176 protein-coding genes, 1 tRNA gene, 2 pseudogenes and 1 riboswitch (1 of these 180 only partly in view) are annotated in these 194,817 nt (G+C 71.5%); of the genes and pseudogenes, 98 read left to right on the plus strand and 81 right to left on the minus strand.

The window, feature by feature from the left end:
* From ACH4NX_RS12530 to ACH4NX_RS12555, 6 genes are all read left to right on the plus strand, one after another.
* Positions 1-971, plus strand: partial view of an HD-GYP domain-containing protein gene (locus ACH4NX_RS12530; protein ID WP_351390528.1) — the 3' portion only. The gene continues 355 nt to the left of window position 1, outside the view; only the last 971 of its 1,326 coding nucleotides appear in the window; its start codon lies beyond the left edge, outside the window; it ends in the stop codon at positions 969-971.
* A 571-nt stretch (positions 972-1,542) separates the two neighbouring features.
* On the plus strand, positions 1,543-2,763 hold the full coding sequence (locus ACH4NX_RS12535; protein ID WP_398128886.1) for an HD-GYP domain-containing protein: 1,221 nt from the start codon (positions 1,543-1,545) through the stop codon (positions 2,761-2,763).
* 114 nt (positions 2,764-2,877) lie between these two features.
* On the plus strand, positions 2,878-3,858 hold the full coding sequence (locus ACH4NX_RS12540; RefSeq protein WP_351390525.1) for a hypothetical protein: 981 nt from the start codon (positions 2,878-2,880) through the stop codon (positions 3,856-3,858).
* 101 nt (positions 3,859-3,959) lie between these two features.
* Entirely contained in the window at positions 3,960-4,610 is a 651-nt protein-coding gene (gene def, locus ACH4NX_RS12545; RefSeq protein WP_351390523.1) for a peptide deformylase, read from the plus strand.
* 287 nt (positions 4,611-4,897) lie between these two features.
* A complete protein-coding gene (cyc1, locus tag ACH4NX_RS12550; protein WP_398128856.1) occupies positions 4,898-5,989 on the plus strand; it encodes an epi-isozizaene synthase in 1,092 nt (363 codons plus the stop codon).
* A complete protein-coding gene (locus ACH4NX_RS12555) occupies positions 5,986-7,362 on the plus strand; it encodes a cytochrome P450 (protein ID WP_351390517.1) in 1,377 nt (458 codons plus the stop codon). Before cyc1 ends, ACH4NX_RS12555 begins: the two co-directional genes overlap by 4 nt.
* Before the next feature lie 25 nt (positions 7,363-7,387).
* Here ACH4NX_RS12555 and ACH4NX_RS12560 read toward each other — a convergent pair whose 3' ends face one another.
* From ACH4NX_RS12560 to ACH4NX_RS12590, 7 genes are all read right to left on the minus strand, one after another.
* A complete protein-coding gene (locus tag ACH4NX_RS12560; RefSeq protein ID WP_351390515.1) occupies positions 7,388-8,365 on the minus strand; it encodes a helix-turn-helix domain-containing protein in 978 nt (325 codons plus the stop codon).
* 250 nt (positions 8,366-8,615) lie between these two features.
* Positions 8,616-9,629, minus strand: a complete 1,014-nt coding sequence (locus ACH4NX_RS12565) for a ribonucleotide-diphosphate reductase subunit beta (RefSeq protein ID WP_351390512.1) — start codon at positions 9,627-9,629, stop codon at positions 8,616-8,618.
* On the minus strand, positions 9,629-12,034 hold the full coding sequence (locus ACH4NX_RS12570; RefSeq protein WP_398128855.1) for a ribonucleoside-diphosphate reductase subunit alpha: 2,406 nt from the start codon (positions 12,032-12,034) through the stop codon (positions 9,629-9,631). Before ACH4NX_RS12570 ends, ACH4NX_RS12565 begins: the two co-directional genes overlap by 1 nt.
* Positions 12,035-12,180: 146 nt before the next feature.
* A riboswitch (cobalamin riboswitch) is annotated at positions 12,181-12,258 on the minus strand.
* A gap of 100 nt (positions 12,259-12,358) precedes the next feature.
* Complete coding sequence (locus ACH4NX_RS12575; protein WP_351390508.1) at positions 12,359-12,865, minus strand: GNAT family N-acetyltransferase; 507 nt, start codon at positions 12,863-12,865, stop codon at positions 12,359-12,361.
* Between the two features lie 83 nt (positions 12,866-12,948).
* Entirely contained in the window at positions 12,949-14,559 is a 1,611-nt protein-coding gene (gene mctP / locus ACH4NX_RS12580) for a monocarboxylate uptake permease MctP (RefSeq protein WP_398128854.1), read from the minus strand.
* Positions 14,556-14,813, minus strand: coding sequence for a DUF3311 domain-containing protein (locus ACH4NX_RS12585; protein WP_398128853.1), 258 nt, complete (start codon positions 14,811-14,813; stop codon positions 14,556-14,558). Before ACH4NX_RS12585 ends, mctP begins: the two co-directional genes overlap by 4 nt.
* A gap of 158 nt (positions 14,814-14,971) precedes the next feature.
* The gene (locus ACH4NX_RS12590) at positions 14,972-15,736 is read right to left on the minus strand and encodes a GntR family transcriptional regulator (protein ID WP_003973740.1); all 765 of its coding nucleotides are present in this window, start codon (positions 15,734-15,736) and stop codon (positions 14,972-14,974) included.
* A gap of 454 nt (positions 15,737-16,190) precedes the next feature.
* On the opposite strand from ACH4NX_RS12590, the gene ACH4NX_RS12595 reads away from it, so the two are divergent.
* From ACH4NX_RS12595 to ACH4NX_RS12610, 4 genes are all read left to right on the plus strand, one after another.
* Positions 16,191-17,468 (plus strand): extracellular solute-binding protein, encoded by a 1,278-nt coding sequence (locus ACH4NX_RS12595; RefSeq protein ID WP_351390501.1) that lies wholly within the window; start codon positions 16,191-16,193, stop codon positions 17,466-17,468.
* A 96-nt stretch (positions 17,469-17,564) separates the two neighbouring features.
* A complete protein-coding gene (locus ACH4NX_RS12600) occupies positions 17,565-18,551 on the plus strand; it encodes a sugar ABC transporter permease (protein ID WP_351390498.1) in 987 nt (328 codons plus the stop codon).
* Entirely contained in the window at positions 18,548-19,378 is an 831-nt protein-coding gene (locus ACH4NX_RS12605; RefSeq protein ID WP_351390495.1) for a carbohydrate ABC transporter permease, read from the plus strand. Before ACH4NX_RS12600 ends, ACH4NX_RS12605 begins: the two co-directional genes overlap by 4 nt.
* Positions 19,379-19,386: 8 nt before the next feature.
* Entirely contained in the window at positions 19,387-20,943 is a 1,557-nt protein-coding gene (locus ACH4NX_RS12610; protein WP_351390492.1) for a glycoside hydrolase family 3 protein, read from the plus strand.
* A gap of 362 nt (positions 20,944-21,305) precedes the next feature.
* Here ACH4NX_RS12610 and nagB read toward each other — a convergent pair whose 3' ends face one another.
* Together nagB and ACH4NX_RS12620 are read right to left on the minus strand one after the other, a co-directional pair.
* Positions 21,306-22,091, minus strand: a complete 786-nt coding sequence (gene nagB / locus ACH4NX_RS12615; RefSeq protein WP_351390489.1) for a glucosamine-6-phosphate deaminase — start codon at positions 22,089-22,091, stop codon at positions 21,306-21,308.
* A gap of 165 nt (positions 22,092-22,256) precedes the next feature.
* The gene (locus tag ACH4NX_RS12620; RefSeq protein ID WP_351390486.1) at positions 22,257-23,018 is read right to left on the minus strand and encodes an SDR family oxidoreductase; all 762 of its coding nucleotides are present in this window, start codon (positions 23,016-23,018) and stop codon (positions 22,257-22,259) included.
* A gap of 97 nt (positions 23,019-23,115) precedes the next feature.
* Here ACH4NX_RS12620 and ACH4NX_RS12625 point away from each other — a divergent pair, with 97 nt between their 5' ends.
* Together ACH4NX_RS12625 and ACH4NX_RS12630 are read left to right on the plus strand one after the other, a co-directional pair.
* The gene (locus ACH4NX_RS12625) at positions 23,116-23,760 is read left to right on the plus strand and encodes a TetR/AcrR family transcriptional regulator (protein ID WP_351390484.1); all 645 of its coding nucleotides are present in this window, start codon (positions 23,116-23,118) and stop codon (positions 23,758-23,760) included.
* 430 nt (positions 23,761-24,190) lie between these two features.
* Positions 24,191-25,666, plus strand: a complete 1,476-nt coding sequence (locus tag ACH4NX_RS12630; RefSeq protein WP_351390481.1) for a PAS domain-containing sensor histidine kinase — start codon at positions 24,191-24,193, stop codon at positions 25,664-25,666.
* A 191-nt stretch (positions 25,667-25,857) separates the two neighbouring features.
* Here ACH4NX_RS12630 and ACH4NX_RS12635 read toward each other — a convergent pair whose 3' ends face one another.
* Together ACH4NX_RS12635 and ACH4NX_RS12640 are read right to left on the minus strand one after the other, a co-directional pair.
* Complete coding sequence (locus ACH4NX_RS12635; protein WP_003973730.1) at positions 25,858-26,115, minus strand: WhiB family transcriptional regulator; 258 nt, start codon at positions 26,113-26,115, stop codon at positions 25,858-25,860.
* A gap of 320 nt (positions 26,116-26,435) precedes the next feature.
* Positions 26,436-27,404, minus strand: a complete 969-nt coding sequence (locus ACH4NX_RS12640; protein ID WP_398128852.1) for a diacylglycerol/lipid kinase family protein — start codon at positions 27,402-27,404, stop codon at positions 26,436-26,438.
* Positions 27,405-27,593: 189 nt separating this feature from the next.
* Here ACH4NX_RS12640 and ACH4NX_RS12645 point away from each other — a divergent pair, with 189 nt between their 5' ends.
* The gene (locus ACH4NX_RS12645) at positions 27,594-28,040 is read left to right on the plus strand and encodes a hypothetical protein (RefSeq protein WP_351390474.1); all 447 of its coding nucleotides are present in this window, start codon (positions 27,594-27,596) and stop codon (positions 28,038-28,040) included.
* A gap of 93 nt (positions 28,041-28,133) precedes the next feature.
* Here the strand turns inward: ACH4NX_RS12645 and ACH4NX_RS12650 are convergent, their stop codons facing one another.
* From ACH4NX_RS12650 to ACH4NX_RS12660, 3 genes are all read right to left on the minus strand, one after another.
* A complete protein-coding gene (locus ACH4NX_RS12650; RefSeq protein ID WP_398128851.1) occupies positions 28,134-29,219 on the minus strand; it encodes an RNA polymerase sigma factor SigF in 1,086 nt (361 codons plus the stop codon).
* Complete coding sequence (locus ACH4NX_RS12655) at positions 29,216-29,629, minus strand: anti-sigma regulatory factor (protein WP_217167603.1); 414 nt, start codon at positions 29,627-29,629, stop codon at positions 29,216-29,218. Before ACH4NX_RS12655 ends, ACH4NX_RS12650 begins: the two co-directional genes overlap by 4 nt.
* 250 nt (positions 29,630-29,879) lie before the next feature.
* Positions 29,880-30,140, minus strand: a complete 261-nt coding sequence (locus tag ACH4NX_RS12660; protein ID WP_351390468.1) for a UBP-type zinc finger domain-containing protein — start codon at positions 30,138-30,140, stop codon at positions 29,880-29,882.
* 59 nt (positions 30,141-30,199) lie between these two features.
* Between ACH4NX_RS12660 and ACH4NX_RS12665 the strand changes: the two genes are divergently transcribed.
* A complete protein-coding gene (locus ACH4NX_RS12665) occupies positions 30,200-31,792 on the plus strand; it encodes a Na+/H+ antiporter (RefSeq protein ID WP_398128850.1) in 1,593 nt (530 codons plus the stop codon).
* Positions 31,793-32,000: 208 nt separating this feature from the next.
* Here ACH4NX_RS12665 and ACH4NX_RS12670 read toward each other — a convergent pair whose 3' ends face one another.
* Together ACH4NX_RS12670 and ACH4NX_RS12675 are read right to left on the minus strand one after the other, a co-directional pair.
* The gene (locus ACH4NX_RS12670) at positions 32,001-32,909 is read right to left on the minus strand and encodes a 1-aminocyclopropane-1-carboxylate deaminase/D-cysteine desulfhydrase (protein WP_398128849.1); all 909 of its coding nucleotides are present in this window, start codon (positions 32,907-32,909) and stop codon (positions 32,001-32,003) included.
* Between the two features lie 36 nt (positions 32,910-32,945).
* Positions 32,946-33,524, minus strand: a complete 579-nt coding sequence (locus ACH4NX_RS12675; RefSeq protein ID WP_351390714.1) for an N-acetylmuramoyl-L-alanine amidase — start codon at positions 33,522-33,524, stop codon at positions 32,946-32,948.
* A gap of 327 nt (positions 33,525-33,851) precedes the next feature.
* Between ACH4NX_RS12675 and ACH4NX_RS12680 the strand changes: the two genes are divergently transcribed.
* The 6 genes from ACH4NX_RS12680 to ACH4NX_RS12705 all read left to right on the plus strand — a co-directional run bounded on the left by ACH4NX_RS12680 (position 33,852) and on the right by ACH4NX_RS12705 (position 40,387).
* Entirely contained in the window at positions 33,852-35,258 is a 1,407-nt protein-coding gene (locus tag ACH4NX_RS12680) for a family 2B encapsulin nanocompartment shell protein (RefSeq protein WP_351390459.1), read from the plus strand.
* An 88-nt stretch (positions 35,259-35,346) separates the two neighbouring features.
* Complete coding sequence (locus ACH4NX_RS12685) at positions 35,347-36,555, plus strand: family 2 encapsulin nanocompartment cargo protein polyprenyl transferase (RefSeq protein ID WP_398128848.1); 1,209 nt, start codon at positions 35,347-35,349, stop codon at positions 36,553-36,555.
* 266 nt (positions 36,556-36,821) lie between these two features.
* Positions 36,822-37,481: a GNAT family N-acetyltransferase gene (locus ACH4NX_RS12690; RefSeq protein WP_351390454.1), complete on the plus strand. Its 660-nt coding sequence runs from the start codon at positions 36,822-36,824 to the stop codon at positions 37,479-37,481.
* Positions 37,482-37,534: 53 nt separating this feature from the next.
* Positions 37,535-38,119 (plus strand): dihydrofolate reductase family protein, encoded by a 585-nt coding sequence (locus ACH4NX_RS12695; RefSeq protein ID WP_351390712.1) that lies wholly within the window; start codon positions 37,535-37,537, stop codon positions 38,117-38,119.
* A gap of 94 nt (positions 38,120-38,213) precedes the next feature.
* Positions 38,214-38,846 carry an ATP-binding cassette domain-containing protein gene (locus tag ACH4NX_RS12700; protein ID WP_351390450.1) on the plus strand — a complete coding sequence of 211 codons (633 nt, stop codon included), beginning with the start codon at positions 38,214-38,216 and terminating at the stop codon, positions 38,844-38,846.
* Positions 38,843-40,387, plus strand: a complete 1,545-nt coding sequence (locus ACH4NX_RS12705) for a hypothetical protein (RefSeq protein ID WP_398128847.1) — start codon at positions 38,843-38,845, stop codon at positions 40,385-40,387. Before ACH4NX_RS12700 ends, ACH4NX_RS12705 begins: the two co-directional genes overlap by 4 nt.
* 161 nt (positions 40,388-40,548) lie before the next feature.
* On the opposite strand, the gene sodN is transcribed toward ACH4NX_RS12705, so the two are convergent.
* The gene (gene sodN, locus ACH4NX_RS12710) at positions 40,549-40,944 is read right to left on the minus strand and encodes a superoxide dismutase, Ni (protein ID WP_064729779.1); all 396 of its coding nucleotides are present in this window, start codon (positions 40,942-40,944) and stop codon (positions 40,549-40,551) included.
* A 146-nt stretch (positions 40,945-41,090) separates the two neighbouring features.
* Between sodN and sodX the strand changes: the two genes are divergently transcribed.
* Complete coding sequence (sodX, locus tag ACH4NX_RS12715; protein WP_351390444.1) at positions 41,091-41,528, plus strand: nickel-type superoxide dismutase maturation protease; 438 nt, start codon at positions 41,091-41,093, stop codon at positions 41,526-41,528.
* On the opposite strand, the gene ACH4NX_RS12720 is transcribed toward sodX, so the two are convergent.
* Positions 41,432-42,061, minus strand: a complete 630-nt coding sequence (locus ACH4NX_RS12720; protein WP_351390441.1) for a CGNR zinc finger domain-containing protein — start codon at positions 42,059-42,061, stop codon at positions 41,432-41,434. The two genes, sodX and ACH4NX_RS12720, sit on opposite strands and share 97 nt — an antisense overlap.
* Before the next feature lie 100 nt (positions 42,062-42,161).
* Between ACH4NX_RS12720 and ACH4NX_RS12725 the strand changes: the two genes are divergently transcribed.
* A complete protein-coding gene (locus ACH4NX_RS12725) occupies positions 42,162-42,950 on the plus strand; it encodes a class I SAM-dependent methyltransferase (RefSeq protein WP_398128846.1) in 789 nt (262 codons plus the stop codon).
* A 127-nt stretch (positions 42,951-43,077) separates the two neighbouring features.
* On the opposite strand, the gene ACH4NX_RS12730 is transcribed toward ACH4NX_RS12725, so the two are convergent.
* The 3 genes from ACH4NX_RS12730 to ACH4NX_RS12740 are packed head-to-tail and all read right to left on the minus strand — an operon-like array spanning position 43,078 to position 45,790.
* The gene (locus ACH4NX_RS12730; RefSeq protein WP_351390435.1) at positions 43,078-43,851 is read right to left on the minus strand and encodes an amino acid ABC transporter ATP-binding protein; all 774 of its coding nucleotides are present in this window, start codon (positions 43,849-43,851) and stop codon (positions 43,078-43,080) included.
* Positions 43,848-44,786, minus strand: a complete 939-nt coding sequence (locus tag ACH4NX_RS12735) for an amino acid ABC transporter permease (RefSeq protein ID WP_351390432.1) — start codon at positions 44,784-44,786, stop codon at positions 43,848-43,850. The genes ACH4NX_RS12730 and ACH4NX_RS12735 overlap by 4 nt, the downstream gene beginning before the upstream one ends.
* Before the next feature lie 38 nt (positions 44,787-44,824).
* A complete protein-coding gene (locus ACH4NX_RS12740; RefSeq protein ID WP_351390429.1) occupies positions 44,825-45,790 on the minus strand; it encodes an ABC transporter substrate-binding protein in 966 nt (321 codons plus the stop codon).
* A gap of 641 nt (positions 45,791-46,431) precedes the next feature.
* Here ACH4NX_RS12740 and ACH4NX_RS12745 point away from each other — a divergent pair.
* From ACH4NX_RS12745 to ACH4NX_RS12760, 4 genes are all read left to right on the plus strand, one after another.
* Complete coding sequence (locus ACH4NX_RS12745; RefSeq protein WP_351390427.1) at positions 46,432-47,661, plus strand: NADP-dependent malic enzyme; 1,230 nt, start codon at positions 46,432-46,434, stop codon at positions 47,659-47,661.
* A gap of 245 nt (positions 47,662-47,906) precedes the next feature.
* Positions 47,907-48,872, plus strand: a complete 966-nt coding sequence (locus ACH4NX_RS12750) for a zinc-binding dehydrogenase (RefSeq protein WP_351390424.1) — start codon at positions 47,907-47,909, stop codon at positions 48,870-48,872.
* 122 nt (positions 48,873-48,994) lie between these two features.
* The gene (locus ACH4NX_RS12755) at positions 48,995-49,204 is read left to right on the plus strand and encodes a helix-turn-helix domain-containing protein (RefSeq protein WP_351390421.1); all 210 of its coding nucleotides are present in this window, start codon (positions 48,995-48,997) and stop codon (positions 49,202-49,204) included.
* Positions 49,204-49,770: a Clp protease N-terminal domain-containing protein gene (locus ACH4NX_RS12760; RefSeq protein WP_351390418.1), complete on the plus strand. Its 567-nt coding sequence runs from the start codon at positions 49,204-49,206 to the stop codon at positions 49,768-49,770. The genes ACH4NX_RS12755 and ACH4NX_RS12760 overlap by 1 nt, the downstream gene beginning before the upstream one ends.
* 64 nt (positions 49,771-49,834) lie before the next feature.
* Here ACH4NX_RS12760 and ACH4NX_RS12765 read toward each other — a convergent pair whose 3' ends face one another.
* A complete protein-coding gene (locus ACH4NX_RS12765; protein WP_398128845.1) occupies positions 49,835-50,947 on the minus strand; it encodes a helix-turn-helix transcriptional regulator in 1,113 nt (370 codons plus the stop codon).
* A 1-nt stretch (position 50,948) separates the two neighbouring features.
* The gene (locus ACH4NX_RS12770) at positions 50,949-51,899 is read right to left on the minus strand and encodes a DUF4097 family beta strand repeat-containing protein (RefSeq protein WP_351390709.1); all 951 of its coding nucleotides are present in this window, start codon (positions 51,897-51,899) and stop codon (positions 50,949-50,951) included.
* A gap of 137 nt (positions 51,900-52,036) precedes the next feature.
* Here ACH4NX_RS12770 and ACH4NX_RS12775 point away from each other — a divergent pair, with 137 nt between their 5' ends.
* Positions 52,037-52,846: a hypothetical protein gene (locus ACH4NX_RS12775; RefSeq protein WP_351390413.1), complete on the plus strand. Its 810-nt coding sequence runs from the start codon at positions 52,037-52,039 to the stop codon at positions 52,844-52,846.
* Between the two features lie 179 nt (positions 52,847-53,025).
* On the opposite strand, the gene ACH4NX_RS12780 is transcribed toward ACH4NX_RS12775, so the two are convergent.
* A complete protein-coding gene (locus tag ACH4NX_RS12780; RefSeq protein ID WP_003961784.1) occupies positions 53,026-53,208 on the minus strand; it encodes a DUF6104 family protein in 183 nt (60 codons plus the stop codon).
* Between the two features lie 171 nt (positions 53,209-53,379).
* Between ACH4NX_RS12780 and ACH4NX_RS12785 the strand changes: the two genes are divergently transcribed.
* The 7 genes from ACH4NX_RS12785 to fxsT all read left to right on the plus strand — a co-directional run bounded on the left by ACH4NX_RS12785 (position 53,380) and on the right by fxsT (position 64,696).
* On the plus strand, positions 53,380-53,739 hold the full coding sequence (locus tag ACH4NX_RS12785) for a CU044_2847 family protein (RefSeq protein WP_351390410.1): 360 nt from the start codon (positions 53,380-53,382) through the stop codon (positions 53,737-53,739).
* Positions 53,732-55,690 carry a trypsin-like peptidase domain-containing protein gene (locus ACH4NX_RS12790; protein ID WP_351390407.1) on the plus strand — a complete coding sequence of 653 codons (1,959 nt, stop codon included), beginning with the start codon at positions 53,732-53,734 and terminating at the stop codon, positions 55,688-55,690. The genes ACH4NX_RS12785 and ACH4NX_RS12790 overlap by 8 nt, the downstream gene beginning before the upstream one ends.
* A gap of 178 nt (positions 55,691-55,868) precedes the next feature.
* On the plus strand, positions 55,869-56,867 hold the full coding sequence (locus ACH4NX_RS12795; protein ID WP_398128844.1) for an AAA family ATPase: 999 nt from the start codon (positions 55,869-55,871) through the stop codon (positions 56,865-56,867).
* Positions 56,868-56,870: 3 nt separating this feature from the next.
* On the plus strand, positions 56,871-60,272 hold the full coding sequence (locus ACH4NX_RS12800; protein ID WP_398128843.1) for an SAV_2336 N-terminal domain-related protein: 3,402 nt from the start codon (positions 56,871-56,873) through the stop codon (positions 60,270-60,272).
* Positions 60,269-60,421: a hypothetical protein gene (locus tag ACH4NX_RS12805; protein ID WP_351390395.1), complete on the plus strand. Its 153-nt coding sequence runs from the start codon at positions 60,269-60,271 to the stop codon at positions 60,419-60,421. Before ACH4NX_RS12800 ends, ACH4NX_RS12805 begins: the two co-directional genes overlap by 4 nt.
* Positions 60,418-61,635, plus strand: a complete 1,218-nt coding sequence (locus ACH4NX_RS12810) for an FxsB family cyclophane-forming radical SAM/SPASM peptide maturase (protein WP_398128842.1) — start codon at positions 60,418-60,420, stop codon at positions 61,633-61,635. The genes ACH4NX_RS12805 and ACH4NX_RS12810 overlap by 4 nt, the downstream gene beginning before the upstream one ends.
* A gap of 61 nt (positions 61,636-61,696) precedes the next feature.
* Positions 61,697-64,696 (plus strand): FxSxx-COOH system tetratricopeptide repeat protein, encoded by a 3,000-nt coding sequence (fxsT, locus tag ACH4NX_RS12815; protein WP_351390393.1) that lies wholly within the window; start codon positions 61,697-61,699, stop codon positions 64,694-64,696.
* Between the two features lie 75 nt (positions 64,697-64,771).
* Here the strand turns inward: fxsT and ACH4NX_RS12820 are convergent, their stop codons facing one another.
* From ACH4NX_RS12820 to ACH4NX_RS12835, 4 genes are all read right to left on the minus strand, one after another.
* The gene (locus tag ACH4NX_RS12820; protein WP_398128841.1) at positions 64,772-68,614 is read right to left on the minus strand and encodes a multifunctional oxoglutarate decarboxylase/oxoglutarate dehydrogenase thiamine pyrophosphate-binding subunit/dihydrolipoyllysine-residue succinyltransferase subunit; all 3,843 of its coding nucleotides are present in this window, start codon (positions 68,612-68,614) and stop codon (positions 64,772-64,774) included.
* Between the two features lie 284 nt (positions 68,615-68,898).
* Entirely contained in the window at positions 68,899-70,128 is a 1,230-nt protein-coding gene (locus tag ACH4NX_RS12825; RefSeq protein ID WP_351390387.1) for a HAMP domain-containing sensor histidine kinase, read from the minus strand.
* Positions 70,125-70,865 (minus strand): response regulator transcription factor, encoded by a 741-nt coding sequence (locus tag ACH4NX_RS12830; protein WP_279559812.1) that lies wholly within the window; start codon positions 70,863-70,865, stop codon positions 70,125-70,127. Before ACH4NX_RS12830 ends, ACH4NX_RS12825 begins: the two co-directional genes overlap by 4 nt.
* 122 nt (positions 70,866-70,987) lie before the next feature.
* Positions 70,988-71,692, minus strand: coding sequence for a spermidine synthase (locus ACH4NX_RS12835; protein ID WP_351390384.1), 705 nt, complete (start codon positions 71,690-71,692; stop codon positions 70,988-70,990).
* A gap of 182 nt (positions 71,693-71,874) precedes the next feature.
* Between ACH4NX_RS12835 and lon the strand changes: the two genes are divergently transcribed.
* Positions 71,875-74,319 carry an endopeptidase La gene (lon, locus tag ACH4NX_RS12840; protein WP_398128840.1) on the plus strand — a complete coding sequence of 815 codons (2,445 nt, stop codon included), beginning with the start codon at positions 71,875-71,877 and terminating at the stop codon, positions 74,317-74,319.
* A 69-nt stretch (positions 74,320-74,388) separates the two neighbouring features.
* Here the strand turns inward: lon and ACH4NX_RS12845 are convergent, their stop codons facing one another.
* Positions 74,389-75,216, minus strand: coding sequence for a lysozyme (locus ACH4NX_RS12845; RefSeq protein WP_351390379.1), 828 nt, complete (start codon positions 75,214-75,216; stop codon positions 74,389-74,391).
* 238 nt (positions 75,217-75,454) lie between these two features.
* Between ACH4NX_RS12845 and ACH4NX_RS12850 the strand changes: the two genes are divergently transcribed.
* On the plus strand, positions 75,455-75,949 hold the full coding sequence (locus ACH4NX_RS12850; protein ID WP_351390377.1) for a MarR family transcriptional regulator: 495 nt from the start codon (positions 75,455-75,457) through the stop codon (positions 75,947-75,949).
* Positions 75,950-75,983: 34 nt separating this feature from the next.
* Here ACH4NX_RS12850 and ACH4NX_RS12855 read toward each other — a convergent pair whose 3' ends face one another.
* Entirely contained in the window at positions 75,984-76,775 is a 792-nt protein-coding gene (locus tag ACH4NX_RS12855; RefSeq protein ID WP_351390374.1) for a protein phosphatase 2C domain-containing protein, read from the minus strand.
* A gap of 440 nt (positions 76,776-77,215) precedes the next feature.
* On the opposite strand from ACH4NX_RS12855, the gene ACH4NX_RS12860 reads away from it, so the two are divergent.
* From ACH4NX_RS12860 to ACH4NX_RS12880, 5 genes are read left to right on the plus strand one after another with little or no spacing between them, the layout of a single operon-like run.
* Entirely contained in the window at positions 77,216-80,302 is a 3,087-nt protein-coding gene (locus ACH4NX_RS12860; RefSeq protein WP_398128839.1) for a nitrate- and nitrite sensing domain-containing protein, read from the plus strand.
* Positions 80,299-80,808, plus strand: a complete 510-nt coding sequence (locus ACH4NX_RS12865; protein ID WP_351390369.1) for a roadblock/LC7 domain-containing protein — start codon at positions 80,299-80,301, stop codon at positions 80,806-80,808. Before ACH4NX_RS12860 ends, ACH4NX_RS12865 begins: the two co-directional genes overlap by 4 nt.
* Entirely contained in the window at positions 80,805-81,275 is a 471-nt protein-coding gene (locus tag ACH4NX_RS12870) for a DUF742 domain-containing protein (RefSeq protein WP_351390366.1), read from the plus strand. Before ACH4NX_RS12865 ends, ACH4NX_RS12870 begins: the two co-directional genes overlap by 4 nt.
* On the plus strand, positions 81,256-81,897 hold the full coding sequence (locus ACH4NX_RS12875) for an ATP/GTP-binding protein (protein ID WP_351390364.1): 642 nt from the start codon (positions 81,256-81,258) through the stop codon (positions 81,895-81,897). The genes ACH4NX_RS12870 and ACH4NX_RS12875 overlap by 20 nt, the downstream gene beginning before the upstream one ends.
* Positions 81,898-81,912: 15 nt before the next feature.
* Complete coding sequence (locus ACH4NX_RS12880) at positions 81,913-83,175, plus strand: styrene monooxygenase/indole monooxygenase family protein (RefSeq protein WP_351390362.1); 1,263 nt, start codon at positions 81,913-81,915, stop codon at positions 83,173-83,175.
* Here the strand turns inward: ACH4NX_RS12880 and ACH4NX_RS12885 are convergent.
* From ACH4NX_RS12885 to ACH4NX_RS12900, 4 genes are all read right to left on the minus strand, one after another.
* Positions 83,139-84,308: an NlpC/P60 family protein gene (locus ACH4NX_RS12885; RefSeq protein WP_398128838.1), complete on the minus strand. Its 1,170-nt coding sequence runs from the start codon at positions 84,306-84,308 to the stop codon at positions 83,139-83,141. The two genes, ACH4NX_RS12880 and ACH4NX_RS12885, sit on opposite strands and share 37 nt — an antisense overlap.
* A gap of 104 nt (positions 84,309-84,412) precedes the next feature.
* Complete coding sequence (locus tag ACH4NX_RS12890) at positions 84,413-84,772, minus strand: hypothetical protein (RefSeq protein WP_351390356.1); 360 nt, start codon at positions 84,770-84,772, stop codon at positions 84,413-84,415.
* Positions 84,773-84,824: 52 nt separating this feature from the next.
* On the minus strand, positions 84,825-85,478 hold the full coding sequence (locus ACH4NX_RS12895) for a TetR/AcrR family transcriptional regulator (protein ID WP_398128837.1): 654 nt from the start codon (positions 85,476-85,478) through the stop codon (positions 84,825-84,827).
* Between the two features lie 138 nt (positions 85,479-85,616).
* Positions 85,617-86,585, minus strand: a complete 969-nt coding sequence (locus ACH4NX_RS12900) for a diiron oxygenase (RefSeq protein WP_398128836.1) — start codon at positions 86,583-86,585, stop codon at positions 85,617-85,619.
* A gap of 236 nt (positions 86,586-86,821) precedes the next feature.
* Between ACH4NX_RS12900 and ACH4NX_RS12905 the strand changes: the two are divergent.
* Positions 86,822-87,420: pseudogene (locus ACH4NX_RS12905) on the plus strand (Uma2 family endonuclease).
* On the opposite strand, the pseudogene ACH4NX_RS12910 reads toward ACH4NX_RS12905, so the two are convergent.
* The 7 genes and pseudogenes from ACH4NX_RS12910 to ACH4NX_RS12940 form a co-directional block, all read right to left on the minus strand.
* Positions 87,417-87,865 (minus strand): annotated as a pseudogene (locus tag ACH4NX_RS12910) (DUF3291 domain-containing protein). The pseudogenes ACH4NX_RS12905 and ACH4NX_RS12910 sit on opposite strands and share 4 nt — an antisense overlap.
* A gap of 45 nt (positions 87,866-87,910) precedes the next feature.
* Positions 87,911-89,368 (minus strand): penicillin-binding transpeptidase domain-containing protein, encoded by a 1,458-nt coding sequence (locus ACH4NX_RS12915; protein WP_398128835.1) that lies wholly within the window; start codon positions 89,366-89,368, stop codon positions 87,911-87,913.
* Between the two features lie 16 nt (positions 89,369-89,384).
* Positions 89,385-90,758, minus strand: a complete 1,374-nt coding sequence (locus tag ACH4NX_RS12920) for an FtsW/RodA/SpoVE family cell cycle protein (protein WP_398128834.1) — start codon at positions 90,756-90,758, stop codon at positions 89,385-89,387.
* Positions 90,759-90,801: 43 nt separating this feature from the next.
* Positions 90,802-91,266 carry an SH3 domain-containing protein gene (locus tag ACH4NX_RS12925; protein WP_398128833.1) on the minus strand — a complete coding sequence of 155 codons (465 nt, stop codon included), beginning with the start codon at positions 91,264-91,266 and terminating at the stop codon, positions 90,802-90,804.
* A gap of 127 nt (positions 91,267-91,393) precedes the next feature.
* Positions 91,394-92,638, minus strand: coding sequence for a HAMP domain-containing sensor histidine kinase (locus tag ACH4NX_RS12930; RefSeq protein WP_351390340.1), 1,245 nt, complete (start codon positions 92,636-92,638; stop codon positions 91,394-91,396).
* Positions 92,635-93,471 (minus strand): hypothetical protein, encoded by an 837-nt coding sequence (locus tag ACH4NX_RS12935; RefSeq protein WP_398128832.1) that lies wholly within the window; start codon positions 93,469-93,471, stop codon positions 92,635-92,637. The genes ACH4NX_RS12930 and ACH4NX_RS12935 overlap by 4 nt, the downstream gene beginning before the upstream one ends.
* Positions 93,472-93,577: 106 nt before the next feature.
* Complete coding sequence (locus ACH4NX_RS12940) at positions 93,578-94,084, minus strand: protein phosphatase (RefSeq protein ID WP_351390335.1); 507 nt, start codon at positions 94,082-94,084, stop codon at positions 93,578-93,580.
* A gap of 108 nt (positions 94,085-94,192) precedes the next feature.
* On the opposite strand from ACH4NX_RS12940, the gene ACH4NX_RS12945 reads away from it, so the two are divergent.
* A complete protein-coding gene (locus tag ACH4NX_RS12945; RefSeq protein WP_398128831.1) occupies positions 94,193-94,999 on the plus strand; it encodes an NERD domain-containing protein in 807 nt (268 codons plus the stop codon).
* Between the two features lie 125 nt (positions 95,000-95,124).
* Here the strand turns inward: ACH4NX_RS12945 and ligD are convergent, their stop codons facing one another.
* Complete coding sequence (gene ligD, locus ACH4NX_RS12950) at positions 95,125-96,006, minus strand: non-homologous end-joining DNA ligase (protein WP_398128830.1); 882 nt, start codon at positions 96,004-96,006, stop codon at positions 95,125-95,127.
* A gap of 78 nt (positions 96,007-96,084) precedes the next feature.
* Here ligD and ACH4NX_RS12955 point away from each other — a divergent pair, with 78 nt between their 5' ends.
* A complete protein-coding gene (locus ACH4NX_RS12955; RefSeq protein WP_351390326.1) occupies positions 96,085-97,266 on the plus strand; it encodes a Ku protein in 1,182 nt (393 codons plus the stop codon).
* Positions 97,267-97,407: 141 nt separating this feature from the next.
* Here the strand turns inward: ACH4NX_RS12955 and ACH4NX_RS12960 are convergent, their stop codons facing one another.
* A complete protein-coding gene (locus tag ACH4NX_RS12960) occupies positions 97,408-98,028 on the minus strand; it encodes a hypothetical protein (RefSeq protein WP_398128829.1) in 621 nt (206 codons plus the stop codon).
* 513 nt (positions 98,029-98,541) lie between these two features.
* Here ACH4NX_RS12960 and ACH4NX_RS12965 point away from each other — a divergent pair.
* Positions 98,542-99,078 carry a MarR family transcriptional regulator gene (locus ACH4NX_RS12965; RefSeq protein WP_351390321.1) on the plus strand — a complete coding sequence of 179 codons (537 nt, stop codon included), beginning with the start codon at positions 98,542-98,544 and terminating at the stop codon, positions 99,076-99,078.
* Between the two features lie 5 nt (positions 99,079-99,083).
* Here the strand turns inward: ACH4NX_RS12965 and ACH4NX_RS12970 are convergent, their stop codons facing one another.
* From ACH4NX_RS12970 to ACH4NX_RS13015, 10 genes are all read right to left on the minus strand, one after another.
* Positions 99,084-99,848 carry a DUF4142 domain-containing protein gene (locus ACH4NX_RS12970; protein WP_398128828.1) on the minus strand — a complete coding sequence of 255 codons (765 nt, stop codon included), beginning with the start codon at positions 99,846-99,848 and terminating at the stop codon, positions 99,084-99,086.
* A 140-nt stretch (positions 99,849-99,988) separates the two neighbouring features.
* On the minus strand, positions 99,989-100,423 hold the full coding sequence (locus ACH4NX_RS12975; protein ID WP_398128827.1) for a PPOX class F420-dependent oxidoreductase: 435 nt from the start codon (positions 100,421-100,423) through the stop codon (positions 99,989-99,991).
* 116 nt (positions 100,424-100,539) lie between these two features.
* Entirely contained in the window at positions 100,540-101,430 is an 891-nt protein-coding gene (locus ACH4NX_RS12980; protein WP_351390312.1) for a DUF3152 domain-containing protein, read from the minus strand.
* Positions 101,431-101,701: 271 nt separating this feature from the next.
* The gene (locus ACH4NX_RS12985) at positions 101,702-102,037 is read right to left on the minus strand and encodes a TcmI family type II polyketide cyclase (protein ID WP_279559783.1); all 336 of its coding nucleotides are present in this window, start codon (positions 102,035-102,037) and stop codon (positions 101,702-101,704) included.
* A 144-nt stretch (positions 102,038-102,181) separates the two neighbouring features.
* A complete protein-coding gene (locus ACH4NX_RS12990) occupies positions 102,182-102,661 on the minus strand; it encodes an SRPBCC family protein (RefSeq protein ID WP_345589293.1) in 480 nt (159 codons plus the stop codon).
* 1 nt (position 102,662) lies between these two features.
* Entirely contained in the window at positions 102,663-102,932 is a 270-nt protein-coding gene (locus ACH4NX_RS12995) for an acyl carrier protein (RefSeq protein ID WP_398128826.1), read from the minus strand.
* Between the two features lie 180 nt (positions 102,933-103,112).
* Complete coding sequence (locus ACH4NX_RS13000; protein ID WP_351390308.1) at positions 103,113-104,450, minus strand: ketosynthase chain-length factor; 1,338 nt, start codon at positions 104,448-104,450, stop codon at positions 103,113-103,115.
* Positions 104,447-105,718, minus strand: a complete 1,272-nt coding sequence (locus ACH4NX_RS13005; protein WP_351390306.1) for a beta-ketoacyl-[acyl-carrier-protein] synthase family protein — start codon at positions 105,716-105,718, stop codon at positions 104,447-104,449. Before ACH4NX_RS13005 ends, ACH4NX_RS13000 begins: the two co-directional genes overlap by 4 nt.
* Positions 105,715-106,188: a cupin domain-containing protein gene (locus tag ACH4NX_RS13010; protein WP_279559778.1), complete on the minus strand. Its 474-nt coding sequence runs from the start codon at positions 106,186-106,188 to the stop codon at positions 105,715-105,717. Before ACH4NX_RS13010 ends, ACH4NX_RS13005 begins: the two co-directional genes overlap by 4 nt.
* A 175-nt stretch (positions 106,189-106,363) precedes the next feature.
* Positions 106,364-107,653, minus strand: a complete 1,290-nt coding sequence (locus ACH4NX_RS13015) for a SchA/CurD-like domain-containing protein (protein ID WP_398128825.1) — start codon at positions 107,651-107,653, stop codon at positions 106,364-106,366.
* A gap of 329 nt (positions 107,654-107,982) precedes the next feature.
* Between ACH4NX_RS13015 and ACH4NX_RS13020 the strand changes: the two genes are divergently transcribed.
* The 3 genes from ACH4NX_RS13020 to ACH4NX_RS13030 all read left to right on the plus strand — a co-directional run bounded on the left by ACH4NX_RS13020 (position 107,983) and on the right by ACH4NX_RS13030 (position 111,532).
* Positions 107,983-109,854, plus strand: coding sequence for an FAD-dependent oxidoreductase (locus ACH4NX_RS13020; protein WP_398128824.1), 1,872 nt, complete (start codon positions 107,983-107,985; stop codon positions 109,852-109,854).
* Positions 109,855-110,258: 404 nt separating this feature from the next.
* On the plus strand, positions 110,259-110,663 hold the full coding sequence (locus ACH4NX_RS13025; protein ID WP_398128823.1) for a hypothetical protein: 405 nt from the start codon (positions 110,259-110,261) through the stop codon (positions 110,661-110,663).
* 35 nt (positions 110,664-110,698) lie between these two features.
* Positions 110,699-111,532 (plus strand): PIG-L family deacetylase, encoded by an 834-nt coding sequence (locus ACH4NX_RS13030; RefSeq protein ID WP_351390293.1) that lies wholly within the window; start codon positions 110,699-110,701, stop codon positions 111,530-111,532.
* 219 nt (positions 111,533-111,751) lie between these two features.
* Here ACH4NX_RS13030 and ACH4NX_RS13035 read toward each other — a convergent pair whose 3' ends face one another.
* The 3 genes from ACH4NX_RS13035 to ACH4NX_RS13045 form a co-directional block, all read right to left on the minus strand.
* Positions 111,752-112,168, minus strand: coding sequence for a DNA-binding protein (locus ACH4NX_RS13035; protein WP_398128822.1), 417 nt, complete (start codon positions 112,166-112,168; stop codon positions 111,752-111,754).
* Positions 112,165-112,395 (minus strand): CopG family transcriptional regulator, encoded by a 231-nt coding sequence (locus tag ACH4NX_RS13040; RefSeq protein WP_398128885.1) that lies wholly within the window; start codon positions 112,393-112,395, stop codon positions 112,165-112,167. Before ACH4NX_RS13040 ends, ACH4NX_RS13035 begins: the two co-directional genes overlap by 4 nt.
* A 206-nt stretch (positions 112,396-112,601) precedes the next feature.
* Positions 112,602-112,673, minus strand: a tRNA-Arg gene (locus ACH4NX_RS13045).
* A gap of 190 nt (positions 112,674-112,863) precedes the next feature.
* Here ACH4NX_RS13045 and ACH4NX_RS13050 point away from each other — a divergent pair.
* The 26 genes from ACH4NX_RS13050 (at position 112,864) to ACH4NX_RS13175 (ending at position 141,438) form a co-directional block, all read left to right on the plus strand.
* Positions 112,864-113,328 (plus strand): response regulator, encoded by a 465-nt coding sequence (locus ACH4NX_RS13050; protein WP_351390287.1) that lies wholly within the window; start codon positions 112,864-112,866, stop codon positions 113,326-113,328.
* Between the two features lie 128 nt (positions 113,329-113,456).
* Positions 113,457-114,521 (plus strand): ArgS-related anticodon-binding protein NrtL, encoded by a 1,065-nt coding sequence (nrtL, locus tag ACH4NX_RS13055; RefSeq protein WP_398128821.1) that lies wholly within the window; start codon positions 113,457-113,459, stop codon positions 114,519-114,521.
* Positions 114,522-114,539: 18 nt separating this feature from the next.
* The gene (lysA, locus tag ACH4NX_RS13060; protein WP_398128820.1) at positions 114,540-115,931 is read left to right on the plus strand and encodes a diaminopimelate decarboxylase; all 1,392 of its coding nucleotides are present in this window, start codon (positions 114,540-114,542) and stop codon (positions 115,929-115,931) included.
* A gap of 192 nt (positions 115,932-116,123) precedes the next feature.
* The gene (locus tag ACH4NX_RS13065) at positions 116,124-117,416 is read left to right on the plus strand and encodes a homoserine dehydrogenase (protein ID WP_351390280.1); all 1,293 of its coding nucleotides are present in this window, start codon (positions 116,124-116,126) and stop codon (positions 117,414-117,416) included.
* Between the two features lie 6 nt (positions 117,417-117,422).
* Positions 117,423-118,481, plus strand: coding sequence for a threonine synthase (thrC, locus tag ACH4NX_RS13070; RefSeq protein WP_351390278.1), 1,059 nt, complete (start codon positions 117,423-117,425; stop codon positions 118,479-118,481).
* A gap of 540 nt (positions 118,482-119,021) precedes the next feature.
* Positions 119,022-119,951: a homoserine kinase gene (thrB, locus tag ACH4NX_RS13075; RefSeq protein WP_351390276.1), complete on the plus strand. Its 930-nt coding sequence runs from the start codon at positions 119,022-119,024 to the stop codon at positions 119,949-119,951.
* A 429-nt stretch (positions 119,952-120,380) separates the two neighbouring features.
* Positions 120,381-122,507: a transcription termination factor Rho gene (gene rho / locus ACH4NX_RS13080; RefSeq protein ID WP_398128819.1), complete on the plus strand. Its 2,127-nt coding sequence runs from the start codon at positions 120,381-120,383 to the stop codon at positions 122,505-122,507.
* Positions 122,508-122,843: 336 nt separating this feature from the next.
* Positions 122,844-124,529, plus strand: coding sequence for a trypsin-like serine protease (locus tag ACH4NX_RS13085; protein ID WP_398128884.1), 1,686 nt, complete (start codon positions 122,844-122,846; stop codon positions 124,527-124,529).
* A 214-nt stretch (positions 124,530-124,743) separates the two neighbouring features.
* On the plus strand, positions 124,744-125,892 hold the full coding sequence (locus tag ACH4NX_RS13090; RefSeq protein WP_398128818.1) for an LCP family protein: 1,149 nt from the start codon (positions 124,744-124,746) through the stop codon (positions 125,890-125,892).
* A gap of 219 nt (positions 125,893-126,111) precedes the next feature.
* A complete protein-coding gene (gene rpmE, locus ACH4NX_RS13095) occupies positions 126,112-126,336 on the plus strand; it encodes a 50S ribosomal protein L31 (protein ID WP_210873250.1) in 225 nt (74 codons plus the stop codon).
* A gap of 108 nt (positions 126,337-126,444) precedes the next feature.
* The gene (gene prfA, locus ACH4NX_RS13100) at positions 126,445-127,521 is read left to right on the plus strand and encodes a peptide chain release factor 1 (RefSeq protein WP_398128817.1); all 1,077 of its coding nucleotides are present in this window, start codon (positions 126,445-126,447) and stop codon (positions 127,519-127,521) included.
* Between the two features lie 109 nt (positions 127,522-127,630).
* Entirely contained in the window at positions 127,631-128,470 is an 840-nt protein-coding gene (gene prmC / locus ACH4NX_RS13105; RefSeq protein ID WP_351390268.1) for a peptide chain release factor N(5)-glutamine methyltransferase, read from the plus strand.
* Between the two features lie 56 nt (positions 128,471-128,526).
* Positions 128,527-129,174: an L-threonylcarbamoyladenylate synthase gene (locus ACH4NX_RS13110; protein WP_279561738.1), complete on the plus strand. Its 648-nt coding sequence runs from the start codon at positions 128,527-128,529 to the stop codon at positions 129,172-129,174.
* The gene (locus ACH4NX_RS13115; RefSeq protein WP_351390265.1) at positions 129,171-129,851 is read left to right on the plus strand and encodes a protein-tyrosine-phosphatase; all 681 of its coding nucleotides are present in this window, start codon (positions 129,171-129,173) and stop codon (positions 129,849-129,851) included. The genes ACH4NX_RS13110 and ACH4NX_RS13115 overlap by 4 nt, the downstream gene beginning before the upstream one ends.
* Before the next feature lie 141 nt (positions 129,852-129,992).
* Positions 129,993-131,264: a serine hydroxymethyltransferase gene (glyA, locus tag ACH4NX_RS13120; RefSeq protein WP_398128816.1), complete on the plus strand. Its 1,272-nt coding sequence runs from the start codon at positions 129,993-129,995 to the stop codon at positions 131,262-131,264.
* Between the two features lie 129 nt (positions 131,265-131,393).
* Positions 131,394-132,764, plus strand: coding sequence for an MraY family glycosyltransferase (locus ACH4NX_RS13125; RefSeq protein WP_398128815.1), 1,371 nt, complete (start codon positions 131,394-131,396; stop codon positions 132,762-132,764).
* A 287-nt stretch (positions 132,765-133,051) separates the two neighbouring features.
* Entirely contained in the window at positions 133,052-133,489 is a 438-nt protein-coding gene (locus tag ACH4NX_RS13130; protein ID WP_351390259.1) for a hypothetical protein, read from the plus strand.
* A 225-nt stretch (positions 133,490-133,714) separates the two neighbouring features.
* Positions 133,715-134,536 (plus strand): F0F1 ATP synthase subunit A, encoded by an 822-nt coding sequence (gene atpB, locus ACH4NX_RS13135; protein WP_351390257.1) that lies wholly within the window; start codon positions 133,715-133,717, stop codon positions 134,534-134,536.
* A 72-nt stretch (positions 134,537-134,608) separates the two neighbouring features.
* Positions 134,609-134,839 carry an ATP synthase F0 subunit C gene (gene atpE / locus ACH4NX_RS13140; protein WP_004983330.1) on the plus strand — a complete coding sequence of 77 codons (231 nt, stop codon included), beginning with the start codon at positions 134,609-134,611 and terminating at the stop codon, positions 134,837-134,839.
* Between the two features lie 44 nt (positions 134,840-134,883).
* A complete protein-coding gene (locus tag ACH4NX_RS13145) occupies positions 134,884-135,429 on the plus strand; it encodes a F0F1 ATP synthase subunit B (protein WP_351390255.1) in 546 nt (181 codons plus the stop codon).
* Positions 135,426-136,241: a F0F1 ATP synthase subunit delta gene (locus ACH4NX_RS13150; RefSeq protein WP_351390253.1), complete on the plus strand. Its 816-nt coding sequence runs from the start codon at positions 135,426-135,428 to the stop codon at positions 136,239-136,241. Before ACH4NX_RS13145 ends, ACH4NX_RS13150 begins: the two co-directional genes overlap by 4 nt.
* Before the next feature lie 125 nt (positions 136,242-136,366).
* The gene (gene atpA, locus ACH4NX_RS13155) at positions 136,367-137,956 is read left to right on the plus strand and encodes a F0F1 ATP synthase subunit alpha (RefSeq protein ID WP_279561746.1); all 1,590 of its coding nucleotides are present in this window, start codon (positions 136,367-136,369) and stop codon (positions 137,954-137,956) included.
* A 21-nt stretch (positions 137,957-137,977) separates the two neighbouring features.
* On the plus strand, positions 137,978-138,895 hold the full coding sequence (locus ACH4NX_RS13160; RefSeq protein WP_398128814.1) for a F0F1 ATP synthase subunit gamma: 918 nt from the start codon (positions 137,978-137,980) through the stop codon (positions 138,893-138,895).
* A complete protein-coding gene (gene atpD / locus ACH4NX_RS13165) occupies positions 138,895-140,343 on the plus strand; it encodes a F0F1 ATP synthase subunit beta (protein ID WP_351390249.1) in 1,449 nt (482 codons plus the stop codon). Before ACH4NX_RS13160 ends, atpD begins: the two co-directional genes overlap by 1 nt.
* Positions 140,344-140,474: 131 nt before the next feature.
* Positions 140,475-140,849 (plus strand): F0F1 ATP synthase subunit epsilon, encoded by a 375-nt coding sequence (locus ACH4NX_RS13170; protein WP_279561749.1) that lies wholly within the window; start codon positions 140,475-140,477, stop codon positions 140,847-140,849.
* Between the two features lie 142 nt (positions 140,850-140,991).
* Positions 140,992-141,438, plus strand: a complete 447-nt coding sequence (locus ACH4NX_RS13175; RefSeq protein ID WP_345594866.1) for a DUF2550 domain-containing protein — start codon at positions 140,992-140,994, stop codon at positions 141,436-141,438.
* A gap of 64 nt (positions 141,439-141,502) precedes the next feature.
* On the opposite strand, the gene ACH4NX_RS13180 is transcribed toward ACH4NX_RS13175, so the two are convergent.
* Positions 141,503-143,329: a glycosyl hydrolase family 18 protein gene (locus ACH4NX_RS13180; protein ID WP_398128813.1), complete on the minus strand. Its 1,827-nt coding sequence runs from the start codon at positions 143,327-143,329 to the stop codon at positions 141,503-141,505.
* Between the two features lie 282 nt (positions 143,330-143,611).
* Positions 143,612-143,929: a hypothetical protein gene (locus ACH4NX_RS13185; protein WP_398128812.1), complete on the minus strand. Its 318-nt coding sequence runs from the start codon at positions 143,927-143,929 to the stop codon at positions 143,612-143,614.
* Positions 143,930-144,709: 780 nt separating this feature from the next.
* On the opposite strand from ACH4NX_RS13185, the gene ACH4NX_RS13190 reads away from it, so the two are divergent.
* Positions 144,710-144,994 carry a hypothetical protein gene (locus tag ACH4NX_RS13190; RefSeq protein WP_398128811.1) on the plus strand — a complete coding sequence of 95 codons (285 nt, stop codon included), beginning with the start codon at positions 144,710-144,712 and terminating at the stop codon, positions 144,992-144,994.
* 195 nt (positions 144,995-145,189) lie between these two features.
* Here ACH4NX_RS13190 and ACH4NX_RS13195 read toward each other — a convergent pair whose 3' ends face one another.
* Together ACH4NX_RS13195 and ACH4NX_RS13200 are read right to left on the minus strand one after the other, a co-directional pair.
* A complete protein-coding gene (locus tag ACH4NX_RS13195; RefSeq protein WP_351390240.1) occupies positions 145,190-145,831 on the minus strand; it encodes a response regulator transcription factor in 642 nt (213 codons plus the stop codon).
* Positions 145,828-147,024 carry a histidine kinase gene (locus ACH4NX_RS13200; RefSeq protein ID WP_351390238.1) on the minus strand — a complete coding sequence of 399 codons (1,197 nt, stop codon included), beginning with the start codon at positions 147,022-147,024 and terminating at the stop codon, positions 145,828-145,830. Before ACH4NX_RS13200 ends, ACH4NX_RS13195 begins: the two co-directional genes overlap by 4 nt.
* 152 nt (positions 147,025-147,176) lie before the next feature.
* Between ACH4NX_RS13200 and ACH4NX_RS13205 the strand changes: the two genes are divergently transcribed.
* The gene (locus ACH4NX_RS13205; RefSeq protein WP_398128810.1) at positions 147,177-147,764 is read left to right on the plus strand and encodes a hypothetical protein; all 588 of its coding nucleotides are present in this window, start codon (positions 147,177-147,179) and stop codon (positions 147,762-147,764) included.
* Entirely contained in the window at positions 147,761-147,955 is a 195-nt protein-coding gene (locus tag ACH4NX_RS13210) for a DUF5708 family protein (RefSeq protein WP_351390234.1), read from the plus strand. The genes ACH4NX_RS13205 and ACH4NX_RS13210 overlap by 4 nt, the downstream gene beginning before the upstream one ends.
* On the opposite strand, the gene ACH4NX_RS13215 is transcribed toward ACH4NX_RS13210, so the two are convergent.
* Together ACH4NX_RS13215 and ACH4NX_RS13220 are read right to left on the minus strand one after the other, a co-directional pair.
* Positions 147,952-148,524 carry a cob(I)yrinic acid a,c-diamide adenosyltransferase gene (locus ACH4NX_RS13215; RefSeq protein WP_351390232.1) on the minus strand — a complete coding sequence of 191 codons (573 nt, stop codon included), beginning with the start codon at positions 148,522-148,524 and terminating at the stop codon, positions 147,952-147,954. The genes ACH4NX_RS13210 and ACH4NX_RS13215 overlap by 4 nt on opposite strands.
* Before the next feature lie 4 nt (positions 148,525-148,528).
* A complete protein-coding gene (locus ACH4NX_RS13220; protein WP_398128809.1) occupies positions 148,529-148,732 on the minus strand; it encodes a hypothetical protein in 204 nt (67 codons plus the stop codon).
* A gap of 300 nt (positions 148,733-149,032) precedes the next feature.
* Between ACH4NX_RS13220 and ACH4NX_RS13225 the strand changes: the two genes are divergently transcribed.
* From ACH4NX_RS13225 to ACH4NX_RS13235, 3 genes are all read left to right on the plus strand, one after another.
* Positions 149,033-149,881, plus strand: coding sequence for a 3-hydroxyacyl-CoA dehydrogenase family protein (locus tag ACH4NX_RS13225; RefSeq protein WP_398128808.1), 849 nt, complete (start codon positions 149,033-149,035; stop codon positions 149,879-149,881).
* 192 nt (positions 149,882-150,073) lie between these two features.
* On the plus strand, positions 150,074-150,397 hold the full coding sequence (locus ACH4NX_RS13230) for an STAS domain-containing protein (protein WP_279561763.1): 324 nt from the start codon (positions 150,074-150,076) through the stop codon (positions 150,395-150,397).
* Positions 150,398-150,709: 312 nt separating this feature from the next.
* On the plus strand, positions 150,710-153,376 hold the full coding sequence (locus ACH4NX_RS13235; RefSeq protein ID WP_398128807.1) for an ATP-binding protein: 2,667 nt from the start codon (positions 150,710-150,712) through the stop codon (positions 153,374-153,376).
* Positions 153,377-153,467: 91 nt separating this feature from the next.
* Here ACH4NX_RS13235 and nucS read toward each other — a convergent pair whose 3' ends face one another.
* Positions 153,468-154,139 carry an endonuclease NucS gene (gene nucS / locus ACH4NX_RS13240; protein WP_053137172.1) on the minus strand — a complete coding sequence of 224 codons (672 nt, stop codon included), beginning with the start codon at positions 154,137-154,139 and terminating at the stop codon, positions 153,468-153,470.
* A 281-nt stretch (positions 154,140-154,420) separates the two neighbouring features.
* Here nucS and ACH4NX_RS13245 point away from each other — a divergent pair, with 281 nt between their 5' ends.
* A complete protein-coding gene (locus ACH4NX_RS13245) occupies positions 154,421-154,813 on the plus strand; it encodes an SCO5389 family protein (protein WP_230070388.1) in 393 nt (130 codons plus the stop codon).
* Positions 154,814-154,891: 78 nt separating this feature from the next.
* Here ACH4NX_RS13245 and ACH4NX_RS13250 read toward each other — a convergent pair whose 3' ends face one another.
* Complete coding sequence (locus ACH4NX_RS13250) at positions 154,892-155,920, minus strand: LLM class flavin-dependent oxidoreductase (protein ID WP_351390225.1); 1,029 nt, start codon at positions 155,918-155,920, stop codon at positions 154,892-154,894.
* A 278-nt stretch (positions 155,921-156,198) separates the two neighbouring features.
* Between ACH4NX_RS13250 and ACH4NX_RS13255 the strand changes: the two genes are divergently transcribed.
* Positions 156,199-156,531, plus strand: coding sequence for an ATP/GTP-binding protein (locus ACH4NX_RS13255; RefSeq protein ID WP_351390223.1), 333 nt, complete (start codon positions 156,199-156,201; stop codon positions 156,529-156,531).
* Positions 156,532-156,537: 6 nt separating this feature from the next.
* Here ACH4NX_RS13255 and ACH4NX_RS13260 read toward each other — a convergent pair whose 3' ends face one another.
* The 7 genes from ACH4NX_RS13260 to mce form a co-directional block, all read right to left on the minus strand.
* Positions 156,538-157,407: an ABC transporter permease subunit gene (locus ACH4NX_RS13260; RefSeq protein WP_351390221.1), complete on the minus strand. Its 870-nt coding sequence runs from the start codon at positions 157,405-157,407 to the stop codon at positions 156,538-156,540.
* A complete protein-coding gene (locus ACH4NX_RS13265; protein ID WP_398128806.1) occupies positions 157,404-158,687 on the minus strand; it encodes an ABC transporter ATP-binding protein in 1,284 nt (427 codons plus the stop codon). The genes ACH4NX_RS13260 and ACH4NX_RS13265 overlap by 4 nt, the downstream gene beginning before the upstream one ends.
* A 142-nt stretch (positions 158,688-158,829) precedes the next feature.
* Positions 158,830-159,606, minus strand: a complete 777-nt coding sequence (locus ACH4NX_RS13270; RefSeq protein WP_351390217.1) for an ABC transporter permease — start codon at positions 159,604-159,606, stop codon at positions 158,830-158,832.
* Positions 159,603-160,577: an ABC transporter ATP-binding protein gene (locus ACH4NX_RS13275; protein ID WP_398128805.1), complete on the minus strand. Its 975-nt coding sequence runs from the start codon at positions 160,575-160,577 to the stop codon at positions 159,603-159,605. The genes ACH4NX_RS13270 and ACH4NX_RS13275 overlap by 4 nt, the downstream gene beginning before the upstream one ends.
* Before the next feature lie 96 nt (positions 160,578-160,673).
* Positions 160,674-161,609, minus strand: a complete 936-nt coding sequence (locus ACH4NX_RS13280) for a cellulose-binding protein (RefSeq protein ID WP_398128804.1) — start codon at positions 161,607-161,609, stop codon at positions 160,674-160,676.
* 207 nt (positions 161,610-161,816) lie between these two features.
* Positions 161,817-165,800 (minus strand): polarized growth protein Scy, encoded by a 3,984-nt coding sequence (gene scy / locus ACH4NX_RS13285; protein ID WP_351390212.1) that lies wholly within the window; start codon positions 165,798-165,800, stop codon positions 161,817-161,819.
* Between the two features lie 233 nt (positions 165,801-166,033).
* Positions 166,034-166,474 (minus strand): methylmalonyl-CoA epimerase, encoded by a 441-nt coding sequence (gene mce / locus ACH4NX_RS13290; RefSeq protein WP_398128803.1) that lies wholly within the window; start codon positions 166,472-166,474, stop codon positions 166,034-166,036.
* A gap of 149 nt (positions 166,475-166,623) precedes the next feature.
* Between mce and ACH4NX_RS13295 the strand changes: the two genes are divergently transcribed.
* The 3 genes from ACH4NX_RS13295 (at position 166,624) to ACH4NX_RS13305 (ending at position 170,363) form a co-directional block, all read left to right on the plus strand.
* Complete coding sequence (locus ACH4NX_RS13295; RefSeq protein WP_398128802.1) at positions 166,624-167,838, plus strand: acetyl-CoA C-acetyltransferase; 1,215 nt, start codon at positions 166,624-166,626, stop codon at positions 167,836-167,838.
* Positions 167,839-167,902: 64 nt separating this feature from the next.
* A complete protein-coding gene (meaB, locus tag ACH4NX_RS13300; RefSeq protein ID WP_351390206.1) occupies positions 167,903-168,862 on the plus strand; it encodes a methylmalonyl Co-A mutase-associated GTPase MeaB in 960 nt (319 codons plus the stop codon).
* 187 nt (positions 168,863-169,049) lie between these two features.
* On the plus strand, positions 169,050-170,363 hold the full coding sequence (locus tag ACH4NX_RS13305) for an MFS transporter (protein ID WP_398128801.1): 1,314 nt from the start codon (positions 169,050-169,052) through the stop codon (positions 170,361-170,363).
* Here ACH4NX_RS13305 and ACH4NX_RS13310 read toward each other — a convergent pair.
* A complete protein-coding gene (locus ACH4NX_RS13310; protein ID WP_398128800.1) occupies positions 170,278-171,042 on the minus strand; it encodes a PepSY domain-containing protein in 765 nt (254 codons plus the stop codon). The two genes, ACH4NX_RS13305 and ACH4NX_RS13310, sit on opposite strands and share 86 nt — an antisense overlap.
* A 144-nt stretch (positions 171,043-171,186) precedes the next feature.
* Between ACH4NX_RS13310 and ACH4NX_RS13315 the strand changes: the two genes are divergently transcribed.
* Positions 171,187-171,855, plus strand: coding sequence for a response regulator transcription factor (locus ACH4NX_RS13315; RefSeq protein ID WP_345592373.1), 669 nt, complete (start codon positions 171,187-171,189; stop codon positions 171,853-171,855).
* The gene (locus tag ACH4NX_RS13320; RefSeq protein ID WP_398128799.1) at positions 171,852-173,381 is read left to right on the plus strand and encodes a sensor histidine kinase; all 1,530 of its coding nucleotides are present in this window, start codon (positions 171,852-171,854) and stop codon (positions 173,379-173,381) included. Before ACH4NX_RS13315 ends, ACH4NX_RS13320 begins: the two co-directional genes overlap by 4 nt.
* A gap of 24 nt (positions 173,382-173,405) precedes the next feature.
* On the opposite strand, the gene ACH4NX_RS13325 is transcribed toward ACH4NX_RS13320, so the two are convergent.
* The 4 genes from ACH4NX_RS13325 to ACH4NX_RS13340 all read right to left on the minus strand — a co-directional run bounded on the left by ACH4NX_RS13325 (position 173,406) and on the right by ACH4NX_RS13340 (position 176,041).
* Positions 173,406-173,882: a MarR family winged helix-turn-helix transcriptional regulator gene (locus tag ACH4NX_RS13325; RefSeq protein WP_279561781.1), complete on the minus strand. Its 477-nt coding sequence runs from the start codon at positions 173,880-173,882 to the stop codon at positions 173,406-173,408.
* Between the two features lie 101 nt (positions 173,883-173,983).
* The gene (locus tag ACH4NX_RS13330) at positions 173,984-174,760 is read right to left on the minus strand and encodes an AIM24 family protein (RefSeq protein ID WP_351390198.1); all 777 of its coding nucleotides are present in this window, start codon (positions 174,758-174,760) and stop codon (positions 173,984-173,986) included.
* Entirely contained in the window at positions 174,757-175,407 is a 651-nt protein-coding gene (locus ACH4NX_RS13335) for an AIM24 family protein (protein WP_398128883.1), read from the minus strand. The genes ACH4NX_RS13330 and ACH4NX_RS13335 overlap by 4 nt, the downstream gene beginning before the upstream one ends.
* A gap of 1 nt (position 175,408) precedes the next feature.
* On the minus strand, positions 175,409-176,041 hold the full coding sequence (locus ACH4NX_RS13340) for an AIM24 family protein (protein ID WP_398128798.1): 633 nt from the start codon (positions 176,039-176,041) through the stop codon (positions 175,409-175,411).
* Between the two features lie 215 nt (positions 176,042-176,256).
* Between ACH4NX_RS13340 and ACH4NX_RS13345 the strand changes: the two genes are divergently transcribed.
* The 5 genes from ACH4NX_RS13345 (at position 176,257) to ACH4NX_RS13365 (ending at position 179,706) form a co-directional block, all read left to right on the plus strand.
* Positions 176,257-176,601, plus strand: a complete 345-nt coding sequence (locus tag ACH4NX_RS13345; protein ID WP_279561784.1) for a DUF3817 domain-containing protein — start codon at positions 176,257-176,259, stop codon at positions 176,599-176,601.
* Positions 176,598-176,891 carry an MTH1187 family thiamine-binding protein gene (locus ACH4NX_RS13350; RefSeq protein ID WP_351390193.1) on the plus strand — a complete coding sequence of 98 codons (294 nt, stop codon included), beginning with the start codon at positions 176,598-176,600 and terminating at the stop codon, positions 176,889-176,891. Before ACH4NX_RS13345 ends, ACH4NX_RS13350 begins: the two co-directional genes overlap by 4 nt.
* 77 nt (positions 176,892-176,968) lie before the next feature.
* Complete coding sequence (locus tag ACH4NX_RS13355; protein ID WP_121749250.1) at positions 176,969-177,478, plus strand: MarR family winged helix-turn-helix transcriptional regulator; 510 nt, start codon at positions 176,969-176,971, stop codon at positions 177,476-177,478.
* 56 nt (positions 177,479-177,534) lie between these two features.
* Positions 177,535-177,876 carry a DUF3817 domain-containing protein gene (locus tag ACH4NX_RS13360; RefSeq protein ID WP_351390191.1) on the plus strand — a complete coding sequence of 114 codons (342 nt, stop codon included), beginning with the start codon at positions 177,535-177,537 and terminating at the stop codon, positions 177,874-177,876.
* Between the two features lie 93 nt (positions 177,877-177,969).
* Positions 177,970-179,706, plus strand: a complete 1,737-nt coding sequence (locus ACH4NX_RS13365; RefSeq protein WP_398128797.1) for a methylmalonyl-CoA mutase — start codon at positions 177,970-177,972, stop codon at positions 179,704-179,706.
* A gap of 109 nt (positions 179,707-179,815) precedes the next feature.
* Here the strand turns inward: ACH4NX_RS13365 and ACH4NX_RS13370 are convergent, their stop codons facing one another.
* Together ACH4NX_RS13370 and ACH4NX_RS13375 are read right to left on the minus strand one after the other, a co-directional pair.
* The gene (locus ACH4NX_RS13370) at positions 179,816-181,168 is read right to left on the minus strand and encodes a hypothetical protein (RefSeq protein WP_398128796.1); all 1,353 of its coding nucleotides are present in this window, start codon (positions 181,166-181,168) and stop codon (positions 179,816-179,818) included.
* Positions 181,169-181,552: 384 nt separating this feature from the next.
* Positions 181,553-182,170 carry a TetR/AcrR family transcriptional regulator gene (locus tag ACH4NX_RS13375; RefSeq protein WP_351390185.1) on the minus strand — a complete coding sequence of 206 codons (618 nt, stop codon included), beginning with the start codon at positions 182,168-182,170 and terminating at the stop codon, positions 181,553-181,555.
* A 246-nt stretch (positions 182,171-182,416) separates the two neighbouring features.
* Here ACH4NX_RS13375 and ACH4NX_RS13380 point away from each other — a divergent pair, with 246 nt between their 5' ends.
* The 4 genes from ACH4NX_RS13380 to ACH4NX_RS13395 all read left to right on the plus strand — a co-directional run bounded on the left by ACH4NX_RS13380 (position 182,417) and on the right by ACH4NX_RS13395 (position 186,738).
* Entirely contained in the window at positions 182,417-183,394 is a 978-nt protein-coding gene (locus ACH4NX_RS13380) for a tetratricopeptide repeat protein (protein ID WP_398128795.1), read from the plus strand.
* 652 nt (positions 183,395-184,046) lie between these two features.
* Positions 184,047-184,694 carry a DUF6230 family protein gene (locus ACH4NX_RS13385; RefSeq protein ID WP_398128794.1) on the plus strand — a complete coding sequence of 216 codons (648 nt, stop codon included), beginning with the start codon at positions 184,047-184,049 and terminating at the stop codon, positions 184,692-184,694.
* Positions 184,695-184,808: 114 nt separating this feature from the next.
* Positions 184,809-185,396, plus strand: coding sequence for a DUF6114 domain-containing protein (locus ACH4NX_RS13390; protein ID WP_398128793.1), 588 nt, complete (start codon positions 184,809-184,811; stop codon positions 185,394-185,396).
* A complete protein-coding gene (locus ACH4NX_RS13395) occupies positions 185,386-186,738 on the plus strand; it encodes a hypothetical protein (RefSeq protein ID WP_398128792.1) in 1,353 nt (450 codons plus the stop codon). Before ACH4NX_RS13390 ends, ACH4NX_RS13395 begins: the two co-directional genes overlap by 11 nt.
* A 70-nt stretch (positions 186,739-186,808) precedes the next feature.
* Here the strand turns inward: ACH4NX_RS13395 and pyk are convergent, their stop codons facing one another.
* The 3 genes from pyk to pta all read right to left on the minus strand — a co-directional run bounded on the left by pyk (position 186,809) and on the right by pta (position 191,680).
* The gene (pyk, locus tag ACH4NX_RS13400) at positions 186,809-188,239 is read right to left on the minus strand and encodes a pyruvate kinase (protein WP_351390175.1); all 1,431 of its coding nucleotides are present in this window, start codon (positions 188,237-188,239) and stop codon (positions 186,809-186,811) included.
* Positions 188,240-188,327: 88 nt separating this feature from the next.
* Complete coding sequence (locus ACH4NX_RS13405) at positions 188,328-189,590, minus strand: acetate kinase (protein WP_351390174.1); 1,263 nt, start codon at positions 189,588-189,590, stop codon at positions 188,328-188,330.
* Positions 189,587-191,680 (minus strand): phosphate acetyltransferase, encoded by a 2,094-nt coding sequence (gene pta / locus ACH4NX_RS13410; RefSeq protein WP_398128791.1) that lies wholly within the window; start codon positions 191,678-191,680, stop codon positions 189,587-189,589. The genes ACH4NX_RS13405 and pta overlap by 4 nt, the downstream gene beginning before the upstream one ends.
* A 345-nt stretch (positions 191,681-192,025) precedes the next feature.
* Between pta and ACH4NX_RS13415 the strand changes: the two genes are divergently transcribed.
* Both ACH4NX_RS13415 and ACH4NX_RS13420 read left to right on the plus strand, forming a co-directional pair.
* Positions 192,026-193,051, plus strand: a complete 1,026-nt coding sequence (locus ACH4NX_RS13415) for an ATP-dependent 6-phosphofructokinase (RefSeq protein WP_398128790.1) — start codon at positions 192,026-192,028, stop codon at positions 193,049-193,051.
* A 75-nt stretch (positions 193,052-193,126) separates the two neighbouring features.
* Entirely contained in the window at positions 193,127-194,440 is a 1,314-nt protein-coding gene (locus ACH4NX_RS13420; protein WP_398128789.1) for a serine/threonine-protein kinase, read from the plus strand.
* Positions 194,441-194,817 lie beyond the last annotated feature (377 nt).

Genomic DNA, 194,817 nt, shown 5'->3' on the forward strand with positions numbered 1-194,817 from the left:
GGCGGGACGCCGTCGTCGCGCCCGACTTCCCGTACGCGCTCGTGCCGGCCGGGGCCGCGGTACTGGCGTTCTGCCTGGTGCTGACCCTGCTGGACGGCGGCATCCTGGCGTTCGCCGACCGGGTCCCGGTGGACCGGGCCTGGCGGGGGCTGTTCTCCCGGTCGCTCGCGCCGATCGCCGTGCACGGGCTCGCCGGGCTGATGATGGCCGTCCTGTGGCGCAGCCCGTACGGTCCCGTCGCCGCGCTGCTCGTGCTGCTGCCGATGTGTGTGGCGTGGTGGGCATTCGCCCAGTACCACCGGGAACGGGCCGCGCACCAGGCGACCATCCGCGCGCTGGTGCGGGCCGTCGACATCAAGGACGGCTACACGCGCGGGCACAGCGAGCGCGTCGGCCGGGCCTCGATGATGATCGCCCGTGAGCTGGGCATGGACGACGAGCGCGTCGAGACGCTCCGCTTCGCCGGAATCCTGCACGACGTGGGCAAGCTCGGGGTGCCCACCCGGTTGCTGCGCAAGGACGGGCCGTTGACGCCCGAGGAGCGCCGGGTGATCGAACTGCACCCCGAGTACGGGCACGAGATGGTGCGCGGCATCCGCTTCCTGGGCGAGGCCCGGGCCGCCGTCCTCCACCACCACGAACGACTGGACGGCAGCGGCTACCCCTACGGGCTGGCCGGCGACCGGATCCCGGAATCGGCCCGGGTGGTGGCCGTCGCCGACGCCTTCGACGCGATGACGTCCACGCGCTCGTACCGCCGGGCCCGGCCCGTCGCGGCCGCGGTGGAGGAGCTCCAGCGGTGTGCCGGGGCGCAGTTCGACCCACGGGTGGTCGGGGCGCTGCTCCGCGCCCTGGGACACCACGGCTGGCGCCCGGCGGTGACGGCGGACGGCGCCGCCTCCGTCCAGGCGGGGGCGGCCGCGGGCCGGGGAGAAGAGGCACGCGACAGCGTGGGCAGGGGGGCGCGGTGACGAGAGTCGCAGCAGACGGCCGGACGGCCCTGCTCCGGGCCTCCGGGAGCGCCGCCGGCGGCAGCCCCGGCCGACCGGGTGCCGGCGGTCGTCGCCTTCGGGGGCCGGGCGCCGTGGGTGCGTGGGGGCGGTGGGGCGTTGGTGGTCGGTGCCCGGGGTGCCTGGGGTGCCTGGGTCGGCCGGGTTGCCCGGGTCGTGCGCGTCACCAGGGTCGCCCGGGTGTCGCCGGTCCCCGGAACCCGCCGAGCGTCGCTGGTGGCCGCCCGGGCCGGTCGTCGGCTGCCGGCCGTGCGGCAGGGGCCCGGGGCCGTGTCGGGGGGAGCCCGCCGTGACGTCGTTGCGGCCCTGGTTCAGGTTCCGGTCCTGGGCCCGGGCCCGGTCCCGGTACGAGCCCCCGTTCCGACCCGGGCCTTCGTTCCGGTCCGGGCGCCGATCCCGGTCATGGCCCCGATCCTCGTTCTGGTTCCGGTCCTGGGCCCGGTCCTGGCCCCGCTCCCGGCCCCGGTCCCAGTCCTCGTTCCGGTCCCGGCCCCGGTCCTGGACCTGGTCCCGAGCCCGGGCCCCCCTCGTCCTGGGCCTCGTCCCCGGCTGCGCCGGGCTTCTCGTTCTCTCCTGTCTCGCGTCCGTGCTGTGGTCGGGGCCGGCGGAGCGGCCCGTCGCGCTCGCGTTCGGTGCCCTCGTCGCCCTCGGCGAGCTCACCCGGCGGGCCGGGGCCGAGGTCCGGGAGGCCGCGCCGCTCGCTGCCGCCGGGGCACTGGCGTACGCGCTGCTCGGGGACGTCGCCGGGCGGCCCACGCACCACGGCGTCGCCCAGACCGTCACCGTCGTTCTCGCCGCCTCGCTGCTCGGCAGCGTGCCCTACGTCGCCCGGGGCGGCGGGCCGGTGCTGGAACACCTGGCGCGGCGCCTGCTCACCGTCGCCTTCGCCGCCGTGTGCTTCCAGCCCCTGTCCAACCAGGGCGTCTTCCGCGACTGGAGCGGCCCGGCGTACGCGCTGCTGCTGATCGCGCTGCTCGCCCTGACCACACTGTGCGACGCCGTGCTCGCCGCGGCACCCGAACACGCGCGCACCGGATGGCCCTTCGGCCCGCTGCTGCGCGAGGAACTGCGCGGCATGGTCGGGATCACGTCCGCGGTGTGCGCGACCGGCGCGGTGATGGCGCTCGCGGTGGCCGTCGCGGGACTGTGGGCGCTCCCCGTCTTCTGCGTGCCGCTGTTGCTCACCCAGCTGTCCTACCGGCGTTACACGGCCGTGCGGGCCACCTACCGGCAGACCATCGCCTCCCTGGCCCGGGCCACCGAGATCGCCGGGTACACCCCGGCCGGTCACGCCCGCCGCGTCGCCGAACTCAGCGGCGCCGTCGGGCGGGACCTCGGGCTGTCCGCGGCCGAGCTGAGCGTGCTGGAGTACGCGGCCCTCATGCACGACATCGGACAGCTGAGCCTGGTCGACCCGGTCCCGGACGGGGCCACCGCCGCCCTGCCCGCCGCCGAGCAGCGGCGGATCGCGCTCCTCGGCGGGGCCGTCGTCCGCCAGACCGGGGTCGACGCGGCCGTCGCCGTGGTGGTGGAGCGGCAGGCCGACCCCTGCCGGGAGCAGCCGGTCGCCGCGCGGATCGTACGGGCCGTGAACGCCTACGAGGAGAAGGCGCGGGACGCCGGACCCGGCGGCGGCCTCACGGCGCTGGAGCAGCTGCGTCTGGCCACCGCGGGCGACTACGCTCCCGACGTCGTGGAAGCACTGGCCCGAGTGCTTTCCCGCGGCAGTCTTACCACGCCCGCGGCTGGGTAACCCATGGGTAATGAGCGCCCCTCCAGGCGTACGTGGTTGGATGCGAAGGAGAAGGTGTCCGGGGGCGCGGGAAGGCACAGCCAGCCCACAGAACGGAACTGGCAGGCGGGAATCGTGAGGATCTTCGGCAAGGGACGGCACCGGCCCTCCGCCTCCTGGCGGCAGGCCACCGACCGTGCGTTCACGCTGATCGGCGACGGTCGCTACGAGGACGCGGGCGCGCTGCTGACGCGCGCCGCCGACCTGGAACCCTGGCTGTCGGAGTCATGGTTCAACCTCGCCCTGCTGCACAAGTTCCGGCACGACTGGGAGCAGGCCAGAGCGGCGGGACTGAGGGCGGTCGCGCTGCTCGACCGGGACATCGGCGCACCCGACTGGTGGAACGTCGGCATCGCCGCGACCGCCCTGCAGGACTGGCCGCTGGCCCGCAGGGCCTGGCAGGCCTACGGACTGCGCACCCCGGGAGAGCCGACGGACGCCGGTGAGCCGCTCGGCATGGACCTCGGCAGCGCGGCCGTACGGCTGTCCCCGGAGGGGGAGGCCGAGGTCGTGTGGGGGCGGCGGCTGGACCCCGCCCGCATCGAGGTGCTGTCCATCCCGCTGCCGTCCTCCGGCCGGCGCTGGGGCGAGGTGGTCCTGCACGACGGGGTGCCGCACGGAGAGCGGACCACCACCGCCGGGCACGCCTACCCCGTCTTCGACGAGATCGAGCTGTGGGCGCCGTCGCCCGTGCCCACCTGGGTGGTCCTCCTGGAGGCCGCCACCGAGTCCGACCGGGACGCCCTGGAGCAGCTCGCCGCCGACGCCGGGTTCGCCGCCGAGGACTGGTCGTCGTCGGTCCGGCTGCTGTGCCGGATGTGCTCGGAGTCACGGATGCCGTCCGACGAGGGCGAGGGCGAGCACCTCGACCCGCACGACCACAGCGAACCGGGGCACCCGGGGCCGCTGGGCCACCGCACCGACGGGCAGCTGTGGGTGCCGGAGCGGGAGTGCGGGGTGGCCGCGCCGGCCGCGCTGGTGAAGGGGCTGCTGGACGGGTGGGTCGCCGACAGTCCCGACTCCCGGGACTGGCGGGACCTGGAAGAGGTCTGCTGAGCGGCCCCGTAGTCTTGACCGGGACCTCCGCGGCAGCGGTCGCCAAGCACCACCCCCAGTCGCATCACCCCTTAGTTGTTCGAGGAAGGCATACGTCGGTCATGGCCCAGCAGGACACCGATCAGCAGCACGCGGGCGTGCTCCCCGTGGACGACGAGGGGTTCGTCGTCGACACCGAGGACTGCGAGGAGCGCGAGGCGTCCTGGCGTGAACGCGGCACCTCGCGTCCGATCACGGTGGTCGGCAACCCGGTGCTGCACAAGGAGTGCGAGGACGTCACCGACTTCGGCGAGGAGTTCCAGCAGCTGGTCGCGGACATGTTCGCCAGCCAGCGCACCGCCGAGGGCGTGGGTCTGGCCGCCAACCAGATCGGTGTCGGCAAGAAGGTCTTCGTCTACGACTGTCCCGACGACGAGGGCGTCCGCCACGTCGGCGTGGTCTGCAACCCGGTCCTCGTCGAGCTGCCCGCCGACCGGCGCAGCCTGGACGACAGCAACGAGGGCTGCCTGTCCGTGCCGACCGCCTACGCGCCGCTCGCCCGCCCCGACTACGCCGAGGTGACCGGGCGGGACGAGAAGGGCAACCCGGTCAGGGTGCGCGGCACCGGCTACTTCGCACGGTGTTTGCAGCACGAGACGGACCACCTGTACGGGTACCTCTACATCGACCGGCTCTCCAAGCGCGAACGCAAGGAGGCGCTGCGGCAGATGGCCGAGAACGAGCCGCGCTACCCCGTGGTCGCGAACGACTGACACCGCGGCACCGGTCACACAACCACCGCGCGTACGGCGCCCGTTCGGGTCTCACCCGAGCGGGCGCCGTTCGTCTGTCCGTCACGCGTTCGATCCCCTCCGCTCGCCAGAAGATCCGAAACCTGCCACACACCAGGAGAATTCCGGCACCGAGGGGTGGCGAATGAAGCAAATCCGTTCCCAGAACGGTCAGTTGTGGTGCTGAATAGGAAGCGCGGGGATACGCAACGGCGCACGCCCCGTTCGGCGAGAGGGGTGCGCCACCGGCGGCTGAGAGGGGTTTGTTCGTGCATGCTTTCTCACACGGCACCACAGCGACACCGACCGCGATCGCAGTGCCGCCATCACTGCGCCTTCCGGTGATCGAGGCGGCATTTCCTCGGCAACTGCACCCGTATTGGCCGAAGCTCCAGGAGACAACCCGTACCTGGCTGCTGGAAAAACGGCTCATGCCGGCGGACAAGGTCGAGGAATATGCCGATGGCCTGTGCTACACGGACCTCATGGCGGGGTACTACCTGGGCGCTCCCGACGAGGTCATGCAGGCGATAGCGGACTACAGCGCGTGGTTCTTCGTCTGGGACGACCGGCACGACCGGGACATCGTCCACGGCCGTCCGACCGCCTGGCGACGACTGCGGGACCAGCTGCACACGGCACTCGACTCACCGGAGGACCATCTGCACCACGAGGACACGCTGGTCGCCGGGTTCGCCGACAGCGTGCGGAGGCTGTACGCGTTCCTGTCGCCGCCGGCGACCTGGAACACCCGGTTCGCCCGGCACTTCCACGCGGTGATCGAGGCGTACGACCGCGAATTCCACAACCGGACCCGCGGCATCGTGCCCGGCGTGGAGGAGTACCTCGAGCTGCGCCGGCTCACGTTCGCCCACTGGATCTGGACCGACCTGCTGGAGCCGAGCGCGGGCTGTGAACTCCCGGACGCCGTCCGAAAGCATCCGGCATATCGGCGGGCGGCACTGCTGAGCCAGGAATTCGCCGCCTGGTACAACGACCTCTGCTCACTTCCGAAGGAAATAGCGGGAGACGAGGTCCACAATCTCGGAATCAGTCTCATCACCCATCACGGGCTGACCCTGGAAGAAGCAATCACAGAAGTCCGTCGACGCGTCGAGGAGTGCATCACCGAATTCCTCGACGTGGAACAGGACGCGTTACGGTTCGCCGACGAACTCGACGACGGCACCGTGCGCGGAAAGGAACTGAGCGGCGCCGTACGGGCCAACGTCGGCAATATGCGGAACTGGTTCAGTTCCGTCTACTGGTTCCACCACGAGTCCGGCCGGTACATGGTCGACAGCTGGGACGACCGGTCCACGCCCCCGTACGTCAACAACGAAGCGGCAGGTGAGAAATGACCGTCGAGTCCGTCAATCCCGAGACCCGGACCGAAGAGACACCGGAGCTGCGTGAGCCGCCCGTGGCGGGTGGTGGTGTCCCGCTTCTCGGCCACGGCTGGAAGCTGGCCCGCGACCCGCTGGCCTACATGTCCCAGCTGCGCGACCACGGCGACATCGTGCGCATCAAGCTGGGCCCGAAGACCGTGTACGCGGTCACCTCCCCCGAGCTCACCGGTGCCCTGGCCCTGAGCCCCGACTACCACATAGCCGGTCCGCTGTGGGAGTCGCTGGAGGGCCTGCTCGGCAAGGAGGGCGTGGCGACCGCCAACGGCCCGCTCCACCGCCGCCAGCGACGCACCATCCAGCCGGCGTTCAAGCTCGACGCGATCCCCGCCTACGGGCCGATCATGGAGGAGGAGGCGCACGCGCTCGCCGAGCGCTGGCAGTCCGGGCGGACCGTCGACGCCACCTCCGAGTCCTTCCGCGTCGCCGTGCGCGTCGCGGCCCGCTGCCTGCTGCGCGGCCAGTACATGGACGAGCGGGCCGAGCGGCTGTGCGTGGCGCTCGCCACCGTCTTCCGGGGCATGTACCGGCGGATGGTGGTCCCGCTGGGCCCGCTCTACCGGCTGCCGCTGCCGGCCAACCGCGAATTCAACAACGCGCTGGCCGATTTGCACCTCCTGGTCGACGAGATCATCGCCGAGCGCCGCGCATCCGGTCAAAAGCCGGACGATTTGCTGACGGCATTGCTGGAGGCGAAGGACGACAATGGCGACCCGATCGGGGAACAGGAGATCCACGACCAGGTGGTCGCGATACTCACCCCCGGCAGTGAAACCATCGCCTCCACGATCATGTGGTTGCTGCAGGCACTTGCCGAGCATCCGGTACATGCCGACCGCATACGCGACGAAGTCGAAGCGGTCACCGGCGGACGCCCCGTGGCATTCGAGGATGTCCGGAGGCTCACGCACACCGGCAATGTCATCGTGGAGGCCATGCGTTTGCGTCCCGCCGTATGGGTATTGACGCGGCGAGCGGTGGTCGAGACCGAACTCGGTGGCTATCGCATTCCGGCCGGGTCGGACATCATCTACAGCCCGTACGCAATCCAGCGCGATCCGAAGTCGTACGACGGCAACCTGGAGTTCGACCCGGACCGCTGGCTGCCGGAACGCGCGGCGAAGGTGCCGAAATACGCCATGAAGCCGTTCAGCGCGGGCAAGCGGAAGTGCCCCAGTGACCACTTCTCCATGGCGCAGCTGACGCTGATCACGGCGGCGCTGGCCACGAAGTACCGCTTCGAGCAGGTGGCCGGCTCGAACGACGCGGTCCGCGTGGGCATCACGCTCCGTCCGCACGACCTGCTGGTCAGGCCTGTGGCGCGATGACCCGTGGCACGGGCGAGCGGCGCGGTCACCCGGCTCGGGCGACGGCCTCCGGGCCGCGGAAGGTGCGCCGGTAGGCGTGCGGAGTGGTGCCCAGGGCCCTGACGAACTGGTGCCGCAGGGCCGCCGCCGTGCCGAAGCCGGTGCGCCACGCGATCGCGTCCATCGTCTCGTCCGTCGCCTCCAGCAGCCGCTGGGCCAGCAGTACACGCTGGCGCAGGATCCAGCGGTAGGGAGTCGTCCCCGTCTCCTGCTGGAAGCGGCGGGCGAAGGTGCGCGGGGACATGTGCGCCCGCGCCGCGAGCTGCTCGACGGTGACCTCCTCGTCGAGGTGCTGTTCCATCCAGGCCAGCACCTCGCCGACCGTGTCGCAGGAGGAGCGCGGCAGCGGCCGCTCGATGTACTGGGCCTGACCGCCGTCCCGGTGCGGCGGCACGACCATGCGCCGGGCGATCCGGTTGGCGACGTCCGTGCCCTGCTCCTTGCGGACGATGTGCAGACAGGCGTCGATGCCGGCGGCGGTGCCGGCGCTGGTGATCACCGGGTCCTCGTCCACGTACAGCACGTCGGGTGTCACGGCCACCCGCGGGTACTGCCGGGCCAGCTCGGCCGCGTGGCGCCAGTGCACCGCGCACCGCCGTCCGTCCAGCAGCCCGGCGGCGCCCAGCACGAACACCCCGGAGCACACGCTCAGCACCCGCGCGCCGCGGTCCACCGCCCGTCGCAGGGCGTCCAGCAGCTCGGGCGGGTACTCCCGGCGGGCGTAGTCGCTCCCCGCCGGCACGGCGATCAGGTCGGCGTCCTCCAGCCGGTCCGGCCCGTACGGCGTGGAGACGGAGAGGCCGCCGACATGGGTGCTCAGCTCAGGGCCCTCCGCCGACACCACCGCGAAGTCGTACCGCGGCAGGCCCTCGTCGCTCCGGTCGATGCCGAAGACCTCGCAGAGCACGCCGAGTTCGAAGGGATGCGCGCCGTCCAGCAGGACGGCGGCCACGTTCCGCAGCATGCCGCCAGTGTGCCCCGGAAGTGGCAGGAAATCGAGGCCCTACGGCAGTCCTGCCACTCCCGGTAAGGAGTGACCGGCGCGACAGTGGTGTCATGACCGGAAACCAGACAGAAACCCTGATCGGAATGCTCGTTGCCTTCGGACTCCTCGTCCTCATGGTCCTCCCCTCGGTGATCGGCATCGTGCGCGAGAAGCGCGTCGACCGTCAGCTCAGGGAGGCCCAGGAGGGAGAGGGGGCGCGGAAGGGGACTCAGAAGTCCTCGTCGAGGTCGACGGTGCCCTCCACCGCCACCTGGTACGCCGAGGGACGCCGCTCGAAGAAGTTGGTCAACTCCTGAACGCCCTGCAGCTCCATGAAGGAGAAGGGGTTCTCGGAGCCGTACACCGGGGCGAAGCCGAGGCGCGTCAGGCGCTGATCGGCGACGCACTCCAGGTACTGCCGCATCGAGTCGGTGTTCATGCCCGGGAGGCCGTCACCGCACAGGTCGCGCGCGAACTGCAGCTCGGCCTCGACGGCCTCCCTCAGCATGTCGGTGACCTGCTGCTCGAGTGCGTCGTCGAACAGCTCCGGCTCCTCCTTGCGCACGGTGTCGACGACGTCGAAGGCGAAGGACATGTGCATCGTCTCGTCCCGGAACACCCAGTTGGTGCCGGTGGCCAGACCGTGCAGCAGGCCCCGGCTGCGGAACCAGTAGACGTAGGCGAAGGCACCGTAGAAGAACAGTCCCTCGATGCACGCGGCGAAGCAGATGAGGTTGAGCAGGAAGCGGCGGCGGTCGGCCTTGGTCTCCAGCCGGTCGATCGACTCGACCGAGTCCATCCACTTGAAGCAGAATCCGGCCTTCTCGCGGATCGAGGCGATGTTCTCGACCGCCGCGAAGGCCGCGTTGCGGTCCTGAGGGTCGGGCAGGTAGGTGTCCAGCAGCGTCAGGTAGAACTGGACGTGCACGGCCTCCTCGAACAGCTGCCGGCTCAGGTACAGCCGCGCCTCCGGGGAGTTGATGTGCTTGTAGAGGGTGAGCACCAGGTTGTTCGCGACGATCGAGTCGCCGGTGGCGAAGAAGGCCACCAGCCGGCCGATGAGGTGCTGCTCCTCGGGGCTGAGCTTCTCCAGGTCGGTGACGTCCGAGTGGAGGTCGACCTCCTCCACGTGCCAGGTGTTCTTGATGGCGTCCCGGTAGCGCTCGTAGAAGTCCGGGTAGCGCATGGGGCGCAGCGTCAGTTCGAAGCCCGGGTCGAGCAGGTTCTTCGTGTTCTCGTTCATTACTGGCAGGCCTCGCAGGACTCGGGGTTTTCCAGGGAGCAGGCGACCGCGTCGGGGTCGGGGGCGGCCTGCGCGGGGACGGTGGTCCGGGCGGCGGCGCGGGCGATGCGGGTCGCCGGGCGCGAACGCAGGTAGTACGTGGTCTTCAGGCCCCGCTTCCAGGCGTACGCGTACATCGAGGAGAGCTTTCCGATGGTCGGCGTCTCCAGGAACAGGTTCAGCGACTGGGCCTGGTCGAGGTACGGGGTGCGGGCGGCGGCCATGTCGATCAGGCCGCGCTGCGGGATCTCCCAGGCGGTGCGGTACAGCGCGCGGACCTCCTCGGGGATCCAGCCGAAGTCCCGCACCGAGCCGTTCGCCTCGCGCAGCGCCTCGCGGGTGCGGGCGTCCCACACGCCGAGCCGCTTGAGGTCGTCCACCAGGTACGAGTTGACCTGGAGGAACTCGCCGGACAGCGTCTCGCGCTTGAACAGGTTGGACACCTGCGGCTCGATGCACTCGTAGGCGCCCGCGATGGAGGCGATGGTGGCGGTCGGCGCGATGGCCAGGAGCAGGGAGTTGCGCAGGCCGGTCGTGGCGACGCGCTCGCGCAGGGCCGCCCAGCGCTCGGGCCAGGTGTGCTCGACGCCGTAGTGGTCGGGGTGCAGCACACCCCGGGCGGTACGGGTCTTCTCCCAGGCCGGCGCGGGGCCGCTCCGCTCGGCGAGACCGGCGGAGGTCTCGTACGCGGCGAGCATGATCCGCTCGGCGATGCGGGTGGAGAGGGCCTTCGCCTCGGGCGAGTCGAAGGGCAGGCGCAGCTGGAAGAAGACGTCCTGGAGGCCCATCGCGCCCAGGCCCACCGGGCGCCAGCGGGCGTTGGAACGCCCCGCCTGCTCGGTCGGGTAGAAGTTGATGTCGACCACCCGGTCCAGGAAGGTGACGGCGGTGCGGACGGTGGCGTCCAGGCGCTCCCAGTCGATGTCCTGGGAGGCCGGGTCCACGAAGGCGCCCAGATTCACCGAGCCCAGGTTGCAGACCGCCGTCTCCCCGTCGTCGGTGACCTCCAGGATCTCCGTGCACAGGTTGGAGGAGTGGACGACGTGGCCCGGCTCGGCGGTCTGGTTGGCGGTGCGGTTGGCGGTGTCCTTGAAGGTCATCCAGCCGTTGCCGGTCTGCGCGAGGGTGCGCATCATGCGGCCGTACAGCTCACGGGCGGGGAGGGTCCTGCGGGCCAGACCCGCGGCTTCGGCCTCGCGGTAGGCGGCGTCGAACTCCTCGCCCCACAGGTCGGTCAGCCCGGGCACGTCGGCGGGGGAGAACAGCGACCACTGTCCGTCGGTGTCCACCCGGCGCATGAACTCGTCGGGGACCCAGTGCGCCAGGTTCAGGTTGTGGGTGCGGCGGGCGTCCTCGCCGGTGTTGTCCCGCAGCTCCAGGAACTCCTCGATGTCCGCGTGCCAGGTCTCCAGGTACACCGCCGCCGCGCCCTTGCGCCGGCCGCCCTGGTTCACGGCGGCGACCGAGGCGTCCAGGGTCTTCAGGAACGGCACGATGCCGTTGGAGTGCCCGTTGGTGCCCCGGATCAGCGAACCCCGGGCGCGGACACGGGAGTAGGCGATGCCGATGCCGCCGGCGTGCTTGGAGAGGCGGGCGACCTGGTGGAGCCGGTCGTAGAGGGAGTCCAGCTCGTCCTTGGGGGAGTCCAGGAGGTAGCAGGACGACATCTGGGCGTGCCGGGTGCCGGAGTTGAACAGGGTGGGGGAGGAGGGAAGGTAGTCCAGGCGGCTCATCAGCGCGTAGAGCGCGGCCACTTCGCCGAGGGCCCGTGGGGTGTCGTCCTCGGCGAGTCCGGCGGCGACGCGCAGCAGGAAGTGCTGGGGCGTCTCGACGGGCTTGCGGGTGACCGGGTGCCGGAGCAGGTAGCGGCTGTGCAGCGTGCGCAGCCCGAAGTAGCCGAAGCGGTCGTCGGCGGCCGGGTCGATCAGCGCGTCCAGGCGGTCCGCGTACAGCCGGACGAACTCGGCGGTGCGGTCGGCGATCAGGCCCTCGCGGTGGCCGGTGGCGACCGACTCGGTGAAGCTGGTGACGCCCTGGGAGGCGGCCTCGGCGCGGATGCCGATGGTCAGCAGCCGGGCGGCCAGCCGGGAGTAGACCGGGTCCTCGGAGATCAGACCGGCTGCCGCCTCGGTGGCGAGCTCGCGCAGCTCGGACTCGTCCGCGTGGGCGGACCGGCCGCGCAGTGCGGCGGCGGCGACCCGGCCGGGGTCGGCGTCGGGGAGGTCGGCGGTCAGCCCGGTCAGGGTCCGCAGCAGGGCGGCACCGGGGCCGTCGGGCTCACCGGTCGCCGGGGCCACCGGGGTCGCTGAGGTTGCTGAGGCCGTCACCGGGGTCGCTGAAACCGGGTCGGCTGGCGCGATGGTCACGTGGGGGCACTCCCTCGCTCGGCACGGGGCCTGGCGGAGGGCAGGGGCAGCTCACGAGCGCACGCGGCGTCGCGTCCACCGGCCCACTCCACGAGGCCCGGACGTCATGGCACCCGGACCGGGACGGTACGGGCGCACTGTCGACAGGTCCTCGGACTGGACTCGCGCACATGAGCGCACAAGTACACCGTTGCGGGACAGTTCCGGATTCGCACCGGATTCCCCTGCGGCGACAGCGAGCATGAGCATACATCTTGTGCCGGGTTCGGCGAACGCCCCCCAGATGTTGTGTCGCGGAGGGATCGTCGAGGGGTGGCGCGGGTGTCAGAGCGTCAGTTCGTAGGTGAGGAGCGTGATGTCGTCGAGCTCCGGCAGCGGCTTCCAGTCGCGGCCGGGGGTGCGGGTGAAGCCCAGTCGTTCGTAGAGGCGGTGGGCGGTGCGCATGGTGCGCTGGGTCGACAGCACGACGCGCGCGCAGCCCTCGACGGCCCGGGACCGGTCGACGCAGGTCCGTACGAGGGCCTCGCCCACCCCGCGTCCGCGTGCCTCGCGGGCGACGGCGAGCATGCGTATCTCGGCCTCGCCGGTCCGGGCGATGTCGGCCATCGGGCCACCGGACGGCACGAAGGTCACACCGCCGAGCACCCGGCCGTCCGCCGCCGCGACCAGCACCTCGGCGGCCGCCGCGCGCTTCGCCACGTCCCTCAGCTCACCGAGGTACGCGTCGTCCTCGCCGAAGTCGAGGAGGCCGTCGCGAAGATAGGCCCGCGCGGTGATCTCACCGAGGGTGCCGTACTCGTCCGTCGCCGCCTGCCGGATCACGAAGTCCATGACGCCGAGTGTGCCGGACGGGTACGACAACGGGCCGCCGGATTTCTCCGACGGCCCGCCGCGTACCGGTCGCGTACCGCAGGTCAGTGCGAGGTGCCCGCCGTGGCCGGCGGCAGCTCCGTCTCGACGCCCGGGTCGCCGGCGTCCGCCGTGTAGTCGCCGGGCTTGGTCTCGTCGACGCCGTCGGGCGCCTTGAGGGCCCTCATGAAGAAGGTCAGGACCACGGTGACCAGGACGTTCAGCACGAAGGCGGTGAGGCCGATGTAGCCGATCTCGCCGATGCCGGGGATCTCCTTCGAGGAGCCGCCGAAGTGCTTCTGCGTCGGCGAGGCGACACCGTACGCGGCGACCGTGCCGTAGACCATGCCGACCGCCCAGCCGCCGAGCAGCGCCCAGCGGTGGAACCAGCGGGTGAACAGGCCGCCGACCAGGGCCGGGAAGGTCTGCAGGATCCAGATGCCGCCGAGCAGCTGGAAGTTGATCGCGACCGTCTTGTCCATGCCGAGGACGAAGACCAGCGCGCCCACCTTCACCAGCAGGGACACCAGCTTGGAGACCTTCGTCTCCTGCGCCGGGGTGGCGTCCGGCTTGATGAAGTCCTTGTAGATGTTGCGGGTGAAGAGGTTCGCGGCGGCGATCGACATGATCGCCGCCGGGACCAGGGCGCCGATGCCGATCGCCGCGAAGGCCACGCCGGCGAACCAGTCCGGGAACATGTTCTCGAACAGCTGCGGGATCGCCAGCTGCCCGTTCTCCACCTTCACCCCCGCCGCGATCGCCATGAAGCCCAGCAGCGCGAGCAGGCCGAGCATCAGCGAGTACAGCGGCAGGATGGTGGTGTTGCGCCGGATCACCTCACGGCTGCGCGAGGACAGCGTCGCGGTGATCGAGTGCGGGTACATGAAGAGCGCGAGCGCCGAGCCGAGCGCCAGGGTGGCGTACGTCCACTGGCCGCCGTGGTCCGGCACCAGTCCGCCGTTGCCCGACTCGGTGAACTTGTCGTTCGCCGCGGCGAAGATGTCGTCGAAGCCGCCGAGCTTGATCGGGATGTAGATGATGGCCACCGCGATCACGATGTAGATCAGCGTGTCCTTGACGAACGCGATCAGCGCGGGTGCGCGCAGCCCCGACGAGTAGGTGTACGCCGCCAGCACGCCGAAGGCGATCAGCAGGGGCAGGTCCTTGATGAACCAGTTGGTGTCCTCACCGCCGCCGACGCCCATCACGTCCAGCACGGCCTGGATGCCGACCAGTTGCAGCGCGATGTACGGCATCGTGGCCAGGATGCCCGTCACGGCGACCGCCAGCGACAGCCCCTTCGAGCCGAACCGGCCGCGCACGAAGTCCGAGGTCGTCACGTACCCGTGCTTGTGGGAGACCGACCACAGCCGCGGCAGGAAGGTGAAGATCAGTGGGTAGACCAGGATCGTGTACGGCACCGCGAAGAAGCCGGCCGCGCCTGCCGCGTAGATCGCCGCCGGTACGGCCACGAAGGTGTACGCGGTGTACAGGTCGCCGCCCAGCAGGAACCAGGTGACCCAGGTGCCGAACGAGCGGCCGCCCAGGCCCCACTCGTCGAGGCTCTGGTCGTTCGCGGCCCGGCGCCAGCGGGCGGCCAGGAAGCCCATGGCGGTGACGAGGACGAAGAAGAAGATGAAGACGGCGAGTGCGACGCCGTTCACGCCGTCGTTCACTTGGCCCCGCCTTCCCGGCGGGCGCGCTGGTCACGCTGCCACAGCTTGTAGGCGATCACCGTGAGCACGGTGGAGACGATCACCCACGCCATCTGGTACCAGTAGAAGAACGGGATGCCGATGAAGGCCGGGTCCGTCTCCGCGTACGAACCCACCCACAGCATGGCGACGAACGGTGCGGCAAGGCAGAGGCCGATGACGACGCGCACCGGCGTCACCGTCGGCCCTCTGCTCACTTCCGGGGCTTGTGACATGCGGTGGCTCCGTCCCCTCGCTGATCACCTCGTGCAGTGCGCACGAAATGTAGGGGACGGTGTCGAGACAGCGGAAGACCTCGTCCGTATATCGGTCCTCAACCGCGACTTCGTGGTCACGCGTGCGGGGGTTTGCCTGGAACGCCCCGCGGCCGGCGTCAGTCCTGGGGCCGCTTCAGCCGGGCCACGAACTTGTAGCGGTCGCCCCGGTACACCGAGCGCACCCACTCCACCGGCTGGCCCGTGCGGTCCTGCGAGTGCCGGGAGAGCATCAGCATGGGCAGGCCGACGTCGGTGCCGAGCAGGCCGGCCTCGCGGGGTGTGGCCAGGGAGGTCTCGATGGTCTCCTCGGCCTCGGCGAGATGGACGTCGTACACCTCGGCGAGCGCGGTGTAGAGGGACGTGTACTTCACCAGGGAGCGGCGCAGCGCCGGGAAGCGCTTGGCCGACAGGTGGGTGGTCTCGATGGCCATGGGCTCGCCGTTGGCCATGCGCAGCCGCTCGATGCGCAGCACCCGCCCGCCGGCCGTGATGTCCAGCAGCCCGGCGAGCCGGTCGTCGGCGGTGATGTAGCCGATGTCCAGCAGCTGGGAGGTGGGTTCGAGGCCCTGCGCCCGCATGTCCTCGGTGTACGAGGTGAGTTGCAGGGCCTGCGACACCTTCGGTTTGGCGACGAAGGTGCCCTTGCCCTGGATGCGTTCCAGGCGGCCTTCGACGACCAGTTCCTGAAGGGCCTGGCGCACCGTCGTGCGCGAGGTGTCGAACTCCGCGGCCAGCGTGCGCTCCGGCGGGACGGGGGTGCCCGGTGTCTGGGTCCGGGTCATGTCGAGCAGATGCTTCTTCAGGCGGTAGTACTTGGGCACGCGCGCGGTACGGACGGTCGCCCCACCCTCGTTCTCCGCACTGCTGACGTCGGTGCTCATGCTCTGCCTTCCCGGCTCCGGGTGCCGAAGCGACCGCTATCCCTGTCGGCCACGGCTCACATCGTGGCACGGCTCCGCGCCGGGATGGTCCCGCACGCTCCGTGATCCCTTCTGTATACCTGCGCGACCCCCGTTGGTCTAGTCCACAGCGCCGCCGGGAGTCGCTGGTACGCGCGCTCAGAACCGTACCGGCACGTCATCGGGCGGGCGGTGGTACACCCGGTCCCGGTCCGTCCGATCTGTCGCTTGCGCAATGAAAGGTCCCTGCATATCTCGGTCGCATCACGGACGCGTAGAGCGCGCTTGAACACCCTTGACAGCCCTATTGGTCTGGGCCAAGCTCCCCCTACTGGTCTACACCATTGGTCCAGGTCCCGGCCCCATGGGCGGTCCGCGTCGACGAGCAACCGCGGGGAGGCAGGGGGGTTGTGTGGCATCCCTGAGGAGGGTTGGCGTGAAGCGCAAGCTGATAGCCGCGATCGGTATCGCGGGCATGATGGTCTCGGTCGCGGCGTGCGGGGGCGACAGCGGCGACGACGGCAAGAAGGCCGGGGCGGACGGTTACGCCGGCGAGACGCTCACCGTGTGGGTGATGGACGGTTCCTCGCCCGACCAGTGGCAGAAGGACGTCGCCACGGCCTTCGAGGAGAAGACCAAGGCGAAGGTCAAGTTCGAGATCCAGACGTGGAACGGCATTCAGCAGAAGCTGACCACCGCGCTCTCCGAGGAGAACCCGCCTGACGTCTTCGAGATCGGCAACACCCAGACCCCGGCGTACGCCAAGACCGGCGGCCTCGCGGACCTGAGCGACCTCAAGGCCGAGATCGGCAAGGACTGGACCGAGTCCATCAACGCGTCCTCCGTCTTCGAGGACAAGCAGTTCGCGGCGCCGTGGTTCGTCGTCAACCGCGTGGTCGTCTACAACAAGAAGGTCTGGGCGGACGCGGGCATCAAGGAAACCCCCAAGACCCGCGACGAGTTCTACGACGCCCTCAAGACGATCGGTGAGAAGACCGACGCCGAGCCGATCTACCTGCCGGGCCAGAACTGGTACCACTTCGTCGGCCTGGCGATCGGCGAGGGCGCCGAACTGGTCAAGAAGGACGGCGACAAGTACGTCTCCAACCTCGACGACCCGAAGATCACCGCCGCGATGGAGACCTACAAGAAGTTCCAGTCGCTCTCCAAGGCACCCAAGGACAAGGACGAGGCCACCCCGCAGCAGGGTGAGGTCTTCGCCAAGGGCGACGTCGGCGCCTTCATCGGCATGGGCTGGGAAGCCGCCACCGCGATCAAGGCCAACCCGAAGATCGAGAAGGACATCGGCTACTTCACCATCCCGGGCGAGACCGCCGCTGAGCCCGAGGGCGTCTTCCTCGGCGGCTCCAACCTCGCCGTCGCCGCGGGCAGCAAGCAGCAGGAGCTCGCCAAGGAGTTCCTCAAGATCACGCTGTCCGACAAGTTCGAGGGCGAGCTGGCCAAGGCCAACGGCGTCACCCCGAACAAGAAGTCGCTGCTGGGCAACCTGGAGGGCAACCCCGCCGCCGAGGCCGGCTCGCCGGCCGTCGCCTCCGGTGGCACCACTCCGCTGATCCCGGAGTGGGCCGCGGTCGAGAACGCGCCCAACCCGATCAAGACCTACATGACCGCCGTGCTGAAGGGGAAGTCCCCGGCCGAGGCGGCCGAGCAGGTCGAGGAAGAGTTCAACAAGCGCCTGTCGCAGCAGCAGTAACACCGGGTGAGCCGGGGCGGGAGGCCGGACGACGGCCCTCGCCCCGGCGACCGTACGAGGGTCGACGTAGACAGGTCGAGAAGAGAGATCGCGAGCATGACCGTGCAGACCGAACCGCCGCCCTCCGGCCCGGCGGACGTCCGCAAGGCGGACGACGAGGGCAGCGGCGGGCCCAGACAGAGAACCGCGTCGCGCGCCGGCGCGCTCGTCCCGTACCTGTTGCTGCTGCCCGCCTGCGTGGCCACCGTGCTGCTGCTCGGCTGGCCGCTGCTGAAGGACATCCTGCTGTCCTTCCAGAATCTCAACATGACGCAGCTGATCCAGCACGTCACCGAGTGGAACGGCGTCGACAACTACACGGAGACCCTCACCAGCGAGCACTTCTGGCGGGTCACACTCCGGTCGATCCTGTTCGCGGCGGTCAACGTCGCCCTGATCATGATCCTGGGCACCCTGGTCGGCCTGCTGCTCGCGCGCCTCGGCAAGCGGATGAGGTTCACCCTGCTGCTCGGTCTGGTGCTGGCCTGGGCCATGCCGATCGTGGCCGCCACCACCGTCTACAAGTGGCTGTTCGCCCAGCGCTTCGGTGTCGTCAACTGGGTCCTGGACAAACTCGGCTGGCACTCCATGGCCGACTACAGCTGGACCAGCAGCCAGATGTCGACGTTCTTCGTCGTCACCCTGCTGATCGTCTGGCAGTCCATCCCGTTCGTCGCCATCAACCTCTACGCGGCGACCACCACCATCCCGAAGGAACTCTACGAGGCCGCGTCCCTCGACGGCGCCGGCGCCTGGCGGAGCTTCGTCGCGGTCACCATGCCGTTCATGCGGCCGTTCCTCTACGCGACGACCTTCCTGGAGATCATCTGGGTCTTCAAGGCGTTCGTGCAGGTCTACACCTTCAACCAGGGCGGGCCCGACCGGCTCACCGAGATCCTGCCCGTCTACGCGTACGTCGAGGGCGTCGGCAACCAGCACTACGGCATGGGTGCGGCGATCGCCGTGCTGACCATTCTGATCATGCTCGGTCTGACCGCCTACTACCTCAGGATCGTGCTCAAGCAAGGGGAGGACGAGCTGTGAAGCGCTCACTCTTCGGCCGCCTGTGGCCCAACATCACGGCCGTCGTCCTGTTCATCGGCTTCGCCTTCCCTGTGTACTGGATGTTCTCCACGGCCTTCAAGCCGACCGGCGACATCATCACGGAGGACCCGGTCTGGTTCCCGACCGACTTCACCTTCGATCACTTCAAGACGGCGACCGAAGCCGACCACTTCTGGTCGTTCGTCACCAACTCGCTGACCGTCACCGTCCTCGCCGTCGTCTTCTCGCTGATCATCGCGCTGGCCGGCTCCTTCGCCCTGGCACGGATGCGGTTCAAGGGGCGGCGCGGTTTCGTCATCGGCTTCATGCTGGCCCAGATGGCGCCCTGGGAAGTCATGATCATCGCGATGTACATGATCGTGCGGGACGCGTCCATGCTGAACAGCCTCGTGCCGCTGACGCTCTTCTACACGATGATGATCCTGCCCTTCACGATCCTGACGCTGCGCGGCTTCGTCGCCGCCGTGCCCAAGGAGCTGGAGGAGTCGGCGATGGTGGACGGCTGCACCCGCGCCCAGGCGTTCCGACGGGTCATCCTGCCGCTGCTCGCGCCGGGTCTGATGTCGACCTCGCTGTTCGGCTTCATCACCGCCTGGAACGAGTTCGCGCTGGTCCTGGTCCTGAACAAGGACGCCGAGGCCCAGACGCTGCCGGTGTGGCTGACCAGTTTCCAGACCGTCTTCGGCGACGACTGGGGTGCGACCATGGCCGCCTCCTCCCTCTTCGCCGTCCCGATCCTGATCCTCTTCGTCTACCTCCAGCGCAAGGCCGTCAGTGGCCTGACCGCCGGCGCCGTGAAGGGATAACGCGACCGATGACAACCATCGCCAGGGCCACCGACACCCTCACGCGCGACGCGCTCACCGTCCTCCAGCCCGGCTTCACCGGCACCACCGCCCCCGACTGGCTGCTGCGCCGCCTCGGCGAGGGCCTGGCCTCCGTCGGTCTGTTCGGACGCAACATCGCCTCGGCCGAGCAGGTGGCCGCGCTGACCGCACAGCTGCGCGCCGAACGCGAGGACGTCCTCGTCGCCATCGACGAGGAGAGCGGCGACGTCACCCGGCTGGAGGTGCGCACCGGTTCCTCCTTCCCCGGCAACCTCGCCCTCGGCGCGGTGGACGACGTCGGGCTCACCAGGGAGGTGGCCGCCGAGCTGGGCCGGCGGCTCGCGGCCTGCGGCGTCAACCTCAACTGGGCCCCGTCCGCCGACGTGAACTCCAACCCCGACAACCCGGTCATCGGAGTGCGCTCCTTCGGCGCCGACACCGGCCTGGTCGCCCGGCACACCGCCGCCTACGTCACCGGCATGCAGTCGGCGGGCGTGGCCGCCTGCACCAAGCACTTCCCGGGCCACGGGGACACGGGCGTCGACTCGCACCACGCCCTGCCGCTCATCGACGTGGACGCCGCGGTGCTGGCAGAACGCGACCTGGTCCCCTTCCGCGCGGCCATCGCCGCCGGCAGCCGCGCGGTGATGAGCGCCCACATCCTGGTCCCGGCCCTGGACCCGGACCGTCCGGCAACGTTGTCCCGCCGCATCCTGACCGACCTGCTCCGCGGCGAACTGGGCTACGACGGCCTGATCGTCACCGACGGCATGGAGATGCAGGCCATCGCGGGCACGTACGGCATCGAACGCGGCAGCGTCCTGGCCATCGCGGCCGGCGCCGACGCCATCTGCGTGGGCGGCGGGCTGTCCGACGAGGACACCGTGCGGCGGCTGCGCGACGCCCTCGTCGAGGCGGTCCGCTCGGGCGAGCTGCCCGAGGACCGCCTGGCCGACGCGGCGGAACGCGTCCGCGCCCTGGCCCGCTGGAGCGCGACGCACCGGACGGACACCCGGAGCCCCGAGACGGCCCACCGTGACGGCGACGGAAGCGGGGCCCGGGACGGCGACGGGAGCGAGGCCCGGGACGTGGGCGGGAGCGAAGACGTGGGCCTACGGGCCGCGCGCCGCGCCGTACGGGTCACCGTCGCCGAGGGCTTCACCCCCCTCACCGACCCCCCGTACGTCGCCGCTCTCACTCCCGTCGCGAACATCGCGGTCGGCGACGAGACCCCCTGGGGCATCGCCGCCGAGCTCTTCCGCCTGCTCCCCGGCACGGAGACCGGCAGCTTCACCGGCCCGGACGCCGGGAACGAGGTGCTGGCCGCGGCCGGCCCGCGCCGTGTCGTGGCCGTCGTCCGCGACGAGCACCGTCATCCCTGGATGGCGGCGGCCCTCGACACCCTGCTCGCGGCCCGTCCCGACACGATCGTGGTCGAGATGGGCGTCCCGCGGGCCCGCCCCCGTGGCGCCCTCCACCTGGCCACCCACGGCGCGGCCCGCGTCTGCGGCCGGGCGGCGGCGGAGGCCATCGCGGGGATGTAGCGGGTACGCCCCCTGCACCCCCGCGCAGCGGGTACGCCCGCCGGTACACCGAAGGCGCCGGCTCCCTCGGTTGAGGGCCGGCGCCTTCGGTGTGCGGTGGGGCCGGTGCGGGCGCGCTGCTCGTGGTTCGCCTCGCTGCCTTGCCTTGCCTTGCCTCGCCCAGGGCCCCTGGGACAGGTGAGGCCCGCGCCCCCACGGGCCGTGGTGCCGGGCGTCTTCGTGGCGTCCGCGAGCGCAACCGTCGGTACGGCGTCCGCGAACGCGCCCGTCGGTACGACGAAGGGCGCCACCCCCGATGTCAGGAGACCGGCGCCCTTCCCGCACGCGGCCGCGCGGCTTCGGGTCTGAGCAGGACCGCAGGCTCAGATGCCCTGCCAGTCGGGCTTGTGGGCGTAGGTGTGCCGGAAGTAGTCGGCGAGCTTCAGCTTGGAGGCGGCGGCCTCGTCGACGACGACCGTGGCGTGCGGGTGGAGCTGGAGCGCGGAGGCCGGGCACACGGCCGCGAGCGGTCCCTCGACGCTCGCGGCGACCGCGTCCGCCTTGCTCTCGCCGGTGGCGAGCAGCACCACGTGCCGGGCCTCCAGGATGGTCCCGATGCCCTGCGTCATCACGTGGTGCGGCACCTGCTCGATGTCACCGTCGAAGAAGCGCGCGTTGTCGACGCGGGTCTGCTCGGTGAGCGTCTTGATCCGGGTCCGCGAGGCGAGCGAGGAGCACGGCTCGTTGAAGCCGATGTGCCCGTCGGTCCCGATCCCCAGCAGCTGGAGGTCGACCCCGCCGGCCTCGCCCAGTGCCTTGTCGTACGCCTCGCAGGCCCCCTGCACGTCCGCGGCCGTGCCGTCGGGGCCCATGAACGCGTCCATGCCGATCCCGAGCGGCTCGAGCACCTCGCGCCGCAGCACCGAGCGGTACGACTCGGGGTGATCCGCGGGGAGTCCCACGTACTCGTCGAGCTGGGCTATCCGCGCTCGCGCGGTCTCCACCGCGCCCGCGCGCGTCCTGGCCGCCAGCGCCTCGTACACGGGCAAGGGCGTCGAGCCGGTGGCCACCCCGAGCAGGGCGTCGGGCTTGCGCCGGAGCAACTGCGCCATGGCCTCGGCTATGAGCTCGCCGCCCGCCTTGGCATCCGGAACGATGACAACTTCCACGCTTGCCTGCCGTTTCGAAGAGAGGACTCACCCGGGGTCCGGGACTGGCTGTGTCTGACCCTATGTGGTTTAGACCAATCTAACAGAGCCGGACCCCGCGGGCGCGTCGAAACCGGTCGGGGGACCCCTTGAACCGGCCGGGCGGGTCGCGGCGTTGCGCCGGTGTCATGTCAGTGATCCGCCCGTCGCGTCCACCCAGCTTCCCGTGACCCAGCGGCCCCCGTGCGAGGCGAGGAACGCGACCACGTCGGCCACCTCGGCCGGCGCCCCCACCCCGCCCAGCGCGGAGAGCGCCGCCGCCCGGTCCCAGCCGCCCGCGCTCCCGTGCAGCAGCTCGGCCGTGTTGTCCGTGTCGATGATGCCGGGGGCCACCGAGTTCACCGTGATGCCTCGGGTGCCCAGCACCTTGGAGAGGTCACGCGAGAACACGTCCAGCGCACCCTTCGTCATCGAGTACGCCATGTTGTCCGGCATCACCGCGGTGCGGGCCAGCCCCGAGGAGATGTTGATGACCCGGCCACCGTCGCGCAGCCGGCCCATGCCGTGCTTGAGGATGAAGAACGGCGCCTTCACGTTGACGGCGAAGACCGCGTCGTACTCCTTCTCCCCTATGTCCCCGATAGGGGGTGTGTTGCCGATGCCCGCGTTGTTCACCAGGATGTCCACCCCGTCGGCGTGCCGGTCGAACTCCTCCCACAGCGCCTCGGCGGCCCCGGGGGCGCCCAGGTCGGCCCTGATCGCGAACGCCGAGCCCCCCGCCGCCTCGATCGCGGCGACCGTCTCCTTCGCCGCCGCCTCGTTCCTGCCGTAGTGCACCGCCACCCGGGCGCCGTCGCGTCCCAGTCGCTCCGCGATGCCTCGCCCGATCCCCCTGCTCGCCCCCGTGACGAGAGCCGTCCTGCCCGCGAGAACTCCCTGTACGCCCATGCCGGCGCCCCCTTCTCATTTCTCTAGCGGTCGCTACAGAAATGACCGTACAGCACTCCGGCGACATTTCTCTAGTGCCCGCTATAAAATGCATCCCATGGTGAGCAGCGAGAAGAGCGGACAGGCAGGGGCGCAAGCTCGGGGCGCCGCGGCCAGGACGCGTGGCCGGCCCCGCTCCTTCGACCGGGCGACGGCACTGGAGAAGGCGCTGATGGCGTTCTGGGAGCGCGGGTACGAAGCCACGTCCGTCTCCGACCTCACTCGGGTCATGGACATCGGCGCCCCGAGCCTGTACGCCGCCTTCGGCGACAAGCGCTCGCTCTTCGAGGAGGTCGTCCAGGAGTACGGCGTGCGGTACGGCTCCTTCGGTACCCGTGCCCTCACCGAGGAGCCGACCGCCCGCGCGGGGATAGAGCGGATGCTGCGCGAGGCCGCCGTCGAGTACACGGCCCCCGGCCGGCCGCACGGCTGCCTCGTCATCCATGCGGCTGTCAACTGTTCGACCTCCGAGGTCGAGGAGTCCCTGCGGGAGCGGCGCAACGCCAACATCGCCGGGATCGAGGACCGGATCCGCGCCGACGTGGCCGCGGGCGCGCTGCCGCCGGACACCGACGCGGCCGCGCTCGCCCGGTACACCGGCGCCATGATCCAGGGCATGTCCCAGCAGGCGCGCGACGGCGCGAGCCGGGCGGAGCTGGAGGCGCTCGCGGAAATTGCCCTGGCCGTCTGGCCCCGTGTGTGAGCCAACAGGGTTAGGCTTTGGCCGGATGCTCGGGTGTCCGAGTAGTCCACGGAACGCGACAACGACAAACATCGTCCCTCACATGGACACGATGAGTGGTCTAGTCCACAATGGCCATAGAGAACCTTGTAGTGGGACACGTGCCGTGACCTTCGTGCAAGGTGATCGTCAGGCTTCCGCCTTCCCCGCACAGGAGGGCGGACCGAGGAACCGGAGCTCTCTGCCCTGACTGCCCCGGCTCCTCATCCTTCGGCCGACCGGGACCGCACACCCCACGGCCGATGTTGCTCCGGGCTGCGGTGCCGGGAGGGCTGAGGGTCCCTCTCAGGCGCCGCGGCCCGCGGGTGTCTCCAGGGCCGGATCCGGACCGGCGGCGGTGGAATCCGGATGGTTTCGAGCGCTGTCCGTACCGCCAGGTACGCTCAGCCACGTGCCCTCCATGAACGAACTCGTACGCCAGCACACAGCACTCGACGACTCAGACCTCGAGTGGCTCCACCTGCTGGTCTCGGAGTGGCAGCTCCTCTCCGACCTCTCCTTCGCCGACCTGGTCCTGTGGGTACCCACCCGCGACGGCACGCGCTACGTCTCCGTCGCCCAGATGCGGCCCAACACCGGACCGACCTCGTACCAGGACGACATGGTCGGCCACCTGGTCCCGCGCGGCCGGCGCCCCATGCTGGACGCCGCCCTGGACGAGGGCCGGATCGTGCGCGAGGGCGACCCGGAGTGGCGCGAGGAGGTCCCGGTCCGCGTCGAGTCCATCCCCGTGCGGCGCCAGGGGCGCGTCCTCGGTGTCATCGCCCGCAATACCAACCTGCTCACCGTGCGTACCCCGAGCCGCCTGGAACTCACGTATCTGCAGAGCGCGTCGGACCTCGCGCAGATGATCGCGGCAGGCGCCTTCCCGTTCGAGAACCAGCAGGTCGACATGGACGCCTCGCCCCGTGTCGGCGACGGCCTGATCCGGCTCGACGCGGACGGCATCGTCCAGTACGCCTCCCCGAACGCCCTGTCGGCCTACCACCGTATGGGCCTCGCCGCCGACCTGGTCGGCCACCATCTAGGCCGGACCACCGCCGAACTCGCCCCCTCCCGCGGCCCGGTGGACGAGGCGCTCGCCAAGGTGGCCAGCGGTTGGGCGCCGCGCGAGTTCGAGATCGAGGCGCACGACGGTGTGATCCAGTTCCGCGCCATCCCGCTCAAGCCGAAGGGCACGCGCATCGGCTCGCTGGTGCTCCTGCGCGACGTGACGGAACTGCGCCGCCGTGAGCGGGAGTTGATCACCAAGGACGCCACCATCCGGGAAATCCACCACCGGGTGAAGAACAACCTGCAGACGGTGGCGGCACTGCTGCGCCTCCAGGCCCGGCGCATCGAGTCCGACCGGGGGCGCGAGGCGCTCGAAGAGGCCGTGCGCCGGGTCGGGTCGATCGCGATCGTGCACGAGACGCTGTCTCAGACCCTGGACGAGCGGGTGGAGTTCGACGAGATCGCCGACCGCGTGCTGGCGATGGTGGCCGAGATCTCACCGGGCAAGGTCACCGGCCGGCGCACCGGTCGCTTCGGCATCCTGGACGCCGAGGTCGCGACCCCCCTGTCGATGGTGCTGACCGAGATCCTTCAGAACGCCCTGGAGCACGGTTTCCGTGAGGGCGACACCGGCACGGTCGAGGTCTCCGCGGTCCGCGGCGGTACGACGAAGGAGGTCCGGCTACTGGTCACCGTCCAGGACGACGGCGTCGGTCTGCCCGAGGACTTCGATCCGCACCGCTCCGGCAACCTCGGCCTGCAGATCGTCCGCACCCTGGTGGAGGGAGAGCTGGGCGGCACCTTCGACATGATTCCGGCCCCGGAACGCGGCACCCGGGTGATCCTGGACATCCCGGTACCCACGGAGAAGTAGACGGCGAGAAGGACCCCGCGGTCCGCGGGGTCCGCGGGGTCCGCGGGACAGCAAAAAGCCCCGGACCGGTGAAGGTCCGAGGCCAGTGCTCGTGCGATCGCATCGGGGTACTGCGCGCTGCGGCTCGGGAGCGGGGGTTGTGTACTCGCTGTACACGCCGCCAAGCTCAGGCTGTCAGCAGGGGTGGATGGTCAGGCGGAAGCCTGACGAGCCCGGTTGCGGGCGGCACGGCGCTTCATTGCGCGGCGCTCGTCCTCGCTGAGACCACCCCAGACGCCGGAGTCCTGGCCGGACTCGAGCGCCCACTGCAGGCACTGCTCCATGACAGGGCAGCGACGGCAGACGGCCTTGGCTTCCTCGATCTGCAGCAGCGCGGGACCGGTGTTGCCGATGGGGAAGAAGAGCTCGGGGTCTTCCTCGCGGCAAACGGCGCGGTGACGCCAGTCCATGGCTGCTACCTCTCCTTGGTATTACATGCGGGATGCTTGTGAATGTGAACGCTTTCACGAATCCCTCAACAAGGGAAGGGCCTACCGCCAGGTTGCCCTGACGTGGTCCTGTGGTTTGAAGAGGGGTTCTGGTGATCTGTGGAGGCCGGTCTTGCGGGCCGTCCCGATCGCCAAGTAGAGACTCGCAAACCTCGGCGGCGGATACAACCCCTTCCGGAAAGTTTTTTTAGATTCTGCGGTGTCGACTAGGTCACAGCCGTACTTCTATGGGGTGGACCCTGGTCTAAACGTTCGAGTGAAAGGACTTTCGCCCCTTCTGCTCACACAATCACACGCAGTGCACGGCGAACGCCTGTGAACGTCACGCTAGTCCGCAGCCCCAGGTGGTCACCGTCCATCTGGAGGGGGAGTGGCACCTTCGATTGCAAGGTGAACTCGGTCATATCGTGCAGGGAGACGGCGTGCCGGCCCCGGGGTCCGCGCTCGGGGGACGAAGTGAGCAACTGGGTGCCATACCGGGCAACCGCCGCCGTCGACAGGCGGTGGAGGCCGAAGACGTCGAGCCCGGTATCGAACGAGGCTTCGGGCGACGCGTAGATCGGACGGTTGCCGAGAAACGTCCAGGGGCACGTGTTCGAAACTATGGACAGCACCAGGTCGGTGACCGGGTCCTCGCCGGGCCGCTCCAGGGTGATCGTTCCGCTGCGGCGGTGCGGCTCGCCGATGAGCGCGCGCATCACCTGACGGACGTAGAGGGCGTGTGTCGACTTCTTGCCGCGCTCGCGGTGCTGCTCCACGCGGCCGACCACGCCGGCGTCGAATCCCAGTCCCGCGTTGAACGTGAACCAGCGGGCCGGGACCGCCTCGTCGTCCGACCCCGGCGTGCCCGACGCCAGGCCGAGTCCGACGGTCCGCTCACTGCCCTCGCGCAGCGCGTCCAGCAGGGCGCCGGTGGCCTCCACCGCGTGGTTGGGCAGACCGAGGGCGCGGGCGAAGACGTTGGTGGAACCGCCGGGGACCACCGCGAGGCCGGGCAGGTGCTCCGGGGCGGGGCCGGCGTGCAGCAGACCGTTGACGACCTCGTTCACCGTGCCGTCGCCGCCGAGGGCGACCACCAGGTCGACGTCGTCGCTCCGCGCCGCCTGCCGGCCGAGGTCGCGCGCGTGGCCGCGGTACTCGGTGGTGACCGCTTCGAGCTTCATCTCGCTCGCGAGGGCGTGGATCAACACGTCGCGCGTACGCGCACTCGTGGTGGTTGCCGCCGGATTGACCACGAGAAGTGCACGCATGGTTTGCAGGGTACCTACTGGGTGGTACTCGGCCCAGTCCGAGGTGAGGATCGCCACGGGTGCGGGGCGCGGGCGGTTTCCCGCGGGCGCGGGACGCGTGCGGTGCGTCGTCGGGGGCGGTACGGCCTGGTGCGGTGGTACGGCGGACGCGCTCGCGGGTGCCGGTGCGCCGAGGGCTACCCTTCAGGGGTGAGCAGTGAGCAGAACCCCACCCCCGAAGCCGCCGAAGAGGCGGGCCCTCGTCCCGGCCGGCTGACCGCCGCGGCCGCGCTCGCCGCACTGGAGGGGCTGGCGCTCGTCGTCGGCGGCGCCTGGATGCTCGTGCTGGGCCTGACCGGTCACCCCGACGACCGGACCTCGGCCATCACGGGTGGTATCACCCTGATCGTCCTCGCGCTGCTGCCCCTGCTCGCCGCCCGCGGTCTGATCGGCCGACGCGGCTGGAGTCGTGGGCCCGCGGTCATCACGCAGATCATGGCGCTGCCCGTGGCGTACAACCTGTTGCAGGCCGACAGCGTCGCCATCCCGGCGGGCATCGTGCTCGGTGTCGTGGCCGTCACGGCGCTGGTGCTGCTCGTGAACCCCGCGACCACCCAGGCCCTCGGTATCCGGGGACCCAGCAGCGCCCAGAAGTGACCGGTGAGTGACCGCTGGGAAATGACCGCTGCCCGGCGGTGACCGGCGCAAGAGCCGCCCGGTGGTCTCCGGGCGCCGACGGCTGCTCCTCGGCTACTCCTCGACCAGCAGCTTCTCCCGCAGCTGCGCCAGCGTGCGCGCCAGCAGCCGCGATACGTGCATCTGCGAGATCCCGACCTCCTGCGCGATCTGCGACTGGGTCATGTTGCCGAAGAAGCGCAGCAGCAGGATGCGTTTCTCCCGCGGCGGCAGATCCTCGAGCAGCGGCTTGAGCGACTCCCGGTACTCGACACCCTCCAGGGCCTCGTCCTCGGCGCCGAGGGTGTCGGCGACCGCCGGGGACTCGTCGTCGGTGTCCGGGACGTCCAGGGACAGCGTGGAGTACGCGTTGGCCGACTCCAGGCCCTCCAGGACCTCCTCCTCCGAGATCGCCAGTTTCTCGGCGAGCTCGTGGACCGTGGGGGAGCGCCCGTGCAGCTGTGAAAGCTCCGCCGTGGCCGTCGTCAGGGCCAGCCGCAGTTCCTGCAGCCGGCGCGGGACGCGCACCGCCCAGCCCTTGTCCCGGAAGTGCCGCTTGATCTCACCGACGACCGTCGGGGTCGCGTACGTGGAGAACTCCACCCCGCGCTCCGGGTCGAACCGGTCGACCGACTTGATCAGTCCGATGGTGGCGACCTGGGTGAGGTCGTCCAGGGGCTCGCCGCGGTTGCGGAAGCGGCGTGCGAGGTGCTCGACGAGCGGCAGATGCATGCGGACCAGCCGATTGCGCAGCTCCGCGTACTCGGGGCTGTCCTTCGTCAGCGTGCGCAGCTCGGCGAACAGGAGACGCGCCCCGCTACGGTCCTGCGGGTCGTGCCGCGTGCCCTGCGTGCCCCGTGCACCCGGCGCGCCGTCCTCGGAGTGTCGCTCGTGCTCGCTCATCGTCCCGCCCGTTGCCCTTTCCCGAGCCCTCGCCTCCGCTCGGACGGGACGGACGGGGGTGTCCCCGGTCCGCTGCCCGTCGCCCGGGACGACGGCCCCGGGCGAGGCCTCGTCCTCCGGATGCGGCCGGGCCTGCTCGGGAATGCCGTCGATGCCGTCCGCCATGCGCCGGGCCTCGTTCTCAGAACGTGTGCCCTCGGCCGGCAGCTCCCCTGTGCCGCGCTCTTCGTCCCGCACCGGCCCGTCCCCGTTCCTCACGTCGGCCCGGGTCCCGCGCCGCGCTGTTTGTAGAGGCTGATCGAAACGGTTTTGTCCTCGTCCACGGCGGAGGAGACCTTGCCGGCGAGCGCGGACAGCACGGTCCAGGCGAAGGTGTCCCGCGCCGGGGCGTGGCCGTCCGTGGTCGGCGCCGAGACGGTGACCTCGAGCGAGTCGTCGACGAGGCGGAAGACGCAACTGAGCACCGAGCCGGGCACGGCCTGCTGAAGCAGGATCGCGCAGGCCTCGTCCACTGCGATGCGCAGGTCCTCGATCTCGTCGAGGGTGAAGTCCAAACGGGCTGCGAGGCCGGCCGTCGCCGTACGCAGCACCGACAGGTAGGCACCCGCGGCCGGCAGCCGGACTTCGACGAAGTCCTGGGTCGCGGGCTCGCCTGCGATCTGGGACACCCTCACCTCCAAGGTGGTACAAGCGTTACAGGGCCGAGGGCCGCCCCTCGGGGTAACGCGATACATGGTTCAGCGGTGACGTTATCGCGCTCCGAACTTTCCTGTCCCCGAGACCCCAACCCCTTGCTGTCACTCATAGTAAACACATGAACACGCACAGTGGCTAGGGGTTCGGCGGGCTCAAATCGGAAGAGCGCGCGCCGGGTTGACGTACCCAGGCGCCAGACGGTCGAACCGTCCCGGGCACAGGTCACACGAGGACGTGGTCGACGAAGCACCAGCGCCAGTTCTCCCCGGGCTCGAAGGTCCGTATCACCGGGTGGCCGGTGTCCTCGTGGTGCGCCGTCGCGTGCCGCCTGGGCGAGGAGTCGCAGCAGCCGACGTGCCCGCAGACGAGGCACAGCCTCAGCTGCACCGGGTCCGTGCCCTCGGCCAGACACTCCGGGCAGGTCTCGCTCCGCGGTTCCGGTTCCGGGTGCGGCAGCGCGTCGGCGTGCGTGCACTGTTTCATGATTGCCAGGTTACGTCGGGTGTGCGCAGGGCCGCGCGGAAAGAGAGCGGGCGAGGACGATGGACGTGATGCCGCTGCTGATGCTGGTGGCGGGCAGCGCCGCGATCGCGGCGGCGGGACGGCGGGTGCCCGTGCCGGCGCCGCTGCTGCTGGTCGCGGTGGGCCTGGCGGTGAGCTATGTCCCCGGCGTGCCCGACTACACCCTCGACCCGCACATCGTCCTGCCGCTGCTGCTGCCCCCGCTGCTCCACACGGCGGCCACCGACAGCTCCTACCTCGACCTGCGGGCCCAGCTGCGGCCCGTGGCGCTGCTGTCCGTGGGCTACGTGCTCTTCGCGACCTTCGTCGTCGGCTGCGCCGCGTACCTGATCGTGCCCGGTCTGCCGCTGACCGCGGCCCTGGTGCTCGGCGCGGTGGTGGCGCCGCCGGACGCGGTCGCGGCCACGGCGGTCGCGCGCCGCGTGGGGCTGCCACCCCGGATCACGACCATCCTCCAGGGAGAGTCCCTGGTGAACGACGCCACCGCCATCACCGCCTTCAGGGTGGCGCTCGCCGCGGCGGTCGGCGAGGGCGCCACCTGGGCCGGGGGGATCACGGAGTTCCTGATCGCGGCGATCGGCGGCGTCGGCGTCGGACTGGTGCTGATGGTGCCGCTCCAGTGGCTGCGCACCCACCTGAGGGAGGCGCTGCTCCAGAACACGCTCTCGTTGCTGATCCCCTTCGTCGCCTACGCGGTCGCCGAGCAGGTGCACGCCTCCGGGGTGCTCGCGGTGGTGGTCGTCGCCCTCTGTCTCGGCCACCGCGCGTGGCAGGTCGACTTCGCCACCCGTCTCCAGGAGGAGGCGGTGTGGAAGATGGTCGCGTTCGTCCTGGAGTCGGCGGTGTTCGCGCTGATCGGACTCCAGCTGCCCGTCGTCCTCGAGGGCCTCGGGGGGTACGAGGGTGCCGACGTCGCGTGGTACGCGGTCGCCGTCTTCCTGGTGGTCGCCGTGGCGAGATTCGTGTGGGTGTACCCGGCGACCTTCCTGCCGAGGCTGTCGGCACGCGTCCGCGCGCGCGAGGGTGACCTGTCCTGGAAGGGGCCGTTCGTGATCGGCTGGGCCGGAATGCGGGGCGTGGTCTCGCTGGCGATCGCCTTCTCCATCCCGCTCACCGTGCACGGCGGCGAGCCCTTCCCCGAGCGCGACCTGCTGCTGTTCTTCACCTTCACCACGGTCATCGGCACTCTCGTCGTCCAGGGCGTCACCCTGCCGCCGTTGATCCGTCTGCTGAAGTTCCCCGCTCACGACGTACAGGCCCGGACGCTGGCGGAAGCCAACGCGCAGGCGCAGGCCTCCCGCGCCGCCGAGCAGCGCCTGGACGACCTCCTCGCCGACGAGCGCGACGCCCTGCCTGCCCCGCTCGCCGACCGCCTCCGCACGGTTCTGGAGCGCCGCCGCAACGCCGTGTGGGAACGGCTCGGGCAGGTCAACCCCGTCACCGGGGAGAGCGTCGACGACACCTACCGGCGGCTGTCCCGGGAGATGATCGGCGCGGAGCGGGAGGTCTTCGTCCGGTTGCGGGACGGCCGCTACATCGACGACGAGATGCTGCGGACGCTGCTGCGCCGGCTGGACCTGGAGGAGGCGGCGGCGTACCGGGAGACGGCGTAGCGGCCCGGCGGCGACCGGGTCGCCGGCGGTGCGTCGTGGGTCCGGCGGTGTGCGGGCGGTCCGAGGCGGCCCGCGGTGCGGGCGGTCCGAGGCGGCCCGCGGTGCGGGCGGTCCGACGCGGCCTGGGCGAGGCGGGGCGCCTCGCGCGCGTGCGGCGCCGGACACCGGAGCGAGCCCCGCCGGTCGGCCGGGGCCGCGCGGGGTCCGTTCAGGGAAAGGGGCGGCCCGTGACGACCGCCGTCAGGGTGGTCCCGCGAGGGAAGGCGCCCTCCTCGGTGAGGGCGAGCAGGGCGTGGAGCGCCTTGGCGACGTAGACGCGCTCCACGGGGAGGCCGTGGCGGTGTTCGAAGTCCTCGGCGAAGGAGTCGAGCTCGGGAGTGGTGCGGGCGTAGCCGCCGCAGTGGAAGCGGTCGTCGAGGCTCCAGGAGCCGCGGACCCCGCCGAACGCGCGCTCCTGGAGGCGCCGTATGTCGTCGGTCAGGAAGCCGCCCTTCAGTACCGGTATCCCCAGCGTGCGACGGCCCGCGGGGAGGCCGGCGGCCAGCCCGGCGAGCGTGCCGCCGGTGCCGCAGGCGAGCGCGACCACGTCGGTGTGCTCGCCCAGTTCCTCCCCGAGGGCCCGGCAGCCGCGGACGGCCTCCGCGTTGCTGCCGCCCTCGGGAACGACGACCGCGTCCTCGGCGTCCACCGAGCGCAGGAGGGCCGCCAGAATCTCCGGTTCGGTCTTGCGGCGGTACGTCGAGCGGTCGACGAAGTGCAGCCGCATGCCGTCGGCCGCGCACCGGGCCAGGGAGGGGTTGAGCGGCCGGCCGGCCAGTTCCTGACCGCGTACCACACCCACCGTGGGCAGCCCGAGCAGTCGGCCGGCGGCGGCCGTGGCGCGCAGGTGGTTGGAGTAGGCGCCGCCGAACGTGACGACGGCACGACCGCCCGCCATGGCGAGATTCGGCGCCAGTTTGCGCCATTTGTTGCCGACCAGTTCGGGGTGGATCAGATCGTCCCGCTTGAGTAGCAACCGGACACCGCGACGTTCGAACCGCCCGTCGGCGATCTCCTGCAACGGTGAGGGCAGGCGAGGTCGCAGGAGGGCGGGGCCGGAGGTGTCGGTGTCGTTCACCCTGCCATTGTCACGCCGCCGGTGCGCGGCGCACGGTCACTTCAGCCGGTCCCGGATCCGCCCCCGCATCGACGCCATCGTGAACCCCCGGGGGTCGACCTTCCCCGGCTGCCATTCGAGGTGGCCGATGACGGAACGTTCGTTCCACCCGTGGTGGCGGCAGACCGCGGCCGCGGCCCGCTCGATCGCCTCCAGCTGTGCCGCCGGCCACGGATCGTCGCCGTCGCCCAGGTTCTCGCACTCGAAGCCGTAGAAGTGCCGGTTGCCGTCGGTGTTCGTCTCGTTGTCCCTGGGCAGCCCCTTCTCCGCGATCACCGCGCGCAGGACGTCGTCGTCGCCGAACCCGGCGTGGTTGGCCCGGCCGTACCCGATCAGGTGGACCTTGCCGTCCTTGGTGATGACCCCGTGGCACAGCGGCCCCGGCAGGCCCTCGTAGCCCTTGCGGCAGATCTCCACGGTCCGTTTGCTGCCCTTGGTGACCGTGTGGTGGATCATCACGCCGTGCACGGGCCCCCACGGGCCCTTGTGGTTGCGGTTGTGGTCCCGCCAGTCGCCGACCTGGACGACGGTGAGGCCCTCTGCTTTCAGTGCCTTGAGGAAACTGCTCGCGGACATGGGTGAGGCCACGGCCGACTCCTTCACGCTGCGCGACGACCGCCCGGCGCGACCGCCTCGTACCGTGCTTGTACCGAAACGGAGTGCTTCCTAGTACTTGTTCGGTCCGTGTGCGATCCGATCCGGACAATCTTGTCCCGGCCAACAGCCCGGACGGGACCGGACAAGACGCCGAGCCGCCGAACAAGCTCTCCTATCTGCCCCGGTCTCCGGTGATCCATTCCCGCTCGTTCGGGTAATAGCACCGGCACGCTCCGTGAGGAAGGCTGGGCCCCGCACATCGATGCCGGGCACAGCCGCCCGGCACGACCGGAGGGGCAATTCCTTATGTCGGTAGGCGAAGAGGTCCGCACCGAGCAGACCAGGCCGCAGCAGAGTCTTGGCACGGCGGCCGCGCGGAACCTGGCCACCACGACCAAGTCCGTACCTCAGATGCAGGAGATCAGCTCTCGCTGGCTGCTGCGCACGCTTCCCTGGGTCGACGTCCAGGGCGGCACGTACCGGGTGAACCGGCGCATGACCTTCGCCGTGGGCGACGGCCGGGTGACGTTCGTGAAGACCGGCGACCGCGTCGAGGTCATCCCCGCCGAGCTGGGCGAGCTGCCGGCCCTGCGCTCGTACGAGGACGAGGAGGTGCTCTCGGAACTGGCACAGCGCTGTGTGCAGCGGGAGTTCGGCCCCGGTGAGGTGATCGCCTCGTTCGGCGGCCGGGCCGACGAGGTCTACCTGCTGGCGCACGGCAAGGTGGAGAAGGTCGGCACCGGCCCCTACGGCGACGACGCGGTGCTCGGCGTCCTCGCCGACGGCTCCTACTTCGGCGACCAGGCGCTGCTCGACGGGGACGCCATCTGGGAGTACACCGCCCGCGCGGTCACCGCCTGCACGGTGCTGGTGCTGCCCCGCCAGGAGGTGGAGCAGATCGCGGAGCGCGCGGACTCGCTGCGCACGCACCTCGAGGAGCGGCGCTCGATCCCCGAGCAGCGCACCAACAAGCTCGGCGAGAAGGCCATCGACCTCTCCGCCGGTCACAGCGGTGAGCCGGACATCCCGCACACCTTCGTCGACTACGAGGCCCGGCCCCGTGAGTACGAGTTGAGCGTCGCCCAGACCGTGCTGCGCATCCACTCGCGGGTGGCCGACCTCTACAACCAGCCGATGAACCAGACCGAGCAGCAGATCCGGCTGACGGTCGAGGCGCTGAAGGAGCGCCAGGAGCACGAGCTCGTCAACAACCGCGAGTTCGGCCTGCTGCACAACTGCGAGTACGACCAGCGGATCCAGCCGCACGACGGCGTGCCCGGCCCGGACGACCTGGACGAACTGCTCAGCCGCCGGCGCGGTACCAAGCTGCTCCTCGCCCACCCGCGTGCGATCGCCGCCATCGGACGCGAGCTCAACAGGCGCGGGCTCGTCCCCGAGACCATCGACATCGCCGGCAACCGCATCCCGACCTGGCGCGGTGTTCCGATCTACCCGTGCAACAAGATTCCGGTCACCGAGTCCCGCACGTCCTCGATCATCGCGATGCGTACCGGTGAGCAGGACCAGGGCGTCATCGGCCTGCGTGCCACCGGCATCCCTGACGAGATCGAGCCGAGTCTGTCGGTGCGCTTCATGGGCATCAACGAGCAGGCCATCATCAAGTACCTGGTCACGGCCTACTACTCGGCCGCGGTCCTCGTACCGGACGCGCTCGGCGTCCTGGAGAACGTCGAGATCGGCCGCTGGCAGTGACGCCAGTGCCCCGAACGCCGTGTTCCCGCCCTTCGGGGCGGGTACACCCCCGGGGGTACGGAGGCGTGCGTATGGGGGAGGTGAGTCCATGACAGAGGCTCGGCGCGGCGCCACCGAGACGTGCCACCCCACCGGGACGCTGGAAAGGCACGGGCCCATCGGCACGCAGCGGGAGACGGAGCCGGGGACGACGCCCGAGGGGCAGGGGCCGGTCGTGTCCGACGGGCTGGAGCCGGTGATGTCCGACGGGTGCGAAGGGGTGGTCTTGGACGGGCACGAGGCGGTGGCGCTCCTTCGGCAGTCGCGGGCCTCGGTCGACCCCGAACTGCGGTCCGCCATGGCGTCACTGCCCGCTTCGATGCGTCGGACCGCGCTCTACCACTTCGGCTGGCAGCACGCGGACGGCACACCCGCGGCGGGTAACGCGGGCAAGGCGATCCGTCCCGCGCTCGTCCTCACCTCGGCCGCCGCGCTCGGCGGCCCCGGGGCCCGGGCGGCGGCGGTACGGGCCGCGGCGGCGGTGGAACTGGTCCACAACTTCACGTTGCTGCACGACGACGTGATGGACCGCGACGCCACCCGACGCCACCGGCCGACCGCGTGGACCGTGTTCGGTGACGCCGACGCGATCCTCGCGGGGGACGCTCTCCAGGCGCTGGCCCTGAGGCTGCTCGCCGCGGATCCGCACCCGGCGTCCGCGGCTGCGGCCACCCGGCTCGCCGACTGCGTCATGGAGCTGTGCGAGGGGCAGCACGCGGACACGGCCATGGAGGGGCGCGCCCCGGGTGACGTCACCCTCGACGAGACGCTCGCCATGGCCGAGGCCAAGACGGGCGCCCTGCTGGGATGCGCCTGTGCCCTCGGCGCGCTGTACGCCGGTGCCGCCGACGAGGACGTCGAGGCCATGGACGCCTTCGGCCGTGAGGCGGGCCTCGCCTTCCAGCTCATCGACGACGTCATCGGCATATGGGGCGACCCGCGCCGTACCGGCAAGCCGGCCGGCGCGGACCTGGCCGCCCGCAAGAAGTCGCTGCCGGTGGTCGCCGCCCTCACCTCCGGCACCCCCGCCGCCGCCGGACTGGCCGAGCTGTACGCGACGCCTTACGACGAGGGCAAGGAGGACCTGGAGCGCACCGCACTGGCCGTGGAGCGGGCGGGCGGCCGGGACTGGGCACAGGCCCAGGCGGCCGACCGGATGGCCAGGGCCATGCAGGAACTGGCTCGCGCCGTGCCCGACCCGGAGGCGGCGGGCGGACTGCTCGCGCTGGCCGAGTTCGTGACCCGTCGCAGCACCTGACGGCCGCCCGGCCGGCCTGGCGACCACGCCCTGCCCGGCCGGCCACGCAAGACCCCGGAGCCCGTGCAGGACCGTACGGACCTGACCGACGTACGGCCGCACCGCCAAGGGCTCCGGTTCGGCGGGTCCCGCACTTCCCCACGGTGTGCGGGGCCCGCCCCCCTTCCGGCGTGCGGCCGGAAGACCCACCACCGTCCGCCGGTGTCGGCGACTAGGCTCAACCGCCGTACACACGGGTGGCGTTGGGCCGAAGGGGCGGGGCGGACATGGGTGTGGGGATCAGGACGGCGGGGCAGGGCGACCGGGAGCTGGTCGTCCGGCTGCTGGACGAGGCCTTCCAGGACGATCCGGTGAGCAGCTGGGTCTTCCCCGACGAGGAGTACCGCCGCCGGACCCACCACCGGCTCATGGCCGCCTTCACCGACGCCGTCCTCGCCGACGGGCGTGTCGATCTGACCGAGGACGGCGCGGCCTGCGCGCTGTGGCTGCCGGTGCCGGCGGACGGGCATACCGGCGACGAGCCGGGCGGCGACCCCTGCGGCGAGGCCGGTGACGTCCCCGTCCAGGTGCGCGAGGCCGTCGACCCGGAGAACGAGCGCGTCGAGCTGATCGCCCGGCTGACGGACGCCATCCACCCCTCAGGCCGGGCCCACGAGTACCTGTGGATGATCGGCGTGGCCCCCGGACGGCAGGGCGAGGGTCTGGGCACCCTGCTCATCGAGTCGGTTCTCGACCGCTGCGACCGCGAAGGGGTGCCCGCCTATCTGCAGGCGAGCAGCGCTCGCGGCCGGGGACTGTACGAACGCCTCGGCTTCGAGTTCACCGGCCGGTCACTGGACCTGCCGGACGGACCACGGATGTGGCCGATGTGGCGCGAGCCGCAGGCCGCGGTGGCCGTCCGGCAGCGGAAAGCGGAAACCACTTGAACCACTACGGATGGAGTACTATAACTGGAGTGGTTGACATGGAGGAGACCACTTTGCGCAAGCTCACGTACTTCATCGCCTGCTCGATCGACGGCTTCATCGGTGGCCCGGACGGCGACGCGTCCTTCATGGTCCCGTTCGTCGACGAGGAGTTCTTCGCGTACCTGACGTCGGAGTATCCGGAGACGCTGCCGACCCACGGCCGCCGGGCCCTCGGGATCGACGACCTGCCCAACAAACGGTTCGACACGATCATCCAGGGCAGGGCCAGCTACGACCTGGCCCTGAAGGAGGGCATCACCAGCCCCTACGCCCATCTGCGTGAGTACGTGGCCTCGCGCACGCTCACGGAGTCACCCGATCCGCACGTCGAGATCATCTCGGCGGACCTGGTCGGCAGGGTCCGCGCGCTGAAGGCGCAGGACAGCGCCTTCGACATCTACCTGTGCGGCGGCTCGGCCGTGGCCGGCGAGCTGTTCGACGAGGTCGACGAGTTGGTCGTCAAGACGTACCCGGTGGTGCTGGGCACGGGCATGCCGATGTTCGGCTCGGGCTTTCAGGTTTCCGAGTTCGTCCAGGAGGGGGTGCGGGCCTTCGGCAACGGCATCGTGGTGCGGACGTACGGCAGGAAGCACTGAACGCCTCCCACGAGGAGCACACTCGAGTCAGGTCGCAGGGGGCCGAAGAGTACAGTGCGCGTTCACGAGAAACGTGTGTGGTTCTGGAGCGTGAGTGACCGGAGTTCCTGTGATAGCGGCGGACGGCGCGACGGTCGCCCTGGGGGACACCGTGCTGCTCGCCCCCACGACGTTCGACGCGTCACCGGGTGAGCTCTGGTGTGTCACGGGCGGCAACGGGACGGGCAAGACGACGCTCCTGCGTGCCTTCCTGGGCAGTCGGGGCCTCACGGCCGGGTCGGTCTCGGTGATGGGCGAGCCCGCGGACCTGACGAAGCCCCGGCACCGACGGTACGTGGCCTCGCTCGTCGAGCCGATCCCGGTCGCCCGTGACATGACGCTGCGCGAGCAGGTGACACTGGTCGCCGCCTCCTGGTACGGCAACGCCCCGGCGACCACCGAACGGGCCGAACGGGTCGTCGAACGGCTGGGGCTGTCCTCACTGGGTGAACGCTTTCCCCACCAGGTCTCGTCCGGCCAGTCGCAACTCTTCAGCCTCGCGCTGACGCTGGTCCGTCCCGCCGATGTCGTACTGCTCGACGAACCCGAGCGGCACCTCGACGGGCACCGGGTCGATCTGGTGGCCGCACTGCTGGCGGAGCGGGCGAAGCAGGGTACGGCGTTCCTGGTCGCCACCCACGAGCCCGCCCTCGTGGGCGTGTGCGACGGCCGTGTGGAGCTGGGGTGACGACGCGGCACATCGTGGCCCCCGACGCCGAGGCCGGCGACCGCGTCCACGCCGTCCGGCATCGCTACGCCCGCCGCGGTGACCGGGCCACGGTGCGTGGCCGCGCGTACACCGCCTACCTCGTCGCCCTGTTCGGCGTCTTCTTCCTGGTACCGGCCCTCCACGCCGCCAGTAGGTCGCCGGGGCTCGTCCCGCTGGGAACTCCCGCCGACGCGACACCTGTGGCCTGCGCGCTCGCCGTGACGGCGTGCTGGGGCGCCCAACTCGCCGGCCGGTTCTGGGGGCCGCTGGTGCTCCCGCCCTTCCTGCTGCACGTGTTCATGTCCACGGACCTGTCCCCGACGGGCTACCTCGGCACGATCGCCCGGCGCCGACTGGCGTACGCGACTGCCGCCCTGCTGCTGACGATGTGTACGGCGGCGTTTCTGGCGACCGACCTGTTCGACCACCCGGGCACCGCGACGCGGGGTACGGCGATCGCGGTGGGACTCAGTGCCCTCACCGCGGCCGCCTGGTTGTGGGGCCAGGTGCGGCCGATGTCCGACAACCTGGTGTTCGCTTCCGCCGCGGGCGCCGCGGCGCTGGTCGTGACGGTGACCGGCCGCGTGGCCACGGACGGCACGGGGACCCTGTGGTTCCTCGCCGGGCTACTGGCGGCCACCGCCGCGGTCCTCGGACGGGCGGCCTTCCGGGCGATCCGGACGGTCGACCTGGCCAGACTCGCCCGCGAGTCGGCACGCGCCTCCCAGGCCCAGGCGTACGTGCTGACGGGTACGCTCCACCACGCGCTCGACCTGTACCGGCCGGAGCCGCGCGGACTCACCTCGGCCCTGTTCCGCCCGGACGGACGCCTTCGCGGGCATCTCTCCCAGGGTGCGGTCAGGGCGCTGCGCACCCGTGGTCGCGCGCTCGCGGCCGTGGCTCTGCTGCCGGCCGGCGGTGCGCTGCTGACGCTCGGGGTGGCCGGAGCCGACGGGGATCCGGTACCGCCGCTGTGGATGGCCGGCTCCGTCTGCGTGTATCTCGGGTCCGGCTGGGTGGGCGAGACCTGGCGTGGCCTGCGCGACGAGCTGACCCTGGCCCCGCTGTTCGGCGAGTGGTGGGGCGGGTTGCCGGCCCGCACGCTGGCATGGCCGGTGACCGCCGTGGCGGTCGGAACGTCCCTGGGAGGCGGCCTCGCCGTCGTGGCCCGGTGGCCGCAGCACGACGGGCGCCCGCTGGACACGGTCCTGCTCGTGGCCGGGTCGGTGGTCTCGGCCCTCGGCGCCAGGTTCCTGCGTGAGATGAAGACGCAACTGCCGCTCTCACTGCTTCTCCCCGTCGTCACGCCGTTCGGCGATCTCTCCGGGCTGGTGATCGTGGCGTGGCAGTTCGACGGATTCGTCGCGGTGGTGATCGGCGTCGCCCTGATGAACGCCGTCCCGTCCGCGCCCGGTGCGGCGGTGCTCGCGCTCGCCGTGGCCGCCTGCTGCGTCTGGACGGGCCTGCGCCGGACGGGATGGGCGCACCGGGGCCTGCTCTCCCGCCTCAGGCGGGCCTGAGGGGCGGCGGCCTGTCACGGGCCCACGGCCACGCGCGCGGCTCCGGAAAGAAGACCGCACCCGGTCCGCCATGGACGCCTTGCTCGGCGTACCGCGGAACGGGTGCGGACCGGAGGACCGTGCGACCAGTGCGACCGCGGGCCGAACGGCATGACCGGTGATCAGGCCTTCTTGGTCTCCCAGAAGATCTTGTCGATCTGGGCGATGTAGTCCAGGGCCTTCTGGCCGGTCGCCGGGTCGGTCGAGCCCTTGGCGGCCGAGAGGGCCTTCAGGGTGTCGTTGACCAGCTGGTGCAGCTCCGGGTACTTCTCGAAGTGCGGGGGCTTGAAGTAGTCGCTCCACAGCACGGAGACGTGGTGCTTCGCGAGCTCGGCGCGCTGCTCCTTGATGACCGTGGCGCGAGCCTGGAAGTGCGGGTCGTCGTTGCCGGCCATCTTCTCCTGGACGGCCTTCACCGACTCCGCCTCGATGCGGGCCTGGGCAGGGTCGTACACGCCGCAGGGCAGGTCGCAGTGGGCGCTGACCGTGACCTTGGGGGCAAACAGGCGGGAAAGCATGCAGCCGTTCCTTCCTCGTGATCGTCTTCTCAGGGGGGACATTACTCCCTGGGAGGCCCGTTTTCGCGAGTGCCCCCGTGGGCTTAGGACAAAAGTCCGGGGTGAGACTGAGACTGGTGGAGGAAAGACCGGGGAGGTGCCGGGTTATGCCGGAGCAGCTGTCGCAGGAGACCGAACGCGTGAGAGGGGCCCTGCCCTTCGGGCCGGCCGAGGTGACCGGGCCGTCGATGGTGCCCACGCTGCACCACGGGGACGTGCTCCTGGTGCACTGGGGGGCCAGGGTGAGGCCCGGTGACGTGGTCGTGCTGCGGCACCCCTTCCAGCAGGACCTGCTCGTGGTCAAGCGGGCCGTGGAGCGGCGCGGGGCCGGCTGGTGGGTGCTCGGGGACAACGCGTTCGCGGGCGGGGACAGCACCGACTACGGGGCCGTCCCCGAGGAACTCGTGCTCGGCAGGGCGCGGCTGCGCTACCGTCCGCTGAGACCGGGTCAGCGCTCGCCGTTCGCCGTGGTCCGCTGGGCGCTGTCGGCGCTCAGGCCGGTGCTGACCGCCCGGTCCGCCTCCAGGCGCTTGCGGGCGCGGTAGGCCGCCACGTTGGCGCGGGTGGCGCAGCGGTCGGAGCAGTAGCGCCGGGAGCGGTTGGTGGAGGTGTCCAGGTACGCGTTGCGGCAGGGGGCCGCCTCGCACAGGCCCAGGCGGTCCACGCCGTACTCGGTGAGGTGGAAGGCCAGGCCCATCGCCGCGATGGCGGCGAAACCGGCGGTCGCGTTGGACGGGTGGTCCGCCAGGTGCATGTGCCACAGCGGGGTGCCGTCGTCGTCCCGGACGTCGTGCCCGGAGATCTGCGGGCTCACCGGGAACTCCAGGAGGAGGGAGTTCAGGAGGTCCACGGCGAGGGTCTCGTCGCCGCCGTCGGCCGCCTCGAAGACCGCCCGCAGCCGTCCCCGGACCGAGCGGAACCGGGTCACGTCCGCGTCCGTGGCACGCCGGGCCGCCGACTGGTTGGCGCCGAAGAGCTCGCGGACGGCCTCGACCGAGGTCAGGGAGTCCTGTCCCCGTGCCGGTTCCTCGGTGTTGACGAGGCGCACGGCGTAGTCCGAGTAATAGGCCAGTTCCACTTGTAGTCCTTACGAAGGGGCTCTATGGTCATGCCTGCGGTCAGGTAATGGCTGATCGTGCTTCCAGGGTATTACGTCACGGACGCGACGGAGGGGCTCGATGACGGACGCGGACATCACCACTACCACCACTACCACCACGACCGCCGCCGACTGGCAGGCCTGGCAGGTCAGCTGGGACCGGCAGCAGGAGTGGTACATGCCCGACCGCGAGGAACGCTTCCGGACCATGCTGGACATGGTCGAGGCACTGGTCGGGCCCGCACCGCGCGTGCTCGACCTCGCCTGCGGCACCGGGACCATCACGGCCCGGCTGCTCGCCCGGTTCCCGGAGGCCACCAGCACCGGTGTGGACCTCGACCCCGCGCTCCTCGCCATCGCCGAGGGCACCTTCGCGGGCGACGAACGGGTCCGGCTGGTCACCGCCGACCTCAAGGACCCCGACTGGACGGCGAAGCTGCCGCACGACTCCTACGACGCCGTCCTGACCGCCACGGCCCTGCACTGGCTCCACGCCGAACCCCTCGCGGCCCTCTACGGTCGGGTCGCGGAACTGGTCCGCGACGGTGGTGTCTTCATGAACGCGGACCACATGATCGACGAGACGACGCCCCGGATCAACGCGGCCGAACGTGCCCAGCGGCACGAGCGGATGACGGCCGCCAGGTCACAGGGCGCGCTCGACTGGGCCGAGTGGTGGCAGCTCGCCGCCAAGGACCCGGTCCTCGCCGGGCCCACCGCCCGCCGCTTCGAGATCTACGGCGAGCACGCCGACGGTGACATGCCCCCGGCGGCGTGGCACGCGCGCGTGCTGCGCGAGAAGGGTTTCGGCGAGGCGAGGCCGGTGTGGTGCTCGCCGTCGGACACGCTGCTGCTGGCGCTCAAGTAGTCCGGGGCAACCCGAAGGGGCGGTACGGAATTCCGCACCGCCCCTTGTCGTACGGGTCTTCGGAGACCCCTGCTCTTCGGGCACCCCTGCTCTTTGGGGAACCTTGCTCTTCGGAGGGCCTTGCTCTTCAGAGAACCTTGGACAGGAACGCCTTCGTCCGCTCGTGCTGCGGGTCCGTCAGGACGTCGCGCGGGTCGCCCGACTCGACCACCACACCGTCGTCCATGAAGACCAGGCTGTCGCCGACCTCGCGGGCGAAGCCCATCTCGTGGGTGACGACGACCATCGTCATGCCGGACTCGGCGAGGTCGCGCATGACGTCGAGGACGTCGCCGACCAGTTCCGGGTCCAGGGCCGAGGTCGGCTCGTCGAACAGCATGAGCTTCGGGTCCATGGCGAGGGCCCGCGCGATGGCGACGCGCTGCTGCTGTCCGCCGGACAGCTGCGAGGGGTAGTTGCCGGCCTTGTCGCCCAGGCCCACGCGTTCCAGGAGCTGGCGCGCACGGTCCCTGGCCTGGGCCTTGCTCACGCCCTTGACCTGGATCGGCGCCTCCATGACGTTCTCCAGGGCCGTCATGTGCGGGAACAGGTTGAAGCGCTGGAAGACCATGCCGATGTCCCGGCGCTTGACCGCGACCTCGCTGTCCTTGAGCTCGTAGAGTTTGTCGCCCTTCTGGCGGTAGCCGACCAGCTCCCCGTCGACGTACAGCCGTCCGGAATTGATCTTCTCCAGGTGGTTGATGCAGCGCAGGAAGGTCGACTTGCCGGAACCGGAGGGGCCGATGAGGCAGAACACCTCCCCCTGCTTCACCTCCAGGTCGATGCCCTTGAGTACCTCGACGGCGCCGAAGGACTTGTGGACGCCCTCGGCCTTGACCATGGCGGGGGAGGACTGCGTCATGCCGTGACTCCCTTCGGGCGGCGCGTGGGCAGGACGGCCGCCTTGAAGCGCTGCAACGGCGTCGGCGGCAGGGTGCGGATGGAACCTCGGGCGTAGTACCGCTCGATGTAGTACTGCCCGACGCTCAGGATCGAGGTCATGATCAGGTACCAGGCGGCGGCGAGGAAGTACATCTCCACCGTCGAGCTCGCGCGCTGTCCGATGTCCTGGGCCTGCTTGAAGAGGTCGGCGAACTGTACCGCCGAGACCAGCGAGGTGGTCTTCAGCATGTTGATGACCTCGTTGCCCGTGGGCGGCACGATCACGCGCATCGCCTGCGGGATCACGATCCGGCGCAGCGTCTTCGGCTGGCTCATGCCGAGCGCGTGCGACGCCTCCGTCTGGCCCTCGTCGACCGAGAGTAGACCGGCACGGCAGATCTCGGCCATGTACGCGGCCTCGTTGAGGCCCAGACCGAGCAGCGCCGTCAGCAGCGGCGTCATGAACGAGGACCAGTAGTCCTTGTAGATCGGACCCAGGTTGATGTACTCGAACACCAGGCCGAGGTTGAACCAGACGAAGAGCTGGACCAGGACCGGGGTGCCGCGGAAGAACCAGATATAGAACCAGGCGATCGACGAGGTCACCGGGTTCTTCGACAGGCGCATCACGGCGAGCAGGATGCCGCCGACGATGCCGATCGCCATCGACAGCACCGTGAGCAGCAGAGTTTTCCAGACGCCCTGGAGGATGCGGTCGTCGAAGAAGTAATCGGGGATCGCGCCCCAGTTGATCTTGCCTTGCGCGAAGGCGTAGACGACCGCGCCCAGGAGGGCGAGTGCGACGGCCGCGGACACGTACCGCCCGGGGTGCCGGACTGGAATGGCCTTGATGGCCTCCGGCCCGGCGGGGGGCGTCGCGTCGGGACCGTCCGTCTTGCTGACGTCAACAGTCACGGGTGGAGCCTTTCAGAGCCGAGTCGAACGGGGCTGGTTCAGGAACCGCCGTTGATCTTGGCCTCGGTGACCGCGCCGTCCGCGACGCCCCACTTGTCGATGATCTTCTTGTACTCGCCGTTGTCGATGAGCGCCTGGACCGCGGCCTGGAGCGCGTCGCGCAACTCGGTGTTGTCCTTGGCCACGGCGATGCCGTAGGGGCCAGCCTCGACCTGGTCGCCGACGACCTCGTAGTACTTGCCGCCGCCGGAGTTCTTCACGGAGTAGGCGGCGATCGGGAAGTCGGCGGAGACGACGTCGGCGCCCTTGGAGCGCATCCGGGTCTCAGCCTCGGGGTTGGTGCCGAAGTCCTCGATCTTCAGGGTCTTCTTGCCGTCCTTCTCGCACTTCTTCGCCTGCTCCTTGGCGAGGTCGTGGGAGAAGGTGTTGCGCTGCACGGCCATGGTCTTGCCGCACAGGTCGTCCCAGGTCTTGATGCCCTGGTCGTCGCCCTTGTTGGTGTACAGCGAGACACCCGCCGTGAAGTAGTCGACGAAGTCGACGCCCGCGCCGACCTTCTTGCCGGTGTCGGCGTCGATGCCCTCCTGGCGCTGCTTGGTGTCGGTCATGGCAGACATGGCGATGTCGTAGCGCTTGGAGGCGAGACCGCCGACGAGGGTGTCGAACGTGGCGTTCTGGAACTCGAACTCCACGCCGAGCTGCTTGCCCATCGCCTCGGCCAGGTCCGGGTCGATACCGACGACCTTGCCGGAGTCGTCCTTGAACTCGACCGGAGCGTAGGCGATGTCGGAACCGACCTTGATGACGCCCTTGTCGCGAATGGACTGCGGCAGCTTGTCGGCCAGCGGGGCATCGCTCTTCGACGAGTTCTCGCTGCCGGAATCGTTGTTCTTTGTCTGGTCGCCGCATCCGGTGAGCAGCAGGGCGCCTGCGACCGCGATCGCACCGACCGCTGCTAGCCGGGAGTGCGCGGCGGTCGTACGACGGGTGGAGCTTGCGGTCATGGTGGTTCCTCCGGCGGATGAAGGGAGATGCCGATGGGGACGGTGGGGTTCCGGTGGAGCGGGGCGCCGGCCGGGGGTCCGGCAGGCGCCGTGAGTCGACGAGAGCACACGCTTTCGAGCGTCGCGACCTCGTGTGATTACGGCATCTTGCCATTCGGACTCGGCCGTTCAGGGGGGACGTCATGTCAAAATCGGATAACGGGTGGCCCCCCGAACCGCACCAGGTTGGTACATCACGACCGAACCTTTACGGGAATCGACCCTTCCGGCCGGAAGATCTTCGGCATTTCTCGATATGCGGGCATGGTTCGCTCGCGCGTGCGGCCTTTGAGGGTCTGTTCTCCTGGCCTGTCAAGGGGTGTCGAGAAGTTGTCCGGATCCCTCGCTATGAGTCATGTCACCGGCATGCGGCGTTCGAGGTCCGACATGTGAGCTTGCGCTTATCGGACTCGTCGCGGTGGGTGTCCGTCGGGTAAGAAGGTTCTTTACACCCCTCATCAGGGGCTCAGGGCGCGTGTGCGGCGCGCCCGTCGCGCAGGGCCCACGTGGTCCCAACGGCCATCTTCCTGCGCGGTGCCCGCCCATTCCTCACCAGGAGTGGACAAACCCTCAAACCATGAACTCTTAAGGGGTAAGACAAAGTGGCAGCGGAGATCGTCAATCCTCGCAGCGACAGCGACGCCAGTACGGAGCAGGAGGCGGGCGTGGAGCCCCTCGACTCCTTCGACCCCGCGTTCGCGCTGCACCGCGGCGGCAAGATGGCCGTGCAGGCCACCGTGCCGGTCCGTGACAAGGACGACCTGTCCCTGGCGTACACGCCCGGCGTCGCGAAAGTGTGCAGCGCGATCGCCGAGCAGCCCGACCTCGTCCACGACTACACCTGGAAGTCGTCGGTCGTGGCGGTCGTGACGGACGGTACGGCCGTGCTGGGACTCGGGGACATCGGACCCGAGGCCTCCCTTCCGGTGATGGAAGGGAAGGCGATCCTCTTCAAGCAGTTCGGCGGTGTGGACGCGGTCCCGATCGCGCTCGACTGCACGGACGCCGACGACATCGTCGAGACGGTGGTGCGGCTCGCACCTTCCTTCGGCGGCGTGAACCTGGAGGACATCTCGGCGCCGCGGTGCTTCGAGATCGAGCGCAAGCTCCAGGAGCGCCTCGACATCCCGGTCTTCCACGACGACCAGCACGGCACGGCGGTCGTGACACTCGCGGCCCTGCGGAACGCCGCACGGCTGAGCGGGCGGACGCTGGGTGAGCTGCGGGCGGTGATCTCGGGCGCGGGCGCGGCCGGTGTCGCCATCGCCAAGATGCTGGTGGAGGCCGGCATCGGGGACGTCGCGGTCGCGGACCGCAAGGGCGTCGTCTCGGCCGACCGGGACGACCTGACCCCGGTCAAGCGCGAAGTGGCCTCCTTCACCAACAAGGCGGGCCTGTCCGGCTCGCTGGAGGCCGCCCTGTCCGGCGCCGACGTCTTCATCGGCGTCTCCGGCGGTACGGTGCCGGAGCCGGCGGTCGCCTCGATGGCCAAGGGCGCGTTCGTCTTCGCGATGGCCAACCCGAATCCCGAGGTGCATCCGGAGGTCGCCCACAAGTACGCGGCGGTCGTCGCGACGGGGCGCTCGGACTTCCCGAACCAGATCAACAACGTGCTGGCGTTCCCGGGCATCTTCGCCGGCGCGCTGCAGGTGCGGGCGTCCCGGATCACCGAGGGGATGAAGCTCGCGGCGGCGGAGGCGCTGGCCTCCGTGGTGGGGGACGACCTCGCCGCGGACTACGTCATCCCGTCCCCGTTCGACGAGCGTGTCGCGCCGGCGGTCACGGCGGCGGTGGCGGCGGCGGCCCGGGCGGAGGGGGTTGCGCGCCGGTGACGGTGTGATCGCGCCGGTGACGGTGTGATGCGGTGTGTGGTGTACGGCCTCGTCCTCGGTGGGCGGGGCCGTTCGCTTTTTGGATGGGCGGCGTCGGTGCTGGGCGGGGTGGGAGGCGAGGCCCGGCGCTGCGGGGTGCCTCCCCCAGCTCCAGGCCGGTCAGCGGCGCGGCGCGGTGACAAGAGGGCGTGTGTCACAGGGCGTCGTGGTTCCGGTCGGAGGGCGGGGAACCTATCGTCAAGGTCATGTTCGCTGTCTACGCCGCCCGAATCGACCGCGACCAGCCGCTGACCGGCCTGGAGTTGGGAGAGCGTCCGGCTCCCGAGGCCCGTCCCGGCTGGAGTGTCATCGATGTCAGGGCCGCCTCCCTCAACCACCACGACCTGTGGTCCCTGCGTGGCGTCGGCCTCCCGGAGGACCGGCTGCCGATGATTCTCGGCTGCGACGCCGCCGGTGTCGACGAGGACGGCAACGAGGTCGTCCTGCACTCCGTGATCGGTCAGACCGGCCACGGGGTCGGCCCCGAGGAGCCCCGCTCCATCCTGACCGAGCGCTACCCGGGGACGTTCGCCGAGCAGGTCGCCGTGCCGACCTGGAACGTCCTGCCCAAGCCGAAGGAACTCTCCTTCGAGGAGGCGGCCTGCCTGCCGACCGCCTGGCTGACGGCGTACCGGATGCTGTTCACCAACGCCGGGGTGCGTCCCGGCGACTCGGTGCTGGTGCAGGGCGCCGGCGGCGGGGTCGCCACGGCCGCGATCGTGCTGGGCAAGGCTGCGGGGCTGCGGGTCTTCGCCACCAGCCGGGACGAGGCCAAGCGGAAGCGTGCCCTGGAACTGGGCGCCGTGGAGGCCGTCGAGCCGGGCGCGCGGCTGCCGCAGCGGGTCGATGCCGTCATCGAGACGGTGGGCGCCGCGACCTGGTCCCACTCGGTGAAGTCGCTGCGGCCGGGCGGCACCCTCGTCATCTCCGGCGCCACCAGCGGCGACCGGCCCTCCCACGCCGAGCTGACCCGGGTCTTCTTCCTGGAGCTCAAGATCGTCGGTTCCACCATGGGCACCAAGGACGAGCTGGAGGACCTGCTGTCCTTCTGCGCCGCGACCGGCGTACGTCCCGTCATCGACGAGGTGCTGCCGATGGACCGGGCCCGCGAGGGGTTCGAGCGGATGGCCTCCGGAGGGCAGTTCGGCAAGATCGTGCTCAGCGGTTCCTGACGCGTTCTCCAGGTCGTCGACGGCGGGTTCGGTGGTCCGGACCCGCCGTTCGCGTTCTCCGCGCCGCTTTCGGCATGTCAACCGGGGTTGACGAGCAGGTGTTGTCAACCTACATTGACACTATGAGTGAAGCAACGGATCTCGCCGCACGTGCGGGTGATCGCGACCCTCGGGTCGGGCTGCGGGCCGTCGCCGCACTGCGGATGCTGCTGGAGCGGCTGGAGGCGGTGCAGGTGCGCGGCGCGCGCGATCAGGGGTGGTCGTGGCAGGAGATCGCCACGGAACTCGGGGTCAGCAGGCAGGCCGTGCACAAGAAGTACGGGAGGCGTTGATGTTCGAGCGATTCACGAAGGATGCCCGGGCCGTGGTGCAGGGGGCGGTCGAGCAGGCCGAAGGGGCGCAGGCGCACACCGTCGACGCCGAGCACCTGCTGCTCGCCCTGCTGGACCGTGAGGGCAGCCGCGCCTCCTTCGCGCTCTCGGCACTCGGAGCCGGCCGGCGCAAGGACGCGGTACGGCAGGCACTGGCGGAGGCGCGGCGCCGTGCCGGCCTGACGCGGGCCGAGACCGAGGCCCTTGCCGGGCTGGGGATCGACGTCTCCGAGATCGTCGCCCGCGTGGAGGAGGCCCATGGTGTCGGCGCGATGTCCGGCGACCGGAAGGGCCGGCGCTGGTGGACCGGGCAGCACCGCAGCTTCAGCAAGGGCGCCAAGGAGGTGCTGGAGCAGGCGCTGCGGGCCGCCGTCGCCCGGCGCGACCGGCACATCGGGGACGAGCACATCCTCCTCGCCCTCACCGTCCGCCCCGGCGTACCCGCCGAGGTGCTCGCCGACCACGGCGTCACTCACGAGTCACTGACCAGGGTGCTGGGCGACCGCGCGGGGGAGGCCTGCGCCTGACGTGCGCGGTGTCCCCGGGCGAGGCGTCCTTCGGCGGTCGCCGGAGGACGCCGCGCCGCCGGGCTCAGGCCTTCGGTGCTCGCAGTATCGCCCCGATGTGCGCCGCGGCGGTCGACAGCTGGAGGCGGGCGCCGCGGAGCTGGTCGCTCGTGACTCCGTGGTCCCGGGCCGCGTCGCGGATGTCGTCCCGGAAGCGGTCGAGCAGCCGGTCCAGGTCACGGGCCGGGTCGCCGGTGGAGTCCGCGGCGTCCTCGTGGGCCCAGGACGGGGCGTAACCGGCCGGGAAGTCCTTGGGGGTGTCGGAGTACTCCGGGGTGACGGAGTGCTCGGGGGTGGCGGAGTGCTCGGGCCGGTGGGCGCTCGTGCCGGTGTCGGTGCGGCCGAAGCCCCAGTCCTTGCCGAACTCCTTCCCGAAGTCCTTTCCGAAGTCCCCGACCTCCTTGGCCAGTTCACTCAGACCCTCGCGCAGCCCGGTCGGCCAGTCGCCCCGCGAGAAGTGGTCCTGCACCTGCTCCTGGACCCGCTGGGCGATGCGCTGCACCTCTTCCTGCGCCTGCGCCCGGGCCCGCTCCTGGGCCTCCTTGGCCTGGCGCCGGGCCCGCTGTGCCTCGTCACGGGCGCGGCGGCTCTCGTCCTTGGCGCGGCGGGCCTGTTCCTTCCACTCCTGCTTGACGCGCCGCATCTCCTCCTTGGCGGCGCGCCACGCCTCCTTCTCGTCCGTGTCCGCGGCGTCCGCGGCGTCGGCGGCTGAGCCGTCGTCCTCGTCGTGCGCACCCGGGCCGGCGCCCCGGCGGGCGGCGCCGGCCGCGGCCCGCATCTCCCGGCGCAGATCGCCCGCCGCGCCGCGCACGTCGGCCCGGATCTCGGCGGCGAGCTCGGCGACCGACTCCCGGATCTCCAGCTCCAGGTCGGCCAGCTCACCGCTGCGGTCGGCCAGCTCGGCCCGGCCGGCGTCCGTGATGGCGTACACCTTGCGGCCGCCCTCGGTGGTGTGGGTGACCAGGCCCTCGGCCTCCAGCTTGGCCAGGCGCGGGTACACCGTGCCCGCCGACGGCGCGTACAGACCCTGGAAGCGCTCTTCGAGGAGCCGGATCACCTCGTACCCGTGGCGCGGGGCCTCGTCCAGGAGCTTGAGGAGGTAGAGGCGGAGGCGGCCGTGGGCGAAGACGGGGGACATGTCAGAGCACCTTCTTGTCGGTCGTGCCGTCGGCCGGGGCGCCGGTGGCGCCGGAATCCCGGCCGGAAGCGGAATTGTCCCCCGAGTCGTCCTGTGCGTCGTCCGCCGGGCCGGTGCCCCGGGGCTCGCGCTCCCACGGCGTGTCCTCCGCTGCCGGACGGCGCAGCAGGGCGATCGAGCCGGAGATGGTGGTGGCCTTCAGCCGGCCGTTGCCCGCGCCGAGCCGGCCGGTGATTCGCTTGGCGCCCCACTGGCCGCCCACCCGGAGGTCCTCGAAGGCGCTGGAGACCGTGCCGCTGGCCGTGTTCGCCTCCACCTCCGCGTCGGCGGGCTGGGGCAGCCGGATGGCGATCTCGCCCGAGACGCTGGTCAGGTTGATGTCGGTGGGTCCGCCGGCCGTGTCCAGGTCGACGATCATCGAGCCGCTCACGGAGTCGGCCCGGACCGAGGAGCCCGCCTCCACCACCGTCAGATCGCCGGAGACGGAGTGGAAGCTCAGGTCTCCACTGAGGGCCTGCGCCTCCACGTTCCCCGAGACGGTGTGGGCGCGGACCGGGCCGGCGAGACTCACGAGCGTCGTGTCCCCGGTGACGCCCTTCACCTCGGCGCGTCCGTCGAGCCCGGAGACCACGGCGGTGGCGCTGACCGCGCCCACCTCCACGCGGGTGCCGGCCGGCACGGCCAGGGAGACCACCGCGCTGCGGCGCCAGCCCTCGCGGTCGAGCCACTTGAGGAAGCCCTTCCAGGGCAGGTCCTCGTAGGCCACGGTGAGTACGCCGTCCCGGTGGGTCACGACGAGGGGAGGTCCCTCGATGCGGGAGACCTCCAGGCGGGCGGAACCTTCGTCCGTGCCCACGACGTTCACCGTTCCATTGACGACACGTACCTGGAGCTCGCTCACGGACTCGTCGAAGGTGAGTTTCCTGGGTTCCGCGACGGACCACTCGGACATGGTGCAGACCTCCTCGACCGAACGCGCCATATCGCGTCCTCCGCCATTCACGATATATCGCGGACCCGGAAAGTCAAGACACCCGTTCTGGTGATCAATGCTCGGCCAGGAGGGCGGAATTGCCCTAACTTGTGAACATGTCGACGGAAGAGTCCGTATCCGCTCCCGCTTGCGGTGCCCTGCTGCTGTGCCGTGCCGATCCGGACTCCGTCGTCGCCGTCGCCCCGCTGCTGGGTGAACGCATGACGCTGCTCCGGGCCGGCGGGGAGTGGAGCGTGCTCGTCCCGGCGGGCGGTCCCTGGCGGCACGGCGTCGAACCGGTCGACCGCGTGCTCACCGGCTGGGCCGCCGCGCTGGCCGTGGGCGCCCCGTGGCCCGCACTCGCCCTGTGGTGGGACGCCGACCGGGCCGGCTGCACGCTCGCGTCCGGTTTCCGCCGCCCCGTCGGCTACGTGTGGCTCGCGGACGGCACCCCGGTCGGCGAGGACGAGGCGATGCGCACCTTCGCGCACCGTCTCGGCCTGGATCCCGTACTGGATGTCCAGTCGCTGGACCGGCTGACGAGGCCGGACCCCGAGGCCGACGCCCGGACCAGACTGCGCGGGCTGCTCGCGGTGCTCACGCGCGCGGGGGTCGCCCTCCCCGCCGGACTCGACCCCGGCGGACCGGCCGACCGCCTCGGCGCCGCCGCGCGCGCCCTGCCCGGCGCCCGGCGGACCGAGGCCGCCGGGCGGCGACCGACCGCAGGCGAAAGCCGCCTCGCCCCCTGGATGCCCTGGGTGGGCGGCCCCGGAGCCCGAGCCCTGGCCCTGGCCCAGATGGCGGCCGGCCTGCCCCTCACCGTCTGGGGCCTACGGCGCCGCAGCGGGGGCTGGGCCACGGCGGGGGCGCTACTGGTCGCGCACGGAGCGCTCGGGACGGCGTACGGCCTCTCCAGGCGCTCCTGACGCCCCCGAGGTGCGCGGGGTACCCGAAGAGGCCCCGCGGGGCTCCGGGCAGGGGTGGGCCGGGCCGGAGTCCCGCGGGGCCGGCCGGGCTTCGAGCGGACCCGGAAGACTCCACGCCCGGCCCGGCTTCGAGCGGGCCCCGCGAGGACGCCGAAGAGAAATCCCGGGGACCCGCGCGCCTACTCGTCCTCGTCCTCGTCGTCCAGCCGCGCCAGCCACGTGGCCAGCCGCTCCACCGGCACCTCGAAGTCCGGGTTCAGGTCCACGAAGGTCCGCAGCTGCTCGGCGAGCCACTCGAAAGTGACCTCCTCCTCGCCACGCCGCTTCTCCAGTTCCTCGATGCCTCGGTCGGTGAAGTACAACTCATGCTCCTGATGCGGGTGGGCCGGGCCCACGGCGTACCCGTCCAGGGTAGTCCGTACGGGCCGGCGGACGGGGGTCGCGGGCGGCCGGGCTGGGTATTAGCCTCATCAAGGTCAAGTGACCGGTGCCCGCGCACGGTTGGGACGCGGCGGGCTCGACGGGGGAGCGGAATGAGTCACATCCAGGACGTGGAGCTGCCGGACGGGACGGTCATCACCGCCCGGATCAGCGAGGCGGGCGGGTACGACGACCAGGAGGACGTCGGTTTCACCGAGGCCGCCGTCGCCAAGGTCGAGCGGCTCCAGGAGCTGATCACCGGTGTCGGCTCCTCGGTGCTGAGCGCGGCCCGCGCGGCCGGGCCCAGCGAGGCCGCCATCACCTTCGGGGTGGAGCTGACCGCCAAGGAGGGGCTGGCCGTGGCGGTGCTCGCCCGGGGCGAGACCAAGGCGTCGCTGGAGGTCACGCTCAGCTGGCGGTTCGACCGGCCCGACGGGCAGGTGGGCGCGCGGGTACCGGCCGCGCATGAGTGAGGGCAACGACCGCCTCTACGAACTCGCCCGCGCCGCCACCGTCCACCTGCTGCCCGACCGGGGTGACGGCGCGCCGCTGTGGGGGAGTGGCTTCTTCGTCGCGCCCGGATGGGTGCTCACCGCCGCCCACGTGCTGCGTCCGCACCTCGCGGCGGGCCCCGGCACCGTCTTCCGGGTGCGCGGCGAGGGGGTCGACGCCGAGGCCCGTCTGGAGCAGTGGCTGCTCACCGACCCGCGCAGCCAGGCCGTACCCCTGGAGGAGGACCTGGCCCTGGTGCGCCTGGCGGGAGAGCCCGAGGAGCAGCAGCACGAGTGCGTCTGGCTCGCCGACCGGGCCGTGAGCCACTCCGGCGCCCTCAAGGTGTGCGGCTACTACCCCGGACCCTCCGAGACGTACTTCCGGATCGTCGATGCCGAGATCAACGGACACGAGGACCGGCACGGACTGATCATCAAGCCCGACATCGACCTTCCCAGCGGGGTTTCCGGCGGTCCGCTCCTCGATCCGGAGACCGGAGCCGTGGTCGGGCTGGTCAAGTCGCGCCGCAGACAGCAGGACGGCGGCAAGGCCGTCGCCATCTCGGCGCTGCGGCGCTTCGGGCGGACGTACCGCACGGTGGTGGCCGCCCACGACCGCTGGCACGGCGACGAGCCGCAGTCCCCGACCGGGGACAACTGGATAGACCTCCAGGGCGGACCCCCGGCCGGCGCCGGCGAGCAGTGGACCCCCGCCGACCGCCGGGACGCGCTGCGGCTGCTCGCCGAGCTGCCCCCACCGCCGGACGCGCCCACCGTCGAACTGCTCGCGAAGCGGGCGCGCAGCCACAACACGTGGCCGGGCGGCACCCCCGAGCTGCTCACCTGGCGGGACGGCACGGGACTGCTCTACGAGGGCGCGCGCCCGCTGGAGGCACTGACCTTCCTGCGCTACCTGAGGTTCGTCGAGCTGTACACGGCCTCCCGGGGCGGCGACGCCACCGCCCTCGGCCGGTGGATCGGCACCCGGCTGCGCCGGGAACCGCGCCGGGCCTTCCACGACCTCGTCCGCGACGTGAGCCTCCCCGAGGCGCTGCGCCCGGCCCCCGACACCGTGCCGGAGCGCATCGTGATCCCCTACCCGGGGCCGGGCGAGGGGGCGACCGTCGCCGTCCTGCTCGACCCGGTGATAGGTGCGCGGCCCGCCCGGTTCTTCTGGCAGATCTGGTACGACGACGGCCACGGCGAGCCCGAACTGCACGAGGTGGACGGCTCCGTCCACGGCCACGACCCCGCCGGTCTCGTCCAGGCCCTGCGCGGGCCGCTGGGCCGGCTGCTGCGGGCCAAGGACCAGGAGGGCCGGCCCGTGCCCCTCGAGGTCGCCCTGCCGGTGGAGCACTTCGACACGGCCGTGCACCGCTGGCGGTTCGACGACATAGCCGAACTCAACGACGCCGGTCACCTGGGAGTGCGCCGCCGGGTGGTGCTGCGCGCCCTGGAGCGCCGGGGAGATCCGGACAAAGTCTGGGCCGAGCGCTGGCAGGCCATGGCGGACCAGCGGAGCTTCAGTGGCTGGCGCACCCCGGGACAGGGCGACTTCCCCGGCGCCCGCGGTTACCGCGACGCCGCCTGCGACCTCATCCCGGTCATGTGCCGGCCCGCCGGGCGCGACCCCGGCCGCACCGCCATGCGGCTCGCCCTGGAGGGCGGCCACGGAGTCGCCCTCTGGCACGTCGACGGCCACTCCTCCCGCGTCTGCCCCGAGTCGTGCGACATCCTCTACGCCAAGGCGGAGGAACTCCTCGGGACGCTCGGCTCCCTCGCCGAGCTGCCGGACCGGATACGCCACGTGCGCCAGGAGATCAGCGAGCTGCGGGCCGACCGGGCCTGGGCCGAGCCGATGGCCCTTCTCTACGACGATCCGCGCCGGCCCCTGCCGTCCGAAGAGGGCGGGACGCTGGACGCGCCCCTGTGAGCGCCCACCGCGCGCCCCTCCGCCCGCCGGACACGCGCCGTGACGGACGTGGTGACTGGCCGGAAAGCGCTGTTTTCGAGGGAGGGCGCGGGTACATTCTCAGGGGCCCGTTGTGGGTGCGCGACGCCCTCGTCGGCCAGGCCGTGGACAGCCACCGACCGTCGACGAGGAGCACGGTATGAGCGAGTGGTTCATCTACCGGGGCACCGGGCAACCGGCTCCCGAGCGGATCGGACAGCTGCCCGCCCCGCCCCCCTGGCGGGACTTCGACACCCCGGCCGTGGACTACGACGTACCGGACCTCGGCCCCTCCACCCGGCGCAGGCTCGGTGCGCGCACCGTCCCGATGCCCATCCAGGACCCCGGCACCCTCGAACTGGTCAACGCGGCCCTCTATCTGCGCCGCCCCCTGCTCGTCACCGGCGAACCGGGCGTCGGCAAGTCGACGCTGGCGCACTCCGTGGCCCACGAACTCGGCCTCGGCCGGGTCCTGGAGTGGCCGGTCGTCAGCCGCAGCGAACTGCGGGACGGGCTCTACACGTACGACGCCATCGGCCGCCTCCAGGACGCCCAGCTGCCCGACGGCCAGGGCTCCCCGGACATCGGCCGCTACATCAAGCTCGGCCCGCTCGGCACCGCGCTGCTCGCCGCCGACCGGCCCCGCGTGCTGCTCATCGACGAGCTGGACAAGAGCGACATCGACCTGCCCAACGACCTGCTGAACGTGCTGGAGGAAGGCTCGTTCGCCATCCCCGAACTGGAGCGGATCGCCGACCGCACCCCGGTCGTCGAGGTCCTCACCGACGACGGCAGGCGGGTCGCGGTGAAGGACGGACAGGTGCGCTGCCGGGCCTTCCCGTTCGTCGTCATGACCAGCAACCGTGAGCGCGAGTTCCCCGCCCCACTGCTGCGCCGCTGCATCCCGCTCGACCTCAGGGCCCCGCGTGACGAGCGCCTCGCCGCGCTGGTGCAGGCCCATTTCGGCCAAGGGTCATACGACGACAACCACGACATCGTCGACCAGTTCGCCCGCGCCGAGACGGACGGGGCGCTGCGGCCCACCGACCAGTTGCTCAACGCGATCTTCCTTGCCCAGTACGCCGCCCGTGACGCCGCCCACCGGCGCGAGGAGATCTCGGACCTCCTGATGCAGCCCCTGGACCGTGGGTTGCGGTAGTCGATGGCCGCCCAGGAACCCCCGATTCCCACCGACGGCGCGGCACCCGTGCTCGCCGCGCTGGTCGCGCGCATGCGGGACGCGGGGATCGGGCCGGGCGTCGAGGAACTGGCGGACGCGCTGTGGCTGGCCCGCTGGCTGCCGGCCCCCGTGTCCTCGGCGGCCGGCGAGACCTCCGGCGCGGGTGGCGGCGCCGTCGCGGTACCGCCCGGCGGACACCAGCACGCCGCGTCGCCGCCACCGGGGCCGTCCAGGCCGCCCGCCGGCCAGGAGGAGGCCTCGCCCCCCGACGGCGCCTGGCTGTTCGCCCCCGGCGGTGACGGCCCCGCGAACGGCGAGGGCGGCACCGGCGACGGGCCGGCACCCGTACGGGTCCCGGCCGCACCCTCCCTGCCGGAACCCCTCGCCCTGCAGCGCGGCCTCCGCCCGCTCCAGCGCTACCGCGCCCCCGTGCGTCCGGTCCCGCGAACCCTGGACGAACGGGCCACCGCCGAGCGGGCCGCGGAGTCCGGACTGGTGCTGCCCGTGCTGCGCACCGACCGGCGTCGAGAGGCCCGGCTGCTGCTCCTCATGGACGTGTCGACCTCCACCGTGGTCTGGCAGCAGGCCCTGGACGAACTGCGCCAGGTCTGCGCGCGGGCCGGCGCGTTCCGCGAGCTCCAGGTGCAGTACCTGCACGAAGGTCCCGGCGGCCGGCCCGGCTGCTCCTCCAGCCCGGAGACGGGCGGCCCACTGCACGCGCCCGAGCAGCTCAGCGATCCGACCGGCCGCCGCGTGACCCTGGTGCTCAGCGACTGCGCCGGACCGATGTGGCGCAGCGGCCGAGTGCAGCGCCTGCTGCACCGCTGGGCGGCGACGGCACCGGTCGCCGTCGCGCAGCCGCTGCCGCAGCGGATGTGGGTCCGTACCCATCTGCCGGCCCGGCGCGGGATGCTGCACCGGCGCGAGGGCCCGGCCGGCGCGCTGGAGTTCCACCCCGACCGGGGTGCGGCCGAGCGCGGCGCGCTGCCGGTACCCGTGCTGGCGCTGCGCCGCCCGTCGGTCGAGGGCTGGGCGCGGCTCGTGTCCGGTGCCACCGGGCAGTCCCTGGCCGCCGCCGCGGGCTGGGTGCGCGCCGACCACCCCGCCTCCGCCGCGCCGGTGCGCGCGGCCGAGGACGTCGGCGGAGCCGAGCGGGTCCGGGCCTTCTGGCGCCCCGCGTCCCCGGAGGCCCGCCGCCTCGCCGTGTACCTGTCCGCGGTGCCGCTCCAGCTGCCGGTGATGCAGCTGGTCCAGCACGCGATGCTCGCCGGGAGCGGACCCGACGTCCTTTCCGAGGTGCTCCTCGGCGGGCTGCTGCGCCGCGAGCCGGACACCGACGACCCGCAGGCCGTGCGGTACCGCTTCCTGCCCGGCGTCGCCACGGAACTGCGGGCCCGGCTGACCGTCGAGGACGTCCAGCTGCTGTTCAAGCACTGCTCCGAGTACGTGGAGCGCCGCTTCGGCCGCAGTGTGCGCAACTTCCCCGCCCTGGCCGGGGCGTTCCTGCGCGGCGCGGTCAGCCCGGGTGAGCGGCTCGTCCCGGTGACCGGCCCCGCGGCCGCCCACGCGACCGGCCCCGGCGCGGCCGAACCACCCGGCCTGCGCGCGTTCGCCGAGGTGTCGGCGGACGTCCTGCGGGAGCTCGGCGCCCGGATGCCGAGGACGGCCACCGTCCTCGGGTTCGGCGCGGAGGAACTGCTGGAGCGGGGACGGGAGGCGTACGCCCGCTTCCGGACGGAGGGGCTGACCCGCGAACTCGACGCGGCCGTCGGCAGCCTGCGCCAGGCACTCACCGTGGCCCGCCCGGGCGAGCGGCGCGTGCGGGTCGCTGAGTCGCTCGCGGAATGCCTGCTGGACCGGTGGCGCGTGGGCGCGGACGGCGACGACCTGAGGGAGGCCTGGGAGGCGGTCGCGGACCCGCGGGGCCTCACCGGACACGGGAGGTTCGTCCGCGGCGTCATCTGCTCGGACCAGGCCTACGCGGTGCACGACGAGGGCATCGGTTTCCCCGGGGTTCCGGCCGATCTGCGGGACTGGGCCGCCGACGCCGCCGCGCACAGCGAGCACGACCCCGCGGAGTTCGCCCGCGCGGTCCTGCTGTACCTGGCCGACAGCGACTTCGCCGCCGTTCTGGGCGCGGAGAGCGAGAGTGCCGACCGGCGCCGGGCCGCCGGCCTCGTACTGCTGAACCTGCGCGGCGTCATCGCCCTGGTGGGCGCGGACCGGCACGGGGCCGACGGCCCCTACCCGGCGGGCGACAGTCCCGAGGAGTGGTACGTCACCCACCTGTACCGGGCCCTCGACGCCGCCACCACCACGGCCGAGCTGCCCGGCTCGGACCAGACCCGTGCCGAGCGGGGCCGGCTCTGGCTGGAGCTCGCGCGGCAGTTCGCCGGGCAGGGACCTGTCGCCTCCTCCGCCGACGAGGCGGACCGGGCGCGTGACGCGGCGGCCTCGGCCACCGAGGACCTCATGGCGGTGCTGAGCCGGGAGAACACCCTGCCGGACACCGAGCGCTGCCGGCTCTGGCTGGACGTGGCGTCCGCCGTGAGCCTCGCCGAGGCCGGCACCGGCACCGGCACCGGGGACGGGGACGACGGCGGGCACGCCCTGCTGACGCACGCGCTGGAGCGTGCCCAGGAGGCGGCCGGGGACGACGGGGAACTGCGTGTCGAGTGCCGCACCCGCGCGGCGAGCGCCCATTGGGAGAGCTACGAACGCACCGGCGACCCGGCGTCGCTGGACCTGGCCGTCGGCGCGTGGGAGGCGGTCGTACGACTGCTGCACGAGGACGACCCCCGGCTGCCCGCCGTACTGACCGACTGCGGCGCCGCCCTGCGTGAGCGCGCCGGCCACCACGACTCGCCGCAGGACACCCACCGGGCCGTCGACATGCTGCGACGGGCCGTCGACGAGACCCCTCCCGACGACCCCGCTCTGCCCCACCGGCGGTCCCGGCTGGCCGACGCCCACGTCGGGCGCTTTCATCGCGAGCACGTGCTGTCCGACCTGTACGAGGCCGACTGGCTGCTGGGGGAGGCGGTCCGTGGCTCCGAGGAGCCGCGCTTCCAGGCGCTGTACCTGATGCGGCGCGGCATTGTGGCCCTGCACCTGCACACGAGACTGGGCACCCCCGACCACGCCGACAAGGCTGTGGAGCACTACACCCAGGGCGCCGAGCACGCCCGGGAGGCGGGCCCCGAGGGCCCGGCGGTCCTGGCCCTGGCCCTGCGCGGCCGGGCCCACGCCCGCGAACGGCTCGGCCGCGCCCGCACCGCCCTGGCCGACTACCGCGAGGCCCTCCGCCTCACCACCGACCCCGAGCTGGCCGAGCTGCTCCGTTCGGACATCGCCCGCCTCACCTCCGGAACGGCCGACGCGTGACCCACCCCACCGACGAGGCGGAGATACCCCTGCCCGAACTCCTCCGGCCCGCCCGCTCCGACCATCCGGTGCTCGCCGCGGTCCTCGCCGAACTCCACGTCCGCGACGGGGAGAGCACCGTCGTCGCCTACTACGAGGACGCCCCGTGACGGCCGGCCCCCGGCCGCCCGCACCCCCGTGCCGGCCCGCCGCGCGCCTCGACGCCCCGGACCACGTCCCCACGCCCCTGCGGCAGTTCGTCCTCAAGGTCCACGGCCGCTGCAACCTCGACTGCACCTACTGCTACCTCTACCGCGGCCAGGACAGCGGCTGGCGGGACCGCCCGGCCCGTGTCGACGACCGCGTCATGGAGCACACCGCGACCCGTGTCGCCGAGCACGTCGGCGCCCACGGCCTCGACCACATCCGGATCGAACTGCACGGCGGCGAACCCCTCCTGGCCGGTCCCGCGCCCGTCCTGGACTACGTCCGGGCCGTCCGCCGCACCGTCCCCGACAGCTGCCGGATCACCGCCACCGTGCAGACCAACGGCACCCGCCTCACCGACCGCGGCCTGGACCAGCTCACCGGGGACGGCATCCGGGTCGGCCTCAGCCTCGACGGCGGACGCGCGGCCCACAACGCGCGCCGGGTCGACCACGCGGGCCGGCCCGCCTGGCCGGCCGCCCTCGCCGCGGCCCGCCGGCTCGCCGCGCGTCCACAGGCGTACGCCGGGATCCTGTGCACCGTCGACCTGGACGCCGACCCGCTGGACGTCTACCACTCGCTGCTGGAACTGGGCCCGCCGCGGCTGGACCTCCTGCTCCCGCACGCCAACTGGGGCCGGCCGCCGCCCGGTCTGCGCGGTGGCCGGCCCGGCAGGCACCGGCCCGGGGCCACGCCCTACGGGGACTGGCTGGCCACCGTCTTCGACGTCTGGTGGGACGCGGGACGACTGCGCACCCGTGTAAGGCTCTTCCAGGAGGTCGTCGCCCTGCTGCTGGGGGCGCCCAGCCGGGCCGAGGCCGTGGGCCTGTCGCCGGTGGCCGCCGTGGTCGTCGAGACGGACGGCGCCATCGAGCAGGTCGACTCGCTCAGGTCCGCCTACCGGGGCGCCGCGGAGACCGGACTCGACGTGTTCCGTCACTCCATCGACACGGTCCTGCGCCATCCGGGGATCGTGGCACGCCAGTCGGGCGAGCGGGCCCTGGGCGCGGACTGCCGTGCCTGCCCGGTGGGCCGGGTGTGCGGGGGCGGCAACTACGTGCACCGGTACACGCCCGGCTCCGGTTTCCACCACCCGAGTGTGTACTGCGCCGACCTGGAGCGGCTGATCCGGCATGTCGCGCACCGGCTGGAACACACCGTCCGTACCACCACCTGAACCGCGCGTCATGCCCAACTCCGCGCGCGAGACGTCGCTTTGACGCACAATTGACTAACCTGTGCACAGTCGTGACCGGTTCGGCCGAGGGGACAGCGAGATGGTGACGGAGCTGGGCCACGTCACGGTGGTCTTCGCCGGGCAGAGCGAGTCCTGGGCCAAGTGGATCGACCACCAGATCCGCGCCGCCGGCCGGACCACCACCCTGGTGCGGTGGAACCCGCTGCGCCGGCCACCGGCCGCGCACGCCCTGACCGATCTGCTCGGCGCGCCCGGCCGCATCCTGCTCGTCATCGACGACTGGTACGAGCGACTGGGACCCGAGCGGTTCCACGCCTGGGCACAGGTGCTGCGGGAGGTGCTGCCCGGGTTCCGCGAACGCCTCGCCGCCGTGAGCGTCACCGCGCAGCCGCTGCCGGCGGAGGTCGCCCCGCTCGCTCCCGTCGAACTGCGCGGCCTGCGACCCGAGGTGGCCCGCGTCCGTGTCCTGGAGTGCGCGGCCGTCCCGGCACCCGGCCGACTGGTCGACCTGCGCCGCGGCCCGCGCTTCCCGGACGACCCCCCGGAGGTCTGGCGTGTCCCGCGCCGCAACCGCCGGTTCATCGGCCGCACCGACCTCCTGGAGCGGATGTACGGGTCCCTCGCCGGAGCCGGGACCGACGGAGCCGTCCTCGCGCTGCGGGGCCACGGAGGCGTGGGCAAGACACAGCTGGCGCTGGAGTACGCCCACCGGTTCGCCGGCGAGTACGACATCGTCTGGTGGATCACCGCCGCGCAGCGCGTCACGGCCCGCCAGCAGTTCGCCGACCTCGCGCCCGAACTGAGCCTCGGGGACGTCGGGGACCTGGCGGCCACCATCAAGGCCGTACGCCGGGAGCTCGACGGCACCGCCCGTCCCTGGTTGCTGGTGCTGGACGGCGCGGGCGACCCGGAGAAGGTGATCGACCTCGTCCCCGAGGGACGCGGACACGTCCTGGTCACCACACACCGCGGCGAGTGGGCGGCGCAGGGGGAGACCCTCCGGGTCACGGGCTTCGAACGCCAGGAGAGCATCGCGTTCGTCGGCCGGCGCACCGAGCGGCTCGACGCCGGCCAGGCCGACCGGCTCGCCGAGGCCGTCGAGGACATGCCGCTGCTGCTCGACCAGACGGCCGCCTGGCTCGACATGAATCCGGCCATGTCCGTCGACGAATACGTGCGGGACATCCGCGACGGCCGTCCCGACCGCTTCGGAGTGATGCCGTCCCGGGACTACCCGGAGAGCTTCCAGGTCGCCTGGGCCAAGCTCCTCAACACTCTGCGCGAGGGCTTCGAGCCCGCCTGGAACCTGCTCAACCTGCTGGTCTGCTTCTCGCCCGAGGTGGTCCCGGTACGACTGCTGCAGACCGCCCGGCACACCGACCTGCCGCCCGAGCTGGCGGACCTCGTCGCCGAGCCCAGCAGCTGGAACTCCGCCCTGCGCAAGCTCTCCGAGACCACCTCGATGCGCATCGAGTACGAACAGGGACCGAGGCTGGACACCCAGACCGTCGGCACGCTGCGCATGCACCGGCTCTTCCACCGCTTCGTGCGCTACGTCCAGTCGCCCGAGGACGCCGCACGCCACTTCGCCGCCGCCCGCCGGCTCCTGGTCTCCGCCGACCCCCGCGACTCCTCCACCCCGGGCAACTGGGCCCGCTACGCCGCGCTCATCCCGCACCTGGAGCCCTCCGGGGCCCTGGACTCGGACGACGAGGACGTCCGGGACCTCGTCCTGAACTGCATCGAGTACCTGCGGATGCGCGGCGAGTACGACGAGGGCCGGCGGCTGAGCCGGCGAGCCGTGGACCGCTGGCGCGAGACCTCCGAGGACACCGACCGGGCCGTCCTGGTCGCCGTCCACCAGCTCGCCAACATGCAGCGCAGGCTGGGCCGGTACGCGGAGGCGGAGTCGACCGGACGCGAGACGATCCGGCGGCTGAGGGCCGCGGGCACCGTACGTCCCATCGAGCTGATCCGCGCCAAGGACGGGCTGGGCGGCACGCTCATGGCCCTCGGCCGGTACGCGGAGGCCCGTGCGCTGTTCGAGGAGGCGGCCGAGACCGCGGCCGTCGAGCTGGGCGGCGAACAGGTCCCGCGCACCCTCACCGTCCGCAGCAACCTGGCCATGGCCCTCGGCCTCCAAGGCCACTACACCGAGTCCCTCGCCCTGCACCGCAGGATCTTCGAGGCACGGGTCGAGCTCCTCGGCGGCAAGGACGCGCTGACCCTCAACTCGGCGCTGCGTACCGCCTGGATGCTGCGACTGCTCGGCAACTATCGCGAGGCGCTGGAGATCCAGGGCCACAACTCCCGCCTGCACAGCCAGGTCCTCGACCGCAACCACGCCCAGACCCTGCACGCCGAACACAACCTCGCCCTGTGCTCCCGCCGGGTCGGCGACCTGCAGTTCGCGCACGCCATGATGCGCGGCGTCCGGCGGAAGCTGCTGCGCCGCCGCGGCACCCTGCACCCCGAGACGCTCCTGGTCTCCTGCGACTACGCGATGCTGCTGCGCCAGCTCGGAGAGACCGAGGAGGCCCGGAGCCTGGCCGAGGCCACCGCCGTTCACTACGCCGCGCAGCTCGGCGAGGACCACCCGTACACCGTCGGAGCCCGGGACAACGTGGCCGTGATCATGCGCGACTCGGGCGAGACGCAGGCCTCGCTGGAGCTGTCCCGCCAGTGCACGGCGCAGATGGAGAAGGCGGTGGGCCGGGACCATCCCTGGTCCGTCGGCTGTGCCAAGAACGAGGTGGCCGCGCTGGCCGGCGCCGGTGAGAAGGAAGCCGCGGCCACCCTGGGCCGGGACGCCTGCGCCCGCTCCGCCCGCGCCCTGGGCGAGAACCACATCCTCACCGTCGGCCTGCGCGCCGGACTGGCGCTGGACCTCGCCGACACGGGCGAACGCGAGGAGGCCGAGGCCCTGGGACGGGACGTGGGCACCCGGCTCACCGGGCTGCTCGGCGCGGGCCACCCGCAGATCCGGGAGATCCAGGAACGGCGGCACCCCTACTGGGACTTCGAACCCCAGCCGATCTGACCCGGCCCGTCCGGACGCCGAAGGGGCCGGCCCCGATACCGGGACCGGCCCCTTCCGTCAGGCCTGTGCCAAGGCTCAGGCCTCGAACACCTCACGCACCAGCTGCTCCTGCTCCGCCTGGTGCCGCTTGGCGGAACCGACGGCCGGGGACGAGCCGTGCGGGCGCGAGATGCGCCGCAGACGCTCGCCGTGCGGGACGTCGGCGCCGACCGCCAGGTCCAGGTGGTCGATCAGGTTGAGCGCGATGAACGGCCAGGCACCCTGGTTCGCCGGCTCCTCCTGCGCCCACAGGTACTTCTCGGCGTTCGGGTACTTGGCGATCTCCGCCTGGAGCTCGGCACCCGGCAGCGGGTACAGGCGCTCGATGCGGATGATGGCCGTGTCCGTGATGCCGCGCTTCTTCCGTTCGGCGTCGAGGTCGTAGTAGACCTTGCCGGCGCAGAAGACGACCTTCTTGACCGCGGCCGCCTCGACCGAGTCGTCGCCGATGACCGGACGGAACTGGCCCGTCGTGAACTCCTCCGCCTTCGACGCGGCGGCCTTCAGGCGCAGCATCGACTTCGGGGTGAAGACGACCAGCGGCTTGTGGTGCGGGTTGTGCACCTGCCACCGCAGGAGGTGGAAGTAGTTCGACGGCAGGGTCGGCATCGCGACCGTCATGTTGTTCTGCGCGCAGAGCTGGAGGAAGCGCTCCGGACGGGCCGAGGAGTGGTCCGGGCCCTGGCCCTCGTAGCCGTGCGGGAGCAGGAGCGTCACGCCGCTCGTCTGGTTCCACTTCTGCTCGGCCGACGAGATGAACTCGTCCACCACCGTCTGCGCGCCGTTGACGAAGTCGCCGAACTGCGCCTCCCACATCACCAGCGCGTCGGGGCGGGCCAGCGAGTAGCCGTACTCGAAGCCCATCACCGCGTACTCGGAGAGCAGGGAGTTGTAGACGTTGTACCGGGCCTGGTCCTCGGCCAGGTACAGCAGCGGCGTGAACTCGTCGCCGGTCTCGCGGTTGATGAGCACCGCGTGCCGCTGGCCGAAGGTGCCGCGCTGCGAGTCCTGGCCGGAGAGCCGGACCGGGACGTTCTCCAGCAGCAGCGAGCCGACGGCGAGGGTCTCGCCCATGCCCCAGTCGATCGTGCCGTCCTCGACCATCGCCGCCCGGCGCTGCAGCTGCGGCAGCAGCCGCGGGTGCACGGTGACGTGGTCGGGGATGTTGACCTGGGACTCCGCGATCCGCTTCACGGTCTCGGCGGTGACCGCGGTGTTCACGGCGACCGGGAACTCGGCCTGCGGGTCGGAGGGCTCCGCGGCGGCCGGCTGGGATGCGGCCTCGCGGACCTCGGTGAAGACCTTCTCCAGCTGGCCCTGGTAGTCCTGGAGCGCCTGCTCGGCCTCTTCCAGGGTGATGTCGCCGCGACCGATGAGGGACTCGGTGTACAGCTTGCGCACCGAGCGCTTCTTGTCGATCAGGTCGTACATCAGCGGCTGGGTGAAGGCCGGGTTGTCGGTCTCGTTGTGACCGCGGCGGCGGTAGCAGATGAGGTCGATCACCACGTCCTTGTTGAACGCCTGGCGGAACTCGAAGGCCAGCCGCGCCACGCGGACGCAGGCCTCCGGGTCGTCGCCGTTCACGTGGAAGATCGGGGCCTCGATCATGCGGGCCACGTCCGTCGCGTACATCGAGGAGCGCGAGGACTCCGGGGCGGCGGTGAAGCCGACCTGGTTGTTGATGACGACGTGGACCGTGCCGCCGGTGCGGTAGCCGCGCAGCTGCGACATGTTCAGGGTCTCGGCCACCACGCCCTGGCCCGCGAAGGCCGCGTCGCCGTGGACCGCGACCGGCAGGACGGTGAAGTCGGTGCCGCCCTTGTTGATGATGTCCTGCTTGGCGCGGGCGACGCCCTCCACGATCGGGTCGACCGCCTCCAGGTGCGAGGGGTTGGCGACCAGCGAGACCTTGATCTGCTCGCCGTCCAGGCCGGTGAAGGTGCCCTCGGCGCCCAGGTGGTACTTGACGTCACCGGAGCCGTGCATCGACTTCGGGTCGAGATTGCCCTCGAACTCGCGGAAGATCTGCGCGTACGACTTGCCGACGACGTTGGCCAGCACGTTCAGCCGGCCGCGGTGGGCCATGCCGATGACGACCTCGTCCAGGCGGGACTCGGCCGCCGAGTCGATGACCGCGTCCAGCAGCGGGATGACGGACTCGCCGCCCTCCAGGGAGAAGCGCTTCTGGCCGACGTACTTGGTCTGCAGGAAGGTCTCGAACGCCTCCGCGGCGTTCAGCCGGCGCAGGATGCGCAGCTGCTCCTCGCGCTCCGGCTTGGTGTGCGAGCGCTCGATGCGGTCCTGGATCCACTTGCGCTGCTTCGGGTCCTGGATGTGCATGAACTCGACGCCGGTGGTGCGGCAGTACGAGTCGCGCAGCACGCCGAGGATGTCGCGCAGCTTCATCAGGGACTTGCCGGCGAAGCCGCCGACCGCGAACTCGCGCTCCAGGTCCCACAGGGTGAGCCCGTGCTCGGTGATGTCCAGGTCGGGGTGCTTGCGCTGCTGGTACTCCAGCGGGTCGGTGTCGGCCATGACGTGGCCGCGGACCCGGTAGGAGTGGATCAGCTCGAAGACGCGGGCGGCCTTGGTGACGTCGTCGTCGTGCGAGGCGTCGATGTCCTTGAGCCAGCGGACCGGCTCGTAGGGGATGCGCAGCGCCTCGAAGATCTCGTCGTAGAAGCCGTTCTCGCCGAGGAGCAGGCCCGCGACCTGGCGCAGGAACTCGCCGGAGGCGGCGCCCTGGATGACCCGGTGGTCGTAGGTCGACGTGAGCGTCATGACCTTCGAGATACCGAGCTTGTTCAGGGTGTCCTGGCTGGTGCCCTGGAACTCCGCCGGGTAGTCCATCGAGCCGACGCCCATGATGACGGCCTGGCCGGGCATCAGACGCGGCACCGAGTGGACGGTGCCGAGGCCGCCGGGGTTGGTCAGGGAGACCGTGACGCCGGAGAAGTCGTCCATCGTCAGCTTGCCGTCGCGGGCGCGGCGGACGATGTCCTCGTAGGCCTGCCAGAACTCGAAGAAGTTCATGGTCTCGGCCTGCTTGATCGCCGCGACGACCAGCTGGCGGTCGCCGTTGGGCTTGACCAGGTCGATGGCGAGGCCGAGGTTGACGTGCGCCGGCTTGATGAGCGTCGGCTTGCCGTCCTTCTCACCGAACGCGTAGTTCATGGCCGGCATGGCCTTGATGGCCTGCACCATCGCGTAGCCGATCAGGTGCGTGAAGGAGATCTTCCCGCCCCGGGCGCGCTTGAGGTGGTTGTTGATGACGATGCGGTTGTCGAACAGCAGCTTCACCGGGACCGCGCGCACGGACGTGGCCGTGGGCAGCTCCAGCGAGGCGTTCATGTTCTTCGCGACCGCGGCGGCGGGACCGCGCAGGGTCACCAGCTCGGGACCGTCCGGGGAGGCGGTGGCCTCCTTGGCGGGCGCGGCGGCCTTGGCCTGCGGCTTGGCGGCGGGCTTGGCCGGGGCCTGAGCCGGGGCCGGCTTCGCGGCCGGGGCCGCCGGAGCGGCCGCGGCGGGCTGCGTGGCCGGCTTCGCGGCGGCCGGCTGGGCGGCCGGCTTGGCCGGGGCCGGGGTCGGAGCGGGAGCCTGCGCCTGGGCCTGCGGTGCGGGGGCGGCCTGGGGCGCGCTCCCGGAGTCCGTGCTCACGGCACCGGAGGCGGACTGGGCCGCGGCCGCTCCTGGCTTGTAGTCGGCGAAGAAGTCCCACCAGGCTCGGTCCACGGAGTTCGGGTCCTGGAGGTACTGCTGATAGATCTCGTCGACGAGCCACTCATTGGCACCGAACGCGGCGGCGGGGTTCTTGCCCGCGTTGCCCGCTTGGTCGGTGTCGGTCGAGATGCTCGAGTTACTGGGGGACTGTGGCGACACGGCGAGAACCGCCCTCTTCCGCTTCTTCACAAGATGGTGGACAGCGGGAATCAAGGCTACGCCTCCCGGACCCGGAAGGTCAGACCGGGATCGTTCATCGTCGCGTAAGTCACATCGCAGACCGCGTTTCGGCGCTGGAAATGGCGGGAAACAAGCGAGGTTCTGCTGCGTGTGGGAAGGGGAGACCTGGACCCGGCGCGGAGAAACCGCGGGCCTGTGCCTGATCACACGTGTCCGTCGGCGCGGACGTCAGTGGATCTTGACGCTCCGCTTCGAACCCTACGTCAACTCGATGCCGACGGCAGACCTGGAAGAGTGATGAGAATCCGGCAGCCCCGCTCGGATTCGGCCACCCCGATCCGGCCGCCGTGCAGATCCACCGCCCAGCGTGCGATCGCCAGGCCGAGCCCGGTGCCGCCGTCGCTGCCCGGACCGTGCGGCCGGGACACCGAACCGCGGTTGAACCGCTCGAACACCCGGCGCCACTCCGAGCGCGGAATACCGGGGCCTTCGTCGAGAACCTCCAGCTCGAGCGATTCCGGAAGGTCCCCGCGCCGCGCCCTGACCGTCACCCGGCCGTGCGGTGGGCTGTGCTTGACCGCGTTGTCGATGAGGTTGGCGACGACCTGGTGGATGCGCTCGGGGTCGGCGTGCGCCGTCAGGTCCGGCGGGAAGACGTCCAGGGCCAGATGCACGTCGGTGCGGCTGTGGCTGCCCGACCCGGACGCGATGCCCGCCCGCGCCGAAGCGACCATGTTGGCCTCCTTCAGCACGCCGGAGAGGTACGGCCACACCTCGAAGCGTCGCTTGCGCAGCGGTATGACGCCGTTGTCCAGGCGGGAGAGGTCCAGCAGGGTCTCCACGAGGCGGCCGAGCCGCTCCGTCTGTCCGAGCGCCGTCCGCATGGTCTCCGGATCGGCCTCGGTGACCCCGTCGACGATGTTCTCCAGCACCGCCCGCAGGCCCGCGATGGGGGTGCGCAGCTCGTGCGAGACGTTCGCCACCAGCTCCTTGCGCTGGAGGTCCTGGGCCTCCAGGTCGTCGGCCATGCGGTTGATGGTGACGGCCAGGTCGCCCAGCTCGTCGCGGCGGTTCTCGCGGACCCGGCGCGTGTAGTCGCCGTGCGAGATGGACCGGGCCACGGCGTTCATCTCGTCCAGGGGCGCGGTCAGCGAGTGCGCCACGAACTGGGTGATCAGCAGCGTGGCGATCATCGAGAAGACCGTGATGAAGCGCAGCTCCGTCTTGGTGTGCACCGCGATCACCGAGAGACCGGTGGTGATCAGCACCGACGTGACGACCAGCGCGCCGAGCTTGGTCTTGATCGAGAACGGGCGTACGCCGCCCCACGGCTCCCCGGTGCTCTGCGAACCGGAGCTTCGGGAACCGGTCTTCCGGGAGCCGGGGCACCGGGAACCGGAGGGCCGGGAACCGGAGGTCCCAGAACCGGGGGTCCGGGTACCAGGGGTCCGGGAGCCGGAGCCCCGCCGCGCGGCGTCCCGTCCTCGGCTCATGGCGTCGGCGTCTCCAGCGCGTAGCCCACGCCGTGCACCGTACGGATGCGCTCGGCGCCGATCTTGCGGCGCAGCGCCTTGATGTGACTGTCCACGGTCCGGGTGCCGGAGGCGTCCGCCCAGTCCCACACCTCGGCCAGCAGCTGCTCGCGGGAGAGCACCGCGCGCGGGGTGTTCGCGAGACAGACCAGCAGGTCGAACTCGGTGGGGGTGAGGTGGACGTCCTCGCTGCGCACCCGCACCCGGCGCTGCGCGTGGTCGATCTCCAGCTCGCCGAGGCGCAGGATGCCGCTGCGCGGCGTCGAGGCGGCCACGACGGCCCGCTCCACCCTGCGCAGCAGTACGTGCACGCGCGCGGCCAGCTCGCGCATCGAGAACGGCTTGGTCATGTAGTCGTCGGCGCCCACGCCGAGGCCGACCAGCATGTCCGTCTCGTCGTCCCGCGCGGTGAGCATCAGCACCGGCACCGGCCGGGCGGCCTGCACGCGCCGGCAGACCTCCAGACCGTCGAAGCCGGGCAGCATGATGTCGAGGATCAGCAGGTCGGGCTGCCATGCCTCGGCGGTGTCCACGGCGGCCGGACCGTCGCCCGCCGTTTGCACCAGGAACCCTTCGGCGCGCAGGCGGGTCGCGATGGCGTCCACGATCGTCTGGTCGTCCTCGACCACCAGCACCCGTCGCTGAGCGCCCGGAGTAGCCGTCGCCGTGCCGTTGTGGGAGGTCTGTGTCTGCTCCATCGCCCGCCCCTGAGGTGTGCTTACCGGAATCAGTGGGGTGATCCCTCGTCTGCGCATGACTGCGATCGACGCTTGAATGACCGCGTCAGGGCAGCAGCGTACGGGGAGTCACCGTCCCTTTGCTATCCAGGCCCGACGGCGAGGTGGACGACGTCCGGAACGCCCCGGGCAACGGGGATCTCTTCGGTACGCACCTGTGGGAAACCGGCATTACGCAAGGTTTCTTCGAATTCCGGGGAGGGCTGGGCAGACCACACGGCAAGCACCCCGCCCGCCCTCAACACCCGCGCGCAGCCCGCCAGTCCGGCCGGGGCGTACAGCCCGTCGTTGCCCTCCGTGACGGTCCAGCCGGGGCCGTTGTCGATGTCGAGGCAGAGCGCGTCGTATGTGTCGGAAGTCTCATTGACGTACCGCACCAGATCCGCTTCCACGATCTCCGCCCGCGGATCGGCCAGCGCCTCGGCGGACAGCGCCGCCAGCGGTCCCTCCCGGTGCCAGTCGATGACGGCGCGCTCGCGTTCGACGACCGCGATCCGCCCCCAGCGGGGATCGGCGGCCGCGTGTGCGAGCGAGAAGCCGACACCGAGCCCGCCGATGAGGAGGTGCGGCGCCGGCCGCCCGCCGCGGGCGGCGAGCTCGTCGGCCGCCGCGTCGACCAGCCGCCGCTCCGAACGCCCGTCGGAGGTGTCCATCAGGAAGCAGCCGTTCGCGATGATCTGCAGCAACGCCCCGTGCCGGCGCAGGACGACCTCACCGTGCGGGCCCTCGCGACGGTCCAGCACTTCGGGGACGTCGTAGTCGTAGGAGTCATGGGAAGTGATGGGCATCGACCCATCCTGGCAGCCGGCCGAGGGGGAATGCCGGACGGCCGGGCCGTGCTTGCGCCTGTGGGCGGGCCGCCGAAGCGCCTCGACGCTTGATCGCTCACAGCGAACACCGGTTGGGGAACAATCCGTGACTCCCTTTCATTGAGTCGATGTAACTCAACTTGACTGCCGAAGGGGAGATCATGGCTGCTGAGTCCGAAGCCTTCACACCGCTCACCCTGCCCGTGCTGCCGCTCGACGACGAGGTGGTGCTGCCCGGGATGGTCGTGCCCCTGGACCTGAGCGACGCCGAGGTACGGGCCGCGGTGGAGGCCGCCCAGGCCGCCGCGAGCTCCGAGCCCGGCAAGCCCCGGGTCCTGCTCGTCCCGCGGATCGACGGCACCTACGCCAGGACCGGCGTCCTCGGCACGGTCGAGCAGGTCGGCCGGCTGGCCGACGGCGACCCGGGCGCCCTGATCCGAGGCCTCGGCCGCGTGCGGATCGGTGCCGGCACCACCGGCCCCGGCGCCGCGCTGTGGGTCGAGGGCACGACCGCCGACGAGACCGTGCCCGAGCCCCTGCCCGGCCAGGTCACCGAGCTGGTGAAGGAGTACAAGGCGCTGGCCACGGCATGGCTGCGCAAGCGCGGTGCCTGGCAGGTCGTGGACCGCGTCCAGGCCATCGACGACGTCTCCGCGCTCGCCGACAACTCGGGCTACTCGCCCTTCCTCACCACCGACCAGAAGATCGGGCTCCTGGAGGCCACCGACCCGGTCGCCCGCCTCAGGCTCGCCACCCAGCAGCTGCGCGACCACCTCGCCGAGCAGGACGTCGCCGAGACCATCGCCAAGGACGTCCAGGAGGGCGTCGACAAGCAGCAGCGGGAGTTCCTGCTGCGCCGCCAGCTCGAGGCCGTACGCAAGGAGCTGCGCGAGATCAACGGCGAGCGGGAGGGCGAGGAGTCCGACGACTACCGCGCCCGCGTCGAGGCCGCCGATCTGCCCGAGAAGGTCCGCGAGGCCGCGCTCAAGGAGGTCGACAAGCTGGAGCGGTCCTCCGACCAGTCGCCCGAGGGCTCCTGGATCCGCACCTGGCTCGACACCGTCCTCGAACTGCCGTGGACCGTACGCACCGAGGACGCCTACGACATCCAGGGCGCCCGGGCCGTCCTCGACGCCGAGCACGCGGGCCTGGACGACGTCAAGGAGCGGATCACCGAGTACCTGGCGGTGCGCAAGCGGCGCGGCGACCGGGGCCTCGGTGTCGTCGGAGGCCGGCGCGGCGGTGCCGTCCTGGCGCTGGTCGGCCCGCCCGGCGTGGGCAAGACCAGCCTCGGCGAGTCCGTCGCCCACGCGATGGGCCGCGAGTTCGTCCGCGTCGCCCTCGGCGGCGTCCGCGACGAGGCCGAGATCCGCGGCCACCGGCGTACGTACGTCGGAGCGCTGCCCGGCCGGATCGTGCGCGCCGTCAAGGAGGCCGGGTCGATGAACCCGGTCGTGCTCCTCGACGAGATCGACAAGGTCGGCTCGGACTTCCGGGGCGACCCGGCCGCAGCCCTGCTCGAAGTCCTCGACCCGGCGCAGAACCACACCTTCCGGGACCACTACCTGGAGGTCGAGCTCGACCTGTCCGACGTCGTGTTCCTCGCGACCGCCAACGTCCTGGAAGCCATCCCGGAGGCCCTGCTCGACCGCATGGAGCTGGTCCGCCTCGACGGCTACACCGAGGACGAGAAGGTCGTCATCGCCCGTGACCACCTGCTCCCGCGTCAGCTGGAGCGGGCCGGCCTGGACCCGGAGGAGGTCACGGTCGACGAGGGCGCGCTGCGCAAGCTGGCCGGCGAGTACACCCGCGAGGCGGGCGTGCGCACCCTGGAGCGGTCGATCGCCCGGCTGCTGCGCAAGGTGGCCGCCCAGCACGAGCTGGGCGAACGGGAGCTGCCGTTCACCGTCACCGACGGCGACCTGCGCGACCTGGTCGGACGGCCGCACCACGTGCCCGAGTCCGCCCAGGACCCGGCCGAGCGGCGTACCTCGGTGCCGGGCGTGGCCACGGGCCTCGCGGTCACCGGCGCGGGCGGCGACGTCCTGTACGTCGAGGCGTCGCTGGCCGACCCGGAGACGGGGGCGGCGGGCCTGACCCTGACCGGTCAGCTGGGTGACGTGATGAAGGAGTCGGCGCAGATCGCGCTGAGTTTCCTGCGCAGTCGCGGCGCCGAGCTGGAGCTGCCGGTGGCCGACCTGAAGGACCGGGGCGTGCACATCCACTTCCCGGCGGGCGCGGTCCCCAAGGACGGCCCGAGCGCCGGCGTCACGATGACGACGGCGCTGGCCTCGCTGCTGTCCGGCCGGCTGGTCCGCACCGACGTGGCGATGACCGGGGAGGTCTCGCTGACCGGCCGGGTGCTGCCGATCGGCGGGGTCAAGCAGAAGCTGCTCGCGGCGCACCGGGCGGGCGTCACCACGGTGATCATCCCCAAGCGCAACGAGCCCGACCTGGACGACGTCCCGGCCGAGGTGCTGGACACGCTCGACGTGCACGCCGTCTCCGACGTCCGCCAGGTCCTGGAGCTGGCGCTCGCGCCGGCGACGCACGGCGCGGGGCCGAAGGTTCCCGTCGCGGCGATGGGGGTGTCTCCCGGGCTTTAGGCACTGGGGGAGGACGGCGCCCCACGGGCCCGGCCCCTCGGGGCCGGGCCCGCGCCGCACGCGCGTACGTCAGCCGTTGGCGAGCGCCCGGACGCGGTCCAGTGCCCCGTTGAACTTGTTGTGGTCCCCGACCGTCGGCCCGGACGAGGTGTACTGCCACATCGTGTAGTACGGCCAGCCCGCCGGCAGCGTCCCCACCGAGGAGGCGTACCGGGCGACCCACAGCGGGTTGTTGGCCGCGAAGCCGCTGTAGTTGCCGGTGCACTGGGTCCACCAGCTGGTGGCCGTGTAGATCACGGCGTCGCGGCCGGTGCGCGCCTTGTAGGTGTTCAGGAAGTCGCGGATCCAGGAGACCATCTGGCTCTGCGACTTGCCGTAGCAGGTGGCCCCGTACGGGTTCCACTCGATGTCCAGCGCGCCCGGCAGCGTCCTGCCGTCGCGGGACCAGCCGCCGCCGTGGTCGACGAAGTAGTTGGCCTGGGCGGCGCCGCTCGTCGTGTCCGGCGTGGCGAAGTGGTACGCCCCGCGGATCATGCCGACGTTGTACGAGCCGTTGTACTGCTGGGCGAAGTAGGGGTTGGTGTAGTACGTCCCCTCGGTGGCCTTGACGTAGGCCCACTTGACCCCGCTGTTCCACAGGGTCGACCAGGCGACGTTGCCCTGGTGGCTGGAGACGTCGACGCCCTCGGTCTGGGTGGCGCGGCCGGGGACCGGCGTGCCGTGCTGTCCGTCGTGCTCCACGACGCCCATGCCCATGTGGGCGGAGCCGCGGGGCGGGGTGTCGGCGGCCGACGAGGAGTGCGCGGGGAGGGTGAATACCAGGGACAACGCGGCGAGCAAGGTCCCCGTGACGGCGAAGCGCCGTCCGCGGGCCGATCCGGATCCGTGCACGAGCATGACGTGCCTCCGATGGCTCGGTGGTGCTCGGTGGGGGATGCGTGGGTGGGGAGAACCCGTGGCTGGCGTGCGCATGCCACTCGGGGGTCCGGTGAAGACGCTACGCACGTAGAACGGGGGTGGGAAGAGGGACCAGTAGCTTCCGTTGGTCTAAGCCTGCGAAATACTTGCCGAGCTGCGGTGATGACGGCCCGTGGCGGAAACTTTCAGGACCGGGAAAATCGAGGCAGGGGCTGACGTGCACGAAGGCGGGAACGGCGGCGGTCGCGCGGTCGAATGCGAGGCGTCCGGCAGTGGTGTGAACCAACCGGAGTTCCTGGCGCTGGAGCGGGAGTTGACGGTTCTGCTCCGACGGGCCCGGGCCAGCCAGGGCGAGATGGCCCGGGAGGTCCACCCCGACCTGGAGTCGTCCGCGTACGGCCTTCTCGTGCGGCTCGGCCAGTGCGGCGGGCAGCGGGCCACGGAGCTCGCGGCCTACATCGGCGTCGGCAAGGCGACGATGTCCCGTCAACTGCGCGCCCTGGAGGAACTCGGCCTCGTGGCCCGGGAACCCGACCCCGCCGACGGCCGCGCCTGGCTGATCACCCTGACCCCGGAGGGCCAGGCGCGCGTCAGCCGGGTGCGCGAGGCCCGCCGCGCGCGGTACGCCGGCCGGCTCGCCGACTGGGACCCGCGCGAGGTGACGGAACTGGCCCGGCTGCTGCAGCAGCTGAACCGGGGGATGGAGAAGTAGGGCCCCGCCTCCCGCGGCGACGGCGCCCGGGCCTTCAGAGCTCCGCGTACACCACGGTCGCGTCGTCGTGCGCCTTGCCGCGTCCCAGGAACTCCCGGCACCCCGCCGCGTCGGCGCGCTCCAGCTCCCGTACGCGGTCCACCAGCGCCTGCGCGCCCCGCTCGCGCACCAGCGCGAGGCAGTCCGCCCAGTCGCCCTCCCGGAACTTCTCCACCCACCGCGCGGCGCCGTCCGTCAGCGCCGCCAGCGTCCGCACCTCCCCGCGCGGCAGCACCCCCGTCACCGCACGCGCCGCCACCGCCGGGTCGGCCGCGGCCGTGTAGAAGCCGCCCTCCTTGTTGCGGTAGCCCGCGTCGACCAGCGCGTCCGTGGCGAGCGCCGAGCGGGGCAGCCGGGCCAGCCGGTCGTCCAGGACGGCCGAGACCGTGCCGCCGGGGGCCTCCACGAGCAGGGCCGAGTCGGACAGGACCAGGTACTCGACCGCCGCGGGGGACCACCGGGCCAGGACCACGGTTGCCTGCGGAGTCCGCGGGTGAGAAAGGTCACAGGTTTCCGCGTGCGCTGCCGAGGTACGAGCGATGGCGCGGGACAGGGCTTCGGTGAGGGGAACATCCGGGAGTGAAACGGTCAGTTCGGTCAGAGCGCCGCCGAGGCGCGCGGTGAACCAGGGCACGGAATGCAGACAGCCCGTCCCGCTCCGCGGGGGTGTCACGCCGTCCAGCACGACGAGCGAACCACCCTGTCCCGAGGCCGGTAGCCCGACGCTCGCGAAGTCCTCGTTGGGGTGGTCGGCCAGGCCGGGTTCCGAGACGAGTTCCGTACGCATCCAGCCAGTCTGCACGACCCCTTCACAGGGTCCGCAAGAGGCTGGCGACTTCCCCCGGATCGACGCGGCGGCGCAGGTCAGGCGCCGGATTTGAGGTGGAATTCCACACTCCGGCAACGCGCGGCGGCACATAGTGCCACCGCCTGTCTCAGACGTCCAACCGGCGCGCCGCACTGGCCCGTGGCACGAGCCGGGGGAACTTGCCCACCAACTCCCGTCCGGGGTTCACTCCTTCGGGTGGCGGGTCGGACGATGCACGCCCACCGCCCACCGGCACTGGAAGGGTCGGGAGCCGCTGGGAGGCCTGCCCTGCTCACGCGGTCACCCCGTCCGAAGCGCGGCCGGCGGCCGGGAAGCAGCCCAGAGCGTGGCGGAAAGTGCACGCGCCGACCGGCCAGTTGACGGAGCGCCACCCGGCCCCACGGGTACACGAGTCAGGAATGCGAGCACCGGTGCAGAAGACGCGGCCTCGTCGCACAGGCAAGCAGACGGCCCCCGCGGGGAGCGCGGAGCGCACCCCCGGCACCTCCACCCCGGCGCCGCCGGCGCCCCCCGTCGGCAAGGGCCGTCCGACCCACGTACGCAACCGCCTCATCGTCGCCGTGACGGTCGTCGCCGCCGCCATCGCCGCGGCCGGAGCCCCGTCGGTCGTGGCCGCCTCCGGGCAACTGCACGACGCCCAGGAACTGGTGTCGCTCGCCGAGCAGACCCAGGGCGCGCTGACCCTCGCCCACTCCCTCGCCGACGAGCGCGACGAGGTCACCCCGTACATCGCCGCCGGCCGCCCCAAGTCCAAGGCGCCCTCCGAGCAGCGCGGCGCACGGGTCGACCGGCAGGTGGAGGAACTGCGCGCCGACACCGACACGCCCGCCTCCCTGCGTGAGGACCTCGACGCCGTCGCGGCACTGCGCCGGGCGGCGCTCACCGGCAAGAGCACCGCTCTCCAGGCGCACGAGGCGTACTCGGAGGCGATCGCCGAACTCCACGCCCTGGCCGAGGAGCTGGCCGAGCTGATGCCGCCCCGCGCGGGCGCCGGCGCCTACGCCCTCGCCGAGCTGGACACCGCCGTCCAGCAGGCCGCCGCCACCCGCGGCCTGCTGCTCGCGGCCCTGAACGTGCCGAGCACCACCGAGACGGTCATCGACCCGATCACCGGCCTGCCGACCGAGACGACCACGTCCTCGGACGCCGACGCCGAGCAGCGCGACGCGCTGGCCGCCGCCGCCCAGCAGGCCCGGGTGCGCTCCGACGCCGCCCTCGCCGACTTCCGCGAGGGCGCGCCCAAGGAGGCGCGGAACAGCTTCGACTCCACCGTCGCCGGCCCGGAGGTCAACTCCGCCGAGAAGTACCTCGCCGGCCTCACGGACGAGCCGACGCTCTCCGACGACGACCTCGGCACGAGCACCAAGAGGCTGGACGCCGCGCTCTCGGCCCGCGTCGACGCCATGCGCGGCGCCGAGTCCGCCCTCTACGAGAAGCGCACCACGTCCCTGGAGCGGCTGCGCGACGACGACGTCACCGCACTGGAGATCCGGATCGCCGCCCTCGGCGCCCTGATGCTCCTCGCCGTCGGCATCGCCACCGCCATGGCCCGCACCCTCACCCGCCCGCTCTCGGTGCTGCGCCGCGGTTCGGCCCGGCTGGCCGGCGCGGAGGCCCCGACGGCCCAGGAGCCGGTCGCCTTCACCGGCCGCAACGACGAGTTCGCCCAGGTCGTCCGCTCCGTCAACGCCCTGCACGCGCACGCCGCCACGCTCGCCGAGCGCGTCAACACGCTGGAGTCCGACCGCAAGCACCTCGTCGGCCAGCGGCAGAAGATGGCCGACGCCCGCGAGGAGCTGCGGGCCGAACTCGCCCGGTCCGCCGCCCAGCTGGACGTCGTACGCAAGAGCATCGGCTCCACCTTCGTCAACCTCGCGCTGCGCACCCTCGGCCTGGTGGAGCGGCAGCTCGCGGTCATCGAGAGCCTGGAGGAGCGCGAGCAGGACCCGGACCGCCTGGCCACCCTGTTCAAGCTCGACCACTTCGCCACGGTCATGCGCCGGCACAGCGAGAACCTCCTCGTGCTCGCCGGTACCGAGCACGTCCAGCACAGCGCCGGGCCGGTGCCGCTGGTCGACGTCGTCCGGGCCGCGGTCAGCGAGATCGAGCGGTACGAGCGCGTCCGTATCGCCGCGCTGCCGCCGCACGCCCACGTCGCCGGGTTCGCGGCCGACGACCTCTCCCACCTGCTGGCCGAGCTGCTGGAGAACGCCACCTCCTTCTCGCCGCCGGACCTGCCCGTCGAGGTCTCCGGCTGGCTCCTGGAGAACGGCGAGGTGATGCTCTCCGTCCAGGACGAGGGCATCGGCATGGCCACCGAGCGACTCGAGCGCCTCAACGCCCGCCTCACCGACTTCGACCCGGACGCGCCCTACGACCAGGAGGGCGAGGACGGTCTCGGGCTGGGCCTGTACGTGGTGGCCCGGCTCGCCCACCGGCACGGGGCGCGCGTGCGGCTGCGGGAGCAGAAGCAGGGCGGTGTCGCGGCCGTCGTGGTCCTGCCGAACCCGCTGCTCGCCGCGGCGCCGCCGGCCGCGCTCGTCCCGACCGCGCCGATGCCCGAGGGCACGGGGTCCTTCTCCCTGCCGGGCGCCGACGCGGAGGCCAACTCCAACGTCCTGCGGGGGCGGGCGGAGAAGGGCACGCGGGAGGGCACGGAGAGGGACGCGCAGAAGGACGCGGACCCGCTGGTCGCCTCGGCGGAACAGGCGGTACGACGCGCGGAGGCCGACCGGGCCGACGACCCGGACGCGACGGTCACGGCCCAGGCCCCGCAGGCGGGGACGCCGCGGGGCGAGGCGCCCGAGGCCCCGGCCGAGCCGGCCGACCCGGAGCCCGCCCGGGAAACGACGCGGACCCCCGAGGCGCAGGCCCCCGAGGCGCGGACCCCCGAGGGGAACGCCCCCGAGGCGCAGGAGGCCGAGCCCGAGGCCGCCCCCGGCCGCGACCTCCCCGATGACACCACGATGGCCCTCCTGCTCCCGGCCCAGGCCGAAAGAGAGGCCCGGACACCCGGTCTGGAGCCGGTTCCGGTACCGGAGTCGGTTCCAGAACCGGAATCGGGACCGGAATCGGTACCAGAACCGGAATCGGGACCGGAATCGGAACCGGGACCGGAGTCCGCACCCGATCCCTACGCCATCGGCCCCGACGCCCACGACCGCACCCCGGACGACGGCACCGCGCGGGCCGAGAAGCCCGCGACGACCGAGGGCATCGAGCCGACCGGGACCACCGGCGCTCCCGAACCGGCCGAACCCGTCACCGACAAGGGCCTGCCCAAGCGGACTCCCAAGGTCAGCACACCCGCGGCGGTCCCACGGCCGCGCACGACGGGCGCCGTCGACGCCGACGCACTCCGCCGCCGCCTGGGCGGGTTCCGCCAGGGGGCGGAGGCCGGCCGCCGCGACGTCGAGGCGGAGATCGCCGCGGCGGACACCACCGAAGAAGCAACGGGGGGCACTGTCGAGGAGGCAAGCAGTTGACCGCTCCCAGTACCTTCGGACTCAGCAATGAAGCCCGCAATCTGCACTGGCTGCTGACCAACCTGGTCGAGGAGGTGCCCGGCATCCTCTCGGTGGCGGTGGTCTCCTCCGACGGCCTGCTCCTGCTCTCCTCCGACCAGGAGAGCAACGACGCGGCCCGCGAGACCCAGTCCGTGCGCCGCACCGGCCCGCGCGGCTCCGCCGCCGACCTCGCCACCGTCGTCTCCGGCGTCGGCAGCCTGACCATCGGCGCCGCCCGGCTGATGGACTTCGGCAGCGTGAAGCACACGATGGTCGCCATGGACGAGGGCAGCCTGTTCGTGATGTCGATCAGCGACGGCTCGCTGCTCGGCGTGCACGGTTCCGCGGACTGCGACATGAGCGTCATCGCGTACCACATGGCACTCTTCGTCGGCCGCGCCGGCCACGTCCTGACCCCCGAACTCCGCAGCGAACTGCGGAAATCCCTGGAGTCCGTGTCGACCTCGACGGGGAGCACCCGATGAGCAGCAGTCCCAGGAAAGCCCCGAAGAACCTCCCCGTACGCGGTGCCGACCGCAAGCCCGCCCGCGTACGCCCCTACTCGCTCACCGGCGGCCGGACCCGCTTCGGCCACGTCCTGCTCGTCGAGACGTTCGTCGGCGCCACCGCCGGCACCGCCGCTCTCGAAGCCGCCGAGGAGCGCAAGGAACTGACTGGGGGTACCTCCCACGCGTTCAGCAGTGGGGGAGGCAGCCTCACCTCCCGCGTGATGCCGGAGATGCGGGCCATCGTCGAACTGTGCCGCCGCATGCGTACGGTGGCCGAGATCGCCGCGCTGCTGAAGATGCCGCTCGGCGTGGTCCGCGTGCTCCTCAGCGACCTCGCGGACCAGGGAAAGATCCGTGTGTACGGAACCGGAACCGGCCACGGTGCGGGCCGCCCGGACCGCGCTCTGCTCGAAAGGGTGCTCAGTGGACTCCGTCGTCTCTGACGCCGCCGCCTGCGGCGTCTCCCCCCTCGTCGACCCCGACGAGCCCACGCGGCCCTGGCAGACGGACGGCACCCGCGCGCCCATCGCCACGAAGATCGTCGTCGCGGGCGGCTTCGGCGTCGGCAAGACCACGCTGGTCACCGCCGTCTCGGAGATCACGCCCCTGCAGACCGAGGCGCTGATGACCGAGGCGAGCGAGGAGACCGACGACCTCACCGCCACCCCGGGCAAGCTCACCACCACGGTGGCCATGGACTTCGGCCGCATCACGCTCGACGACGACCTGGTGCTCTACCTGTTCGGCACGCCGGGCCAGCAGCGGTTCTGGTTCATGTGGGACGACCTGGTGCGCGGGGCGATCGGTGCCGTCGTGCTGGCCGACACCCGCCGTCTGAAGGACTGCTTCCCGGCGCTGGACTACTTCGAGAGCTGCGGACTGCCCTACGTCGTCGCCGTGAACCACTTCGACGGCAGCGAGCTGTTCGAGGCGGAGGACGTGCGGGAGGCGTTGACGATCCCGGCGCACATACCTGTCATGATCATGGACGCGCGCCGCCGGATCTCGGCCATCGAGACCCTCTTGTCCCTCGTGGGCCACGCGCTCGACGAAACCCCCGAGTAGGAGACGGAACACCGCATGCGGAAGATACTCGTCGTCGGAGCCGGCCAGTCCGGTCTCCAGCTCGCCCTCGGCCTCCAGTCGCACGGCTACGAGGTCACCCTGATGTCGAACCGGACCGCGGACGAGATCCGCACCGGCCGGGTCATGTCGACGCAGTGCATGTTCCACACGGCACTCCAGCACGAGCGCGACCTCCAGCTGAACTTCTGGGAGTCCCAGGCCCCGAAGATCGAAGGACTCGGCGTCTCGGTGGCTGCCCCCGGCTCTTTCGACCCGGGCCCCTCGCAGCGCGCGATCGACTGGGTGGGGCACCTCGACGGCTTCGCGCAGTCGGTCGACCAGCGGGTCAAGATGGCCGGCTGGATGGAGACCTTCGCCCAGCGCGGCGGCCAGCTGGTCATCCACGGCGTGGCCGTCGGGGACCTCGACTACTTCTCCCGCGCCTACGACCTCGTCCTCGTCTCGGCGGGCAAGGGCGAGCTGGTGCGGATGTTCGGCCGCGACGCGTCCCGTTCCCCGTACAGCGAGCCGCAGCGCGCGCTCGCGGTGGCCTACGTCCACGGGATGGGCCCGCGTCCGGAGCACCCGGACATGGAGGCGGTCCGATGCAACCTGGTCCCCGGCGTCGGCGAGATGTTCATCATGCCGACGGTCACGCTCTCGGGCCGCGCCGACATCCTGTTCTGGGAGGGCATACCCGGCGGCCCGCTGGACGCCTTCAAGGACGTCAAGGACCCGGCGGAGCACCTCTCCCTGACCCTGGAACTCATGGAGAGGTTCCTCCCCTGGGAGTACGCGCGGGCCACCAAGGTCGAGCTGACCGACGCCGGCGGCACGCTCGCCGGCCGCTACGCCCCCACGGTCCGCAACCCGGTCGGCCGGCTGCCCGGCGGCGGCCTGGTCCTCGGCGTGGCCGACGTGGTCGTCGCCAACGACCCGATCACCGGCCAGGGCTCCAACTCCGCCTCCAAGTGCGCCGCCTCCTACCTCTCCTCCATCCTGGAGCGGGGGGAGAAGGAGTTCGACGAGGCCTGGATGCGGCAGACCTTCGACCGCTACTGGGAGACGGCCCAGCACGTCACCAAGTGGACGAACACCATGCTCGCCCCGCCGCCGGAGCACATCCTCAACCTGTTCGGCGCCGCCGGTGAGCTCCAGCCCATCGCCGACCGTATCGCCAACGGCTTCGACGACCCGTCCGACTTCGAGAACTTCTTCTACGACCCGGCGAAGACCGAGGGCTACCTGATGGAGGTCTCGGGCGCCGCGGGCGCGTAGGCGTCGGCATACCCCTCGTCGGACCCGTCCGCCGCCCCCTCGGGGAGCCTCGGTGGCGCGTACCGCCGCAGTGGCTCCCCGCCGGGGTCGGGCCGTACGGCGCCCAGCACCGGGTTGGCCGCGATCGGTGACACCTTGACCTCGGCGCCGGGGCGCGGCGCCTGGACGACCCTGCCGTCACCGAGGTACAGCGCCACATGGGTGGCCTCGGGGAAGTACACGACCAGGTCCCCGGGCCGCAGCTCGCCGAGCGGCACCCTCTCCAGCCGCGCCCACTGCTCCTGGCTGGTCCGGGGGATCGGCGTCCCGGCCCGCTCCCAGGCCACGGAGGTCAGCCCCGAGCAGTCGTACGACGCCGGCCCCTCCGCGCCCCACTCGTACGGCTTGCCGAGCTGTTCCACCGCGAAGCGCACCGCCCGGTCGCCCTCCGCGGACGGCCTGCCCCCGTCACCGAGCGCGCCGGACGCCATGAACCGCTCCTGGTCCTCGGCGATCCCGTCCCTCTCGAACTCGGCCAGCGCGGCCAGTTCCTCGGGGGTGAGCGAGGCGAGCAGCTCCTCGACCGCGCGCAGCCTCTCGCCCACGTCGTCCCGCTCCACCTCCTGCCGCTCCGCCAGGGCGAGTTGCTCGTTCAGGGCCTCGCGTGCCCGCCGGGCCAGCTCGCCGGCCCTCTTCTCGTCGCCGGCCAGGCGGCCCACCGTCTCGACCCGTTCCCGGGCCAGCCGCCCGATCACATGGCCCTGGTCGAGCGCGTGCTGGGGATCGCGGGCCAGCAGCAGCCGGAGATAGGGGGAGAGGTCGCTGCTGTTCTGGTACTGCTGCCGGGCCAGCCGTCCGGCAGCGCCGCGGCTGTCGCTCAGGGACAGCCGGGTGCGGGCCAGCGCGGTATCCAGCCGCTTCACCTCGGCACGCTGCTCCTTCAGGCGCTCCTCGGTGGCGTTGTAGGTCTCGGTGGCCTTCTCCGCCTCCTGGTAGAGCCGCTGAAGGTCCGTCAGCAGCTCGGCCACGGAACGGTCGCCGCCTGCCCCGCCGGCTGTGCCGGGCCCGGGTTCGGCCGTGGCGGGCACGGGCGCGAGGACGATCCCGGCCGCCACCGCCGCCGTACACACCAGTCGCAGAAGCCTTCCTGACACGCCATCACCTCCGGGTACGGGGCGGCTCGTCCGCTCCGCACGGCGAGCATGTGACGTGCTCTCGGGCTCCGCGCGCCGAGTGTGCGCGGTTCGGCGCAACGGGGTCACCCGTGGGCGTCGTCCGGCTTGCCGTCCGGCGTGGCGTCTGGATCGGCGGCGCGCTTCGCCTCCGGTTCGCCCCCCGGCGTGGCGTCCGGAGCGGCGTCCGGCTTGGACCAGGGCCACTTCCGGCCGGATCCCTCCCCGCCCTCGGGGGCGTACACGTACTTCCAGCGGGCGAACCCGAGCCCGCCACCGGCGTCCCGGGGCGCCCGCCGGTACACGAGAACGGTGGGCGGGCCGCCGCCCGGGTCCGGTACGGGGATGCGGTAGGTCTTCGGCGGGTGCCCGGTCATCCCGACCAGCACGGGCAGCGTCCGCCCGTCCATGGGGCCGCCCTCGAAGGGGGTGTCTGCGCTCTTCACCGCACCAGTGTCGGCGATCGGCGCGCCGGTGTCAGATGCCCGCGCGCCGGTGTCACGCGTCCCCGGCCAGCGACTCGACCAGTGCCTCCGTCTGCGGGTCGCGGCGGGCGGTGACCGTCAGCACGGCGAGGAACTGCTCCACGAGCCAGTCCCGCAGCTCGTCGAAGGGCGGCTCCTTGCCCTCGTCCAGCCAGATCAACGAGGCCGCCTCCACCGCCGTGATCCACATCCGCACGGTCATCCGCAGCCGCGGGCCGGGCTCGGCCACGTCCAGGTGGCCCATGATGTGGTCGGCGGCGGCCCGGCGTACGCCGTCCACGATGGACGAGGTCCGGGAGGTCTCGGCCACACTGCCGCCGCGCAGCAGCGCGCTGAAGCCGGTGTCGTGCTGGTCGACGAAGGTGAGGTAGCGGTCCAGGGCGCGGGAGAGCCGGGCGAGCAGCGGGCCCTCGCGGGGCTCGTCGAAACAGGTCCGCAGCTCGTCGGCGGCGGACCTGAGCGCGGCCTCGTACAACTGCTGTTTCCCGCCCGGGAAGTACCGGTAGACCAGCGGCCGCGAGACCCCGGCCTGTTCGGCCACGTCGTCCAGGGAGACCTCTTCCGGTGGCCGGTGAGCGAAGAGGGCGAGTGCCGCGCCGAGCAGCTGGACGCGGCGCTCCTCGACACTGAGCCGGCGGTAGGCGGGGGAGGAGGCCTGCGGGGTCATGAACCGCAGCCTAATCGGCGCGGCCCCGCCCGGTGCCTGCGTCGGCAGCCCGGACGACTTCCACAGTCGCCGGCCGCGCTTCGCAGCGCCCCGGTGTCGTCCGGGCTGTGTTCGTTCTGCGGCTCGGCCGGGTGGTGGTCAGGCGCTTGGGTTTCGTGGGTGTGGGTGCTGTGCCAGCAGCCCCGACGACTCCCACAGCCGCCGGCCGACGCCCCGCAGCACCCCGATGTCGTCCAGGAAGTCGGTCAGGCGCTTCGAGCCGGTCTGCATGACCTCGCGGCGGTGGCCGCTGGCCTTGACCTGGGCCTGGGCCTCGCGCTTGTCCAGGCCGACGTTGGTGTAGACCTCGGGGTTGACGAAGGCGACGGAGAAGACGCGGGCGAACTCGCCGGAGGTGATCCGGGTGAACTCCCGCGACCACTTCGGGGCCGTCACCATCTGCCGGCGCAGCTCCTCACGGGCGTAGCGCACGTGACGGGCCTCCTCCACGACGTGGATGCGTGTGACGCCCCGGATCAGCGGCTGGATCCGCTCGTCGGGGAAGGTCAGCCGCTGCATCCAGTCCAGGACCTCCTCGCCGAGCAGCGTGGCGGTGAAGGAGCCGGGCGTGGTGGAGATCGTCTTGAACAGACGGCCCAGGTGCCGGTGCAGGGGGCTCACCGGGTACCACGGCGTCTCGCCGCGCGATATGAGCCGGGCGAACATCTTCGAGTGCCGGCACTCGTCCTCGATCTCGGTCAGCGCGTAGCGCACGTGCGCGCTCGTCGCCGACTTGTCGTAGATGTGCCGCACCAGCAGCTGCATGAGGATCAGCTCGAACCAGATGCCGAGCGAGGCGAGCGCCGCGGCCTCGTGCTGGGAGAGCGCGATGCGCTGCTCCTCGCTCATCCGCTTCCACATCGGGGTGTCGTACAGCGACACCAGCTCCGGCGGCCAGAACCACTTGCCCTCCTCGAAGGGCGCCTCCCAGTCCAGCTCCTTGTCCGGGTCGAAGGAGTGCTTGGCGGAAGAGGCGAGCAGCCGCTCGGCCACCTGCTCCCGGTCCTTGAGCAGGCCGAGAGCGTCGCGCAGCCCATCGAGCGCGTCGGCTTCCGTCAGGGTCGTCATGACTGTCCCACCTCGTCGTACGGTTCGGGTTACCGGCGGTCACTCCCACTCGCTCCGTCTTATGAGACTGCGCGTCAGCAAGCCCGTCAATCCCTTGGGCGGGACTTGTCGACCGTGAGCGAAGGTGAGGCCGGGCGTCAACGGCGCGGTGCCGGATCGCCTGAGGGAGCCAAGAGCCGGGATTCTTCCTGGGTACGCTGGCTGAGTCAGGAAGACTCCAGCGCATGGGAGCGATCATGAGCGCCGCACGTGACTACGGGCTGGACGACGACTACGAGTGGCCCCGCCCGCCGGAGGGCGGCTGGCTGGCGGACGACCTCGACGAGCTTCCCAACCTGCCTCCGCATACGGAGCTGATCGACGGGAGTCTCGTCTTCGTGAGTCCGCAGACCAATTTCCATATGCGCACGGTCAGTCTGCTGGACCGGGTGCTCTGCGAGCAGGCACCGGATGATCTTGAGGTCTACCGGGATTCACGGTGACGCTCAACGACCGGAACCGGCCCGAGTCCGACGTACTGGTGGCCCGCGCCGGCGCGGACCTGGGGCCCAAGCAGACCCGCCTCCTGCACGATGACGTCATCCTGGCCGCCGAGGTGGTCTCGGAGGACTCGGTCGACCGGGACCGTGAGACCAAGCCCCGCAAGTACGCGCGCGCGGGCATCACCCACTTCTGGCGGATCGAGCAGAACGACGGTCTCCCTGTGGTCCACGTCTACGAACTCGACGAGGCGACCAGGACGTACGTGCCCACCGGAATTTTCCACAACCGCCTCAAGCTGACCGTCCCCTTCCTCATCGACATCGACCTCACCGCCGTCAACCGCCGCCGCTAGACCGAGCAGCCCAGCCCCTTGGGCACCGCACCCGCCATCGGCACCGACGACCCCGCCGGGAACGACGTCCGCAGCGTGAGGGCGTACGGTGTCGGCCCGTGCGTCCGCAGGTGCAGCAGTCGCGACTCCGCCTCCGCGAGCCGCTCGAAGAACTCCCGGCGCCGGGCCGGCATCTCCCGGTGCAGCCCTGGTACATGAACGCCGTCAGGGCGTCCGAGTCCCGCCGCACGGTCAGGTTGACGATCAGCCAGTCGTCGCCGAAGAAGGGCACGTCCGTGGCGTTGCCCGAGTCGCTCCGCAGCCGCCACACGAAGCCCTCGGCGCCGTCCGCCGTGGCGTTCACCGGGTCGAGGGCGTCGACGAAGTCCTTCAGCCGCGGGGAGTCCAAGGGGGCCTTGAGCCGGGCGATGTTGACCTGGGCGAGCCCGTACACGGCGTCAGTCATGTACCGAACGTCAGGTCGGGCGGTCCGCGCCGTGGTAGCCCCGTCTCACGACGTGAGCACCGCCTCCATCACCGCCCGCGCGATCGGCGCCGCCAGTCCGCTGCCGCTGATGTCCTCGCGGTCCGTCGCGGAGCCCTCGACCACCACCGCCACCGCGACCCTCGGCTCCAGGTCGCCGTCGCCCTGCGCCCAGGAGACGAACCAGGCGTACGGGGCGCCCGAGTTGCCCACCCCGTGCTGGGCGGTGCCGGTCTTGCCGCCGACGGTGGCGCCGCGGATGGCGGCGTTCGCGCCGGTGCCCTTCTCCACCACGCCGGTCATCAGCTCCTTCAGGCGTGCGGCCGTCGACGGTCGCATCGCCTCCCGCGAGGGCCCGGGCCCCGCCGTCGCCAGCACGCTGCCGCCCGCCCGCAGGGTCCGTTCCACCAGGTACGGCGAGCGCACCTGGCCGCCGTTGGCCACCGCCGCCGCCACCATCGCCATCTGCAGCGGAGTCGCCCGGGTGTTGAACTGCCCGATCGACGACAGTCCGAGCTGCGCCCGGTCCACCGAGGTGTCGAAGGTGCTCCGAGAGACGGCGAAGGGGATGCGCAGCCGGGGGTCGTTGAAGCCGAAGGCCTCCGCCGTCACCGCCATGTCGCGCACGCCCACGTCCACGCCGAGCTTGGCGAACACCGTGTTGCAGGACCACTCGAAGGCCTCCCGCAGCGAGGCGTCCCGGCATCCCTCGGCCTCGTTGGTGAGCCTGGTCCGCGTCCCGGGCAGGGTGTAGGGGGCGGGGGAGCGGGTCGGCGCGTCGAGGTCCCGGATCACGCCCGAGTCCAGCGCCGCCGCCGCGGTGACCACCTTGAAGGTCGAACCCGGCGGATAGGTCCGGCGCACGGCCCGGTTGAGCATCGGCCGGTCCGGGTCGTCATTCAGCCGGTGCCAGGTCCGGGTGGCGGCCGCGCTGTTCCCGGACAGCAGCTGGGGGTCGTACGAGGGGGTGGACACCAGCGCCAGGACGCGGCCGGTCGACGGCTCGATCGCGGCCACCGCCCCCTTGCGCCGCCCGAGCCCCTCGAAGGCGGCCCGCTGCGCGGCCCCGTCGATCGTCGTCACGACGTCACCGCCCGGGTTGTGGGCGCCCGTGACGTCGTTCCAGAGGGGGAGCGGTGCCAGCAACGGGTCGGCGCCGGACAGGAGGCCGTCCTCGGCGGCCTCCAGCAGGGTCGTCCCGTACGCCTGCGAGGCGAAGCCGGTGATCGGTGCGTACATCGGCCCGTCCTGGTACGTCCGTTCGAAACGCAGATGCTCGCCGGTGTCCCGGGAGCCGGTGACCGGCTCGCCGCCGACCAGGATGTCGCCGCGCGGCTGCTGGTAGCGGGCGATGTCCGGGCGGCGGTTGGCCGGGTTGTCGTCGTACTCCGGGGCCTGGACGATCTGCACCCGGGCCGCGTTCACCAGCAGGGCGACCAGCAGCAGGGCGCAGAAGGCGGCGGCGTGCCGGATGTTCCGGGTCACCGGAGCTCCCCCGCTCTCATGGCGCCACCTGCCCGCCGGCCTGGCTGCGGGCCGCGTGGCTGACCCGGATCAGCAGCGCCACGATCGCCCAGTTGGTGACGACCGAGGAACCGCCCTGGGCCAGGAACGGCATCGCCATGCCGGTCAGCGGGATCAGCCCGGTCACCCCTCCCGCGATGACGAACACCTGGAGCGCCACGATCGAGGAGAGGCCGACCGCGAGCAGCCGGCCGAAGGGGTCGCGCGCGCCGAGCCCCGCCCGGTAGCCGCGCTCCACGAGCAGCGCGTACAGCAGGAAGATCGCGGTCAGGCCGAGGAAGCCCAGCTCCTCCCCGGCGGTCGCCAGGATGAAGTCCGACTTGACGGCGAAGCCGATCAGGATGGAGTGGCCGAGGCCCAGGCCCGTGCCGGTCACCCCGCCCGCCGCGAAGGCGAACAGCGACTGGGCCAGCTGGTTGGGGCCCCGGCCCGCCTCGATCGACGCGAAGGGGTGCAGCCAGTCCTCCACCCTGCTGTGCACGTGCGGCTCCAGCCAGCCCACGGCGACCGCGCCCAGCGACGCCAGCACCAGGCCGACGGCGATCCAGCCGGTGCGGCCGGTGGCGACGTAGAGAAGGACGACGAACAGGCCGAAGAAGAGCAGCGAGGTGCCGAGGTCGCGTTCCAGGACCAGGACGCCGACGCTGACCAGCCAGACCGCGACGATCGGGCCGAGGACCCGGCCGGTGGGCAGCTGGAGCCGCCACACCCGGCGCCCCGCGTACGCCAGAGCGCTGCGGTTGGCGGCCAGGTAGGCGGCGAAGAACACCGCGAGCAGCACCTTCGCGAACTCGCCGGGCTGGATGGAGAAGCCCTCGACCCGGATCCAGATGCGGGCGCCGTTCACGGCCGGGAAGAAGATCGGCACGGTGAGCAGGGCGAGCGCGACGGCGACGCTGACGTAGGCGTAGCGCTGGAGTACGCGGTGGTCGCGCAGGAGCAGTACGACCACGATGAACAGCCCGACGCCCAGTGTCGACCACACCAGCTGGGTCGGGGCCGCCCGGTCGCCCGGCGTCTCCAGGTCGAGCCGGTAGATCAGCACCAGACCGAGGCCGTTGAGCAGTACCCCGATGGGCAGCAGGAGCGGGTCGGCCCAGGGGGCGCGCAGCCGTACCGCCAGATGGGCGAGGAGCGCGAGCACACCGAGCCCGGCGCCGTAACCGGCGGCGCCGGGCGGGAGGGTGCCGTGCTGGGCGAGGCCGACGTTGCAGTAGCCGAACACCGACAGCAGGACGGCCATGAGGATGAGTGCGAGTTCGATGCCACGGCGCCGGGGGAGGCGGGCGACGGGAGCGGGCGTGTCCGCCTGTGCCACGGTGATTCCGGTTCCGGTTCCGGCCTTGGTCATGTCCGGAACTTACCCAAATGGTGTGGTGTGGGAGTCGTTCGCATCAGCACCAGCGCGGCGCGGGCCCGACGTTGTCGATGTAGCGGGCCGCGCCCCAGGCCCAGGTGCCGTCTGTCAGGAGGTACCAGAGCGGGTTGCCCTTCACCTTGTCGCCGGGGGTCTTGCAGTAGATGTGGACGGTCTCGCCCCGGTGGGCGTACCGGATGACGTCCGAGCCGCGGGCCGGCGAGGTGCGCAGGGCGAGCCGGTCGGCCGTGACGACGCCCCGGTAGCTGCCCTGCTCCTGCCGGCCGTCGTTCCCGCCTCCGTGGCCGCCTCCGTTTCCACCGCCGTTCCCGCCGGAGGGGTTGGCGGCGGCGCTGCCGGAACCGGAGTCCCCGCCGCCCCACTCGTCGTTCGCGACGGCTGGCGTGACGGCGACGGCGGTGGCGAGCGCGCCGGCGGCGACGGCGGTGGCGAGGCCGCGCAGGAATGGCGAGCGCGGGGACAGTACGGACAGCAGGGACATGGAAGTACCTCCCGGGGAGTGGGGAGCCAACGGGTCTTCAGGTGACTAACCGCCACATTAGGAGCGCCCATCACGGACCGCCCGCCGCACTGCGCCATCGGGGCGGCGGCCGGTCCGCCGGGACCCGTCAGGGCTGCTGAGGCAGGGTCAGGGTCGCCCGTGCCCCGCCGTCCGGCGGGTTCGTGAACTCCAGCCGCGCGCCGAGCACCTCCGCCTGCCCCAGCGCGATCGTCAGCCCGAGCCCGTGCCCCTTCGAGCCGCCCTCGGTGCGGAACCGCTGCGGCCCGTGGACGAGGAGGTACTCCGGATAGCCGTCCCCGTGGTCCCGCACGGTGATCACCGGCCCGTCCACGGTCAGCACCACCGGCTCCCGCCCGTGCCGGTGCGCGTTCGCGACCAGGTTGCCGAGCACCCGCTCCAGCCGCCGCCGGTCCGTCTCCACCCGCGCGTCCCGTACGACGTCCACGCGCGTGTCGGTGCCGGAGGCCCGGCCGACCCGTCCGGCCAGCGCGCCCAGCGCCTCCGGGTCCACCTCCAGCTTCTCCCGCCCGCTCTCCAGCCGGGAGATCTCCAGCAGGTCCTCGGTGAGCGTGCGCAGGGCCGCCACCCGGTCCTGGACCAGCTCGGTCGGGCGGCCCGGCGGCAGCAGCTCGGCCGCCGCGTGCAGGCCGGTGAGCGGGGTGCGCAGCTCGTGCGCCACGTCCGCGGTGAACCGCTGCTCGGCGAGGAGCTTGCCCTGCAGCGACGACGCCATGGAGTCCAGCGCGGCGGCGACCGACGCCACCTCGTCCTGCGGGCGCGTCGGGTCCTTGGCACGGGGATCGTCGACCCGGGCGTCGAGGTCGCCCGCGCTGATCCGCCGCGCCACCCGCGCCGTGGTGTGCAGCCGCCTGGTCACCCGCGTCACGGCGAACGCGCCCACCAGCAGCGTCGCCCCGATCGCCAGCGCCGACGACCACACGATCGCGCCGTCCAGACCGTCGATGGTGCGCTGTCCCTGAGTGTGGTCGACCCGCACGGCGAGTGCCCGGCCACCGGTGGCGGGGCCCGCCGCCCACATCGTGGGGCGCCCGTCGCCCTCGGCGGCCATCGTGCCGCGCCGGCCCGAGACGGCCAGCTCACGCAGTGGCTCCGGCAGCCCCGGCGGATCGACGCCGGCGCCCCGCCGCAGCGGGTTCCCGGCCTCGTACGCCCTGGTCGCCTCCCCGAGCCGGGCCAGGGCCGTGTCCCGGGCCCGGCCCACCGTCTGGTTGGTCACCGAGACGTGCACGAGGACGCCGAGCAGCGCGGCGAGCGCACAGCACATCACCGTGATGAAGACGGCGGCCTTCACCGCGAGCGGGCCGGCCCCCCGGGGGAGGACGAGTCTCACGGGGCACTCGCCGGCGGGAAAGCGGACCGGGACGCGGACGCGGACGCGGAGGCCGAGGCTGACGGGGATGAGGCCGAGGACGGGGACGCGGACGGGCGCTTCGTGTGCTTCCCGCCGTCGTCCGTGCGCAGCATCTCGTCACTCGTGAGCAGCATGGCCCGCTGGTCGGGATCCCACGTCCACCGCAGCCGGTACTCGTAGCCCGCGACCTCCGACGGCGACCGGACGATCACCGCCCGCCCGGCCAGCTCGACCGCGCTCACGGCGTCGTCGTAGGACATGACCCGTACGAGCCGGTCCTTCTCGGCCGTGTAGACGCGCACGGCGGTCAGTTCCTCGGGCAGCAGCCGGAAGCCCAGGGTCATCTCGGGGCGGCCGTCGCCGGTCAGGTCGCGGTAGTAGGGCCTGAGCACCGGGCACCGGCCGCGCTCGCCGCCGGCATCGTCGGCGCCGTCGGAACCGGCCTCGCCGCAGTCCGCCATCCGGCGGGCCGTCTCGCCGTACGGCGCCCCGGAGCCCTCGTAGTCGTCCGGATGGGCGGTGATCTCGGCCCGTACGGCGGCGACCGGGTCCGCCCGGCGGATGTCGCCGCCGGGCACCGTGACGCCCTCGACGACCTCGTTGTCCACCTCGCCGATGTCGTAGGCGGGACTCGACGCCGGTGCGAGGTCGGGCCACAGCCGGGCCGGGCTCTGCGCGGCCGGGGTCGCGCCCGCGTTCCGCAGCCCGCCCGAGTCACCGCAGCCGGCCAGCGTTACGGCCGCCGCGGCCACCAGGAGCAGCGCGAGGGCGGCGGGGACGCGGGCGGGGCGGCCACGGCGGCTCGGGAGCACTGCACTCCTGGGTTCGGTCGTCCGGTGGCATCAGGTGACCGGAATCGGTGATCCGCTACACCTTATTCGGACGCAAGTCCATTTTGCCCGCGTGGCGGGGGCCGGGCTACTCCGCCAGCTCCTCCAGCAGCCGCGCGGTGTCCAGACCGGCCCGCAGGTACTCCACGAACAGCTCGTTGTGCAGTGCCCACCGCGAGCGCCGGGCACGGATCAGCCGCACCGCCTCCTCGGCCGTACCGCCCCGGCGCACGAGCGTGTGCGCGACGACGAGACCGGAGCGGTTGTACCCGTGGTAGCAGCGGACGAGGACTGTGCGGCCCCTGTCCAGCGCCTCGCCCGCGGCCTCCGCCAGCCGGATGACCCCCGCGAGCTGGGTGCCGTCCAGGGGCCCGTCGGGGATCGGCCACACATGGTGCTCGACACCTTCGTCCGGCCCGTGTCCGGGCAGTCGGAGCAGGGTCTGCACGAGATCGAACTCGCCCCTCACGACGGCGAACTCCCGCTCTCCGGCCTGCCGCTGGAACTCGTGCCCGCCCATCCACAGCCCCGGCACGATCTCGTCCCACGGCCGGCTCGGAGCCGGCGCGTCCGGTCCCTTCCCACGGGTACGCACCAGCGCCTCCCCATCCCGCCCGAAGGTCTGTCCCACCGCCCTCAAAGGTAGCCGGGTTCTTGCCCCCGCAGCACCCCGCCTGTTCCCATGGTCGTGGGGTGGTGGTGCATGAACGGACTGCGCGTCGTACCGACCTGGCGGCACGGTCAGGAACGGCTGTACGTCTGCCTCCCGGACGGCGGGAACATCGCCTGGTACGACCGCGAGACCGCACGGGTCAGCCTGCTCAGCGACGACCGCGAGGACGAGGTCCTCCAAGCCCTGGGCCCCTTCCTCACCGGCCCCGTCACGGTCGGCCCGCCCCCGGTCCCGACCCCCGCCGAGCTGGCCCGGCTCTCCCTCCACCCGGACGACGACCTGGCCCCCAACCGGCCCGGCGAGGCGCTCCTGGTCGCCCTGGAGCGTGACCCGGGCCCGCCGCACCGGCTGCGCCGCCCCGATCCGCGTCGCCGGGCGCTGGCGGCCGAGCAGGCGGCGGGTGCGGCCCTCGACCGCCTCGACGGCGCCGGCTGGCACACCCTGCACTCCGTCCCGCTGCCCGGCGGCGACCGCGTCCACCACCTGGTGATCGGCCCCGGCGGCCTCTACGCCGTCCACGCGCTGCCCGCCCGCAGGCAGCGCGTGCGCATCGCCGACCCGCTGGTCGCGCTGGGCCGCCGAGAACCGCTGCCGCTGCTGCGCCGGGTCCGCGCCGACGCCGACCGGGCCTCCTACGCCCTGACGGCCGAGGTCCACCCGGTCCTCGTTCTCGTCGGCCCGGCGCACGTGGCCGTCGCGGCCCCGCCCCGTTCGGTCCGCGTCCTCACGGACGAGGAGCTGCCCGGCCTGGCCCGCCCCGGCGGGGTACTCAAACCGGCGGACGTGGAGGCGCTGCACGCCATGGCCCGCGACCGCGCCACCTGGACGCGCGTCTGAGAGCGGTCGGAGGTCGGGGCGGCCGGAGGTCGGGGCGGTCGAGGGTCGGGGCGGTCGCCGGACAGGGCGGTTGCGGGTCGGCGCGGTAGCCGGTCAGGGCTGTCGAGGGTCAGGGCGGTCGCCGGTCACGGCAGGGGCGCCGCCCGCCGCCGCTCGAACAGCGGTGCCAGCAGGTCGCCGTAGTCCCGTACCCGTGGCCCGACGTCCTCCGCCCGGAAGACGAACTCCTCCGCCCGCCGGCACCCGGCCACCTCGTCCCACGTCACCGGCGTCGAGACCGCCGGCTCGGAACGCGCCCGCATCGTGTAGGGAGTGGCCGTGGTCTTGCGGGCGGCGTTCTGGCTCCAGTCGACGAAGACCTTCCCCGGTCGCAGACTGCGCGTCATCCGGTGCACCACCAGCCGCGGCAGCGCCCGCTCCGCCTCCACGGCCAGCGTCTTCGCGTACTCCGACACCCGCTCCGACGACGACCCCCGCACCCCGGCCAGCAGATGCAGCCCCTTCGCCCCGGACGTCTTAGCGTACGCCTCGATCCCGTCCGCCGCCAGCCGCTCCCGCAGCCACAGCGCGACCTCGCAGCAGTGCACGACGGTCGCGGGCGGCCCCGGGTCGAGGTCGAACACCAGCCGGTCGGCCTCGTCGGGATCGTCCGCGGTCCACTGGTGCGTGTGGAACTCGGTCACCAGGTTCGCGGCCCACATCAGGGTCGCCAGGTCCTGCACCAGCACCATCCGCGCCGGTCCCTCCGACCGGGGCACCTCGGCCGTGGTGACCCAGTCGGGCGTACCCGGCGGCACGTTCTTGGTGAAGAACACCTGGCCGTCCGGCCCGTCCGGATACCTCAGGAAGGAGACCGGACGGTCCCGCAGGTGCGGCAGCAGCACCTCCGCGGTCGTCGCGTAGTAGTGCAGCATCTCGCCCTTGGTGAGGCCGGTCGCCGGATACAGCACCTTGTCCAGGTTGCTGAGGGCGATCCGTCGCCCCTCCACCTCTGTGATAGGCGCCATACCATGAGAATCTCACGAAACGCGGACAAACCGCCCGACGGTCCTCCGGCATTCGACCGACTGGAAAGGGTGCTGCACGTGCGATCCATCTGGAACGGCGCGATCTCCTTCGGCCTGGTCGGCATCCCGGTCAAGCTGATCAACGCGACGGAGAGCCACTCGGTCTCCTTCCGCCAGATCCACACGGAGGACGGCGGCCGCATCCGCTACCGCAAGGTCTGCGAGCTGGAGGACCGCGAGGTCGGCCAGGACGAGATCGGCAAGGCCTACGAGGACGCCGACGGCTCCATGATCCCGATCACCGACGAGGACCTGGCCCGGCTGCCGGTCCCGACCGCGCGGACGATCGAGATCGTGGCCTTCGTGCCCGAGGAGCGCGTCGACCCGCTCCAGATGGGCTCCGCGTACTACTTGGCGGCGAGCGGCGCCCCCGCCGCCAAGCCGTACACGCTGTTGCGCGAGGCGCTGGGGCGCAGCAACCGGGTCGCCATCGCCAAGTTCGCGCTGCGGGGCCGTGAGCGCCTCGGCATGCTCCGGGTCGTCGGCGACGCCATCGCGCTGCACGGCCTGCTCTGGCCGGACGAGGTGCGCGCCCCCGAGGTCGTCGCCCCGGACGCCGGTGTCACCGTCCGCGACCAGGAGCTGGACCTCGCGGACGCCCTGATGGCCACGCTCGGTGAGATCGACCTGGACGACCTGCACGACGAGTACCGCGAGGCCCTGGAGGAGGTCATCGCCGCGAAGGCGGCCGGTGAGGCGCCCCCTCAGGCCCCCGGGGCGGCACCGTCCGGGAAGGTGCTCGACCTGATGGCCGCGCTGGAGAACAGCGTGCGGGTGGCCCGGGAGTCCCGCGGCGGGGAGGCGTCCGGCCCTGCCGAGGAGGCCGAGGTCAGGACGCTGCCGCAGCGCGGGGCGTCGTCGTCCCGGTGGACGCCCGAGGAGACCGGCGGCAAGAAGTCGACGTCGACGGCGGCGAAGAAGACCGCGGCGAAGAAGACGGCGAATACCGCGGCGAAGAAGACGGCCGCGAAGAAGACGGCGGCAGGGAAGAGGACGGAGGCGAAGGGGGCCGACGGGAGGAAGGCGGCGGAGGCGGTGGCGAAGAAACAGCCGGCGGCGAAGAAGCCGGCGGCGAAGTCCGCTCAGCCGGCGAAGAGGAGTGCGGCGAAGAGGAGTACAGCGAAGAGCACCGCCGAGAAGGAGACGGGCGCCGGCAGGAGCACCGCCAGGAAGACGGCGTCCCGCAAGCGCAGCGCCTGACGCCTCCCGGTACGAGGAGGGAGCGGGCCGGGCTGCCGCTCAGCGGGGCGGCAGCGGGGCGGCAGCGAGGGCGAGGGCGGCGGCAGCGGGTGCGAGGGCGGCAGCGGGTGCGCCGCGGTCGCGCCCGGGCTGAACAGACCTTCAGTCCAGCGTCCAGGGGGAGTAGGACGCGCGGGGGATCACGGACGGGGCGGGTTCGAAGACCGCCGGGCTCGCGTCGCCGGAGGCCGTCGGCGCGAGCGAGGCGGCGCTGGGCAGGACGGGACTCTCCTCCAGGTGCTGCCCGATCGTGTCGGCCGGTCCACCGCCCGGGGTGCCGGTCCCGGTGGACAGCTGGGACCACGCGGTCAGGGCGAGGGCTACCGCCGCGGCCGTGCCGATCACCCGGCCGACCCGCCGGATCCGGGCACGGCCGTCCAGCTCACGCCAGGCCGGGCCGGTCCACGGATCCTCCGGGTGCCACGGCTCGCCGATCACGTCGGACGGACGGCCCATGGACGTCTTCGCGGCCGTTTCAGTGCTGTCCGTGCTGTCCGTGCTGTCCGTGCTGTCTGAGCTGGCGCTGTCTGCGCTGTCTGCGCCCTCCGGGGGCAGGGGGCGCCAGCCGGGTGTCCGGTCCCGCGCGGCGGGTTCCCTCGGGGCGGAGGCACGGATGGCGCGCTCGTCGTCGTCCAGGAACTGCCGCCAGACGTACTCCGGTACGGACGGTGTAGCGTCCGGCTCGTCCGGCGTGGCGTCGCTGTCCGGCCCGGAAGCGGTCATGGTCCCGCTCTTCCTCTCTTCTTGGCCCGTACGGCGGCCGGGCGGGAGTGCGGGCGGAACGGGGGCCCGCCCACGGCCGGTGTGCCGTCCCGTACCGCCTGCCGTCCCGTACCGCCTGTGTCGCGGCACCGTGCCGGTGTCACCCCGGGGTGCCGCAGGGCACACGTTCGCAGACCGGTCGCCCATCGGATCATTGCACAGTGCAAAAATAGATCGCCAGGGTCCCCGGGCGCTTCCCTCGATCCACCGCACGAGCAGCACGCACCACCCATCCGACGAACGCGCGAAGACACCGGGCCGTTCCCGGGTGACGGCCGCCGAACCGGACGACCGTCCTGGGCCGCTGACGCTCGTTCCGGGACGGGGACCGCCTTCCGCGCCCACCTTTGTACAGGGAAGGGCGGCGGACCTGCGGTGGCCGGCGCTCCTTCCACGCCGGTCCGGTCACCGGGGCGGCCCCCTGACGTGCGGTCAGGTGGATGGGCGGGAACTTCGGCACGGTAGAAAGGACCCATGCCGGAGCGTGAGATGCCCGTCGGGGGCCTGGACGATGTCGATGCGGTGACCAGGGCCGTACTGGCCGCGTCGCGGCTGCTGGTGGCCGTCTCCGCGAGGTCGCTCGCCGAGGTGGAGGAACGGGTGACGCTGCCCCAGTTCCGGATGCTGATGGTGCTCGCCACCAGGGGCGCCACCAAGCTGGTCGCGCTCGCCGACCACCTCCAGGTCGCCCCGTCCACGGCGATGCGCATGGTCGACCGGCTGATCGCGGCCGGGCTCGCCGACCGGCAGACCAACCCCGACAACCGGCGCGAGACCCTCCTCCGGCTCACCGGCGAAGGCCGGCGCACCGTCGAGAACGTCAGCGCCCGGCGCCGCGCCGAGGTCGCCGCGATCGTCGAACGGCTCGCGCCCCGTCAGCGGGCGGCGCTCGTCGAGGCGCTCACCGCCTTCAGCGAGGCGGGCGGCGAGCCCCTCGCCCCGGCACCGGACGACCCCCAGCCGCATCCGCTCGGCTGGGCCGCGGACGTCACAGCGGCCCGCGACGCCTGACGCGTTCAGGGGGCACGGCGCGTCACGGGGCCGTCGGCGAGGGGGGCGGGCGTCGGGGAGGCTGTGTTCACGTTCAAATCGGGCCGCGGCTTGAGCACGAGCACCCGCTCTCCCGGCTGCGGCGGGGGCGGGGTGACCTTCTCCCTCGGCAGCTTCGCCGGACCGGTCTGCTGGAAGGTGACCTGGTCGTACTCGACGAGCCCGGTCTTCTCCAGCACCGTGATGTGGTCCAGGACGGTGTCGTTGGCCAGGTCGGCCAGCTGCCGCACGAGCGTGTTCTTGGTGGTGGCGCGGATCTTGGCGATCGCCGGGAAGATCTGGCCGTGGGTCACCCGCATGATGTTGACCGCCGACGAGTCGAACTCCTCGCCGCTCTTGGCGTCCACCGTCGCCACGAAGCCCTCCTGCTGGGGGGAGGCCCTGTTGGGCAGTGTGATGCCCAGCTCGGGGGAGATCTCGCGGCACATCGCGTCCAGCCCGGCGTGGCCGACGACCAGATGCTCGCCCGCGGTCTTCATCGCCTTCGACGTGCCGCGCTCCATCACCATCTCGCCCAGCGGGTACTCCCACAGCCCGGCGGCCCGGACCTTGACCACGAAGTCGCGGTCGGCCTCCGTGAGCGGCCCGAACTCGGTGCTCGCGACGACACGGTCCTGGTCGCCGTCGGACCTGTCCAGACCGAGCACGGCCGGGAAGGCCAGAGCGGTGAGGGTCAGGGTCATCACACCGAACAGGACGACGACTCCGATCCTGTCGCGGGACAGACGCATGGTGCCTCCAGGGGCGACGCGAGAGACTCGCCGAAGAGTCGTACTCGGAACTGGTACTCGTAACCGGTACTCGTGCTCGTTCGCCAGGAGGTACGTAAACGGCGGGCGTATCTGTCACCGCTCGGGCACGTGACTTTGCCTCAGCCGAGATCGGCCCCGTACACGTGCTCGACCGTCATCGTGAGCAGCACCCGGCGCTCGGACACCATCGTCATCCGGTACTCGTCCCAGTCCGGGTGTTCACCGGCGGCGGCGCGGTAGTAGTCCACCAGCGCCCCGACCTCCGGCCCGTGCGGGTCCAGCCCCGGACCGGTGACGGTCACGACGCCCTCGGCGGTGGCCCAGGACCTGCCGTCCGGGGCGGTCACCTCCAGGGCGGCCCGCGGGTCCCGGCGCAGGTTCGCCGTCTTGGCCAGCCCTTCGCGGGTGGAGACGCGGACGACGCCGGCCTCCGGGTCGTAGGCGGGCATCACGGGGGAGAGCTGCGGGCGGCCGTCCGACTTGATCGTCGCGAGCACGCCGAGCCGGCTCTCCGCCAGGAGGGTGCGAGGGTCGAAGCGCGGTGTGGTGGTCATGGGCCGATCATCACCCCGCGCCTCGCCCGCTGTCCCGCGAACCCTCCGCCGAACGCCCCGCCAGGTCGTCCTCGGGTGGTCCGCGGACGGCGGTCGCGGTGGGGTCCGCGGGTGGTTCAGGGGACCGAGGGTCCGCTCAGGTAGTCGCCGTCGTCGTCGTAGGGCCAGGCGTTGGCGACACACCCCTTGAGGCCCTTGATCTGCTGCATCATCGCCGGGGCCGGCAGACCGGGACCGGGACAGGTCTCGTGGTTGTGGCCGAGGCGGTGACCGACCTCGTGGTTGATGATCAGTGCGCGATACTCGCCGATCGGGCCCTCGAACTGCGGGGAGCCCAGCACCCAGCGCTTGAGGTTCACCACGACGTCCTTTTCGCCCGCGCAGTTCACCTCGCCCCCGGTGTCGAGGCCCCACTGGCCGCAGATCGCGTCGACGGTGCCCGGCGTGGCGATCTTCACCACGAAGTCGAACGAGCCGGAGCTCACCAGCCGGAAGGAGTTCTTCCCGTCCCGGGTCCAGCCCCGGCGGTGGGCGAGCACGTCCGATATCTCGGCCGCGGCCTCGCTCGCCCGGATGTCGATGCCCTCCTCGACCAGGACCTTGTAACGGCGTACGCGGCTGCCCGTGCCCACGGTCGAACCGTCGGCCTTGGCGGTGACGAAGGTGCCCGGGCCGGTCGCGGGAATGGCGATGGTGGAGGGGGAGGGAGAGGGCGACGGGGAGGCCTTCACCGACGGGGACGCGGAAGGACTCGACGACCCGGACGGCGTCCCTGCGGCGTCCAGGGCGTCGGCGACGTCGGCCACCTGGTCGTCCGTCGCCGGGGGTCGGGCGTCCCGCCAGTACGCGAAGGCCGCGCCCCCCGCGAGCAGTACGGCACCGAAGGTCAGGCCGGCCAGGACCATCCGGCCGGTCCTGCGGCGGCGCCGCCTGCGGGCGCGGGACACTCGCCCATCGCTCTCCGAGGTGGTTCTTCGGCGTGACCGGCGGGCTGTGGATCGGCCCACGTCGTGCGTCCTCTCTGCTGGTCGGCGGGGCGCACAGCGGACTCCTGTGTGCTTTTGTACCCCCCAAGATCAAAGCGGAAGGATGTGCGAAACCATCGCAGGACCTCAAGTGTGGCTTCTCACACGCAAGTTCGGGTGAGCCGTACAACCATTCGGCACTCCGAGGGGTCCGCGAGGCGTCCAGGCCCCGTCGTACACGCGCACATGCGTCGGGGCCGCCCGGGAGGTACCCGGGCGGCCCCGACGCGGTGGTGGGGGAGGCAGCGGTCCGTCAGCCGGCGGCGGTCCGCTCCCAGCGGTAGAAGCAGCGCGCCATCGCGTCCTTCGGACCGCGCCAGGTCGCCGGATCGTACGCCGACACGTACGGCTCGAGCCGCTCGCTGACCTGGCGGAACTCCGGATGCCCGGTCAGCCTGCCGATGGCGGGGGCCGGGTCGGCGTCGCTCTCGATGAGGTGCAGGTACACGCCGTCACCGAACTCGAAGAGACTGCGCCGGTTGACGCCCACCAGGTGGGGCAGCTCGCCGCTGTCGGACTCGGCGAACACCTTCGCGATGTCCGTCGCCGCGCCCGGTGCCATCCGGGCGACGATCAGGGTGTGGTGCATGGGGAGGTGCCCTCCGTGGGGTGTCGGTCGGCCGGTGCGCCGGTCGGCCGGGGTGTCGGTGGCATCGGTGCCGGTCGGCCGGGTGTCGGTGGCATCGGTGCCGGTCGGCCGGGTGTCGCTCGGTCGGGTGCCGGTCGACTCGTGTCAGTCGGCGAGTACCGAGGCGGTCCGCCGCTCGCCCGCCGCCTGCTCGATCCGGTCCCGGATCAGCGCCATCTGCGTACGCGAGTTGCGGTTGATGTTGTCGGTCATCCCGGCGTCGTCGACGGGCGCCTCCGGCTTCATGGCGAAGTCCTGGATCCAGCGCATCCGGGTGCCGTCCGCCGTCTCGGTGTACTCCCAGACGATGTTCATGTACTGGAAGGGACCGGTCTCGACCCGGTGGGCGCGGACGGTGCGGGTCGTCGGGTCGGCGACGCGCTCGGACACCCAGCTCCACACCCGGTCCTGCTCGTCCGGGTGCATGGTGAGCCGGAACGTGACGCGGTCGCCGTCGCGGTCGAGCACGTCCACCGAGGCGTACTCGCTGAACAGCCGGGGCCAGTTGTCGATGTCGTTGGTCATGTCCCAGACCAGCTCCATCGGCGCGGCGATGGTGATCTCGTTGTCGGTGTGGCCTGCCACGTCACACTCCCGTCTTCAGGGCGCCGTTGATCAGCGCGAGGAAATCCGCGGGCGTCTTGCAGCGCTCGGCCTGCTCCGGCAGACCCAGCCCGTACCGCTTCTCCAGCTCGGCCACGATGCCCAGCAGGCCGAGGGAGTCCAGGCCGAAGGTGTCGAAACCGTCGGCGGCCTGCTGCTGAAGGGTGACGGGGTCGACGTGCACGCCGGCGGTGCGCTTCATCAGCGTCGCCAGCTCCTCGACGGTCACCTGGTAGTCCACTTGGTCGGTCATGCGGGGTGCTCCTTCAACTCGGTCGGTGCTCGCCCAAAGCGGCGCTCACCCGGGATTGGCGTTGGTCCGGTCGGTCGGTCGGTCGGGTGGGTCGGGTCGAGTCGAGTCGGGTGGGGCGGGCTACCGGCCACCGGTCACCGGCCGCCGGCCATTCGCCGTCACCTCAGTCCCGGACGGCCGTCATCCGTTCGCGGACGGCGCGGTGCCGCCCTGCCGCAGGACGAGCGCCGAGTTGGAACCCATGAGCCCACGGCCGAGGACCAGGGCCGTGCGGATCTCGGCGGGCCGGGCGCGGCCGGCCACCACGTCCAGGTCGTGGCACACGTCGAACACGTGCGGGGTGGGCGGGATCAGCCCGTGCTCCATGGCGAGCACCGCGGTCGCCACGTCCAGCACCGGTGCCGCGCAGTACGCCCGCCCGGTCCCGGTCTTGGGCGCGGTGACCGGCACGCGTCGCGCGTGCGCGCCGAGCGCGTCCGCGAGCGCCGATGCCTCGGCCCGGTCGGCCTCCGGGACGCCGAGGGCGTCCGCGAACACCACGTCCACCTCCTCCGGCCGGCACCCGGCCTCGGCCAGCGCGCCCTCGATCGCGCGGGCCAGCCCGGCCCGGGACTCCGCCCAGCGGGACGGCCCGGTGAAGGTCGCCGCGTGCCCGGCCACCGTCGCCCGCACGTCCGCCCCGCGCTCCAGGGCCGCCGCCTCGTCCTCGACCACGAGCACGGCACCGCCCTCGGCCGGCGCGAACCCGCAGGCGGCACCGGTGAACGGGCGGTAGGCACGGTCGGGTTCGGTGGCGCGGCTCAGCTCGGGGTAGCCCAGCTGGCAGACGATCGAGTACGGCGCCAACGGCGCCTCCGTCGCGCCGCAGACCACCGTGTCGGTGCCGTTGCGCACGGCGAGCGCCGCGTGCGCCAGCGCGTCCAGGCCGCCCGCCTCGTCGGCGGCCACGACCCCGCAGGGACCCTTGAAGTCGTTGCGGATGGAGACCTGGCCGGTGCTGGCCGCGTAGAACCAGGCGATCGACTGGTACGGGCCGACATACCGCGACCCCTGGCCCCACAGGTTCTGCAGCTCCCGCTGCCCGAACTCGCCGCCACCCGATCCCGCGGCGGTGACCACGCCCACCGAGTACGGCGACTCGATGTCGGCGCGTCCGAACCGGGCGTCGGTCAGGGCGAGATGGGTGGCGGTCAGCGCGAAGTGCGTGAACCGGTCGGTCTGGACGAGGTAGCGCTCCTCGACCGTCTCGGCCGCGTCGAAGCCGCGCACCTCGCCCGCGACCCGTAGCGGCAGATGGTCGCAGCCCTCGCGGGTGACGGGACCGAGGCTGCTGGTGCCGTCCGCGACCGCCTTCCAGAACGCCTCCGCGCCGATGCCGTGCGGGGACACCACGCCGAGTCCGGTGACGACGGCACGCCTGCCACCTTCCTCGCGCCTGCGGCCTTCCTCGCGCCTACCGCCGTTCTCACGACTGCCGCCGTCCCGCTCACGGCGCGTGGTCCGTTGTGGTCCGCTCATCGCAGCCCTCCTTCACAACCGCTCAGTACGACGGCGGACTGGAAGCCGCCGAAGCCGCTGCCGACCGACAGCACGTGCCGCAGCGTCCGCTCCCGTGCCTCGCGCGGCACGTAGTCCAGATCGCACTCGGGGTCGGGGGTCGTGTAGTTGGCGGTGGGCGGCACCACCTGGTGGGCCATCGCCAGTACGCACGCGGCCAGCTCTATCGAGCCGATCGCGCCCAGCGAGTGGCCCACCATGGACTTGATCGAGCTCATCGGCGTCGCGTAGGCGTGCTCGCCCAGCGAACGCTTGACGGCGGCGGTCTCGTGCCGGTCGTTCTGCTGGGTGCCGGAGCCGTGCGCGTTGACGTAGTCGATGGCGGAGCCGTCCAGTTCGGCCATGTCGAGCGCGGTGTCGATGGCCCGCGCCATCTCCAGGCCCTCCTTGGTGAGCCCGGTCATGTGGTAGGCGTTGCCGAAGGTGGCGTAGCCGGAGATCTCGCAGTACACGTCCGCCCCACGGGCCCGGGCGTGCTCCAGATCCTCCAGGACCAGCACCGCCGCGCCCTCGCCCATGACGAAGCCGTTGCGGTCGGCGTCGAAGGGCCGGGAGGCGTGCGCGGGGTCGTCGTTGTTGGGCGAGGTCGCCTTGATGGCGTCGAAGCAGGCCATGGTGATCGGTGAGATCGGCGAGTCCGCCGCGCCCGCCAGACACACGTCGACGCGTCCCTCGGCGACCGCGTGGTAGGCGTATCCCACCGCGTCCAGACCCGACGTGCACCCGGTCGACACGGTCTGCACCGGGCCGTGCACACCGAACTCCTCTGCCACGGCCGACGACAGCGTCGCCGGGGTGAAGGCCCGCTCCAGGTGCGGCTCGGCCCGCCGGTCGTCCACGTCCCACCGCGAACCGCGCTCACTGACCAGGACGTAGTCGCGTTCCAGCCGGGTCGTGCCGCCGACCGCCGTGCCCAGCGTGGCGCCGGCCCGCCAGGGGTCCTCCCGCTCCATGTCGAGGTTCGCGTCCCGCACCGCCTCGGCGGCGGCGACGAGCGCGAACTGCACGTACCGGTCGCACCGCTGGACCGTGGCGAGGTCCAGCCCGTGCTCGGACGGTTCGAAGTCGCACTCGGCGGCGATCCGCGAACGCAGCCCGGCCGGGTCGAACAGGGAGATGCCGCGCGTCGCCGTACGGCCGTCGGACAGCAGGCCCCAGAACTGGGGCACGCCGATCCCGCCCGGGGCGACGACGCCTATGCCCGTGACGGCGACCCGACGCCGGGTCATGACACCGCCTCGGCCGCGGTGGCGGGACGCTCGTGCCGTCCGGCGCATCCGGCGTGGTCCCCGTCGTGCGGGAGGGCGTTGCCCGCGGCGTCCTCCGTGTCGACGTGACCGAGCTCCGGACGCGGGGCCAGCGGCCCCAGGTGGAAGACGATGCGTGCCTCGACGTCACCGACGTTGCGGAAGCGGTGGCGCATGTCCTGGGGGATCAGCAGCCCCTGCCCGGTGGACAGGGAGTGCGGCACCCCGTCCAGGTCCACCTCCAGCCCGCCGTCGGTGACGTACACGAACTCCTCGGAGTACGGGTGGTAGTGCTCGGCGATCCGGTCACCGGGCTGCACGATCGCCACGCCCATGAAGCCGCTGGTCGACCCGGCGGTGGTGGGCGTGAGAAGGGCGCGGAGGTCTCCGCCGCGGCGGCGGTTCGGCGCGATGTCGCCGAGGGAGACGATGCGTACCTGCTGGTCTGTCATGTCGTTCACTCCGGGGTGACAGGAGGCGGTGGGGGAGGGGAGTGTCCACACAGACCGGCGGGCGCGCCGTTGGGTCCGGCCGGCCGCGTGGTTGGCCGCGTGGTTCGGGGAGTGTGGTTGTGTGGGTGGGTGGCCTGACCGCGTGTTCCTGGGGCGTGTGCGTCGGCCGCCTGGCTCAGGAGTCGGACGAGCACCGGTCGGTCAGGGGCCTCATACGGACCCGGGCGAGCAGCAGCGACAGCGCGCGGGCCTCCGTCAGGGGCCCGTCGACACCGACGGCGGCGGTGTCCAGCAACCGCTCGGCCACGGCGATCCCGGCGGAACCGGCGATCCCGGCGGAACCGGCTGCCCCGGCGGATCCGCCGGCATGGACAGCTTCTGGGGCCTCTGTGGCCTTTGTGGCCCTCGGGGCCCCGTGCAGGCCCAGGACGTATCCGGGCGCGTCCTCCGGGTCGCCGTCCACGTCGACGAGCCGTATGACGAGGTCGTCGCGGTGGAAGACGGTGGCGGAGAGGACCGGGTTGTCCGGGGCGTGCACGGCGGCAGCGTCCTGGCCGGCCAGCAGCCGGGCCAGTTCCAGACCGGCGCCGGCCCGGGCCGGGTACAGCAGCGCCAGCCGCACGCCGCGCGTGCCGGCCCGGCCGCGGGTCGTCATGTGGTGGACGGCCGGCATCGCGGCCCGGGTGAAGAACCGCCGGGCGGACCGCGGATCGCGGAGGTCCCGCTCCTGTTCCAGATACGGGTTCAGGGCCTCCTCGACGGCCTGCACCCCGGGCTGCCGGGCGACATGGCGCAGCGCGGACTGCAGGTCGCCCTGCACCTCCACGGCCCTCACGACCCGGTTGCCGTGCAGGAAGACCGAGGTGCGCAGCAGCCGGCCGGAGCCGTCGACGCGGGCGTCGGGCGGCGAGTAGTCGGCCAGCAGCCGGGCGACCTCGCCCTCGCTGCCGGACCGTACGGTGAAGGTCAGAGCGTGCCGTACGACATCGTTCCCGATCCGGGGAGCTGACCGCGGCGGCTCACCCGCCGCGGCGGACGGGGACTGTTCGCCGGCGGTCTCCCGCAGGACGCTGTAGCGCAGGGAGTGCGTGTCGCGGACGTATTCCTGAAGGGGCTCGACGGTGTCGATGTGCTCTTCGCTGCTGACCCAGGCCAGGAAGGGGGCCGCGCTCTCCCATTCGCTGGTGAGGAGCCACTGGGTGGGATTGTCCAGGGACTGGCACAGCTGGTCGCTGACGTGCCCCGGAACGGCGGCGACCCGGTCGCGGATGCCGTCGTAGGCGTCCAGGAACTCCTGCTGCGTTCCGTCGTGGATGTCCAGCATCAGGACGACCCGTACGCGGGATCCGTCGAACGCGGATATCGACACGCCACCCGCTTCCGCGGGGGCCGATGCCGCCGCGGCGTCTGTGATCAGGGCATCCGCCGACGCGGTATCCGTCGCTACGACGGGAGAGACCGTCATCCGGCCCACCTCTTCTCCGGGAACTTCCTCGTGGACTGGGGCGATCGTCGCGGCGCGCGCCATGGTTCCGGCGGGTGCGGCGGTCGCAGTAAGCACGATCGTGAGCCGTGCCCGCGAGGACCGCGAACCAGACGGGTTAAGCGGGTGAAGCCTGAGCCACCGCGGGCCTCACCGGGCCGCACGGGGCATGCATGAAAACCCCCGCACACATCTGCCGCGGGGCGAGTCACGCGACGACGGTCCGACACGGAGGGCGAGCGTCCGCCACAACGCAGGACGACGTCCGCCACGACGAAGGACGACGTCTGCCACAACGGAGGACGAAACCAATGAACGAAAGAGCCGACCGGTCCGGCGGAGCCTCCCCCGGGGCGCACCGGGTCCCGGTCCTCATCGTCGGCGGATCCCTGGTGGGCCTGTCGACCTCGGTCTTCCTGGGGCGGCTGGGTATCCGGCACACCCTGGTGGAGCGCCACTCCGGCACCTCCATCCACCCCCGCGGGCGCGGCAACAACGTCCGCACGATGGAGCTCTTCCGCGTGGCCGGAACCGAGCCGGACATCAGGAAGGCCGCCGCCACCCTGTCCGAGAACCACGGCATCTTCCAGACGCCCACCCTGGTCTCGGACGAGGGGGAGTGGCTGCTGAAGGAGATCGACGCAGGAGGCGGACTGGCCCGCTTCAGCCCCAGCGGCTGGTGCCTGTGCAGCCAGAACGACCTGGAGCCCGAACTCCTCACCCACGCCACCAACCTCGGCGGCGACCTGCGCTTCGGCACGGAACTGCTGTCGTTCGAGGCCGACGGCGACGGCGTCACGGCCATCGTGAAGAGCCGGGAGACCGGCGAGCACACCACCATCCGCGCGGACTACCTGGTCGCCGCCGACGGCCCCCGCAGTCCCGTCCGCGAACAGCTCGGTATCGGCCAGAGCGGCCCCGGCGACCTGTTCCACAACGTCAGCGTCACCTTCCGCTCCCGCCGCCTGGCCGACGTGGTCGGCGACCGCCGCTTCATCGTCTGCTACCTGACCAACGAGGACGCCGACGGAGCACTCCTCCCCGTCGACAACCGTGAGAACTGGGTCTTCCACGCCCCCTGGCACCCCGAACAGGGCGAAACCGTCGAGGACTTCACCGACGAGCGCTGCGCCGACCACATCCGCCGCGCGATCGGCGACCCCGGCCTCGATGTCGAGATCACCGGCAAGGCCCCCTGGCACGCCGCCCAGCGCGTCGCCCGCAGCTACCGCTCCGGCCGCGTCCTCCTCGCCGGCGACTCGGCCCACGAGATGTCCCCCACCGGCGCCTTCGGCTCCAACACCGGCATCCAGGACGCCCACAACCTCGCCTGGAAACTGGCCGCGGTCCTGGAGGGCTGGGCGGGAGAAGGCCTCCTGGACACCTACGACGCCGAACGCCGCCCGGTCGCGGAGGCCACCAGCGCCCGAGCCGCGGGCCGCTCGGTGGAACACAGCCACCCGGGCTTCGCACCTCCGCCGGGGATGGGAGCCGGAGGCCCGGCAGGACCACCGGCCGGCGGCCCTGCCGGACGTGATGGCGCCCCCGGTGGCCCGGGCGGACGTCCTGACGGCGGCCCCGGTGCTCCGGGCGGACGCCCGGGCGGCGGCCCCGGCGGCCCTGGCGGTCCGGGCGGGGGCCCGGGAGGCCCCGGCGGTGGGGCGGCCGGAGGCCCCGGTGGCGGCCCCGGCGGCGGCCCGGGCGGCATCCTCAACGTCGCCCTCGGCTACCGCTACACCCAGGGCGCGGTGGTCGGCGCCGACCCCGGAGCACCGGTGGTCCCGGAGGGGCTGGACCTCACCGGCGCCCCCGGCAGCAGGGCCCCCCACCTCTGGCTCCGCCAGGCCGGCACCACCACCCGCGTCTCCACCCTGGACCTCTACGAGGACTCCCTGGTCCTGCTCAGCGACGCCGCCCAGCCCACCGGCTGGCACGAGGCGGCGACGCACCTGGCGGCCGACATGCGGGTACCGCTGAAGTCGTACCGCGTGGGCGGCACCCCGGAGGCCGACCTGACTCCGGACGACGAGGACACCGACTGGGCGAAGGCCCACGGAGTCACCCGCGGCGGCGCGGTCCTCGTCCGCCCCGACGGCTTCGTGGCCTGGCGCTCCCCGGGCCCGGCCCCCGACCCGGAGGCGATGCTGCGCCAGGTGGTGAACACGGTCCTGTCCCGCGCCTGACACAGACCGGGCACTGAGCACCGCGCCTTGGGCCCCGGGGCCCGCGCGGCGGGCGTAGCCGGACATTGACTACTGCGACACGCCCGCCGCACAGCGCCGCGATGTCCTCAGGGCCGGAGGTGATGACCGTGCCGGACCGGCCGGGCCGGACGGTGTCGCCACAGACGGGGCCCGACTCCTCGGAGTCGGGCCCCTGACTTCTGCCCTGCGGGGTCCCAGCAGGCGCTTGCGGCCCCAGAAGATGATGAAGGTGACGCTCTGGGATGGCGAGCTCAGTGGTGAGCCGGCGCAGCCGGCTGACGGACTGCGAGGTCACCAACTTGGCGGTGCCGGATTCCAGGTCGCCCGCGACCAGCGGGGCACCGAGCAGGACACCTGTGAGGAGAGGGACGTAACCCAGGTACGTGCCGAAGCTGAAGGCGGGCCGTGTACCTCCCGGCATCCGGCGGCAGGCTGCCGGACCGCTGCGGGTGCGCGTCCAGGTAGTCCACCACCTGCCCGCGCAGAAGGACCATCACGTCCACGCACAGGAGGGCGGGGGCGACAGCGACATCGCCTATGCCCTGTTCTCCTTCACCAGTCTGGCCGCGTACGAGCAGTACCGCTCGGAGAGCGTGTCCGCCCCGGAGTGCCGGGAAGCGTTCGAACTGGCTCGTGAGACCCAGCGGGAACAACCGATTCGCTCGGCACGGTTGCACCGACCGAAGGACCGGCGCCACACGGGTGGCGAACACGGGCCCACGAGGGCGTCCGCCCCGTTGGATCCGGGCACCGAGGACGCGGCGGGCCCGCCGCGTCCCGCCGCGTAAGGACCAGGACGTATCTCTACAGAAGGACTGTTCTCATGACTGACCGGCCCCTGACGCTCATGGCAGTACACGCCCACCCCGACGACGAAGCCACCGGAACCGGAGGAGTTCTCGCGCGGTACGCGGCGGAAGGCATCCGCACCGTTCTCGTGACGTGTACCGACGGTGGTTGCGGTGACGGACCGGGAGGTGTGAAGCCGGGCGATCCCGGCCACGATCCGGTTGCCGTCGCCGCCATGCGCCGTAAGGAACTCGAGGCGAGCTGTGAGGTCCTGAAGGTCAGCGATCTGGAGATGCTGGACTACGCCGACTCCGGGATGGTGGGCTGGCCCAGCAACGACGCCTCCGGATCGTTCTGGCAGACCCCCGTGGAGGAAGGCGCGGCCCGTCTCGCGGAACTCATACGGCACTATCGGCCCGACGTGGTCGTCACCTACGACGAGAACGGCTTCTACGGCCACCCCGACCACATCCAGGCCCATCGCATCACGATGGCGGCGCTGGAGATGACCGCGCTGGTGCCGAAGGTGTACTGGACGACGATGCCCCACTCGACGATGCAGCGGTTCGGGGAGACCATGAGCGAATTCCAGGAGGACCTGCCGGAGCCGGACCCTGCCGAGGCCGCCGCGCTGGCGGAGATCGGTCTCCCCGACGACGAGATCACCACGTGGGTGGATACCACCGCCTTCAGCGGTCAGAAGTTCGATGCGCTGGCCGCGCATGCCAGCCAGGGCGAGAACATCTTCTTCCTCAAGATGGGCAAGGAGCGATTCGGCGAGTTGATGGGCATGGAGACCTTCCTGCGTGTCAAGGACGCCACCGGTGCGGTCGTGCCCGAGAACGACCTCTTCGCCGGACTGCGCTGATTCTCCCGCCAGGCCCGGGGACCCGACAGCCAACGGTCTCGACGGGCCGGCCCTCCTCGTCGTACTCACGGGCCTGGAAACAAGCCAGGGAACTGGCGTTCGTCCTACATCAGGTCTCCCCGGTCCTCGGCTTCCGAGCGTCCGGCCCGCGTCACGCGGGCGTCTCCCAGTGGCTCAACTCGGGAGTGCGGCACCGGCACCGCAGGCGAGAGCCGGTGCCTAGACCTTGATGACGGTGATGCGCGAGCCGCACAGGGCGGTCAGATCGTCGGAATCCGAGGTGAGAATCGTCGCCGGACCAGGGGCGGCGAGGGCGGTGGCACCGAGCACGGCGTCGACGGCGTACGTGTGGCGGTGCAGGCCGGCGTCGGCGAGGAGGGCGGCGGCGTGACGGGCGAGGGGCTCGGTGACCGGTTCGACAACGAGGCGGGAGAGGGTCCACTCCAGGGCCGGTCGGTTGATCCGGGGGTGGACCACTTCCACAAGGGTTGCCGCGGAAGTGATCACCCGCAGGTCGTCGGCGCGAGCGAGGGCGAGCCGGCCGGTGACGGTGCGGTCGCGAAGCGCGGCCTTGGCCAGCCCTTCGCTGTCGAGGACCAGGGTGCCGCCGGGGGGAGCGGCGGAGGAGCGGGTCACGCGGCGCTCACTCCGCCTTGCGCTCGCTGCCGGCGGGCCTGGTGGAGCTGATCGCGCAGGGCCTGGACCTCTTCGTCGGTGATGGGCCCGTGCTCGGCCTCGGCGACCTGGATGAGCTTGTTGAGAATGTCCCGCTCGATCTGGCGCGCGACGGCGGCGGTGACATGGGCAGACAGTCCCGAAGGGCCGCTGCGGGCCTTGGCGGCTTCGGCGACGTCGCGGGGCATGGTGACACCCCACCTGCGCTGGGCGGAGTCCTGGGCCGACCCGGCCCGCGCGATCGAGGGCGCGCGGGCCGGGTCGGCTGCCGGGCCGAGGATGTACCTGATCACTGGCGAGCGGCTGTCTTCTGTGGTCTCCGCCCCCACATACGCGAAGACCCCGGCCTCAGCGTTTCCGCTGATGACGGGGTCTTTGGGCACCTCATGCAGGGTGCCCCCGGCAGGATTCGAACCTGCGCACACGGCTCCGGAGGCCGTTGCTCTATCCCCTGAGCTACGGGGGCGCGTCGGTCGCGTTCGGTGTTGCTCGCGGCGACGGGTAGAACACTACCAGCTCCCCCGGGGTGGTCATGAACGGGTTTTCGCGGGTCGTGGGGGCTGCCGGGGCGTCAGTCGTGGGGGTGTTGTCCCCCGCACGGGGTGGAAGTGGGGAAAACCCGGACGCGGTGGCCGGTGTCGACCTACTCTCGAGTTGTGCCTAGGGCGTCTGGCCGAGTTCTTGTTGTGGACGACAACAAGGTCATCCGGCAGCTGATCAGGGTCAATCTCGAGCTGGAGGGCTTCGAGGTCGTGACCGCGGCCGATGGTGCCGAGTGTCTTGAAGTCGTCCATCAGGTGCGGCCCGACGTCGTCACGCTGGACGTGGTCATGCCTCGGCTGGACGGGGTGCGGACCGCTGCCCGGTTGCGTGCCGATCCGCGGTCGCGGGAGCTTCCGATCGCCGTCGTCAGCGCTTGTACGCCGTACGAGGTCGACGCGGCGTTCGATGCCGGGGCCGACGCCTTTCTGTCCAAGCCGTTCGAACCCGCCGAGCTCATCGCTCTCGTACGGCAGTTGGTCGAGCGGAGGGCCGCGTGTGGGGGTGCGGCTTCCTCTCGGACGGTGCTCGGTGTGGCCGGGGAGAGTGAATCGCCGGCTCAGGCCGAGTCGGCCGGGTGACCCCGGCCACGGGCGCCGGGTGGCTTCGACCACGGTCGAGTCACGCTCGAGGGGCGCTCCGTCCATATAGCGGGACCAGCACCGAACCTGTTCGCCTGCCCACCCCCCTCCTCCCATACGCTTGACCCGTGACCCCCGTAGAGCTCTCCCGTACCGTGCTGCACGCGGTGCGTCGCGCCGTCGACGCGGGTGAGCTGAGCGTGGCCGTTCCGGCTCGGGCCGTGGTCGCTCCGCCGGGGCCCGGAGGGTGTGGGGACTACGCCACCAACATCGCCCTGCAGCTGGCCCGGCCGGCCGGACAGCCGCCCCGCCGGGTCGCCGAGGTGCTGCGGCCCTATCTCGTCGACGTCGAGGGGATCACCGACGTCGTCCTGACCGGGCCCGGGTTCCTCAACATCAGCCTGCACGGCACCGCGCCCGCCGCTCTCGTGGAGGAGATCCTGCGGCACGGCTCCCGGTACGGGCACAGGTACGGGAGCGCCGACGCCGCCGGCGCGGAGAGCGGCCACGTCGTGCGGCTGCACTGCCCGCACGACGTCCGTGCCGTCGTCGTCGCCGAGGCCGCCGCCCGCATCCTGCGTTCGCAGGGCACCCTCGTCCGCACCAGCTGCGCCGCCCCGCTCGACCCCGCGTGGACCGCCGTCCTCGGAGTGCGCGTCGACGCGCAGGGGCCGGCGACCGCGGAGCCGCCGGTCGACGTCCGTCCCGTCCCCGCGCCCGCCGATCCCCTGCCGCTCGGCCGGGACGCCGGCCGGTGGGCCCTGCTCCACCCCGCCGGCCACGACCGGCCCCGCATCGGTGACGAGCATCTGCGGCAGCGCGAGGGCAACCCCCTCTTCCGCGTGCGGTACGCCCACGCCCGCACCCGCGCCCTCTCGCGCAACGCGGCCGATCTCCACTTCGCCGCCGAGCCCGGCCCCGTGACAGACGCGGCGTCGGACCTCCTCTCCGCCCTCGCCGATCATCCCCGCGCCCTCGCCGCCGCCGCGGCGCACCGCGCCCCCGACCGGCTGGCCCGGCATCTCGTCACCGTCGCCGATGCCGCGCTGCCCTTCCTGCCCACCGTGCTGCCCCGTGGCGGGGAGAAACCCTCGGCCGCCCACCGTGCCCGGCTGGCGCTCGCCGAAGCCGTCGGGGCGGTGCTGGCCGGTGGCCTGTCCCTCCTCGGCATCGACGCACCCGACCACCTCTGAGAGAGCGCAGAAGACGCCATGAGCCGTTCCGCACACCCCGCCGGGCCCCGTCACGCCGACGTCCTCCCCGAGGGGCACTACTCCGCGCCGCCCGCCGACCTCAACGCCCTCGATGCGAAGGTCTGGGCCCAGACGGTCGAGCGGGACGCCGACGGTGTCGTCACCGTCGGCGGGCTGGCCGTCACACGGCTGGCCGAGGAGTACGGCACCCCCGCCTACGTTCTCGACGAGGCCGACTTCCGGGCCCGGGCGCGGGCCTGGCGGGCCGCCTTCGGTTCGGACGCCGACGTCTTCTACGCGGGCAAGGCGTTCCTGTCCCGGGCCGTCGTGCGCTGGCTGGACGAGGAGGGGCTGAACCTCGACGTGTGCTCGGGGGGCGAGCTCGCCACCGCGCTGTCCGCGGGGATGCCCGCCGACCGCATCGCCTTCCACGGCAACAACAAGTCGCCCGAGGAGATCGAGCGCGCCGTCCGCGCCGGCGTCGGGCGGATCGTGCTCGACTCCTTCCAGGAGATCGTGCGCGTCGCCCACATCGCCCAGTCGCTGGGCAAGCGGCAGCGGGTGCAGATCCGTATCACCGTGGGAGTCGAGGCGCACACGCACGAGTTCATCGCCACGGCCCACGAGGACCAGAAGTTCGGCATCCCGCTGGCCGGCGGCCAGGCGGCGGAGGCCGTGCGGCGGGCGCTCCAGCTCGACGGGCTCGAGGTCATCGGGATCCACTCGCACATCGGGTCGCAGATCTTCGACATGTCGGGGTTCGAGGTCGCCGCCCACCGGGTGGTCGGGCTGCTCAAGGACATCCGCGACGAGCACGGCGTCGAGCTGCCCGAGATCGACCTCGGCGGCGGACTCGGAATCGCGTACACGAGCGACGACGACCCCCGTGAGCCGCACGAGATCGCCAAGGCGCTGAACGAGATCGTCACCCGGGAGTGCGAGGCCGCGAAGCTGCGTACGCCTCGGATCTCCGTCGAGCCCGGGCGGGCCATCGCCGGGCCCACCGCCTTCACGCTCTACGAGGTCGGCACCGTCAAGCCCCTCGACGGGCTGCGCACGTACGTCTCCGTCGACGGCGGCATGTCCGACAACATCCGCACCGCGCTGTACGACGCCGAGTACAGCGTCGCCCTCGTCTCCCGCACCTCCGACGCCGAGCCCGTGCTCGCGCGGGTCGTCGGCAAGCACTGCGAGAGCGGGGACATCGTGGTCAAGGACGCCTTCCTGCCGGGGGACCTGGCACCCGGTGACCTGATCGCCGTACCGGCGACGGGGGCGTACTGCCGTTCCATGGCCAGCAACTACAACCACGTGCTGCGTCCGCCCGTCGTCGCCGTACGGGACGGCGAGGCGCGGGTCATCGTGCGGAGGGAGACCGAGGAGGACCTGCTGCGCCTCGACGTCGGATGAGTCCCGCCGGGTGGGCCGGTGGCGGGGCGAGGCAGGGTGGGGGACGGGTGGACAGGCGGAGGGCGGAAGATCTTTCGGCATCCAACCCTGCGAAAATGAAATAAACGTCTCACGATCCGGACGAAAGGCAGAAAATCCCGTCCGGTGCGTGAGACTGGACCAACCGTAGACGGTATGAGGAAACGAGGTCGGATGATGCGTACGCGTCCGCTGAAAGTGGCGCTGCTGGGCTGTGGAGTGGTCGGCTCAGAGGTGGCGCGCATCATGACGACGCACGCCGACGACCTCGCGGCCCGGATCGGGGCCCCGGTGGAGCTCGCGGGCGTGGCCGTACGGCGGCCCGACCGGGTGCGCGAGGGCATCGACCCCGACCTCGTCACCACCGACGCCACCGCCCTCGTCAAACGCGGGGACATCGACGTCGTCGTCGAGGTCATCGGCGGGATCGAGCCCGCCCGGACCCTCATCACCACCGCCTTCGAGCACGGCGCCTCCGTCGTGTCCGCCAACAAGGCGCTGCTCGCGCAGGACGGTGCCGCGCTGCACGCCGCGGCGGGCGCGAACGGCAAGGACCTCTACTACGAGGCCGCCGTCGCCGGTGCCATCCCGCTGATCCGGCCGCTGCGCGAGTCCCTCGCCGGCGACAAGGTCAACCGGGTGCTCGGCATCGTCAACGGGACGACGAACTTCATCCTCGACGCCATGGACACGACGGGGGCGGGGTACCAGGAGGCGCTGGACGAGGCCACCGCCCTCGGGTACGCGGAAGCCGACCCGACCGCCGACGTCGAGGGGTTCGACGCCGCCGCCAAGGCCGCCATCCTCGCCGGGATCGCCTTCCACACGCGCGTGCGCCTCGACGACGTCTACCGCGAGGGCATGACCGAGGTCACCGCCGCCGACTTCGCCTCCGCCAAGGAGATGGGCTGCACCATCAAGCTCCTCGCCATCTGCGAGCGGGCCGCGGACGGGGCGTCGGTCACCGCGCGCGTGCACCCCGCGATGATCCCGCTCAGCCACCCGCTGGCGAACGTGCGCGGCGCCTACAACGCCGTCTTCGTCGAGTCCGACGCCGCCGGGCAGCTCATGTTCTACGGGCCCGGGGCCGGCGGCTCGCCGACCGCGTCCGCCGTGCTCGGCGACCTCGTCGCCGTCTGCCGCAACCGGATCGGCGGCGCGACCGGACCCGGCGAGTCCGCGTACGCCGCGCTCCCCGTCTCCCCGATGGGCGACGTCGTCACGCGGTACCACATCAGCCTCGACGTGGCCGACAAACCGGGCGTGCTCGCCCAGGTCGCGACCGTGTTCGCGGAGCACGGTGTCTCCATCGACACCGTGCGGCAGTCCGGCAAGGACGGCGAGGCCTCCCTCGTCGTCGTCACCCACCGTGCGTCCGACGCCGCCCTCGGCGGTACGGTCGAGGCGCTGCGCAAGCTCGACACCGTGCGGGGTGTCGCCAGCATCATGCGGGTTGAAGGAGAGTAACCAGCAATGACCCACCAGTGGCGCGGAATCATCGAGGAGTACCGGGACAGGCTGCCCGTCTCCGCCAGCACGCCCGTCGTGACGCTCCGCGAGGGCGGCACGCCGCTCGTGCCCGCGCAGGTGCTCTCCGAGCGCACGGGCTGCGAGGTCCACCTCAAGGTCGAGGGGGCGAACCCGACCGGGTCCTTCAAGGACCGCGGTATGACCATGGCCATCAGCAAGGCCAAGGAGGAGGGCGCGCAGGCCGTCATCTGCGCGTCCACCGGCAACACGTCCGCCTCCGCCGCCGCGTACGGCGTACGGGCCGGGATGGTCTCCGCCGTCCTCGTGCCGCAGGGCAAGATCGCGCTCGGCAAGATGGGCCAGGCCCTCGTGCACGGCGCGAAGATCCTCCAGGTCGACGGCAACTTCGACGACTGCCTGACGCTCGCCCGCGCGCTGAGCGACAACTACCCCGTGGCGCTGGTCAATTCGGTCAACCCGGTGCGTATAGAGGGGCAGAAGACCGCCGCCTTCGAGATCGTGGACATGCTGGGCGACGCCCCCGACATCCACGTCCTGCCGGTGGGCAACGCGGGCAACATCACCGCGTACTGGAAGGGCTACAAGGAGTACGCCGCCGACAAGGTCAGCACGAGGACTCCGCGCATGTGGGGGTTCCAGGCCTCCGGCAGCGCGCCGATCGTGCGCGGCGAGGTCGTCAAGGACCCGTCGACCATCGCCACCGCCATCCGCATCGGCAACCCCGCCTCGTGGGACTTCGCGCTCGCCGCCCGGGACGAGTCCGGCGGCGCCATCGACGAGGTGACGGACCGTGAGATCCTGCGCGCCTACCGGCTGTTGGCCTCCCAGGAGGGCGTCTTCGTGGAGCCCGCGTCCGCCGCGTCGGTGGCCGGCCTGCTGAAGGCCGCCGAGCAGGGCAAGGTCGACCCGGGGCAGCGGATCGTGTGCACCGTCACCGGCAACGGGCTGAAGGACCCGGACTGGGCCGTCGCCGGCGCCCCGCAGCCGGTCACGGTCCCGGTCGACGCGGCGACGGCGGCCGAGCGGCTCGGCCTGATCTGAGGGGCCTGTCCACCGATTCCGGAACCCGGAGCCTTCCACAGCGGGGCCTTCCACAGCGGGGCCTTCCGCAGCGGGAGCCTTCCGCAGCGGAGGGCCTTCCGCAGCGGAGGGCCTTCCGCAGCGGAAGGGAAGCCGTCCGCTGTGGAATCCCAGGGACGGACGTCCCCGCGCAATCCCGGGGACCCGCGACGGAATTCGGAGGGGCCCCAGGAAACGCGCCCCGCGTAAGCAGAGGGCGTAAGCGGCGCCCAGCCGGGAAAGTCACTTACGGGGGGTGCACAGGGGGCTTACGACACGCATCGTGCGCCTCCTGTGCGCCCTATGTCGCCACAGAACCTTCCTTCGATAGGCTGTACCGAATCCGTCCGCCGCATATGCCGCGGTGCCGCGCCGTCTCCCCGTTCGGGAGGCGTCGGGGAAGCGGCCGGGAAGCGTCCGGGGGGCCGTCGGCCGTTGGGCAGGCAGCGGCGGGCCCAGGGTTTTCCGTACGTCATCGAATGTCGTTCCACAGTCACGCAGCTCAAGGAGAGTCATCAAGCGATGGCCGGTCCAGCCTTCCGCGCCGCCGCCGTCCGGGTGCGCGTCCCCGCCACCAGCGCCAACCTCGGTCCGGGCTTCGACGCCCTCGGCCTGGCGCTGGGCTTGTACGACGACGTCGTCGTCCGGGTGGCCGACTCAGGGCTGCACATCGACATCGCGGGTGAGGGCAGCGAGACGCTGCCCCGCGACGAGAAGCACCTCCTCGTCCGCTCCCTGCGCACCGCCTTCGACCTGCTGGGCGGACAGCCGCGCGGCCTGGAGATCGTCTGCGCCAACCGCATCCCGCACGGCCGCGGCCTCGGCTCCTCCTCCGCCGCCATCTGCGCCGGCATCGTCGCGGCGCGCGCGGTGACCATAGGCGGCGAGACCCGCCTCGACGACGCCGCGCTGCTCGACCTCGCCACCGAGATCGAGGGCCACCCCGACAACGTGGCGGCCTGTCTGCTGGGCGGCTTCACCCTCTCCTGGATGGATTCCGGCGCCGCCCGGGCGATCAGGATGGAGCCCGCCGATTCCATCGTTCCGGTGGTTTTCGTGCCCGGAAAGCCGGTACTGACGGAGACCGCGCGCGGCCTGCTCCCGCGCAGCGTCCCGCACGTCGACGCCGCCACCAACGCCGGCCGCGCCGCGCTGCTCGTCGAGGCGCTCACCCGGCGCCCCGAGCTGCTGCTGCCGGCCACCGAGGACCGCCTGCACCAGGAGTACCGCGCGCCGGCCATGCCGGAGAGCGCGGCGCTGGTGGAGCGGCTGCGCGGCGACGGCATCCCCGCGGTGATCTCGGGCGCCGGGCCCACGGTGATGGCACTGGCCGACGCCGACACGGCCGACAAGGTCGAGGCGCTGGCCGGTACGGACTGGGCGGCCAACCGGCTCAGCCTGGACCAGCAGGGCGCGTGCGTCCTGCCGCTGGCGACCTCCAGCGACATTTAGCCGCGTACGGTTGCCGGATTTCGAGAGGGGGAATGTTTGTTGGATCCGGTAGTGTTAATCTCAAGTCTGCACCCGACCCCACCATGGCGAGGTGCCTCGTGTCCCCGTCAGGGACAGACATTCTTCCGGGAGCCCCCCAAGCCGCATTGTGTGCTGGACGTCGTACGTGATCAGTACGGCCGACACGGACACTGAGCGGCCCGCCGGTGGGGGCACCCCCTCTGGGGGAGTTTCGGAACCGGTGCGACCACGCCGCATGACACAGACACTGGGTGCCACGGCTAGGGGAAGCGCCATCACCAGATATCTCTTCCGCCGTTCAGGCGGACCACCGCCCCGGCACGGTTCACACAGCAAGGACCGAAGCCGGACAGCACAACCGGTCGCCGAGCCAGACAGGCCGACGTCCGCTCCAGGGAAGGACCCTTCGTGAGCGACACCACCGATCTGATGGGCGCACGTGTCGAGGAGACCGCTGCCGCGCCCTCCACGGACGCCTCCGCGCCTGCCACCGGTGCCGGCTCCCGGCGGCGCCGTGGTACCGGCCTCGAGGGCATGGTGCTGGCCGAGCTGCAGCAGGTCGCATCCGGCCTCGGCATCAGGGGCACCGCGCGTATGCGCAAGAGCCAGCTGATCGAGGTCATCAAGGAGGCGCAGGCCGCGGGAGGAGCTTCCGCCAAGGCCGCGCCCGCCGCGGACGCCGCGGACGCCGCCGGCGAGACCAAGCCGAAGCGCCGCAGCACCTCCCGGTCCCGTACCGGCGACGAGGCCCCCGCCGAGAAGGCGGAGAAGGCCGGCAAGGCCGAGAAGAAGGCGGACCGGACGGCCGCCGACAAGGCCACCGCCCAGCAGCAGATCGACATCCCCGGTCAGCCGTCCCCGAAGGTCTCGCCCGCGGGCGAGACGGCCGGCGCCGCCGGTGACGACGCCCCCTCGGAGCGCCGTCGCCGCCGGGCCACCGCCGACGCGGGCAGCCCGTCCGCCGCCACCGAGACGGTGGCCGTCGAGACGAAGAGCGAGCCGAAGGCCGAGTCCTCCGCGCAGCAGCAGGGACAGTCGCAGGGCCACCAGCAGGGCCAGGGCGACGCCCGCTCCGACGGTGAGGGCGGCGAGGGCCGCCGCCGTGACCGCCGCGACCGCGGTGACCGCGACCGTGACCGGGGTGACCGCGACCGCGGTGACCGTGGTGACCGCGGACGTGACCGCGACCGTCGCAACAAGGGCGACGACCAGCAGAACCAGGGCGGCGGTCAGCAGCGTCAGCAGCAGGGCGGCGGACGCCAGGACCGTCAGCAGCAGCAGCAGGACGACGACGACTTCGAGGGCGGCCGTCGCGGCCGTCGCGGCCGCTACCGCGACCGCCGTGGCCGTCGTGGGCGCGACGACATCCAGCAGGAGCCGCAGATCAACGAGGACGACGTCCTCATCCCGGTCGCCGGCATCCTCGACATCCTCGACAACTACGCGTTCATCCGGACCTCCGGCTACCTGCCCGGCCCCAACGACGTGTACGTCTCCCTCGCCCAGGTCCGCAAGAACGGCCTGCGCAAGGGTGACCACATCACCGGTGCCGTGCGCCAGCCCAAGGACGGCGAGCGCCGCGAGAAGTTCAACGCGCTGGTGCGCCTGGACTCCCAGAACGGCATGGCGCCCGAATCCGGGCGCGGGCGGCCGGAGTTCAACAAGCTGACGCCGCTGTACCCGCAGGACCGCCTCCGCCTGGAGACGGACCCCGGCGTCCTCACCACCCGCATCATCGACCTCGTCGCGCCCATCGGTAAGGGGCAGCGCGGTCTGATCGTGGCCCCGCCGAAGACCGGCAAGACCATGATCATGCAGGCGATCGCCAACGCGATCACGCACAACAACCCCGAGTGCCACCTGATGGTCGTCCTGGTCGACGAGCGTCCGGAAGAGGTCACCGACATGCAGCGGTCGGTGAAGGGCGAGGTCATCTCCTCGACCTTCGACCGTCCGGCCGAGGACCACACCACGGTCGCCGAGCTCGCCATCGAGCGTGCCAAGCGTCTGGTGGAGCTGGGTCACGACGTCGTCGTCCTGCTCGACTCGATCACCCGTCTGGGCCGTGCGTACAACCTCGCCGCCCCGGCCTCCGGCCGCATCCTGTCCGGTGGTGTCGACTCGACCGCCCTGTACCCGCCGAAGCGCTTCTTCGGTGCGGCCCGCAACATCGAGGACGGCGGCTCGCTGACCATCCTCGCCACCGCTCTGGTGGACACCGGGTCCCGCATGGACGAGGTCATCTTCGAGGAGTTCAAGGGCACCGGCAACGCCGAGCTCAAGCTCGACCGGAAGCTCGCCGACAAGCGCATCTTCCCGGCGGTGGACGTCGACGCGTCCGGCACCCGTAAGGAAGAGATCCTGCTCGGCAGCGACGAGCTCGCCATCACCTGGAAGCTGCGCCGGGTGCTGCACGCCCTCGACCAGCAGCAGGCGATCGAACTGCTCCTCGACAAGATGAAGCAGACCAAGTCGAACGCGGAGTTCCTGCTGCAGATCCAGAAGACGACCCCGACGCCGGGCAACGGCGACTGACGTCTTCGCGGCACCCCTGCGGTACCCGGCGACACCCAGCGGTACCGAGTACCACCTCAGCACCACCCAGGGCCGCCCCCGTCACACGTGTGACGGGGGCGGCCCTGTTCATGTCTAGGGGAACAGGTGTGCGATCACGCCTTCTCGAGTGCGTCGGCGTCCGGGGGGATCACCGGCGTCACGGCACTCGATCCGGCAGATTTCTCATCTCCTGGGGGGACTTGAGTGAGCACATCCCTGTCCGCGTCCGACCGGCCCCGCCGTCACAGACGCAGGACGCGCCTCGCGCTGCCCGCGCTCGCCACCGGCCTGGCCGGGGTGGTGGCCGCGGCGCTGATGACGTCGGCCGCCGAAGCCGCCCCCGCCCAGCCGGAGCCGACGGTCCAGCCGGCCGTCAGGACGGTGCCGCAGGCCGAGCTGGAGCGCCGTATCGCCGGCGCCGTCGTCGGTGACGACAAGGCCGGCGAGAGCGCCGGCAAGACGCTGCGCGGTGACACCACCGGCGCCGCCGGAATCGACCCGAAGATCATCGGCGGTACCGAGACCGGCATATCCGCCGCACCGTGGATGGCGCAGCTCTGGTACTACGACGACCGCGGCACCGTGGCCGAGGGCGACGACGTCGGCTTCTTCTGCGGCGGCGCCGTCGTCTCGCCGACGAAGATCCTCACCGCCGCGCACTGCGTCAAGGGCTACGACTGGTACGCCAACGGCGCCGTCGTCACCGGCACCGCGCAGCTGGCCACCGGCAGCGACCTGAACGGCGGCACCGTCTCCGGCGTCTGGCGCCAGTGGAACCACCCGTCGTACAACGCGACGGCCATCGACAACGACATGGCCCTGCTGACCCTGCCGAACCCGGTCGACGCCAAGCCGATCCCCATGACGACGGCGGACGACACCGCCTCCTACCAGGCCGGTACCAACGCCAAGGTGTACGGCTGGGGCCGCACCACCTCCACCTCGGACGACATCTCCGACGTGCTGAAGACGGCCACCCTGCCGATCCGGTCCGACGCCACCTGCGCCGGTGCCTGGGGCACCGACTACGTCCCGGGCCACATGGTCTGCGCGGGTGAGCCCGCGACCGGCTCCGACGAGGGCACCGTCTCGGCGTGCAACGGCGACTCCGGCGGCCCCCTGGTCGTCGGCGGACGCATCGTCGGCGTCGTCTCCTGGGGCGTCGAGGACTGTGTCGCGAAGGGCGCGTACAGCGTCTTCGCCAAGGTCAGCACCTACGCCGCCGACACCTACCCGCGGGTGGACGACACCGACATCAACGGGGACGGCCGAGCCGACCTGTGGCTCCGCGAGGCGTCCACCAAGAACGCGTACGCCATGGACTCCACCGGCACCGCCTTCGGCGCCCGGGACCTGTGGGGCGACTGGAGCGGCGTCGACCACGTCGTGCAGACCGACCTCGACCGGGACGGCTACCAGGACCTGCTCAACCGGGGCCTCAACGGCGAACTGGTCTGGACGCACTACGTGCCGTCCACCCAGTCCTGGGCGCACCGGACCCTGGCGAGCGGCTGGGGCAGCCGCAAGCAGATCCTCGCCCCCGGCGACGTGACCGGCGACACCCTGCCCGACCTGCTCTCCCTGGACTCCGCGGACACGCTGTGGCTGTACCCGGGCCGCGGTGACGGCTACTTCGCCGGCCGCGTCCAGGTGACCACCGGCCTGACCGCCTACGACGAGCTGCGCGGCCACGGCGACTTCACCGGGGACGGCAAGGCGGACCTGATCGGCCAGGCCTGGAACGGGGACCTCTACCTGTACCAGGGCACGGGGAACGCCGGCAGCGCCTTCACCTCGCGGATCAAGCTGCGCAGCTGGCCCGAGGTCGAGACCGTCGTCACGCCCGGCGACGTGAACGGGGACGGCAAGGCCGACGCCCTGGCCATCACGGAGTACGGGAACATGTACCTGTACCGCGGTACCGGCGAGGCCGGTACCGGGATCTTCGCCACAGCCGTGAAGGTCGGCGGCGGGTACGGCGGCTACGACATCATCACCTGAAACCCCAGGTGACCGCGGATCCCGCGGTCACCTCGGTGACTCACTGTGCCCGGCGCGCCACGCGTCGGGCACAGGGCGTTGTGCGACCCTGTGCCGAGTTCCGCCGTCTCACCAACGGAGGGACGATGGTGAGGTACCGGTGGAAACCGCCGGAGCCGACCAGCCCCGACCCTGAGCACAGGGGGTAACCGACCGCACGAGCGCCGAGGAGCACATGTCCGCCGAGAACACGCCCGACCCCGCCATACCCGGCCCCGGGGAGCCCCGTCCCCCCGCTCCCCGCCACCGGGGCAAGGGACGCCGCCGCAGGCCCCGGGCCAAGCGGCGCAAGGCCCTGCTGGTCGCGGCCTGGACCACCGCGGGCGTCGTGGTCCTGGGCGGCACCGGCGCCGGGGTCCTCTTCTTCAAGCTCAACGGCAACCTCTCCAGCGTCGACATCGACCAGGTCCTCGGCACCGACCGGCCGAAGAAGGCCGACAACGGCTCCCAGAACATCCTCGTCCTCGGCTCCGACACCCGCTCCGGCGGCAACAAGGAACTCGGCGGCGGCACCGACGACGGCACCGCCCGCTCCGACACGGCGATGGTCGTGCACGTCTACAAGGGCCACAAGAAGGCCAGCGTGGTCTCCATCCCGCGCGACACCCTCATCGACCGTCCCGAGTGCACCGACACCGACGGCGACGAGCACCCCGCCGCCGACGACGTGATGTTCAACTCCGCCTACTCCACCGGCGGCGGCGCCTGCGCCGTGAAGACCGTCGAGTCGATCAGCGGTCTGCGCATGGACCACTACCTGGAGGTCGACTTCAGCGGCTTCCGGAAGCTCATCGACGACCTCGGCGGCGTCGACATCACCACCACCGAGGACATCAGGGACCCCGACAGCCACCTCGACCTGCCGGCCGGCACCCACACCCTCGACGGCGAGCAGGCCCTCGGCCTGGTCCGCACCCGGCACGGCGTCGGCGACGGCTCCGACCTCGGGCGCATCCAGCTCCAGCAGGCCTTCGTCAAGGCCCTGGTCGACCAGGTCAAGGACATCGGCCTGCTCGGCAACCCCAAGAAGCTGTACGACATCGCCGACACCGCCACCAAGACGGTGACCACCGACTCCGACCTGGGCTCGGTGAACTCCCTGATGTCCTTCGCGAGCGGCCTCAAGGGCATCGGCGCCTCGAACATGAACATGGTCACGATGCCGGTCCAGTACGACCCCGCGGACGCCAACCGCGTCCTGGTGGCGCGGACCAAGGCGGACCAGGTGTGGACGGCCCTGAAGAACGACAGGCCGATCCCCGAGGCGGCGACGGAGGGCACGGCGTCGGGCGGCGCCAAGGGCGTCGTGAACAGCACCCCGTAGCCGCGTCATGGACAGCAGCCGGCAGCCGCGTCGTGAACGGCACCCCGTAGCCGCGATGTGAACAGCACCCCGCGCGGGCGCGGGCGCGGGGAATAGACGACGGCGACCCCCGGTTTTGGGAGAAGGCCCCAGTCCTGGCAGACTGGTACGTCGGCCCCGGTTCACGCTCCCGCATCCCGCGGCGGCGACCCGGCGCCCTCCCGAACAGTAGGAGACACCTTGAAGCGCGACATCCACCCCGAGTACGTCGAGACGCAGGTCAGCTGCACCTGTGGCGCGTCGTTCACCACCCGCAGCACCATCCCGTCCGGCACCGTCCGGGCCGAGGTCTGCTCCGAGTGCCACCCGTTCTACACGGGCAAGCAGAAGATCCTCGACACCGGTGGCCGCGTGGCCCGCTTCGAGGCCCGCTTCGGCAAGGCTTCCGCCGGCTCCAAGAAGTAGCGAGCCTCCAACCGCCGGTCCACGGCCGCGCCCCCAGCCGGGGGAGCGCCGGGACCGGCGTTTTTGGTCGCCCGTCTTCCCCTTCCCAAGCAGTAGCAGGAGCCCAAGATGTTCGAGGCCGTCGAGGAACTCGTCGCCGAGCACGCCGACCTGGAGAAGAAGCTCGCCGACCCGTCGGTCCACTCCGACCAGGCCAACGCGCGCAAGCTGAACAAGCGGTACGCCGAGCTCACCCCGATCATCGCCACGTTCCGCTCCTGGAAGCAGACGGGCGAGGACATGGAGACCGCGCGCGAGCTGGCCGCCGACGACCCGGACTTCGCCGCCGAGGTCAAGGAGCTGGACAAGCAGCGCGACGAGCTCACCGAGAAGCTCCGCCTGCTGCTCGTCCCGCGCGACCCCAGCGACGACAAGGACGTCATCCTGGAGGTCAAGGCGGGCGCGGGCGGCGACGAGTCGGCGCTCTTCGCCGGCGACCTGCTGCGCATGTACCTGCGCTACGCCGAGCGGGTCGGCTGGAAGACCGAGATCATCGACTCCACCGAGTCCGAGCTCGGCGGCTACAAGGACGTCCAGGTCGCCGTGAAGACCAAGGGCGGCCAGGGCGCCACCGAGCCCGGCCAGGGCGTCTGGGCGCGGCTGAAGTACGAGGGCGGGGTGCACCGCGTGCAGCGGGTGCCCGCGACCGAGTCCCAGGGCCGTATCCACACCTCCGCGGCCGGCGTGCTCGTCACGCCCGAGGCCGAGGAGATCGACGTCGAGATCAACCCCAACGATCTGCGCATCGACGTCTACCGGTCCTCCGGCCCCGGCGGCCAGTCCGTCAACACCACCGACTCCGCGGTGCGCATCACACACATTCCGACCGGAGTCGTCGCCTCCTGCCAGAACGAGAAGAGCCAGCTGCAGAACAAGGAGCAGGCACTGCGTATCCTGCGCTCGAGGCTGCTCGCGGCGGCGCAGGAGGAGGCGGAGAAGGAGGCCGCGGACGCCCGGCGCAGCCAGGTCCGCACCGTCGACCGCTCCGAGAAGATCCGTACGTACAACTTCCCGGAGAACCGCATCTCGGACCACCGCGTCGGCTTCAAGGCGTACAACCTGGACCAGGTCCTGGACGGCGACCTCGACCCGGTGATCCAGGCCTGCGTCGACGCGGACTCGGCGGCCAAGCTCGCCGCCGCCTGACCGCAGCCGCACCGGACCCGACCCGTACGCCCGTACCGGACGAACAGCTCAGCCCCGGAGGACCAGCGTGGCGCAACATCACGGGGGGCGACCCCCGAACCCCCGCAGTGTGCTGCTCGCGGAGGTGGCCCAGGCCACCCAGCGGCTGGCCGACGCCGGCGTGCCCTCGCCGCGCACCGACGCGGAGGAGCTCGCCGCGTATCTGCACGGCGTCAAGCGGGGCGAGCTGCACACCGTGCCGGACGCGGACTTCGACGCCCGGTACTGGGAGGTCGTCGCCCGCCGTGAGGCGCGCGAGCCGCTCCAGCACATCACCGGCCTCGCCTACTTCCGCTACCTGGAGCTCCAGGTCGGCCCCGGCGTCTTCGTGCCCCGCCCCGAGACCGAGTCCGTCGTCGGCTGGGCCATAGACGCCGTACGCGCCATGGACGTCGTCGAGCCCTGCATCGTCGACCTGTGCACCGGCTCGGGCGCCATCGCGCTCGCGCTCGCGCAGGAGGTGCCGCGCTCACGCGTGCACGCCGTGGAGCTGTCCGAGGACGCCCTCAAGTGGACCCGCAGGAACATGGAGGGGTCCAGGGTCGACCTGCGCCAGGGCGACGCCCTGACGGCCTTCCCGGACCTCGACGGCCAGGTCGACCTGGTGGTCTCCAACCCGCCGTACATCCCGCTCACCGAGTGGGAGTACGTCGCCCCCGAGGCCCGGGACCACGACCCCCAGCTGGCCCTGTTCTCCGGCGAGGACGGCCTCGACCTCATCCGCGGCCTGGAACGCACCGCCCACCGTCTGCTGCGCCCCGGCGGCGTGGTCGTCGTCGAGCACGCCGACACCCAGGGCGGCCAGGTGCCGTGGATCTTCACCGAGGAGCGGGGCTGGGCCGACGCGGCCGACCACCCCGACCTCAACAACCGCCCGCGGTTCGCGACCGCCCGCAAGGCACTGCCGTGAGCACCCCCATCCCCCTGACCCCGACCCCGCAGTACGTGTACGAGGAGGCCCGCTAGATGGCACGGCGATACGACACCAACGACGCGACCGACCGTGTGACCGGTCTGCGCGAGGCCGCGTCCGCCGTCCGCCGTGGCGAGCTCGTGGTGCTGCCGACGGACACCGTGTACGGCATCGGTGCCGACGCCTTCACCGGGGAGGCCGTCGCCGACCTGCTGGACGCCAAGGGCCGGGGCCGCAACATGCCCACGCCCGTCCTCATCGGCTCGCCGAACACCCTGCACGGCCTGGTCACCGACTTCTCCGAGATGGCCTGGGAACTGGTCGACGCGTTCTGGCCGGGCGCGCTGACGCTCGTCGCCAAGCACCAGCCGTCCCTCCAGTGGGACCTCGGCGACACCCGGGGCACGGTCGCCGTGCGCATGCCGCTGCACCCCGTCGCCATCGAGCTGCTCACCGAGGTCGGCCCCATGGCCGTCTCCTCCGCCAACCTGACCGGCCACCCGGCGCCCGAGGACTGCGACGCCGCCCAGCAGATGCTCGGCGACTCCGTCTCCGTCTACCTCGACGGCGGCCCCACCCCCGGCAACGTCCCGTCGTCCATCGTCGACGTCACCCGCGAGGTGCCCGTGCTGCTGCGCGCCGGCGCGTTGTCGGCCGAGGAACTGCGCAAGGTGGTACCCGACCTCGAGGTGGCGAATTGACGGCCCCTGAGACGGGGCGTGGCATAGGCAACGCGGAACGCGCAGCGGAGATCACGACGACGTTCGTCGGGCTTCCACGCGACAGCTTCCGCATCCTCCACGTCAGCACCGGCAACGTGTGCCGCTCGCCCATCACCGAGCGGCTGACCCGGCATTTCGTGAAGGAGCGGCTCGGTGTGCTCGGCGGCGGCCTCATCGTGGAGAGCGCGGGCACCTGGGGCCACGAGGGCGCGCCCATGGAGTCGAACGCGGAGACGGTCCTCGCGGACTTCGGCGCGGACGCGGCCGGCTTCACCGGCCGTGAGCTGCTCGACGAGCACGTGATCCGCGCGGACCTCGTACTGACGGCGACGCGGGACCACCGTGCGCAGGTCATCTCCATGGGGCACTCGGCGGGGCTGCGCACCTTCACCCTCAAGGAGTTCACCCGGCTGGTGAACGCCATCGACCCGGCGACACTGCCGACCCTGGAGGACGGCGTGGTCGCCCGCGCACGCGCCCTGGTCCGCGCCGCCGCCGCTCTACGCGGGTGGCTGCTGGCGCCCACCGTGGAGGCGGACGAGGTGTACGACCCGTACGGGGCGCCGCTGCCGTTCTTCCGGTCGGTCGGGGACGAGATACACCAGGCGCTGGATCCGGTGGTGACGGCGCTGACGGGGGTCGCGGCGCGCATGTAGGCGGCACCCCCGCCGGGGCGGGACGCGCGCGGCGGCAGGCGGGGTACGCCGCCGCCCACGCGGCCCGGCAACGCGGGCGCCGTCGGCCCCCCGGGCCTACATTGGTCGTACGTCACCGTCGACGCACGCCCGGAGCGCACCATGTCGGTCACCCACGACGTCCCGCAGGCCGATGACAGCACGGCCGATGACGGCATGCTCGGAGCCCTGCTGCGCCAGGACGCCGAACTGGCCGAGATCCTGCTCGCCGAGGGCCGCCGGCAGGCGACCACCCTCCAGCTGATCGCCGCCGAGAACTTCACGTCCCCCGCCGTGCTGGCCGCCCTCGGCTCCCCGCTGGCCAACAAGTACGCCGAGGGCTACCCGGGCGCCCGGCACCACGGCGGCTGCGAGCTCGTCGACGTCGCCGAGCGGCTCGCCGTGGAGCGGGCCCGGAACCTGTTCGGCGCCGAGCACGCCAACGTGCAGTCCCACTCCGGCTCCTCCGCCGTCCTGGCCGCCTACGCCGCGCTGCTGCGCCCCGGCGACACCGTCCTCGCCCTCGGCCTGCCGCACGGCGGTCACCTCACCCACGGCTCACCGGCCAACTTCTCCGGCCGCTGGTTCGACTTCGTCGGCTACGGCGTGGACGCGGAGACCGGGCTGATCGACTACGACCAGGTGCGCACCCTGGCCCGCGCACACCGGCCCAAGGCGATCGTGTGCGGCTCGATCGCCTACCCCCGCCACCCCGACTACGCGGCCTTCCGCGACATCGCCGACGAGGTGGGCGCCTATCTCATCGCGGACGCCGCCCACCCGATGGGGCTGGTCGCCGGGGGAGCGGCGCCCAGTCCGGTGCCGTACGCCGACGTGGTGTGCGCCACCACGCACAAGGTGCTGCGCGGGCCGCGCGGCGGCATGATCCTGTGCGGGAGCGAGCTGGCGGAGCGGGTCGACCGGGCCGTCTTCCCGTTCACCCAGGGCGGCGCGCAGATGCACACCATCGCCGCCAAGGCGGTCGCCTTCGGCGAGGCGGCGACCGGGGCCTTCGCCGCGTACGCCCGTCAGGTGGTCGCCAACGCCCGCACCCTCGCGGCGCACCTGGCCGCCGAGGGCCTGGCCGTCACCACCGGCGGCACGGACACCCACCTGATCACCGCCGATCCCGCCCCGCTCGGCGTCGACGGGAAGAGCGCGCGGGGCCGGCTCGCGGCGGCCGGGATGGTCCTGGACTGCTGCGCGCTGCCGCACGGCGACGCCCGCGGCCTGCGGCTGGGCACGGCGGCGATGACCACGCAGGGCATGGGGGAGCGGGAGATGCGGGCGGTGGCCACACTGCTCGCCGAGGTGCTCCGGGGCGGGACGGAGCCCGCCGCGGCGCGGGAGGACGTACGGGATCTGGTCATGGAATTCCCGCCGTACCCGGACTGAGTCCGGGTAGGCGCAACGTGTGCACGGCCACACGTGCAACCATCGTCGCTACCCGGAAGTCCCCAACCATATGCGCGCATCGCTAGGGTGGTGGGCCGGGAATGGCCAGCGAGACCTGTGGGGAAGCCTGTGCGTGAATACCTGCTGACGCTCTGCATCACGGCCGCGGTGACGTATCTGCTGACAGGGCCGGTACGGAAGTTCGCGATCGTGGCGGGGGCGATGCCGGAGATCCGGGCACGTGACGTGCACCGGGAACCCACTCCGCGGCTCGGTGGGATCGCGATGTTCTTCGGACTGTGCGCGGGCCTGCTGGTCGCCGACCACCTCACCAACCTCAGTGAGGTCTTCGAGACGTCGAACGAGCCGCGGGCCCTGCTCTCCGGGGCGGCCGTGATCTGGCTGATCGGCGTCCTGGACGACAAGTTCGAGATCGACGCCCTGATCAAGCTGGGCGGGCAGATGATCGCCGCCGGCGTGATGGTGGTGCAGGGCCTGACCATCCTGTGGATCCCGCTGCCGGGCGTCGGCACGGTGGCGCTCACCCAGTGGCAGGGCACCCTGCTGACGGTGGCGCTGGTCGTCATCACCATCAACGCGGTCAACTTCGTCGACGGCCTCGACGGGCTCGCGGCCGGCATGGTGTGCATCGCGGCGGCGGCGTTCTTCATGTACGCCTACCGGATCTGGTACTCCTACGGCATCGAGGCCGCGGCCCCGGCCTCGCTGTTCGCGGCGATCCTGATGGGCATGTGCCTGGGCTTCCTGCCGCACAACATGCATCCCGCCCGGATCTTCATGGGCGACTCCGGTTCGATGCTGATCGGGCTCGTCCTGGCGGCCGGCGCGATCTCGGTCACCGGCCAGGTGGACCCGGATCTGATGAACCTGTTCTCCGGTTCCGAGCGCAACTCGGTGCACCAGATGGTGCCGGTCTACATCCCGTTGGTGATGCCCCTCACCATCATCGCCATCCCGGCCGCCGACCTGATCCTGGCGATCGTCCGGCGCACCTGGCGCGGCCAGTCGCCGTTCGCCGCGGACCGGGGGCACCTGCACCACCGGCTGCTGGAGATCGGCCACTCGCACAGCCGCGCGGTGCTGATCATGTACTTCTTCTCGGCGCTGATCGCCTTCGGCGCGCTCGCGTACTCCGTGAACGCCGCTTCGATGTGGATCGTGCTGAGCGTCGTCATCCTCAGCGCGGCGGGCCTGGTCCTGCTCCTGCTGCCGCGCTTCACCCCCCGCGCCCCGCGCTGGGCCGAGCACCTCGTGCCGCCCCGCTACCGCCGCCGTAAGGCGGTCGTCGCGGAAGGGGAAGCTCCGGTGGCCGCGGACGAGGGCGGGACCGGTGAGACCGGTCAGACCGGTGAGACCGGTGAGACCGGTGAGACCGGGGAGGCCGGTGAGAGCGAGACCGGCGACCGGGTCCCGGTCGCCGCGGGCGTCTCGGGCGTCAACGGGGCCACCGCCGTCGGCCCCCGTTCGCGCGCAAGGTAAGAATCTGACTAGAGCATTGCCAACGCGTGGGGGAACGAAGTGTCCCTTTACCAGACAAGAGGGCCCAGTGACCGCACAAACGCGCACGGTCACTCTCATGTGTGACAGCAAGCACACCCTCAGGTAAAGACCTCATCAAATAGTTTGTGATACCGTTCACGAAAACCCCGGATGGAGCCGAAGGGCCGCACTGCGACGGCCCGTTGGTGAGAGTTCTGCACTCGACCCGGGGGACTACGCTCGTCCATGACGACACCCCCTGCCCCCTGAAAAGCGGAGTTGCCGCCATGCCCTCCAACGACGTCCGGATCCTGGTCCAGGCTGCCGTACCCACCGCTGTCGTCGGTGCGGTCGCAGTCGCGATCGGGGGTGCCGTCGAAGGGGGGAAGGGGGCGATCGGGGCGCTCGTCGGAGCGGTCGTTGTGATCCTGTTCATGGGAGCCGGGCTGTACGTCCTTCAGTGGACCGCCAAGTCTTTGCCGACGCTGTTCCAGGCGATGGCGCTGATGATGTACATGGCTCAAATCGCGCTGATGTTCATCTTCATCGTGCTCTTCAGGGACACGACGCTGTTCCATCCCAAGGTCTTCGCCCTGTCGTTGCTCGCCGGCACTCTCACCTGGGTCGCCGCGCAGGCGCGTGCCCAGATGAAGGCCAAAATCCTTTACGTGGAGCCCGAGTCGACGACGGACGAGAAGAAGGAAACTCCGGGGCGCTCGTCGTGAGACGTAGGGCCGGGATAAAGGCGCATGAGAGACCCTGCTATCGTCCGGTGCCAACTGCGGCATCGCGGGCGCGGGCATTTCAGCTGACGCCTGCCACATCGCGAGGCGAGATGCCCCACAGCCGCCCCCATACCCGTAACACCAGTCCCGTGCCGATCCGCGGCCCCGTGCCGCGCCGACACCACGAGGTTGCCGAATCCATGCGCCACGCTGAAGGAGCCCGCGGTGAGTGCTGACCCGACGCAGGTGCTCGCCTTCGAGACCGACTGCCACATCTTCGACGGCTGTGGCTTCCCGTCTCCCGGGCTGCACTCGTTCCTGTTCGACCCCATGTGGGGTGACGGCGACAGCAACGTGTACTTCAACAAGACGATGCTGCTGGCACTGCTCGGCTCGGTCATCGTGATCGGCTTCTTCTGGACGGCCTTCCGCCGGCCCCAGGTGGTCCCCGGCAAGCTCCAGATGGTCGCCGAGGCGGGCTACGACTTCATCCGACGAGGCGTCGTCTACGAGACGATGGGCAAGCGCGAGGGCGAGAAGTACGTTCCGTTCGTCGTAGCGCTGTTCTTCTTCATCTGGATGATGAACATCTGGGCGATCATCCCGCTCGCCCAGTTCCCGGTGACGTCGGTCATCGCCTACCCGGCGGTGCTCGCCCTGCTCGTCTACGTCGTCTGGGTCTCGCTGACCTTCAAGAAGCACGGCTTCGTCGGCGCCCTGAAGAACTTCACCGGCTACGACAAGTCGCTCGGTGCCGCGCTTCCGGTCGTCATGCTGATCGAGGCCTTCTCGAACCTGCTCGTGCGGCCCTTCACCCACGCCGTGCGACTCTTCGCGAACATGTTCGCGGGCCACATCCTGCTGGTGCTGTTCACCATCGCCAGCTGGTACCTGCTGAACGGCATCGGGATCGCCTACGCGGGCGTCTCGTTCGTGATGGTCATCGTGATGACCGGCTTCGAGCTCTTCATCCAGGCCCTGCAGGCGTACGTCTTCGTCCTGCTGACCGTTACCTACATCCAGGGCGCGCTCTCCGAGCAGCACTGAGCGCCCCGCTCCCGCCCCCAGTCGTCCGGTGGCCCACCCCCACCGGAACCGTGAAGAAAAGGAAGAACTGGCATGTCCCAGACCCTGGCCGCCGTCAGCGGCTCGATCGCTTCCATCGGCTACGGCATCGCCGCCTTCGGCCCCGGCATCGGCGTCGGCATCATCTTCGGTAAGGGCACCGAGGCCATCGCCCGTCAGCCCGAGGCCGCCGGCCTGATCCGCGCCAACCAGATCCTCGGCTTCGCCTTCTGTGAGGCGCTGGCCCTGATCGGCCTGGTCATGCCGTTCGTCTACGGCACGTGATCATCTGATCCGCGACCGGCTCACTAGACGAAAGGCACTCTGATATGAGCCCACTGCTTCATATCGCGGCCGAGGAGGCGCAGAACCCCCTCATCCCGCCGATTCCCGAGCTCGTCATCGGCCTGCTCGCCTTCGTCATCGTCTTCGGCTTCCTCGCCAAGAAGCTCCTTCCGAACATCAACAAGGTTCTGGAGCAGCGTCGCGAGGCGATCGAGGGCGGGATCGAGAAGGCCGAGGCCGCTCAGACCGAGGCCCAGAGCGTGCTGGAGCAGTACAAGGCTCAGCTCGCCGAGGCCCGGCACGAGGCCGCGCGTCTGCGCCAGGAGGCGCAGGAGCAGGGCGCCGTGCTCATCGCCGAGATGCGCGCGGAAGGCCAGCGGCAGCGTGAGGAGATCATCGCCGCCGGACACACGCAGGTCGAGGCCGACCGCAAGGCCGCCTCGCAGGCGCTGCGCCAGGACGTGGGCAAGCTCGCCACCGACCTGGCCGGCAAGCTCGTCGGCGAGTCCCTGGAGGACCACGCCCGGCAGAGCCGTGTGATCGACCGCTTCCTCGACCAGCTCGAGGAGAAGGCCGAGGCCGGACGATGAACGGAGCGAGCCGCGATGCCCTGGCAGCCGCGCGCGAGCGGCTCGACGCGCTGACGGACTCCACGTCCGTGGACGCCGCGCAGCTCGCCGACGAGCTGGCCGCCGTCACCGCGCTGCTCGACCGCGAGGTCAGCCTGCGGCGGGTCCTCACCGACCCGGCGCAGGCCGCCGACGCCAAGGCCGAACTGGCCGGACGCATCCTCGGCGGACAGGTCGGCGGTCCCGCCGCCGACCTGGTGGCCGGCACGGTGCGCTCCCGCTGGTCGCGCTCCCGCGACCTGGTGGACACGCTGGAGGAGCTGGCCGCCATGGCCGACTTCACCGCGGCGCAGAAGGCGGGCACGCTCGACGACGTCGAGGACGAGCTGTTCCGGTTCGGCCGGATCGTCGCGTCCGACACGGGGCTGCGGTCCGCGCTGACCGACCGCTCCGCGAGCACGACGGCCAAGACGGCGCTGCTGCACAGCCTGCTCGGCGGCCGGGCCAAGGCCACCACCGAGCGTCTGGTGACGCGCCTCGTCACCGCGCCCCGGGGACGTAGCCTGGAGACGGGACTCGAGTCCCTGTCCAAGCTCGCCGCCGAGCGTCGCGAGCGCACGGTCGCGGTCGTCACCTCGGCGGTCCCGCTCAGCGACACCCAGAAGCGGCGCCTCGGCGCGGCGCTGGCGAAGCTGTACGGGCGCCAGATGCACCTCAACCTCGACGTGGACCCCGAGGTCCTCGGCGGAGTCCAGGTGCGGGTCGGCGACGAGATCATCAACGGCTCGCTCGCGGACCGGCTCGAAGACGCCGCCCGCCGCATGGCGAGCTAGCACCAACCGCATACGCAGGAATACGGCCCGGGTTGGGCCGTGCAGAGGATTCACCTCTTTCAGGGGGGAGTCCCCATCCCCCCAAAGTGAAACTTCGGGCCCAACAAGGAGAGCAGGGAACTCAGATGGCGGAGCTCACGATCCGGCCGGAGGAGATCCGGGACGCGCTGGAGAACTTCGTCCAGTCGTACAAGCCGGACGCGGCCTCGCGCGAGGAGGTCGGTACGGTCAGCCTTGCCGGCGACGGCATCGCCAAGGTCGAGGGTCTTCCGTCGGCCATGGCCAACGAACTGCTGAAGTTCGAGGACGGCACCCTCGGTCTCGCCCTCAACCTCGAGGAGCGCGAGATCGGTTGCGTCGTCCTCGGTGAGTTCAGCGGTATCGAGGAGGGCCAGCCGGTCACCCGCACCGGCGAGGTCCTGTCGGTCGCCGTGGGCGAGGGCTACCTCGGCCGCGTGGTCGACCCCCTCGGCAAGCCGATCGACGGCCTCGGCGAGATCGAGACGTCCGGACGCCGTGCGCTGGAACTGCAGGCCCCCACGGTCATGCAGCGCAAGTCCGTGCACGAGCCGATGGAGACGGGCTACAAGGCCGTCGACGCCATGACCCCGATCGGCCGCGGCCAGCGTCAGCTGGTCATCGGTGACCGGCAGACCGGCAAGACCGCGCTGGCCGTCGACACGATCATCAACCAGCGCGACAACTGGCGCACCGGCGACCCGAACAAGCAGGTCCGCTGCATCTACGTCGCCATCGGCCAGAAGGGCTCGACCATCGCGTCGGTCCGCGGCGCGCTGGAGGAGAACGGTGCGCTGGAGTACACGACCATCGTCGCCGCCCCGGCGTCCGACCCGGCCGGCTTCAAGTACCTGGCGCCGTACACCGGCTCGGCCATCGGCCAGCAGTGGATGTACGAGGGCAAGCACGTCCTGATCATCTTCGACGACCTGTCGAAGCAGGCCGACGCCTACCGCGCCGTGTCGCTGCTGCTGCGCCGTCCGCCGGGCCGCGAGGCCTACCCGGGTGACGTCTTCTACCTGCACTCCCGCCTGCTGGAGCGCTGCGCGAAGCTCTCCGACGCCGAGGGCGCCGGTTCGATGACGGGTCTGCCGATCGTCGAGACCAAGGCCAACGACGTCTCGGCGTTCATCCCGACCAACGTCATCTCCATCACCGACGGCCAGTGCTTCCTGGAGTCGGACCTGTTCAACGCCGGTCAGCGCCCCGCGCTGAACGTGGGTATCTCCGTCTCCCGAGTCGGTGGTTCCGCCCAGCACAAGGCGATGAAGCAGGTCTCCGGCCGACTGCGCGTGGACCTCGCCCAGTTCCGTGAGATGGAGGCGTTCGCCGCCTTCGGCTCCGACCTGGACGCCGCGTCGAAGGCCCAGCTGGAGCGCGGTCAGCGGATGGTCGAGCTGCTGAAGCAGGACCAGTACGAGCCGATGTCCACCGAGGACCAGGTCGTCTCCGTCTGGGCCGGCACCACCGGCCGGATGGACGAGGTGCCGGTCGTCGACGTCCGTCGCTTCGAGAAGGAGCTCCTCGAGTACCTGCACCGCCAGGAGCAGGGCCTGATGACCTCCATCCGCGAGGGCGGCAAGATGTCCGACGACACGCTTCAGGCCATCGGGGACGCCATCGCGGCGTTCAAGAAGCAGTTCGAGACGAGCGACGGCAAGCTGCTCGGCGAGGACGCCCCGTCCGCCGCCAAGTGACGTAAGGAAGGGACCTGACTCATGGGAGCCCAGCTCCGGGTCTACAAGCGTCGCATCCGATCCGTCACCGCGACCAAGAAGATCACCAAGGCGATGGAGATGATCGCCGCCTCGCGTGTCGTCAAGGCGCAGCGCAAGGTGGCGGCCTCCACGCCGTACGCGCAGGAACTGACCCGCGCGGTGACGGCGGTCGGTAGCGGTTCGGACACCAAGCACCCGCTGACCACGGAGGCGGACAACCCGACTCGTGCGGCGGTCCTCCTCCTCTCGAGCGACCGCGGCCTGGCCGGCGCCTTCAACTCCAACGCCATCAAGGCCGCGGAGCAGCTGACCGAGCGCCTCGAGCGCGAGGGTCAGCAGGTCGACACGTACATCGTCGGCCGGCGCGGTCTCGCCCACTACAACTTCCGTGAGCGCAAGGTCGCGGATTCGTTCGCGGGCTTCACCGACGAGCCCTCGTACGCGGACGCCAAGAAGGTCGCGGCGCCGCTGATCGAGGCCATCGAGAAGGAGACGGCGGAGGGCGGCGTGGACGAGATCCACATCGTCTACACCGAGTTCGTCTCGATGATGACGCAGACGGCGGTCGACTCCCGGTTGCTGCCCCTGCGCCTCCAAGAGGTGGCGCAGGAGTCGGCCACGAAGGACGAGGTCCTTCCGCTGTACGACTTCGAGCCGTCGGCGGAGGACGTCCTCGACGCTCTGCTGCCGCGCTACGTCGAGAGCCGCATCTACAACGCTCTGCTGCAGTCGGCCGCTTCCAAGCACGCCGCCACGCGGCGCGCGATGAAGTCGGCCACCGACAACGCGGGCGAGCTGATCAACACGCTCTCCCGTCTTGCCAACGCGGCCCGCCAGGCCGAAATCACCCAGGAAATCAGCGAGATCGTCGGTGGCGCGAGCGCACTGGCCGACGCGACCGCGGGGAGTGACAACTAATGACCACCACTGTTGAGCCGACCGCAGCGTCGGGCGTGGCCACCGGCCGCGTCGCGCGGGTCATCGGCCCGGTCGTCGACGTGGAGTTCCCCGTCGACGCGATGCCGGAGATCTACAACGCCCTCCACGTCGAGGTCGCCGACCCGGCGCAGGCGGGCGAGATCAAGACGCTGACCCTGGAGGTCGCCCAGCACCTGGGTGACGGCCTGGTCCGCACCATCTCGATGCAGCCCACCGACGGCCTGGTCCGCCAGGCCGCGGTGACCGACACGGGTTCGGCCATCTCCGTCCCCGTCGGCGACTTCACCAAGGGCAAGGTGTTCAACACCCTCGGTGAGGTGCTGAACGTCGACGAGCAGTACACCGGTGAGCGCTGGCCGATCCACCGCAAGGCGCCGAACTTCGACGAGCTCGAGTCGAAGACCGAGATGTTCGAGACCGGCGTCAAGGTCATCGACCTGCTGACCCCGTACGTCAAGGGCGGCAAGATCGGTCTGTTCGGCGGTGCCGGCGTCGGCAAGACGGTGCTCATCCAGGAGATGATCTACCGCGTCGCCAACAACCACGACGGTGTCTCCGTCTTCGCCGGTGTCGGTGAGCGCACCCGTGAGGGCAACGACCTCATCGACGAGATGAGCGAGTCCGGCGTCATCGACAAGACCGCGCTGGTCTTCGGCCAGATGGACGAGCCGCCGGGCACCCGTCTGCGCGTCGCGCTGGCCGGCCTGACCATGGCCGAGTACTTCCGTGACGTCCAGAAGCAGGACGTGCTGTTCTTCATCGACAACATCTTCCGCTTCACGCAGGCCGGTTCCGAGGTCTCGACCCTGCTCGGCCGCATGCCCTCCGCGGTGGGCTACCAGCCGAACCTGGCCGACGAGATGGGTCTCCTCCAGGAGCGCATCACCTCGACCCGTGGTCACTCGATCACCTCGATGCAGGCGATCTACGTCCCCGCGGACGACCTGACCGACCCGGCCCCGGCCACCACCTTCGCCCACCTCGACGCGACGACGGTTCTCTCCCGTCCGATCTCCGAGAAGGGCATCTACCCGGCCGTGGACCCGCTGGACTCGACGTCCCGCATCCTCGACCCGCGGTACATCGCGGCGGACCACTACCAGGCCGCGATGCGCGTGAAGAACATCCTGCAGAAGTACAAGGACCTGCAGGACATCATCGCGATCCTCGGTATCGACGAGCTCGGCGAGGAGGACAAGCTCGTCGTCCACCGTGCCCGTCGCGTGGAGCGCTTCCTGTCCCAGAACACCCACGTCGCCAAGCAGTTCACCGGCGTGGACGGTTCGGACGTGCCGCTGGACGAGTCGATCGCAGCGTTCAACTCGATCTGCGACGGTGAGTACGACCACTTCCCGGAGCAGGCGTTCTTCATGTGCGGTGGCATCGAGGACCTGAAGAAGAACGCGAAGGAGCTCGGCGTCTCCTGAGCCGCGTGCTCATCGTGGGCCCCAGGGCTCACACCGGAGGGGACGGGCGCGTCCCGTCCCCTCCGTCACGCCCATTAGACTTGTAACCAACACCCGGCTCTCCCGCCGGGTGGTGACCCGAGGAGCCACTCTTGGCTGCTGAGCTGCATGTCGAGCTGGTCGCCGCCGACCGTCAGGTCTGGTCCGGCGAGGCCACCCTGGTCGTCGCGCGCACCACGTCCGGCGACATCGGCGTCATGCCCGGTCACCAGCCGCTGCTCGGTGTGCTGGAGTCGGGCCCGGTGACCATTCGTACGAGTGACGGTGGGACGGTCGTCGCCGCTGTGCACGGAGGCTTCATCTCGTTCGCGGACGGCAAGCTGTCGCTGCTGGCCGAGATCGCCGAGCTGGCGGACGAGATCGACGTCCAGCGGGCGGAGCGGGAGCTCGAGCACGCGAAGGCGGAGGGCGACACCCACTCCGAGCGCCGCGCGGACGTCCGACTGCGCGCGGCGGCGGGACGCTGATCCACAGCACTGTGCGATAGCGTCGTGCCATGACGTCACTCAGCCGCGGCTGGGACCGGAGCGATCCGGACCCGGCCGCGGCTGAGGCAGATCCGGGTGTTTTTTCCGTTCCGTTACCTAGGAGACGAGGAGGTCGGTGTCGATGGCCCTCGCTCTGACTGTGTGCGGAATTGTCGTCGCCCTGGTGGTGATCGCGCTCTTCGTCTTCGGCCTGCGCCGCCGGCTGATCCAGCGATCGGGCGGCACCTTCGACTGCTCCCTGCGCTGGGAGGCCCCCACGGAGGGCGACGCCGGCGGCAAGGGCTGGTCCTACGGTGTGGCCCGCTACAACGGCGACCGGGTCGAGTGGTACCGCGTCTTCTCGTACTCCCCCCGCCCGCGCCGGGTCCTGGAACGCTCCGCGATCGAGGTGGCCGGCCGCCGCGTCCCGGACGGCGAGGAGGAGCTGGCCCTGCTCTCGGACGCCGTCGTGCTCGCCTGTGTCCACCGGGGCACGCGGCTCGAGCTGGCGATGAGCGACGACGCGCTGACCGGGTTCCTCGCGTGGCTCGAGGCGGCCCCGCCCGGACAGCGGGTGAACGTGGCGTAACCTCGTCCGCCCTCCCCCAACGAGGCGCGGGGGAGGGCGGACGAGGCTTGGGGCTTGCCAGGTACTACTTCAGACCGCTGTCGATGGCGCTCACCAGCTCGCCGTTCGCGGTGTCACCGCTGAACTCCCAGAAGAAGGCACCGCCCAGGCCCTGCTGCTCGGCCCAGTTCATCTTCGACGTGATGGTCGCGGGGGTGTCGTAGGACCACCAGTTGGTGCCGCAGTGCGCGTACGCCGTGCCGGCGACGGTGCCGGTGGCCGGGCAGCTGTTCTTGAGGACCTTGTAGTCCTCGATGCCCGCCTCGTAGGTGCCGGCCGCCGGGCCGGTCGCCGTGCCGCCGGGCGCGGACTGGGTGACCCCGGTCCAGCCGCGGCCGTAGAAGCCGATGCCGAGGAGCAGCTTGTCGGCCGGCACGCCCACCGCCTTGAACTCGGCGATCGCGTCGGCGGAGTTGAAGCCCTGCTGCGGGATGCCGTCGTACGAGGTCAGCGGCGAGTGCGGAGCGGTCGGACCGTTCTTCGCCCAGGCGCCGAAGAAGTCGTACGTCATCACGTTGTACCAGTCGATGTACTGCGCGGCCTCGCCGTAGTCGGCGGCCTCGATCTTGCCGCCGTCCGAGGCGTCGGCGGTGGTGGCCGCGGTGACCAGGTCGTCACCGAACTCGGCGCGCATGGCCTTCATCATGGTGCTGAAGGCGTTCGGGGCACTGGTCTCGTCACAGCTGAGACCGCAGGCGTTCGGGTACTCCCAGTCGAGGTCGATGCCGTCGAAGACGTCGGCCCAGCGCGGGTCCTCGACCAGGTCGTGGCAGGACTTCGCGAAGGCGGCCGGGTTCTTCACCGCGTCGGGGAAGCCGCCGGACCAGGTCCAGCCGCCGAAGGACCAGATGACCTTGATGTGCGGGTACTCGGCCTTCAGCTTGCGCAGCTGGTTGAAGTTTCCGCGCAGCGGCTGGTCCCAGGTGTCGGCGACGCCGTCGACGGACTGGTCGGCGGTGTACGCCTTGTCGTAGTCGGCGTAGGCGTCACCGATGGTGCACTTGCCGCCCTGGACGTTGCCGAAGGCGTAGTTGATGTGCGTGATCTTCTCGGCGGAGCCGGAGGTGACCAGGTTCTTGACGTGGTAGTTGCGCCCGTAGACGCCCCAGTTGGTGAAGTAGCCGAGCTTGACCTCTTCGCCGCCGCCCGGGTTGCCGCCGCCGTCGCCGCCGGTGGTGGTGACCTTCACCGCGCCGCTGACCGGACCGGTCTGGTCGGCGGCGTCCCGGGCCTGGACGGTGTAGGAGTAGTCGGTGCCCTTGGTGAGGCCGTTGTCCGTGTAGGAGGTGCCGGTCACGGTGGCGACCTTGGCGCCGTCGCGCAGGACGTCGTAGTTCTTGACGCCCTTGTCGTCGGTCGCCGCCGCCCAGGACAGCTTCGCCGAGGTGTCGGTGACACCGGAGGCGGTGGGTGTGCCCGGGGCGGAGGGGGCCTCGTCGCCGGGGACGGAGGTGCCGTCGCAGCTGCCGCCGTTGAGCTTGCAGTTGGACGGGGAGCCGGGGCCGCTGCCGTTGAAGCCGAAGGTGACGGTCGCCCCGGGGGCGAGGGTGCCGTTCCAGCCGACGTTCTTGGCACTCCAGTGGTCACCGGAGTTGGTGACCGTGGCGTCCCAGGCGGAGGTGACCTTGGTGCCGGAGGGGAAGTCCCACTCGACGTTCCAGGAGTTGATGGTGGTGGTGCCGGTGTTCTTCACCGTCCACTTGCCGCCGAAGCCGGTGCCCCAGTCCGAGGTCTTGGCGAAGGTGGCCGTCGCGCTCGTGGCCGCCTGTGCCGGACTCGCGAGTCCCACCAGCCCGGCCATGGGGAGCGCCAGGGTCGCGACGAGTGCCGCGGCTCTGTGTCTGAAGCGCATGATGCGCCTCCTTATGGGGAGTCGTTGTTGTGAGCATGACTGAGCCTCATGCTCGCAGTGCCGCGAGAATAGAAAGGTCTGGACCATAGGTCAATAGGTCTGGACCACTGTTCCGACGCGGGGCTGCTCCCCACCGCCTCCGTGAACGGCGAAGCGGCCCCCGGGCGTTGATGCCTGGGAGCCGCTTGACCTGCGATCAGCGAGTACCGGGTCGACCGGGGCACCTGTCGGTGCCGCGGTCAGGTGGAGCCGTCGGTGGGGACGGCCTGCCCGGTGGTCGACTCAGCGGTACTCGTGGTGCCGGTCCTCGGACCCGCCCTCGTCCGCGAGGAGGAAGTTGGCCCTGGCGCTGTTGTCGTCCTCGTCGACGACGGTGATCTCGGTCTCCTCCTCCTCCTTGTTGTTCTCGGAGCAGTCGATGTTGTTGTTGGCCGACGACAGGATCGGGATGTCGATCACTTCGAGCGCCAGGCAGCTGAGGACCTGGGAGTTGTTCTCGAACTTCGAGGTGTCGTCGTCGGCGGCAGCGGCCGTGCCGGCGGCACCGCCGGCCATGACCAGCGCGGTGACGGTGCAGGCGAGCGCCTTCTTGAGAGCCATGCGGATTTCCTCCTGAGGGGGTCTGTCGAACTAGAGGCAGGCGAATTAATTGAGGGCATCGCCCGCGCTCGGCGGTGACCGCGTCCAGCGGCTGCCAATCCGTACTCCGGCAGCACTTTCCGAACGCGACTACCCAATGAACGAAGTCGCGGACCGGCGGGTGTTGCTCCGACGGAGTGAAGCCGCTATTCGTGGGTCCGGGATGTGGTCGACGTTTCCTCATGATGATCGGAACAGTCGATCGTAGTGCCCGAAACCGATGCGATCGGAAGGTCGAGGACTTCGATGTTCACGCAGGAGAGGATCTGTGTGTTGTTCACGTACCTCGCGCCTTCCTCTCCCGCGTGAGCGGCTCCGGCCTGCAGGGCTGCCAGGGGCACCGTGCACAGCGAGAGAACGGCCAGACGAGTGCTCAACATTCCTCGGGTCCTGTCTGAGTCGGGAACGGGGTCTGTGGCACCTGCGCAGGACATGAAGTCCTCATCGGCCGCAGTTGCCTGCCGCCGAACAATACTGAGCGTGCAGGCGAAGGCAAAGAAATGCGAGAACTGGTAGCCCGATGGTGTCGGCGGGAGGTCGCGTCCGCCGCCCGCGGACCGCAATTCACTCCGTTGGAGCAGAACCCGCGGGGTATGGATTCGTTGCATTGATAGCCGAACGGAAACGCAGTCAAGCCCGGCTGTGAAAGTCCGAGTCCGGCGCACCCCGCCGATTGTGTGCGGTCCATCACATGGGCGCATGCCTTCGGTGATCACACACCCCACTCAGGAGGAAACCCGCATGGCTCTCAAGAAGGCGCTCGCCTGCACCGTCACCGCGCTGGTCATGGCCGGCGGTGCCGCCGGCACGGCCGCTGCCGCCGACGACGACACCTCGAAGTTCGAGAACAACTCGCAGGTCCTCAGCTGCGACGTCGTCGAGGTCATCGACATCCCGATCCTGTCGTCGGCCAACAACAACATCGACTGCTCCGAGAACAACAAGGAGGAGGAGGAGAAGGAGCTCACCATCGTCGACGAGAGCGACAACAGCGCCGAGGCCGCCTTCTTCGTCAAGAAGGACTAGTACCGCTGACCGGTGGCCGGGCGAGCCGTCGCTGACAGCTTTCCCGGCCCGGCCCAGAGGCGACTGGTTGCTTGTCTTCACCAGCGGCCCCCGTTTCACTTCGGGGGCCACTTTCCTGTGCCCGGGGCCCGGCCGGTGACCCGATCGGCGCGGGCGCCGGGGCCCGCCGTCCCTCCAGGGCCTGTCCCACAGGCCCTAGACGCCCAACTCCTGCGCCAGAACCGCCGCTTGTACCCGGCTGCGCAGCTCCAGCTTCCCCAGCAGCCGGCTGACGTGTGTCTTCACCGTGGCCTCGGCCATGTCCAGCCGCTCGGCGATCGCCGCGTTGGACAGCCCCTCGCCGAGGCAGGACAGGACCTCACGCTCGCGACGGGTGAGGCCACCCAGCACCGCCGGATCGGCGGCCGGTTCCCGGACCGGCTTCGCGGCGAACTCGGCGATCAGCCGCCGGGTGACGGCCGGGGCGACGATCCCCTCGCCGCCCGCCACCGTGCGCACGGCCGCGAGGAGGTCCTTCGCCTCCGTGTTCTTCAGCAGGAAGCCGGCGGCCCCCGCCCGCAGCGCCCCGAACACGTACTCGTCCAGGTCGAAGGTGGTCAGCACCAGCACGTCGGCGAGCTGCTCGGCGACCACCAGCCGGGTCGCCGACACCCCGTCCAGACGTGGCATCTGGACGTCCATCAGCACCAGGTCGGGCCGCAGTTCCCGGGCCAGCGCCACCGCCTGCTCGCCGTCCGCGGCCTCCCCGACGACCTCGATGTCCGGTGCGCTGCCCAGGATCAGCACCAGTCCCGCCCGGACGGCGGACTGGTCCTCGGCGACGAGGACGCGGATCATGGCAGGTCTCCTTCGGTCAGGGGCAGGGCGGCGCGTACGCACCAGATCTTGCCGCCCGCCGAGTCGGGGTCCGCCACCGGCCCGGCCTCGAAGGTGCCGTGCAGCAGCGCGACCCGCTCCCGCATGCCGACCAGACCGGCACCGGAACCGGGCGCGCGGGGCGCCTCCCGCTCGCCGTACGGGCTGGTCACCCGGACGCACAGGACGTCGTCGCGCCGGGTGATCCCGACCCGTACCGTCCCCGGTGAAGCGTGCTTGAGGGCGTTGGTGAGCGACTCCTGCACGATCCGGTACGCGGCCAGCTCGACCGGTGCCGGCAGCCCTTCGCCGGACACGGTCTCCAGGACGACGTCGAGTCCGTTGGCGCGGGCGCCGCCCACCAGCGCGTCGAGGCCGTCGAGCGTGGGGGCGGCGGCCGGCTCCTTGTCGCCGACGTCGTCCCGCAGGATGCCGATCAGCCGGCGCATCTCGGCCAGCCCCTCGACACTGTTCTCGCGGATGACGCCGAGTGCCCGCCGGGTCGTCGCCGGATCGTCCAGGGAGAGCGCGGCCGTGGAGTGGATGGCGATCGCGGAGAGGTGGTTGGCGACCATGTCGTGCAACTCGCGGGCCATCCGGGCGCGCTCGGCGGTCACCGCCTGCACCCGGTCCATCTCCGCGAGCAGCGCGGTCTGCTCGGCGCGCAGCAGGGCTGCGTCGGCGGCCTCGCGGTGGTTGCGCACGATCAGCCCCGTCGAGGCGGGCGCGAACGCGACGAAGGCGACGGCGACTCCGATGAGCAGCACCTCGGGCACCCGCCACACGGCGAACGGCACCAGCGTCGCGGCCACGGTGAGCAGCCCGGTGATCCACGGGATGCGGCGGGCGAAGGCGGGCGGACCGTACAGGACGGCGGCGTACATCACGTCGGTGTACATGATCAGCGTGACCAGGCTGCCCTGCGTGAGCGTGTCCGCGATCAGCGCGGCGGTGCCGATCAGCAGCCCGGCGCGCGGCGCGGCGCGGCGCAGCAGCTCGCAGCCGGCCATGACGGCGAGCGGGACCAGCAGCGGCCAGCGGCCGTCGAACGGCACGATCGGGTCGTCGGCGGACCGTACGCCCAGCCCGATGCCCCACAGCAGCAGCCCGCCCAGCAGACCCGCCGACGCGGCGTACACGTCGAAGCGGCACGGGCGGGGGAGCGGTACGGCCATGCCACCATCCAACACGGCCCGGGTCGCGCTCGCCTGATCCCGGGGGACGGTCCGGTACTGCATCTTTCGATGTACCGGAGGTTCGTCACCGGCGACGACGAACGCGGCGGATTCCCACGGGAACCTGGAAGGGTGAACGAAGGGAGTACGTCATGGTCGTCGCGTTGATCATCGCCTGCGAGGTCGGCTTCTGGGTGCTGCTGGCGCTCGGACTGGCCGCCCGCTACCTGTTGAAGTGGCGCCGCACCAGCGTGTTCCTGCTGCTGTGCGAGCCCGTCCTGGAACTGGTGCTGTTCGCCGTGACGGCGATCGACCTGAGGAACGGTGCCGAGCCGGGCTGGGAGCACGGCCTGGCGGCGCTGTACATCGGCTACACGGTCGCGTACGGCCACTACACGATCCGCTGGCTCGACGGCCACGCCGCCCACCGTCTGGCCGGCGGCCCGCCGCCGGTCAAGCCGCCGCGCTACGGCAAGGCCCGGGCACGGCACGAGGGCCGGCTGTGGGTGCGCACGCTGCTGGGCGCGGCCGTGGCCTGGGCGCTGCTCCAGGGCGCGGTCTGGTACGTCGGTGACGGGGACGTGTCGTCCCTGCGGGCCTTCCAGTGGGTGGCCGTCAGGGTGGCCGCGATCCACGGCCTGGTGGCGCTCGGCTACCTGATCTGGCCGAAGAAGGACCCGGCCGGGACGCCGGAGGTCACGGCCGAGCGGCAGGCGGAGAAGGAAGGCGCGCGCAGGTGAGGTATCTGCCGGAGCGCAATCTGTGGGAGGGCGGGGCCACCCTCGTGGCCGGCCTCGCCCTCTGGCTGTTCGCGGGCGACGTGGACGTCCCCGTCGTCGACCTGCCGAAGGCCGGCCTCGTGATGATGTGCGTCGGCGGCGCGCAGACCGTGTGGGGTCTGATCCGGTCGGCGCGCCGGCCGGCCGGCTAGCGCTCCCCGCCCGGCACCCACAGCACGTCGCCGATCTCCTTGTTGGCCACGCGGGCCAGGATGAAGAGCAGGTCGGAGAGGCGGTTCAGGTAGGTCGCGGTGAGCGGGTTCATCGCCTCGCCGTGGACCTCCAGCGCCGCCCACGTCGAGCGCTCGGCCCGGCGGACCACCGTGCACGCCTGGTGCAACAGGGCCGCGCCGGGCGTGCCGCCGGGCAGGATGAAGGAGCGGAGCTTCTCCACCTCGGCCAGGAAGCGGTCGCAGTCCGCCTCCAGCTTGTCGACGTAGAACTGCTCGACCCGCAGGGGCGGGAACTCGGGCTTCTCCACCACCGGCGTGGACAGGTCGGCGCCCACGTCGAACAGGTCGTTCTGGACGCGGACGAGGACCTTGACGACCTCCTCGTGCAGGCCGCCCAGGGCGATCGCCGTGCCGAGCACCGCGTTGGCCTCGTTGGCGTCGGCGTACGCGGAGATGCGGAGGTCGGTCTTGGGGACCCGGCTCATGTCACCGAGGGCGGTGGTGCCCTGGTCGCCGGTCCGGGTGTAGATGCGCGTCAGGTTGACCATGGGGTCAGCGTAGTGAGGCCCCGGCGGTGCGGAGGACACGTGTGCCCGCCGTCACGGCCGGCGCGGTGAAGGCGACGGCGGCCAGGACGCCGTACGGCATGTGCGCCGTCGGGAGTCGGCGGCGCGGGCCGTGCCGCGCCAGGAGACCGGCGGCGCGCAGGGCGACATGACACCCGCCCTGACGGCCGGTCAGCTCAACTGGCCGCACGGCACGGTCCTCGGGGCCGTCGGACAGCGCATGGCCGCCGGGGGGAAGCCGTCGGAGTCTCCCGGGACGTGCTCCTGCTGCTGGGCGAGACGGAGGAGCGGTTGAGCGAGAAGGCGCTCAACTACGCCGTACGGGGCGCGGGGTGACACCCGGATGGCACACGTGGGTGTGATGTCCGTCATTTGAGACGTGACGCGCGTTACTAACCGGTCACACAGCCCCTCACTCCCGATAATCTCCGGCCGAGAAGACAGGGCCGGGCAGGCCCTCGAGGAAAGCCTGCATCAGGGGAGTCGCACAGTGGCACGGAAGCTCGCCGTCATCGGAGCCGGTCTCATGGGGTCCGGAATCGCCCAGGTCTCCGCCCAGGCGGGCTGGGACGTCGTCCTGCGCGACGTCACCGACGAAGCGCTCCGCCGTGGCACCGACGGCATCCGGGCCTCGTACGACAGGTTCGTGGCGAAGGGGAAGCTCGCCGCCGACGACGCCGAGGCCGCCCTGGCGCGCGTCACCGCCACCACCGACCTGGACGCCGTCGCCGACGCGGACGTCGTCGTCGAGGCCGTCTTCGAGAAGCTGGAAGTCAAGCACGAGATCTTCCGCGCGCTCGACAAGCTGGTGAAGGACGAGGCGATCCTCGCGTCCAACACCTCCGCCATCCCGATCACCAAGATCGCGGCCGTGACCGACCGCCCGGAGCGGGTGGTCGGCGCACACTTCTTCTCGCCGGTTCCGATGATGCGGCTGTGCGAGCTGGTGCGCGGCTACAAGACCAGCGACGAAACGCTCGCCACCGCACGGGAGTTCGCCGAGTCCACCGGCAAGACCTGCATCGTCGTCAACCGCGACGTCGCCGGCTTCGTGACCACCCGCCTCATCTCCGCCCTCGTCGTCGAGGCCGCGAAGCTGTACGAGTCGGGCGTCGCCACCGCCGAGGACATCGACCTCGCCTGCCAGTTGGGCTTCGGCCACGCCATGGGACCGCTGGCCACCGCCGACCTGACGGGCGTCGACATCCTGCTGCACGCCACGGGCAACATCTACACCGAGTCCCAGGACGAGAAGTTCGCCCCGCCGGAGCTGATGCGCCGGATGGTGGACGCCGGTGACATCGGCCGCAAGAGCGGGCAGGGCTTCTACAAGCACTGAGGTCGCGTCAGCCCCGGCGAACGTCACACGCCGGGGTGAATTCGGTATCGGTTCGCTTACAGGTAGCAACCTCCGATCGTTTCGGCCAGTCAGAGGTTGTGACACCTGATATCGCCGAGAGACCACACGAAGTACCACGAAGAATCACCGCGAAGACGAAGAGACGACAAAGACGCACGCCGGGGAGCGCATATGCACATCAGGGGCGACCACGTCGAGCTGGTCGTCGGGGGCCGCCTCGACGTCCGCAGCGCGGCGGACGCCCGTACGGTCCTGCACTCGGCCGTCGACGACGGAGTCGGCGACCTGGTGCTGGACCTGACCGAACTGGACTCCTGGGACGCCACCGGACTCGGCGTGATCATGGGGGCCCACCGACGGGCCGGCCGCTGCGGACGGCGGCTGGTGCTGCGCGGCGTGCCGCCGCAGATGCAGCGCCTGCTGGTGGCCACCCGGCTGCACCGGATCCTGGCCATTGAGGGCGGCATCGGCGTGGAGACCCTGCCCAGGGTGTGACGTCAGGGTGTGACGTGAGGCTGTGACGCCACGGGCCGGTGTGGCCCGGTGGGCCGGGGAGACCCGGACACCACTCGGCGAACCGCCCGACAAGCACCCGACACACGCAATCCTCACGAGACTGTGACGTCTTGGACGGGTCGGCACCCCGGACTGTCGGAGATACTGAGCGAAGGTTTAGGGTCTGGCTGCCCGCCACTTTGTGACCCACTGGCGGGACCGGACCAGAAGCGACAGCGCGGTGTGCGGCAAGGCCGGGAGGGGTGGTCCCGACCCGGGCCCGCACACGACGCTTTTGGGGGGCTTGAACCTATGGACCCGAACAACCGGGGACCCGAGGAGCACGGCCGAGACGGCGACCACCAGGCGCCGCGCCCACGCCCGCCCAGGGACCCCCTCACCTCCGACTTCGGACAGCACACACCCGCGCTCGCCCGCACGGTGCAGCTCGTGTCCGGCGACTTCCTGCTCACCGTCAACCCCGTCGACGGCAGCGAGATCGAGGTCTGCCCGCCCGCGGAGCGGCCCGCCCGGCCCGAGAAGCTCACCGCGGCCGAACGGGCCGAGGCGGAGCGCGCCGCGAGGCCGCCCGTCCCACCGGGACCCGTCCGGACCGTGCTGGGCCTGCTGGCCCGCGAGGACGAGCGCGAACGCCTGGTGCGGCTGCTCGCCCGCGGCCGTTCCGTCCGCCTCACCGGCCCCGCCGGCTCCGGCCGCACCAGCCTCCTCGACGTCGTCGCCGAGGACTGCGCGGGCCTCGCGCCCGACGGAGTCGTCCGGCTCAGCGGCTTCCACCGCACGGTGGGCGACCTGCTCCACGACCTCTTCTACGCCGTCCACCGCGCGCCCCTGCACCGCCCGGAGCGTGACGAACTGCTCGCCCGGCTCCGGGAGGTCGGCGCGGTCGTCGTCCTGGACGACGTCGAGTTCGGCGGCAGCGCCCTCGACGAGCTGCTGGACGCCACCCCCGAGTGCGCCTTCCTGATCGGCGCGACCCCGGACGTGCCCGCGCCCTCGGCCGACTCGGCCGTCGAGGAGGTCTTCCTCACCGGACTGGACCGCTCGGACGGCGTGGAGCTGCTCGAGCGCGCCGCCGGCCGGACCCTCACCGACGAGGAGGCCAACTGGGCCGGCGACCTCTGGTTCGAGTCCGAGGGCCTGCCGCTGCGCTTCGTCCAGGCCGGCGCCCTGCTGCGCCGGCGCGACCGGCAGCGGGCCGGCGCCGACGCCGTCGACGAGTTCGGCGTCTTCGCCGACGCCCTCCCGGCCGACGACACGCCCTACGACGCCGCCGAGGCCGACGAGGTGCCCCTGCCGTCCCTCGGTGAGGCCGCGGCGCCCGCGCCGCTGCTCGCCTCGCGGCTGAGCGCCTCCGCGCGCGCCACCCTGGAGTTCGCCGTCGCGCTCGGCGGCGAGGTGCCGCACCAGGCGCACCTGCCCGCCCTGATCGGCGACACCCACGCGGACGCCGCCCTCGGCGAGCTGACCGACTGCGGACTTCTCTCACCGGTCGGCTCCCGCTACCGGCTCGCCGCCGGGGTGCTCACCCAGCTGGAGAGCGCCGGATACGCCGACGACGTACGGGAACGCGCCTCGGCCGCCGCCCAGCACTACGCCTGGTGGGCCGGGCACCCCTCGGTCACCCCGGAGCGGGTCTGCGCCGAGGCCGACGCCGTGCTGGCCGCCCTCGCCGTGCTGACACCGGCGACGACCCCGCCCGCGGACGACGAGGACAGCCCCGCCGTCCAGCTGGCCCGCACCGCGGCGCCCGCGTTCGCCGCCGGGCTGCACTGGAGCGCCTGGGAACGGGCGCTGCGCTCCGGCACCGAGGCCTCCCGGCTCGCCGGTGACGTCGCCGAACAGGCCTACTTCCACCACGAACTCGGCGTCCTCGCCCTGTGCGAGGGACAGCTCGACCGGGCCCGCGCCGAACTGGAGGCCTCCATCGGGCTGCGCGGCGCGCTGTCCGACAAGCGCGGCGCCGTCGCGGGCCGCCGCGCCCTCGCGCTGGTCGCCGACCGGACCGGGGACACCCCCGGTCTCGGCACCGGCGCGGGCGCGTTCGGCGGAGCGGGGGCCGCCGCCGGACTCGGCGCCGTCGGCTTCGGCCCGACCGCGGGGGAGGAGGTGCCCGACGCCCGGAACGAGGAGTCGGCGTCGCCGCCCGGGGGCGTGCCCGCGCCCTTCCCGCCGCTCCAGCCGCCCCCGCAGTCCCCGACCCTGGTCACCAGCCGGGACCCGTCCACCGGGCCGTCCCACAAGGCGGGCGTGAACATCAAGGGCTTCGCCCGGCGCAACCTGGTGGCCGCGGGAGCGGGCGCGCTGCTCGTCGCCGTGCTCGGCACGGTGGTGACCCTCGGCGCCACGTCGGAGAACGACGCCGGCGATCCCTCCGACCAGGTCGGTGTCAACCCGTCGGCCAGCCAGGGTGTCGACGACGGCAGCCTGGGCGCCGACCGGCCGAAGGACGACGGCGAGAGCGAGGGCGACACCGGCGGGGCGACCGCCCGGCCGACCGACCCGGGCCCGGACGGCACCCTCGGTACGTCGGACGACCCGACGCCGACGGACTCGGCCTCACCGTCGGACGACGCGAGCGACTCCGGCGAACCCGACGACCCGTCCTCGCCGGACCCGGGCGACTCGGACGAGCCGGACGACCCGGACTCGCCGTCCAAGCCGCCCACGTCCAACGAGCCGCCGCCGGACCCGACCTCGCCGAAGCCCACCGACACGGAGCCGGACCCCGAGCCCAGCACGTCGTCCGAGGAGCCCGACCCCGACCCCAGCCCCACGGAGACGAACACGCCTCCACCGTCGACCCCGGAGACGTCCAACAGCGCCGGCGGCCCCGGCACACCGCCCACTACCGCAAGCTCCCCCGCCGGCACCGGGACGGCCTCGCAGAGCAGCACCGCGAGCACCGGGACGGGCACCGGGACACCGAGCGGGACCGGATCAGCGGCTCAGTTCGTCTGACCGTTCGCCGGGACGGCGAGGAACAGCGCGAAAGGGCCGGGTCCGGCACACGGACCCGGCCCTCCCGCACGTGTGGCGACGAGGCTCCCGCTCAGAACAGCCGCAGCTTGTCGTCCTCGATGCCGCGCATGGCGTTGTAGTCCAGCACCTGGCAGCCGATGCCGCGGTCCGTGGCGAGGACGCGGGCCTGCGGCTTGATCTCCTGGGCGGCGAAGACGCCGCGCACCGGGGCGAGATGGGGATCGCGGTTCAGCAGCTCCAGGTAGCGCGTGAGCTGCTCCACGCCGTCGATCTCGCCGCGCCGCTTGATCTCGACCGCGACGGTCCGGCCCTCGGCGTCCCGGCACAGGATGTCGACGGGGCCGATGGCGGTCATGTACTCGCGGCGGATGAGGGTGTAGCCCTCGCCCAGTGTCTCGATACGGTCGGCGAGCAGCTCCTGGAGGTGCGCTTCCACGCCGTCCTTGATCAGGCCGGGATCGACGCCCAGTTCGTGCGAGGAGTCGTGGAGGATCTCCTCCATCGTGATGATGAGCTTCTCGCCCGCCTTGTTGACGACGGTCCAGACGCCCTCCTCCTCGCCCGTGCCCTCCTTCAGGGTGCAGGGCGGCGACATCCAGTTGAGGGGCTTGTAGGCCCGGTCGTCGGCGTGGATCGAGACGCTGCCGTCCGCCTTGACCAGGATCAGCCGGGGAGCCGAGGGCAGGTGGGCGGTGAGCCGTCCGGCGTAGTCGACGGAGCAGCGGGCAATGACGAGACGCATGGTCGGCAACGCTACTCGACGCGCCCGGCCCGACGCGATTCGCCCGTGCCGGGACGACCCCGCACGCTGCCCCACTTCTCCCATTGGCCCCACCTTGCGCACTGGCCGATTGTCTGCCTACCGGAGGGGGCGCATATAGGCATTCTCCTGGTGCGGTCACGATCGGTTGCTTACGGTATTGAACGGGAGGTCGCGAGGTATGTACGCAGCGTGTTCAAAATTCGCGCACTCCCTTAACTGTCCGGCAACCCCCGTCAGTCGGGGGTGCGAGAGGAGAACCCATGTCGCTCGACGTCTCACCGGCCCTACTCGAACAGGCCGAGCGAGGCGAGGTCGACGAAGCAGCCTTCGTCGACTGCGTCCGGACCTCCCTGCCCTACGCATGGGAGATGGTCAGCGCCCTGGTGGCACAGCTGAAGGTCGACGGCGGCGCGTTCGCCGACAACCAGACGCCCCCGCCGGACGAGCAGGCGCGCGGTCAGCTGCTGCGCGCGCTCGCGAGTGACGCCATACGCGGTGCACTGCAGCGGCACTTCGGAGTGCGGCTGGCCTTCCAGAACTGCCACCGGGTGGCGGTGTTCCCGTTGGACTCCTCCGTCGACGAGAAGCTGACCCGTTTCACCTCGGTACGCAGCCAGGTACTTAACCAGTCGCCCGAGTTCCGCGACTGCTGACGCGACGGTCGTCCGCTTGCCGTTCCGTACGAGGGAGGTGCAGTTCGTACCGGAGCGGCAAGTCCCCCGCCCACCGTCTCAGCGGAGCTGGGGGAGTACCTCGGTCCCGAGCCGCCGTACGTTCTCCTCGGTCGCCGCGAGGTCTCCGGACCCCTCGACGAGCAGGGCGAAGCGGTTGATGCCGGTCCGCTCGCCGGTCGCCGCGAGCCGGTCCGCGCACAGCCGGGGCGGGCCCACCGGGTGCAGTCCGCAGAGCAGTTCGGTGTAGGCGTGCGGGTCGCGCATCTGCCGGGCGCGGTCGTCCACCGTGACATGGGCGTCGAGTCCCTGCCGAAGCCAGCCCGGCATGGCTTTGAGCAGGGTCTCCGCCGCGTCCGTGCGGCGGTCCGCGATCTGGCAGACGCCGGCCGACACGTGGCCCGCGTGGTCGATCTCCGCCGCCGGCCGCCGGGCCGCACGGGCGTGCCTGCGCCACAGGGCCACCATCTCGGCCTTCTCCTCGTCCCCGACGTGCATCCCGAGCAGCATCGGCAGCCCCCGCTCGGCCGCCGTGCGCACGCTCGCCGGGGAGGTGCAGGCGACGACGACCTCCGGTCCCGGGCCCTCCGTCAGGGATTCGGAGGGGCGCGGGACGACGGGCACCTCACGGAACCGGAAGCGTTCGCCGAAGGCGCCGACGGACGGTTCGCGCAGCCAGCGCACCAGCAGATCGAGTGACTCCGGAAAGCCCTTCTCGTACGCCTCCAGGCCCGCGCCGAACACCTCCAGGTCCACCCACGGGCCGCCCCGCCCCACGCCCAGCGAGAACCGGCCGCCGCTCGTGACGTGCAGCAGCGCGGCCTGCTCGCCGAGCGCCACGGGGTGGGCGGTGGGCAGTACGCTGACCGCGGTGCCGACCCGGATGCGACGGGTGCGGCCCAGCAGCAGCGCGGCCAGCGTGACGGCCGACGGACAGGTGCCGTACGGCACGAAGTGGTGTTCGGCCAGCCAGACCGTGTCGAGCCCCGCCTCCTCGGCCACCTCGGCCGAGCGGACCGCGCGGTGCAGCGCCTCTCCCTGGCCCTGGCCCGGGAACTGGGCACCCAACACGAAACTTCCTACGCGCATTGCCTTTTCCTGCTTCCTCGGCTCCGACACGGAGCTCCCCCACAGGGCATAACCGTCTGACACGTGCCGAGGACACGGCCGGGCGGAGGGATTTGCGGATTGTCTTCAGAATCGGCCGTTGTGGCGGTGCCGTATCGGCTGTCGCGAAGGGGCCGCGACGGCTCCCGCGAGAGCCCTTCGGGGGGAGTCGCGGGGGTCGGCGGCGTACCCGTGCCCCTGTCCGTGCCGCGTAGGCTGGACGCCGCCCGCATCCCCTGAACAGCTCCGTGAGGTGTCCCGTGTCCCCGCGTCGCAACCGACCCAAGGCAGCCGGTTCGTCCGGCCGGAGCGCCGAGGACGACAGCTCCGGCCGCTACGGCGGCTGGCAGTCGTCGGAGAGCTGGCAGGGCGAGGACTGGAGCGTACGGCATGTGGCGGGCGCGAGCGCCCAGGGCAAGTCGTACCGCTGCCCGGGCTGCGACCAGCTCATCCCGGGCGGTGTCCCGCACGTGGTGGCCTGGCCGGCGCACTCGGGCGTCGACGACCGCCGGCACTGGCACAAGTCCTGCTGGAACGCGAAGGACCGCCGCACCACGCGGGTGCAGCGGTCCCGTAACGCGCCCAGGTTCTGAGCGCTCCTACACGTCCCGCTTCTCCAGCAGCGCGTACGCGCCGGCGTACGCGGCGGCCGTCACGCCGAGCATGATCCACAGCGGGTCCCAGCCGGACGGGCCGGAGTCACTGAGCGAGTTGGCGTAGAAGATGCTCATCTGGTTGGGGATCGAGTACTCGAACAGCGCCTGCTGCACGTCCCTGAGCGACTCGACGAACATGAACAACGCGATCACCAGCGGGGCGAGCAGCGTTCCGATCATGATCGTGATGGCGCCCGCGGAGTGCCGGATGATCGAGCCGACGGCGAGCGACAGCAGTCCGAGCAGCGCGATGTAGAACGAGACACCGAACGTGGCCTTCAGCCACTCGCCGCCGGTGGGCTCGCCCGCCCCGTTGCCCTCCAGGAGCGCCGTGTGCATGAGGGCGACGAGCGCCGTGCACACCAGCGTCACGACGAAGGCCACCAGGAAGAACACGATCGCCTTCGCCGCGAGGACCCGGCCGCGGCTCGGGCAGGCGGTCATCGTGGTCCGCACCATGCCGGTGCCGTACTCCGAGGCGGTGGTCATCACACCGAGGGTGATGACGCAGATGCTGCCGAGGAGCAGTCCGAAGAAGCCCAGCTCCAGGGTGTTCGAGCCGGTGAGGTCGGACGAGGTGCTCGCCACCAGCAGGCCGGTCAGCAGCCCGATGCCGACGACCAGCAGGACGAACACGCCCAGCGTCCACATCGTCGAGCGCACCGACTTGATCTTCGTCCACTCGGAGGCGAGCGCGTGCCCGAGGTGCGTGCGCACCACCGGGATCGGCGACGTGTAGGTGGGGTACGGAGATCCGGGCGCCGCCTGCCAGTCGGGTGCGGCCTGCTGCGTCGGGGGCTGGGGCGTGCTCATCGGGCGTCCTCGGACTTGGTCGGGTCGGTGACGGGCGCGGGGGAGGGCGGGGGCGTGGGTGCGGGAGCCGCGCCGGGCGGCGCGGTGACCGGGGCGGGCGCCTGCTGCGGCTGCGGGGCCGGCGGGGCCTGCTGTGCCGCGTACGGGTTGACGGGCGGACCGCCCGGCACCGCGCCGGGCACGGCCGGGGCGCCGTACGGTCCCGCCGGGGCCTGGCCCGGCGCGCCCTGCGGCGGCGGGAAGGGCTGGGAGCCCTGCTGGGGCGGCGGCGGGGCGTACCAGCCGGGCTGGCCCTGTCCGGGCACCGGCATCGGCGGCTGAGCGCCGGGCGGCAGCGGCTGCTGGAGCCCGGCCTTCTGGTCGGCGGTCGACCGGTAGTCCACGGCGCCCTGCGTCATCCGCATGTACGCCTCCTCCAGCGAGGCCTGGTGCGGCGACAGCTCCCACAGCCGTACGTCGCTGTCGTGCGCGATGTCGCTGATCCGGGGGAGCGGCAGCCCCATCACCCGCAGCCCGCCGTCCTGCTCGGGCAGCACCTGCCCGCCCGCCTCGGTCAGCGCGGACGTCAGCTTCTCGCGCAGCTGCGGCTCGCTGTCCGGCGTCCGCACGCGTGCGAAGTCGGCGGAGTTGGCCGAGATGAAGTCCTTCACGCTCATGTCGGAGAGCAGCTGACCGCGCCCGATGACGATCAGGTGGTCGGCGGTCAGCGCCATCTCGCTCATCAGGTGCGAGGAGACGAAGACGGTACGGCCCTCCGCGGCGAGCGCCTTCATCAGGTTGCGGACCCAGTGGATGCCCTCGGGGTCGAGGCCGTTGACCGGCTCGTCGAACAGCAGTACCTGGGGGTCGCCGAGCAGTGCCGCGGCGATGCCGAGCCGCTGGCCCATGCCGAGGGAGAAGCCCTTGGAGCGCCGTCTGGCCACGTCCTGGAGGCCGACCACGCCGAGCACCTCGTCCACGCGCCGGGCCGGGATGCCCGAGAGCTGGGCCAGGCTCAGCAGGTGGTTGCGGGCGGCCCGGCCGCCGTGCACCGCCTTGGCGTCGAGCAGCGCCCCGACCTGGCGGGCGGCGTTGGGCAGCTCGCGGTACGGGTGGCCGCTGATCGTCACGTGCCCGGAGGTCGGGTTGTCCAGGCCGAGGATCATCCGCATCGTCGTCGACTTGCCCGAGCCGTTGGGCCCCAGGAAGCCGGTGACGGCGCCGGGCCGCACCTGGAAGGAGAGGTTGTACACGGCGGTCTTGTCGCCGTAGCGCTTGGTCAGGCCGACAGCCTCGATCATGCTCCGCACCCATCGAAAGGTTCAGGGACAGCAGGGCACACGCCCCCGTAAGGGTTAGGAGGATAACGAGGCGCTGACGGTTCCGTTCAAGCCCGGGCAAAATCCGGGCGTGGACGGAACCCGACCAGCGTCCGCCCGGTCCTCAGGCGTCCCGCTTCTTCAGCACAACGTACCCGCCGACGAGTGCCGCGATCACCCACAGGGCCATGATCCCGAGGCCGCCCCAGGGACCGTACGGGACATCGTCGTCGATCGGCGTGACCACCTGCATGATCTTGCTGCCGGCCTGGTCGGGCAGGAACCGGCCGATCTTCTCCGTCGCCGGGACGTTGCCCAGGATGTTGGAGATCAGGAAGAAGAACGGCATGAGGATGCCCAGCGACAGCATCGGTGAGCGCAGCATCGCGGCGACGCCCATCGAGAACATCGCGATCAGGGTCATGTACAGGCCACCGCCGATGACCGCGCGCAGCACGCCCGGATCGCCGATCGACGCCTTGAGGTCGCCGAGCATCGCCTGCCCGAGGAAGAAGGTGGCGAAGCTGGTGACCATGCTCACGACGAGGGCGAGCACCGTGGCCACCGCGATCTTGCTGAACAGGAAGGTGCCGCGCTGCGGCACGGCGGCCAGTGAGGTGCGGATCATGCCGGAGCTGTACTCGTTCCCCACGACCAGCACCCCGAAGACGATCATCGCCAGCTGGCCGAGGCTCGTCCCGGCGAAGCTGATGAAGGTCGGGTCGAAGGAGAGCTGGTTCCGCTCGCTCAGGTTGTCGAACTCGCTCTTCGACAGCGCCGAGATCAGCATGCCGAGCGCGATGGTGACGACCACGGCGAGGCCCAGCGTCCACACGGTGGACGCGACCGACCGGATCTTGGTCCACTCGGACCGGACGACCTGTGCCGCCGCCATGCTCATCCCTTCCTCCAGTCGCTGCCCCATTGCTGTTGCTGTTGCGGCGGAGGCACCGCGCCGGGCGGCTGCCCGTCGTGCGCGTGGTACTCGACGGACTCAGCGGTCAGCTGCATGAACGCCTCCTCCAGCGAGGCCCGCTGCGGGCTCAGCTCGTGCAGCACGATCTGCTGCCGGGCCGCCAGCTCCCCGATCGCCGCGGACCTGTCGCCGTCCACCTCGAGGACCTCGGCACCGGCCTCGACGACCGTGATGCCCTCGCCGTGCAGTACGTCGAGCAGCCGCTCGCGCTGCGGGGTGCGGATCCGGACGTAACTGCGCGAGTTCTCCGCGATGAAGTCGGCCATCGAGGTGTCCGCCAGCAGCCTGCCCTGGCCGATGACCACCAGGTGGTCCGCCGTCAGTGCCATCTCGCTCATCAGGTGGGAGGAGACGAAGACCGTACGGCCCTGGGAGGCCAGTGTCTTCATCAGGTTGCGGATCCAGTGGATGCCCTCGGGGTCGAGGCCGTTGACCGGCTCGTCGAACATCAGGATCCGCGGGTCGCCGAGCAGCGCGCCGGCGATGCCGAGCCGCTGGCCCATGCCGAGGGAGAAGCCCTTGGTCTTCTTCCGGGCGACCGCGGTGAGCCCGACCGTGTCCAGCACCTCACGGACCCGGTTCGCCGGAATGCCGTTGCTCTGCGCGAGGCACAGCAGATGGTTGTAGGCGCTGCGCCCGCCGTGCCAGGCCTTCGCCTCCAGCAGGGCGCCGATGTAGGTCAGCGGGTCCCTGAGCTGGTCGTAGTGCTTGCCGTCGATACGGACGTCCCCGGCGGTGGGCCGGTCCAGGCCCAGCACCATCCGCATGGTGGTCGACTTGCCCGCGCCGTTGGGTCCGAGGAAGCCCGTGATGATGCCGGGTCTGACGGTGAAGGAGAGATTGTTGACCGCCACCTTCTCGCCGTACCGCTTGGTCAGCCCCTCGAGCTCGATCATGGCGCCCACGGTAAAACGGGACGAAGCCCACTGCCACCCCAGTGACAGAAGGCCTCGTCCCTGTTCCGTACGTGTTCGGCCGGCGTACGCCCCGCGTCAGCGGGACTGCTGGGCCGGCACCCCGCGGGAGGCCGGCTCGTCCTCGGCCGGCGTACCGGCGGCGGCCACCGCGGCGCCCGTGAGCGTCGCCAGCATCTCGCGCACGTTGGTCAGCTGCGCGTTGATGGAGTCACGGCGGTTGGTGAGGGCCGCGAGCTCGCGCTCCGACTCCGAACGGATCCGGTCCGCCTTGGCGTTCGCGTCGGCCACGATGTCCTCGGCCTGACGCTGCGCCGTCTCGACGGTCTGGCGGGCGCGGCGCTCGGCGTCCGTGCGCAGCTTCTCCGCCTCCAGACGCAGCTGCTCCGCGCGGTGCTCGATCTCCGCGAGGCGCTTCTCGGCCTTGGCCTGACGGGAGGCCAGGTCGCGCTCGGACTGCTCACGGCGCTTGGCGAGGTTCGTCTCGAAGTCGGCGGCGGCCTGGGCGGCCTTGGCGCGGGTCTCCTCGAAGAGGGCGTCCGCCTCCTCGCGCTTGGACTGCGCGTCCTTCTGCGCCTCGGAACGCAGCTGCGACGCGTCGCTCTTGGCCTTCTCGACGATCCGGACGCCCTCGTCCTCGGCCTTGGCCTTGCGCTCCGCGGAGTACGATTCCGCGTCGTTGCGCACCTGCTGGGCCGCCGACTCGGCGAGCTCCCGGTGCTGCTCGGCCGCGCGCCGGGCCTCCTCACGCAGGTCCTTCGCCTCTTCCTCGGCGAGACGCAGGATCTTCTCGACCCGGGCACCGAGACCGGCGTACGACGGCTCGGCGTCGTTGACCTGTGCCTGGGCGTGCTGAGTCTCGAGGTGGAGTTCCTCGATGCGCTTTTCCAGAGCGGTGATGCGGGCGAGAGCGCTGTCACGGTCGGAGACGAGCTTGGAGATCCGTTCGTCCACCTGAGCGCGGTCGTACCCACGCCGCACAAGCTCGAAGCCGTAGGGGGAAGTGTCGCTCATGGGGTTCCTGTCGAAAGAGACCGGTGAGGTGATAGAGGGAATCCTAGGCGCCGATGCGGTGAGTCATCGAGCGGATGCGCGTTTGGTACGGAGAATGACACCTCTTTCGGGTGGCTGACCCCCGGAAGCCTTGCCAAAGTCATGGTCAAGGGTCTGGACACAGATCCGGCCAAAGATCTCCAGGAAACACCCGATCCGCGCCCGGCGCTAGCCGTCTGACGACTTGCCACCCGAACGTGGGGCACCGACCGTGGCTCCCGCCTTGACCCCGTTGTCCTTGCCGCCACCCGTGGGCGCCTCGAAGGACTCCAGCGCCTCCAGCACGTCCTGCACCCGGGAGATCTCCGTGTTGATGTCCTCGCGGCGCCGCACCAGGGTCTCCAGCTCGCGCTTGCCCTCGTCGACCGTGTGCCGGGCCTCCTCGACCGCCTCGGCCTTGATCGCCTCGGCCTCCCGCACCAGGGACGCCTTCTTCTGCTCGGCCTCCTTGAGCAGCGCCTCCGCCTTCTTGACGGCGGCGATACGCACCTTGCCGGCCTCGGAGTTGGCCTCCGACACCAGCTCCTTGGCCTTCGCCTCCGCCTTGGCGAGCTGCTCCTCGGCGGCCTTGACGAGCGCGTCGCAGCGGTCGCCGGCCGACTTCATCGTGTCGGCGGCCTCGCGGCGGGCCCGCTCGTGCAACTCCTCGATCTCGGAGGTGAGCCGCTCGCGCAGCTCCTCCGCGCGCTCCCTTATGGCGGTCGCGTCCCGGCGGGCCCCCACCAGCAGCTCGTCCGCGTCCGTACGGGCCTTCTCCACCCGGGTGTTGCCCTCGACCGTCGCCTCCGCGACGATCCGGTCGGCCTCCGTGCGGGCCGCGCCGACCATCGTGTCGGCCTGCGACTCGGCGTCCGCGGTGGCCTTCTGGGCCTGCTGCTGGGCCTCGGTGAGCAGCTTGTCGGCCTCGGCCGCGGTCTCCGTGATGAGCGTGTCGACCTGCTCGGCCGCCTCCGAGCGCCGCTTGTTGGCGTCCTTGCGGGCCTCGTCGAGGGTGCGCTCGGCCTCCTCGCGGGCGGCCGTGGTGACCCGTTCGGCCTCCGCCGCCGCCTCGGCCCGGACGCGTTCCGCCTCGGTGCGCACGCGCTCGGCGTGCTGCTGGGCGGAGCCCACCGTGTCGGCGGCCTCGGCGCGCAGCCGCTCCGCCTCCCCGGTGGCGTCCGAGACCAGCTGCTCGGCCCGGGCACTCGCCTCGGTCCGGACCCGGTCGGCCTCGGTGACGGTCTCGGACCGCAGCCGCTCCGCCTCGGCGGCCGCCTCCGCGCGTACCCGCTCGGCCTCGTTCGCCGCCTCGGTGCGGACGCGCTCCGCCTCCGTGACCGTCTCCGTGCGCAGCCGGTCGGTCTCGGTCACCGTCTCCGTCGTCAGCCGCTCCGCCTCGGAGCGCGCCTCGGTGATCAGGGTGTCCGCCTGCGTCGCCGCGTCGGACCGGATGCGGTTGGCGTCCTCACGGGCGTCCGCCCGGGTACGCGACGCGGACTGCTCGGCCTCGGCGATGGCGTCGGAGGCCTCCGTGCGCGCCCGCTGGGCGTGCTCGGAGACGTCCGTACGGATCCGTTCGGCCTCCGTGATGGCCTCGGACACCGTCCGCTCGGCCAGCGCCTTGGCGGCCTCCGTCTCCTCGCGCGCCTCGTGCCGCAGCCGTCCCGCGTCCTCGCTCGCCCGCTCCCGCTCCGCGTAGGCGTCGGAGCGGACCCGGTCCGCCTCCTCCTCGGCCTCGCGCCGGACGCGCTCCGCCGCGTGCTCGGCGGCACTGCGCAGTCCGGTGATCTCCTCCTGGGCCTGCTCGTGCAGCCCGGCGACCGACTCCCGTACCTGCTGCGCGTGCTGCTCGGCGGCGGACACCATCTCGGTCGCGCGCCGGTCGGCCTCCTCGACCAGCCGGGTCGCCTCGGCCTGCGCCTCCTCCACGCGGTTGCGCGCCGAGGCCAGCAGCTCCTCGCTGCGCTCGCGGGCCCGCTCGCGCTCCTGGTCCGCCTCCTGCCGGGCGTCGCCGAGCAGTTCCTCGGCCTCGCGGCGGCGCCGGGCGGCCTCCTCCTGGGCGGCGGCCAGCGTCTCGGAGGCCTCGGCGGAGATGCGCTCGGCGGCGGTCTGCGCCTCCGCCCGCACCCGGTCGGCGCTCTCCTGCGCCTCCGACTTCAGCCGCTCCGCCTCGTTCGACGCCTCGGACCGCAGGCGTACGGCGACGGCCTCGCCCTCCGCGCGGGAGGCGGAGGCGTCCGCGGCGGCCTCGGTGCGCAGCCGCTCGGCCTCGGTCTCGGCCTGCTGCTGGAGCGTACGGATCCGCTCGGCGGCCTCCGTGCGCAGCCGCTCGCTCTCCTCGGCGGCCTCGCGGCGGATCCGCTCGCCCTCCTCACGGGCCTCGGTCAGCGCCTGCTCGGCCGCCGTGCGGCGCTCCTCGGCCTCGGTCTGCAGCCGCGTCAGCTCCCCGGCGGCCTCCGCCTGCCGGGCCTCGACGGCGCGCTCGGTCTCCTCGCGCAGCTCGCGGGCGGCCCGCTCGGCGTCCGCCTGGAGCTCCTCGACACGTTCGGCGGCCTCCGCGCGGTGCCGCTCGGCCTCGGCGCGGGTGCGCTCCAGCGTCTCCTCGGCCTGCCGGCGCAGGGTCGTCGCCCGTTCGATGGCCTCGGTGCGGACCTTCTCGCTGTCCGCCGTCGCGGTCTGCCGCAGCTCGTCGGCGTCCGCCTTGGCCTTGGCGAGCAGCTCCTCGGCGGTCTTCGCCGCCTCCTCGATCTGCGCCACGGCCTCCTTGCGGGCCTCGGCGCGGATCTTCTCGCCCTCGGCGACGGCGTCGGCACGCAGCTGCTCGGCGTCGCCGCGCAGCCGGCGCGCCTCCTCCTGGAGCTCGACCGTCTTGGCGCGGTACTCCTTGGTGTCGTCCTTCGCCGCGCCCTTGAGCTCGGCGGCGATGTCGTGCGCCTCGGCGCGCAGCCGGTCCGCCTCGGCCTCGGCCTCGGTGCGGATCCGCTCGGCCTCCTCGGTGGCGGCCTTCGTGGTCCGCTTGGCGTCCTCGGACGCCTTGTTCAGCACGTCCTCGGCGGTCTTGGCCGCCTTGGACAGCTGGGTGGCCGACTCCTCGGCGGTGATCGTGCGGGCCTTCTCGGCGGCCTCGGCGACGATCCTCTCGGCCTCGGCGCGGGCGTCCGCGACCAGCTGCTCGGCCTCGGACTTCGTCGACTCGGCGTCCTTGGTGGCCTCGCCGACCAGCCGGGCGACCTGCTCCTTGGCGGTACGGGTGCGCTGCTCGTTGGTCTGCTCCGCGCTCGCGAGCGCCTTGGCGGCGGACTCCCTGGCCTCGGTGAGGACCTTCTCGGCCTCGGTCTGCGCCTTGCGCAGCGCCTCCTCGGCCTCGGTCATGCGCTGCTCGGCGGTCCGGCTCAGCTCCTGGACCTGGCGGCGGGTGGCCTCCGACTCGGTGGCGGTGGAGCTGCGCAGCTGCTCGGCGTGGTCGGTGGCCTCCTGCGCCTGCTCGGAGGCCGCGTTCAGCAGCCGCTCGGCGTCGGCGCGGGCCCGGCGCAGGATCTGCTCGGCCTCCCCGCGCGCGCTCTCGGCGTCGTTGCGCAGCCGCTGCCGGGCCTCGGCGGTCAGCCGCTCCGCCTCCGCGCGGGCCGCGGCCATGGCCTGCTCGGCCTCGGCACGGGACTCGTCGAGCAGCCGGCGGGCCTGCTGCTCGGTGCGGGCACGCAGCTGCTCGGCCCAGGCCACGTTCTCGTTGACGTGCGACTCGACGGTCTGCCGGCGCTCGGCCAGCTCCTGGTCCAGCTGCTGGCGCCGGGTCACCGCCTCCTGGTGCAGCTCGGACTGGAGCCGGGCGGCCTGCTCGGCGTGCTCCTGGAGAATGCGCTGGGTCTGCGCCCGCGCCTGGCTCAGCTCCCGCTCGGCGTCCGCGCGCAGCTGCTCGGCCTGCGTCTGCGCGTTGCGCAGCAGCTGCTCGGCCTGGTACCCGATGTCGCCGCCGTCGAAGGCGGGCCGGGACATGATGGTGCGCCGCGCCTCGTGCAACTTGGCGCGCAGCACCTCGACCTGGTAGCCGAGGTCATCGGCGTGCTGGATCGCCTTTTCCCGCTCGGTCTTCAGCCGCTTCATCTCGGCCTCGAACCGAGAGAGGTGGTCGACGTCAGCCGCCGGCTCTCGCTCCTGGCTCTCGTAGCCCCGCACTGCGCGGTCCCATCCGTCCCCTGGTCGCAAATCTTCCCGAACGAGCTCCGTCCGTCCGCCGGACGGGGCCCCCGGGGAATGGTGTCAGATCAACGGCGGAGCATGCGCTTCTGCCCCGGCGTTCGCCCCCCGAAACACGACCCCGGCGGTCCCGTCACCACAGACGACAGGACCGGGTCACCCTGGACTGAGCGGCGACCGCACCCAACCCTACCGGCCCATATGTACGAGAGTCAGTGCTCAGGTGTCTCAACGGCCGCCGAAGTGACCAGTTCTGTCAGTACGCCATGGCAGTCCTTGGGGTGCAGGAAGGTGATCCGGGACCCCATGGAACCGCGCCTCGGCTCCTCGTACAGAACGCGTACGCCCTTGCCCCGGACGTCCGCGGCGTCCGCGTCCACGTCCGCCGTGCCGAAGGCGATGTGGTGGACGCCCTCGCCGTTCTTGGCCAGCCACTTCCCGACCGCGGAGTCCTCCCGGGTCGGCTCCAGGAGCTGGAGGTACGAGGCGCCGCCGTCCGACGTATCGTTGATCTTGAGCATGGCCTCACGCACACCCTGCTCGTCGTTGACCTCGGTGTGGAACACCTCGAAGCCGTAGGTGGCACGGTAGAACTCGACGGTCGCGTCGAGGTCGTGGCAGGCGATTCCGATGTGGTCGATTCGCGTCAGCATGAATTGATTGCAGCGCTCCGGAGGTGGTTACGCAACGTGCGCGCGATCACACCGACAGCCCGGTGACGGGCGGGATACCGCTCAGTACATTCGAGTAAACCCTCGTTCACTCCTCGGCCTGTGCGGGCCGGAAAAGGGGATCGCAGCTCATGTCTTCCGCAACTTCTGGAACGAACGGCACGACCTCCGTCATCGTCGCGGGTGCCCGCACCCCGATGGGGCGGCTGCTCGGCTCGCTGAAGTCCTTCTCCGGAGCCGACCTCGGCGGCTTCGCGATCAAGGCCGCCCTCGACCGTGCGGGGATCGGCGGCGACCAGGTCCAGTACGTGATCATGGGCCAGGTGCTCCAGGCCGGCGCCGGGCAGATCCCGGCCCGCCAGGCCGCCGTCAAGGCCGGCATCCCCATGAATGTCCCGGCGCTCACGGTCAACAAGGTGTGCCTCTCCGGCCTCGACGCCATCGCGCTCGCCGACCAGCTCATTCGCGCCGGTGAATTCGACGTGGTCGTCGCGGGCGGCCAGGAGTCCATGACCAACGCCCCGCACCTGCTGCCGAAGTCCCGCGAGGGCTACAAGTACGGCGCCGTCCAGATGATCGACGCCATGGCCCACGACGGTCTGACCGACGCCTTCGAGGACATCGCCATGGGCGAGTCCACCGAGAAGCACAACACCCGTCTCGGCATCGCCCGCGACGCCCAGGACGAGATCGCCGCCCTCTCCCACCAGCGCGCGGCCGCCGCCCAGAAGAACGGCGTCTACGAAGCGGAGATCACCCCGGTCGAGATCCCGCAGCGCAAGGGCGACCCGGTGCTGTTCAGCAAGGACGAGGGCATCCGCGGCGACACCACCGCCGAGTCGCTGGGCAAGCTGCGCCCGGCCTTCTCGAAGGACGGCACGATCACCGCGGGCTCCTCCTCGCAGATCTCCGACGGCGCGGCGGCCGTGGTCGTCATGAGCAAGGCCAAGGCCCTGGAGCTCGGCCTGGAGTGGATCGCGGAGATCGGCGCCCACGGCAACGTGGCCGGCCCGGACAACTCTTTGCAGTCGCAGCCGTCCAACGCGATCCAGCACGCCCTCAAGAAGGAGGGACTGGAGGTCGGCGACCTCGACCTGATCGAGATCAACGAGGCGTTCGCGGCCGTCGCCGTGCAGTCAATGAAGGACCTCGGCGTATCCACCGAAAAGGTGAACGTCAACGGCGGCGCCATCGCCCTGGGCCACCCCATCGGCATGTCCGGCGCCCGGCTCGTGCTGCACCTGGCGCTCGAGCTGAAGCGGCGCGGCGGCGGCGTCGGCGCGGCGGCCCTGTGCGGCGGCGGCGGCCAGGGCGACGCGCTGATCGTGCGGGTACCGAAGGCCTGAGCGCGCGGTACGACGCGCGGTAGGACTTCTCACTTCTCACCGAACCAAGCTGAACGGAGCTGTGATGCAGGACGTCTCCTCGCTGGTCGCCCAGGCCAGGGAAGGCCGGCCGCGGGCCGTGGCCCGGCTGATCTCCCTGGTGGAGGGGGCGTCCCCGCAGCTCAGGGAGGTCATGGCAGCCCTCGCGCCGCTGACCGGCGGGGCCTACGTGGTCGGCCTGACGGGCTCCCCGGGCGTCGGCAAGTCCACCTCCACCTCGGCGCTGGTGACGGCGTACCGCAAGCAGGGCAGGCGGGTCGGCGTCCTCGCCGTCGACCCGTCCTCCCCCTTCTCCGGCGGTGCCCTGCTCGGCGACCGGGTCCGGATGTCGGAGCACGCGTCCGACCCGGGCGTCTACATCCGGTCGATGGCGACCCGCGGCCACCTCGGCGGCCTCGCCTGGTCCGCGCCGCAGGCCATCCGCGTCCTCGACGCGGCCGGCTGCGACGTGATCCTCGTCGAGACGGTCGGCGTGGGCCAGTCGGAGGTCGAGATCGCCTCCCAGGCCGACACCTCCGTCGTCCTCCTCGCCCCGGGCATGGGCGACGGCATCCAGGCGGCCAAGGCCGGAATCCTGGAGATCGGCGACGTCTACGTCGTCAACAAGGCCGACCGCGACGGCGCGGACGCGACCGCCCGCGAGCTGAACCACATGCTGAGCCTCGGCGAGTCCCGCGGCCCCGGCGACTGGCGCCCGCCCATCGTCAAGACGGTCGCCGCGCGCGGCGAGGGCGTCGACGAGGTCGTCGAGGCCCTGGAGAAGCACCGCGCGTGGATGGACGAACGGGACGTCCTGGCCGAACGCCGCCGCGCCCGCGCCGCCCGCGAGGTCGAGACCATCGCCGTCACCACGCTGCGCGAACGCATCGGCGACCTCCACGGGGACCGCCGCCTCGGCGCACTGGCGGAACGCATCGTCGCGGGCGAGCTGGACCCGTACCGCGCGGCGGACGAACTGGTGGCGGGGCTGACGACGAGCGGCTGACGGGGCCGAGGGCGCCGACGAGCGGCTGACGCCGAGGCCGGAAAAGCCGGTGCGGCCGCAGCGCCGCGCCGGTATGTTGACCCGCGTGTTCCTCCTCTTGGCCTAGGGCCCGCCCCGCGCGCGACCGCCGTACCCGGCCGTCGCGTGCTTCGGCGTCCCCTCGTCGCCTCCCTCTGAGGAACCTTCCGTGTCCACGCATGCCCCGCGGCCCTCGTACGCCGCAGTCCTCCGTGTCCCCCATGCCCGCCGTACCTTCGCCGCCGCTCTTGTCGGCCGGCTGTCGTACGGCACGGTCTCCCTCGCCCTGATGCTCTCCCTGACCCGGTCCACCGGGTCGTACGCCGTGGCCGGCACGGTACTGGCGATCTTCGGCGCCACGGGCGTCGTCCTGTCCCCCTACCGTGCGGCCCTCGTCGACCGGCACGGCCCGCGCCGGGCCCTGCTGCCCATGGCCCTGCTCCACGCCGCCCTGCTCTGCGCGCTGGCGGCGGTCTGCCGGGAGCCGGGCACTCCCGCGGCCGTCCTCGCGGTGACCGCCGCGTTCGCGGGCGCCTGCATGCCCCCGCTCGGGCCCACGATGCGCGCGGTCTGGGCCGGACTGCTGCCCGACCGGGACATGCTGCGGCGCGCCTACAGCCTGGACGGCGTAGCCGAGGAGCTGCTCTTCGTCTCCGGCCCGCTCCTGGTCGGCGTGGTGATCGGGTTCGCCCCGCCGACCCTCGGTGTCGTGCTCAGCGCGGTGCTGGTGGCGGTGGGCACCCTCGCCTTCGTCACATCGCCGGCGGCGGGCGTGCTGCGTCCGGCGGAGCGTGCGAAGGACGGCTCCGCACCGGCCGTGGGCAAGGGCGCGGGGCAGGGACGGGCCCTGCTGCAACCCGTCGCGGTCGCCGCGTGCGTCGGCATCTCGGTGAGCGCCGTCGACCTGCTCGTCGTCGCCTTCGCGGGTCAGCGCGGCCTCGGCGGCGCCACCGTGGCCTGGGCGCTCGCGGCACTGTCGGCGGGCAGCGCGGTCGGCGGGCTGCTCAACGGCGCCATCGCCTGGAGCTCGTCCGCCCGCGCCCGGCTGCCGTTCTTCGCGGCCGGTCTCGGTCTCTGCCTGGTCGCCGCGGGCCTCGCGTCCGGCGTCGGCACGCTCGTCGTGGCCGTCGCCTGCGCGGGCCTGTTCGTGGCACCGGCGCTGACGACGGCGTACCTGATCGCCGACGAGAGCGCGGCGCCCGGCTTCCGGATCCGGGCGGGAGCCTGGTGCAACACCGCGGTGAACGCCGGGGGTTCCGCCGGCGCCGCGGCGGTGGGCCTGCTGGTGGAACGGCTGCCGCTGCCGGTGTGCTTCGCGGTGTCCGGCGCGGTCGCCGTGGCGGCGGCGCTGGTGCCGGGGCGCCGCCGCGGTCGGCCGGTCGTGCGGCGGGGGCCGCTCAGTCGTCGTCCGAGCCGGAGTCGTCGGAGTCATCCGAGTCGTCGGAGTCGTCCGAGTCCCAGTGGTGTGAGCGATCGGCCGTGACCTTTCCGGTCTCCGGGTCGACGCGCCAGTCCCGCTCAGCCTCGCCGGAGGACTGGGTCTCGGCCTCCCAGGCCACGTCGCCGTCGCCGTAGTACCCGTCGTCGTCCAGCTCCACGGAGGTCACGGTGCCGTGGCCGGCGGCGGCCTTCGCGGCCTCGGCGGCGTCCACGGACGTGCCCTTCAGCGCGGCCCGCACCTCGTCGGTGTCGTCCTCGTCGTCCGTCTCCGAGCCGAGGACCTTGCCGTTCGCCGGGTCGATCCACACGCTGTGCCAGGTGCCGTCACCGGCGAGGATGTCGACCTCCCAGGCGGCGCGGTCGCCGTCGTCGCCGTCGTCGTCGTCGCCGTCCTCGTCGTCCAGTTCGGCGGAGACGGCGGTGCCCGGGGCCTCGCGCAGCGCGGAGGCGATGGCCTCGGCCGCCGTCACCTTCGCCGAGGACACGCGGGAGGCGTCGTCGTCACGGTCGCGGGAGTCGTCCCGCTCGTGGTCGTCGTTGTTGTCGTCGTCCGCACGGTCGTCCGTGTCGTCGCCCTTGTCGTCGCCCGAGGCGCCGCGCACGTCCGCCTGACGCGTCGTGGTACCCGAGTCGTCGTCATCCGTGGTCGCCAGAGCCGTCGCCGTACCGCCTCCGATCAGTGCGGCGGCGGTGATGGCGGCGATCACGATGTTGCGCTTCATACTGGTTCCTCCCGAGTCGTCACGAGTCCTGCCGAGTCGTTCGTGTCGTTGCGATTTCGACGCCTTCACTGTCACCGACCGACGCTGAGGCCAACCTGAAGCCGCCTGAAGGGTTCTTCAGCTTCGTTTTGCGACTCTTTACGCATGCGCCTGTTGATCGTGGAGGACGAGAAGCGTCTCGCCGTGTCGCTCGCCAAGGGCCTCACCGCCGAGGGCTACGCCGTGGACGTCGTCCACGACGGCCGGGAGGGCCTGCACCGGGCCGGCGAGGGCACGTACGACCTCGTCATCCTCGACATCATGCTGCCCGGCCTCAACGGGTACCGCGTCTGCGCCGCCCTGCGCGCCGCCGGGCACGACGTGCCGATCCTGATGCTCACCGCCAAGGACGGCGAGTACGACGAGGCGGAGGGCCTGGACACCGGCGCGGACGACTACCTCACCAAGCCCTTCTCGTACGTCGTCCTCGTCGCCCGAGTGAAGGCCCTGCTGCGGCGCCGGACGCAGGGTGCCGGGGCATCGCCCGTGCACGTCCACGGCGACCTCAAGGTCGACACCGCCGCCCGCCGGGTCTTTCTGGGCGAGCGCGAAGTCACCCTGACCGCGAAGGAGTTCGCCGTCCTGGAGGAGCTCGTGGTGCGGGCCGGGCAGGTCGTCTCCAAGGCGGAGATCCTGGAACACGTCTGGGACTTCGCCTACGACGGCGACCCCAACATCGTCGAGGTGTACGTCAGCGCTCTGCGGCGCAAGCTGCGCGCCGGTCTCATCCGCACCGTGCGCGGCGCCGGCTACCGGCTGGAGGGCGAGCGATGAGCCGGCTCTTCGGCTCGGTCCGGGCCCGGGCCACGCTCGGCGCCACCCTCGTGGTCGCCGTCGCCCTCGTCGCGGCCGGCACCGCCGTCCTGCTGTCCCTGCGCTCCAACCTGCTCGGCGAGGCCGGCACCCAGGCCGAGCGCTCCGCACGGGAGGTCGCCGCCGAGCTGTCCGTCGGGACGCGGTACACCGAGCTGTCCCTGGACGTGGACGACCGGCCGGTGCAGATCGTCGACGAGGAGGGCGCGCTCGTCGCCGCCAGTGAGGACCTGGAGCGGATCAGCGGCACCGGCGTCGACGCGGTGCAGCCGCAGCCGACACCCACCCCCACCGGTGACGGCGACGGCGACGACGACGGAGACGACGACGGCGGCGGCGACTCGGACGACGACGATGACGACGCCGGCGACGCGCTGGAGCCCGGTGAGATCGGCGAGCGGACCACCGTCAGCGACGGTTCGGCGACGATCGACGGCGACACGCAGGACTACCGCTTCGCCGCCGTACCCGTGGAGACCCGGGACGGTGACCAGCTCACCGTCTACGCCGGTGCCCCGCTGTCCGCCGAACACGGTGCCGTGAACACCGCGCTGACCGTCATGCTGATCGGTTTCCCACTGCTCCTCGCGGTCGTCGGGTGGGTGACCTGGCTGGTCACCGGGCGCGCCCTGCGCCCCGTGGCGGGCATCCGCCGCGAGATGGCCGCGATCACCGCCAGCGAGGACCTCGCGCGCCGCGTCCCGGTGCCGGGCACGCACGACGAGGTGGCCAGGCTCGCCTCGACCACCAACCGGACGCTGGCCGCCCTGGAGGCCTCGGTGGAGCGGCAGCGGCGCTTCGTCGCCGACGCCTCGCACGAGCTGCGCAGCCCGATCGCCTCGCTGCGCACCCAGCTGGAGGTGGCCGCCGCCCACCCGGAGCTGCTCGACCTCGACGGGGCCGTGGAGGACACCGTACGGCTGCAGCGGCTCGCCGCCGACCTGCTGCTGCTGGCCAGGCTGGACGCGGGGGAGCGGCCGGCGGACGCCCGGGTGGACCTCGGGGCGCTCGCGCGGGAGGCGGCCGAGGGCCGGACCGGAGTGACCGTGCGGGGCGGGGTCGAGGGCGAGGACAACGGCGACGGCGAGGGCGAGGGCGACGGCGCCGGCGAGGGCGCGGTGCAGGTGGCCGGGTCGCGGGGGCAGCTGGGGAGGGTGCTGGCCAATCTGCTCGACAACGCGCAGCGGCACGCACGCTCGGCGGTGGAGGTGTCCGTACGACGGGACGGCGACGCGGCCGTGGTCGCGGTGGCCGACGACGGGGAGGGGGTGCCGGCACAGGACCGGGAGCGGATCTTCGAGAGGTTCGTACGGCTCGACGCCGCCCGCAGCCGCGACGACGGCGGGGCCGGGCTGGGGCTGGCCATCGCGCGGGACGTCGCCGTACGCCACGGTGGCACGCTCACGGTCCACGAGGCGCCGGCAGGCGGCGCCCTGTTCGAGCTCCGCCTGCCGACCGCCCGGACCGTCACGCCCGCGGGGACGTGACCAGCGACGTGATCAGGGATGCGCTCAGGGACGTCCCCGCTGCCCGCGCAGATGTTCCGCGATCGGCTTGAGCGCCTTGTCGAGCTCCGTCAGTGCCTCGGGCGCCAGCAGGTCCATGAAATGCCTGCGGACGGACGCCACATGGTGCGGCGCGACCTTCCGCATCGTCTCCAGGCCGTGCTCGGTGAGGACTGCGTAGAGCCCTCGGCGGTCGGACTCGCAGTTCTCCCGCCGGACCAGGTCCGCGTTCTCCATGCGGGTGACCTGGTGGGAGAGGCGGCTCTTGGACTGCATCGTGGCGGTGGCCAGGTCGCTCATACGCATCCTGTCGCCCTCCGACTCGGAGAGGTTCACCAGGATCTCGTAGTCGTTCATTGTCAGGCCGAACGGCTGCAGGTCCTTCTCGAGCTGGTGCGTCAACAGCCTGTTGACCTCCAGGTGGGTGCGCCAAGCACACTGCTCCGTATCGGTCAGCCAGCGGGTGGCCGTCTCGGTCTCCATGTATGAAGTCTACCTAAAATGTTGAAAGGCGAACTAGTGAGGGGTTTTCCGTGACGATGACGGTGCGCACGCGTTCGATGTCACACTCCGCAGATTACCGCTCACAGCCCGAAGCGGCGCTGGAGGTCCCCCAGCTGTCCGGGAAGCCCCGGTACCCCCGGCCGGCCTCCCGGCGCACCGGACGCCCCGCCTCCGGGCACCCCCGCCTGCTGTGGAGCGGCCCCCGTCGCCTGCTCCGCCATCAGTGCCTCGCTCGACTGGAGCAGCACCGTCCCCGCGCCCACGAACTCGAACTGGTGCTCCTCCCCGGAGGCCCCGCCGAGCCCCGTCATCGCACGTAGACCGCCCAGCAGGCCGGTCATGTACCCGTGGTCGTAGTGATGGCACGGAGACGGGCAGTCGGCCCAGCCGACCAGGGCCTGCGGGTCGACCCGGATCGGGGGTTCCATGAACACCACCGGCCCGTTCGACGCCGCCACGAACTTTCCGGTCCCGATCAGTGTCAGGAAGCCCGGCACGATCGACTGCTTGAGAGCGAGACTTGGCTGAAAAGCAAGCAAGTTGCCTGAGCGAATGGTCAGGTTGCCATCTTCCAGGTCATACGAATTCACGTCGAAGGCCCGGTCGGCGAGGAGCATCTTGCCCGAACCCTCCGCCACGACCCAGTCGCTCGCGTGCAGTGGCGAATGGAAGGACGTCCGCACCAGCCGGTCCAGCCGGCCGTGCCCGATCCCGTTGAACTCGATCGTCCCGTAGTAGGCGATCATCTTCCCCTTCTGCAGGAACCACTGGCTCCCCTTGAGCTCCACACAGAAGGTGTACGCGTTGACGCTGTCATCGGCCGGCAGCGTCGCCGGGTCGTGGTGAACGGTGCTCACAGCTTCTCCTCGGACGCCTGGACATACACCGTGCCGCTGCCGCTGAGCTCCAGCTGGAACGCCTCGCCGGAGCCGCGCCCCACCATGTCCCGCCAGCCCATCGCCGTGGACAGCTTGTTGCGGACGTCGCCGTGGTGGGCGACGTACGCCTGCGGGTCGACGCGCACCGGGCGCTGCGGGGTGACGGGGATCTCGAAGACGCCCCCGTGGGCCATCACCGCCACCGAGCCGTGACCCCTGAGGGTGGTCGTGAACAGCCCCTGCCCGCTGACCTGGCCGCGCACCATGCCCATGACGCCGCCCTGCGAGCCCAGGAACACCGTGCCCTGCTCCAGGGTGCCCTCGAAGGCGAGGAGGCGGTCCGCCTCGACGTACAGGGTGTCGCCGGCGAGGCCGATCACCTGCACGTGGTGGCCGCCGTGCCCGAAGAGCACGGTGCCGCTGCCCTCGACGGTCATCAGCGGCGTGTCCTCGTCGGCCACCCGGCGGCCGATCATCGACATGACGCCGCCCTGGCCGCCCCGCAGGTTGGGCGTGAAGGACACCTCGCCCTGATAGGCGAGCATCGCGCCGCGCTGGCTGAACAGCCGCTGCCCGGGCGCCACGGTCGCCTGCACCATCTTGGAGTTGATCTCCCGGAAGGCCATCTCACACATCCCCCGCGATCGTGTTCCGTTCGCTCGGCTGCACGTACACCAGGCCGTCGCCCTCGAAGCGGATCTGGAAGGCCTCCCCGCCGCCCTCCCCGAACAGCGTGCGGAACGTCACACCCGACTGGAAGGACTGCCGCAGGTTCCCCTGGTGCGCGACGTACGCCCCCGGGTCGACCGTCAGCGGGTACCGCGCGCTGACCCGCAGCACCACCGCCGGCCCGTCCGACATGATCGCCACCTGTCCGTGCCCCTCCACGGTCGTGGTGAACAGCCCGGTGCCCTGGGAGGCGCCGCGCGTTCCCGTGAAGCTGGTGCCGGTCCGCAGTCCGGCGTCGGCCGCCAGGAAGTTGCTGGACTCGACGTACAGCGTGTCGCCCTGGAGACCCACCAGGCTGATCTCCGAGGCCCGGTCCGCGAACCAGCAGGTCCCGTGCCCCTTCACCTCCATCACCGTCATCTGCTCACCGGTGATCCGCCGGGTCACCATCCCCCGGATCCCCTCACCGCCGCCGCTCAGCTTCTTGAAGGCCATCTCCCCGTCGTACGCGACCATCGAGCCGTTCTTCGCCTTCACGGCGTCCCCGGTCATGTCGACGGCGAGTACCTTGCTGTCTTGAAGTCGGAACATCGCCACAAATGTGACGCTAGCGTGCCGGGTGGGCCCGCCGACAGGTCCCACGGGCGGATACACGTCGATCGCCTCCCCGGGAGTCGGTGTCGCCGCCCCCCTCACCCGGGCGCGTCGGGGGTTTGCCACAATGGACGCGCGCTTGTGCGCACGTTCACAAACCGCCGTCCCGGCGGTGCCCGACGTATCGATACCTCTCCCACCGAAGGTGACCCGTGGACCTCAAGACCGCCTCCGCCCTCCGCCGCCTCCGCCTGGTCTCCGGCCCCGAGGCGATCTCGTTCCTGCTGCTGATGGTCTGCTCCGTGCTGAAGCGGACCACCGACTTCAACGCGGTGCCCGTGATGGGCGCGGTCCACGGCTTCCTCTTCGTCGTCTACGTGCTCTTCTGGGCGGACGCCTGGAACCGCGCCAAGTGGTCCCTCGGCACCGCCGCCTTCTACTTCGTCATGTCGGTCCTGCCGACCGGCGGCTTCTTCGCCGACCGCAGGCTCAAGCGCGAGGCCGAGAGCGCGGTCATCGCCTCCCGTGCCCGCCAGGAAGGCGTCGTCGGAGCATGATCGTCGCCTTCTCCGTCACGCCGCTGGGCGTCGGCGAGGACGTAGGGGAGTACGTCGCCGACGCCGTCCGGGTGGTCCGCGAGTCGGGCCTGCCGAACCGCACCGACGCGATGTTCACCTCCGTCGAGGGCGAGTGGGACGAGGTCATGGACGTCGTCCGGCGCGCCGTCGCCGCCGTCGAGGCCCGCGCGCCGCGCGTCTCCCTGGTCCTCAAGGCGGACATCCGCCCCGGTGTGACCGACGGCCTCACGTCGAAGGTCGACACGGTGGAGCGGCATCTCGCGCGGTAGCCGTGCGCCACGGGCGGTGGTATCGAAAGGCGAGACTGGGCTGACCGGGATATGACCGGCCGGTAGGGTCTGATGCCGTGCCGAAGCCCCTCAGTCTCTCCTTCGATCCCATCGCCCGTGCCGACGAACTCTGGAAGCAGCGCTGGGGCGGCGTGCCCTCCATGTCCGCCATCACCTCGATCATGCGGGCGCACCAGATCCTGCTGGCCGAGGTCGACGCGGTGGTCAAGCCCTACGGGCTGACCTTCGCGCGCTACGAGGCGCTGGTGCTGCTCACCTTCTCCAAGTCGGGCGAGCTGCCGATGTCCAAGATCGGCGAGCGCCTCATGGTGCATCCCACGTCCGTCACCAACACCGTCGACCGGCTGGTGAGGTCGGGCCTGGTGGACAAGCGGCCCAATCCCAACGACGGCCGCGGCACGCTCGCCACCATCACCGACAAGGGCCGTGAGGTGGTCGAGGCGGCCACCCGCGACCTCATGGCGATGGACTTCGGCCTGGGCGCCTACGACGCCGAGGAGTGCGGCGAGATCTTCGCGATGCTCAGACCGCTGCGGGTCGCCGCGGGGGACTTCGAGGAGGCCTGAGCGAGTCGCCGGGCCCGCTCGAAGATCGCGCGAAACGGACGGTTACGCTCGTACGCATGAAAAAGAGCGTGCTGACCCGCTACCGGGTCATGGCGTACGTCACCGGTGTGCTGCTGATCCTGCTCTGCCTCGGCATGATCGCCAAGTACCTGCTGGACATCGACGGTGCCGACGGCTTCACCCACGTCGTCAGCCTCGCGCACGGCTGGCTGTACGTCGTCTACCTCGTCTTCGCCTTCGACCTGGGCTCCAAGGCGAAGTGGAAGGTCAGCAAGCAGCTGTGGGTGCTGCTGGCCGGGACCGTGCCGACCGCCGCGTTCTTCGTGGAACGCAGGATCAGCCAGGAGCTGGAGGCCAAGGCCGCCGCGGCCGAGGCGCCCGCGCCCGTCAAGGCGTAACCGGCTCTTCCCGGGCCCTCTCACCGCCGTACGGACACCCGTACGGCGGTCACCCATCGACATTTACTTGGACGTCCTAGTAAATTCGAGGGTATGGACGCTCACGCCATAGAGGAGGGCCGCCTTCGCTGGCAGGCCCGGTACGACGCGGCGCGCAAGCGCGACGCGGCCAGGGGTTTGGGGGCGAAGCCCCCAAGGAATTGGACACGCACCACGCTCTCCGGTGACCCCGTGGAGCCGGTGTACGGGCCCCGGCCCGGAGACGAGTACGAGGGCTTCGAGCGGATCGGCTGGCCGGGGGAGTACCCCTTCACCCGCGGCCTGTATCCGACCGGCTACCGGGGGCGGACCTGGACCATCCGGCAGTTCGCCGGGTTCGGGAACGCCGAGCAGACCAACGAGCGCTACAAGATGATCCTCCGCAACGGCGGCGGCGGGCTCTCGGTCGCCTTCGACATGCCGACGCTGATGGGCCGCGACTCCGACGACCCGCGCTCGCTGGGCGAGGTCGGGCACTGCGGGGTGGCCATCGACTCGGCCGCCGACATGGAGGTGCTGTTCAAGGACATCCCGCTCGGCGACGTGACGACCTCCATGACGATCAGCGGGCCCGCCGTGCCCGTGTTCTGCATGTACCTGGTCGCCGCCGAGCGGCAGGGCGTCGACGCCTCCGTGCTCAACGGCACGCTCCAGACCGACATCTTCAAGGAGTACATCGCCCAGAAGGAGTGGCTCTTCCAGCCCGAGCCGCACCTGCGCCTGATCGGCGACCTGATGGAGTACTGCGCGGCCGGCATCCCCGACTACAAGCCGCTCTCCGTCTCCGGGTACCACATCCGCGAGGCCGGCTCGACGGCCGCGCAGGAGCTGGCGTACACGCTGGCGGACGGCTTCGGGTACGTGGAGCTGGGCCTGTCGCGCGGCCTCGACGTGGACGTCTTCGCCCCCGGCCTCTCCTTCTTCTTCGACGCGCACCTCGACTTCTTCGAGGAGATCGCCAAGTTCCGGGCGGCCCGCCGCATCTGGGCCCGCTGGATGCGCGACGTGTACGGCGCGCGGAGCGACAAGGCGCAGTGGCTGCGCTTCCACACGCAGACCGCCGGTGTCTCGCTCACCGCCCAGCAGCCCTACAACAACGTGGTGCGTACGGCCGTGGAGGCGCTGGCGGCGGTGCTCGGCGGCACCAACTCCCTGCACACCAACGCCCTGGACGAGACCCTCGCGCTGCCGAGCGAGCAGGCCGCCGAGATCGCCCTGCGCACCCAGCAGGTGCTGATGGAGGAGACCGGCGTCGCCAACGTCGCCGACCCGCTGGGCGGTTCCTGGTTCGTCGAGCAACTGACGGACCGGATAGAGGCCGACGCGGAGAAGATCTTCGAGCAGATCAAGGAGCGGGGGCTGCGGGCCCACCCCGACGGGCGGCACCCCATCGGGCCGATCACCTCCGGCATCCTGCGCGGCATCGAGGACGGCTGGTTCACCGGCGAGATCGCCGAGTCCGCCTTCCGCTACCAGCAGTCCCTGGAGAAGGACGACAAGAAGGTCGTCGGCGTCAACGTCCACACCGGATCCGTCACCGGCGACCTGGAGATCCTGCGGGTCAGCCACGAGGTCGAGCGCGAGCAGGTGCGGGACCTGGGTGAGCGCAAGGCCGCCCGCGACGACGCGGCCGTCCGCACCGCCCTGGACGGCATGCTCGCCGCGGCCCGCTCCGGCGGCAACATGATCGAGCCGATGCTGGACGCGGTGCGCGCGGAGGCGACCCTCGGCGAGATCTGCGGCGTCCTGCGCGACGAGTGGGGCGTGTACACGGAGCCCGCCGGCTTCTAGACCCCACGCCACCCGGTCAGGGCGGCGGGAGCAACCACCGGCGCGGCTGAGGTCGCCGTGGCCCGCGGCCCTGATCCGGGCCACGGCGACCTCCGTGCCGCGGGCCACGTCAGCGGCGGGTGATCTCCACGGTCACCTCGGCGGAGGCCGCGGTGTGCCAGGGGTCACCGGCGTACGTCACGCCGTACCTCGCCTGACCGATCCTGCTCGGCGTGTCGGTCACGGTGAAGGTGCCGTCGGCCGCCACTGTGGCGGTGCCCAGCGAGGTGCCTTCCGGAGCGGCGGCGTCGTAGCGTGTCACGGCGACGGTGGCGCCGGGAGCGAAGCCGGCTGCCGGAGCCAGGGTGCCGGTGACGGTCAGTTCCCGGTACCTCCTGCTGGTCGGGGGCGCCTCGAGGGCAAGAGTGGTCTGCACGGTGGTGGCGACCTGCCGCGCATGGAACCGGAGGCCCATGACGCCCCTCTGCTGTGTCACGGCGAAGACCCGGCTCCCGTCCGGCGCCCAGGCAAGCCCCTCGTCCACCAGCCTCTCGGTGTCACCGCCCAGCTCGACCGTGGTCAGCGGAGCGGGAGCGCCCGGCGCGTAGAAGGACAGGTCCGGCACGTCGACGCTGTTGTTGGAGGTTCCTCCGGCCACCGTGCCGTCGGGTGCGACGGCGACGGCCTGGGGAGAGGGCGAAGCCGCAGGGGTTCCCTGGTCCGCGAGGTCGTCGAGGCGGAAGGTCTGGTAGCCGGGCGATACGAGGGCGGCCACGACGACGCTCCGGCCGTCGGGTGTCACGGCGAGGTCCCGCAGACCGTTCATCTCGGTCCCGGAGAAGACCCGCCGGGCGGCCACCTCGGGGGATCCGCCGCTCACGTCGTACACCGTGAGGGTGTTGACGTTGGGGTTGCCCGTGCCGGCCACCAGCACGTCGGGGTCGGCGGGGGAGGCGACGAGCTCCGCCCCCCAGTCCAGCGAACCGTCCAGACCGAGCTCGATCACCGGTTCGGCACCGGACACGTCGACCGACCCGAGGTCCCCGGTGGTGCCGTATCCGAACCACAGCTTCCCGCCCGCGAAAGCCAGGCTCCACGGGGCGGTGCCCCCGCCCACGAAGTACCGTGCGGTCTCCGTCAGTGTCGCGGTGTCGTACGCGACGATGGTGTCGATGTCCCGCGCGGCCACGTAGAGGGTCCGGGAGTCGGGCGAGAGGGCCAGCCCGCCGGCGCCCGGCAGGCCGCCCAGCCAGGTGCTGTTCCCGCCGTCGTAGTCCGTCACCACGACCCGGCCGTCCGCCCCCGCGGGCATGCTGAGAAAGACCCGCTCGCTGCTCCCGTCGACCTCCATGTCGGCGAGGGAGTACAACGGCAGCGGCACGCCGCCCGCCGCGAACGCCGGGGCGGCTCCCGGAACGGTCAGCAGCAGCGAACCGAGGGCTGCGGTGAAAGTGGTGCCCAGCGCCCGTCTGAGTATGCGCAAGGTAGTGCCCTTCTGTGTCCCATGAATCACGGCGGCACACCGGTTGGACGACCGGAGGGGACGGCGTGGGGCGCCGCCCGCCAGGATTCTGCGACGCGGAGTCCCGTGAATCACGGCGGCGCACCGGTCGGACGACCGGAGAGGAGGGCACGCGGCGCCGTCCGCCGGGATTCCGCGGCGCGGAGCCAGGAACTCGGGGCTCCGTATCAGCGGCTCGGCGCGCGTCCCCGATCGGTGCGGCACGGAGCCCGTCCGTGGAGCCCCGCTCCTTCGCGGCCCCAGGATCATTCCTGAGATCTCTCGCGGAGTGAGACGTTGGCGAAATGGTCTTACCGACGGGCGAGGGCTGTTCCTTATTGTGATGCGGCTACGCCGGACGGTTGGTCATTCCCGCACCGCGAGGCCCGACAGCAGGACCCGGGTGAAGTCGTGCACCCACTCCTCGTCGGCCGGTTCCGCGCTCACCAGGGTGCGGTGCACCACCGCGCCGGCCACCATGTCGAAGATCAGGTCGACCGTGCGGGCCGCCTCGCCGGCGTCGGACTCCGGCGGCAGCTCGCCCCGCGCCTGCGCCCGCGCCCGGCCGGCGAGGATGAGACGCTTCTGCCGGTCCACGATCGAGGCGCGGATGCGCTCGCGCAGGGCGTCGTCGCGGGTGGACTCGGCGATCACCGCCATCAGGCCGCTGCGGGCCTCCGGGCGGGCCAGGATGCCGGCGAACTGGAGCACCACGCCCTCGATGTCGGCGGCCAGGGAGCCGCGGTCGGGGAGCCGGAGCTCGTCGAAGAGCTCCGCGACCGCGTCGACCACCAGCTCGTTCTTGCCCGCCCAGCGGCGATAGAGGGTCGTCTTGGCAACCCCGGCCCGTGCGGCGACGTCTCCCAGGGTGAGTCTCGACCAGCCCAGATCGACCAGGGCAGCCCGCGTCGCGGCCAGGATCGCGGTGTCCGCCGCGGCGCTGCGGGGGCGCCCGGCACGGCCGGCGGGGGTACTGCTCTGCATTCCCCGACCCTAACCGGCGGGTAACCGGCCGGTAACCGGCGAGCGGTCGTGAGGGAGATCACTGGAGCGGGCTGTCCCGGCGGCCCGTGGTGGCATTACGCTACGGGTCGTAGCGAAAGCGCGGGTCCGCCCGTGCCCCAGCGACGACCACGGGCGAGGGTGGGGACCCGGCGCCGGCAGAACAACTTCAGGGCGGGCTTTCGGCCCGTTTTCACGCACGCGCGGAGTACGGGGGAGGATAGGCCCATGCAGCCACGGAACATGTCCATGAGCGGGGTCGTCGACCTCGCCGCGGTGAAGCAGGCCCAGGAGGCCAAGGCGAAGGCGGAGCAGGCGCGCGCCGAGGCGGCCCGGCACGGCGGGACGGGGGCCGTCTCCCCGGCCGACCTCGTCATCGACGTCGACGAGGCCGGCTTCGAGAGCGAAGTCCTGCAGCGGTCCACCGAGGTCCCGGTCGTCATCGACTTCTGGGCCGAGTGGTGTGAACCCTGCAAGCAGTTGAGCCCGGTCCTCGAACGGCTCGCCGTCGAGTACGGCGGCCGCTTCCTCCTCGCCAAGATCGACGTCGACGCCAACCAGATGCTGATGCAGCAGTTCGGTGTCCAGGGCATCCCGGCCGTCTTCGCGGTCGTCGCCGGACAGGCACTGCCGCTCTTCCAGGGCGCCGCCGGTGAGACGCAGATCCGTCAGACCCTGGACCAGCTGGTGCAGGTCGCCGAGGAGCGCTTCGGTCTGACCGGTCTCGCCGTCGACCCCGAGGCGGAGCCGGGCGCGCAGCCCGCCACCGCCCCCGAGCCTCCGGCCGGACCGCACGACGCGGCACTGGAGGCCGCCGTGCAGGCGCTGGACGCGGGCGATCTGGCCGGAGCCGTCCAGGCGTACAAGAACGTACTGAGCGAGGACCCGGGCAACACGGAGGCCAAACTGGGCCTGTCCCAGGCCGAGTTGCTCCAGCGCGTGCAGGGCGCCGACCCGCAGCGGGTCCGTCAGGAGGCGGCCGACAAGCCGGGTGACGCCCAGGCGCAGATCGCCGCCGCCGACCTGGATCTGGTGGGCGGTCACGTGGAGGACGCCTTCGGGCGCCTCGTCGACGCGGTGCGGGTCACGGCCGGCGACGACCGGGACGCCGTACGCGTGCGGCTGCTGGAACTCTTCGAGGTGGTCGGCGCCGACGACCCGCGGGTCACCGCGGCACGCAGGGCGCTGGCCCGCGCCCTGTTCTAGAGGGCGGTCCGGGCGCCCGTTACCGACCGGTCGGCGACCGTTCGTCCGGATGGTGCCCGTGTGAAAGAGCTGTCGACGAGACGCCAGTGCGGCCGCGCTTTACCAAATCTTGGTAATCGCGGCCGCTGTTACTGCCAGTAAGTCGGTCGCGGCGGTCTGTCGGATTCTGTCCAGCGATCAATGGTTTTGTTCCGCCCTGATGACACACCGAGCGTCGCCGTTCGAGGCCGGTGTGTCGTCCCGCGGTCGCGCAGCCGTTACCAGCGAGTAACGAACCCCCTTGTGTCGAGGGCGAGAATGCACCACGATCGGCGACGCTCGGTCCATTCCCGCACCCCGAAAGCCAGTCGGGTCGCGGGGGTTCCTGGGTCCCCACCGAGCAGGGCCGGCGGCAGTGGAGCCGGCTCTTGGGCAGGGGGGTCTTCGTCCATCCGGCGAAGCCTGTCCAGCAGGGTTGTGCGTGATCGTGTCAGGCGCGACCAGTGGTTGTCGCTCGGGGGTGATCGCCGGTGATCCGGGCGCGTTCCGTACGCGCCGGGCGCGGGCGCTCTCCTTCCCGAGGACGTAGCACTTCTCCCATCCCTGCCAGGCCGAGCCGCCGATCCCGGGGGCCGGCCGAGGCCAGGAGATGTACGTCCGAGAAGGAGGAAATATGGAGTCCCAGGTGCGTGGCGGGACCAGATGGAAGCGGTTCGCTGTGGTCATGGTGCCCAGCGTCGCCGCGACGGCAGCGATAGGTGTCGCAATGGCACAGGGCGCCCTCGCCGCGTCGTTCAGCGTGTCGGGGCAGTCGTTCAAGGTGACGGCGAAGGAGCTCCGAGGCGAGGGCTTCACGCAGTATGGCGCTCTCACCGAGGGATACACACTCACCGGTGACAAGGTGCACCACCCGGTGGCGGTCTCGTCGTTCAGTGAGGCGCACATCGAGAAGATGTGCCAGTCGGTCGTCACGCCGAACATCCCGGTGATCGGCTCTGTCACCCTCCGGCTGGAGGCGGGCAACAGTCCGAAGGAAGAGGAGCAGGTCTACGCCAAGAACCTGCAACTCGACGTCGAGAAGCTCGAAGCCGATGCCACCTTCACGGGCATGGAAATCGGCGTGGCCGCCGGTGACCTGAGCAAGGGGCCCGGCATGCAGGGCGGCAAGGAGCAGTCCAACCGGTTCGGCTTCGCGCAGCAGTCCGACCTCGCCGTGCTCAAGGACGTGAAGCAGACGGCGTGGGCGACCACGGCCGGAACCTTCAAGCTCCCCAATCTGAGCATGTCTCTACATAAGGGGACGGACCGCGAGTGCTACTGAGTGCTCACTGACGGGCGGGGGCCAAGGGTGCCCCGCCCGTCTCGCCCGGGCCGCGTCGTCGTGAGCGCCCCACTTCTCCACCACAGCAAAAGCCGTACCAGGGAGCTGTTTTCCATGAGCGCCGAGACTCCTGCCGCCGTAGCCGGTCAGTTCGCCCGCCGGAGGCTGCAGTTCCGTGCCTGGCGAGGCGCGCGGCCGTTCTGGGCCGGCCTGTTCGTCGCGCTGGCCGGGTTTCCGATCATGTACTTCCCGTACGCGAATCTGCAGATCGGTCACCTGACGCTGGCGATGTCGACCACCGCGGGTGCCGGGTCCCTGATCATCGGCGTGCTGCTCGTGGTCCTCGGTATGAGTCTGTGGTTCCAGCGACACATCAGGGTTTTCGCGGGCGTCGCGGCGATCCTTCTGGGGCTGGTCTCCATTCCGGTGTCCAACTTCGGCGGCTTTGTCATCGGTTTCCTCCTCGCGCTGTTCGGCGGAGCGATGGCCGTGTCATGGGCGCCGGGCACGCCCTCCGAAACCGAGCCGCCGGCCGAGGCCGAGGGAACGGGCGACGCGCCCGAAGGCGCGGTCCTCACCGGCCCGGAGTCGGAAGCCCCGATACCGCAGTCGAAGACGGGGTCCGGCATGCCGGACGAGCCGAACGATCTGTCAGGAACGAGCCCGGCCAACGGGGCGAACGGGAGGCACAGTGCCGGCTGACGAGGTGACCCGCGGGACTGACGTGGAGTCGTTCCGTGCGAGAACCGGGCCGCGCCACGCGGCACCCAAGAAGCCGTTGTTCACGAGGCTCCACATGCCGGCCGGCAAGGCGATAGCCCTGGCGGCGATGCCCACGGCGGTCCTGATGGGTCTGGGCTTCACACCGACCCTCGCTCTCGCGGACGGCAACGACAAGGGCGCGCCGCCGGCCAACAGCATGACAGCCGAGGAGTACAAGGCCTGTGTGGAGGCTATGACGGGCGCCGACAAGGGATCGTCCGCTTCTCCCGCGCCCTCACAGTCGTCGACCGACGAGCCGGACGAAGACACGGGCGAGGAGGGCAAGGGCGGTGACAGTGCGGCGGACGAGGAACAGCCCAGTCCGTCCACCAGTGCCGGGAAGTCGGAGGGCAAGAAGGACACCGGCTCGTCCTCTTCGTCGGATTCAGGTTCCGACGACGAGGTCGAGCCCACCCCGAACGCCTCCGCCTCGCAGGAGAAGGAGCCGCAGAGCGAGGAGGCGTCTCCCTCGGCGTCTGACAGCGGCGGCGGCCTGCTGGAGGGCCTCGGCGACGCCATCGAGGGCATCTTCACCGGCGGTGAGAAGGCCGAGGAAAGCCCGAGCCCCACGCCGACCCCCTCCGCGTCGGCGTCCGAGGGTGCCTCCAAGGAAGCGTCCGACACTGCGGAGGGCGTGACCGACAAGGCCACCGGCAAGGCTGAGGGCACAGCGGAGGGCACGACCGGCGCGCCATCCGAGGCAGGCGAGGAATCCGGGGACGCGGCGGCGAAGGAGGAAGCCGGTGAGGCCACCGCCTCGGCGAGTGCCGGCCCCGACCCGTCCGAGAGCGCTTCCGCGGACCCGGAGGACTGCCCCGTCGCCACGGACGCAGTGGGCGGGGTCGACAACTCCATCCCGCTGCCGGACGCCCCCTGGCATCTCGAGGCCAGCTCGCTGCTCCTCAAAGGAGCTTCGTACGAGGGCATCGTCGAGGTGAAGACGGCGAGCGGCAACACCAAGAAGGTGCTGAAGTACGTCATATCGAAGGGCACCGACATCGGTGACCTGCACCAGATCGTGAAGGACGAGCAGATCGGCAAGACCTACCACGTGCAGGCGGCCAAGGGCTCGACGTCCACGATCCGCGACGGTGACACGGTGATGTACACCGAGAGCATCTCGGGCAACCTGCTCGGGCTGATCCCGATCACCTTCGACCCGGAGCATCCGCCGCCGCTGGACATCCCGCTCATCTACTTCACCGACGTGAAGGTGGTGCAGGCCGGTCAGTTCGGCGGGACCCTGCACATCCCCGGGCTGCATCAGCACATCACTGACTGAGGCCGGTCGCGACGACGCCGAGGGCGCCCCCTGCCTCAGGGGGCGCCCTCGGCACGTACCACGGAGAACGTCAGCCGCGCCGCGTCTCGCCCAGGTGGTGGACGCGGACCATGTTGGTGGTGCCGGGGACGCCGGGGGGCGAACCGGCGGTGATCACGACGATGTCGCCGTCGTTGAACCGGCCGAGGCGCATCGTCTCCTGGTCCACCAGGTCGACCATCTCGTCGGTGCTGTTCACGAACGGCACCACGTGCGGCTCCACGCCCCAGCTGAGCGCCAGCTGGTTGCGGGTGGACTCGTCGGTGGTGAAGGCGAGGATGGGCTGGGCCGCGCGGTAGCGGGACAGGCGACGGGCCGTGTCACCGGACTGCGTGAAGGCCACCAGGCCCTTGCCGCCGAGGAAGTCGGCGATCTCGGCGGCGGCACGGGCCACCGAACCGCCCTGCGTGCGCGGCTTCTTGCCGGGGACCAGCGGCTGCAGGCCCTTGGAGAGCAGCTCCTGCTCGGCGGCGGTGACGATCTTCGACATCGTCTTGACGGTCTCGATCGGGTACGCGCCCACCGACGACTCCGCCGACAGCATGACCGCGTCCGCGCCGTCCAGGATCGCGTTGGCCACGTCGGAGGCCTCGGCGCGGGTCGGGCGCGAGTTGGTGATCATCGACTCCATCATCTGGGTCGCCACGATCACCGGCTTGGCGTTGCGCCGGCACAGCTCGATCAGGCGCTTCTGCACCATGGGGACCTTCTCGAGCGGGTACTCGACGGCCAGGTCGCCACGGGCCACCATGACGGCGTCGAAGGCCGCGACGACGCCCTCCATGTTCTCCACCGCCTGCGGCTTCTCCACCTTGGCGACGACGGGGACCCGGCGGCCCTCCTGGTCCATCACGCGGTGCACGTCGGCGACGTCCTTGGCGTCCCGGACGAAGGAGAGCGCGACCAGGTCGCAGCCCATGCGGAGCGCGAAGCGGAGGTCCTCGATGTCCTTCTCGCTCAGCGCCGGCACGTTCACGGCCGCGCCGGGCAGGTTGATGCCCTTGTGGTCGGAGATGACGCCGCCCTCGATGACGATCGTCCTGACCCGGGGGCCCTCGACCTCGGTGACCTTCAGCTCGACGTTGCCGTCGTTGATGAGTACCTGGTCGCCCTTGGTCACGTCGCCGGGCAGGCCCTTGTACGTCGTGCCGCAGATCGTCCTGTCACCCGGAACGTCCTCGGTGGTGATGGTGAACTCGTCACCGCGCACCAGCTCGACGGGGCCCTCCGCGAAGGTCTCCAGGCGGATCTTCGGTCCCTGCAGGTCGGCGAGGACACCGATGGCCCTGCCGGTCTCCTTGGCGGCGGCCCGGACACGGTCGTAACGCCCCTGGTGCTCGGCGTGGGTGCCGTGGCTGAAGTTGAAGCGGGCCACGTTCATGCCGGCTTCGATCAGCGCTACGAGCTGCTCGTGGGAGTCGACCGCGGGGCCGAGAGTACAGACGATTTTCGAACGGCGCATGGGGCGATCCTATCGGTTTGTTTCGCTGCGGAATATTCCGTCTGGCGGAAGATACAAATGGGCGCCTCGGTGCTCACAAGAGAATTCTTCAGCTGTCCTCGGATGCCCTCTGCTTTCCCTTTTCGACCAGAGCGTAGGTCTGTGTCGCGATCTCCATTTCCTCGTCCGTCGGCACCACGGCCACCGCCACCCGCGCGCCCGCGGGCGAGATCAGCCGCGCTCCGTCCCCGCGTACGGCGTTCAGCTCGCCGTCGACCGCCAGGCCGAGGCCCTCCAGGCCCGCCACGGCGGCCTCCCGCACCGGTGCCGCGTTCTCGCCGACCCCGGCCGTGAAGGCCACCGCGTCCACCCGTCCGAGGACGGCGTAATAGGCGCCGATGTACTTCTTCAGCCGGTGAATGTAGATGTCGAAGGCCAGCCGCGCCCGCTCGTCGCCGGCGTCGACACGGCGGCGGATCTCCCGCATGTCGTTGTCGCCGCAGAGACCGATCAGACCGCTCCTCTTGTTGAGGAGAGTGTCGATCTCGTCGGCGGACATTCCACCAACACGCATCAAATGGAAGATGACGGCCGGGTCCATGTCTCCCGACCGCGTACCCATCACGAGCCCCTCCAAGGGCGTCAGCCCCATGGAGGTGTCCACGCAACGGCCGCCCCGCACCGCCGAGGCGGACGCCCCGTTGCCCAGGTGCAGCACGATGACGTTCACGTCCTCGGGCGCCTTCCCCAGCAGCTTCGCGGTCTCGCGGGAGACGTAGGCGTGCGAGGTGCCGTGGAAGCCGTAGCGGCGGACGCGGTGCGCGTCGGCGGTCTCGACGTCGATCGCGTAGCGGGCCGCGGACTCCGGCATCGTCGTGTGGAAGGCGGTGTCGAAGACGGCGATCTGCGGCAGGTCCGGGCGCAGCGCCCGCGCGGTGCGGATGCCGGTGAGGTTGGCCGGATTGTGCAGCGGGGCGACCGGGATCAGCCGCTCGATCTCGGCGAGCACCGCGTCGTCGACGACGGTCGGCTCGGTGAAGTGCTTCCCGCCGTGCACCACACGGTGCCCTATCGCGGCCAGCTCGGGCGAGTCCAGGCCGAGGCCGTCCTTGGCCAGCTCCGCCGCCACCGCCTTCAGCGCCGAGTCGTGGTCGGGAATGGACCCGCTCCACTCACGGCTCCCGCCGCCCGCCGGGGTGTGCCTGAGCCGTGAGGTCTCCTCGCCGATCCGCTCGACGAGGCCCATCGCCAGCCGGTCGCTGCCGCGCATGTCGAGCAGCTGGTACTTCACCGACGACGAGCCGGAGTTGAGGACGAGGACGCGGGCCGGGGCCGTGGTCGGGGCCGGGTTCGCGGCCGGAGTCGGGCTCACAGGTCGGACACCTTCTCGCTGGGGGACTGCTGGGCCTGGATCGCCGTGATGGCGACGGTGTTGACGATGTCCTGGACGAGCGCGCCCCGGGACAGGTCGTTGACCGGCTTGCGCAGACCCTGGAGCACCGGCCCCACGGCGATGGCGCCGGCCGAGCGCTGCACGGCCTTGTACGTGTTGTTGCCGGTGTTCAGGTCGGGGAAGACCAGCACGCTGGCCTGCCCGGCGACCTCCGAGCCCGGCAGCTTGGTCGCGGCCACCGACGGCTCGACGGCGGCGTCGTACTGGATCGGCCCCTCGATCCTGAGGTCCGGGCGGCGCGAGCGGACCAGCTCCGTCGCCTCGCGCACCTTGTCGACGTCCGCGCCCGAACCGGACGTGCCCGTCGAGTACGACAGCATCGCGATGCGCGGATCCACCCCGAACCGCGCCGCCGTGGACGCCGACTGCGTCGCGATGTCGGCGAGCTGCTCGGCGTCCGGGTCCGGATTGACCGCGCAGTCGCCGTAGACCAGGACCTTGTCGGCCAGGCACATGAAGAAGACGGAGGAGACGATGGACGCCTCCGGCCTGGTCCTGATGATCTCGAAGGCCGGACGGATCGTCGCCGCCGTCGAGTGCACCGACCCCGACACCATGCCGTCGGCCAGCCCCTCCTGCACCATCAGCGTGCCGAAGTAGTTGACGTCACAGACGACGTCGTACGCCAGCTCCACGGTGACGCCCTTGTGGGCGCGCAGGGCGGCGTACTTCTCGGCGAAGGAGTCCCGCAGCTCGCTGGCGGCCGGGTCGATCAGCTGCGCGTCGCCGAGGTCGATGCCCAGGTCGGCGGCCTTCTTGCGGATCTGCTCGACGGGGCCGAGCAGCGTCAGCTCGCACACCCCCCGGCGCAGCAGCACCTCCGCCGCGTGCAGCACCCGCTCCTCGGTGCCCTCCGGCAGGACGACCCGGCGCGGGTCGGACCGGGCCTGCTCCAGCAGCGTGTGCTCGAACATCATCGGCGTGACCCGGTCGCTGCTCGGTGCGGAGACCCGCCTGCTGAGCTCGGCGGTGTCGACGTACCGCTCGAAGAGGCCGAGGGCGGTCTCCGCCTTGCGCGGGGTGGCCGCGTTGAGCTTGCCCTCCAGGGAGAAGAGCCGCTCGGCGGTGGGGAAGCTGTTGCCGGTCACCGAGAGCACCGGCGTGCCGGGGGCGAGGCGGGCGGCGAGGGTGAGGATGCCGTCGCCGGGCACCTCGTTCAGGGTGAGCAGGACGCCGGCTATCGGCGGGGTGCCGGCGCTGTGCGCGGCCAGCGTGCCGATCACCAGGTCGGCGCGGTCGCCGGGCGTGACGACCAGGCAGCCCGGGGTCAGCGCGCTCAGCAGGTTGGGCAGCATGGCCCCGCCGAAGACGAAGTCCAGCGCGTCCCGGGCGAGCCCCGAGTCGTCGCCGAGGACCACCTTGGCGCCGAGGGTGTGGGCGATCTGGGAGACGGTCGGCGCGGACAGCGCGGGCTCGTCCGGCACCACCCAGCACGGCACCGGCAGCCGGCCGGTGAGCCGCTCGGCGATCTCGTCCCGGTCCTCGCGGGCGACCCGGTTGGTCACCATGGCCAGGACGTCGCAGCCCAGCCCGTCGTAGGCGCGGAAGGCGTTGCGGGTCTCGGCGAGCACGGACTCCGCGGTCTGCTTGCGGCCGCCGACGACCGGGACGACCGAGGCGCCGAACTCGTTGGCGAGCCGCGCGTTCAGCGACAGCTCGTCCGGGAACTGGGTGTCGGCGAAGTCGGTGCCGAGGACCAGGACGACGTCGTAGTCCCGGGTGACCAGGTGGAATCGGTCGACCAGCGCCGACACCAGCTCGTCCGTGCCCTGTTCGGCCTGGAGCGCGGACGCCTCCTGGTAGTCCATGCCGTACACGGTCGCGGGGTCCTGCGCGAGCCGGTAGCGGGCCCGCAGCAGCTCGAAGAGCCGGTCGGGTCCGTCGTGGACCAGGGGACGGAAGACGCCGACCCGGTCGACCTGCCGGGTCAGGAGTTCCATGACCCCCAGTTCGACGACCTGGCGGCCGTCGCCGCGGTCGATACCGGTCACGTACACGCTGCGCGTCACGCGTGCTCTCCGTTTCGTTCGTCTGGTGGCGGCTGTCCCGTGCACAAAGATCGCCCATCGGGGTGAGCAGAACCCTCTTGACAGTACCTCCGGCGATGGCTAGGGCGCCCGTCAACGTCCGCCGGTGTGCCGGTGCGCGTTCGTGCCCGCGGAGACGCTCGTCCGTGCCCCTTCGCGCTCGTCCGTGCCCGCGCCCGGGGTGCTCGTCCGTGCCCGTCCGCGCTCGTCCGTGGCGGTCCGCGTCCGCCGGTGCGGGCGGGTGCCCGCGGGTGCCCCTCCATGGTCCGGCCGTGGAACAATTGGAGCGGCTCACCGGTGTCAACAGCGAGCAGGAGACACAGCACGATGCGTATCGGAGTTCTCACCGCAGGCGGCGACTGCCCCGGCCTGAACGCAGTGATCCGGTCGGTCGTGCACCGAGCGGTCGACAACTACGGCGACGAGGTCATCGGTTTCGAGGACGGCTACGCGGGCCTGCTGGACGGCCGCTACCGCTCCCTCGACCTCAACGCGGTCAGCGGCATCCTCGCCCGCGGCGGCACCATCCTCGGCTCCTCCCGCCTCGAGCGCGACCGGCTCCGCGAGGCCTGCGAGAACGCCGGCGACATGATCCAGAGCTTCGGCATCGACGCGCTCATCCCGATCGGCGGCGAGGGCACCCTGACCGCCGCCCGGATGCTGTCGGACGCCGGCCTGCCGGTCGTCGGCGTGCCGAAGACCATCGACAACGACATCTCCTCCACCGACCGCACCTTCGGCTTCGACACGGCGGTCGGCGTGGCCACGGAGGCGATGGACCGCCTCAAGACCACCGCCGAGTCCCACCAGCGCGTGATGGTCGTCGAGGTCATGGGCCGGCACGCCGGCTGGATCGCCCTGGAGTCCGGCATGGCCGCCGGTGCCCACGGCATCTGCCTGCCCGAGCGCCCCTTCGACCCCGCCGACCTGGTCAAGATGGTCGAGGAGCGCTTCTCCCGCGGCAAGAAGTTCGCCGTCGTCTGCGTCGCCGAGGGCGCCCACCCCGCCGAGGGCTCCATGGACTACGGCAAGGGCGCGATCGACAAGTTCGGCCACGAGCGCTTCCAGGGCATCGGCACGGCCCTGGCGTACGAGCTGGAGCGCAGGCTCGGCAAGGAGGCCAAGCCGGTCATCCTCGGCCACGTCCAGCGCGGCGGCGTCCCGACCGCGTACGACAGGGTGCTCGCCACCCGCTTCGGCTGGCACGCGGTGGAGGCCGCGCACCGGGGCGACTTCGGCCGGATGACCGCGCTGCGCGGCACGGACGTCGTCATGGTCCCGCTGGCCGAGGCCGTGACCGAGCTGAAGACGGTGCCGAAGGCCCGGATGGACGAAGCGGAGTCGGTCTTCTAGACGCTCGCTGGAGCCTCGCGCTAGCTAGTCTTTGCGTGGACCAATTGGCGTACTTGTCAACGCGGGCGGGTGTTCATGGGGACGACGCAACCTGGTGACGTGATCGGCGGGCGTTACCGCCTTACCACCGAGTTAGGGGCTGGGGGGTTCGGAAGGGTTTGGCGTGCCTACGACGAGACCCTCGGCGTAGACGTGGCGCTCAAGGAGCTGCGGCTGATGCGAGGGATGTCCGAGGCCGACCAGGCGGATCGGTTGATCCGTGCCACACGTGAGGCCCGCAACGCCGCCCGACTGCGCAGGCATGAGGGCATCGTCACGATTCTCGATGTGGTGGTGAAGGACGATCTCCCCTGGATCGTCATGGAGTTGATCAATGGTCGCTCACTCGGGGAGCACATCGAGGAGATCGGCCCGCTGTCGGTCGACAGGACTGCTGAGATTGCCGTCTCGTTGCTGACGGCGATCGGTGCCGCACACGAGGAAGGTGTCCTGCACCGCGACATCAAGCCGGGCAATGTCATGCTCGCCGCGGACGGGAAGACGCTACTCACAGATTTCGGGATTGCCGTCCGCGACACCGATACCGCGCTGACCGCCACCGGGATGCTCGTGGGCTCGGCGGAGTACATGGCCCCCGAGCGTCTGCGCGGCAGGGAAGGGCTCCCAGCCAGTGATCTGTTCTCCCTCGGAGTAACGCTCTTCCAGGCTGTTGAGGGCTTCTCGCCGTTTCACCGCGCCACCCGCGATGCGACGCTGGCGGCAGTTCTGCTCGAAGAGGCCCCGACGCCCCATCGAGCCGGACGGCTTGCTCGGCTCATCACCCGACTCATGGACAAGGACCCGGCTGCGCGGCCGACAGTCGTCGAAGCGCTGGCCATCATCCGTGGGGAGCAGCCCACCCGGGCCCGGCCCCATGTCCCCGTACAAGGCCACACCAGCCTCCGTCCGGTCCCCCTGTCCACAGCGAACTGGGAATATCGGGCAATTGCGGTGATTGCGGTCCTGATTACTGCACTTGGCGTCGCGGGCCTCCCGGATGCCGGCCCCACATGGGGGCGCATCGAAACCGACTTCCGAGTGTATGCAGCTGTGTTCGACGTCTTCGCCGGCGGGCTGCTGTGCGCGAGCCTGGCCCGGTTCGTGCCTGCGGCCGCCGGCAGGGCAGTCGCCCTGCTCGCAAGGGTCGCCGGCTTCGGCTTCGGCTGCTTCGCAGCCGGCTTCGCCGTACACGGTACGGCGATAACGCTCCGGGAATCGACGGGTATGGTCGCAACGGGCGACGACGCCGCCAGCGCCTCGCTCACAGTGCTCACCGTCGCTGTTCTTGGCGCGGCGGCACTGGCCTGGAACTGGAAAGACAGGGCGTCGCGACATCGCGAGCCGCGCTAGAGGGCGTCGAGCGCGGCGGGCAGGTGCCGCTTCCATCGGATTCCCGCAGGCCACAGAAGTGGCGGGAGTGGTTGCGGCAGTAGCCGTAGCCGGCATGTCCGGCCAGTGCGGACGTTTGACGGGCTCGCGGGAGGCCGCGCAGGACAGTGGGGCGGAGCCGATCAGCCGCAGGTCGTCGTGCCAGGTCGGCACCTGCCGGGCGAGTCAAGCCAGAGGTCACACTCAGGCCGACGGGCGCCCTTCGCCATGGTCGCGGCCCGCACAGACATCGGACTCACTCATCTAGTAGGGCTCCGTTAGGTCTGTCTCGTGGTCCTGTTTGGGGGCATGTTGAGGGTGTGGACGCACATGAAGTGAACCGTGCTCGGGCGACGTTG

This window comes from Streptomyces sp. NPDC017225 (genome assembly GCF_044331465.1).
Classification (GTDB): domain Bacteria; phylum Actinomycetota; class Actinomycetes; order Streptomycetales; family Streptomycetaceae; genus Streptomyces.

Coding starts and splice junctions, on each gene's coding strand:
- def (WP_351390523.1), top strand. CDS start 3,960: ATGGCCCAGCAGGACACCGATCAGCAGCACGCGGGCGTGCTCCCCGTG.
- ACH4NX_RS13245 (WP_230070388.1), top strand. CDS start 154,421: ATGTCGCTCGACGTCTCACCGGCCCTACTCGAACAGGCCGAGCGAGGC.
- ACH4NX_RS12750 (WP_351390424.1), top strand. CDS start 47,907: ATGTTCGCTGTCTACGCCGCCCGAATCGACCGCGACCAGCCGCTGACC.
- ACH4NX_RS13350 (WP_351390193.1), top strand. CDS start 176,598: ATGATCGTCGCCTTCTCCGTCACGCCGCTGGGCGTCGGCGAGGACGTA.
- ACH4NX_RS13180 (WP_398128813.1), bottom strand. CDS start 143,329: ATGCGCTTCAGACACAGAGCCGCGGCACTCGTCGCGACCCTGGCGCTC.
- ACH4NX_RS12985 (WP_279559783.1), bottom strand. CDS start 102,037: ATGCACCACACCCTGATCGTCGCCCGGATGGCACCGGGCGCGGCGACG.
- ACH4NX_RS12680 (WP_351390459.1), top strand. CDS start 33,852: ATGTCGGTAGGCGAAGAGGTCCGCACCGAGCAGACCAGGCCGCAGCAG.
- ACH4NX_RS12785 (WP_351390410.1), top strand. CDS start 53,380: ATGAGTCACATCCAGGACGTGGAGCTGCCGGACGGGACGGTCATCACC.
- ACH4NX_RS12920 (WP_398128834.1), bottom strand. CDS start 90,758: ATGACCAAGGCCGGAACCGGAACCGGAATCACCGTGGCACAGGCGGAC.
- ACH4NX_RS13195 (WP_351390240.1), bottom strand. CDS start 145,831: ATGATCCGCGTCCTCGTCGCCGAGGACCAGTCCGCCGTCCGGGCGGGA.
- ACH4NX_RS13175 (WP_345594866.1), top strand. CDS start 140,992: ATGGCCCTCGCTCTGACTGTGTGCGGAATTGTCGTCGCCCTGGTGGTG.
- ACH4NX_RS12845 (WP_351390379.1), bottom strand. CDS start 75,216: ATGCTCGTGCACGGATCCGGATCGGCCCGCGGACGGCGCTTCGCCGTC.
- ACH4NX_RS13145 (WP_351390255.1), top strand. CDS start 134,884: ATGAGCCCACTGCTTCATATCGCGGCCGAGGAGGCGCAGAACCCCCTC.
- atpA (WP_279561746.1), top strand. CDS start 136,367: ATGGCGGAGCTCACGATCCGGCCGGAGGAGATCCGGGACGCGCTGGAG.
- ACH4NX_RS13385 (WP_398128794.1), top strand. CDS start 184,047: ATGGAGTCCCAGGTGCGTGGCGGGACCAGATGGAAGCGGTTCGCTGTG.
- ACH4NX_RS12585 (WP_398128853.1), bottom strand. CDS start 14,813: ATGTCACAAGCCCCGGAAGTGAGCAGAGGGCCGACGGTGACGCCGGTG.
- sodX (WP_351390444.1), top strand. CDS start 41,091: ATGCCGGAGCAGCTGTCGCAGGAGACCGAACGCGTGAGAGGGGCCCTG.
- ACH4NX_RS12755 (WP_351390421.1), top strand. CDS start 48,995: ATGAGTGAAGCAACGGATCTCGCCGCACGTGCGGGTGATCGCGACCCT.
- ACH4NX_RS12610 (WP_351390492.1), top strand. CDS start 19,387: ATGACAACCATCGCCAGGGCCACCGACACCCTCACGCGCGACGCGCTC.
- ACH4NX_RS12620 (WP_351390486.1), bottom strand. CDS start 23,018: ATGGGCGTACAGGGAGTTCTCGCGGGCAGGACGGCTCTCGTCACGGGG.
- ACH4NX_RS12690 (WP_351390454.1), top strand. CDS start 36,822: ATGGGTGTGGGGATCAGGACGGCGGGGCAGGGCGACCGGGAGCTGGTC.
- ACH4NX_RS13235 (WP_398128807.1), top strand. CDS start 150,710: ATGGACCCGAACAACCGGGGACCCGAGGAGCACGGCCGAGACGGCGAC.
- glyA (WP_398128816.1), top strand. CDS start 129,993: ATGTCGGTCACCCACGACGTCCCGCAGGCCGATGACAGCACGGCCGAT.
- ACH4NX_RS13365 (WP_398128797.1), top strand. CDS start 177,970: ATGGACGCTCACGCCATAGAGGAGGGCCGCCTTCGCTGGCAGGCCCGG.
- mce (WP_398128803.1), bottom strand. CDS start 166,474: ATGCTGACGCGAATCGACCACATCGGAATCGCCTGCCACGACCTCGAC.
- ACH4NX_RS12870 (WP_351390366.1), top strand. CDS start 80,805: ATGAGCAGCAGTCCCAGGAAAGCCCCGAAGAACCTCCCCGTACGCGGT.
- ACH4NX_RS12635 (WP_003973730.1), bottom strand. CDS start 26,115: ATGGACTGGCGTCACCGCGCCGTTTGCCGCGAGGAAGACCCCGAGCTC.
- ACH4NX_RS12960 (WP_398128829.1), bottom strand. CDS start 98,028: ATGACCGCTTCCGGGCCGGACAGCGACGCCACGCCGGACGAGCCGGAC.
- ACH4NX_RS13020 (WP_398128824.1), top strand. CDS start 107,983: ATGAACGAAAGAGCCGACCGGTCCGGCGGAGCCTCCCCCGGGGCGCAC.
- pyk (WP_351390175.1), bottom strand. CDS start 188,239: ATGCGCCGTTCGAAAATCGTCTGTACTCTCGGCCCCGCGGTCGACTCC.
- ACH4NX_RS12995 (WP_398128826.1), bottom strand. CDS start 102,932: ATGACCGACCAAGTGGACTACCAGGTGACCGTCGAGGAGCTGGCGACG.
- ACH4NX_RS13420 (WP_398128789.1), top strand. CDS start 193,127: ATGGGGACGACGCAACCTGGTGACGTGATCGGCGGGCGTTACCGCCTT.
- ACH4NX_RS13340 (WP_398128798.1), bottom strand. CDS start 176,041: ATGTTCCGACTTCAAGACAGCAAGGTACTCGCCGTCGACATGACCGGG.
- ACH4NX_RS12880 (WP_351390362.1), top strand. CDS start 81,913: ATGCGGAAGATACTCGTCGTCGGAGCCGGCCAGTCCGGTCTCCAGCTC.
- ACH4NX_RS13315 (WP_345592373.1), top strand. CDS start 171,187: ATGCGCCTGTTGATCGTGGAGGACGAGAAGCGTCTCGCCGTGTCGCTC.
- atpD (WP_351390249.1), top strand. CDS start 138,895: ATGACCACCACTGTTGAGCCGACCGCAGCGTCGGGCGTGGCCACCGGC.
- lysA (WP_398128820.1), top strand. CDS start 114,540: ATGAGCCGTTCCGCACACCCCGCCGGGCCCCGTCACGCCGACGTCCTC.
- ACH4NX_RS13265 (WP_398128806.1), bottom strand. CDS start 158,687: ATGATCGAGGCTGTCGGCCTGACCAAGCGCTACGGCGACAAGACCGCC.
- thrC (WP_351390278.1), top strand. CDS start 117,423: ATGACCCACCAGTGGCGCGGAATCATCGAGGAGTACCGGGACAGGCTG.
- thrB (WP_351390276.1), top strand. CDS start 119,022: ATGGCCGGTCCAGCCTTCCGCGCCGCCGCCGTCCGGGTGCGCGTCCCC.
- ACH4NX_RS12760 (WP_351390418.1), top strand. CDS start 49,204: ATGTTCGAGCGATTCACGAAGGATGCCCGGGCCGTGGTGCAGGGGGCG.
- ACH4NX_RS13090 (WP_398128818.1), top strand. CDS start 124,744: ATGTCCGCCGAGAACACGCCCGACCCCGCCATACCCGGCCCCGGGGAG.
- ACH4NX_RS13250 (WP_351390225.1), bottom strand. CDS start 155,920: ATGCGCGTAGGAAGTTTCGTGTTGGGTGCCCAGTTCCCGGGCCAGGGC.
- atpE (WP_004983330.1), top strand. CDS start 134,609: ATGTCCCAGACCCTGGCCGCCGTCAGCGGCTCGATCGCTTCCATCGGC.
- ACH4NX_RS12790 (WP_351390407.1), top strand. CDS start 53,732: ATGAGTGAGGGCAACGACCGCCTCTACGAACTCGCCCGCGCCGCCACC.
- ACH4NX_RS12725 (WP_398128846.1), top strand. CDS start 42,162: ATGACGGACGCGGACATCACCACTACCACCACTACCACCACGACCGCC.
- ACH4NX_RS13375 (WP_351390185.1), bottom strand. CDS start 182,170: ATGCAGAGCAGTACCCCCGCCGGCCGTGCCGGGCGCCCCCGCAGCGCC.
- meaB (WP_351390206.1), top strand. CDS start 167,903: ATGCAGGACGTCTCCTCGCTGGTCGCCCAGGCCAGGGAAGGCCGGCCG.
- ACH4NX_RS13065 (WP_351390280.1), top strand. CDS start 116,124: ATGATGCGTACGCGTCCGCTGAAAGTGGCGCTGCTGGGCTGTGGAGTG.
- ACH4NX_RS12575 (WP_351390508.1), bottom strand. CDS start 12,865: ATGGACTTCGTGATCCGGCAGGCGGCGACGGACGAGTACGGCACCCTC.
- ACH4NX_RS12590 (WP_003973740.1), bottom strand. CDS start 15,736: ATGAGCACCGACGTCAGCAGTGCGGAGAACGAGGGTGGGGCGACCGTC.
- ACH4NX_RS13030 (WP_351390293.1), top strand. CDS start 110,699: ATGACTGACCGGCCCCTGACGCTCATGGCAGTACACGCCCACCCCGAC.
- ACH4NX_RS13335 (WP_398128883.1), bottom strand. CDS start 175,407: ATGGCCTTCCGGGAGATCAACTCCAAGATGGTGCAGGCGACCGTGGCG.
- ACH4NX_RS13160 (WP_398128814.1), top strand. CDS start 137,978: ATGGGAGCCCAGCTCCGGGTCTACAAGCGTCGCATCCGATCCGTCACC.
- ACH4NX_RS12945 (WP_398128831.1), top strand. CDS start 94,193: ATGAACGGACTGCGCGTCGTACCGACCTGGCGGCACGGTCAGGAACGG.
- ACH4NX_RS13200 (WP_351390238.1), bottom strand. CDS start 147,024: ATGGCCGTACCGCTCCCCCGCCCGTGCCGCTTCGACGTGTACGCCGCG.
- ACH4NX_RS13085 (WP_398128884.1), top strand. CDS start 122,844: ATGACGTCGGCCGCCGAAGCCGCCCCCGCCCAGCCGGAGCCGACGGTC.
- ACH4NX_RS13015 (WP_398128825.1), bottom strand. CDS start 107,653: ATGACGGTCTCTCCCGTCGTAGCGACGGATACCGCGTCGGCGGATGCC.
- ACH4NX_RS13415 (WP_398128790.1), top strand. CDS start 192,026: ATGCGTATCGGAGTTCTCACCGCAGGCGGCGACTGCCCCGGCCTGAAC.
- ACH4NX_RS13215 (WP_351390232.1), bottom strand. CDS start 148,524: ATGGTCAACCTGACGCGCATCTACACCCGGACCGGCGACCAGGGCACC.
- ligD (WP_398128830.1), bottom strand. CDS start 96,006: ATGGCGCCTATCACAGAGGTGGAGGGGCGACGGATCGCCCTCAGCAAC.
- ACH4NX_RS12900 (WP_398128836.1), bottom strand. CDS start 86,585: ATGACGACCCTGACGGAAGCCGACGCGCTCGATGGGCTGCGCGACGCT.
- ACH4NX_RS12835 (WP_351390384.1), bottom strand. CDS start 71,692: ATGCCCATCACTTCCCATGACTCCTACGACTACGACGTCCCCGAAGTG.
- ACH4NX_RS12965 (WP_351390321.1), top strand. CDS start 98,542: ATGCCGGAGCGTGAGATGCCCGTCGGGGGCCTGGACGATGTCGATGCG.
- ACH4NX_RS13280 (WP_398128804.1), bottom strand. CDS start 161,609: ATGAGCGACACTTCCCCCTACGGCTTCGAGCTTGTGCGGCGTGGGTAC.
- ACH4NX_RS12675 (WP_351390714.1), bottom strand. CDS start 33,524: ATGTCCGCGAGCAGTTTCCTCAAGGCACTGAAAGCAGAGGGCCTCACC.
- ACH4NX_RS12800 (WP_398128843.1), top strand. CDS start 56,871: ATGGCCGCCCAGGAACCCCCGATTCCCACCGACGGCGCGGCACCCGTG.
- ACH4NX_RS12895 (WP_398128837.1), bottom strand. CDS start 85,478: ATGACCCCGCAGGCCTCCTCCCCCGCCTACCGCCGGCTCAGTGTCGAG.
- sodN (WP_064729779.1), bottom strand. CDS start 40,944: ATGCTTTCCCGCCTGTTTGCCCCCAAGGTCACGGTCAGCGCCCACTGC.
- lon (WP_398128840.1), top strand. CDS start 71,875: ATGGCTGCTGAGTCCGAAGCCTTCACACCGCTCACCCTGCCCGTGCTG.
- nucS (WP_053137172.1), bottom strand. CDS start 154,139: ATGCGTCTCGTCATTGCCCGCTGCTCCGTCGACTACGCCGGACGGCTC.
- ACH4NX_RS12685 (WP_398128848.1), top strand. CDS start 35,347: ATGACAGAGGCTCGGCGCGGCGCCACCGAGACGTGCCACCCCACCGGG.
- ACH4NX_RS13185 (WP_398128812.1), bottom strand. CDS start 143,929: ATGGCTCTCAAGAAGGCGCTCGCCTGCACCGTCACCGCGCTGGTCATG.
- ACH4NX_RS12855 (WP_351390374.1), bottom strand. CDS start 76,775: ATGCGTACGGAACTCGTCTCGGAACCCGGCCTGGCCGACCACCCCAAC.
- ACH4NX_RS13000 (WP_351390308.1), bottom strand. CDS start 104,450: ATGAGCGGACCACAACGGACCACGCGCCGTGAGCGGGACGGCGGCAGT.
- ACH4NX_RS12625 (WP_351390484.1), top strand. CDS start 23,116: ATGGTGAGCAGCGAGAAGAGCGGACAGGCAGGGGCGCAAGCTCGGGGC.
- ACH4NX_RS13295 (WP_398128802.1), top strand. CDS start 166,624: ATGTCTTCCGCAACTTCTGGAACGAACGGCACGACCTCCGTCATCGTC.
- ACH4NX_RS12770 (WP_351390709.1), bottom strand. CDS start 51,899: ATGTCCGAGTGGTCCGTCGCGGAACCCAGGAAACTCACCTTCGACGAG.
- ACH4NX_RS12765 (WP_398128845.1), bottom strand. CDS start 50,947: ATGTCCCCCGTCTTCGCCCACGGCCGCCTCCGCCTCTACCTCCTCAAG.
- ACH4NX_RS13275 (WP_398128805.1), bottom strand. CDS start 160,577: ATGATCGAGCTCGAGGGGCTGACCAAGCGGTACGGCGAGAAGGTGGCG.
- ACH4NX_RS13270 (WP_351390217.1), bottom strand. CDS start 159,606: ATGAGCATGGCGGCGGCACAGGTCGTCCGGTCCGAGTGGACCAAGATC.
- ACH4NX_RS12665 (WP_398128850.1), top strand. CDS start 30,200: ATGGACGTGATGCCGCTGCTGATGCTGGTGGCGGGCAGCGCCGCGATC.
- ACH4NX_RS12660 (WP_351390468.1), bottom strand. CDS start 30,140: ATGAAACAGTGCACGCACGCCGACGCGCTGCCGCACCCGGAACCGGAA.
- ACH4NX_RS13260 (WP_351390221.1), bottom strand. CDS start 157,407: ATGAGCACGCCCCAGCCCCCGACGCAGCAGGCCGCACCCGACTGGCAG.
- ACH4NX_RS13390 (WP_398128793.1), top strand. CDS start 184,809: ATGAGCGCCGAGACTCCTGCCGCCGTAGCCGGTCAGTTCGCCCGCCGG.
- ACH4NX_RS12975 (WP_398128827.1), bottom strand. CDS start 100,423: ATGACCACCACACCGCGCTTCGACCCTCGCACCCTCCTGGCGGAGAGC.
- ACH4NX_RS13010 (WP_279559778.1), bottom strand. CDS start 106,188: ATGACAGACCAGCAGGTACGCATCGTCTCCCTCGGCGACATCGCGCCG.
- ACH4NX_RS13320 (WP_398128799.1), top strand. CDS start 171,852: ATGAGCCGGCTCTTCGGCTCGGTCCGGGCCCGGGCCACGCTCGGCGCC.
- ACH4NX_RS13230 (WP_279561763.1), top strand. CDS start 150,074: ATGCACATCAGGGGCGACCACGTCGAGCTGGTCGTCGGGGGCCGCCTC.
- ACH4NX_RS12830 (WP_279559812.1), bottom strand. CDS start 70,865: ATGGAGCAGACACAGACCTCCCACAACGGCACGGCGACGGCTACTCCG.
- ACH4NX_RS13310 (WP_398128800.1), bottom strand. CDS start 171,042: ATGAAGCGCAACATCGTGATCGCCGCCATCACCGCCGCCGCACTGATC.
- ACH4NX_RS13325 (WP_279561781.1), bottom strand. CDS start 173,882: ATGGAGACCGAGACGGCCACCCGCTGGCTGACCGATACGGAGCAGTGT.
- ACH4NX_RS13150 (WP_351390253.1), top strand. CDS start 135,426: ATGAACGGAGCGAGCCGCGATGCCCTGGCAGCCGCGCGCGAGCGGCTC.
- ACH4NX_RS13360 (WP_351390191.1), top strand. CDS start 177,535: ATGAAAAAGAGCGTGCTGACCCGCTACCGGGTCATGGCGTACGTCACC.
- ACH4NX_RS12740 (WP_351390429.1), bottom strand. CDS start 45,790: ATGACCGCAAGCTCCACCCGTCGTACGACCGCCGCGCACTCCCGGCTA.
- ACH4NX_RS12925 (WP_398128833.1), bottom strand. CDS start 91,266: ATGTCCCTGCTGTCCGTACTGTCCCCGCGCTCGCCATTCCTGCGCGGC.
- ACH4NX_RS13040 (WP_398128885.1), bottom strand. CDS start 112,395: ATGCCCCGCGACGTCGCCGAAGCCGCCAAGGCCCGCAGCGGCCCTTCG.
- ACH4NX_RS12825 (WP_351390387.1), bottom strand. CDS start 70,128: ATGAGCCGAGGACGGGACGCCGCGCGGCGGGGCTCCGGCTCCCGGACC.
- ACH4NX_RS13005 (WP_351390306.1), bottom strand. CDS start 105,718: ATGACCCGGCGTCGGGTCGCCGTCACGGGCATAGGCGTCGTCGCCCCG.
- ACH4NX_RS12565 (WP_351390512.1), bottom strand. CDS start 9,629: ATGAACGAGAACACGAAGAACCTGCTCGACCCGGGCTTCGAACTGACG.
- ACH4NX_RS13110 (WP_279561738.1), top strand. CDS start 128,527: ATGGCACGGCGATACGACACCAACGACGCGACCGACCGTGTGACCGGT.
- ACH4NX_RS12600 (WP_351390498.1), top strand. CDS start 17,565: ATGACCGTGCAGACCGAACCGCCGCCCTCCGGCCCGGCGGACGTCCGC.
- ACH4NX_RS13205 (WP_398128810.1), top strand. CDS start 147,177: ATGGTCGTCGCGTTGATCATCGCCTGCGAGGTCGGCTTCTGGGTGCTG.
- ACH4NX_RS12560 (WP_351390515.1), bottom strand. CDS start 8,365: ATGCTGCGGAACGTGGCCGCCGTCCTGCTGGACGGCGCGCATCCCTTC.
- ACH4NX_RS12970 (WP_398128828.1), bottom strand. CDS start 99,848: ATGCGTCTGTCCCGCGACAGGATCGGAGTCGTCGTCCTGTTCGGTGTG.
- ACH4NX_RS13380 (WP_398128795.1), top strand. CDS start 182,417: ATGCAGCCACGGAACATGTCCATGAGCGGGGTCGTCGACCTCGCCGCG.
- ACH4NX_RS13130 (WP_351390259.1), top strand. CDS start 133,052: ATGCCCTCCAACGACGTCCGGATCCTGGTCCAGGCTGCCGTACCCACC.
- ACH4NX_RS12640 (WP_398128852.1), bottom strand. CDS start 27,404: ATGCGTGCACTTCTCGTGGTCAATCCGGCGGCAACCACCACGAGTGCG.
- ACH4NX_RS12860 (WP_398128839.1), top strand. CDS start 77,216: ATGCGAGCACCGGTGCAGAAGACGCGGCCTCGTCGCACAGGCAAGCAG.
- ACH4NX_RS12730 (WP_351390435.1), bottom strand. CDS start 43,851: ATGACGCAGTCCTCCCCCGCCATGGTCAAGGCCGAGGGCGTCCACAAG.
- ACH4NX_RS12775 (WP_351390413.1), top strand. CDS start 52,037: ATGTCGACGGAAGAGTCCGTATCCGCTCCCGCTTGCGGTGCCCTGCTG.
- ACH4NX_RS13190 (WP_398128811.1), top strand. CDS start 144,710: ATGGCTCTCAAGAAGGCGCTCGCCTGCACCGTCACCGCGCTGGTCATG.
- ACH4NX_RS12555 (WP_351390517.1), top strand. CDS start 5,986: ATGACCGTCGAGTCCGTCAATCCCGAGACCCGGACCGAAGAGACACCG.
- ACH4NX_RS12795 (WP_398128844.1), top strand. CDS start 55,869: ATGAGCGAGTGGTTCATCTACCGGGGCACCGGGCAACCGGCTCCCGAG.
- prfA (WP_398128817.1), top strand. CDS start 126,445: ATGTTCGAGGCCGTCGAGGAACTCGTCGCCGAGCACGCCGACCTGGAG.